This is a genomic window from Pontibacter aydingkolensis (assembly GCF_019443125.1).
Classification (GTDB): domain Bacteria; phylum Bacteroidota; class Bacteroidia; order Cytophagales; family Hymenobacteraceae; genus Pontibacter; species Pontibacter aydingkolensis.
Genome location: NZ_JAHYXK010000005.1, coordinates 1 through 230,686 on the forward strand (window position 1 = coordinate 1; position 230,686 = coordinate 230,686).

Here is a 230,686-nt window from a genome sequence, read left to right on the forward strand (position 1 = left end):
CGCGTTACGCACCCGTGCGCCACTAACCACAGAACCGAAGTCCTGTGGCTCGTTCGACTTGCATGTATTAGGCCTGCCGCTAGCGTTCATCCTGAGCCAGGATCAAACTCTCCATTGTAAAAATTACTGCGGTGGGCGAACCCACCAATGTGTCTGTCAGATCCCGGCCGTCTCTTCGGCCCCCAGAGGGGGCCGGCGCGGGTGGCCCGAAGGCCGCGCCCCGCGCGGATTACCTATTCTTGTCTTTTATTCTCTTTTTGTCTCAACAATCTCTCAAAGAACTTGCCGAAGACCTGTCGTCTTCGCCTGACACGCCAACCGCGTGTGATACCCTCTTTTCTCTTTCCCTTTAAAGAGCCGCTTGCTCTTTTGCGGGGTGCAAAGGTCGGAAAACTTTTCCGAATCCGCAACAATTATTTTCAGGGAATTTCCTCTCTTTTCTTTCCTTCCTCTTCAGGCTGCCCCTTCCAGAAGGGCTTCTCTTTTGAAGCGGGCTGCAAAGGTAAGAAACATTTCTTATTTCATTGCAAGCTTTTTCAGGAAAGTTTTTTTAAAGTTTTCAGAAGTCACTCTGTTTCCCTTTCCCCCATCCGAGCGACTCTCAGAACCGGGTTGCAAAGGTAAGAACTCTTTTCGAATCCGCAACACCCGGGGTGAAAAAATTTCAAGGTTTTTTTAGAAGCGATCTGCCTTCTCAGCAGCTACAAGGGCCTTTTTAAACTCCCTTTCCCTCCTCTAACTCCCCTGTTCCTGCCGAACCGGGATGCAAAAGTAGAAAAGAGTTTCGACTTTGCAAGGGCCACGGCCCAAAATAGTTGCGCAACCTACGTAAGGCACTGATTCTGAAGCAGAATATTTTTCAGCAACCTTTTACTCAGGTCCCTGCTGGAGCTTTATCCTTTTTATAGGCGCAGATTGTAAACTTTTGATTCTTCATTCTAGTTCATTTCATCCCTACTTTTTCAATCACTCTTTTTCAACCTATACTATACTATACTATACTATACTATACTATACTATACAGCCCTTTCCTTCTCTTTACCCTCCGCTACGCTATTCGCATAGTCCTGCAAGTAACTGTATAACTCTGTAAGCTTACCAGCCCTGCCGATGGTACCGCGCTCCAGCACTCCTTCTTTATCATTATTAAACAGGTGTGGGAACACATTATCTATAAGGTGACGCCCAAACTCACGGGATGCATTTCGTGGCAACTCGCACGGTAGGTTGTCTACAGCCATTATAGTTATATTTTCTTTTCGGCTATAGGGCGGCTCCAACTCTCCTGTCTTTGGATTATAATCGTATGCAGGGTCTGGTATGGAGGTAGCGCGTTTTGTAGTTGGTATAGATCCGTCCACGTCGCAGGTAATATCTGCAATGGTATTGATCCTGAAATCTGGTTGACGGGTATCATCTTCTGTAAATAGCTTTGGCGCACGCGGGTCCCAATAAGCACATGCCAGTAGCAAATCGGTTACTTTCGTAAACTTCCGAAAGGTACTCTTATATAGCTCCGGGTGAGCGTAAAAATCCGGTGAGTCCCATACTTCCACATCTGGCCTTGTATTATAGTCCCCGGAGTGGAGTTGAGCATATACCGGCTCCGTAAACTGTTTATATAAATAGTCGAACACACTTACCTTCCGGATTCCCATTTTATCCAGCACTTCCATAGCACCGCCTGCTACCCGGCCCCCGCCTGTAACAGTAATCTTTATCGGAGGCAGCTTTACTTTAAAGTATTCTTCCTGCATATCCTCTATCTCGTGGCAAAGGTAAGCCGGCTTCAGGTCAAACAGCCTATGCTTTTTACCATAAGTCAACATTCCATTATAAGCTCCTACAATACCTGCGTAGTGTCCGAAGGCAACCACCCGCTGGCCTTCAGGAGTAGTAAGGGTCTCATAATCTATTAAGGTGATCTTTTTATCAAGTATAGCACGAAGCAGCTTTGCATTATGGGGCTGCTTTTTTATAGTGTGGGAGAAAAAGAAGTATGTCTTATTTGGGATCAGCTGGTCAATGGGCACTTCTTTAACACCCATTAGTATATCACAGTCGCTTAAATCTTCCTGCATCGGGATGCGCAACTCTTCATACTCTGCATCTTTGAAGCAGCGAATATCGCTTGGCTGCACGACTATCTCCAAATCCGGAAACTCCTGTAGCGCTTCTACACACTTTTTTGGCGTAAGCGGCACACGTTTATCTACAGGTATTTTACCTTCTTTTATGATTCCAATTTTAAGCTTGCTCATGAATATTAAACTCTTGAATTGTTAAGCTGTTATTATTGTTAAGCTAAAGTAAAAGAAAAAGCGGCATTAGTAAGGCTTAACTGGTTCGTAAATCTGCCTGACCCTAATACACTATATAATATAATAAGGTGTAGTTGAGCAGGACCTAACTATTTGGCCTTGATGCTTCAATATAACAAACATTTACTATTACTTTGCAGAAAATAAGAGGCCAACAACGTTTTGCTGGCCTGATAAAAGTGCTAAACCCATTTTTCCCAGTCAATAGATCATCGATATGATATTTAAAACCAAACCTGCAGACGTGTTTAAGGAGCGCCATAACGGCCCTGACAAAGAGCAGATGCAGGATATGCTTAAAACCATCGGGGTAGACTCGCTGGACCAGCTGATTGATGAGACCGTACCGGCCGCTATCCGCTTGAAGAACCCATTGAACCTGCCAGCAGCTATGACAGAAACTGAGTTCCTGAACCAGTTCTCGCAGATCGCGAAGCAGAACAAAATAAACAAGTCGTACATAGGGCTTGGCTACAACGACACTATTTTGCCTCCGGTTATACTTCGTAATATTATGGAGAACCCGGGTTGGTATACTGCTTATACTCCTTACCAGGCTGAGATCGCACAAGGTCGTTTAGAAGCTCTGATCAATTACCAGACTATGGTGATGGACCTGACAGGTATGGAGATTGCCAACGCATCGTTGCTGGACGAAGGTACTGCCGCTGCTGAGGCAATGGGTATGTTCTACGCAAACCGCAAAGGAGCCCGCAAAACTGCTAATCGTTTCTTTGTATCGGAGCTGGTATTGCCACAAACTATAGATATACTTTCTTCACGTGCTATTCCGATCGGCATTGAGTTGGTAATCGGCGATCACCGTGAAGTAGATTTCTCTGACGAGACATTATTTGGTGCGCTGGTGCAATACCCAGCTGCCGATGGTGCCATTTTTGATTATACTGACTTTATCTCTAAGGCGCACGAACAGGAAATGTTTGTAGCCGTAGCTGCAGATATACTTTCGCTTACGCTCTTAACACCTCCGGGTGAAATGGGTGCTGATGCTGTAGTTGGCACTACGCAGCGCTTTGGTGTACCAATGGGCTTTGGTGGCCCCCATGCGGCATACTTTGCTACAAAAGATTCGTTTAAGCGTGTTATCCCGGGTCGTATTATTGGTATTTCTGTGGATGCAGCTGGTGACAAGGCTTACCGCATGGCCCTGCAGACACGTGAGCAGCACATCCGTCGTGAGAAGGCTACTTCCAACATCTGTACTGCACAGGTATTACTTGCTGTAATTGCAGGTATGTATGCCGTTTACCATGGCCCTCGTCGCCTGAAGTATATCGGTTTAAATACTCACGCGCTGGCACAGCAACTAGAGAAAGGCTTAAAGGCACTAGGCTTTGAGCAGCAGAACGAGCAGTATTTCGATACACTTAAGATTGCAGCTGAGAGTGCTGACATGCAGAAAGCTATTCGTGCGGAGGCTGAAGCAGCAGGTATTAACTTCCGTTATTTCGGAGAGAACAATATCGGTATCTCGCTTCACCAGAATACAAACCTTGCAGATGTAAAAGCTATACTTGCTGTATTCGCCAAGGTAGCCGGTAAGTCTGCAGATGTATTAGGTATAGATGCATTACCTGAAGACACTGATATAACCTGGGCTGATAGCCTGATCCGTAAGAGTGACTATTTAACACACGAGGTGTTTAACAAGCACCACTCTGAACACGAGATCCTGCGTTATATGAAGCACCTGGAGAACAAGGATATTTCTTTGGTTCACTCGATGATCTCTTTGGGCTCTTGCACCATGAAGCTGAACGCTACGGCCGAGATGATTCCGGTTACATGGCCGGAGATCGGACAGCTTCACCCGTTTGCTCCTGCTGATCAGACAAAAGGCTATGCACAGATATTTAAAGACCTGGAGGCTTGGCTATGCGAGATCACCCGTTTCGATGCAGTATCGCTTCAGCCAAACTCAGGTGCACAGGGTGAGTACGCCGGCCTGATGGTTATCCGTGCTTACCACGAGTCGCGTGGCGATCATCACCGTAACATTTCCCTAATCCCGTCTTCTGCACACGGCACTAATCCTGCTTCTGCGGTAATGGCCGGTATGAAAGTGGTGATTGTGAAGTGCGACGAGAAAGGTAACATTGACGTGGCTGACCTGCGTGTAAAAGCTGAGCAGTATAAGAATGAGCTGTCTTGCTTAATGGTGACATACCCATCTACGCACGGTGTATATGAGGAAAGCATCATCGAGATCTGCCAGATCATACATGACAACGGTGGCCGTGTTTACATGGACGGTGCCAACATGAACGCACAGGTAGGTTTAACATCGCCGGCGCACATCGGTGCTGACGTTTGCCACCTGAACCTGCATAAGACCTTCTGTATACCTCACGGTGGTGGTGGTCCTGGTATGGGCCCAATTGGTGTAGTAAAAGACCTTGCACCGTTCCTGCCTGGTCACGCTGTAGTTGATCTGGGTCGTAAGGATGCTATCAATGCTATCTCAGCTGCGCCTTGGGGTTCTGCTTCTATCCTGCCTATCTCTTATGCTTACATTGCTATGATGGGTGGCGAAGGTTTAACAGAAGCTACGAAGGTGGCTATCCTGAACGCGAACTATATTAAAGCTCGCCTGGAGCAGCATTACCCTGTACTTTATGTAGGTACAAATGGCCGTTGCGCACACGAGATGATCCTGGATTGCCGTGAGTTCAAAAAGTATGGCGTAGAGGTAGAAGATATTGCGAAGCGTTTGATGGACTATGGTTTCCATGCGCCAACTGTATCATTCCCGGTAGCGGGTACTTTGATGGTAGAGCCAACAGAGTCGGAAGCACAGGAAGAACTGGACAGATTCTGCGAAGTGATGATCTCGATCCGTGAGGAAATACGTGAGATTGAAGCCGGCAAGGCTGACCAGAAGAACAACGTGCTAAAGAATGCACCACATACTATGAAAGTGGTGATGGTAGAGAACTGGGAAAGACCTTACTCTCGTGAGAAGGCAGTGTTCCCTATGGCTTACCTGCGCGACAACAAAGTATGGCCAACCGTTAGCCGCATTGACAGCGCTTACGGCGACCGCAACCTGGTTTGCTCTTGCGCTCCGATTGAAGCTTACAACGAAAATGGAAATGAGATGGTAGCTATCGGCTAAATCATCTTAATTTATACTTTGAAAAGCCTGGCCAAGTGGTCAGGCTTTTTTGCTTTATGTGCACTTTATAAATGCACATCCACTAAATAATAAGTGCATGTGCCCAACTAAAAAAGGCCTTTTAAACAGACCTCCACGATATCTCCGTATAAATGCTTAAATGAAAATACTAACCTTTAGCTTATAAAAACTATGAAGAAAGCCACAAAACGAGCACAGTTGATTTTGCTGGGACTGTGCTTTCTGATTTTAGGATGCGCACCTACAGTTGATGTAAACACTGATTATGCACAAGATGCAAACTTTAGCCAGTATCAAACTTTCAGTTTTTACCAGGAGCAGCCAACAGAAGCAAAAGCAACTTCAGGAAATTACGATACAATGCTTGATCAGCGACTTAAGACAGCTATCCGCCAGTCATTAAGTACCCAAGGCCTTACATATGATGCCAGCAGCCCAGACTTAAAGGTTGCCTATGATGTGGCAGTTGACACCGAGACAGAAGTAAACACAAATTATGCATATCCTCGGGGCTTTGGCTACGGCTATAGCCATTGGTATGGCTACCGCTACAACTATGGGTTTAATCGCTTCCCGGCTACCTATAAAACAATAAACCAGTACAAACAAGGCACAATTGTAGTTGATTTAGTTGATGTAGATTCAAATGAGTTAGTTTGGCGCGGCGTTGGAGAAGCCCCAGTTGATATGGCTGGAGACATTAGCCAGGAACGTATCAACACCATTGTCAGTAATATCCTAAAGCAATATCCTCCTACAGGAAACTAAGCACACTTGTCATACTTAGCCACCCCAAGGATTTTACATCTATGTTGGAAGATCCTTTTTTACACTTACAATAGCTACTTCAGTTTAATCCTTGTACAGTAAAGAAAAAGAGCACACCGAAGCATTACATTGAAACTACTAAACTATAAAACCTTTCAGACACTGGTTTACAGCCTAAAACTTATACCTAAGTAAAAATTTTTATGAAAAAAATTTATTTTCAAAATGTTATACAATAACACCAACAAAAGCAGGTTTAACCCATAACACAGCAAACACTAAGCATAAAAGTACAATTTACTTAACACCCCATAGCACTTTGCAAAGTATACTTTAAACAAAATATATAAACCGTACTATGTAAATCTGTAATGCTTTTATACCTTTGTGCCGTCAAAACACAAACCTGAACAAAATCAATATTGGTTATGAAGAAATTGCTAACTGCAACACTTACTTTAGTAGCTCTGCTAGTTGTCACTACACAGGCCTCGGCACAGGTTGCAGCATTTAATAGCTTATCGCTTCATTTCTCTAATTCGATCCTTACAACAGCACAATACCACCAGGTATTAGAAAGTGCGAAATCAGGTAACAAGAACACAAATGAGATTACAGCTGTCACTAAGCAACACCTTAGCGCTTTACCGACTACTGGCTACGTGTTTGGCGACAATACCGAAAGCAAACCAATTACTATTCTAGGAGAGGCTACTTTAGAAGCTGAGCCTATGGATACTGCATTAGAGAACTGGATAACGAAAAAACTTGCCATGCAGCATCCTAAGTACCGCGGCAAACAATAGAACTGCCTTTACGAGCTATACTAAACAAAACCGCCTTTCCGTTGTTCAGCCGTAAACATGCTTGTAGCGTATAGCTACCCAAAAGCGTAAACTACAGCTAGAACTATGGTATTTTACAAACAACTACCTTTTATTCGGGTTAAGGCAACTGTTATACTTCTTCTCATACTTTTCTGCACAAGCTGTTCCCCAGCTGTAAGCGTACAGTCTGCTTACGACCCGTCTATTAATTTCTCAACATACCAGACTTTTGCCTGGCATCCGGCAGAGGTTCCGGCACCTAAGCAAGGCACTGGAGGCGCATTATATAGTACCTTGCTTGATCAGCGTGTAAAAGAAGCGATTGCCAGCGAATTGGTAAAAAATGGAATAAAGCCGAGCATCGATAACCCTGGCTTACTTGTTGCCTACGATATTGCCGTTGAAACCCCACAGGAGCTTAACAATACAAACATACTACAACCCGGCTTTGGATATGGGTATAGCTATTGGTACGGTTATAGGTACAGATACAGCGGAACAGGCCTGCAGAACTTCAGGAGTATTGCAGATTACAAGATTGGTACGCTTGTTATTGACTTAATTGATCGTAACACTAATAATGTAGTATGGCGTGGGGCTTTTGATGCTGAGATTGACCCAGTGATAATAGATGAGGACAAAATAAACAGGGCAGTTGCCAACCTAATGTCTCAGTTCCCGCCTGTGCCCAGAACTTCCCGCTAAAGTATAAACGCAGGCAATTGCTATAATTTATAGCTCAGGTTAACTCCTCCGTAGTAATTTCTGTCAGGTGCAGGCTGGAAAAAGCGTCCTCCAAAAGCGTTTAAGTCATTGCCCAGGCTATACTTTTTGTCTGTTATATTATCTACTCCGCCAAAAACCTCTAACACAAACTTACTGCCCAGATTGCGCTTTATGCCGGCACGTGCACCAAGTATAAAATACCTGTCAGCAAAAACGGTGTTCTCATCGTTCAGCGGCAATTCATCCACATAGTTTGAGGTCAGGTTAATGTAAAGCCCAAATCTGGTTGCAAAATCGAGGCCTGCAGCGGCTACATGCGGTGCTACACCAGTCAATTTGTTTCCTGACAAGTCTTCTTCGTCTTTCTGATAGTCTTTAAACCTGAAGTGGCTGTAAGTATAGCTGCCCCATACTTTAACGTTGCTCAACTGCTGAGCCGGCTGATCCAGTAACGTATAAGCTGCACTCAATTCCAATCCTTTTTGGCTCGTAGATCCTACATTCCGGAAAACGGCTACACTCGACACGTCCTGCCGGCTTATAATGGTTTCTTTTAATCTGAAGTAGAACCCTACCACATCAAAACTAAGCTTACCAGCAAATCCACGGATGCCAGCCTCATAGTTTATGCCTTTTTCGGCCTCCAGATCTTCGTTTAATGTACCGTCGGATGTTAGAATCTCTTCTTCGGTTGGAGGTGAGAAGCCGGAACTTATACTTGCATGCGCCGAGATCTTGTCTGAAAGGCGTTTGAGCAAAGCAACTCTCGGAGAAAGCACCGCTTCAAAATCACGGTTATATTTATAGTTGCCGCTGCCCACCTGCTGCAAACGGGTAATTTCATACTTGGTGTCGTTCAGGCTAAGGGCAGCAGTGGCTATAATTTCTGCGGGAAGCTCAAACTCAGCCTGGGCAAAAAGGAAGCCGGTTTTAGCTACCACCTCATCGTCGGTGCGCAGGTTTCCGGGAGTGCCGCTGTTATTATCATAGGTACGGGCCGCTTCGAATCCTCTCTGAAATTCGCCGCCTAAGGTGAAGGTCGAGCTTATACTTCCTAGATTGGTGTTATAAGCAAAGCTGCTACGCGCGCCATACTCTTGATTCGTGTTGCGTTCGTAATCTGTGTTAAACGGGTTATCTTTAAACTTGTGCAGACCATATACAGCAGTGGTGTTATGCAAGTTATCACTGAATCTATACTCTTGTTTCAGCCCTACGTTTATTCCCTCCAGACTGATAGAAGCATTTTGCTTTACGCTGCCAAACATGCCGCCACGCGCCTGCCTTGGGTTCTCGTCATACTGCTCCTGCGTTAAACCCCCAGGCAATTCATAGTATAGATCAGAGTAGATAATATTGGCATTGATGGTTCGTTTTTCTGAAGGAGTAAACTCTGAGGAGATAAGCAGCACATCGCGGTCTACGGCAGACTGCTCGCGGTAGCCATCGTACTGCTGTTTTGTATACTGCACCAACACACTGCTGTTATCGGAGCCTGCACTAACCGTTGCAGTATACTTCCTGAAGCCATAAGAGCCGGTTGTGGCTCCAAGTTGTACAGATTTTTCTCCGGCAGCGGCTCTGCGCGGCTCCAGCAAAACAGTTCCGCCTGTGCCCGCACCATAAATGCTGCCCGTTGGCCCTTTCAATATTTCTATACTCCCGATATTGGAGGCGTCGAGTAAATTAAGCGCTGTAGTGCCGTTAGCTTCCGTAAACGGGATACCATCAAAGTATACTTTCACGTTCCGGATGCCGTACGGCGACCTAAGTGAACTTCCCCTGATAGATAACCGGTAACTGGCTGGGGCCCGTTCCTCCATTCGCACGCCGGGTACTGTATTTACAGCTCTTACCAGCGAGCTCTCATCAAAGCGTTCTATACTTGCTCTATCTACTATACTTATGGCACCGGCAGTCTGCAACAGCGGACGGTTAGTCTCATACCCTGTAATCACCACCTCTTTTAACTGCGCAGCATCCGGCTGTAAAAGCACTCTTATTTCACTACCATTAGCTGGTAGGGCTACGCGTTGCGCTTTATACCCGATCAGGTTAAAATTAATGTATTGCGTTTCTCCAGTAGGATTTAAAAAGAAGTAGCCCTCTGTGTTGGTGATAGCTTGTGCGCCTGTATTGGCTGTTACTGTTACACCCTCAAGCGGTAAAGCTGTATTTGCATCCACTACATAGCCTTGTAAGGTATTCTGAGCTATAAGAAGTTGCGGCAGGAGCAGCAGGAAAGTGTAAATAAGTAGTTTCAGTTTCATAAGTAGGGTGATAATGCTCTCAAAACGTAGCTGCCAGCTTAAGGTTTATCCGAATAAAAAGCTAAAAGGCGGCCATATTGTTTCAGAAACAAAACAGGATTGTTGATGGTAGTAGTATAAGACACTGGTATCAAGCGCGACCATACTCACAGACAAACTTACACTAAACTATGAAAACAATACTTATACTTCTTTCCGCAGGGCTCTTGTTAACTTCAATCACGGTATCGGCACAAGAGAAAAATAAGCCCATTTCTGCCTCAATGGAGGGCAATATCTTTAAACCCGCCAAAGTACCTGCCACCGATGAGCGCGTGCGCCAGCTTAAAGTACCCACAGGCTTTACCATTACCAAATTTGCCGAAAACCTGAACAAGCCCCGTATGCTAGCCGTGCACACCGACGGAACCGTGTATGTAACAGATCGTGAAAAAGGTACTGTAACTATGCTGCGCGACACAAACAAGGACGGCAAAGCAGACCAACAAAAAGTAGTAGCTACTAAAGATCAGATGCATGGCATTGCCTTACGCGACAATAAAGCCTACCTGGTAACGGTTAACGAGGTTTACACGGCTGATATTAACAAAGACGGCACACTGGGCCAGTTAAAAATGATAGCCGACAAATTGCCAGACGGCGGGCAGCACGCAAACCGTACGATAGAATTCGGTCCGGATGGCATGCTATATGTATCGGTGGGCAGTACCTGCAATGCCTGTGATGAAACCAGTAAAGAGAGCGCTACGATGCTGCAAATGAAACCGGACGGCTCTGGGCGTCGCATTTACGCAAAAGGCCTTCGCAACACCATCGGCTTTGACTGGCATCCGCAAACAAAAGAATTCTGGGGATTTGACCACGGCATTGACTGGCTGGGCGATGAGGTGCATGGAGAAGAACTGAATAAACTAGAAGATGGCGGAGATTATGGCTGGCCTTATGTTTACGAAGATGGCAAACCTAACCTGGCCGACGAACCACCGATGGGTATGAGCTGGGAAGAGTACGCAAAAAAAACCAAGTTTCCGGCATTAACCTACACTGCCCATAGTGCACCCCTGGATATGATCTTTTACAAAGGCACCCAGTTTCCGAAAGAGTATCAGGGTGATGCCATTGTAACGTTACATGGCTCCTGGAACCGTAAAGAGCCTTCCGGCTATAAAGTGGTGCGGGTGCGTTTTGATAACGGCAAACCAACTAAGGTGGAAGACCTTGTTACTGGCTTTCTCATAAATGGTAACCAGCAACAGTTTGGCCGTGTGGTAGGCCTGGCGCATCATCAGGACGGTTCTTTACTGATTTCAGACGATGCCAACGGGGTAGTTTATCGCCTGGCCTATACAGGCAAAAAGTAATAGCTGTATAAAGGTATAGCCGGCAGGATGGCTGCTGGTTATACTTTTACGGTGCAGGCTAAAAGTAAAAAAGCTCCGGCAGAAACTGCGGAGCCTTTCCAAACTATGAAAGCTAATGAGAATCTTTATATCAATTATTTGATAATCCTGAATTCAGTGCGGCGGTTAAGCTGGTGTTCTTCTTCAGAACACTCTACGCCATCGGCGCAGCCATTTACCAACCTCGATTTGCCGTAGCCCTTGGCAGTTAACCTGCTTCTGTCTATTCCCTGCGATACAAGGTAATCTACGGCGGCTTTTGCTCTCCGCTCCGACAGCACGTTGTTATACTTAACACTTTCGCGGCTATCAGTGTGCGAGCTCATTTCTATTTTAACCTCTGGATTATTCTTCAGCACCGTTGCCAGCTTGTCCAGCTCAGTTGCGGCGTCTGTACGGATATCCCATTTATCCAGGTCGTAGTAGATATTTTCCAGTACAATAGCTCTATTAAGCTCATTTTTATCAAACAGCATGGCTATTTGTACTGTATCTCCGGCATTGGCAGGTATTTCTGCCAGTTTTTCCTGTGTAAGGTAGCCGTCTTTGGTGCCCAGCAACGAATAAATATCCCCTCTGCGGCCATCCATAAAGTACTGTCCCCTCTCATCTGTGATAACCACCACCGAATCGTTTAGGTTCTTTTGGGCCACAACAATTTTTGCTTTCGGCAGCGGTACTTCAATATTGCGTTTTTCGTCATTCTGCTTGCGCTCCAGGGTAATAAGCTCTATCACAACAGGGCGCTGCAGCATTTTAAAGGAGAAAATATCTTCAGTGCCGTTTTCCGAGTCGCGGTTAGATGAGAACAAGCCTTCTTCGCCAACTCTTGTGAACATGATGCCGTAATCGTTTTTTGCAGAGTTGATAGGTGCTCCAACGTTTCTAACCTTCGTCCAGGCGGCGTGGGTGCCCTCCGCTTCAAAAACATCCAAACCACCAAAACCTATGTGCCCATCTGAGGCAAAGTATAATTTACCGTCGGCATCTACATAAGGGAAGCTTTCGCGTGCTGCAGTGTTAATGGTTGGGCCTGCGTTTACAGGTTTGCCCCACGTGCCATCGGCTTGTTTTATACTATAAAATATATCTGTATCGCCTAATGTGCCTTCCATATCCGAGGCAAAGTATAAAACCTTACCGTCTGGTGATATAGCCGGATGCCCTACAGAATGCGACTCCACGTTATTGTAAGCAAAAGGCTGTATGTTAGACCAGGTTTCACCCTGCTTTTCTGCAGTAAATATTTCCAGGCGGTTTACAAACTCTTTGGCAGCAGGCGCTTTTGCCCAACTGGTAGGGTCTGCGTTTACATGGTTTTTCTTAGGCACCATGTGCGTTCTGGTAAAGTATAGCGTTTTACCATCTTCAGCAGCAGAGGCCGTGGCATTGTGGTACTCAGAGTTGATCACTTCTTCCAGTGCCTTTGGTGCTCCCCAGTTACCGGCCTCGTTCTGCTGTGCCGTAAACAGTTGCAGGTATGGGCGTCCTGTCCAGCCATACACATCCGTCTTCTTGCTATCACTTAAGCCTCTGTCGGAGGTAAAAATGATCTGGTTACCATACTGCATCGGGCTAAAGTCTGAGAAACCATTCGTATTTATACTTGCAACAGGCTCCACAACTGCAGCAGCAGGTTTGCCTAACCAAAGTATGGCTCTGTCGCAGGCGGCGATCAGCTCCTGTGCTTTATCCTCTTTCTCGGGCATTTCATCAGCCCATAGCATGTACTGGGCTTTAGCCTCTTCGTATTTGCCGTTGCTGCGAAGCGCCTCAGCGTAGAAGTATGAACTCATTGGATCGTGGCCTTCCAGGCGTACCACTTTAGCATACCATTCTTCGGCTTTCTGGTTCTGGCGCGTCAGGCGGTAAGCGTCTGCTATGCGCTGCATGGTGGCCAGATCCGGGTCTTTTTTCTGAACAGCTACCTGATAATTTTCAAGGGCCAGGGCAAACTCGTAGTTCTCGTACTGTTTGTTTGCCTTTTTCAGCTCTGTTTGTGCCTGGGCTGCAGTGCCTAAACCCATCATGGCCGCTATTACAAAGTATAAGGGTGTAGATTTATAGTTCATCGTATATAGGGCTTATGATTAAAAATATTGCGGCGTGATAATTCTGGTATCCTGCTTTTTAAAGAAGTAATAGCCAACTGAGATCTCGTGCGTGTTAAAGCCTTTCATATCGTTCAGCATCTTATCGTAAGCATAGCCCAGGCGCAACGATTTGTGTATCTGCAGCTCGGCGATCAGGGCTACGGCTGTGCGCTTGTTGGTATACTCCAGATCAGCTTTATCATTGAAGATATTCACACTGGTTCGGTAAGAGCTACCTAGCCAGAGCTTATCACCAAGCAGGATAAAAGCATTCAGGTCCACGTTGGCCGGGGCTTTAAAATCCTCTTTAACCAGCATGCTTGGCTTAACCTTTACAAAACTGCCCAGGTCGAACACGTAGCCTGTTGTAAAGTAGTAGTGGCGCTCCGGCTCTATGTACTGCATATCTTTAAACTGTAGCAGGTCTGAGGCTGATAAACCGGCGTAAAACCGCTCTGTGTGAAAGTATGCACCCACTTTTATATCGGGCTTTATACTTGTCTCTCTGCCGGCAGGTATGGTTGGGTCATCATCAATGCCTAACTCATTACCATCCAACGTATGCTGCACCAGACCCGGGGCCAAGCCCAGGCTAAATATGCCATTTTCGGTTATCTGCAGTTTTACAGCCAGGTTTGCGTAAGCCGAAAGCTGCGACTGCGCCCCAATCTTGTCGCGGGTAATGCCAAGCCCTACCCCCAGCCTGTTGTTGGCTGCAATGCCATCTACGGCCAACGACTGTGTAGCCGGGGCTCCTTCCATACCCGTCCATTGCGAGCGGTGAAAGGCATTAATGTTAAGCACGCCCTTACTACCCGTGTAAGCCGGATTTATGTTCATGCTGTTAAAGATATACTGCGAGTACTGTGGGTTTTGCTGGGCACTAGCTCCAAGGGCAAGCAGTAGGGCCAGCAGGGTATAAAATAATCTCATTGTCTTTTCTTTATCGGTTGATAAGAATATTACTTAGCGGAAGATGGTCACGTAGCCGGTAAATACTTTATCTGCTCCGTCGCACATGGTCACACTTACTCTGTAGAAGTAGGTTCCCGGCTCTAGTTTATTGCCGTTCCAGTCGTTTTGGTAATTGTCCTTTTTGTATACTTCAGATCCCCAGCGGTTAAAGATCACTACCTGGTTTTTAGGATATTTCAGAAGATTCTCAACTACCCAGGTGTCGTTTTTGCCGTCGCCGTTCGGGCTAAATGCTTTCGGGAATGCCAGATCACCTTCAATAAGAGACTTGTCTATTGGCAAGCTGGTTGCAGGTCCTGCGCATGTTCCGTTGTTTGCAACCACGGTCACATCGCCAAAGGCATTCGGGTTATCCAGTTTAACCGAGATAGTTGTCGTACCCTGTCCCGATACGATCGTGAAGCCGACTGGCACTGTCCAGGTATAATCTGTGGCTCCTGGTACGGCGTCTATGGTGTACATCAGTCCGTCGCACAGTGTGCTCATGTCTTTAATGGCAACCGGTGCAGTTGGAGGTGTTGTTACATTTACAGTTCGTGTACTGGCTGCACTGGTACCGCAGTCGTTAGTAGCTGTTACACTTACCTCGCCGCCGGTGGCTCCTGCATTTACTGTAATGCTAAGCGTTCCCTGCCCACTCACGATCGTCCATCCTTGCGGCACTGTCCAGTTGTAGGTGTTGCTGCCAGTAAGGACTGCAATGCTGTAAGTCAGGTTCTCGGTGTTGGCACAAGTTGCGTCAGGTCCTTCTATAGCGCCAGGTGCTGCCGGAACCGGGGCCGGAGCGACATCCAGTTTTGCGCTTGCACCTTCGCCACATGCGTTGGTACCTGCTACTGTAATCTGTCCTGAACCACTGCCAACTTCTACTTCTATGGTAGTGCTGCCCTGGCCGCTCTTAATGATCCAGCCTTCAGGCACTGTCCAGTTATATCCAGTGGCTCCATCTACACCTGCTATACTATAAGTAAGTATAGACCCTAGGCATGAACCTTGGCTGCCATTAATGGTGAGGGGTGCCTGTGGCCCGTTGTTTATACTTGTAGTATACACAGCTGCCTCGCTTGAACCGCATTCACCGTCTGCTGTTACTGTTACATCGCCGGCATTAGTGCCTGCTGTTACCTTTATAGTAGTTGTTCCCTGGCCGCTTTCTATTACCCAGCCTGCCGGTACTGTCCAGGTATATCCTGTTGCGCCATCTACCGGGTTGATAGTATAGGTTAGGTCACCGGTGTTACCGCACGATGCAGCTGGGCCAGAAATACTTGCTGGTGTAGCCGGAGGTGTTTTCGTAGTGATGGTAATCGTGGCGGCTTCGCTTGTAAAACATTCGTTGCTGCCTTTTACTGATAATGTACCGCCATTGGCTCCGATAGTAACAGTAACTGTTTTGCCATCTTGTCCGGCTGTTATCAGCACATCACCTGTCGAGTTCCACTCATATGTCGCATTATCACCTAAACCTTCTGCGGTATAAGTCAAGCCTTCGCTGTTCATGCAAACATTTGCATTGCCTGCGATACTCGGTGCCGGAGGCGTTGTGGTAACTTTTACCTCTTTCTCTACAGTGTATGTTTTTCCGCACAGATCAGTTACACGGGCAATTACTTTGCCTGATGTTTCCCCTATGTTTACTGTTATGGTATTGCCTGATCTGGATACTTCTGTTAAGCCACCTGTTAATTCGAAGTCATAAGTTGCTCCCTGCACTGCTGTTACGGTGTAGGTTACGTTGGCTGTTTCGGCGCATTGTGCCGCACCACCGTCCAGTGACAGCGTTGGCGCAGGACATGTAACCTCAATTGGCTCAGGGTCGGTGTTATTACCCGGGTTCGGATCCGGAGTGGTAGTGCCAACACTTGCTGTATTTAATATCTGGCCTGCACCAATAATCTTTGCAACAAGAGTCAGTGTAGCAGTTTCTCCGTTTGCCAGCGTGCCTACTGTATAAGTACCAGTTGCCGGATCAAATGTGCCTTTGGTAACATCAAAGCTCAGGAGCTCCAGCGTGTTTGGCAGTTGCTCGTTTACCAGTACATTTTCTGCTGCATATGGCCCGTTGTTTCTTACAACTATAGTATAGGTTACTGTACCTCCCACTACATAAGGTGCGCCGCTTGCAGTTTTAATTACGCTAAGGTCAGCAGAGATAACAGGTACGATAATAGGATCTTCACCATCGTTGTTGCCTGGGTTAGGGTCAGGGTTGTTGCTGCCTACGCTTACTTTATTTGTGATTTCGCCTGCAGCCAGAATCTTAAAGGTTATCTTAAGCTCAGCTGACTCGTTTAGTTTAAGTTCTTCTATTACCCATTCCTGCCTTACCGGGTCATAAGTTCCTGCGCTGGCGCTTTCTACACGCACAAACTCCAGCTCGGGCGGCATCACCTCACTTACAACCACACGCGATGCAGTACCAGGTCCGGCATTGCTCACTGTTATCGTATAGGTAACCTCGTCTCCAATCTTGTACTCTCCTTCTGCGGCCACTTTGCTTACACTCAGGTCAGCAATAATAATGTTTGGCAGAAAGATGTTATTTGTGTTCAGGTTAACGCAGCCCTTAAGCGACATGGCACGACCAATCAGGTTCACACCTGGTTCCAGGGTAATGTCTCCATCAGAAATGATAGTGCCCTGGAAACTCGTGGAGTTACCAAGTTTAACCTTGCCTTTAACGATCCAGAAAATGTTTTTAGGCTGGGCGCCGTTCTGCAGCAAAAGGCCTGTGCCCGGGGTTGGCAGAGTAGGAGATGGTGTGGTCAGGTCTCCTTCAATAACGAAGATAAACTTTGAGTTTACGTCACCATTGCCATCAAATACGATAATACCATCTAGGTTTACATTGCCATTGCTGTAGTAAACACCCGGAAAGGTTCCGTTGGCTTTCAGGCCTGCATCCGTAAAAGGTGTTGCAGATGCATTGATCCAATAATCATAAACAGCTTTGGCGTCTTGCAAAGCTTCTTTGGCTAAAGGCAAACCTATACTTTTGGTGCCTTTTACCAGCAATATGCCATCATCTGTGAAAACCCCTTCTGGCGCCAGACCTACGTCTCCTGTAACGCCCGTGGTTCCCGTGTTGCTCAAACAGCCAGTACCCAACACAGCAAAAGTGCTAGATTTGCCTAGGCCTGGCTCTGATTGCGCTATGCTAAGGGTGGTGCTGGCAATCAGAAAAAGGGTTAGTAGCAGTAAAAGTCTATTCATATAATTTATGTAAAAGAAAATATAGTATATGTCTAATATATATAGATTCAACTATAGTTATTGAACATTTCCATTTACTTAAACCATATGATTAAGTTATACTAAATTCAAAAAATCATATTTAAAGATATAAATAGTGTAAAATATATTCAATTAGTAATATTTACACTATATCTGACAAAAAGACTTCATTTATGACTGCAATTTTACAACAGTGCAATTTTTTATTATTTAATGTATAAAAGAAGATGGGATATGCGTTAAATCAATGCTATTAGAGGTATATTTTTAAGGTTTTAACATCAAATTAACACTTGTGCCTGCCAACTCACACATAATCCTTGAATAAATAGTACAATTATAAAAAAAGAGCTCCGCCAATTTAATTTAGCGGAGCTCCCTTATCTTTTAAAAGCACAATTAAACATGCACATGTCTTTCGGCATGGTACGAAGAACGAACCAGTGGCCCTGACTCCACATATTTTAAACCTCTGCTTAATCCTTCTTCTCTATAATGGTCAAACAGATCAGGGTGGATAAACTCCGCTACCTCCAGGTGCATTTTGGTTGGCTGCAGGTACTGGCCCAGTGTAAGTATATCACAACCATTGGCAGCCAGATCGTCCATAGCCTGGTACACTTGTTCGCGTGTTTCGCCTAAGCCCAGCATGATACCAGTTTTAGTACGCTTGCCATACTCTTTGGTGCGCTTAATCTGCTCCAGGCTTCGATCATACTTTGCCTGAGGGCGCACCTGGCGGTAAAGCTCCCTTACGGTTTCCATGTTATGCGATACTACTTCCTGCCCCGGTGAGATCATCGTAATCAACGCATCCCAGTTTGCTTTCACATCCGGGATAAGGGTTTCGATAGTAGTAATCGGGGATAGCTCTTTTACCAGTCTTACTGTTTCGTGCCAGATAGCGGCACCGCGGTCTTTCAGTTCGTCGCGGTTGACGGATGTAATAACAGCATGTTTCACACCCATTAGCTGTATCGCCTCTGCCACACGGCGCGGCTCATCTTCGTCGTACTCGTTAGGGCGGCCGGTAGCTACTGCGCAAAATGAGCAGCTGCGTGTACACACATTACCTAATATCATAAACGTGGCTGTACCAGCGCCCCAGCACTCACCCATGTTCGGGCAATTGCCGCTTTCGCAGATGGTGTGCAGCTTATACTCGTCTACTATACTTCTTACTTTAGCATATTCCTTCCCAACCGGCAGCTTTACACGAAGCCAGTTTGGCTTGCGCGGTTTACCTAAAGCATTAAGCCCTTCGGGTGTGGCGTTGGGCTGTATAACCGGAAGTGTAATCAAATCGTCCATGGTTGCAAAGATAGGAAGTTATGCATTAAGAGTTTAGCCATTGGCTAAGATTTGTGCAGGCACATGAGTATACAAGCACTCTCTCGTAACAGTGCTTATACTTTAAATGTTCGCAGGTAAAGTTTTATTTACGGCGGCCGTAGTATAAATTGAGGTATACAGAGGTAAAAAGCTGCTCATTTTCGGCTTGTGGGATGATCACCATTTCTTTCGGGAAAAGCTCCAGCATAAAGCCAACTTCAATACCGGCTATACTTTCGCGGTAGCGGCCATACTCAAAGCTCAGGCCTCCTTTTATATGTGCTCCAAAGTTTACATTAGACTCGCTAAGACCCTGAAACACGGTGCCGTTTCCCATAATATTTTCCAGGCTGCGGTGCTTTTGCGGGTCATACTGTTCTGTGCGGATATCTTCGCCGCCTGGGCCGCCATAGTTATAACGGATGTAATATGGCGCCAATAAGCCAAGCGATGGCCCAGCGGCAGCAATGGCATTTACCTGCACCCCTGACTCTGCTGCTTTTCTGAAAAGGACAAACTCACGGCCATAGTGCGGGCGTATCACAAAAAGGTAGTTTTGCTTTCCGGCAATAAACTGATCTCCTGTTTCGCTGTAAAGCCGGTTCTCTTTCGGGTGTTTGATCTCTACAATCTCCAGGCCGCCAAACTGATACATACGATTGTTCATAGGATACACAGACCTAACAAAGACGCCTCCAATCAGCCCGCCATTGGAGTTAAAGTTAACACCGTAGCTCAACTCATTCTCAAAGCTTTCGTCTTCTTCGGATTGCGCGGTTGCCGTTAACGACAACCCCAAAGCAAATGCAAGTATAAATGAAAGGTATCTTACCACCCGATTATTAATTTATAGTTAGATAAAAGTAACTAAATTTACGCGGTATTCAAAACTATAGTTAACACCCCATGACAACCATAAAGAGCTCATATAAAGGCGACTTACGCACAACTGCCACACACGTTGCCTCTACAAACACCATTATAACCGACGCCCCTGTAGACAATAACGGCAAAGGCGAGGCTTTTTCACCAACCGATCTGGTTTGCGCCGCTCTGGGCAGCTGCATGATGACCATTATGGGCATTACGGCTAACCGCTGCAGCATAAACATAGAGGGCATGGAAATAGACATCGTAAAAGTAATGGCTGCAGAACCACGCCGCATTGCGGAGATTATACTTAACTTTAAAATGCCTTCTAACAGCTATACCGCTAAAGATAAAGCTATACTTGAGAACGCTGCCCGCACCTGCCCGGTAGCCCTAAGCCTTCACCCTGATATTAAACAGACGATCAGCTTCCAGTACTAACATACTTAAAACGGCATGGCACAAAGTATAAGTTGCTATGCCGTTATTTTTTTCTTCAGCGCATCCACGCTTATGCTCAGGTGCGATGCGTCGTACGTGCACATGCCGTCCTGAACCAGCAATAGCTGTGGCGACTGATGTGTTACATGCAGCACATCTGCCACCTCATTGGAAACAGGCCTGTAGCTTAGCAGATCCAGGTAATAAGGTTTTACGTGGTCCAGGCCGGCTCCCTGCCATTGGCGCTCCAGGCGGCTTTTGGCCGTTGAGCTGATAGAGCAGGCGGTGCTATGCTTAAAAATAACAACAGGAGTTTCTTTAGACTCCTGCAATACTTCATCCAATTGTTCTGTACTTGTAAGCGGATGCCAGTTCATAAAATATTCTCTTCCTCAGTGTTCAACAGTTAATTACTACGCTGCTTTTTCTTTCGTGAAAAAAGGCGCTTCTTTTTTACGGGCTCACCGGCATCGTTAAACTGATACCGTTTCCGTTCGTCTTTCTTTGCACGCTTACGGCCAGATTCCCCTATTTTAAATTTATAGGTATTAACATTCAGATGAGTGTCTTTGTACTGCGCTTCAACAGTGTCAGCCTGTCTTAAGAACTTTTTGCGTTGCTGCTTATGGTTATCAGACGATTTATGGCTGATCTGCGCAAAAGCAGGTGTAGCTGCCAGTAACAAAATAACTAACAGACTACATAACCACTTAGGGTCTACCCGAAAAACAGAAATCACATCACACATCTTCACATTTGCTGTTTAGTAGCTTATACTCTTTTGGAGCTAGCTTGTTATAAACGGTTAAACAGTCCCCGCTTTTTTTGTACACGGCCATTTTTGTCCATTGGTACCGATATCCCCTCCAGGCTTTGACTGTTCTTCCCTTTCACACTTATTTTGCTGCTTTTGCCAGGCGGTTTGGGGCAACGCAGAATACCTTTATGCTGGCAGCTGCCGAGTAGTATAAACAGACTCAGCAACGGCAACAGAATAAAAGTTAGTTTTATACTTGAGGGCTTTAACATAGTTTGACTGTTCGTTCTTAATAAGAAAGCATGGCTTCTACCTTTTCGCGCAAGCGCTGTTTTGGCAAAAACTCCTGTTCCAGTGGTGGTGCAAACGGAACAGCAGTATCTAAACTGGCTACACGCGCCACAGGTGCGTCCAACAGTTCAAAGCAATGCTCACTAATCCAGGCAGCAATTTCTCCGCCTATGCCACCTGTTAATGTATCTTCGTGCAGAATAAGTACTCTTCCGGTTTTGGCTACAGCTGCTCTAACAGCCTCTTTATCCCAAGGCAACAGCGAACGCAAATCCAGTATTTCCAGACTTGCATCTGTTAACTCCTGCTGCAACTGTTTTGCCCAGTGCACACCCATACCATACGTAATGATGGTCAGGTCTGTTCCTTCGGCCACGGTTCTGGCCTTTCCTATCTCTACAGTATAGTAGTCATCCGGTATCTCCTGAGAGATAGAACGATACAGCATTTTGTGCTCGAAATACATCACCGGGTTTGGATCTTCAAGTGCTGCATTGAGCAAGCCTTTAGCATCATAAGGAGAAGATGGGTATACTATCTTTAAACCAGGCGTATGAAAGAACCAGGCCTCGTTACTTTGCGAGTGGAACGGACCTGCTGCTGAGCCGGCACCTGTTGGCATTCGCACCACTACATCGGCATTTTGGCCCCAGCGGTAGTGGCTCTTGGCCAGGTTATTTACAATCTGGCTGAAACCTGCACTCACAAAGTCGGCAAACTGCATCTCTACCATGCTTTTCTGCCCGCGCACCGACATACCCAGACCAATGCCAAGTATAGCCGACTCACAAAGCGGTGTGTTACGCACCCGGTCTTTCCCGAATCTATCAACAAAGCCCTCTGTAATCTTAAATACGCCGCCATACTCTGCAATATCCTGCCCCATCAGCACCAGCTCCGGGTAACGCTCCATACTTTGGTGCAGCGCATCCGAAATGGCATCCACAAAACGGCGTTCTGTTTTCACATCCGACGCAGGCTTTATCACCTCCTGGTCAAACGGCTTGTACATATCCTCCAGTTCTTCCTGGCGATTGGCCACAGGCATCGGTGTAGAAAAAGCAGTCTGTAAACCGTCTTCAATCTCGGCTTTCAGTTCTTCTTTTATACTTTCCATAGTCTTCTGCGTCAGCACCAGTTCCTCCAGCAGATACTTCTCAAAGTTCTCTACCGGGTCTTTCTTAGCCCATTTCTCAAACAGCTCCTGTGGCACATACTTGGTACCGCTGGCTTCTTCGTGACCGCGCATTCTGAAGGTCATAGCCTCGATCAGCATAGGGCGCGGGTTCTTACGAATGCTAGCTGCTGCCTGGCGCACGGTATCGTATACTTCCAGCAAATTATTTCCGTCTACCTGAAGGGCATCAATACCATAGGCAGGACCTTTGTCTATAAACTGGTTAAACTTAAACTGCTCGTTGCTTGGCGTAGACAAACCATAACCGTTATTCTCGATCATGAAAATAACTGGCAGGCTCCACACAGCAGCCACATTCAGCGCCTCATGGAAATCGCCTTCGCTTGCTCCACCATCGCCACTAAATACCAGCGTTACTTTCTCTTTTTTCTCCAGCAGGTCTGCCAACGCGATACCGTCTGCCACAGCTAATTGCGGTCCCAGGTGTGATATCATGCCTACTATGTGGTGCTCGTTCGTGCCGAAGTGGAAAGAGCGGTCGCGGCCTTTTGTATAGCCGGTGGTTTTGCCCTGGAACTGCGCAAATAATCTATCTAATGGAATATCGCGGCTTGTAAAAACACCCAGGTTACGGTGCAGTGGCAGAATATACTCATCTTTCTCTAGCGCCAACGCCGACCCAACTGAGATGGCCTCTTGCCCGATACCCGAAAACCACTTGCTTATTTTACCCTGGCGCAGCAGCACAAGCATACGCTCTTCTATCATGCGGGGCTTAAGTATAGCTTTATATAATGCTAACAGTTCGTCGTCGGAGTATTCTTTGCGATTGTAGTTCATCTTAAAAAACGGAAACTTCGTTATAGTTGGGCAAGTTACTATATTAGGCATAGCAACAAAAGTTGTTGCTAATTTATACTTTTGTCTTATACTTTGACAAAGGACTTTCTAACAAAAGACAAAGGACTACTATAACACCGATCATAATGCCTTAGTATACTTTAAGGTCTTTTGTCTATTAATCTTATGTCTCAAATAAAATATGATACAATTTAAAGAATTTACGCTGGATAATGGGTTGCGCGTAATTGTGCACGAAGACCATACTTCACCAATGGCTGTACTGAACGTGCTGTACGATGTAGGATCCCGTGACGAAGAAGAGGCGCATACAGGTTTTGCCCATTTGTTTGAGCACCTGATGTTTAGCGGCTCCATTAACATACACAGCTACGACGAACCCCTGCAGCGCGTAGGCGGAGAGAACAACGCCTTTACTAGTCCCGACATTACCAACTACTACTTATCGGTGCCTGCCCAAAATGTGGAAACAGGTTTCTGGCTGGAGTCGGACCGCATGATGGAACTGCTGTTTAGCGAGCACGGCCTGGAAGTACAGCGCAAAGTAGTGGTAGAAGAGTTTAAGCAGAATTACTTGAACCAGCCTTATGGTGATGTGTGGCTGAAGCTGCGCCCATTGGCCTATAAAGAGCACCCTTACAAATGGGCTACCATTGGTAAGGAGATTTCGCACATAGAGGATGCCACCATGGAAATTGTACGGTCTTTCTTTAAAAAGCATTACTCGCCGAGCAATGCCATACTTGTAGTGGCTGGCAACATTACTTTTGATAAAGCCAAAGAGCTTACCGAGAAGTGGTTTGGCCCAATACCTTCCGGCGAAAAGTATGTGCGCAATATAAAACCAGAGCCAAAGCAAACGGAGCCGCGTGTATTGGAGGTTTCTGCCGATGTACCGCTTAGCGCTATTTACAAAGCCTATCACATGCCTAACCGCACGCACCAGGATTATTATGCCGTAGACCTGATCAGCGACATACTTGGCCGTGGCAAATCAAGTAGGTTATACGATAGGCTGGTGAAGGATCAGAAGTTATTCAACTCCATCTCTGCCTCAGTTTCAGGATCTATAGAAGAAGGTTTACTAATGATTCAGGGCAAACTGAACGAAGGTGTGAACCTGGAGGAGGCAAACGCTGCCATCGAAGCTATTAATCAGGAGCTGATGGATAGCCTTGTGGATGAGCATGAACTCAATAAAGTTAAGAACCAAGCCGAAACCAGTTTGGTATTCTCTGAGATTGAGCTTTTGAACCGCGCCATGAACCTTGCCTATGGTAAACTATTGGGCGATGCGAACTTTGTAAACACTGAAGGAGAGAAGATACAAGCCGTAACGCCTGCCGATATTCAGCGCTGTGCTAAACAAGTGCTTGACCCGAACAACTGCTCTACTTTGCTGTACAAGGCTGAGAAGAAACAGGAGGCAGTAGAGGCCTAAATTGTATTTAAATTTATACTTGGGAAGCGGCTTGTGCCGCTTCTTCTTTTTGATGTTAGTTGTTCTGATAGTTTAATCATCTCCCTGCGCCCTTCTAAGGGGGCAGGGAGATGATCTGTAGGCTTGAATAAACAGCTGTATTAAATCACAGGTCACAAATAACACCATTTAGACAGAACCTTTCCCACCCCACATTTGTATATACAAACAACATCTTTATATTTGCACCGCTTAAGCAGGACAAATGCGCATAGAAGACGAAATACACCAGAAGCACTTTAAAGACGATTACCGCCGTTTGATGGCTAACCTGTTGTTCACGAACAATTGGGTAAACCAACAGGTGATGCCGTTTTTTAAGAATCTGGGTCTTACGTTACAACAGCATAATGTATTGGCTATACTTAGAGGGCAGCACCCCGATCCGGTTTGTTTTGGCGATATTCAGAACCGCATGGTAGACCGCAACTCCAACGTAACCCGCCTGATTGATAAGCTGATTGAGAAAGGCTATGTTACACGTGACATCTGCGCTGCCAACCGACGCATGATAGAAGTCCGGATAACAGAAAAGGGGCTTGAGAAACTGGCCCAGGTAGATGAGAAATCGCCGGAGCTTTTTGCCAAATTCCATAACCTTTCGCGGGACGAAGCTGTTATGGCAAGTAACTTATTAGACAGGCTTAGAGGATAAGCTATTTTTTTGAATTTATATTTGTACATACAAGTAATGTACGAACCCTAATTATGAAAGAAGTTAAAATAAAAGGAGCAACGATACCAGCCTTAGGGTTGGGGACTTTTCAGCTGGAAGACATCAAAGCATTTGAGATAACGCAGGCAGCTATTGCAGAAGGCTACCGCCACATCGATACTGCCCAGATTTATAGAAACGAAGAAGGCGTAGGCCGTGCTATTGAGGCAGCAGATGTTGCCAGAAAAGAGATCTTCCTGACAACCAAAGTATGGCGTGAGAGCCTTTCTAAAAAAGATTTTCTACCATCGGTGGAGCAGAGCCTTAAAAAGCTGAAAACCGACTACGTAGACCTGCTGCTGATACATTGGCCGAATGCGAATGTGCCTGTGGCTGAGTATATGGAAGAACTGATGAAAGCGCAAGAGAAAGGCTACACCAGGTACATCGGCGTAAGCAACCACCCTACCAAACTGTTAAACGAGGTACTGGCTACTGGTGCCAACATCATTACAAACCAGGTGGAGTATCATCCGCTTATTAATCAGGATAAACTTTATACTTACCTGCAGCAGCACAACCTTACACTAACCGCCTACAGCCCTATTGCGCAAGGCAAAGTTATCGGTAACCCTGTGCTAAAAAGCATAGCCGATAAGTATGGTAAAAACGAAGTACAGGTATCGCTGCGCTGGCTGATGCAGCAGGACAATGTTTTGGCCATCCCGAGAACATCGAACTTAAATCACCTCAAATCAAATATAGGTGTGTTCGACTTTGAACTGACGCAGGAGGAGGTAAGCCAGATAGACCAGCTAAAGAAAGATAACATACGCGTTATCAACCCATCCTTCGCCCCAAACTGGGACTAGGTTCAATTTTGAATGAGTGATTGAGTGAGTTTAGGAAAACTGATTCACGTTTCGCTCAACAATTCAACTATCAACAATTTAACAATCCAACTTATGTCACAAGCACTTTTAAAACCTATAAAATTACACGACCTGGAACTGAACAACCGGGTAATAATGGCACCCATGACGCGCAGCCGCGCCGATAACAGGGATAATGCACCAAACGAAATGATGGTAACCTATTATACTCAACGCGCTGGTGCCGGCCTTATCATTTCAGAAGGGTCGCAGATTTCGAAGCAAGCTGTTGGTTATATCAACACCCCCGGCATTTACTCTAAAGAGCAGGTAACTGACTGGAAAAAAGTAACAGATGCCGTCCACCAGGAAGGTGGCAAGATATTTATCCAGCTTTGGCACGTGGGCCGCATGTCGCACCCCGATTTCCATAACGGCGAATTTCCTGTGGCTCCTTCTGCCATTAACCCGGAATCTAAATCTTTTACGCCGGAAGGGTTTAAAGATACGGTAACACCGCGCGCCCTAACCATACCTGAGATAAAGCAGATCATTCAGGACTATAAAGCAGCTGCAGCAAACGCTATGGAAGCTGGCTTTGATGGTGTAGAGATTCATGCCTCTAACGGTTACCTGCTGCACCAGTTCTTTGCCTCTACTTCTAATATCCGCAACGATGAATATGGTGGATCTAAAGAAAACCGCGCCCGTATACTTTTCGAAGTGATAGATGCCATAAAAGAGGTGGTACCTGCGGAGCGCATTGGCGTAAGGCTAAACCCAAGTCTGCACAACACCTTCGGCATGACCCTGAACGAGGATACTATTCCAACTTTCGACTATATTATCGAGAACCTGAACAAGTATAAACTGGCCTACCTGCACTTAACCGAGGCTTCGCCGGCAAATAAAGATGTGCCGCACATAGAGCCTAACATTGCCAAACGTTACCGCCCAGTCTACAAAGGCAACCTGATTATAAACGGTGGCTTTACACAAGAAAGTGGCAACAATGTAATAGAAGAAGGCGCTGCCGACATGGTAGCCTACGGAGTACCTTTTATCGCTAACCCAGATCTGCCTGCACGCTTTGAGCAGGATGCAGAACTGCAGGAAGCCGACAGCAAAACATTTTACGTTCCGGGTGCCAAAGGCTATATTGATTACCCTTCGTTAGCGGAGGTAGAGGCCTAAGTTTAAGACACTTTTTATATATACCCGAAAAGCCAGCTGCTACTGCGGCTGGCTTTTCATTTTTATACTTATTCTGAAACCTCAAAGTATAAACCTCAAAAAACAGCATCTATACTAGCCAGTAATCGTAATTTTCGTTTAGATTTACCTTTTATATTTGCCCGGTCTGCATGGCCTGGCTTATACTTTAAGTATAACATCAGATGAAACTGAAAATAAGAACCGGCTTTGGCTACGACGTGCACCAACTGCAGGAGGGACTGGACTTCTGGCTCGGCGGCATTAAGATTCCACATACACACGGAGCACTTGGCCACTCTGATGCAGATGTGCTGATACATGTAATCTGTGATGCCCTGCTGGGTGCCGCCAATATGCGCGATATCGGCTACCACTTCTCCGACAGAGACCCGCAGTATAAAGGAATCGATAGTAAGATACTCTTGAAGGAGGTTATGCATTTGTTATCACGGGAAGGTTACGAGATCGGCAACATAGACTCTACCATCTGCCTGCAGGAGCCTAAGGTAAATCCGCACATCCCGGCCATGAAAAAATGCCTGGCTGAGGTAATGGGGATACCAGAACATGATATCTCTATTAAAGCCACTACCACCGAGCACCTAGGGTTTGTAGGCAAAAAAGAAGGTGTAGCGGCATTTGCAACTGTTTTGATTGTGAAGCAGTAACCGGCACAGATTAAACCACCTACACTTGTGCTAGTCTAAACTGAACTAAACTTTAATAACACCTAAACCAAACCATGAAGAGACATAATCTCTACGCTGCCCTTTTACTAGCCACTATTGGCTACGGCTGTGCCAAGGGTCCAAGCGCCAGTAATCCAACCACAGATGTGGCCAAGCTGAGCGAGGCTGCGCCAAAGTATGCACAAACCATTACGGCAGCTGATCTGTCGAAACACCTTTATATCATCGCTTCCGATGAGTATGAAGGACGCAACACCGGTGAGAAAGGCCAGAAAATGGCAGCTGAGTACATTGCGCGCGAGTTCCGCGAGGATGGCTTGGCGGGCCCGGTAAAAGGCGGCGCTAACCCTTATTACCAAACCTTCGACCTACAAAAAAGCAGCTGGGGCGAGGGGCATATAACCATAGGCAGCCAGAAATTCCTGATGATGCAGGATTTCTTCCCGCTTGGCTCTTCGCCATTTAGCACAGAGCAGGCTATAGAGGCTGTTTACGTAACTGATGCAGCTCAAATTGCAGATAAAAGCGCTCAAGGCAAGTTGATAGTAACCATGTTGGGTAGTGGCGCCGAAACGCAGAACCGAACGCGCGCCTTTGCTGCCGCGGCCGAAAAAGCAGGTGCTAAAGGTGTAGCTTATGTAATGGGAGCCGAAGAATACCGCACGATGGCAGACCGCTACACTCATCGTATATCTCAGCCATCTATTTCGCAGGTGTCTGGCGGTAGCACTCGCCCTGCCAGCATTTATACAACGCCAACTGTGGGTGCAGCTATACTTGGCACTACCCCTGAAAAGCTAGAGCAAACTGCAGCTACAGCTACTTTCAAGCCAGCTTCTGACATTAAAATTTTGATGAGCAGAAAGTCTGAGCCACTACCTACAGAAAATGTGCTTGGCTATGTTGAAGGTACAGACAAGAAGGATGAGGTAATCGTTGTAACCGCCCACTACGACCACGTAGGTGTGGATGATTCACGCACAGGCGACAAGATATACAACGGCGCCAACGACGATGGTTCTGGTACAGTAGCCGTTATCGAACTGGCTGAGGCATTTGCTCAGGCTAAAAAAGATGGCTATGGCCCGCGCCGCAGCATTCTGTTTATGACAGTAACCGCAGAGGAAAAGGGCTTGCTAGGATCTGAGTATTATGCCAACAACCCGATCTTCCCGTTAGCAAATACGGTTGCCAACGTAAACATCGACATGATCGGCCGCATGGACTTCGACAATGAGAAGAAAAACGACAGCAACTACATCTACGTGATCGGTGCTGATAAGCTTTCTTCGGAGTTGCACCAGATAAACGAAGAGGCAAACCAGAAACACGTAAACCTGAGACTCGACTACAAGTATAACGACGAGAAAGACCCTAACCGTTTCTACTACCGTTCAGACCATTATAACTTCGCAAAACACGGCATTCCGATCATCTTCTATTTTAACGGAGTGCATGCAGACTACCACCAGCCAGGCGACGAGGCAGACAAGATCATCTACGAAAGCGCTGAGAAAGTTGCCAGACTGGCATTTTATACTACCTGGGAACTTGCCAACCGCGAGAACCGAATTGTAGTAGACAGCAATAAGAAATAGTATACTACAGCTGCAGTAGCAGCCGTTTAATGTATAAGTGCTACACCTTTAGTAGCTTTGCGAAAAACACCCTAACTTTAAGGGTGTTTTTCTTTTGTAGGGGGCAGCTTTTGTCTCCGAAAACCGTAGGGTAGATACAGTATGAGTAAACTTAAACAGTTTCTGCTGGACGCAGAGACAAAAGCATTCGACCAGGGCCACCGCGCAACCATCAAGTTCAATATCGGCAAGTATAACGCCGCTGTGCAGCGTGGCCTCACCCAATACAGCGACCATGAACTAGCCCGCGAGCGCGGCTCTTTTATAAAGACGAACACCATCAACAACTTAGATAAGTACCTGATGGAGTTCGAGTCTAACTTTACGGCCCGTGGCGGCAAGGTTATCTGGGCACGCGACGCCCAGGAAGCCCTGAAAGAGATAGGCGAAATCATGAAGCGCAAGCGCGCCCGCTCCGTTGTAAAGTCTAAATCCATGATAACAGAGGAGATCCACCTAAACGATTACCTCGAGAAAAATGGCATTGAGACAGTGGAAACCGACCTGGGCGAGTACATTGTGCAGCTGGCAGAGCAACGCCCTTACCACATTGTAACACCGGCCATGCACATGTCTAAAAAGGACATTGCAGACTTATTTGTTCGCAAGCTGGGTATTCCACCCACCGATAATGCTGAAGAACTGGTAGGCGTAGCCCGTAAACTGTTGCGCGAAAAGTATACTTCAGCAGAGGTAGGTATAACAGGAGGTAACTTTCTAATTGCGGACATTGGAGGTGTGGCTGTAACAGAGAACGAAGGCAACGCAAGACTTTCCACCACTTTCCCGAAAACGCATATTGCCATCGTAGGTATCGAGAAAATGATCCCATCGGTGATGGATCTGGACCTATTCTGGCCACTATTGAGTACCAGCGGCACCGGCCAGAACGTAACCATCTACAACACCATCATGACGGGACCACGCCAGCCAAAAGAGATGGATGGTCCGGAAGAGATGTATGTAGTATTGCTGGATAACGGCCGTACAGAGTTGCTGGCCTTGCCGGAAAAGCGGGAAGCCCTGAACTGCATTCGTTGCGGCGCCTGCCTTAACATTTGCCCGGTATACAAAAACATTGGCGGCCATACCTACGAAAGTACTTACAGCGGCCCTATTGGCTCGGTGATTACACCGCATTTAAGCGGCATGGCTGAGAACAAACACCTGAGTTTTGCCAGTTCGCTATGCGGTGCCTGTACCTCTGTTTGCCCGGTTAAAATCAATATACACAACCTGCTGCTTTTAAACCGCAAGCAAAGTGTAGAGCAAGGCATGGCCGACGGGCAGGAGAAAACAGCCTTTAAGTTCTGGGTGAAAGCCATGAAAAGCCGCCGACTGTTGAACATGGCACCTGCAGGAGTCAAAAATTATGTGCTGAAGTATGTACTAAAAGATACCTGGAGCAAACGCCGTGAGCCGCTGCATTTGCCTAAAAAGTCGTTTAATCAACTCTGGAAGGAAAGGAAGTAAGGTTTCGTTATTGGTTGCCTGCTATTAGTTATTGGGAAATGTAGAGACGCAATACGTTGCGTCTTGTCTGCTACAGGGCAGTAAGTTGGTTATCCGCTATTAGGAGATCTTAGGACGTAATATTTTGCGTATAAATTTCCCCATAGCCCAAGGTTGAACGAAGTGTCACTTGTGCTGTTTCATGGCAAGCAAGACGCAACGTATTGCGTCTCTACAAATAACCAAAACGATTACTCAATAATGAACAACGAATAGCCAACAACGATTAACGATATCCGAAGTATAAAAACAAAGTATAAAAACAAAACGGCCTGCATCTTAATTGGTGCAGGCCGTTTATGTTACCTTATTATTCGCAGGATTGTCTGCATTATCGCTATTGTCGTCCATACTTCGTTTTTCGTTTAAAACAGGGCTTTTGTAAATGGTTTACGTGAGAAAACGGTTGCCTCGTCCACATCTTTTAAGCGGCAGATAAAGCGGGTCATACGTTCCACGCCAAAGCCACCACCGGCAGTCTTAGGCAAACCAGACTCTTTGGCCACCTCCAGGTAAAACTTAAAAGCTTCTTTGTCGGTGCCGGTTTCTTCCATGCGCTTTAGTATCTGCTTGTACTCATGTTCACGCTCAGCTCCGGACAACCCCTCGCCAAAGCCTTCTGGCCAGATAATGTCATAGTTCAGGTAAGTGCCCGGCTTAGAAGGATCTTCTTTATCGTAGAACTCGCGTTTGTGGTTTAGCAGCCAGAACGGTGCAGTTGCCTCTTCTGATTTCATGCGTTCATATTCCGGCCCCAGGGCAGCCTCCAGTTTTTCGGTGCGGTATACCGGCCATTTTTCATACAACGGAAGTAATTCGCCACGCAGGTCCAGCAGTATCTCCGGTATCTCAGCGTTCAATTTTGTGAAGATGAAGTTTACCAGCTCCTCTACAAATTCCATCACATAAAACCTGTCTTTGCCTTTAAACTCAAAATCTACCTGCGTAAACTCAAACAAGTGCCGGCCTGTATCGGCACGGTCAGCAAACTCGAGGCGCACATTAGGTGATACAATGTACAGGCTCTCCAGCACAGGGCTTAGCAAGGCCAGCTGCTTATGAAAGATCATCGATTTGGTCAGGCTCCAGCGGCGGTCAGCGTACCCTATACTTGCATCTACCACACCATGGTTTAGCGGATCGGTGATCGGAGAGAGCATGAGCGGCATCAGCTGTGTAAGGCCTTTTTTAAACATGAATTCATGTGTGGCGCGGATTATCCCTTGCTGCACCTGCAGAATTTTAGGCAATTTGGCACGGCTCAGGTGCTCCAACGTAACATCCAGCAACGTTGGTTTTGTTAGTGTTTCTAACTCCATAATTTTTTAAGATTTGACAAACAATTGATGGTTTATACTTACCAAATTTAATAATTGATTCAAATTATTAACAATTTATCAAATTATATTTTTTATATTTGCAAATAATACAATAGAAACTGCAGTTTATTGAAACTTTGTAAAAAAGAAGAAGTATAGTGCTTTATGAATTATGAAATTGATAACCTGGATAAGCAGATTCTGAACCTGCTGATGCACAATGTGACCCGTGCTTACACCGATATTGCGAAAGAACTCAATGTTTCGGGAGGCACCATTCATGTGCGCATGAAAAAGTTAACAGAGATGGGAGTGGTAAAAGGCTCTCAGCTGCTTATTAACCCGGCTGCCATTGGCTTTGACATCTGCGCTTTTATAGGTGTATTTCTGGAGAAGGGATCTGTTTATAAAGATGCCGTAGAGCAGATGCGCCAGGTACCGGAGATTGTAGAACTGCACTATACTACCGGCTCCTACAGCATGTTTATCAAGATCATCTGCCGCGACACTAACCACCTGCGCGAGGTGTTAAACGAGAAGATACAGCCGGTAAAAGGTGTGCAGCGCACTGAAACGTTTATCTCGCTGGAGGAAAGTATAAACAGGCAGATTTCTGTTGTCTGAATCAGGATTTGCAGGATAGAGAAGGATACACAGGATTATTGACCACAGATTAAGTTGATTTAACTGATCATGCTATTACAGGTTCCAGCTACGTCTATCCCTCTGAAGCTTTAGAAGCCACATCTAGCATCTAATGCGAAAAATCCTGCTACAACCGTTTCTTTTGCTATTATTCTCGCAGCCATTCTTCCTCCTGTCATCTTGTAAAGATCTTGTGTGAAGGGAGGTTAAGCGCTTGTTAAAACGCAACCGACTCCTCCATTAGCGAGAGCATAAACACACCCCTGCTTCTCTCAAGAGGGGAATTTCAGCAGTTGGGCATGATCAAAATATAGTTTCATTGCAGCTTTCATCGCGCGGACAGGTCACGACCTGTCCCTACAAATCAGCATTTATACTTTGGTTCCTGCTGCAAAGGTCTTAGCCAAGAAGTGTCGATCCCAGTCTTTGCGTTGAGCGCCTCGAGAGGTTCCAGTGGCGAGCGCAAGCGAGACATTGCGACGTAAGGAGCAAAGGAAGCGAAAGCAGCGCGATGCGCAAAGACGAGCCTACGCGGGCTTGAGCGCACCAAAGCCTTAGGTGAAACTATGACTAAGTAAGACTGAGGAACAGCAATAGCTAGAAAATATAGCAGAGCTTACATCAGAATACAGCAGGTACAAAAAAACAGCAGTACACCCTACTAAGACTGTACTGCTGTAAGTATAATTCCTAAAGTATAAACTACTGCAATCTCTCCAATGCTACCCGCAATCTTCCCAAAGAATCTTTTATCTCCTCTAAAGAAGCACCACCAACAGATAACCTGAACCAGTTAAGATCGCGGCTGGAACCGAAGGCAGAGAAAGGCACTACCGCCAGTTTTGCTTCGTGCAGCACATAAGAAGTCACATCCTGGCTTGATTGCAGCACCTTACCATCCGGAGTAGTTTTATCGGCTAAGTCTATCTTAACAGACAGGTAAATAGCACCCATTGGCGCAATGGCATCAACCGGAAATCCATCTTTTTTTAACTCCTGAAACGCATTAAACAGTGCATCCAGGCTCTCCTGTATCTTTGGCTTGAACTCATTCATAAAGCCATCCACAGCCTGCGGTTGCTGCAGGAATTCAGCCATAGCCATCTGCTCTGCTTTAGGTGCCCAGGCTCCCACGTGCCCAAGTATAGACTTCATTTTATCCATCACCACTGCTGGCCCGAATGCATACCCAACACGCACACCGGTGGCAGCAAAGCACTTAGAGGCTCCATCTATGTAGACTACATAGTCACGGATATCAGGGCGCAGGCTTACCGGATCATAGTGCTCGGCATTGCCGAAGGTCAGCATCCAATAGATCTGGTCGTAAAGTATGTACAGCGGTTTCTCTCCTTCTGCTCTGCTGCGGTTTTCCTCCAGCACTAAATCACAGATCTCCTCCAGGTCTTTTTTAGAGAACATGGTGCCGGTTGGGTTAAGCGGCGAGCAAAGTGCCAGCATAGTTGCGCCTTTCAGATGCGGCCTCACATCCCCGGCAGTAGGCATAAAGTTATTTTCGGGCCTTGTTTTTACCTCTACAGGCGTGGCGCCGGACAGATGGCAATAGTGGTTATTGTTCCACGACGGCGTAGGGTAAACTACTTTATCTCCCGGATCAATAAGTGCCAGGTAAGTAGCATAGATTAATGGCCTGGAGCCACCAGCCACTAGAATATCGTTTTCAGGGTACTCTAGTCCTAGTTTTTCTTTAGTGAAGGCTACCACAGCTTTGCGCAATACAGCCACACCGTTGGCCGGAGGGTAATTTGTATGCCCCTGTTCGTAGGCTTTGGTTATGCCCTGGCGCAGTTCTGCAGGTATCGGGTAAATGCTGGGGTTAAAGTCGCCGATGGTAAGGTTGCAGATAGGTTCACCTTTTGCGATCATTGCGTTTACCTCGCCGGCCACCTTAATAATTTCGGAGCCGATCAGGTTTTGCGCCATTTTAGAAACTGTCATGGGAAAGTGTTTATGTGCCTTACAAGTTAAAGATTTTAAACGCAACTATTAAAACTCATCGCCTGAAAAACCTGGGTACAAATTAATTTTATACTTTAAAACACTTATACTTTATATACTGACAGGAGCATCAGAAAAGAAAAACTTTTACCATACTTACGCTGTAGGATTAAGAACAACGCTAAACCGAAACAAACTTATATTATGCTGACAGGCCGCGTAAACGCACCGGAATTAACTACAGAACATGGCTGGCTTAATACCGACAAAGCCTGGTCTATAAAAGACTTTAAAGGCAAAATTGTGCTGCTGGACTTCTGGACCTTTGGCTGTATTAACTGTCAGCATATTATCCCCGACCTGAAGCGCCTCGAAAAAGAATATGCTGATGTTTTAGTCGTGATTGGCGTACACTCAGCTAAGTTTGATGCAGAAAAGCAAAGTGACACCATAGAGCAGGCCATCCGGAAACTCGGGATTGAGCACCCCGTGGTAAACGATGCCGATTATAAAATATGGAATTTTTACGGCGTGCGGGCCTGGCCTACCATTGTGCTGATAGACCCTAACGGAAAAGTTATTGGCCAGCATGCCGGCGAGGCTGTGTATGACACAGTGCACCCATACATCCAGAAACTGAAAAACGAGTTTCAAGATCAGCTGAACTACAAGCCATTTCAATTTAAGACACCTTCAAAGGAAGCCTCTGCCTTATACTTTCCCTCCAAGCTTATCAGCGATGCAGATCAAAACTTATACTTATCTGATAGCGGGAACAACCGAGTTCTGAAGCTAAACCAGGATGGGCAGGTGCTGGAGGTAATCGGCAGCGGCGAACAGGGATTTAATAACGGAGGCTACGCCGATTCTACTTTTTACGAGCCTCACGGACTGGCTTTGCATGGCAATATACTTTACGTAGCAGATGCAAAGAACAACGCCATCCGGAAAGTAGACCTAAAACACAAAATGGTAAGCACAGCAGCCGGCACCGGCGAACTGGAATATTATTTTCTGGATGACAGGCTAGATGAACCCGTAAATCCCAACAGCCCCTGGGACCTGCTCATTTATCACGATAGTATGTTTATTGCCAGCGCCGGCAACCACCAGATACTGCGCATGGACCTGGAAACTGAAAAAGTATACCGTTTTGCCGGCACCGGCCGTGAGGCCCTGACAGATGGCCATTTGCGCGAGGCAGCCTTTAACCAGCCAAGCGGACTGGCCCACAACGAGCATGTGCTGTATGTAGCCGATGCCGAGGCAAGCGCCATCCGTACGGTAAACCTGAAAACAGGCATGGTGCTTACCCCACTTGGCAGAGGCCTGTTTGATTTCGGCGATGCCGATGGCTATGTGGATGATGCCCTGCTGCAACATTGCGTTGGCCTGGAGATTATAGACAGCGATGTGTACATTGCCGATACCTACAATGGCAAGATCAAAAAGCTGGATGTATCCCGCAATAAAGTATCTACGCTGGCCAGTGGCCTTAGCGAACCCAACGATGTCACTTTTATAAACGGGAAACTCTGGGCTACCAGCACCAACAGCCATCAGCTTTACAAAATAGACCTGACAACAGGCGAGAAGCAGGAAGTTATAGTAAAGTTGTAGCAGCCTTTAAAAAGACACCTGTACCAGCTTTACACTTAGGCCGCCACTTGCTGCGCCAGTTGCTGCTTTACCCGTAGCGCCTGCTGCACGTGCCGCTCCTGGTGCGCTACCATAAACTCAAGCGTTTCGCCGATGCGCAGCTTCAGTAGCTTAAAGAACTCTACCGGTATAACTTTTTTGTTCAGGTTACTACCTTTGGCATTCTGTAGTAGCTGCTGTAACTCCTCCTGGTGCTTTAAAAACTCATCCACAGTAGTGCGGCCTAGTTGGCTGTTATTGGGGTTCATGTGCTTTACTGTTTTGTGCTTCTTCATATTCTGAAGCCGTACAATGTCCAAAGATTTTTTACCCAGCCAGCTATAATTTATACTTCCTGTAAAAGTGCCGTCTGCATTTTTGGCAATGGCTTTGGCCAGCGCAGGGTTATAGTAGCGGCTGTAACGGTTAAGGTGCTCCAGGCACTCCAGTATGCTCCAACTCTCAGGGCCTGGCTTAAAGTTAAGCGAATTCAGGTCCATTTTCGGAAACTCGTTGGCTACAGTTTCGGTAAGGCCTTTGTTGATCTGGGTAATTTGCTCTAGCCTGTTCATGTTTTTCATAGTTTTATTTTGTACGCTACAAAGTTAACCCAGGCTTGAGCTGCAAACCTTGATTCAAATCAATATTTACATTAGGCTAGCTGAGCTGTTTTTGGAGAAGGTCAACTTTATACTTTGTGCGAATAAATTTGAGAAATTTTACGTAAATTGTACTTTACAAAATGCTTCATATTATGAACAAAGTAATTCCCAGGTTTATACTTACAAGTGCTTTTGCGCTTTTAGCGGTCATAAGTGCATCTGCCCAATTTGCTATTGTAGACCAGATGGGCCAGCCTTTCCTGGCTAAAACGTATACGGATGTTAGAGGCTCTGCTTACCTCTACGATACCTGGATGACAGGTAGCGTAACCACTGGTAAAGGCGTAACATATGAAGGCGTGCAACTGATGTACGACCAGATGGCAGATGAGCTTATGTTTAAGAGTGAGAAGGGTGAAGCAAAAACATTTATTGACCCTATATCAGAGTTCTCAATCAGGTCAGGCAAAAGTGATCTAAAATTTAAAGAACGCGTGTTCCGGAGAGGCTTTATTCCCGTTGATGGCGCTAACCCCTACGCGTTTTACGAAGTACTCGCCGATGGCCCTACGCAACTTTTGAAGAGAACCTCCAAGAAAATATTTGAAGAGCTACCTTACGGTTCTTCCACCAAAGTAAAAACCTTTGAGTCTGACTCTCATTACTACATTGCCAAAAACGACAAACTGGTTAAAGTAAAGAACGACAAAAAAGCTATACTTAAGGCTTTACCCGATAAAAAGACTGAGTTAGAGGCTTATATTAAGGCTAACCGATTAGACCTAAAAAATGATGAGGCTTTGGCGAACCTGGTTGGGCACTATAACGATTTAACCAAATAGCTTTTTTATACTTTGTTTGCCTATTTTAACCGGCTTAGTGTTTCCGGAGACATGCGCAGGTAAGAGGCAATATATTTTTTGGGGATGTACTGGAACAGGTGCGGACTGCGCTGCATAACACGCTGCAGGCGCTGCTCTGGTTCTGGCAAGAGTAAATCTACCTCACGCTCTATTTTGCCCACCAGCGCCTGCTCCAGTTGCTCGTACCAGAAGCGCTTTATGTTAGGCCGTTGCTCCATCAACTGCATAAAGTCCTGCTTGGTAATACCTATCAACTCACTTCTTTTTAAGGCTTGGATATAATAAGCAGAAGGCTTGCCATCTACAAACGACGGAAACGAAACCAGCAAAGTACCCTGGTAGCCAAAACCAACGCAAATATCCTCGTCGGGGAGGGGGTAGTAAATGCGCAGCGCACCTGAGGTTACGAAGTATAAACCTTGCTCTACATGCCCCTGCTGTATCAGGAAATCATACCTGCTTAGCTGTACCTCCTTCTTCCAGAGCGGCAAAAAAGCATCTACGTCGTCTGAGGTGAAGTATGGGACTTGCTGTAGGAGGGTGCGGAGCATGGGGAGGTTAAACTATTGCATCTTTAGTTATAGAATCGAGTGCAGATTCGGATAAATCATCGAGAATGGAATCTTTAATGAATTTCAACATTTTTTGCTGTGCTAACTCTTCGATAGAGTCATATGAAATAAAAGTACAAGAAGGCGCTAGCATATGTTTAAAAACAGGCCTAGACAGTTCATGCATTACCTTTTCTTTTCTTTCAACTGGAGCAACAATATGTGCTTTGATAGATAAGTTTGGTTGTAATGCCATCAAATCAGCCATTCTTAAGATGCCTGAATAAATAGACGTAGTGTGCTCTACTTCGAAAGCTCTTATAATTGTACGACCACTAATCCACAGCACATCTATATTCTCAATCGTTTTCAACGTATCAAAATCATAATTCAATGGCAGGTCATTCAATACTGAGCCTTGCTTTGGCACCCATACCTCAAAAACTCTAGTCCTGTCACTTTTTGGCAACCATACCTTTAAGCCCATTCCTTCCCCAATCTTGGATATAGTAGCTTGAATTTTTATTGAATCACGGGTAAGCGGAGGAAGTTCAATAAGAGCATCTGTAAGATCTACCAAAGCTTTTGCTTCGGTGCCTGGAAGTATAAAAGTATCTAATTCAAAAGGTATAAATTTATCTATCTTATTACTTATAAACTCTTTGTTTAGTAAATCACATGCAAGCTGATCTGAGATTGGTTTAGAACCCTGAATATATTTTATACTCCAAGATTTGCCTCCTACTTGTGATAGTAAAGCAATATCAAAAGGCTTACAGTACTCTAACTCTTTTAGACTCAAAGTATGTTTATACCTATCACCGTCTGGCCAAGGCTTCAAATTGGTTAACTTATCAAGCTTGAATCGTGCACCACAAAGTGTCTTTTTCCCGACTTTAACAACTAAGTAGATCAAATCATGAGGTTGCGGGCCACGATGCGAAAATCCGGCTACTTGTTGTTCAATACAAATATTGTAGTTCTCGACTGAAGTGGAACAGTGCAGAATTCTTGTGCTCATTATAGTTGGGTAAAACACTTTTCAATATAGGATAAAGTTAATCTTTAATTACACATCTTCCTAATCCTCACCTTCTCTGCTCAAATCCATCAAACCCTTTCAACTCCTTTATATTTTTAATATCTACCCGGCTTACCTTTGCGTTCTTTGGCCCCTCGTGCACCCACTGCTCCAGCTTACGTAAGGCTTCGGCATCGCCTTCGGCTTCTAAGTATACCGTGCCATCATCTTCGTTCTGCACAAAGCCGGTAAGCCCTAGCGCCTGCGCCTTTTCTTGTGTGCTGGCCCTGAAGAATACTCCCTGCACCTTTCCGTACACACGAATAGCCACATGTTTCTTTTCCTCTGCCATATGCTTGTATAATTAAACTATGCTTTGAACGTGCTGCAGCCAAAGGAGTTAAAGCAAAGTATACTTTAGCCTGACCGAACATTTTATGCTTCTGCTTTTGTTATTTAGAGTAGCGTTAGCTGCATTGCAAATTTGTGACTATATTGGCCGCCCCCATAGCTATGGCTGTTGGCTTATACTTAAGAAATAAACAGGATGTCGTTATTATTCAATGATTTTAAGAGCTGGGAAAAGCATTGCGCCGAAACCGGAGAGCCGCTTTACCAGCCAGTGCTGGAGTATGAAATTGAGCAGAAAGGCCGCACAGAAGAATTTATTTGGGAAAATATTGCCAAAGCCTACGAGGTAATGAAGGATGCTGTACAAACCGGCCTTACCGAAAATATGACCTCCCGCTCTGGCATGGTAAACAACGGCGCTAAAAAAGTAGCCAACTCACCGGTAACAGTGCTGTCGCCGGAGTTTCAGATGCTGGTTTCGCGTGCGTTGGGTGCTAAAGAGGTTAATTCTTGCATGGGCCGCGTGGTAGCTGCCCCAACTGCTGGCGCCTCTGGTATACTTCCGGGTACGCTTACTACCCTGCAGGACCTGCACGGGCTCGATGACAGAAAGATACACGAAGGTTTACTGGTTGCTGCCGGCATCGCCCTGATTATAGAGCAGAATGCATCTCTGGCAGGTGCAGTGGGTGGCTGCCAGGCTGAAACAGGTAGTGCCGCCGCTATGGCAGCCGGTGCCATTGTTTACTGCCTGGGCGGAGATGTGCAGCAGGTGTTTAATGCAGTGGCTATTACCATACAATGTATGCTCGGCTTAGTTTGTGACCCAGTGGCTGGTCTGGTTGAGGTGCCATGTATTGTGCGTAACGCCAGTGCCGCTGCTATTGCATACTCATCATCACAATTGGCTATTGCCGGCGTAGACCCCGTTATACCGGTAGACCAGTGCGTGGCAGCCCTTGGCGAAGTTGGCGAAAGCATGGAGCGAAAGTATAAAGAGACTGCAGAAGGCGGTTTAGCAAACACACCAAAAGCCCGCGAGATAGAAAACTTTGTGCTGGTGCAGGATGTAGAGATTTTACCTGACGAAGACTCAGAGTAGTTAGAAATGTATAAAGTTAAAGAGTTAGAAAGGTGGAAGGCTGTTGTGGCTTTCCACCTTTTTTATTTTAAGGTTTTCCAACCAATTCAGCCTTACTTCACATAAGGAGAGGAGTCTGCAGCAACTATTCTTTCTGTCATTCTGGAAGAATCTTGGTAGAAGGGAGGTTAAGCCTTTGCTATAACACACCCCTGCCCCTCTCAAGAGCAGAGCGTTTCATTCTCTGATTCCTTTCGCTGACGCGGGTTTGCAACCCGTGTCTTACTATGATGTCGGGTTTGTAACCCAACTGGGCCAGAGGCCCACGCTATAGCCAGTTACGAGCGAGGACGCTCGCGCCATAAGTATAGAGCTTATCAGAGAATGAAACGCTCTGCTCTCAAGAGGAGAATTTCTGCTTTAGACAAAGTATAAGTTTCATAGCTACTGCCAATCAGCGGACAGGTCGCAACCTGTCCCTACAAATTACCCAATCATGGTTACCTTATTTGATAGGCGATCCGCCCCCGGCTTGAGGAGATTAAAGTATAAAATAAAATTATAGGCGGTAAGACTGAGGAATGGCAGTATCAGAACCTACAACACCAGCAGCTTCTGGCACTATATATGCTAAGGCTATACTTGCAATACCTATATTGCATAACTAATTCAGCTACACCTACAAAACTATGAAAAAGCACCTATTATCGGCTGCCTTAGCGGGAGTGCTATTGTTGTCAGCCTGCTCAGTGCCACATATGGCCGTAGAGTCCAACTTCAAATCTCAGGCCCAGGAATTACCTATAGAGGGCCGCAAAGTTTTAAAGCCCAACGGCGACTTTAGGATCGGTAATTATACAGTAGCCAACGTTCATCGTGGCTGGAAGAGAGGCAGCGGTTTCAATATTCTGGGTTACGACAATGTAAAGTCTGCGCAAAAGTATGAGTTCAGCCTGCAGGATTCTCAGAATGGGGAAGAGTGGTACGTATTTGGCGCCAGCAACCTACACGAGAAGAACCTGAAATCAAACAACGGTCTCACCATACAACTGGCTGCTAATAAAGAATATTACGCCAGTTACTTTACCTCCCCGGAAAGCGGCCAATGGCAACTCTTAACAGTTGACCCCAGGCATTACCTGGCACGCAATAAATTTGAAGGCGAGGTTACAAATGGCCTGCAAAGGTATAAAGTAGCGCCGGTGTATAAATTCGAAGGCCAAAAGATACCGACAGGCGACATTGTTGGTTATGAGTTTAAGGATGGCGAGGAAGTGATCGGAGCCGTTCAGGTTGTAAATAACGGTAAAGTATGGATGAGGCCAGACCTTACCAGCGACACCCGCATGGTATTGGCCAGTGCTGCTGCATCGTTATTGCTATACGACAAGCTAAAGGACACTAGCCTAGATTGAACTTAAGTATCTGCCGCTTCTGTTGCCGGATTAACCGCAAGTTCGTCACATTTTATAGCTCATTCGTCACATTTGTAGGATCAAAAATACGCAAGTGGGTAAATTGCGCGTTATACTGTAACTAACTGCAGTTGAGCCAGTTTTAATCTGTACAGATAATTATTTACATGAAGAAATTCTTTTGGTGGTGCGCCGGCGCCGACGATACCATTCTCGAAAAATGCTCTAAGTCTGAGCATGTGAAGTATGCGGGCATAGGCGCCACTGTATTTTTCACAGGCTTGCTTGCGGGAATTTCTGGAGCTTACGCACTTTATACTGTTTTCGACACAGTTTACCTGGCCTTGATTTTTGGCTTGCTTTGGGGTGCTGTTATCTTTAACCTTGATCGTTTTATAGTTTCCACGCTTCGTAAAGAAGGCAAATTCTGGAAAGAGCTGCTGCAGGTTACGCCGCGTATATTGCTGGCATTGGTGCTAGCCGTGGTAATCTCTAAGCCGCTTGAGCTTAAAATATTCGACAAGGAGATTCAGGCTATACTTAAGGAAAAGCAGGCAGAACTAGCCATACAGCACAAGGCACTGGTAGGCAAACAATTTGCTGAGGTAGACTCTGTAAAGTCTGAGATTGCCGCTATCAGACAGGAAGTAGAGGCTAAAGTGCAGGAACGCAATAAGCTTTATGAGCTGGTTGCCGCCGAAGCCGACGGAACAGGCGGTACCGGCAAAATTGGTAAGGGCCCTATTTACGAAGAGAAAAAACGCCAGTACGACAAAGTAGACGAAGAACTGAAATTATTACAGGCCAGCGCCGCTGATAGGATTTTGCTAAAGGAACAGCGCATTGCAAACCTGATGTCAAAGTATGATGAGACAGTGGCCGAGGGTCAGGAAAGCTTTTCGAATTACGATGGTTTGATGGCTCGCATCAATGCGCTGGACGAACTGCCCTGGTTGCCGGTGTTCTTTATTACCCTCTTGTTCATCTGCCTTGAAACTGCACCGATCTTTACTAAACTGATTTCCAGCAAAGGCCCGTATGATGATATCTTGAAAGGCGTAGAGCACGAACGCACTACCCAGGAAATGCAGCGCGTAACAGAACGTCAGAAGCAGTATGACACCCGCCACGCCGTAGCCGAAGCCAAGTTCTTGGCCCGAACAGAGTATGAAGTAGAAGCCAAACGCGAAGAAGAACGCATTAAATCCGATGCGCACCTGGAGGTAGTACGAGAGTCTGCCGCCGTTTGGAAAGAGCGTAAACTAAACGACATTAGCAGAAGCCCAAACACCGCCGCCGAGATCTTAAATGACGGTGAGGAGAATGGGTATTATAAGTGGTAAACTGCCAACTGTATTAAAGTATAAATCCGCCTGGGTCAGTTAATGGCTCAGGCGGTTTTGCTTTGTGAAGGTTATACTTTTGCTGTCCTGTCCAACTCAGGAGAAATGACAAAAAGAGAGATTCACAAAACTCCCTCCCCTGTTTTTAGGGGAGGGCTGGGGAGGGGTAATTAATTTATCGTAAATTTGTATAAACAGCTGCAAGCAATGGCAGAAAACTATACTTCAGACTTTGGTACCATCCTGCTCTTCCTGATTGGCGGCGCTATATTCGTGGTGATTGGTTTGCTCACCAGCAGGCTTATCCGCCCGAACCGCCCGAACCAGGAAAAGCTGACGACATACGAAAGCGGTGAGGAACCTATTGGCAATGCCTGGATACAGTTTAACCCACGCTTTTACGTGGTGGCACTTATCTTTATCATTTTTGATGTAGAACTGGCCTTCCTGTTTCCGTGGGCAACGGTATTTGGCCGCAGAGACCTGATAGAAGCCACAGATGGTGCCTGGGGATGGTTTTCGCTTATCGAGATGTTCATTTTTATTGGTGTACTGGCGCTGGGCCTTGCTTATGCCTGGGCTAAAGGGCACCTGGACTGGATCAAACCCAAGCCTATACTTCCACAGAGTCGCTCTAAAATACCAATGGAAGTATATCAGCAGTTTAACGCCAAGCAAGACGCTAAGCCTAAAGTATAAACATTCATAATTTATAATTCATAACCCATAATTGCTTTGGACAAAACCGGAGAAGGCGGCATAGTAATTACTAAACTGGACGATCTGCTTAATTGGGCACGGCTCACGTCGTTGTTCCCGATGGGTTTTGGCCTGGCCTGCTGCGCTATTGAGATGATGGGAGCCTATGCCTCTGGCTACGACCTGGACCGCTTCGGCATTATACCACGCGCTTCGCCAAGGCAATCGGATGTAATGATAGTGGCCGGTACGGTTACCTTTAAGATGGCTGATCGCATACGACGCCTTTATGAGCAAATGCCTGAGCCGCGTTATGTGATCTCGATGGGCAGTTGCTCTAACTGCGGCGGCCCCTATTGGGAGCACGGCTACCACGTGGTAAAAGGCGTAGACAGAATCATACCTGTGGATGTGTACGTGCCCGGTTGCCCGCCAAGACCCGAAGCACTGATCGGTGGCTTTTTAAAGCTTCAGGAGATCATCCGGAAAGAGACCATCCGTGCACCAAGAGCCGTGCAGCAGATCATGGCGAAACGTGCACAACAAGGGCAGCCTGTAGCAGATGCAGAGAAGCAATCTTAATTCACTTATTCACACATTCAATCATTCAGAATTATGGATTTTGAGCAGCTACAGCAGTTTATAATTGATATGTTTGGCGCAGAAGTTATACTTGGCACCAATACCGACAACCTGCAGCCATACATTATACTTCAACCAGAACGCCTGCCAGAGGTGTGCCTGGAGCTGCACGATAATCCGCTTACATACTTTGATCTGCTATCCTGTGTTACTGGCATAGACAATGGGCCCGAAGCCGGCACCATGGAGGTAGCCTATAACCTCTACTCTATCCCGCATAACCACCACCTGATGCTGAAAGTACAGGTACAGCGCAACAACACTCCCGAGCAAAGTATGCCAGCCGTACCAACCGTAAGCCACATCTGGCGCACAGCCGACTGGCACGAGCGTGAAATTTTCGACTTGCTGGGCATTTACTTTACAGACCACCCTGATATGCGCCGCATCCTTTGCGCTGCCGACTGGGAGGGCCATCCGCTGCGTAAAGATTATAAGTTGCAAGACTATTACCACGGCATTAAAGTACCCTACGACCAGCACAACGAAAATAGCGGCTTCAGAGGCGAACCGGTGAAATTGATCTCCTCAGAAAACCCATTTACAGACAAACGGGAGAAGCCGGAGTAAGCTTAAAGCTATAATAAAACTGCAAAGGGTATTAAGGTAACTCAGCTTTATTTTTTCTCTATCACTCTAAAAAACTCCCTGTTAAATACCCCGAAGTACTCTTCGTGGTCGAATTTTTCAAAATAGGGAACAAAAAAGGAGATTACCTGCCGTTCTCTTTCGTTGAAAGCCCGCAAGAACTTCATTTTACTTTCCGATTGATCTTCAATGTTTATCTCAACAGTAGGTTCGGGCATGCCGGTTATGTTATACATTTCCAAAGCAGTCATATAGGAGTTTGGCTGGCCCCACTCTTCAAATAGTTTGGTTAAACGCTGCTTGATTATCTTATCTTCCATACTGTCTGGGTAAACCGTTTGATAAATGCGCTTTGGTGTAATAATGTCTCCGCTAAACCAGTCAAGCAATAACTGGCTTACAAAAATATGTTCCGGATGTCCGTAACCGCCCATAACGTTATCCATTGAGAAAATCACTGTCGGCTCAAATGCTTTAATTTCTTTTAGCAGTGCATCTGCCACAGCAGGGTTTGTAAAGGCCTTTTCAAAGTCAGCTTTAGGTATTGGCATGTAAGGCAGGTCATCCGGCTTAAGATCGCTACGCCTGTCTTCCGGAGCTATATTAATAAACTCTACACCATCCATAATAAGTGGCACTGCATTTTTCAAGGCTTCGTCTCGTTCCGGGCTTTCGCTGATAAAAGTAACCTGCTTTACTTCCCACCCCTGTTGGTTAAGCTTGCTAATGGTACCCGACATGGCTACCAGGTCGTCATCGTGTGCCACCACGATCAGGGCTTTTTTGTTTTCCTGGGTCGCCAGAAAGGTGTCTTCCGGATAGGTTTCGGAAGGGGACAGTGCTTCCAGATCAGACTTGCTTGGGCCGCAGCTGAAAAGGAAAAGCATGCTAAGTAACGTTAGGCAGTAATTTCTCATCAGTAAATATCAATGTTTGTTCTAATGCTTTTATACTTTATCGGGGGTTTTGTAGGTAAGTATCCAGTAATAGGTAAGGTTAATAAACCGGATATCAGTAGCAGAATCCTTAACCAACTCATGCAGTTGATCTTCTGTAAAGTAGTTTTTGAGCACCTGGTGTGTGCTGCCGTCAGATAGGGTGCGGTGCTGGTAAGTGTTGCCTTGCTCGTCCTGATGTGAGGCTGGAGTGTTACTGCCTTCCACATAGTTATTATCTACAAGCACTACGGTTCCACCGGGGTTTACACTAGCGTTAACAATGTTTATAAACTGAGGTAGTTCCTGCAGCTTAATATGCGATAGTATAAATCCGCCAAACAGACTTTCATACTTTGCCTGCTGTTTCAGTGCGAAGAGGTCGGCTTGTTTGTAGTTTACATTCCCGTTGGGGTAATCTTTTGCCTGGGCCACCTCCAGCACAGCCTCGTTTATATCGGTGGCAAGTATGTAGTGGGCTGTTTCGGCGATACGCTTTGTCCAGTAGCCGGTACCACAGGCTACTTCAAACACCGTTTTATCTGTAAAGATATCCTGCAGCAGTTTGGTGATCTGTTGCAACTCTTCCTGCCGTTCAGGTTTCTGATAAACCTGCTCGTACTCCCGGGCTCTTTCTTTATAGTATAAAATGAGGTCGGTGTTCATCTTAATGAGGTTGTGTTTAACGTACTGGGCTTTGCGGTGGCGTAGCTAACGTAAAGGTGTTGTTAGAGGCAGTTGTTTATTAGTATCTGAAAAGGCTGCTATCAAAAGCTTGCTTGCTTCATCACGATTCTTTTGCAATGCCTTTGCAAGCAGCCCTCACTACAAGAGTTATAAGGGAAGGACGTGAAAGCCTATTACGCTTCTCTTTAATCCTATTTAATATAACTCACATATTCTTTTAAGTTTCTTTCTCCGATTTTACTGCCAGAGTGGTTTCCCATTACTGTAAACTTAGGTGGCATCGAAACAGACACCACCTCGCTACCTTTCGTAGTTAGCACCAACTGTAACTGTAAGTCTGCACCGCTGGTTGAGTTAGGCAACATGTACACATAGGCAAAACCAGGAGCTTGGCTCAGGATAGCATCTTCCAGCTCTTTTGTGTCCACAATCTTGTAGCGGAGGCCGTACAGTTCATTTATCTCCTTCTTAGTAATACTCTCTTCCAGTTGTTGCTGATCTATGAGCAAAGTAAGGCTACTCAGCTTTTTTGCATTAACTTTCGCTTCCTTTGGGAATGAGGTCATCTCATTCTCCTTTACTCCCTTTCTGACGATATTCTGCACCACCTGTAGAGTACCAGCCATATCTGCTTCAGAAGGGGCTCTGGAAGAAAAGTTATGTCGATAGGTATATACATTGTAGATGGCATTCTCTGAAAGTCCCAGATCCATGACAAAAACAGTATACTTGCTGGTTGGATCTAAGACCCTTACATTACCCTTGGTACTAGCATGAGATAACTCCAAATTTTTAAAAGTCATAACCGCATGGGTATTTCTTCTCTTGTTCTTTTTGAGTGCCTGGAATTCTTCAGGGGATAAGTAGGTGATGTCTTTTTGCACCTGCCAGTAACTACTAATGTTCCTTTTGATATTCTGGCGTATCGCTGCTATAAAAGTTGAGTCCTTATCCTTCTTGGCTTCAGGCAAGACCACGAGAAGCGGCCTTTTTTCAAACTCTTTGAATTCCTTAACACTTCTGAGCAGCTGTCCATAGGACGGAGAGCTAAAGTATAAAAAAGCGAGTAAAATGATACAGATAGTTTTCATATAATTATATAGATGTTTGACAATTACCTCTAACTAGTAAATAAACGTAATAAACATACGCTTTTTTGTCGAAATCAACAGATAACCGTAATCGGACTAACGAATATACTATATATTGTGCAGAATCTATAAACGCTTCTCTATAACCAATCTCTCATTTACCTGCTGCACAAGTCCCTGTTTTTTCCGAACTTTGCTTAACTTTCTAACGCTCTAACATTATAACTCACTTTGTCCACGATCTACCAAAACTACCTGCTGCAATCGGAGCCGAACAAGTTTAGCCTTGATACCCTGAAGGCCGGTGAGATGATTGTGAACATGGGGCCGCAGCACCCGAGCACACACGGTGTATTGCGACTGGAGGTAGTTACCGATGGAGAGATTGTACGAGAGGTGGTACCGCACATTGGTTACCTGCACCGCTGTTTCGAGAAGCACGCCGAAAGTATGGCTTATAACCAGACCATACCCTACGTAGACCGCATGGATTACCTTGCTGCCATGAACTCCGAGCATGTGTGGTGCATGGGCGTAGAAAAGCTGATGGGCATTACCGACCAGATACTAAAGCGGGTGGAGTACATTCGTGTACTGGTAGCCGAGTTAAACCGCATTGCCTCACACTTTGTAGCCATTGGCACTTATGCCATCGACATCGGAGCTTTTACACCTTTCCTGTGGATGCTGCGCGACCGTGAGCACATTCAGCGTTTGCTGGAGTGGGTAAGCGGGGCACGCATGTTATATAATTACATTTGGGTAGGTGGTTTATACTACGACCTGCCCATCGGGTTTGAAGAACGCTGCCGTGAGTTTATAGATTACCTACTGCCCAAGCTCGACGAAATAGACACCATACTTCTGGAGAACAAGATCTTTATAGACCGCACCGCCAACGTGGGTGTTTTGCCTTTGGATGTTGCCATAAACTACGGCTGCACTGGCCCTATGCTGCGTGGCTCTGGCTTAAAGTATGACCTGCGCCGCGTAGATGGCTACAGCGTTTACCCGGAACTGGAGTTTGATGTGCCTATTGGCCAGGGTTTGGCTGGCACCACAGGCGATTGCTGGGACCGCAACTATGTACGTGCCCTGGAGTGCCGCGAATCGGTTAAGATAATACGCCAATGCCTCGATAAACTTACCACCGACCACAAACGCACCCCCGACTTTGACCCGCAGGCCGCTTGTCCTAAGAAAATACGCATGACGGGCACCAAGGAATTATACTTTAGAGCCGAAACCCCGCGCGGCGAACTGGGCTACTTCTTCCGGACTACCGACAAAAGCGATGTGCCTTTCCGTTGCCATGGCCGCTCTCCCTGTTTCTCTAACCTTTCGGTGCTGCCAGAGATAAGCCGGGGCTGCATGGTAGCCGACCTGATTGCCATTGTTGGCTCTGTAGACATCGTGCTAGGCGAAATAGACAGATAAACCCCACTAAAACGATACGCGTTTATAAGTACTTGACATTATTAGTACAATAAGCCTGATAGGAGTTATTCCTATTTATACTTATGAAAGCAAATAAACTGTTAGCGGTCCATCTATTATGCTTAAGTGTGCTGTTTGGGCCAATAGCTGCTGTAGCACAAGTTCAGCCAAAACCCAAAAGAGCTGCACAAACCGATACTCTCAGAACAATATCTCTAGATCCGGATATTTTTGTACCCGGCGACACCGTATTGCCAGGGCAGAAAAAACCTTTTACAGAATCGCAACGCTTGGAAGGAGACAACAAGCGTTTTCTTAAAAGAGCCGTTATTCCGTCTGCTGTGCTAATCGGTGCGGGTATTTATACTATCCGGGAACGGGGCTTTATTAGCAGCTTTGATGTTAACGATGCCCGGGATAAGGTGCTTCCTCGTTTTGCTACCAATGCCGATGACTTCCTGATGCTGGCCCCTTTGGCCGGGTTGTATGGCTTTAATATTATTTCATCACAGAACAGGCATCAGCTTAGCCGGCAAACACTTTTGTTGCTCGCATCCGGAGCAGTTGCCTCTGCAGTAGTTTGGCCCACTAAAAAAATTACTGACATAGACCGGCCTAACGGCAAATCTTATGCGTTTCCGTCGGGCCACACAACCTACGCCTTTACCATTGCCACTTTCATGGATAAGGAGTTCAGGCATAAAAGCCCATGGGTAAGTATAACCAGTTATACTTTAGCAGGGGCAACCGGGGTGCTGCGTGTGCTTAATGATGCGCATTGGATGGCTGATGTACTGGCAGGTGCAGGCGTTGGTATACTTTCTGTAAATACAGTGTACTGGGTGCATGCCAAGCTAACCCAGGGCGGAGGCCTTAATACTGCCGTTATACCTGTTGTGCTACCCAATGGCAGCCCCGGAGTAGGTTTGCTGGTAAATTTCTAGTAAATAATAATCTGAACAGCAGGCGCTTTTTCTGTAGCAGGATAAAGCGCCTTTTCTTTTATCTTTACCAGATGCCTAAGCTCCTGATAACTGTTTTATACTTTATACTTTTAGCCTCGGCTGCTTTTGCCCAGGTGCGAACAGTGCGGGGTGTGGTGCGCGATGCCAAAACCAACGAGAAACTGGCCTTTGTAAGTATAGCAGCCAACAACGGTGAAACAGGCACCACTACTAACCTGGAGGGCCAATACCAGCTGCGCCACAATAAGACAATCCAAAACCTGCGCTTTAGTTACGTTGGCTACGAGCCGCAACTAGTTTACCCGGATTCCTTGGAGGCTATCAATGTATACTTACAGCCCTCCGCGGCACAACTGCAGGAGGTAGTGGTATTGGGCACTGGCGAAAACCCTGCGCACCGCATTATCCGGCTGGCCACACAAAACCGCGATCAGCACAAACCGGAAAACCTGCAGGCCTATACGTACCGCACCTATAACAAATTTATACTTACCGCTGTGGATGCCCGCCAGATAGACCTAAGCGATACCCTGCAACTGGCAGAGCAGGACACAGCCTACCTTAACATGCGAAGTTTGCTGGCAAAACAGCATCTGTTTCTGATGGAAAGTATAACAGACTATGCTTACCTAAAACCCGATAAAGTAAAAGAGACCATACTTGCCACTCGCGTGTCGGGTTTGCAACAGCCAAGCTTTGGTGTAGTAGCGGCAGAAAGCAGGGATTTTTCGGTTTATGAGGATATGCCTGTTTTTTTCGGGAAACGCTACCTTAGCCCGCTAAGCCCCGGCAGCACCCGCAAGTATGACTTTATACTTCAGGAGACAAACATCATTGGTCGCGATACCACTTTTATTATCTCTTTTACACCGGAGCAAGGCAAGAACTTTGACGGACTGGAGGGGCTGCTATACATTAACAGCAAAGGCTGGGCCGTACAGAATGTGCTGGCGCAATCGGCCACAGACAAAGACCAGCGGGGTATTAAGCTTCAACAGCGCTTCGAGCAAACCGGCCCGCAGCAACACTGGTTTCTTACAGAGCTTGATGTGGAGATAACCATTCCGCAGTTCTCGCTTAAAGGCCACCAGCCATACGGACGCCTGCGCACTTACATCACCAACATCAACCTGAATCCTAACCTGCGCAAATCCGACTTTGGTGTGATAGCCCTGGAGCAAAAACCAGACGCGCACCTGCAACCCGAAAGCCTTTACCAGCAACACCGCCCTGATTCGCTTAACGCAAAAGAGCAGCTTACCTACACCCGCATGGACAGCGTTGGCAAAGCAGAAAAAATGGACCGCACCATCCGGTTAATGGAGTACCTCGTGGCAAAGCAGATCCCGACCGGGCCTGTTAGCCTGGACATTAACCGCCTTTTTAAGGCAAATGCGTTTGAGGGTGTGCGTTTGGGCATAGGCGCGCATACCAATGGCCTGTTTTCGGAGCGGTTTATACTTGGTGGCTACTGGGGTTATGGCTTTAAAGATGAGGAAGCAAAGTATGGCGCTGACGCTACGGTTATACTTCACAAGCCATCCGAGTTGCAGGTAAAGGCTGAGTTTTTTGAAGATGTGCTGGAGCCAGGGGCAAGGCGCCTGCCTTTCCAGCCGCGTAAACTGCTTACAGACCTTCGGCCTGCCGTACTCACTAACCTAAATTATACTACCCACAAAAGTATAGTCTTTTCCGGCAGGCCTGCCCGTTACCTGCAGGCACAAACCCAGCTAAGGCAAGAGCAACACCGGCCAACTTTATTCTCTGTAGAAGACGCACCTCTGCCAAAGTATAACCTAACTGAGGCTGTTGTAAGCCTGCGCTATGCCTACGGCGAAAAGTACATGCGGCAATTTAACCAGCTAATGCCCATGGCATCAGAATACCCAGTGCTTTGGCTGCAGTACACCCGTGGTTTTGATGGTTTACTGGATGGTGATTATACCTACAACAAGTATGAAACACGCTTAGAGGCCAGCTTCAGACATCGCACTTTTGGATTAAGCAGCTTTAAACTTGCTGGTGGCCTGGTAGATGGTGCTGCTCCTTTCTTTACCTTGTTTAACGGCTACGGCAGCTTTAATCCTAACTACAAAGTATACTCCGCTGATGGCTTTGAAACGATGCGCCCTTACGAGTTTTTCTCTGATCGTTTCGCGGCCATGTTCTTTTCCCAGAACTTCGGCAAACGCTTTATCCGCACCGGTTTCTTTAAACCGGATGTGGTAGCCGTAACTAATATTGGCTTCGGAGATCTGAAACAACCCATAACAGATTTTCCATTAACCGAGATCAACAGCATGCGCAAAGGCTTTTATGAATCCGGCCTGATCTTGAATAATGTGATCAGCTCTACCTTCTCCGGAATTGGCGTTGGTGCTTTTTACCGCTACGGCCCTTATGCGCTGGACGAGGCGAAAGATAACCTGCGCATAAAGCTTACCCTGACACTGGCGTTTTAGTATTTGAAGGACACAGTAAAGCAGGTTGTCACCCTTTGTAGGGACAGGTCGCGACCTGTCCACAGTATGGCAGCAGCTATGAAGCTGATACTTTACCCTTAAACAGACGTGGAATTTTCCATTGCTTCCAGACACAGATATCTGAAAGAGCAGTTGCATCAGCGCAATCAAAACTCATTATTCCATTCTAAGTATACTCTCTAAAACCCAGCCATACTATGAAACTCCTAACCGCAGCACAAACCAAAGAAGCGGATACCTTCACGATCAAAGAGGAAGGTATAACCTCCACAGATCTGATGGAGCGTGCTGCAAAGGCTTTCACAGGTTGGTTCGAAAATAAATTTCAACTTTCCGAAGAAGTGTATGTTTTCTGCGGGCCTGGCAACAACGGTGGCGATGGCTTGGTGGTGGCAAGACTGTTGCATCAGCGTAAGTATAGCGTTAAGGTGTTTTTAGTAGGAGACACGGAGAAAGTATCCCCTGATTTTAAGATTAACCTTGAACGCTGGTCTGATAAACTCTCAACAAAGCATATTACTGAGGTTAACCAGATTCCGGAAATAAGCCAAAGTATAAAAGTTATTGATGCACTATTCGGAACAGGACTAAACAGGCCGGTAACCGGAATTTATGCAGATGTAGTAGAAAAGCTTAACGCCAGTTCTGCCTGCATTACCTCCATCGATATGCCCTCCGGAATTTACTCCGATAGCCAGACACCACCAGAGGGAGCCATTATCAAAGCAACTTATACTATCAGCTTTCAACTGCCAAAGCTTGCCTTTTTACTGCCACAGCACGAAGCGTATGTAGGAGAGTGGCACGTGGTTCCTATTGGCTTAAGCGATAAGTTTATTTCCGAAGTTGAAACAGATTTATACTTTACCACACACCAGGATGCGCAGCGCATACTTAAGCCTCGTAAGAAATTCTCTCACAAAGGCATCTATGGCCATGCGTTGCTGCTGTGCGGAGGCTTCGGAAAAATGGGGGCTGCTGTGCTGGCTGCCCGGGCCTGCCTGCGCAGCGGAGTCGGCTTATTAACGCTGCAGGTACCATCTGCTGGTTATTCGATACTTCAAACTGCCGTACCCGAAGCTATGACCCTCTCCGACAAAAACCGCAAACACCTCTCAGAACTGCCTCAGGATATTGAAAAGTATAATGTGATTGGCATAGGCCCCGGCTTAGGAACTGAGCGTGTTACCAAAACTACCATAGGCCAATTGTTAAGTACCAGCACGCATAATTTGGTAATAGATGCCGATGCGATAAATATTATTGCTAGTAGCGAAAAGTTAAAAGCCAGTCTGCCCAAAAACAAAGTCATCTTTACACCACATCCCAAAGAGTTAGAGCGGCTGATAGGTAAAAGCAACAACGACTACGACAGGCTAAGAGATATGCTGGAGTTCTGCCATGAGTACCAATGCTACATCGTACTAAAGGGGAACAACTCTGCAATAGGCACTCCGGAAGGCAACCTATACTTTAACACAACAGGCAACCCGGGCATGGCCACAGGTGGAACCGGCGATGTGCTGACAGGTATTATTACTGCACTTGTAGCGCAAAACTATACGTTAGAAGAGGCATGTATACTTGGCGTGTACGTGCATGGCCTGGCCGGAGACCTTGCTCTTAAATCCGTTGGCGACATTGCCATGATAGCCTCTGATGTAACAGACCACTTGCCTCAGGCTTTTATGCACCTGCAGCAGCTTAGCTAAAGGCAAGATAGACTAACCCGGCGTGCACCAGCATTGCCCCGTCTGCCAGCAAAGCATAATATATTCTTGGCTTGTGCTCATCCGAAAACAACACCACTAAAGCTGCTACAAAGGCACTTGCCATTAACGCCAGCTGCACTTCACCTGTTTCTGATGTCGCCGCCAGCAAAGTATAAACAGCCAGTAAGGTTATGGATATAAACTTTGTATTCCTGACACCTATAAGGCCGGGTATAGTGAGTGTGTTTGTCGATCTGTCATAGGCGTAATCCCTGATATCGAATAACAAGGCCAGCGAAAGTATAAAAAGGAAACGGCGCAGTAGCAGCAACATGGCCTCGCCATCCCAGGCTGCAATACCGGCATCAAGCAACGGAAACCAAGCAGTTACCACAGCCCATACATACGCTATCAGGAAAACTTTTAACAGCGGTATACTTCGCAGGGGCCGCACCCAACTTGATTTGTATACAATCGGCACTGTGTACCAAACCGATATAAGAGCCAGGTGCAATACTACCAAAAGGTTGATGTTCAGGCCAAAGTATACATACATTCCTGTTGCCAGCATTATACTTGCTACACCTGTAAGTGCAAGCAGTTTTTTATTCCGCTGCCACCAATACCTGCTGGTTTTATACTTTTGCTGATGCGGCCACCTTACAAAACTATAAACGCTGCTTAAGTTATAGGTAAATAGGGTGGCCAGAAACACAAATACCGCCATCGGCATGGATATGGGCAACCCGGCAAGCTTGTAGGTTTCTATGGTTAAACTAAAGGCGCAGCACGAAATAAATACACTGCTGTATACAAAGCCCCCTAAAAGTTGCTCTGCCAATTGTGCCTGCGGTTTTCTGCTATACTTTTCAGCTATGCTGATGTGCCGATCGTGCGCCATTACATGCAATTACGCAACTAATCCTGCGTGTGTCAATGTATCTGTTAAAACAAAAAAGCCTGACGCAGGAAAAAACTCCTATGTCAGGCTTAACAGGAAAAGTAGTGTTGTTACAGCGTCTGCACTTTCTTAGGCTCGCCGAATGTAGCGTTATAAAGCTCTATGCTGTCTTTGATGATTTTATAAGCGTGCTCACGACCCAGGAACTGCTCCACGATAACTTCCTTATGCTCTAACTTCTTATAGTCTTCAAAGAAACGGCGCATCTCCAGTAGCGTGTGCGGAGGCAACTCAGAAATATCATTAATATGACGCACCGACATGTCGTTATAAGCAACAGCGATGATCTTATCGTCTTCTTCATTGTTATCAATCATTTGCATCACACCGATTACTTTTGCGTCGATCAGACACATTGGCTGCACATCTATAGAGCAGATAACTAAGATATCCAGTGGGTCTTTATCGTCGCAGTATGTTTGCGGAATAAAACCATAGTTAGCAGGATAGTTAACAGATGAGAAAAGCACACGGTCAAGCTTCAGCATACCGCTGTCTTTATCCAACTCATACTTTGCTTTTGAGCCTTTTGGTATCTCAATGATTGCGGTTACCACCTCGGGAGCTTCATCGCCGTAGCTTACGCTATGCCATGGGTTGTTGTTCTCCATATTCTCCATTTTAATAAAATTTTAATTTGCGCCGTCTTATATCTCTTCTTCAAGCGCTGTGGTTATTTCATGTATTGTTGTAAAGGTTGCCCTACGCTACCGTTGGGCTCTTGTATATATAGCCAACTGGCTATAGTAGGGGCAATATCAGCCACTTTTGTTTCTACTGAACTCTCACCTGGTTTCACATTCCACCCGTACCATACCAGTGGCACATGCGTGTCATAGTTAGAGTATGAGCCATGTGTGGTGCCTGTTGGTCTTCCAGAACCGTAGCCTTCAAACCATGCCGGACTTAAAATAAGAACTACGTCACCGCTTCTGGATGGGTAATAGCCACGCTCTACTCGTGCAAGCGGCCCATGAGACCAGCTTGATGTGGCAAGGCTAGAGCCAGTAACAGCTCTTTCTACAGGCGACAAACGGATCACATATTCTGCCACACGCTGCTGCACTTCACCCAGCGATAACTTTTTGCTATCAACCAGCTTTCTGTTAAGGTAGATGTTCTGGTTCATATAACGCTCAACCCAGGCGCCTTTTCCGTATAGTTTGCTTAAAAAGTTGTCTACAGAATCTCTTATTACAGCCGATGTTGATACACCTGCTGGCACTTTATACTCCGTTAAGTATGCCGGAACATGTGCCGCCCCGTGGTCAGATGTAAGAAAGAACAATACATTGCCTGCCCCTACCTCAGCCTCAATCTCATCAATCATCTCCCCAATTTCACGATCCAGGCGAATAAAAATATCCTGCGCCTCAATCGAGTTCGGTCCAAAAGTATGGCCTACGTAGTCCGGGGTAGAAAAGCTTACGGTTAAAAAGTCGGTATGCTTGTCTTTTCCCAGATTTTCCCCTTTCAGGGCTGCCAGTGCGAAGTCTTTGGTAATCGTATTGCCCCCTGGTGTAGAGCGCAGCAATTCAAAATCTTTTTTTCTAATAGCCGGCAGGTTGTGCGGGAATACCGGTTTGCTTTCACCTGAAAGCGTTCCCTCCCAAGGCATATCATCAGCGGTACTTTCTATGTACTGCTCTATAGGTAATAATGTATTCCAAACCTGGCTCAGGTACTGGTTAGGATACTGCTGCTGGTTAAACTGCTGCACCCAAGCCGGCAGATCTTTTCTGTAGAAGGTGCTCGTAATCCAGTTGCCGCTTTCAGAGTCGAACCAGTAGGCACCATTGCCTAAGTGGCCAGCCGGAAGTATAGATCCTCTATCTTTTAAAGACACACCAATTACTTTGGAACCCATATTGGTAGCCAACCTAAGTTCATCTGTAATGGTTGTTGTTACCATATTTGCAGGAGACATTTCTCCAGCATTAGATGTACTCCCTACTGTTTTTACTGATTTATCTTCGGTGCAATAAACTACTTTACCAGTTGTTCTGTCGTACCAGCTGTTTCCAACTATTCCGTTTATCGCCGGCTCGCTTCCTGTATAAATTGACGCATGGCCTGGTGCTGTATAGGTTGGTACATAACTGTATTGAGTGTTTTTGAAATTAAATCCCTTCCGGAGCATCCGTTTAAAGCCATTGTCGCTGTACTTGTCCCAGTAACGGTACAGGTAATCGTAGCGCATTTGGTCAACCACTATACCAACTACCAGCTTAGGCCTGTTCAGGTCTGTAAACGCTGTGCTTGTTTGGCTCTCGGTTGATGTTATCTGAGCAGGCTTTGTACAGGCTGTTAGTACCACTATCATCACGACAGCAGCTTTTGCAAATAGCTTAGCCTGTTTTAAGTCTTTAATTTTCATGGCATTTGGTATATACTTATTACAAATATAACAGGCACTCCTGTTATAATTTCTTTAAATGGTTGTTACAACTTAAATTTTTCAATTTGATAACAATCAATTACGATAGCATAAGTATAAAAAAAGAAGCAGCGCCCACCTGATGTTGGGCGCTGCTTTATGAAGTTTCTTTTTCTTCTTATTTTGAAGCCAGAGCTTCTGCACCACCCACAATTTCCAGAATCTCTTTGGTAATTGCAGCCTGGCGCGTCCTGTTATAGGTAAGCTTCAGCTCTTTCAGAAGTTCACCTGCGTTTTCAGTTGCCTTATCCATCGCAGTCATTCGGGCACCGTGCTCCGAAGCATTCGACTCCAGCACAGCTTTATAAACCTGAATTTTTAATGACTTAGGTATAAGTTCCTGAATGATCTCTTCTTTAGATGGCTCAAAAGTATAATCTACCAGCATAGCAGAAGCGCTCTCTTCAACCGGGTTCTCCTCAATTGGAAGGAACTGTTCTGTTTGTACGATCTGCGTAGCAACGTTTTTAAATTCGTTGTATACCAGGTCGATCTGATCGTAATCGCCTTTTACAAAACCGTCCATAGCATACTCAGCTGCTCCGCGCACCGTGTCAAACGACAGGTTTGAGAAGATGCCGGTAAACTCACCATTTACGTTGTAGCCTCTTTTCTTTAAAGCTTCGAAAGCTTTACGACCAATGGCAAGTACAGTAACTTTTCCAGCTGCCTGCTGCGCGCTATACTTTGTTTCGATCAGGGAAATTACTCCTTTAATGATGTTGGAGTTAAAGGCACCAGCCAGGCCACGGTCAGAAGAAACAGCTATGATAAGCACATTTCTTACTTCGCGTTTCTCTGTATAAACATTTGTTACTGAACCCTCCGCCATAGACGACAGGTTAGCCAGTATGCCACCAAGGCGCTGAGCGTAAGGGCGCATACGTAGTATGTTATCCTGAGCACGTCTAAGCTTGGCAGCGGCTACCATTTTCATGGCTTTCGTAATCTGCTGCGTAGACGAGATGGATACAATGCGGCCTCTAACCTCTTTTAAACTTGCCATATTATTGTTGCTATGAGCATAAATCAGGGGTTAACAAACTTATGCTGCAAACCCCTGATCATTAAGTTCAGACTATTTTTTATATCTACCTGATACTTCTCTAGCTACTTGCTTGAGAGTATTTGTAGTTTCATCATCTAACTTACCAGCTTTCAAAGCGTTTAGCACGTCATTGTGCTGTGCACGCATTGTTAGCAGGAAGTCTTTCTCAAAGTTTCTAACTTCAGAAACCGGAACGTTGTCCATCAAACCGTTCGTAGCGCAATAGATAATAGCTACCTGCTCCTCTACAGATACCGGAGAGTACTGTGCCTGCTTCAGGATCTCAAGGTTACGACGACCACGCTCAATTGTAAGCTTAGTAGCCGCATCCAGGTCAGAACCGAATTTCGCGAAAGCTTCTAGTTCACGGAACTGTGCCTGGTCAAGCTTAAGCGTACCCGCTACTTTCTTCATTGACTTGATCTGAGCAGAACCACCCACACGAGATACCGAGATACCTACGTTAATCGCAGGACGGATACCCGAGTTGAACAGGTTTGTCTCAAGGAAGATCTGACCGTCAGTAATCGAAATTACGTTTGTCGGGATATAAGCAGAAACGTCACCAGCCTGAGTCTCGATAATTGGAAGGGCAGTAAGTGAACCACCACCTTTTACCAACGGACGAAGAGAATCCGGTAAATCATTCATGTTCTTAGCAATCTCATCAGATGCGTTGATCTTAGCGGCACGCTCCAATAAGCGAGAGTGCAGATAGAATACGTCACCTGGGTAAGCCTCACGTCCTGGAGGTCTTCTTAGGAGAAGAGACACCTCACGGTAAGCTACGGCCTGCTTAGAAAGGTCATCATAAACAACCAGTGCAGGACGGCCGGTATCACGGAAGAACTCCCCGATAGCAGCACCTGTAAATGGCGCGAAGAACTGCATTGGAGCCGGATCAGAAGCTGAAGCCGCTACAACTACTGTATAATCCATGGCGCCACCTTTCTCAAGGGCCATCACAACCTGTGCAACTGTAGATGCTTTCTGGCCAATAGCCACATAAATACAGAATACAGGCTCGCCTCTTTCGAAGAACTCGCGCTGGTTCAGGATAGCGTCAATCGCAACAGCTGTTTTACCAGTCTGGCGGTCACCGATGATAAGCTCACGCTGGCCACGGCCAATCGGAATCATCGAGTCAATTGCCTTGATACCAGTCTGCAACGGCTCGTTTACCGGCTGACGGAAAATAACACCAGGAGCCTTACGCTCTAGTGGCATCTCATATAGTTCACCCGCAATTGGTCCTTTACCGTCGATAGGCTGACCAAGTGTGTTTACTACACGGCCAATCACGCCTTCGCCTGCTTTGATAGAGGCAATGCGGTTTGTTCTTTTAACGGTAGCTCCTTCTTTGATCTCGCTGTAGTCGCCAAGTAATACGGCACCTACGTTGTCCTCTTCCAGGTTCAGAACGAGTGCCTGAAGTCCGTTCTCAAACTCTAATAGCTCACCAGACTGTGCTTTGGAAAGGCCATAGATACGAGCGACACCGTCACCCACTTGTAGTACAGTACCAACTTCTTCCAGTTCTGCCTCAGAGCGGAAGTTAGATAGCTGCTCTCTTAATATGGCTGATACTTCGTCAGGTCTTACTTCTGCCATGATTATAGTTTATTAATGTATGGGTTGTCTTTGAATTCATTTCTCAGCTTGCGAAGACTGTTTTTCACAGAGCTGTCTATTTGTTTATCACCTACTTTAAGCACGAAGCCGCCGATAAGCGATGGGTCGATTATTTCCAGCAATTGGATTTTCTGACCATACTCTGCAGCTAACTTGCCTACTAATTGCTCGCGCAGGTTTGCAGTAAGCGGCAGCGCCGATGTTACCTGAGCTTTTACAATACCTTTGATCGTATTGTACTGCTCTTCAAAAGAAGCTGCGATGAACTCAAGGTGAGATTCACGCTGCTTGCGGGCTACAATGCTGAAGAACGCCAGCGTAAGCTCCTGCACTTTGCCTTTAAATACCCCGTTAAGTATAGCCAACTTTTTATCAGGCTTAACTATCGGGTTCTGAAGCAACAACTGAAAATCGCGGTTCTGAGAAACTACCTTTGAAAAAAGCTGCATATCGTCATGCACTTCTTCCAGTATGCCTTTCTCATTCGCCAGCTCAATCAGCGACTTCGCGTATCTGGAAGCAACTCTAAATTCTGACATAATGCTTGTTTATGATACAGCGGCCGCGTTAAGGCAAACCACCTTTAGATTCTTTTAGTTAAGCGTTACTTCACGGATGTAATCCGCTGCCAGCGCCTGCTGTGCGTCCGGGTTGCTCAGCTCTTTTCTCAGGATGCGCTCTGCAATTTCAAGAGAAAGTGTAGCAGCCATGTTCTTCACCTCTGTGATAGCCGCGCGTTTCTCATTCTCGATCGCCTCACGTGCCTGGGCAATCATGCGTGCACCTTCTTCGTTTGCTTTGTTCTTAGCCGACTCTACAAGAGCGTTACCAGCATCAGAAGCATCTTTCAAAATTCTGTCACGCTCTAAACGTGCTTCTGCTAAAAGCTTCTCGTTGTCTGCCTTTAAAGACTGAATCTCAAGCTTTGCTCTTTCGGCAGCGCTCAAGGCATCTTCAATAGAAGCCTCACGCTCATGAAGTGCTTTCATGATTGGCTTCCAAGCAAACTTAGCAAGCAGGAACAGAACAATCAGAAATGTTACTAGCTGCCAGAAAATTAGACCGATACCTGGGGTTACTAACTGCATTGTTTATTTTGTTAGAGAAATAAGTTCTGTTTAGTTGATCTCGATTTTACTCTGGCAGACGAGCACCTTTAACTGCCTTTAAACCACTTTAGATCTCATCGTCCGGACCATTCGTCCGGACGTGAGATCCACAAAAGCTATAACTAGCCTTTGAAAGAAATTAGCAAGCATACTACCACACCGAAAAGTGCAACACCTTCGATAAGGGCAGCCGCGATAATCATGGCAGTCTGGATTTTGCCACCAGCCTCAGGCTGACGAGCGATAGATTCCATGGCAGAGCCACCGATTCTACCAATACCCAAACCAGCGCCTAGAGCTACTAGACCAGCACCGATACCGGCACCCATGATTGCTAAACCTGCGCCTTCTGATAGAGCTTGAAGCAGAATTGCTAACATAATTGTAGTTATATAGAGTTAAAAAAAAGATTCTGATTAATGATGCGCTCCGTCACCGTGGCCTAAATCGCCCACATGATCGTGCTCTTCTACTGCGCCACCGAAGTACATCGCAGAAAGAAGCGTAAAGATATAAGCCTGCAACAGCGCCACGAACAACTCCAGGAAGTTCATAAAGGTAGCGAACGCCACACTTAAAGGACCAACTGCAACGCTCTGGAAAATAAATATTAAGCTAAAAAGGGAAAGAATGATAATGTGACCTGCCGTAATGTTCGCAAAAAGACGAATCATAAGAGAGAACGGCTTTGTGATGATACCGATCAATTCTACAGGAATCATGATCGGAGCTAACCACACTGGCACACCCGGAGTTGCAAAAATGTGGCCCCAATAGCTTTTGTTACCGCTAAATACAGTAATAAGAAGTGTCATGGTTGCCAGCACCAGTGTAACAGCGATATTACCTGTTAAGTTAGCGCCACCCGGCATTAAACCAAGCAGGTTGTTAAACCAGATAAAGAAGAAGATGGTAAGCAGGTAAGGCATGTAACGCTCATACTTCGGACCGATGTTAGCCTTGGCAATTTCATCCCGAATAAAGATGATGATCGGCTCGAAGAAAGACTGCATGCCTCTTGGCGCCTTACCCTGGTTCTTTTTGTAAGAAGCTGCTATACCGAAGAAAACGAAGAACATCAGCGCCACACTAACAAACATAGAAGCCACATTCTTGGTTATCGATATATCGTACAGCCCGGCATAGTCAGCGATTGGCTCGCCTGCCTCATTGGCCTTATAAATATGACCATGGTCCATTACATAACCATTATAAGGCACGATCTCATGCTCTTCGTTGTAGAAATTGCTTGAAGAGAACACGTTCACCTCACCGTTATCTACCAGAATCACTGGCAAATAAAGAACTACTCCATCAGCAAAATGCCACGAATAATCATCTGCGATGTGATGCGTGATCATGTCGCCTGGCTTAAACTCGCCGCCTTCTGCCGGTTCAGCAGCATGGGCTGCTATTGTTAAGAAGGAAAACAGTAAAACTAATAACTTCTTCATTAAGAGAGATTTAGAAACAGATTTTATCAAGTTTTGCTTTATTCTTGATCCTGCCTTTTCAAATTCGGGCGCAAGTTAGCCAATAAGCTGTAAATTTCAAACCCGGTAAATAGAAAATAAAGCACAAAGAAGTTTAAAACGAACTGTAATTCGTTTTCAGAAAAGAGGAATACATAAACAAATATTACTCCTATACTTAGTATCATCCGAAAGCCCATCGAGCCAAAGTAATATAGCTGGAAATTATCTTTGTCGTAGCTGATACCCAGACGGCTAATATAAAAAGTAAGCGCTGTAACAAATACAAAAAAACCAAAGATGTACCAGATAAAAGGATGCACCAGCTGGTTGCCGGTAAAGTATAAAATCACTCCCATAAGCATGCCGATCACGCCTGAGAAAATGAGGAGATTTCTGATAAAGTTCACGTAAGTTATTTTTTATTAAGCGACAGAATAACCAACACCATAGAAGCCACAACAGCTATCACCAATAGTGTAATAGTAAACCAGGGGTTCTGTGTCCCGAAGTAATCATCCAGTTTCATGCCTGCAAATGCAGCCAGCACCATGGCCCCAATCATTTGAAAAGCCAGCCCTGAATACTTTAGGTACGGCTTTATATTATCGTTTTTGGGCTTATTTGGAGATGTTTCGTCTGGCATTTCCGCGCTGATTTTTAAACCGATGCAAAATTAGTTCTTTTTATCCAGCTTAGTGCACCACTACGCTATATCTTTTGTTACATCCAGGAGCTTGCTACACAAGATGTGTATGCAACTGCGCCTGAAACCAAAAATGGTTTTGTATAGTTCAATAGCTGGCTAACTGCAGTACCTGTTTAACTATTGGCAGATTATTGTATTTTTGTATAAGTAAGTTACCATAACCAGAATCCGCAGCTTATTTAATATTATATTTACCGTACTGGTAAGCTATACTTAACCATGTAGCCACTACGTTTATACTTAATATAGCATCAAAACCTTTGCCCCTGATTTAACTTGAATAAGAACCACCTTTTTTTATGCTTCCTTTTGGTTGGGCTTTTGCTGGCAGCTTGCTCTGTTGAGCGTAAAAATCCGCTTAGCAAAACCTACCATAACACCACGGCACGCTACAACGGCTATTTTCTGGCAAAGGAGAAAATGGCTGTTATAGAAAATGGCTTACAGGAAGGGATGCAGTACGATTATAACCAGGTACTGCCTATTTACCCGCATATAGATACTACCACTGCTAAAGCACTTACCCCTGAGCTGGAGGATGTGATTAAGAAAGCGTCTTTCCCGATTCAATACCACAAAAACAGCAAGTGGATTGATAACTGCTACATATTAATAGGACAGGCTAACTTTTACCAGCTCAACTTTGGTGAGGCCTCCCGCACTTTTAAGTATGTAAACTCCACCAGCAAAAATGCCAGCGACAGGCACGAAGCGCTGGTGTGGCTTATGCGCACTTTTCTGCAAACCGGCGAGATGGACAACGCCCAGCAAGTATCGGAGTATCTCAGAAAAGAGCGTTTAAATAAAGACAATGCGCGAGAGTTATACTTAGCCCGTGCTCAATACCACCGTATACTCGGCGACACAGCCGCAGTTATGGACAACCTGGCTTACTCTCTTCCTAACTTTGATGATAAAGACGAACAGTCGCGCATCAGGTTTACATTGGCGCAACTTTACCAGCTTACCAACCAGGACAAAGAGGCTTATAAACAATACAGCAAAATTCTCCGCCGCAACCCACCTTACGATCTGGGCTTTTTTAGCAGGTTAAATTTAGGACAAGTATCGGAACTGGAAGACAAGCAGGACACAGAGCGTATTGCCAATTATTATAAAAAACTGCTAAAGGACGATAAAAACATCGAATACCGCGACAAGATATACTATGAAATGGCGCAGTTTGAGCTTCGCCGGCAAAACTACGACAAAGCCCTTGCTTACCTGGATCAGTCGCTTAGAACACCTGGCACGTTGCAAAACCAAAAAGCCTATAGCTATGTGTCGGCTGGTGAAGTATACTTTGATAACCTGAGCAAGTATAACCTGGCAGCCGTTTACTACGACAGTGCCACACAAGTATACCCGCAAACTGCATTAGGCTACGAGGCCGTGGCAGAACGCCGCGACATCCTGGCTGATTTTGCAAAACAATTCTCCACTATTCAGACTCAGGACAGCCTGCAGCGCATTGCACGCATGAGCGAGGCCGAGCGTACAGATTACCTGCAGCAACTTATCCAGCGCCAGGAAGAGCAGCGTCGGCAGGATTCGGCAAGGCAGGTGGCTGCAACTCAAAAGGATAACAAGCAAGACACTGGCGCTAACAGAAACCGTCGCAACAACAGTGGTTTTCAGGATAACACTACGGTAGGAGGTGTTTGGTATTTTGATAACCCAACTGCTATGGCCTCGGCAAGGTCGGAGTTTACACGCCGCTGGGGAGACAGACCACTACAGGATTTCTGGCGTATACGTGCTCGTGGCGAAAGCGGCAGCACTAATCAGGCTGAGATTGCACGCGCGCCTTTAACCTCGCCGGAGAAGCAAATGAGCGCAGCCGAACGAAATCAAATGCAGATGCAGCAGTATCTGAAGGATATTCCTTTATCCACAGCTGACATGATGCGCTCTGAAAAAGAAGTGGAGGATGCTTACTTCAGGCTTGCCAACATTTACAGCCAGAAACTGCGAAACCCGCAGAAAGCTACAGAGGCTTTTGAAGAGTTGCTGAAGCGCTTCCCGAACTCAGAGCACACCGCAGAAACCTACTATAGTTTATACTTGCTGTATGGCAAAGCTGATAATAAAGAGCAGCAACAGGTATACTATAACAAAATAAAGCAGCAGTACCCTAACACCACTTTTGCACGCCTTATAGACGATTCAGACTTTATGTCTAAGAACGCTGCGGATAACTTAAAAGCACGTGCCCTATATGATTCAGCGTATACCCATTACGGGGAGTTTGAATTTGCCAGGGCGACAAACCTTTTAAACCAACTGGTAAGCCAGTATCCGCTTAATGATATACAAGATAAAGTGGCTTACCTGGAGGTGATGATAACGGCACGCACTAAAAAGCCCGAGGAACTCTATAGCCAGCTAAACAGCTTTAAGAAAAAATATCCGAACAGCCCTTTAATGCCTCAGGCAAACCAGTTGCTGGCTACTTACCAAAGCCTGGAGCAGAAGAACGAGTTACGCCGTGATGCGCCATCTGCTATTGCGCCAAAGCAAAAAGCGGGCAATACCTTAACACCTGAACAAAAAGTTAGCACAGAAATTGCTTCTACAGCCACAGCATCTGTTGCAAAGGCAACACCACAGGTAATGCCCGCGGCTACAACACCAGAGCAAGCTAATAAAACCGACACTACAGCGCAGATAGCTACACCTGAGCCGAAGCAAACCTCAAAGAATAAAACAGAGCAACCGGCAACTGCACCTGCCGATTCAGTTAGTTTGCCAACGCCTACTGCTCCGCCCGTAGATCCGATGGCGTATGAGGCTGCTGCGGATTCTGCTTTTTATGTTGTTTTGTTATACCCTACTTCTGCACCAGCTTTTAAGGATGTGCAGCCAAAGTATGAAAAGTATAACAACACCTACTATAAAAATCAGCAATTAAGTATGGACTCTGCTGCTTTTTCTGCGGATAAAACAATGCTGGTGATGCGTTCTTTTGCCGATGCAAAGCAGGCGCAGGCATTTGCTGTAAAACAAAAAGCACCCCAGTCGCCGATAGGTAGAATTAGAGGCGTAGAATTCGTTACCTTTGTTATTTCATCTGCAAATTATAAGAAATTCCTGCAGAAGAAAGACCTGGATACATACCTGACCTTCTATAAAAACAATTATTAATACATGACTACGCGTCAAAAAGCAGTTGAACCTCAACCGAAATCATACTTTCCTAAAATAGCATCTACACTCTGGTTGCTGTTTTTAGGTGGCTTTGCGGTGTTTATACTTTATGTATATGCAGTAAGTATAAACTTCCTTAACTTATTTGGGGAGCTACCCAACCTGCGCACCCTCGAAAACCCTAAAAGTGAACTCGCCTCGGAGCTATATTCTGCTGACAATGTGATGCTCGGCAAGTATTTCCGTGAAAACCGTTCTCCTGTAGATTACGAAGACCTTCCGGATAACCTGGTTAACGCACTTGTCGCAACAGAGGATGTGCGCTTTGAAGAACACGCCGGCATTGACCCGCAGGCCATGCTTCGTGTAGCAGCAGGTATTATTACCGGTAACCGTAAAGGCGGCGGTAGTACCTTAACACAGCAGGTAGCCAAAAACCTTTTCGATACACGCAGCGATGAACTGAACAATGGTGTACTTAACGGCGTGCCCGGCATTGGCATGCTGATACTCAAGACAAAGGAATGGATTATGGCCGTGAAGCTAGAACGCTCTTACACCAAGCGCGAAATCCTGACGATGTATCTGAATACTGTAGATTTTGGTTCTAATGCCTTTGGTATTAAAGTAGCTGCCAAAACCTTCTTCAACAAAAAACCACAGGAACTGGAAGTACAGGAGTCTGCTGTATTGGTAGGTTTGTTAAAAGCGCCAACTGCCTTTAGCCCTAAATTTAACCCTGAAAACTCTAAGCGCCGCAGAAATACTGTACTGGCCCAGATGGTAAAGTATGGCTTTATGCCGGAAGAGCAGTTTCAGCAATTAAAAGAAGAGGATATCAAACTGAATTATAGCGTAGAAAACCAGAATATTGGTTTAGCGCCATACTTTAGAACCGAAGCTAGCAAATTCTTATTGCAGTGGTGCCGCGAAAATGGCTACGATCTCTACTCTGATGGACTGAAAGTATACACCACCATCGACTCGCGTATGCAGAAGTATGCTGAAGAGTCGATGGCAGAACACATGAAAGGCCAGCAGAAGCTTTTCTTTGAACATTGGAAAGGGCGTAACCCATGGGTAGACCGTGACAATAAAGAGATCAAAAACTTCCCGGAGGTAGCCATTAAACGAACTGAGCGCTATCGCCGCCTGAATGCGCGCTTCGACGGCAACCAGGATTCTATCAATTATTACCTGAACAAAAAGGTACCGATGCGCATCTTTACCTGGGATGGGGAGAAGGATGTAGAAATGAGCCCGATGGATTCACTTAAGTATTACAAGCATTTCCTGCAAGCTGGCTTTATGGCTATGGAGCCGCAAACAGGTCACATCAAAGCCTGGGTAGGTGGTGTTAACTACAAGCACTTTAAGTATGACCACGTAAAGCAGGGTATTCGCCAGCCGGGTTCTACTTTTAAGCCATTCCTCTATACTGCTGCTATCGAGAATGGCTACTACCCTTGTTATGAGGTTATAGATGCGCAAGTATGTGTGCCTCTTCCTGATGGCAACATGTGGTGTCCTAAAAACTCAGACAACAAGTATAGTGGCCAGAAATTTACGCTCCGTAAAGCTTTGGCAGAATCTGTCAACTCTGTTTCTGCTTACCTGGTAAACAAGCTCGGCCCTGAAACACTGGTTCAAACAGCTAAGCGCATGGGTATTTCTACGGCACTAGATCCTACACCTTCATTAGCGCTTGGTACCAGCGATGTTTCCCTCTTCGATATGGTTGGAGCTTATGGCACATTTGTTAACGGAGGTACATGGGTTGAACCTAACTTTATAACCCGCATCGAAGATAAGCATGGTAACGTAATTGCTGAGTTTGCTCCTAAAACCGTAGAGGCACTTAGCGAAGAAACGGCTTACCTGATGGTTCACATGTTAAAAGCAGCTGCCGAGCCAGGTGGTACCGCTTATTACGGACTGCGCCACAGAAACGGCCTTAAAAATGAGATTGGTGCTAAAACAGGTACTACCCAAAACCAGTCTGACGCGTGGTTTATGGGTCTTACGCCAAATTTAGTTGCCGGCACCTGGGTTGGCGGCGAAGACCGTTCTATCCATTTTCGTACCATTGCCTTAGGTCAGGGTAATAAACTGGCTATGCCAGTGTACGGCGCCTTTATGCAGAAAGTATACGCTGATAAATCACTGGATCTATCGAAAGATGCTTTTCCTAAACCTTTGGCGCCTTTATCTGTAGAATTAGATTGTGCTAAGTATAACCAGGGTGTGCCTATCGATTCGTCTCAGCAGGATGAGTTTTTGAATATGCCAACCGAAATTGATTTGGACGCAGATTTCTAATTATGATTTTCTATGCCAGCCAACGAAAAGCTGAAGGAACAGATATCACACCTGCCGCACAAACCCGGCATCTATAAATTTTTCGACGAAAAAGGCATTATCTATGTAGGCAAAGCAGTTGATATAAGAAAGCGCGTCAGCTCTTATTTCAACCGCTCTGCCCAGCATAATAAAAAAACGCTCAAGCTGATCTCCCAGATCAGGCACATCGAATTTACCATTGTAGACACTGAGGCAGATGCTTTCCTTTTGGAAAACAATCTCATAAAGCAGTATCAGCCCAAGTATAACATCCTTCTCAAGGACGGTAAAACATACCCTTACATCTGTATACTTAACGAGCGCTTCCCAAGGGTTATCAGCACACGCAATAAGATAAACGATGGCTCGCGTTACTTTGGGCCCTACCCAAGTGTTACCACTATGTATGTGGTGCTAGACCTGATCCGGACACTTTATCCGCTTCGTACTTGTACATATAATCTGTCTCCAGAAAACATTGCTGCCGGTAAATTCAAAGTATGCCTGGAGTACCATATAGGCAATTGCAAGGGGCCCTGTGAAAACCTGGAAGATGAGACACAGTATAACTACTATATTTCTCAGATCAGAAATATACTTTCCGGTAACCTTTCTGTAGCCAAAAACTATTTTAAAGAGCAAATGGCCGCTGCCGCCGCAGACTACCAGTATGAACTGGCACATCAGTATAAGCAGAAGCTTGATATGCTCGAAGATTTTCAAGTAAAGTCTACCATTGTGAGTAATACTCTCACTAACATTGATGTGTTTACGATTACGAGTAACGAAAAATGCTCCTTCCTTAACTACCTTAAAGTTATGAATGGCTCTATTATACTTACACAGTCACTTGAGATAGAGAAAAAGCTTGAGGAGGATGATGCTGATATACTTGCTTCTGTAATTGTACAGCTACGCCAGGAGTTTGAAAGCACTTCCAGAGAAATTGTCACCAACTTGGAGGTTAATTTGCCTTTAGACAACCTCACTGTTTCTCAACCGCAGATAGGTGACAAACGAAAGCTGATCAATTTATCGCTAAAGAATGCCATGTATCTGCGCAAAGAGCGCGAAGGACGACAGGAGAAGAATAAAGACCTCAGCGACCAACGTGAGATCCGCGTGCTAGAGACACTGAAGAAAGACCTCCGCCTCACAGAGCTTCCGCGCCAGATCGAGTGCTTTGACAATTCCAATTTTCAGGGCGACAATTCGGTTGCATCAATGGTTTGTTTCAAAAATGGCAAGCCTAGCAAGAAAGATTACCGTCACTTTAACATTAAAACAGTAATTGGTTCAAATGATTTTGAGTCGATGTATGAGATTGTGACGCGCCGTTACAAGCGCCTGCTTAACGAGAAGCAGCCTTTGCCGCAGTTAATTATTATCGATGGAGGCAAAGGACAGCTAAGTATGGCTGTTAAGGCTTTGAAAGAATTAGGCCTTTATGGTAAGATTGCTATAATTGGCATCGCTAAGCGGCTGGAAGAAATTTTCTACCCCGGTGATAGCTTGCCTCTATACATTGATAAAAAATCGGAGTCTCTTAAACTTATTCAGCGCCTGCGCAATGAGGCGCACCGTTTTGCCATCACTTTTCATCGAAGCAAACGCGATGCCGGCACCCTTAAAACAGAACTTACTGATGTAAAAGGCATTGGCCCTGCCACTGCCGAGGCTTTGCTCTTAAAGTATAAATCTGTTAAAAAATTAAAGGAGCTTTCGCACCATGAACTCGTAACTGAGGTTGGCAAAGCAAAGGCGGATATACTTTTCAACTATTTCAGATCTCAGGAAACATCTTCTTAATTTCCTTTACTGTATATTTTATAGTTGCTTATACTACAAAAAAAAGGCGACTTTTGCAAGTCGCCTTTTTTGATTTATACTTTTTGTACTAGTAGCTCCACAAGCTGTATTCGTACTCAATTAATGCTTCTGCAGCATCCTGAGCAGCTAACAAGCCTTTTTTACCTCCGCCGTAGATATCAGAAAGACCTCTATCATTAGGGTTAGATATTTTAGTGATGTATGAGCTAAATAACCACAGGTCAAATGCATCTGCCAGGTTTTTGTGCTGGGCATCGTTCTGTGCATTATACCATATGGCAACATCCGGGTTATTGCGGAACACTCTAACCAGATCACTCATTTTAAAGCTTGCAACTGGCATCTCTATACCTAGCGGATGCAGCGTTGATGGCACTTTTAATGAGATCGTCTGGATGTCGTGGTACATGCGTGAACGCTTTTTATCGAACACTACATTCTCCTTTAACTCCAATAGGTATAATTGCTTCGGGAAATACTCATTGCTTACAGGAGCGGCATCAGCTGCAGCATCTTTACCTAGTGCAGCACCCCAAGGGTCATCTTCCTGCTTCTGCTTTCCAAAGCCGGCAGCAATTTCTTCATCAGTTAGCTGCTCGCCTGTTTCTTTTGGAGTGATGTTAGCCATGAATTCCTCTCTCGTGATCGGCGTGCTTACAGAGTCAGTCTTGTAGGCTACAAGCTCTCCGCTTTTAACAGCATTGATGATGATCTTTGTTATTTCTCTGTTTTCAGAGAACAAAGGCCTGTTTTGCTTTTCACGTAAGTCTATTTTGCGCCATACTGTTTTCTTAAACAGTACATCATGCTCCGGAATAGGTCTTGCTGAAGGATTGCTTGATGCAGTAGTTGATACCTGCTGTGCCATGGCACCCGCTGATAACATAATGCCTGCTGCTACACCTATTACTTTAACTAATTTCATACTCCTGTAATAATCGTTTTTTAGTTCAGAGGAACAATGAAGTTTCCATCTCCTGTTTTGGCATCAACGGCTTCACCTCTATAGTTAAGGCGTTTTACGTCTAATACCTCAATTACAACTCTGTCGCCTTTATTTGCCTTCGCAGCAAAGTTAGACAGGTTTGCAGTTGGGCCATTATATTCGCCTGTTTCGATTGGTGAATTTCCTCTTACAAGGTAGGCTCTCCACTTTGTTACTCTATAACGTGCTTCGTTAGGTAATAATTGTTTGAAGCCTTCATCAGCTACTGCCTGTATTTCTACTGCTCTGATAGACTGCGCAGGAACACCGCGCTTAACATCTATTGGGCGGCCATTTACCAACGGAACAAGCTCTGGCTTAGGCATTGGTCTTACTTTAAATCTTTCAGAGCCGATTGCGTTGCCGCCACTATTTACGTTGATTGTTACTTCAGTAGAGTTAGGGATGATTGTTACCATACCTTTTTTAGCACCCTTGATAGCAGAACCACCGCTGGCAGTAAAGCTAGGATCGTAGATTGCACCAAGTGCAGGAACCTGTATATTCAGTTCGTTAGCACAACCAAAGTATAATGCCTGAACCGCTGCAGACTGCACCTGGATAACTGGTTTTGCAACAATGTACTCTTCAGTTACAGTAAACGTAGTATCGCGCCCGCCCTGGTTAATTGTTACTTGACCTTTCCAGGTTTGCTTTGAATTACCCTCTGCATCATAGTTTGAAGCTGAAGCGGTAAACTCTACCTGACCTAAGCCGTTAACAACTTTTACAGGCTTGCCCTGATAACTCATTGTTGGAACAATCGCATCAGAAGAAGCAGCGATAAACATATCCGCTTTATACTTTGTACCAGCTGCTACTGTCTTAGACTCAGCTCTGGCCATTGCAAATATCTTCTCAAATTTGATAATGTCAGCACCTACTTTTTGTGCAAGCTGCTGCAAAGCATCTGCTTCATACTTCAGAACTTCGTTTTCTTTCTGAGAAAGAACTGCCAAAGCAGCTACCATCGGTGTTTCACCAAAGTTTAGCTCTGCAAAGTCTTTATTCTTCTGCGATTTGTCATTCTTAGCAACAGGATCTTCTTTGCCATCATAAGCAAGTTGATCTGGAGTGTTTGGATTATACTGCTTTAGGAATTTAGCATAGTCATTTAGCTTATCCTTTAGTTTGTATGCTTCCCCGTTTCTCTTGTTCGCCGCGCCAATCATCATCATGGCAACTTTGTCCTCCCCACTTGGGTTGGCATACTGATTTGGGTCATCTTCGCTTACGCCACCTGTAGTCTTAATAAGATCTTCTCTCAATGAGCGAATGTATGTTACTAATTCAGTGGTCTGCTGTCTGATCTCCTCGGCACTTTTCATTACTCGTGCGTCTGCGGATCTATTACCGCCTTTATCTACAGCGGATTTTATATTGGATAGAACGCCGGCATTATCTGTTTGTGTCTTCCCGTTCACTCCCATCAAACTTTGATCGAGGAACTGGAATTTTAACAGGATAGCCGAGTTCACTTGTAGGGCGAGAAGGGCGGTCAGTACGAGGTACATCATACCGATCATCTTCTGCCGTGGTGTCTCTTTTCCTCCAGCCATTTTTAACTACTTTAACTGTTGTTTTCTTGTTGATTTAGAACTTCTGAGAATTAACCACGCATAGCTGTCAGCATGTTACCATACACTGTGTTTAACGAGTGCAGGTTCTGCGTTAAGCGCGAAACTTCTTCTTTGAATTGTTCTGTGTCTTTGCTGGCGTCAGTTAAATTTTCCATGGCCATTGTCAGGTTGCCATAGAATTTATTCATCGCCTTCAGATGGTTATTTGCGTCCTGAAGTTCCATTTCGTAAACAGCGTTCAGTGCTCCCAGGTTCCTGGTCATGTCCTGAATCTGGTTGTGGTACTCTTTTGCGTCTACTGTAGAGCCAGCCATGTGCGACAATGCCTCTGCTGTTGTAGCATATGCCTTGTTCATGTTATCCAACTGGTCAGCAGCAGCTCTTACACGTACAGTATAATCCTGAGTTGCTACAGTAGCCTGGCTCATATCTGTTAATTGTGCAGTTGTTTCGCTAAGTCTGTTCAAGCCTAATCCAAGGCTGTTGATAGTATCTGGCGTGATATCTGCATCACGCATCATGTCATCAAGTTTTTTAGTTAATGAAGATCCTCCAGATACGGAAGGAGCCATCAAAGCCTCTCCTGAATAATCATCTGCTAGCTGAGGGTAAACTCTAGCCCAATCCGGATCATGTGGCTGCGGCTGGAACGCACTTAAGGCAAAGATAACAGCCTCAGTTCCTAGACCCACAATTAGCATTATGTCGGCACCAGCCCAGTGCTGGATCTTAAATAATGCTCCGACAATTACGACTGCTGCACCAATACCATAAATTTTAGGCATCAATACGTCGTATAAAAAGCTGCGACCTTTAGGTTTGCTCATTTTGATTTAATTAATAAGTGAACGATTGGATTATAGGGTTTTGTAAATTTGGGTTTTGTAATTACTATCTGAATTCTCTGCCTGAAGATCTGCCTAAGTAGATCATGGCGTTACGGAAGCCAACAAATGATCTGGCTGAGTCTTGGTATTCAAAATTACGTGTACCTGTTTCCAGGAAATAAGCAATATCTTTCCACGAACCACCTCTTATAACTTTTCTTGGCTCGTTATCATCATTGTATACTGGGTTCAAATCCCATACTACCGGAACAGAAGCATCATAGTAAGCATCTTCGCACCATTCTGCTACGTTACCGGCCATATCATATAGGCCAAAGTCATTAGGGAAATATTGTGCTACCGGAGCAGTATATGAGAAACCATCACTATAATAGTCGCCGCGGCCTGGCTTAAAGTTAGCCAGCAAGCAGCCTTTGCCATTGCGTAGATAAGGTCCGCCCCAAGGGAAAACAGACATATCGCGTCCGCCTCTTGCAGCGTACTCCCACTCCGCTTCTGTTGGCAAACGGAATTTAGGCATTGGTGCACGTCCGTCTTCAGCATTTGCAGCATTCTTCAGTTTTGTTCTCCAATCACTGAAGTATTTTGCAGCAAACCAGTCTACACCTACCACCGGATAGTCATCAAAGGCAGGATGAGAGAAATAGTATTCCATCAGGGGATCACCCATGTGGTAACTAAAATCTTTTACCCATACAGTTGTATCTGGATATAGTTGAGTCATCACAAACTCTTCACCTAACACATCTAAAGAGTCTTCCATCATCACCTGGATAAACTGGCGGTACTCATTGTTTGTGATCTCAGTTTCATCCATATAAAAGCCACTGATAGTCACCTGCTTGTTCAGGTTGGCCATAGAAGCTGCTATATCCTGATCGGCCTGGCCCATGTGAAATGTACCACCCGGACAAGGCACCATACCATAAGGCACTTCCTGAGCATTGTACTCCGGACGGTCATCTACACCCACAAGATCGCCCTGTGGTCCTCTTCTAAGTCCGCAGCTTGCAAGCAGTACTACCGCCAAAGCGAAGGAAGACAGCTTAAGTAGTTTGTTCATATTGAGTAATAAAAAGTAAATTTTTCCAGCAATATTAATTTAATACACTTTTTCGAGTGTAGCAAATATAAAAGGTTTAACAACAAATAAAAAACAATTCATCACGACACATATTTATTATTTTTTAACGCCGTAATAAACTGATTATTATTATAATAGAATCTATTTTTTTACATCATTTTTCTAAGAAGCACTATGGAGCTACCCCTTCTTAGTTATATTTTTTTATCTGGAGAAGTTATACCGTGGCGTTCTTACTGGGGGCTTAAACCTGATCACAGGCTCTGGTAATCTGTAGTTTACCATAACTTCATGGGAAGTAGGCGCTTTTGCCTCCCGGTTAAATGTTGTGAAATCAAACGCATACCCTACTCTTAAAGCATTATCTTCAAATAAAGACAATCCAATAAGCGCACTAACAGCTTCTTTATGTCGATAATTCACTCCGGCCCAATATTTTTCACTGTAAGTGAGTCTTGTACCCGCATCAAAAGAAAATGTTTCGGTATCATGCTTTAAAAGAACTGTAGGAGTTACTTCCAGGTTGTTGGAAACCGCCAGATTATAGCCGGCGGTCACATAGATATGGTTCTCTCCGAGAAACTTGCCTGTGCCAGCTCTTGCAGAATCTGCGAACTCATACTGTGCATTTAAAAGATTTGTTACACCACCACCGGCATAAAATGTTTCAGACTGGTACCACACACCTGCTCCCAAATCATACTTTGTGTCAGAAGTGTTAAAAGGCACACTCGGATCTCCCTCATCAATGGCTCTGTATCTGCCTTTCTTTATATTATTTAGATTACCCTGTATGCCTAGCCCAAGCTTATTCTCACCAATGTTTATATGAAAAGAGTAGGATATTGCTGCAGTAAGAAAAGTAGTATTGGCAATTTTGTCGCGCATCAGGTTTATGCCTAATCCACCATGCAGCAGCCTCACCGGAGCATGGGCAGTTAAAAGCAATGTCTGAGGAGATCCGCCATCATCAAAAGTAGCATCATAGCCCAACCATTGATAGCGGTAAATCGACATTATTTCCGGACGATTTGTTATACCTGTATAAGCCGGGCTTATCTGCATGCCATTAAAGCCGTAGTGGGTGAACTGCGGTTGTTGCTGGCCCCATGCCATGGTCTGGCAAAACAGCATCAGCAACAGAAGGGGTAGAAGCTTTCTCATAGGCGATAGCAAGAAGGCAAGATTTTATATGATCCGGTAAAGAGAAGCACTAGACCAAATATAGTTATTTAACGTTAAAACGCAAAAGCTAGTATAATTCTTACGATACTAGCTTTTGCGTTTTAATATTAAGTAAAACCTGAATAAAAGTTACGTTAAATAACTATTTTTTCGTCTCCTTCTTTTTCTGATTCTGAATGTATACTTCTATTGCGCCTGTCATAGAAGGGGCATTTGGCATAGGTGCTTCAATATCCAGCTCCAAGCCTGCATCTCTTACTGCCTTGGCAGTTGTAGGACCAAATGCAGCTATACGCGTATTATTTTGCTTAAAGTCCGGGAAGTTGATGAAAAGAGATGTTATACCAGATGGGCTAAAAAATGCCAGGCAATCATACGTTACATCATCTAAGTCTGACAAGTCAGCTGCTACAGTCTTATAGATAATAGCCTCTGAGTGCTTTATCTTGTTGGCCTGCAAAAACTCAGGAATATCCTCTTTGCGGATGTTAGAGCATGGGAACAGGAAATTTTCGTTCTTGTGCTTCTTGATCACCTCAAACAGATCCTTAGCCGTTTTTTCGCCAACAAACAACTTGCGCTTGCGCAATGTAATGTACTTTTGCAGATAGTAAGCCGTTTGATCAGAAATACAGAAGTACTTCATATCGGCAGGCATCTCGATTTTGCTTTCCTGGCAGATCCTGAAAAAGTGATCTACAGCATTACGGCTTGTAAAAATAACAGCAGTATGCGAAAGTATGTCTACTTTATCCTTTCTAAACTCTTTGAAAGGCACTGGCTCTACCTCAATAAAAGCTCTGAAGTCTACTTTGATATCATACTTTTCTGCAATTGATAAGTATGGAGAGTTATCTGTGGTAGGCTGTGGCTGTGTAACCAGAATACTCTTTATAGGAATCTTGTGTCTTTCAGGGTTTGCACTTCCCTTTTCTTTACTTTCAGCCATATAATAAATGCGGTTTTTAAACTTTCACCTGCGCTACCGCTGCAAACTGTGTTTTTAGAAACTAAAAACAATTAATTTCAACACGATTGCCAGCGGAATTACTTCCGTGGCGCAAAGGTATGAAAATAAATGCAAATTTAGTACAGTAGCTTTCTTATTTACTACTACAAACACCCGCAGCACAGCAAGCAACAACAGTAACGATACCAGCACATTAGACACCATTAAAATAATCTCTGGGATGTAAGCATTCATGGAAAGATACAACAGCATCACAAAAGGCAGGAAAATGCCCAGGAAAAGAAGAGTTTTTATAAACTCTCTGTACTGTACCTCTACTACCTCTTCTAAGCCAAAGATATAAGCCATGATCTTCAGAAAAAGGTATTTAATTATTATAAAAACGAATATTACCAAAGTATAAAGGCTGATCTTGGTTGTGATATCCGCCTCTGATACCGGGAACAAACGATTAAAAAGCCGGATATGCTGCACATTAGTATGAATGGCCGCAATAAGCAGCGCCAAAGACAATGAAAATGCTAATATAAACAGGATACTTGACCACGAGCTAATAGGCTTTGCCAATACACCCTCATCAAGTCGATTAGTACGCCCGCCAGCTCTTACATCAAATAAAGCCTGAAAATCGGAAGGATAATTCATTCGCAACCACCCATACACAAGTCCAATAACAAGCAGGAAAATTATAAATGTATTCTGATTAACGTAGTCCCGAATCCGGATAGAAAGTGGGCGCTGCCCCGGCTCTTTATCCTGACTTATCTGTTGCACATCGTTGTAAAACCCTTTTATGTTAGGCTGCTGCGATGGGTGCCACACTGTAAGCAACACTTTACCCGTTGCAGGTTTCAAATCGCTTACAAAAGCTGACAGGTTAAGTTTATATGTTGCAGTAGAGTCGGCTTTAAAAATTAATTTATTGTTCAGAAAAAGGCTTAAATCCTTTTGAGCCGTAAATCCGATCAGAAAGGGCTGAGAGGGCGCTATTGTAACCCACTGGTGTAATGATCGCTGTTTTGAGTGCACACTAGCTACATAGGGAACCAACTCCTGTGTCTCACTCTGGTACACGAGCCACTCACTGGTTAAGGTATTGCTTTGCTCTAATGGCAGTACCTGCGCTGCTGTTTTTGGCAACAGGTTAAGCAGAGCTGCAATTAAAAAGGCAAAATATAAATAACCTGCCTTAGGCTTTAGAAACACTCTGCGCACCACGGGATTTATAAACTCCTAAAAATATACTTAACAGCACAGAAAAGGCAGACAACGCCAATAACACATTAAAATTACCCCATGCGCCGAATGCTACAACAAACAAGATAACCGCCAGATTAATGGCAGCCAACACTAATACAGTACCTGTTTGTGACAAACCCATACCCAAAAGATTATGATGTATATGATTCTTGTCTGGCACAAACGGAGAGGAACCCTTAAGGATGCGTATCAGGAATACGCGAATCGTATCGAAAAGCGGGATGAACAAGACACCCAGCGCCACAGATGGAGCAGCCGAAACTACGCGCATCTCAATAAACTGAATAGCCAGTACAGAAAGAATAAATCCGCACAATAAAGAACCTGTATCGCCCATAAAAATGGTTGCTTTACGAAAGTTATACCTTAGAAACCCAAGTATACCCCCCACCAGGCAAAAAGCTACTGTGGCATAATTCCCGTAATCAGCGCCGCCAAGCAAGAAAAAGTAAACCCCAAACGTGCTGGCTGCGATGACTACCAGCGTGCCGGCGAGGCCATCCAGGCCATCTATCAGGTTAATGGCATTGGTTATTCCAATCACCACTATAAAAGTAAAGGCGTAACTAGTACCTATTTCCAACTCCCCCACACCAAAAATACCCTGGAAGCTTGTTACTCTGATATCTGCCATAAAAATAACAATGCCCGTGGCCAGAATCTGTACGGCAAACTTTTTTAAAGCAGATATATTTATCAGATCATCTTTAAGACCTATAAAGAAAAGCATGATGCAGCCAGCCAGCAGCTGCTGCACACCGTTGTTAAGATCTGAGAAAATAGTAAGTGCCGACATAAAACCGGCAAACATGGCTCCGCCTCCCAGCCTTGGCGTGGACTCTGCGTGAATAGTACGCCCGTTAGGAAGATCCAGAATGTTTTTTAAATGCGCCACTCTTATAATAGAGGGCACAGCAAATATAGCTATAAGGAAAGCCCAACTGGATGCAAGTATAAGGGGGAGTAGTTGTTGATCCATAAAGTTATGGGCAGGGTTAAGCAGTACTTTAAAGTAAATTAATAAACGTTACATTTCCTATATAGGACCTCTTAACAACACTTTTGTTCAATTTTATATCTATGGCAGCTGTAAGTTAAGAGTGCAGCACGCCCCGCAACTTTAGCATTCCAATGTCGATCAGGTTCTCTTCTGTGATAGCGCCGGGTACGAAAACAAATTTCTTGTCGTATATCTGCCTGTCGATATAGTAGCTAACCCAATACTCATTGTTGATATGAAAAATCGCAGGGTCGATAGGCTCTATCTTCACAGAGCTTTTAGGCTCTACACGCTCAAACATATGCCGAAGTACAGAGGTCTTTACTTCGTTGCCGTCCAGAATGCCATAGCCCTTTGAGGTTATAAGCACATTCTCCAGCGGATAATCATTATTGTTTAACAAGTATACATTCCAGACAGCTTCGCCTTGCTCATTTGTTTCGGTGGCAATAGCTATTGCAATACCTTCTACCGAGCCAAAATCAATATCCTTTTTCATGTTTATTATTCTGTGATCTCAGCCTCAAACAAAGCGGCTATGTGTTTCTTTAGTTTTTCTTCTACCTCTGCCATTGGCACTTCACGACCCAGTTCTTTTGCAAGCGAGGTTACTTTTTTATCTGAAATGCCACACGGCACTATGTTATCGAAGTAATTGAGGTCGGCGTTTATATTAAAGGCAAACCCGTGCATGGTTACCCAGCGGCTGCACTTTACGCCCATCGCGCATATCTTTCGTGGGTTTAGTTGTGCCTTGTGGTCCAGCCACACACCAGTTAAGCCTGCAATTCGGCCAGCCTCTATACCATACTCTGCCAGTGTAAGTATAACAGCCTCCTCCAGCAGGCGCAGGTACTTATGTATATCAGTAAAAAAGTTCTCAAGATCCAGGATAGGGTAGCCCACAATCTGGCCCGGGCCATGGTACGTAATATCGCCGCCGCGGTTGATCTTGTAGTAAGTGGCCCCCCTGGCTTTAAGGCCCTCCTCGTTTATCAGCAAATGTGATTCGTGCCCACTTTTACCTAATGTATATACATGCGGATGAGAACAAAACAACAGGTAATTAGGTGTCTGTACCTGCTCCTCAGGCATAGCCTTACGGTTTTGTACTTTAAGATCCAGCACACCAGTAAATACCTTATCCTGGTAATCCCAAGCCTCTTTATAATCAATCAGCCCAAGGTGCTTAAACTGTATTTTTTTGTTCTGTAACACAACCGTATACGTTATTTGTTGTAGGCATTTTACCCAAACATTAAGTTACAGGCCACAGCTGTTGTATAACTTCCAAGCCTTAACTTTAATCGGGTTGTCAAGTATAAATACCCATCTTGTTCAAGCTGAAGAAACCTAATACAAGCCTGTAATATAAGCTCTTATCTATATTATTATACTTGTTAGCTGATTCACAAGCTTGGTGCAAATTACGAGTTTTAGATGGCATCTCAAACAAACACCCACATAAGAACAGGCCAGGATGGGGAACAGGCTGCTGCAAACTACCTGCAAGAGCAGGGGTATACTATACTGCAGCGAAATTACAGGTATAGGCGTGCAGAGATAGACATTATTGCCTCACAAGACAATGTACTGGTGTTTGTAGAAGTAAAAACGAGAACGACGGCGGTTTTCGGCTTCCCGGAGATGGCTGTTGGTGCTAAAAAGGAAGAGCAGTTACTGGCAGCGGCTGAAGAATACATTTACCAGACTGGCTGGGACAAGGAGATCAGGTTTGATATTATAGCTATTACGCTTGCCCCAAAACAGGAGATACACCACATCGAAGACGCGTTTTATTAGTTTTGAGCCTGTGAGCGTTTATCAAATTTATCCTTCTCGTAAATAAGCGTGCCGTGGCGGTCATACTCTTTTATCAGGTATGGCTCAAATGGCTTATCATAGGCAGTCTCTGGGTACTGGTATTCGTAATGCCGGCGGCCCCTGAAATCGTAGTGCTGTATCCAGACGCCCACCTTTTTACCTTTCTCATACTTTCCGGTCCATTCCAGTTCGCCATTTTCGTAGAAACGGTAATAAGTGCCCTGTACCTGGCCGTATTCGTAAGGCATTATTTCTTTGATTTTTTTACCGCCATCGTAATAAGTAACTATGGCATCGCGCTGAAATCCTTTTTCGTAGTGTTGCTTGTTAGTCAGGATACCTTCATCGCCTCTTCTGTAGTTCTCCCAGCGTAGGTGCTTGGTGCCTATGTAATAGTAGCCCTCTTCAACAGTATTGCCACCATACTTTTTCTCATAGGGGCCATGCAGCACTTTATATCTGCCTGGATCTACCTCGTCGGCGCTGGTGCGGTAAATTACTTTCTTTTTGGTATCGTAGAAATACTTAAGCGGTGCATAGGGGTTTGGCTCTTTGTATACCGGCAGGTAACTGAATGTCTCGATCTCCTCCCGGCTACCTTTGCCTTTCTTTACAAAGCCACGGCTTACCTTTTCGCCAAGGAAATAGCGTTTGTTGCGTTTCTTTTTACGCTTATTCTGCTTCTCCTCTATTTTATCACCAAACAAACTGGCATCTACTTCCGGGGCTGCGGTATCGGCAGAGACAAGTGCGTTTGTTTTAGCACTCTCTTTTAAACGGGCCTGGTTCAGTTTATAGTCGCTGTTCCATTTAGGCTCACCGCATCCACTCAGGATAATTATACATAACCCTGTTACTAAACTATAAACCAAATACGATGTATGCCTTTTCATCAATTTTGAGTGAGTAACTTTTTATAAATTGCTGAACTATAGATCGGGGAGACTAAATAGGACGAAATAGTTTACAACTACGACCATCGAAAATCCTATGTATCCATTAATCCTGTAAATCCTGATTCAGACAATTTAGCCATTGGGCAATTCAGCCTTCAAGTATAACGTAAAGATGAACATATTTTGTATATCCATCAACACGCCAACTATAACTGCATCTCTATCGCGATAGTTTCACGAGTAGCGGACAGTTAATTAAAAAGGCAGCACCCTGAGGGCACCGCCTTATTCTGGTAGGTATATATTTAATTTACTATTCTTTGTCTATCAGTTCGAAGCTGCGTTTCACGAAAGCTGTAAGCGATGCACCTGACAGCATGTTCTGCGAAAGCAAAGCCAAATCGTAAGCCTGACGCGCAATGCGTGGCCTGTTTTCTTCTTTAGCGTTAAGGATACGCTGGTTCAGGCTGTGGTTCGCATTGATCGTTACATTATACGTATCAGGCATATCACCCATAAACATCATACCGCCGCCACCTGCCTTGCTCATGTCTTTCATGCGGCGCATAAACTCAGGCAGGGTAATTATTACCGGGGCATCGTCCGGGGACATCGGAGCAACCTCTACCATCATATTCTTGTTATCGATAGCTGTCTCGTAAATGCCTTTCAGACTTTCCTTCTCCTTATCGTTCAGTACGCTTTCTTTGGCTTCGTCGCGCTCAATCAACTTGTCTACAGTCTCAGAGTCAACACGCTTCAGGGTGGTTTTCTCAAGCTTCTGCTCCAGCATACCTATAAAGTGACTGTCTATCATCGTATCCAGCTTCAGCACATCATAACCGCGGTTCTGGGCAGCCTCTACAAAAGCATGCTGTTTGTCGGTATCTGTAGTATAAAGCAGCACCAACTGGTCGTTTTTATCTGTCTGGTTTGCCTGCGTAAGGGCTTTATACTCTTCTATAGTATAATATTTGCCATCCACGCTTTGCAGCAATACAAAGTCCTTTGCTTTTTCATAGAACTTATCGTCGCTCAGCATGCCATACTTTACAAACACGTTAATATCTTCCCAGCTGGTCTCGAAAGCAGTGCGATCTTTCTTAAATATCTCGTTCAGTTTATCGGCTACCTTCTTGGTAATGTACGTGTTGATCTTCTTCACGCTGGAGTCGGCCTGCAGGAACGAACGGCTAACATTTAGCGGAATATCAGGTGAATCGATCACTCCGTGCAGCAGCATAAGAAACTCTGGTACAACGTCTTTTACCTCGTCAGTAATAAACACCTGGCGTGAGTACAGCTGTATTTTGTTGCGCTGCAGCTCAAAGTCGTTTTTGATCTTAGGGAAGTATAAAATACCCGTCAGGTTAAACGGATAGTCAACATTAAGATGTATCCAGAACAGCGGAGCCTCTGAGAACGGGTAAAGCTCTTTGTAGAAGCTCTTGTAATCCTCGTCAGTTAGTTCAGATGGCTGTTTTGTCCAGATCGGGTTCGGGTTATTGATGATATCGCCCTCAAACTCTACCGCAACAGGAAGGAACTTACAGTATTTCTCAAGTATAGTTTTGATGCGAGCCGGCTCTAAGAACTCTTCAGAGTCCTGGGCTACGTTAAGTATAACGTTAGTACCGCGCGTTTCTTTATGAGCAGGGGCAATGGCAAACTCGGTGCTACCGTCGCAGGTCCAGTGGGCAGGCTCTGCGCCCTCCTGATAAGATTTGGTAACGATCTCTACACGCTCGGCCACCATAAAGGCAGAGTAAAAGCCTAGACCGAACTGGCCAATTATCTGGTTCTTATCACCGCCAGACTCTTTATAACGCTCTACAAACTCCGAAGCGCCTGAAAAAGCGATCTGGTTGATATACTTCTTGATCTCTTCGGCTGTCATACCAATGCCGTTGTCGGAAATGGTAATGGTTTTGGCATCCTTGTTTACAGACACCACCACTTTTAACTCGCCAAGGTCGCCTTTATACTCTCCGATAGAAGCAAGGCGCTTCATTTTCTGAGTGGCGTCAACAGCGTTGCTTACCAGCTCACGCAGGAAAATCTCGTGATCAGAGTATAAAAACTTCTTAATGATCGGAAAAATATTCTCGGTGTGGATCGAAATACTACCTCTTTCTTCCATGTTTATACTTTAAAGTTATGAATCTTGTCTATAGTCTGTTTGCTGGCTTTCAAATCCTGTTCCATTGTGGTTTGGTTGTTTTTTCTGTGACAGGTTGTCAGAATTTTTTTTGATTGACCTAACAATATGCCGTAAAGGTCATTATTTATGTTTATTATTGACACTTCGGTTTAAACCTTAGGCCATATCCGGACTCTAAAGAATGTCGTAATTACAATTGGGTTGGAATTAATATTACCTTTGATGTAGTTTATACTGTAACGTGAATCGTTTTCTGAGACATATCGCTGTGCTACTTCTATTGCTCTTTATAAGAGCAATGGTGCCTGATGCTCTTTTGACAGGGCTGCACGCGCACGCGCATACCGTTCACTCAGAACAAACCGACACACATAAAGCACAGGTAGGGCAAAAGCACAACCACTGCCCTGTAGAGGACTTGTTTGGAGCGCCCTATCAGTTAGCTGGCAACACTGTTGCTTTCACACATGTAGTTCATACTACCACTTACACGGTACATTACAGCAGTAGCTGGCATGGCACCACCTTACACAATGCCTCACTCCGGGGCCCTCCTTTATCTTAGTTTTCAGCTGTTTTTGATGCGCATTCCCTTCTTTTAACGAAGTATGGATTTCTGTGCTGTATTATTCCAACCCTATCGTTCCGGGCTGGCATTTGCTTCTGGCATTATGTTAGCATATTCAGGACCAGAGTAGCCTGTATTGGTTACGAATAAAGTATAGCTAAAACTAAAGTAGTGTTTAAATCTATTCAGAAAATATTAAAGTACCCGTTGCTGGCCTTATTGTTTGCTATTGTAGGCTTACAGCCTGTTGTGGCACAACAGGCAACTGTTGATGGCCCTGATGCCGGAGCAGAGCAGGACTGCGGCCTTACTATTTCAGGCAAAATACTGGACCACGATACGCGCATCACGCTTGTAGGTGCAACGGTCTATATTCCGGAGCTGGATAAGGCTGCTATTGCAGACGAGTACGGTAACTACCATTTTCATCACCTGTGCCGGGGCACTTATACTTTAAAAGTTACCTATATTGGGTTTGAAACAGAGAGCTTTACCATTAAACTAAACTCCTCTACCGTACGAGACCTGCAGTTGCATACTGATACCAGGCAGCTAAGCCAGGTAGAAATTACAGGCAGCCGTCTATCCCAGGAGGCGCAGGCATCAGGCACTATCTCAGGGCGTGAGCTTGAAGCAACGCGGGGCTTATCGCTTGGAGAATCGCTGAAGAATATCTCCGGAATGTCTACTATTCAGACGGGCCCTACTATTTCCAAGCCGGTAATTCATGGGTTGCACAGTAACCGCATCCTTATCATGAATAATGGTGTACGCCACGAAGGACAGCAATGGGGAGCAGAGCATGCCCCGGAAATAGACCCTTTTGTAGCCTCTGAAATAAAAGTAGTTAAAGGGGCCGCCGGTGTGCGCTATGGCGCTGATGCCATTGGAGGTGTAGTAATTATAGAGCCTAAACCTCTGCGCGATTCGGCAGGTGTAAGCGGCGAGTTAAACCTGCTTGGCACAACCAACAACAGGCAGGGCGCTATCTCTGCTACTGTAGATGGTAATGCCGCTAAAATCCCCGCTCTAAGCTGGAGGCTACAAGGCACGGCTAAACGCGCCGGCAATGCCCGTGCTGCCGACTACTATCTTCAGAACACAGGATTCAGGGAGGTTAATTTCTCCGGTGCTCTCGGGTATGAAAAAGAGAATTTTGGAGTTGAGGTATTTTACAGCCAGTTTAATACGCGGCTAGGAATCTTAAAAGCTGCCCACATCGGAAACCTGACAGACCTGGAGAATGCCATTGGCCGCGACCGTCCTGAGCAGACCAGTTACGATTTTAGCTATACTATAGAACGCCCTTTCCAGGATGTGCAGCACCATCTGCTAAAAACCAAAGCATACCTGAACACAGGCAATGCAGGCAGGCTTGAGTTTATATATGGATTACAACGCAACATTAGGGAAGAATATGATGCTCACCGGGCTTCCGGAACCACCCCTGAGCTATCGCTGGATATCATAACACATACCACCGAAACTGTATGGGAGCATAAGCCCTTAGGTAACGTGTCGGGTTCAGTTGGTGTGAGCACCATCTACCAGAACAATACCTACCAGGGGCGCTATTTTATACCTTACTTCCGAAACTTAACGGGTGGTGCGTTTATCATTGAGAAATGGCAAAAGGACAAATTCCAACTGGAAGGCGGTGTTCGTTACGACTTTAAGAAACTCAACATAACAAAGCGTGAGCGAAACGCTGACATTATTCGTCCGGAGTATAACTTCCATAACATATCTGGTACATTGGGCGCTTTGTATGATGTAGGCTATCACCTTACATTTGGTTTAAGCGCAACCTCTGCCTGGCGCGCACCAGGTGCCAACGAACTGTTCAGCGACGGGGTGCATCATGGCTCGGCAAGCTATGAGCGTGGTAACCGTAACCTAAACTCCGAACAAGCCTATAATTTTGAGGCTTCTGTAAACTACTATGCCAATCAGCGCCTGAACGGAAAGTTAAGCGTTTACAACAACTTTATTAACGACTACATTTACCTGGCTCCGGTTCAACCTGCTACACTTACCATCCGTGGGGCGTTTCCAACTTTTGAGTATAAGCAGGCAGATGCCATTTTCAGAGGTGTAGACCTGGACCTGGAGTATAGATTTATGCCAAACCTTTACTTGGAGTCCAGAACGTCTATTGTAAGAGCCATTAACAAAGACCTGGATGATTACCTGTTCGGAATACCAGCCGACAGGTATAACAACATGCTTCGTTTTGAGCCTGGCACTCTTGCCGGAATAAAAGGTCTTACCGGTACTCATATTGCCATAGGCGGTACTTACGTGGCAGAGCAAACGCGGGTGCCTACTAAGGCTGAGCAGGACTATATGGCTCCTCCTGCAGGTGCTTTTTTGCTTAACATGGAAATAGGCACTACCGTGTATGCAGGAAAGCAGCCTGTAGAATTAGGCATTACAGGAAATAATCTGCTGGATAAGCCTTACCGCGATTACCTTAACCGATTCAGATATTATGCTGACGATATAGGCCGTATGTTATTGTTTCGGGTTAAGCTACCGCTCAATTTTACCAAAAATTAATTCAACAAATTTTCTTTTATCAATTTTTAATCAAAACGCTATTAAACTTTTAACAATGAAAAAATTATTCAGACCACACCTGACATTTATATTAATGGGCGCTCTAATGGCATTTTCTGCTTGTGATGATCACGGTCACGAGCCGCATGACCATGAAGGAGAGCTAATCACAACCATGACACTTACTATGACTCCTCAGAACGGAGGCACACCAATAACGACAACTTTCAGAGATGTAGACGGAGATGGGGGACAGGCCCCTGTTATGACTCCTTCGCAGGTGGTGTTAAGTGCCAACACACTTTACAATACTAACATTACTGTGCTTGACGAGTCTCACGATTCAAAGGACCTTACAAATGAGATAAGAGAGGAAGGCCATGAACATGAGTTGTTCTTTTTACCATCACCTGCAGACCTGTTAACAGTAACCAAAACCGATCTTGACAAAAATAACCGTCCTATTGGCCTGCAAAGCACTATTCAGACTGGCGCAGCTAAAACCGGTACACTACGCGTGGTGTTAAAGCACCAGCCTGGTTTAAAAACTGCTACTAGCAACGTAAATACCGGCGAAACAGATGCTGATGTAACTTACAATATACAGGTTAAATAACCGGATATAATACTTCTAAAAAAGCAGGCATTTATAAAGTGTCTGCTTTTTTTATGGCTGCTAAATCAGCACTTTACAATTCACTTATGATCTTCATCGTTAACAGTATAGATTTACATAAACTGTTTTATTTTGCCAGGTGGTTTTTTCATGATCTGCACAGGGCTATTTTAAACTGCCATGTACGGTGGAGGCAATACAGACTTATAAACATAACCCAAATACACTTAGCATAGTATAAACCAAGTTTTATTCGTTTATAAATTTTAATACATAGAAAAGAGTATAACCACTACAATAAACTTATGAAAAGATTATTCAGACCATATTTGGCGCTATTGGTACTAGGCTCTTTGATGCTTACGGCCACATCGTGCGGCGATGACGAGCCTAAGCCACTTGAGGAAGAAGAACTGATAACCACCTTAAGGATTACGCTTGAGCCGGTAGGTAAAACTCAAACTGTAGTCGGCATATTTAGAGATGTAGACGGAGACGGCGGCAATCCTGCTACTGCAAATACGATGCGCCTGGAAGCCAATACAACATATAATGCCACTATTAAATTGTTTGACGAAAGCAAAAATACGCCAGTGGAATTAACCAATGAGATAAAGGAAGAAGCTGATGAGCATGAATTCTTTTACCAGGCCCTGGACAATCTGGCTTTATCTATCTCTAAAACCGATAGAGATAACAGCCAACGACCAATAGGCTTACAGGCACAAATTGTAACAACTAATACCAGCACAGGTAAACTGCGCATAACGCTTAAGCACCAACCCAACCTTAAAGTTGGCCCCAACGAGCCTAACCGCGAGCAAACTGGTTTAACAAGAGGCGAAACAGATATACAAGCTGAGTTTCCGGTAATTGTGGAATAGCCTTTTCTAAAATAATCATACTGAGAAAGAGACACTTACTAAAAGGTGTCTCTTTTTTTATTTCGTAATCAAACAAACAAATCCTCTTGGCATAATATTAGCTTATTACTATACTCAGTTAAAGCAACTTAATAATTCGACTAAATAAAACTATGAAACTGTTTACTAACCTTGGCTCCTGCCTTGTATTACCTGCTGCTTTTCCCCTTACTTCCTGCGAAAAATAGATACTTGAGCTTAGCATGGTTCCAGTAAATGGCATGATAGTAACAATGGTGCCAGAAGGCGGTGGCGAAGCAAAAAGCTTTACCATGAGCACTCCCTACACTGATGAAGATGGAAAAACCTACGGTGAAGTTAAAGAGGAGCATATCGTGCTACAGCCTAACACCACTGGATTGATGAAAAAAACTAAGCTACGAAAACAAACAATTTAGTAACAAGAAAGGGCGGCCAATTGGCCGCCCTTTCTTGTTTTATACTTTCTGCTGTTTCGCCTGTAAGTCTTCTAGCGTTTTCTGTATGCGTTTCACCCGTGTTTCGGGTCGCTTAGCCTCCAGCACGGGTAAGGCATATTCTTTACGGTGCGTAAAGGCTAGTTTATTAAACGTATCCAGCACTCCGCCATGCTCCAATGCCTTATGCATATCATCCGGCAATATAACCGTTTTAGCTTTGCGGTCTATGCCAGGCATGTCTACTCCAAACACAGATGGTTTATCACGATCTGACGTATGCCTGAATCTTACTGATGACCAGGTTTCATCCAGCGCAACCAGGCGTGTTGCCTCATAGCCAAGTTCAGCAACTGTTTTCCAGCCTTCGTCACGGCTAAGGTTTGTTTTGATGCCTGATGATTTTTTAGGATAAGCAATCCAGAAAAACGCCTTTGGTTTTAAAAGAGGGATTACCTGCTGCACAAAGTGGTCTACCTCCTCCTTGTTCCGCACAAAAAGCTGCACGGCATCATAAGTGCCTATATGCGGTACTTCTATGGCGTTGGCAAAAGTATAGCCTTCTGCTAACAGCACATCGGCCATGTGGTCTGGTGCATTAAGCAGCAGCAGCAATTGGCTGGGCTTTAGCTGTAGTTTCTTTCCTATCTCAGGCATAATGGCAAGTATAGTAAATCGGTTACTTAGTGATTAAAAATCTAATCTAGTATAAAATCAGCAGTAACTAAAGTATACCTCATCGCTTTGCAATTTATTAGGCATAAACTATATTTAAGGATACACAATCTGTTCCTATGCCACAACTAACCAAATCCAAACAAAAGCACTACTTGTTTAACGCGTCGGTAATTGTAGCCGCCCTGGGTTACTTTGTTGATATCTACGACCTGGTGCTATTTAGTATTGTGCGCATACCAAGTCTGCAAGATTTAGGTGTTACAGACCAGACGCAACTGCTGGAGCAAGGAGTTATGCTGTTAAACATGCAAATGGCTGGCATGCTGATAGGCGGAGTGGCATGGGGTGTGTTAGGCGATAAGCGTGGCAGACTATCCGTATTGTTTGGCTCTATCTTTTTATACTCCGCAGCTAACCTGATGAATGGTTTTGTCACCACTATACCTATGTATGCTTTTCTAAGGCTGATAGCGGGTATAGGATTAGCCGGCGAACTAGGTGCAGGTATTACGTTAGTATCGGAGGTGCTGCCTAAAGAAAAACGCGGTTACGGCACTATGGTAGTGGCTACAATTGGTATATCTGGCGCTATACTTGCCGGCATTGTGGGCGAGTATTTTGGCTGGCGCACAGCATACTTTATAGGCGGCGGCTTAGGTTTACTGCTGCTTTTCCTGCGTGTGAGTGTGTATGAGTCAGGAATGTTCGATAACCTTAAAAAGACAAAGGATGTTACACGTGGAAATTTCCTGAGCTTGTTTACAAATGGAAGCCGCTTCCGGAAATACCTGAAGTGCATATTAATAGGTGTACCGATCTGGTATGTGGTTGGTATACTGATCACATTCTCTCCTGAGTTCGGTATTGCGCTGGGCATGCAGGAAACCGTATCGGCTGCAAAGGCAGTATCTTTTTGCTACCTGGGGCTTGTGTTCGGCGATTTTGCCAGTGGCTACCTGAGCCAGAAGTTTAAGAGCAGGCGCTACATTGTAGTAGCATTTTTGGTGCTTACAGCACTCTTTATAGGCGTTTATCTTTTAGGGCACGCCTTTAGTCTCGATACTTTTTATACTTTATGCGTGGCCCTCGGTTTTGCAAGCGGTTATTGGGCAGTGTTTGTTACCATAGCAGCCGAACAGTTTGGCACTAACATACGCGCAACAGTCACCACCACTGTACCCAACTTTGTGCGGGGCGCCGTAGTGCCGCTTACCATCTCATTCAGTTACTTAAAAGATGGCATCGGCCTGGTGCCGGGGGCACTTATACTTGGTGGAATAAGTATAGCCCTGGCAGTGGTATCCATCCTATCGCTGGAAGAGACTTATGCTAAAGACCTGGACTATACTGAGCCCATTTAAGCCCATAACACTGAACTTCCACACGCACGACACAAAAGGCAATATTTATCATTAAATGCCTGAAAATAAAACATATACACTGACAAGAATCATCTAAAATCAACAACCATAGAATTGCACAGCAAGTATAAACATATACACATGTTTTGTTTAAATCATACTTGCTTATGGATAAAACCTTTACTTCTAAAATTTCCGATTATACTTCATTTTTTTTCTTTGCGCTGGTGCTTTTTTTGCCATCCTGCACTACGCATGTAGAGCAGGAAACCGAAGAGGCCACCACCACTACTAATTTTGCACCTGAAAAGGCCAGCCTTATTACTGTGGCTGCAATCGAAAGAACTGCAGATGAAGTATACTTCGACCTGATTGCTGAAACCGATAATTGCCTGGGCGAAGACCTATGGCTTGGCGGCAAGCTACAAAGCACCGATAAAGTGGTATTAAGCAATTCGGGAGCATTCTCTAAAACAAAAGAGTATGTTGTAACAGAGCTTACAGCTACCGGCCTGAACTCCAATAACACATACCAGGTAAACAATAATAACAATCTCATTCGGGCTAAGTACGACAATAAGAGCACTATTTACCTGCAGTTAAGCGATGGCCACATGCAACTAAAACCTTATCCGAGCGCAGCCCCTATTGTGGTAGCTTACAAAACTGTTCCGGAAAACGGCTATTACGAAGGCTCTTTAGGCCAGTGGCGTTGTAACTGATTTTTAACCTTCCGGAGGATTATACACTTCTGGTGGGCTTTTCAGATAGCAGAATAAAATCGGATTGAACTTCTACTATTTAGAATTAAACCTGAAATGTTATCTGCTGCATCGGCGTAATTTTCGTATTTTCGGGCATGATAATTTACAATGTAACTGTAAGTATAGATAGCAATGTGGCTGACGAATGGCTGCAGTGGATGAAAGAGGTGCACATGCCTGAGGTTATGGGCACAGGTTATTTCCTGGCAAACCAGATTTGCCGGGTAATGGGCGAAGAAGACACCGGTGGCACAACGTACGCAGTACAGTATACCTGCCGTAGTGTGGAGGACCTGCAGGAATATCAACGCGACCATTCTCCGGCACTGCAGCAGAAAGTGAACGAACGCTATGCCGGAAAGTATGCTTCGTTCAGAACGATGCTGGAAATTGTTGGCGTAAACGTAGAGCGTAAAGACCAGGAATAACCAGACCAGCATTAAATACAGAAGCCGCACCTAAAACAGTTAATCTGTACTTGGGTGCGGCTTTTGCTATTTCAGGAGTGGCTATACTTTATACTTCTGTATCTGCTCTTCTGTCATGGTGCAGTTTATCCATTCGCCGTCTAACTCTGCCCCAATCTTGTTGTAGAAGGCAATGGCCGGCTCATTCCACTCTAGTACCTGCCATCTAAAACGCTTTGCGCCGGTTAATTTGGCTTCCTCGGCTACAGCATCAAAAAGCTTTTTGCCTATGCCACTGCGGCGCAACCTCTCCGTAACTACCAGGTCTTCCAGGAAAAGTGTTTTGCCTTTCCAGGTAGAGTAGGCGGTAAAGTATAAAGCAATTCCCACAATTTCATTTTCCGCCGTTTCCGCCACAAAAAACTTAAAGATAGGATTCTCGCCAAAACCATCGCGGCGCATTTCTTCCAGGGTATTGGTTACCTCTAGTGGGGCTCGTTCATACTCTGCCAGTTCTTTTATCAACCCAAGTACCTGCGGCAGGTCGTCTATAATTCCTTTGCGTATGTTCATCTGACCAGTGATAAAAGTGATTTATCAGATTATTATTATTTGTGATTCAACTAAATTTATACTCTTAATCTATTACCCCGCATTCAGGCTAATGAGCTGACCTCCCGATTATTAATCTTATGCAATCAATCTAATCCCCTTAATCACCGGTCCCATAATGTTTTGGCCTGCACCAGTTCTTTTCCGGTTTCCTGGCTGGTTAATCTGTGCAAAAGTATACTTTCTGATGCTCCCATGCCAGCCTCTGATATAATTGTGTCTCCAAGTATACTTTCGGCTTTAAAGATGATATCCAGTTCCAGCAGCTGTTTTTGGTCTATTATCTCTAATGGCACCGTGTCGAGTATCCATTGCAGGTAGCGGGTATTGGTTACGTGTCTGTTCAGGTCGATGTCGTGCCAGCGTACGGGCATTTGTTCTTTATACTTTGGCTCTTGCAGCTGAGGCAACTTGCCTTTTGCAAACGGTAATGGCTCCTGGCCGGGCACTACTTCCACCTCCATTATAAAATCGGGCACAGATACCATTTGCCGCTTTACCACATCCATAACCAGCCACGCGCTTGTAGCCTGCCCCAACAGTTCTTTATCCGAAGTATAGATCCTGAAGTCGCGGTGCAGGAAAACCCTTTCTCTGCCAGAGGCCCATGTTTCTATAGTTATACTTTCTCCATGCTTCGGGTACCGGAACATCTCCACACGCATACGCTGCAAAACCCACGTCAGGCCTCGCTCCAACAGGTCGTACATCGATATGCCCAGATCTCTGGTATTTGCCCAGGCTGCCTCCTGCATGTAACTAACCAGTGCCGGCATGGTGGCTTTGCCGTGGTAGTCTATCTCGCTGGATCGAACTGTAAACTGGCTTGTGCCGGGGTAGGATTTCATAGTTGGCAGGTTTGGTGATGTGTAAAGGTAAAATAAATAGCAGTAGCTTTCGCTCGCCTCTGGCGAGCGAGGGCATTACTACTAAAAAAGCCGCGCTACCGAAAGCAGGTAGCGCGGCTAAAGTATAAATGGCAGATTTATACTTGGGTGTTACTGATTCTGATATGGGTTTACGCCCATGTTTTTATAAATAAACGAGTACGTATCGGCCCACTCCTGGATAAGCAGCGATGTCGGCTTACCGGCACCGTGACCAGCACGCACGTCAACTCTTATTAAGTATGGGTTGCCCGGAGCACCTTTATCCTGTAGCTCAGAGATGAACTTAAACGAGTGGGCTGGTACCACACGGTCATCGTGGTCGGCTGTTTTAACCAATGTGGCCGGATATTTTACGCCCTCTTTAATGTTGTGCAGCGGCGAGAAAGCATACAGGTTTTTAAATTGAGCCTCGTCGTCTGATGAGCCATATTCTGGTACCCACGCCCAGCCAATAGTAAACTTATGAAAACGCAGCATGTCCATTACACCCACAGCAGGAATGGCTACTTTAGCCAAATCAGGGCGCTGCGTCATGAAGGCACCTACCAGCAAGCCACCGTTAGAGCCACCAGCTACAGCCAGTTTATCAGACGAAGTATACTTTTGATTAATCAGGTATTCGGCTGCTCCGATAAAGTCATCGAACACGTTTTGCTTGTTTGGAGTCATGCCGGCTTTGTGCCACTCTTCGCCGTACTCACCGCCACCGCGCAGGTTTGGCATGGCATATACACCACCATTCTCCAGCCACAGCATGTTGGCAATGCTAAAGCTTGGCGTCATGGATATGTTAAATCCACCGTAAGCATATAGGTAAGTCGGGTTTTGGCCGTTTAGCTGGAGGCCTTTTTTGTACACGATAAACATAGGCACTTTGGTACCATCCTTGGAAGTATAAAATACCTGCTTTGTCTCAAAAGCATCGGTATTAATATTTACCTCAGTTTTGCGGAACTGCGTTACTTTGTTGTTTGGTACATCGTAGCGGTAAATAGTTGGCGGGTAGGTGAAAGATGTGAATGTGAAGAAAGTCTCTTTATTCTCTTTATCCCCTCCAAAGCCACTTACAGTGCCTAGTGTTGGTAATTCTACTGTGTTAAGCTGTTTTCCATTTTGATCGTAAACCACTACCTGGCTGGTGGCATCTTTCATGTAAGAGGCGATAATACGGCCACCTATCGAGGATACACTTTGCATCACATTCTGCGACTCCGGCACCACTACTTTCCAGTTTGCCTCCTGCGGCTTCTTCGGATCAATCATTACCAGGCGGTAACGCGGGGCATTCTTGTTGGTCATCACCAGCAGCTTGTCCCCGAAGTTATCGATCACGTTATATTCGCTCTCGAAGTTATCGATGATTGGCTTGATAGTAGACTTTGGATCGGTCAGGTCTTTATAGTATAAAGCATTGGCTCCGCTAGCTCCCTCAGATGCATTTAGAATCAGGAAACGCTCATCGTCTGTAGTCTGGCCGTAGAAGTTGCGCAGCGGCTTGGTTTTGTCTTCGTAAATAAGCTTGTCCTGGCTCTGCGGCGTGCCGATTTTATGGTAGTATACTTTGTGGTATTCGTTCTTGTTAGCCAGTTTGTTGCCTTCAGTTGGGGCATCGTAGCGGCTATAGTAAAACCCGTCTTTGTGCCAGCTTGGACCCGAGAACTTCACCCATTCTATCTTATCATCCAATATTTTGCCGGTAGCCGCGTCCATTACCTGGTAGGTGTTCCAGTCAGAACCTCCGCTTGATGTACCGTAAGCTACATACTTGCCATCCTTCGAGAACTGCAAGGCTGTAAGCGCCACTGTACCGTCAGAAGATAACTTGTTAGGGTCGAAGAATACCTTTGGTTCAGCCTCCAGGGTTTCCTGCACATACAGCACACTTTGGTTCTGCAGGCCATCGTTCTTAAAGAAGTAGTACTTGCCGCCCTCTTTAAACGGTGCGCCATACTTTGGGTAATTCCAGATCTCAGTCAGGCGGTTTTTTATCTTATCCCTGAACGCTATATCATCCAGATAATTAAAAGTTACCTTATTCTGAGCTTCAATCCACTCGTCAACCTCTTCGTTATGGGTTTCCAACCAGCGGTAAGGATCTGGAAGCTGCGTTCCGAAGTAGTTTTCAACGTGATCTCCTTTTCTGGTATTGGGGTAATCCAATTCTTTTTCTTTCTCAGCTTCTGCAGTAGCTGCAACTGTAGTTTCTGTTGTCATGCCGGTGACAGTTGTATCGTTTTGTGTTGATTTGCAGGCCGAAACAGCGGTCAGGCTGCCAGCCAATAGAATTGCTGTGGTCTTTCTCATAATGGCGTTGCCTTTTATTTTGTTTAAGAGTTAAGTGTAGCAAAGAACCAATATACGCATTTTAAAGCACAATTCAGCACGCTTTGCTTATGCCAGATGCCATTTACCTTTGGCCTTATACTTTAAAAACAGCCTCTTAAGTATAAAAACTTAGTTGGCTCCGTATACAACGGATGCGTATACTCGTTAGTTTTGCGCGCTTTTGCACTAACCTGAAAGTATATACTTGTTTAGAAGATGGAAGAAATAGAGGACGAGAGATTGCTGCTGAAATTTGAGCAGATCGCCGACAGGTTATCTGACAAAGGCTACGCCATTGTTGATAATTTTCTGGAGCCGGAAGAAGTACACAATCTACTCGAAGTGCTGCAACACCACCAGGAGCAGGGCACCTTTAAAAAAGCAGGCATCGGCACCGCCGACCAATTTACGGTAGACAAACAAGTACGCGGCGATTTTATTCGCTGGATCGAGCCATCAGAAGCCTTGCCTCCTACACAGATATTTCTGGATCGCATGCACGAAGTAATGCGCTACATTAACCGTACTTGCTTTCTGGGGCTTAAAGACTTTGAGTTTCACTTTACTGTTTATCCTCCCGGTACGGTTTACAAGCGCCACCTCGACCAGTTCCAGACAAACGATCATCGCCGCCTTTCTTTTATCTGCTATCTCAACGAAAACTGGACACCGGAAAATGGCGGTAACCTGCGTTTATACTTGCCAAATGAAGACGGATCTGAAGAAGAAATTGACATACTGCCAATTGCCGGCCGCCTTGCCTGTTTTAGGGCCGATTTGATACCGCATGAAGTATTGGCTGCCAACCGCCACCGCTATAGCCTAACCGGCTGGATGCTGGACCAGTTGAATGAACTGACGTTTTTGTAGAAGCCGAATGACCTCGCAGCGCCCGAAGGTCCCGCGAGTGTCTAGCCTGCTTGCTACGAAATAATAATAATAATATCTATCACATCATCAACAGAAATTCTTACCCAGACGCTCGCAGGAGCTGCGCACGCTGCAAGGTCTTACTGCGAAAAGTTGATCTCGGTGCTATCGCCAATGTTAAGGCTTTGGCTGAACCCTCGAAAAGATGCATCACTGCCTATAACAGAATCCTGCATAACGGCATAGCGCAGTTCTGAGTAAGACCCGATAATAGAGTTGCTAAGTATAGAGTTGGTAATGGTGGTATTATCGCCAATAGCCACATTTGGCCCAATGATAGAGTTTGTGATATTGCAGTCTTCGCCTATACTTACCGGGGGAATAATAATGCAGCCCGGGCATTGCTCACTGTAGTCGCTGGTTCGGAAACGGGGCTGGTTAAGCAGGGTAGCATTGGCAGCCAGTAAGGTATCTTTTTTACCGCAGTCAAACCAGTGGTCTACGCCCCAGGTCACCATTTTTTCGCCGTACTTGATCATGTGCATCAGCGCATCGGTCAGGTGGTATTCGCCCTGGGTACGCTGGTCTTCGGTAATAATATGCTCTAACGAACGCACGAGTTTCTTAGGATTCACAATCTTATAGAGTCCTACCAGAGCAAAATTTGATTTCGGGATCTTAGGTTTCTCGACCACTTTAACGATAAACTCATCGTTGCCAACCTCTGTAACGCCAAACAGCGATGGCTTAGAAACCTTCTTAACTCCCAGCACCGATGTAGGCGCATCAATAATCGGTTTAAGGTCTACGTCTACAATGGCATCGCCGAGCATAATCAGCAAGCTGTCGTCGTGCTCATACGTATGGCGGGCAATCCAGAGGGCATGGCCAAGACCTTCGCGTGGTTCCTGCACCACAAATTGGGCGTTTATCTGCGGATACTTTTTCCGGACATACTGCTCTACCTTCTCGCCCAGATACCCTATAATAAAAACAAAGTCGTTAATGCCGGCATCCAGCACCTTTTCTATAATGTGCCCAAGTATAGTGTTATCTGCTACAGGCACCAACGATTTAGGCTGCGTATGCGTGTGCGGCCTAAGCTTTGATCCAACTCCTGCTACAGGTATAACTGCTTTCATATACTATACTTTTCATGCAATATATTGAATTTATACTGTATTTTAAACTTTATCTATAGCTTAAAGGGCATTAAGTTATTGTTACCATTGCAGTTGCAACACTTAACTTAGAACCTATAATATTGTAATCTGTTAATTTTTTCATATTTGTTACCGTATACCAACGTGTGTTTGTTAAATTCGTACTGATATAGCTTTACCAGGCATCTTATAACGTATAGTATCCTTACATACATCTTTTAAACCATGAAAAAACTATTCTTTTACCTAATCGGATTTGTCATTTTAGTGTCACAGTCATCGTGTGGCTATAATACTATGGTGCAGAAAGACGAAACAGTGGAGGCAGCCTGGGCTAATGTGCAAAACGCCTACCAGCGCCGCGCTGACCTTGTACCAAACCTGGTAAACACCGTAAAAGGTGCTGCCAACTTTGAGCAGGAAACCCTGACACGTGTGATTGAGGCACGTGCAAAAGCTACCAGCGTGAATATCAGCCCCGACAATCTTAGTCCTGAGAATATACAGCGCTTTCAGCAGGCGCAGGGCGAATTGAGCGGTGCGCTAAGCCGCCTGCTTGTTTCTGTGGAAAGGTACCCTGAGCTAAAGGCAAACCAAAACTTTTTGGAGTTACAGGCCCAGCTGGAAGGCACCGAAAACCGGATTGCCGTAGAGCGCCGCAAATTTAACGAGGCCGTGCAGGACTACAATACCACTGTCCGATCGTTTCCTACTAACCTGATGGCTGGCATTTTCGGCTTTGAACGTAAAGGCCATTTCGAGGCAGAAGCCGGTGCACAACAAGCCCCAACGGTAGAATTTTAATCTTTAAATTGTTTAATGGCTTAATTGTTTAATAGTTGTTCTCGTGGGGGATTAACAATTGAACAATCCAACAATTTAACAATTCAATTTATGCCACGAGATACCATAACACCTGCAGACGAAGAGAAAATATCAGCAGCAATACGTGAAGCCGAGCAAAACACCTCTGGTGAGATACGCGTGCACGTAGAAAGCAACTGCGACAAAGATGTGCTGGACAGAGCTACAGAGATTTTCGCCGAACTGCACATGCACCAGACCAAGCTGCGCAATGGAGTGCTTTTTTATGTTGCCCTGGAAGATCACCAGTTTGCCGTGCTGGGCGATGCAGGTATCAACGCCATTGTTCCGGATCATTTCTGGGAAGACATTACTGCGAAGGTGATCAAACACTTTAAGCAAAAGCATTATGCCGAAGGCTTGGCAGAGGGTATATTAATGGCCGGCGAGCAGCTTAAGGCGCATTTCCCTTACGATCAGAAAGGCGATTTGAACGAACTGAGCGATGATATTTCGTTCGGAGACTAATTTTATGAAAAACTTTTTATTACTTCTATACTGCTTTCTTTTTAGTGCACTGGCATTAGCCCAGAACAGTGATTTTCCGCCTAAACCAAACCGGCTCGTAAACGACTACGCCGATATGCTGTCTGCAGAAGAGGAGCAGGCGCTGGAGCAAAAGCTGAAGAACTACAGCGATACTACCTCCACACAAATTGCCGTGGTGCTCATGAAATCCATTGGCGGCTACGACCCTAACCAGTATGCCGCCGAGTTGGGTGAACTCTGGGGAGTTGGTAAAGGGGAATATGATAACGGGCTGGTTATACTTGTAGCACAAGAAGAACGCACCGTTACGATACAAACAGGCTATGGCCTGGAAGAGTACGTACCCGATGCTTTGGCTAAACGCATTACTGAGCGTACGCTTAAGCCGGCATTCGCTAAAGGCCAATTTTTTGAGGGCCTGGATCAGGCCACCAGTCTCATCATAGACTTAGCCAGCGGAGCTTACACGGCAGACCCAACAATGGCAAACAATGAAGAGGAGGGCGAACCTTCTATCATCTTTATCATCATCATTGTTATACTTGTTTTGTTCATTTTGTCCAGAAGAGGTGGTGGCGGAGGTGGCCGTGGCAACAGGCGCTACTCCAGAACGTTTGGCGGCCCGGTTATCATTCCTGGCGGGTTTGGCACGTTCAGTTCTGGCGGTGGTATGTTTGGCGGCGGAGGCGGAGGTGGCGGCTTCGGAGGTTTCGGAGGCGGCTCTTTCGGAGGTGGCGGCGCCAGCAGCAGTTGGTAACTTTACACTTAGCTACTGATACCAATAACAAGGCCCTACAGGTATAAGTTTATACTTGCAGGACTTTATACTTTATAATCTTTTCTACCTCTTTTGGCCTTCTCTGGCGCAAGTTTTAAGCGCAGCGGTGGTTTATTACTTTATATGATAGAAAGTCTTCAGTCTTCCGTGAGTCATAGGTTATACTTTTGCATGGTCTCTATGGCGAATCTAAAGATGCGTTGCCTTGTAGCAAACAAGACGCAACGTATTGCGTCTTTACATTTCAGATAACGAGTCAACGAATAACGAATCAAGCCCCTCCCACAGCACCTACAATTACTACCATGTAAATTATACTTAGCACAGCTGCTCCGGCTCCGAAACCAGCCGCAGCGTTTCCGATCTTTCGTTTACGCGCCTGTTTCTGGTAAGATTCACGGTATACTTGCTCCTTCATCAAGTGGCGGTTTGGGTTATAGTCCGAATCTATATCTGCCGGTATAGCCGAAATAACAGCACCTGTTGCAAAGCCAGCTGCCGGGTGCATTATGGTAGAGCCCATGGTTGTCCAGAAAACGCCTCTTGCTTTGTAATAAGAATTAGCATCCAGCTTTGCCTGCAAACGCAGTTGGGCCATCTCGTTTATACTTGTCTCCTCATCAGTATAAGTATACTTTGCCACTTGTACGGGCTCTGCAGCGGCAACTAACTTCAACTGTGCTATCTCACTTCTGGGCATGGCCTGTACACGGCCGTTTAAATCGCTGAAGTAACGGTACTGTATCGTATCTGTACTCAAAGCTATTACTTTCCCGATTATCTGTTCCCCGTTCTTCTTTACAATTATATCCTGCCCAACAACTTTTACAGATACTAAAACCAGGCAACTCAAGAGCACCTTTATCGCATGACCAACCATAATACTTATAGATTTTATTAACAGAAACTATATTTTACCTACACTGGAGGCGCAGAATATTTATAAACGTATTTATACAAAATATAGCTATATTAATGATGCATATTGAATAAATTATATCACACTTTTTGCTTAAGCATTAGTTTTCATGTTGAATTATAGCTTTTTGCAATCATTTTTTTCCTTTTGGCGTTGTAAGATTTTGTCATGAGGAAAAACAAAAAAGCAGGTATAAACAATATACATGAGGCTATTCGGGGATAGTATTAAAGTTAAAGTTGTGGTTGGGTTTGGACTTGCCATCAGTATGGTGGTGGTTGCCATCTACCTGACGTATGCCAGCTTTACACAATTGCTAAACTCCGTAGATGAGCTAGCCAAGCCTAATATCAAGTTAAGCAGCCTGCACCGCACGCTTTCCACTATCTCTTCGGCAGAAAGCTCTATCAGGGCTTATACTTTAACCACTAAAGAGCAGCACTTTAAATCATACCTTAGCCACCTCGACACCATTGAAGGGCAGCTTGATACCTTGCGCTTTATGATGCAGGATAGCAAATCTAATGTTGCCCAGATAGACTCTATTGCGATACTGCTTAAAACCAAGCAAAACAGCATGCAACGCTTTGTGGCACTTAAAAAGGAGCAGCAGCGCCTTAACCCATCCGACAAAGCCCTTCGCCAGATCGTGTCTGTAGCTGAGTCCAAGCAAATGTCTACCACCATCAGGCAGCATACCACAACCACTATTTCAGACAGGTTGCCAAAAGATGTTGAACAAACTCAAGAGCAAGCTGAGTCTGGTTCTGAGGCTGCATTGAGCAAAAAAGGCTTTTTTAATAAGCTGTTTTCCCGTAAAGGAAAAGCCAGCCCGCAGGCTAGTACACCACCCCAGGTAATTAAGCCCGAAATAAATGTTACCCGCGAGATAAAAGTAGACACAAACAAAGTAGTTGCCCCTGTAACTCAACTAGCCAAAGTACGTCGCATCCTGAACAACGTAAAGCGTGAGTCGGAGAAAAAAGAGGCGATGCTTCAGGCCGAAGAAATGGCATTGCTGCAGCAGGATAAACAGATTATGGACCAGATAAGGGGGATGATGTATGAACTGGAGAAACACGAAGAGGCGCAGGAACAGCTAAATTCCGTAAGAGCCCGCGAAGAAGCCAAGAAAACTTCTACTATACTTTTACTGGTTGGTGTTATTGGCTTAGGCGGCGGTATAGCGTTTATACTTGTTATCCTGCGCGACATTACCCGAAGCAATAACTACAAGTCCAGCCTGATCAGGGCACAGAAACAATCGGTGCAGCTGGCACGGGCTAAGGAGGCCTTTGTAGCCAACATGAGCCACGAAATGCGCACACCACTAAATGTTATACTTGGCTTTACAGAACAAATGCAACACACAAACCTGCAAAAGCAACAGCAGGAGCATGTGCAGGCCATCAACAGTGCTGGCCAGCATTTGCTGCACATTGTAAACGATGTGCTCGATCTATCCAAAATAGAGGCCGGTAAACTAAGTATCAGCTCTGCTCCATTTAGCTTACAGCAGCTTATAACAGAATTGAAGCAGGCTTTTACCCTGAAAGCAGCTGCCAAGGGCATCAGCTTTCAGAGCCATGTGTCGGAAGATATGCCCGATGTTTTACAGGGAGATGCATTGCGCATAAAGCAGGTACTTTTAAACCTTATCGATAATGCTATAAAGTTTACACACGAAGGCAAAGTGCAGGTAAACATTGGTCTGAAAAGCCAGCGCCGCAACCGCATTACAGCAAGAATAACAGTAAGCGACACAGGCATCGGCATCTCCAAAGACCAGCTACAGCACGTATTTGGTGAGTTTAACCAGGCCGACGATTCTATACTTCGTAAGTATGGCGGCACGGGGCTTGGCCTGTCTATCAGTAAAAAGCTGGTAGAGATGCAGGGCGGTACCATGACTGTGAGCAGCGAAGCAGGCAAGGGCACAACATTTGCGATAGTACTACCACTGCTGGCCTCTCAGCAAAGTATAATTGTGCCTGCCCAGCCTATACTTTCTACAGGTTCTTTTGACGGTTATAAAGCCTTGGTGATAGATGATGACGCTTACAGCCGTACCTTAGCCGAGCTTATACTTACCAGATGGGGCATAAAAGTATACCTGGCAAACGACGGGCACGAGGCGCTGGAACTGGTAAAGAATAAAAAATTCGATGTGGTGCTTACTGACCTGCAGCTGCCTGGTGTAAGTGGCAAAACCGTTTCCAGGGCCATCCGAAAGTATGATAAGCAAGTTCCTGTTTTAGCTTTATCGGCAAATATACTTAGCAACGACCCTGATTTCTTTAAAGGCTCTGCCATAACCGGCCATTTGCTAAAGCCTTACACAGAAGTGGAAATGCATCAGTTACTGGCATCTGTATTACCATTGTCTCCTGCCAATACCGCTCCTGCTCAAAGTATAAATGCTGCTGCTATAGCCCCGGAAGCAGAAAGCCAGTTGTATAGTTTAGAGGAGATCAGCCTTTTTACGGGTTCCGATGAGCAACTGCTGATTACGGTACTGGAAGTGCTGCTAAACGATCAGAAGCAGAGTCTGGCGCTACTAAAAGCGCATGCCAGCGCTGAAGATTGGGATAAAGCAGGTTCTGTTGCCCATAAGATGATCACAGGGTTCAAGCAATTAAAAGCAGACACCGTGGTCCCGCACCTGGCAATACTTGAAAATGTGCTTCATAACCCAGACATAGATAAAGCTACTTTACCAGACGCAGCAATGCTGGCAGAAGCCAATGCCACAGAAGTTCTCGACGCATTAAAACAGCAACTGGAAAGTATAAAACAAGTAACAGCGCAGCCTGTTTCATAGCTTACGCTAAGCTTCGATGTTGTAGATCTTCAGCTTATTGTAAAGTGTTTTGCGGTCTATGTTCAACAGCCGTGCAGCCTTGGATTTATTGTACCTTACTTTTTCCAGCGTTTTAACGATCAATTCCCGCTCATTGCGTTCGGTTATACTTTTAAGATCTGTTTCCGAAGGATTTTCTGCAAAACCAGTTCTTACATCTGAGCTTACAGCCTCTGGCTTATAGTTTGCAACCTCTGGTGGAAGTACCTGTGTTGTAATTACGTTGCCTTTAGTTAGCAGAACAGCGCGCTTGATCACGTTTTTAAGCTCACGCAGGTTGCCTGGCCACCTGTAGTTAAGCATCACTTCTTCAGCGGCTGCATCAAATCCAGTTATGTTTTTTTCCAGTTCCTTGTTTGCGTGGTTTAGAAAATGGCGTGCAAAAAGCAGTACGTCACCATTGCGGTCACGTAATGGCGGTATATTTATCTTAAACTCGTTCAGGCGGTGATAAAGATCTTCCCGAAACTGGCCGTTACTGATAGCTTGCGCCAGATCTTCGTTGGTAGCAGCTATTACACGCACATTTATATCCTGGTCGGTGGTGCTTCCAATCTTCCGTATTTTTCTTTCCTGCAAGGTTCGCAACAGCTTAACCTGTACTTCGTAAGGCAGATTGCCAACTTCGTCTAGAAACAGCGTGCCGCCATCAGCAGCTTCAAACTGTCCTTTTGTATCCATCACCGCACCAGTAAAAGCCCCTTTCACATATCCGAACAACTCGCTGCCTGCCAGCTCTCTGGATAAGGTACCACAATCTATGGCTGCAAATGGTTTGCTGCTGCGTTTGCTGTTTTCGTGTATAGTGCGCGCTACATACTCTTTGCCGGTGCCGCTTTCGCCCTCTATAATTACCGAAAGGTTAGTTGGAGCCACCAAATGTATAAATTCCTCTATCTGTGCTGATTCTTCACTTAGCCCATGCACGTATTCTGCGTTGGCTGATACCTGCTGTTCGGGCTGTTCCTCTTCCTTCTTTTTAAGGGCACTGCGCACCAGCAGTAAAGTCTCGTCGGGGTTAATGGGTTTGGTAAGGTATTCCAGTGCCCCCAGTTTGATAGCCCTCACGGCAGTTTGTATATCCGCGTAAGTTGTCATGAGGATAACGGGTAGATGAGGCGAAATTGTTTTGATCTGCATCAGCAATTCCAGCCCATCTTTATCTGGTAGCCTGAAATCTGTAAGTATAAGATCGGGGTCAAAGGATTTAGCCAGTCGTAAACCATCATTGGCTGTAAACGCTGCTTCTACCTCATACTGCTGCCTTTGCAAAAAGGCTTTCAGCATCAGGCTAAAAGCAGGATCATCATCAATCAGAAGTATTTTGGGCATATGGCTGGGTGCCTGCTTTGCGCCGGGTTGGGCAGCAGGGCTCATCTCTAACGGCTAAAAACATTTATTGTTCGTTAATACCCGCATTAGGGTTACAGCCAGCATAAATTTACACCACTATAAAAAAAGAGGAAGCTCCCGCGCCAACGGAAGCTTCCTCTTTTATAACTTATATGTGAATGGCATAGCCACTTAACTGGCTTCTTTAATCAGCCTTTAAAAACTATCAACTGATGCAACAATGCTGCGCAGCGTAAGTTTTGCTTAAGGCTAATCGTTTATGAGTTTCACCAGCTTTCAGATCTCTGTTAGTACAGTCGACCTTAAGGTTATACCCTGGCGGTGCATTGGGCTTTGCTGTGTGCTGAACCGGGGTAGCCATGTTACTGGCAGGCCCGTTTAGTGCAGCAGCTACAGCCAAGACACTGTTGTTTATCATATTTTGTCAGTTAAATGCGTTTAAATATGCTTTAATCTTTAAATTTCTTATCGTTTGCCAGAAACAGTTTTACCATTTTTGTAAAATCTGGCTACTGTTTTCTTTTGTTCGGCATTTGTGAAGTATACTTCATACATCGGCTTTGGATCTGCCTTCTGCACGGTGCCTTTAATCAGATACACCTCGCTTACGTTCCATTCCTTTAAAGTTTCTGCCTGTAATGCCTGCTTTACAGCTTTTGGCAATTCATCAGTTGCTATCTGCTCTTTCCCTGTTTCATGCGGCACTCCCTGCAGCGCACCCTCCGGCAATTGCGACGATGCTGAAAGCGGAGCTTGTGCTTTTGCTTCCGTTAATAATCCAAGGGCAACCAGTACTAAGGCAAGTGCAAATACTTTATTCATATTTATTGTAAGCGTATCACGATTGATTCTCCTTAAAGCATAACCGTGCCAAAAAAGTTCGCCAATTTTAAATTCCTATAAATAAGACAATTACAACTCTTAACGCTCCTAAACACCTAATTTTATCCCAAAAAAATGTGTAGAAAAATTCCACATTTTGTGGCGCATAGCTACAGGTTGTACCATTCATTTTTAAATCGGCCGAAACAAAAAGAGCGCATCATACTATCAATACAAGAACAAACTGGTACTGCTATAAAGAAAAGACTGCCTAAAAATGATTAAATTAGCCCCATGAGTGAACCACGCAAGAAACTGTTTCTGCTAGATGCCCTAGCACTTATATACCGCGCACACTTTGCCTTCAGCAAAAACCCGCGCATTAACTCTAAAGGCATGAATACCGGCGCTGCCCTGGGCTTTACCAATACATTGGTAGAGGTGCTCCAGAAAGAAAAGCCCACCCACATTGGTGTTGCTTTCGACTCAGCCGCTAAGACCTTCCGACACGATAATTTTGCCGAGTATAAAGCTAACCGCCAAGCCATGCCTGAAGACATATCGCTGGCCATACCTTACTGCAAAAAAATTGTTGAGGCCTTTAATATTCCCGTGCTGATTATGGACGGCTACGAGGCCGATGATATTATTGGCACATTGGCCTGTAAAGCAGAAAAAGATGGTTTTGATGTGTACATGATGACGCCTGACAAGGATTACTGCCAGCTGGTAACAGACCATATTTTCCTTTACAAGCCAGCTTTTATGGGTAATGCCATCGAAGTATGGGATGTGCAGAAGGTGCTTCAGAAATGGGAGATTGAGCGCGTAGAGCAGGTAATAGATATACTTGGCCTGCAGGGCGATGCTGTGGATAATATACCGGGCATACCGGGCATTGGCGAGAAAACAGCCAAGTCGCTTATACAGCGCTTCGGCTCTGTAGAAAATCTTATTGCTAATTCTGACCAGCTGAAAGGCAAGCAACAGGAAAATGTAGTAAACTTTGCAAGCCAGGGCATGATGTCGAAAGAACTGGCTACCATACACCGCGATGTGCCTATTGCGTACAGCGCAGATGCCCTGCATTACGATGGCCCTAATGAGGAAAGTATTACAGAGCTTTTCGCAGAACTGGAATTCAGACAGCTGGCGCAGCGTGTACTTGGCCAGACACTAGCATCAGCAGCTACAACCACAGTTGCCAAACCTGCAGCCCGAAAAGGCAAGGCTGGTGCATCTGCCCAAACATCTCTTTTTGATGCCCCTGCTACAGACGTTGCCGAAGATGTAGCTTTGGAAGAGACGGTACCTGCCATAATGCGAAGTATAAAAACTACGCAACAGGACTACCACCTCATTAATACACCGGAGTTACGCCAAAGCCTTATTAGTTATTTACTTAAGCAAGACGAGATATCTTTTGATACCGAAACAACAAGTATAGACCCCATTACAGCAGCCTTGGTGGGTATGTCGTTTTGTTACCGCGCCGGTGAGGCCTATTACGTGCCCGTGCCACCCAATAATCCGGAAGAAACTCAGCGCATAGTAGATGAGTTTAAGCCAGTGCTCGAAAATCCGAATATTGCCAAGGTAGGCCAGAACATCAAGTATGACATACTGGTGATGAAAAACTACAAGGTAGAGGTGCAAGAGCCAATATTTGATACAATGATAGCGCACTATCTGCTGGAGCCGGAAATGCGCCACAACATGGATGTGCTTTCTGAAACTTACCTTAACTACAGTCCGGTACCTATTACAGACCTGATCGGACCTAAAGGCAAGAACCAGAAAACCATGGCCGACCTTGCTCCTGAAGATGTTAAGGACTATGCCTGCGAAGACGCAGATGTTACCCTACAGCTAAAACTATACTTTGAGCCACTGCTGCAAGAGCAGGGCCTGATGAAACTCTTTAATAACATCGAAAACCCACTGGTGCAGGTGCTGGCCGATGTAGAAAAGGAAGGTATAAGTATAGATTCTAATGCCCTGGCTGATATTTCGGTACAACTGGAAGCCGAGATCACCACGATAGAAAAGCGCATTTTCGAGATAGCCGGCGAGCAGTTTAACATTGGCTCTCCCAAGCAGCTAGGCGAGATCCTGTTCGATAAGCTGGAACTGCAGGGCAAAGGTAAGGTTAAAAAGACTAAAACAGGACAGCACGCCACCGGCGAGGAAATACTTTCTAAACTGGCTGGTGAGCATGAGATCGTGCGGCTTATACTTGACCATCGCCAGCTTACAAAGTTAAAGTCAACTTACGTGGATGCGCTGCCGCAACTTGTGTGCGAACTCGATGGCCGCGTGCATACATCTTTTAACCAGGCAGTAACAGCAACAGGCCGCTTAAGCTCCACTAACCCTAACTTGCAAAATATTCCTATCCGCACAGAGCGGGGCCGCGAGATACGCAAGGCTTTTGTGCCGCGCAACGATAACCACCTGATCATATCTGCTGACTACTCACAAATTGAGCTACGCATTATGGCAGATTTCAGCGGAGACCCAACTATGAAGGAAGCCTTCAAAAACGGTCAGGACATTCACGCTTCTACAGCCAGCAAGGTGTTTGATGTGCCGCTGGAGCAGGTAGACAGCGAAATGCGCCGCAAAGCAAAGATGGTGAACTTCGGTATTATCTACGGCATTTCGGCATTTGGCCTGGCAGAGCGCTTGGGTATACCCCGCCACGAGGCCGCTGATATCATTGAAGCATACTTTCAGGAGTTCCCGGCAATTAAAGAGTATATGGATACCACTATCGAGAAAGCGCGCGAACTAGAGTATGCTGAAACGCTGCTTGGCCGCCGTCGCTACCTCCGCGACATTAATTCCCGCAACGCCACCATTCGTGCTTTTGCAGAGCGCAACGCCATTAATGCACCAATACAGGGCACAGCCGCTGATATTATCAAGATTGCCATGATCAACATTCATGACTACTTGAAGCAGGAAAAACTCAAGACCCGCATGATCTTACAGGTACATGACGAATTATTGTTTGATGCACCTAAAGACGAAGTGGAGATTGTAACGCCTAAAATCGTAGAACTAATGTCGAATGCCCTGCAGCTGAGCGTACCGATGGAAGTAGGCCTGGGAGTTGGAGAGAACTGGCTGGAAGCGCATTAAAATTGATTTATACTTGTAACTTAATCAATAAGGACAGGCAAGTATGTAAAGTATAAAAACAGGCTATAAGCTAAAAAAGCACCCCAAACTGGGGTGCTTTTTTAGCTTACTTTAAACTTTAAATTCCAGTTATGGAAGAAGTACTGCTCGGTATTGTGTCTCATCAACCTGAGGCACTGTTGAGTTATACTTTGAATTGATGGCCTTAATTATTTCGTTCGCTGCAATTGCACTGCCTCTAGGTGTTAAATGAATACCGTCCAGCGAGAATAAGTTACCTGTAATATATGATGGAGAATAAGTTACACTATTTCTAACAAAACCATTTTTGATACTGTTAAAGTAGCCATACGCATCCCAAAGAGCTAAGCCTTTTGCAGTCGCCTGCGCCTTGATAATATCATTAAATGCAGTGGTTGCATTCTTTATATTCACCTGCTCTGCAGCATCAAGAACCAAGGCACTTGGAAGCGGATTACCTTGCGAAAGGCCAAACATCTGCGTCGTATCAATTTGGTAATTTGCTAGTATAGCCGTAAGGGTAGCATTAACTGTAACAGGATCTGGACTTGAGCTTACCTGACGTGCAAGCAACCTCCAGTACCTACCAGTTGGCGTACCAAGAAGTGGAGCGTAAGCAGATGCTGTAAGTGGAAAGTATACACCTCCTTCTACATTTATTTGCGATGGAGTAATTACGATTCTTGAATTACCCGATTCTGTAAGAGCAACTACAGCAGGTATTTTGTTAGCAGCGAGTAGCTGCTTCACTGAACCTCCTACTGTGGTAAAGAAAGGAACTGCTGTTACATCCGGAACAGTAGCCAAAACACCTTCTTTTCCGCCAGCTGTCAGTGCATCTACAAGTTCAGTATAGTTCGCTGTAAAAGTGTTCACTGGCGTAATACGCTGTGCATCTGAATTAAGCATACCGCCTGAGAAGGCACCACCAGAAGTAGCATACGCCAACACATCATTCTCTGCAATCCACAAACTAAAGAAAGTGTGATTCGCAGCTTGCGCTTGGGCCTGTACATACTGCAGGTAAGTAAGTCCAGGATTGTCAGTTAATCGCTCAAAATAAGGGTTACCCTGCGTGCTGCCATACCCTGCTGTCTTGATATCTGCTACTCTTATACCAGGTATAGCCAGGTTGTTAATGTTGTTTGTAAACTTAGTATAAAGAGGGGTATTTTTAGAAGTAAGCCCTCTGATTGCTAAGTTAGTAGTAACTGTTTCAGTTATAGGAGTTCCCTGAGGAGTAAAGCCTACCAGTTTTAAATATCCGGATCCGTTTGCTTGCGCCTCTGAGAATAATGGCTGCACAAACTCTCCGCCACCCACTTCTTCAAACTGATCAGCTAGTATAGCGGGCAATGAGGATAATTGACTTTCACGATACAAGCCCCCATCAGCGAAACCTGCACTAAGTGAGTTGCCTACAGCAAGGTAAGAAGTGAAGTCAGCCTCACCCGACGACGGATCTGGTGCATCAATCTCAGGGTCGCAGCTTGTCAAAAGTATACCGGCTGTTAAAGCCAGCACACTCGATTTATAAAAAAACTTTTTCATGACTGTTTCTGGAAATTAAAATTTGTAATTCAGGGCTAAACCTGGGATATAAGCAGTAGCCTTATAGGTACCGGCAACAGATCTGGAAAACTCAGCTGAATCTGTTCTTTTCTTTTTATTGATGTAAAGGAAAGAGGCATCTACGCTAAACTTCTCAGAAAGGGCATACCCAATACCGGCAGAAAGGCCACGAGAGTCAGCGTCAGGCGTCTCAGGAGTTAAGTATCCATCCTGTACAGGAGTCTGGTCATAATAGGCACCACCGCGCAAAGCCAGTTTATCATTTAACTGATACTCTGCACCTAAACGGAAGATAAAGGCATCATCGTAGTTTCTGGCGCTTTCAGATACACCAGAGCCTGCAACCGGTTTGCTAAAGTTAAATCGAAGAGATTCGTATTCGCTCCAGCCAACATGGCTCACATCGGCAGCCAGTGTTAGTTGCTCGTTTACTTTATAGCCTATGCCAAGTGATAAGGTAGCTGGCAATGGCAGGCTGGCAGAGAACTCAGCGCCCTCCGGGAAGTTTCCTCTTGCAGCCGCCGGAATGTTAGAGAACATTACGTCTCCGCCTTCTACTTCCAGTTCTATCTTAGAACGGTAATCTATACCAATAGAAAACTTCTCAGTGGCCTGATAGAAAGCTCCTATGTTTACACCAAAGCCGGTTTTGGCGCCACCATCCAGCTCGATTGCTCCTTCGGTGCCATCCTGCCCCTGTACTGGCAATACACGCTGTAAGTTTACACCACCTGTAGCCACAACAAAGCCTAAACCTAAGCCAAGTTTATCACCAATTTTGTAACTAACTGTTGGCTGGAAGAAGATAGCCTGCAGATCTATTTCGTTAAGTGCATATCGTCCGTTCCACTCGTTACCCCATCTTACACCACTACCAAAAGGCGTATAAACACCTAAACCCACTGTCAACAGTTCGTCTACTGTGTAGGCAGCATACACCTGAAAGGGAGTACCAAAATCATTGTCGGCCTCTGCAGAGAAACCAGAAGGCTCTGTACCACGATATGCAATATGAGAACTGATTGCGCTTGCACCAATAGTTACACCGTTTTCACGAATGTGGCTTAATGCGCCGGGGTTAAAGAAAATGCTGGAAGTACCAGTCTGGATCCCGGTACCGGTATGGCCCATGCCTATCTGGCGCTGGCTTGCCAGGTTTACCTGATACCCTCCGGCCACAGCTGTGCCTGAAAGCAGTGCACTTCCCAAAAAGGCTAGTAATTTACTTTTCATAAAGATTATTGTTGTAGGATGATAGTACGTCTAAAACAAATATATAGAATTTTTGCACGCTATATAATGACTACATCGCTTTTTTCAAATATTTTTTGATTTGAGTCGAAAAACCACAAAGTATAACTTAGCTCCCTGCCTTTTGTTTTAGTCAAAAGTGCCTTAATGCTTTAAATAATTACTTTAATTAACAGCTAAGCAAAGTATGGCAGAAAACCAACAAGCAATATAGGTGTTGCTGGGAAACATTATACGAACTATAACAAAGGCTGTTCTTACCTGTTTTTAAAAAATTAGTGTTGTGCACCTATCCAAATGCTGTGTAATACGTTATCATATCCTCATAAAGAATATACAACATGTACGATGTTTTGATAATAGGAGGAGGGCCGGCAGGACTTAACGCTGCCATGATACTAGGCCGCTCCAGAAGAAAAGTTGCTCTCTTTGACAGTGGCGAACCCAGAAACCGATGGGCCCAAAGTATGAATGGCTTTTTAAGCAGCGACGGCATGGATCCTAACGAGTTTATAAAAAAGGGAAGGGCTGAGCTGGTAAAATATGAGGTTGAATTGATAGATATTAAAGTTGAAGCCGCGACGTACAGCAAAGGCCAGTTTATTGTAACCGATGCTCTTGGCAAAGTATATCATTCTAAAAAGCTGTTGCTGGCAACCGGCCTCAAGGATAAATTGCCACAAGTAGAGGGGGTTGAAGAGCTGTACGGCAAAAGCGTGCATCACTGCCCGTATTGCGATGGCTGGGAAAACAGGGACAAAGCAATCGCTGTATATGGCAAAGACCGGGATGGTATTGGCCAGGCACTGGCCATGAAAAACTGGAGCAGCCATATAACTCTTTATACAGACGGTACCGACAAACTAAGAAAAGAAGACCTGGAACTGCTTGAAAGAAATGAGGTTGCCTATAATACTGAACGAATTGTAAAACTCATCGGGGAAAACGGCCAACTGACACACATTATAACCAATGGCGGCAAAAAGAACCCGCAGGATGCCATGTTCTTCTCTATTGGTACTGAGCAGCAGTCTGATTTGGGCAAGCATCTGGGCTGCGAATTTACAGATGGGGGTGTAATTAAAACGCGTAGGCTACAAAAGTCGAATATACCTGGCTTATACGTGGCCGGAGATGCTGCCCGCGATGTTCAGATGGTGGTGGTAGCCGCAGCCGAGGGCGCTAAGGCTGGTGTAGCTATTAATATGGAGCTGCAACAGGAAGAGCGTAAATAAGACCTGTTAATTAGCTTTGGCTGTTCCATTTGCGGCTGGATGTTTCTCTGTAGCCAACACGGCAGCATTCTCAACAGGTATGAGCGTACCAAAGGTTACAATCGGCTGAAAAAGGTGCTCTTTCAGGCAATAGCGATACCCATTCACCAACAGGTGCATTTTTAGATTTTCAACAGCTATAGGTTCGTTCTCTGCCGCAGCGCGCACGTTAGAGAATGCTACCTGGCTTGCATCTATAATGGTTACTACACCAGGCCCGAACACCTCTACCTGATTACCCTTCTTGATAACAATACCAGTTTCTTCGCTAAGCCCGATGCCAATATAGTCAGGGTCATGGGCAACGGCATGCGCCAGGCGGCCAAACCGGCCACGTTCGGCAAAGTGCGTATCTATAAATACCTTTTTGATAAAAGAGCAGCCGGTTGTTGTTTTCATTTCTCCCTTTATAAGAGAATAGTGGCCGTATCCGTCATAGATCATTTTATCAGACATAATAGCAGCTCCAGCGCTCGTACCGGCAATAATGACTTCCTCCTCAATGTATCTGCGGCGAAGTATATCCAACAATTTAGTGCCATTTAAGAAATCTGCCAGCCTTACCTGATCTCCGCCGGTAAAGAAGATAACATTGGCCTTTTTAATGCGGTTAAGGTTATCTGCTGTATCAGCGCTATGCTCTTCGTCTATGCGCATGAAACGCACATTGTGGCACCCTAACTCCTCAAAAGCCGCTTTATAAGCTTGCCCTGATTCCTCAGCCTCAGTAGCTGCAGTAGCAATCACCTCTATATAAGACGTAAGTGAACATATCTTGGAGTGTATTAACTTTATAAGACCGTCGTCGTCGCCGCCACCTAAGGCAATCAGTTTCCCTTTTACTTCTTCCATTAACTCGTTTACTCTAAAACTGCCTAGTTATACTATGATTCCCAAACCTGGGTTGGCATTATCCTAAGGTATAACACATCTTATCTTGCAAAGTGCAAAAACATAACAATTTAAGGCAACAAGTGTTCCCTGCCAGGTAATTCTTCACGGGCTGGCACCTCTCCGTTCGGCAACTGCCAGGGTCTGGGCTTTTCGAAAGGCATCAGGAATAAATGCTTCGGCGACTGGTCGGCAGGGCTTCGGTAAGATGGAACGCCAATAGTTATACTTTGCTGCGGTATGTTCAGGCGCAGGGTCTGGTGCAGCCTGTCCCAGCACGAAAGTACAACGGAGTAATTGCTGTTAGTTTCTCGGGCTACTATGGAATGGTGGATGCCATGCATGCGTGGGGTAACTATAAAATTACAGAGCCTTCGCTCGAACCAGAACGGCAACTTCAGATTGCTATGATGAAAGGCAGTGCAGCCCTCAAAAACAATCTCGTAAAAAACCACCAATGGCGCAGGTACTCCCGACAAAGCGACTGCTAAACTACGGTATGGCACAGAGGCAACGTTCTCTCCAATATGAAAGCGCCATGCAGTTGAAAGGTCCAGGTCCATGTCTATATGATGCACATTGTGGAAGCGCCATAGTAGAGGCCATTTATGAAGCAGAACGTGCCACAGGTAATTAGAGTAATCCAGCAAAATAAAGCCTGCCGTATACTTTAGCCATTTAGGTATGCCCGGGTGCTGCAACAGTCCAACACCATTTTTATTCGACCACTTTGCAGCTGCGTACATGGCAGGCAGCAAGGCAAATCGCAGCGTCGGTAAGGCTGCCAATGCCACACTCCCGTTTTCAAAGTACCGTTCTGCAGCGGGCCTTACCCGTTTACGGAGCTGGTACTTAGCCTGTAGAATAAACAAAGCCGCGGCTGCACCTGCCAGCAAAGGCACTCCTATTTTATCAAACTTCGCGAACAGGAACTTCATATGCAGTAGCTATCGCTTACACACTATATAAGTTACACCCCTTATCCATTTAGTTGTCTGCAGGTTAACTTTTGTTTTTCAGGCCTTTAATTGTTCGGTTTCGTACAATAATATGTTCATAGACGGACATATCGCTACACCTAAAATCGACAATAATTTACACAATATACACAAAATCAAGCAGTTATAATGTTTGGCACACTACGTGTAATACCCCAATTAAATAAAAAATATTTTAGCAGGCCCAAGCAACCTTTGTTACTAAGCCGCTATCTATTAAATCAGAAAAACATTAATAATCAGAACCTTAAAATTTACTACTATGAAAATCGTGATCCTAATTTTCGTTTTATTATTCAGTTTTGGTGCAAGCGTTAAAAAGCAAGCCAAAGACATTAAAGAGTTAAAAGTAAGAGCAGAGCTTAACGAGTTCAGAACTTACCCTAACCTGTTACCTGTAGTTGAGATTGTATCAAGCCGTAACTAATCTTAACCTAACTGATAAGTAACAACATCTTTTTAGCCACTATACAAAATACAACTATGAAAAATTATCGCTCTTTTGTGCTTATGTTGGGTGTTTTCTGCTTTGCAGCCAAAGACACGTTTGATGCCAGAGCCACACATTAATAAGGGCAAGCACTTTGCTCTTAGCTCAGAGTCTTACCAAACAAAAGGTGTACAGGCTACCTACAACTTATAGCCTGTACACCAGTAAATTACTCACCATCGCCGGTACTGTTCTTATCTCTTTGTAACAGCAGACACAATGTTACAATTTGGCCGCCATTTATGCCTGCAAAAGCATGCATAGTACATTAGCAAAGGGCTTTACTACAAGTACAACTTTAAGAACATGAGCTGGTTTGATGTTACAAAATCAGCTTAGAAATCTTTTTATATGTTATTTTTTAAATATACATTTACTGCATTAATATATATTAATGCAGTTGTACGATAGTGCAGGCAAAGCAGAATGTATAACTTAGCCGGCAAGACTACCTGAGGAGAATTTAAACCGAATTAAAAGATATACCTTAAAGAAACAGGAGAAGAGCAAATCCCTTTTAGAACTAACTTAAGTTATTTAGCGCAGTGTTCTGCAGAAGTTAGTTAGAATTGCTGCAAGCCCCAAATTGCAGGTCTATGTAAACAGACAAACTTAAACAGAAATATAAGTTAGACACGCAAAGCTGTCGCTAGATAAAGCTCTTTTCCTCAGGAAGCCCGGTCCCCGCCGGGCTTCTGCATTTTATGACCAAGTACTAAAAAGTGCTAGCACCTTTATACTTCTTAGTTGTCTTTTTTCTTAAAAATATCGAGGATACTGCCGCTGTCCTGGTCTTTGGGGTTTTTAGTAGACTTCTTTCTTTTTTTGGTATCTTCTTCTTTGCCGCCAAACGGCCACCATCCTCTTTTTTCTTCTTTTTTCTCCTTCACGATCACATACCTAACTGATACACCCGACGACAGACCAACCCAGTCGGTGTGGTTAATGTGCACCGCTGGCTTCAGGTCTGCCGATAGCAGTATAGGCAATCCGTTTACTTTATACTCCAGGCCAATTATAGCATCGGCACCGGTAAACATGCCACTATCTTTTAAGTTGCCAACGTGGGCTCCGGCGCCTAAATAATAATTGAACCGTTTGCCCAGCAACGGAAAGTGCCATTCATATAGGGCTGTTCCGCTGTACTCGTTTGAGCCAACTGCCACAATACCTTCTATGGTGCCTTTTTCGTGCAGCTTCTGCTGAACCGAGACGCCAAATTTGTCGCTTTCGAAGCGGGGGCCAATGGCCGTTCTATACTTTTGTGCCTGGCTTATTGTACTTGCGCCGCAAACAATACAAAAAATAAAGAGTAGTTTCCTGATCATATGCAAAGGGTGAAATAATCCTGCTACAGCAAATACCTTTCCTTTTTGCTGCCGAAGTATAAATATAGTGCCTTGATTTAACAGCCAACCATATTAATTTTAAGCTTATAGCAAGTCATCTATTTGTTTTAATACTGAAATTCAGTAGCTTAACCTACGCTTACCTCACTTTAAAACTATAAACCATGAAAAAAAAATTGGGTTGGGCACCCGTTGCCTTCGCCATTGCGGCCCTTTTTGCCGGATGCCAGAGTACCACCTCCAACGAAAACCAGACTGCCGAACCAGTAGCTAATACCTACACCATTGAGCAGTTCATGAACACCACGGCCATAACTGGCAGCGACTTTTCAACAGACAACTCTAAAGTACTTTACTCGAGCAACCAGACGGGCGTTTACAATGCTTTTGAGGTGCCCGTAACCGGAGGCGAGCCCCGCCAGCTTACCAACTCAACGGACAACTCGGTGTTTGTGATATCTTACTTCCCAAAAGACGAACGCATTTTATACTCCAGCGACAAAGGCGGCGACGAGATAACCCACCTTTACATGCGCAGCCCCGACGGCACTGTAAAAGACCTGACACCAGAACCGAAGGCCAAAGCATCCTTTGCAGGCTGGAGCCACGACCAGAACAGCTTCTTCTTTTTGTCTAACAAGCGCGACCCGAAGTACTTTGACCTATATGAGATGAACCTCCAGACGCTCTCGCCAAAACTGGTGATGCAAAATGAACAGGGCTTTGAGGTAGCTGCCATCTCCCGCGATAAAAAGCATATTGGGCTGGTTAAAAGTATAAACACCAACAGCAGCGATATGTACCTGTACAACACAGACACAAAGCAGCTCAAAAAACTAACCAGCCACAAAGAAGATATAAAGTATTCCCCTGAAACTTTTACGCCAGACAGCAAACAGTTATACTTCCTGACAGATGAGGGCGGGGAGTTCCAGGAGCTCAAAAGTTATGACTTGGCCACAGGCAAAATAAGTAATGTTGAGAAAGCCGACTGGGACATCATGTATACTTATTTCTCACGCGACGGAAAGTATAGGGTAACAGGCATTAACAACGATGCCCGCACAGAGGTTAAAGTATACGATACCGCTACAGGTAAACAGGTACAGCTGCCCAACGTGCCTGCAGGCGATATTACCGGCGTAAACTTTTCGGACAACGAGAACCTGATGGCTTTCTACGTGAACAGCCCTACCTCGTCGAGTAACCTATATGTGCACGACTTCCAGAACAACAAGACTACGCAGCTTACCAACACCATGAACCCGGAGATCAACTCTAACGACCTGGTAAAGACAGAAGTAATCAGGTACAAGTCGTATGATGGTATGGAGATACCGGCCCTGTTGATGAAACCTAAGAATGCCAGCGCGAACAACAAAGTGCCTGCCGTGCTTTGGATACATGGTGGCCCGGGCGGGCAAACGCGCCTGAACTACAGCCCTTTGATGCAGTACCTGGTAAACCATGGCTATGCAGTGCTGGCCGTAAACAACCGCGGCAGCTCCGGCTATGGTAAAACATTTTTTGCTGCAGATGATCAGAAACATGGCGACGTGGACCTGAAGGACTGTGTTGAGGCCAAAAAATACTTAGCCAGCACAGGCTACGTAGCCGAGGATAAGATTGGCATTATGGGTGGCAGCTACGGTGGCTATATGGTTTTAGCTGGTCTTGCCTTTACCCCCGATGAGTTTGCCGTAGGCGTAAACCTGTTCGGTGTGGCAAACTGGCTGCGCACCCTGCAAAGTATACCTCCGTACTGGGAGTCGTTTAGAGAGGCGCTTTACAAGGAAATGGGCAACCCGGAAACAGACTCGGCAGCACTTTACAACAAATCACCGCTGTTTTTTGCGCACCAAATCAAAAAGCCACTGATGGTATTGCAAGGCGCCAACGACCCACGCGTTTTAAAAGTAGAGTCGGATGAGATAGTGGCAGCCGTGAAGAAAAATAATGTACCGGTAGAGTATGTAGTATTCGACGACGAAGGCCACGGCTTTGTAAAGAAAGAAAACCAGATAAAAGGCTACAGCGCCATACTTACTTTTTTAGATACACACCTGAAACGTAAGTCGGCATCTGCGGGCTCCAGCAGTAACAAATAAAAACATCAAATATAATCAGGCAGGCAGCGGAAACTGTTTCGCCTGCCTGGTTTATACTTTCAATCTATACTTCAAACTTATACTTCTGGCCCAAACATCATACCCTTGAGATTTATGCAAGAACTAGACATACTCACACAGGAACTATACAGCTGCGTTTGCTTTAAGAAAGGCGAAAACCCTGAACTGGAAAAGTTTTATACGCTTTTTCACAGTACTGGAAAGTTGATAAACAACAGTGGCAGCGAGCCTAAAGAATTTACGGTAGAGCAGTTTATACAAGAGGTAAAGCAGAAAATTGCCGATGGTAAAATAGAAGCCTTTCAGGAAAAAGAGGTTGCCAATAAAACAGATGTGTTCAGTAAAGTGGCACAGCGGTTTAGTACATACGAGGCACGTATCGATGAAAACAGCTCGCACCCCGTTATTGTAGGTGTTAACTGCATCCAGTTTATTCAGGCAAATGGGAAATGGCTTATAACTTCCATGGTCTGGGATGATGAGTCGGGTAAGTGATGGCTATAGTTTAAATACCTGATCACAAGTCGCCACGATAACTTCTGTTTGTCTTTTTCTCAGCCTGCTTCTTTTTGCCTTCCAGCCGTCGCCGCACCGATGCCCTGGTAGGCTTTGATGCTTTTCGTTTTTTCTGCTTTGTGAAGGCTTGGCGCAGCAACTCATAAAAGCGATCTATGCAGCGTTCTTTGTTTTTTAGCTGGCTGCGTTCTTCCTGGCAAACCACCTGCAAAAACCCTTCGCTGTTAATACGGTTGGCCAGTTTCTCCAGCACCAACTTTTTTTCCTCTTCGGTTAACAAGCCAGAGTTCTGCACATCGAATTTAAGCTCTACTTTTGTAGCTACTTTATTCACATTCTGCCCGCCGGCCCCTCCGCTCCTGGATGCCTGAAACTGCATTTCCTTCTCAAATTCTCTGTCCTGTAGTTGCATGCTACTAATTATTAAGTGCGTTAGTGCTTATTACTGATTGAGTACTTACGAAACCATACTTTAAAGTATAGCCGTAGTACATAGTGCAGACTAATATTAAGTATAAAACCCATACTATGAAAGAAGCCATCGGCCACAAACGCTGGGCAATAGCAGAAGGATACATTCCGTCTTACGGCAATGGCCCTGAGCCAGCATTTACCAGCTACGAAACCGCCTGTATCCTGAACACATCTGACCAGGACGCTAACATAAAGATATGGATATACTTCAGCGATCGTGATCCGGTTGGACCCTATGAGTTAAAAGTTCAGGCAAAGCGTACAAAACATGTCCGCTTTAACGACCTCAAAGATCCCGAACCTATTCCGTTGGATACTGATTATGCCAGTATCATTGAGTCAGATGTGCCTATTGTCGTGCAACATACCCGTCTTGATTTGCGCCAGGCCGAAAATGCCCTGCTAAGCACGATGGCTTTTCCGGCCGCAACTAACTAAACAGCAACTATTATGAGAGAAAGAGACCTTTGGTATAAACGGGCCGTAATTTATGCGCTTGATGTAGAAACGTTTCAGGATTCTAACGGTGACGGCATCGGCGATTTTCAGGGCCTGATCGGGCGCCTCGATTATCTTGCTACGCTTGGTATTACCTGTATCTGGCTTCTGCCCTTTTACCCTACCCCTAACCGCGACAATGGCTACGATGTAATGGACTATTACGACGTAGACTCTCGCCTGGGCACACTCGGTGATTTTGCTGCTTTTATACGTGAGGCACAGGAGCGTGGCATGCGCGTTATCGTAGACCTGGTGGTAAACCATACTTCTAACCAGCACCCATGGTTCCAGGAGGCGCGCCGCAACAAAAACTCAAAGTACCGCGACTATTACACCTGGAGTGACCAAAAACCGGAAGACCCCGCTTACGACCCAGCCTTTGAAGGAGCAGAGAACAACATCTGGAGCTGGGACGAAGAGGCCCAGGCCTATTACCTGCACCGGTTCTATGCACACCAGCCCGATCTCAATTTCAGTAATCCCGAAGTACGCAAAGAAATTCATCATATAGCGGGGTTCTGGCTTTCGCTGGGTGTGTCTGGTTTTAGAGTAGATGCAGCGCACATACTGGTGCAAACCGACCAGTTAGATAGCTCCGAGAAGTTCTACGACCTGCTGGAAGACATGCGCGATTACATTAATATGCACAGCCGCGACGCCATACTTCTGGCAGAGGCCTCCGGGCCACCGGATGCGGTAGGTAAGTTCTTTAAGGGCGACGAGCGTATGCACATGATGTTTAACTTTTTACTGAACATGCATGTGTTCCTGGCTTTGGCAAGAGAAAAGGGCAGCTCTATATCCAAAGGGCTAAAAATGACACCCGAAAAGAACCATAATTCGCAATGGCTTAATTTTTTGCGCCACCACGACGAACTGAATGTAGAAGACCTGGAAGTAGACGAACAGGAGATCGTCTTCAAGGCCTTTGCCCCCAAAGACGACATGAAGATCTATGGCCGGGGTATACGCCGGCGGCTGGCCCCCATGCTAAAAGGCAACCGGCAAAAGCTGGAACTTGCCTATAGTATACTTTTTAGTCTACCAGGCACTCCCATGATACAGTATGGCGCCGAAATAGGCATGGGAGACGACCTGAGCCTGCCAGAACGCTTAAGTGTGCGTACCCCCATGCAGTGGAATAACGAGTTAAATGCAGGATTCTCGAGGGCTGTAGATGTGGAGCTGATACACCCGGTTATTGACAAAGGTGCTTTTAGTTACCAAAAAGTTAATGTAGTGCAGCAGCAGCGCGAAACTAACTCATTGTTAAACTGGATGGAGCGTGTTATAAGGCTGCGCAGGCAGTGCCCCGAGCTAGGTGATGGCGAATGCACTATACTTGAAACAGAGGATAGCCGCCTTTTTGTGCATAGCTGCGAACTACAGTATAAAACTATTGTTGTACACAACCTGAGTGGCGATACCTGTAAGGTAGAACTGGAAGAACTACGCGAAACTGATATGCATATAGATGAAGTGTTCAGCAGTTCGGATTATACTTTACCTAAAAATGGCAAGGTAGAAATAGGGCCTTATGGATACCGCTGGTTTAGGCTGCACAAACTACCAGAAGTAAAGCCTGATGCCAGGAAAACAGCAGCACATACAAAGAAAACCAAAGTATAGCCACCATTTAACTCACTGATAAACAATACCACCTGCATTGCGTTAATTTAATATAAAGTATAACTGCAAGTATGAAATGGTCTCTGAAGCTGGGAAGTATAGCCGGAATTAAAATACTCGTACACTGGACGTTTATTTTTCTGATTGCATGGGTGGTTTTTTCGGAGGCGCAACGTGGTAGCGACGTAAACACAACACTGCTTACCATTGCGTTTGTGCTTACTGTTTTTTTATGCGTAGTGCTGCACGAACTGGGCCATGCCCTTACCGCGAAGCGCTACGGCATCAAAACTAAAATGATAACCCTGCTGCCCATTGGCGGTGTTGCCAGCCTGGAGCGCATGCCCGAAAAGCCCAAACAGGAATTACTTATAGCCCTTGCAGGCCCGGCTGTAAACGTGGTTATAGCTTTTATACTTTGGTTGGTGCTGCCATCGCTGCAAAGCGTACCCCCTGAAGAATTTTTCGTGCGCATTACACCGGCTAATTTTTTATACCTGCTGCTTTTTGTAAACGTGATACTGGTGGTGTTTAACGCTATACCTGCTTTCCCGATGGATGGAGGCAGAGTGTTGCGTGCGCTATTGGCCTTTAAGCTGGGCAGAGTACGGGCCACCCAAATTGCGGCTAACCTGGGCCAACTGCTGGCTATTGGATTCGTGTTTATCGGTTTATTCTACAACCCGTTTCTAATCCTGATCGGGGCATTTGTATTTTTTGGCGCCTATGCCGAGAACATGCTCGTGCAACACCTCGACTTTTTACGCGGCCACAGCGTGCGCGAAGGCATGATGACCAACTATGTAACACTAACCCCCACCGAAACCGTGAAAGATGCTCTTAACAAACTGCTGATGGGCTCGGAGCATGAGTTTATCATAGAGCAGGATGGGCAGGTGGTAGGCACACTTACACGCATGCAACTGATACAGGCTATAAAAGAAGAGCAGTTAAACAAACCTGTTTCTGAAATCATGTCGCAGGAATTCAAGACCTTTAACGTGCAGGATAAGTTGGCCGAAGCTTACACCGAACTACAGAAAACCCGTGCCCCTTTAATACCAGTCCTCGAGAACGGCCGCCTGGCCGGCGTAATTAACACCGACAACATCAACGAGTTTATCATGATCAAATCTGCAATGATGCATTAGTTGTTAGTTGCTGGTTGATCTTTGATAGTTGATCGTGCTTTGTAGAGACGCAATACCTTGCGTCTTGTTTGCTACAGGGCAGTAGGTTTGGTTATTTGTGGTTGGTTATTCGTTGTTCGATCCTGGTTTTTTATTGTTTCCATAGCGCAAGTGTTAAACGAAGTGTCACTTGTGCTGGTGCATGGTGTCAAGTCTTCAGACTTGCGGGAGTATGGAGTATGGATTTATACTTTGTCAGATGGTAAAGTATAAACATATACTTTGCAGAAGTTGAAAGTATGGCTCACGGAAGTCTGAAGACTTCCCTACATAACGCGTCACAAGTCACCGCTACGCTGAAGACTTGCGCCAGGAGAAATCTGTTACTATGGCAAATAAGACGCAAGGTATTGCGTCTCTACATTTCGAATAACTATCAACTAACAACTAATACCCAAACTTTTTCCATTAACTACGAAAAAAATCGTAAATAAAATTTCATTTTACGAAACCATTCGTATATACTTGTAATGCAACTAAGCAGTAAAATAACCATCTGTTAACTATGACTTTGGAAAAAACACCTAAACCTACCGAATCTGAGCTGGAGATACTACAGGTGCTCTGGCAACAAGGCCCCAGCACTGTGCGCGTAGTACACGAAGAACTGAGTAAGAACAAAGAAGTCGGTTATACTACCACGCTTAAGCTAATGCAGATCATGGCCGAAAAGGAAATGCTGGAAGTAGATAAATCCAGCCGTTCCCACATCTACCATCCAGCTCTGGAAGAAGAGAAAACACAGCAGCAACTGCTGGGCAGGTTCCTGGATGCCGCTTTCAGAGGCTCAGCCAGCAAACTGGTGATGCAGGCCTTAGGCAACAGCAAAACATCCAAAGCAGAATTAGACGAGATAAGAAACTTATTAGATAAACTGGAAGGAGGAAGCAAATGAACCAGATACTTAACCTTTTCTCAGAAACAGTAGTGCAGGCCCTGGGCTGGACGCTGCTGCACTCGCTTTGGCAAGGCGCTTTGCTGGCCATTATACTTAGCCTGCTGATGCTGGCACTGCACCGCCATACTTCTAAAACACGTTATACAATAGCGGCTAGTGCCTTGCTTTTCCAAGTGCTTGTTTCGGCCATCACTTTCGACCACTATTATTTTTTACCGGCTCCTGAGTCAGTTAATGCAAGTATAACCCTTGCAACAGCTCCGGCAACATCAGTTGTAATAGAAGCTCCGGCATCTTTCTCAGCAAATCCTTTGGGCATAGCTAAAGTATACTTTGAGCAGCACATGCCTCTTATAGTTACCTTCTGGCTAATGGGCCTCTTGCTGATGGCGCTCCGCTTTATAGGAGGATTAGCTTATACCCAGCGCCTGCGCCACTATAAAACCATCCCGCTATCTGAAAAATGGCAACAACGACTGGCGGCACTTCGTCAGGAACTGGGCATGTCGAAAGCGGTGCGCCTGGTAGAATCGGCGATGGTAAAGGTGCCGATGGCCATAGGCTACACCAAACCAGTTATACTTTTGCCTGTAGGTGCTGTCACAGGCCTTTCGCAGGCGCAGGTAGAGGCTATACTTGCACACGAACTGGCGCACATACTCCGGCGCGATTACCTGTTCAATATCATTCAGTCTGTAGTTGATATAATATTTTTCTATCATCCTGCCATGTGGTGGATATCGGGTTTAGTGCGTGCCGAGCGTGAAAACTGCTGCGACGACATTGCTGTGTCTGTATGCGGCAGCAACCTTACCTACGCCCGCGCCCTTGCCGAACTGGAGGCAATGCGCATGCCGGCCGGCCCTGCTCTTGCCATGGCTTTTTCAGGTAAGCGCCATACGCTTTTAAGCCGCATTAAAAGGCTGGTAGGGCAAGAGTCGATCAGGCCTACGTTTGCCGAGGGCTTTATAGCCGCCCTGGTGCTGGTGGCTGGTTTAACCGCTTTCTCGTATGGCGCCATGGCCAGTTTAAAACAACTTAACCACAAAGAGGTAGCCGAAAAAATTGAGATGAACACCACTCCGGCTACTACCGAAATAGCAACCACTTCGGAACTGATTACCTGGGAAGATGATGAAACCACTGCTTATACTTTTAAGGCCCAGGACGGTGACGGCAAGACAAGAGATGTGGTAATTATTAAAAATAAGAAGGGCGAGGTAACAGAACTATATGTAGATGGTAAAAAGATCCCTAAAAAAGATATCCCAAAGTATACCGAACTAATAAACCAACGGCTGGAAGCAATAGAAAAAGCTCCTAAAGCAACTACAGCACAAGTACAGGCAGGTTTAGAAGAAGAGCGTAAGGTTGTAGCCAGAGCAAAGCGCAACCAGCAGCGCACCACGGAATATACTTACCAATATGTTGGCCCTGGCGATAGCGCAGCATTTGCGCCGCATCCTCCTATGCCACCAATGCCCCCTATGGCTCCTATGCCACGCATGAGTGCTTTTCCGCCTATGCCGCCTATGGCTCCCTTGGCTCCGCTATCAGGCGATAAAGAGGCACAGAAGCGATACAAGGAAGAGCTGAAGCAACACGAAAAGGAAATACAACTGCACAGAGAAGAACTCAAAAAGCATGAACAGGAAATGCGAAGGCAGTTCGAGTCCGGGGCAATAAGCCAGCAGCGGTATCAAGAGCAGGTAGAGCGCCACCAGAAACAGGCAGAAGCCCATGCAAAGCGTGCCGAAGAAATGGCCAAACGCCACGAGGAAATGGCCCACAAGCACGAGGAAAGGGCGCGCGAACATGAGGCCCGGATGAAAGAGCTAAGGAAAGAAATGATAAAGGACGGGTTCATAAAAAATGAAGAAGACAAAGTTGATATCCGGATAACCAAAGACAGCCTTTATGTAAACGGAGAAAAGCAGAGCCAGGAGCTTTATGAGAAGTATAAAAAGCTCATGAATGTGAACATTACAGGAGAGGGCAACTTCAGATACCAGAAAAACTAACCAACTACTTCCAAAACAACCACAGCAGCCTGCAGGTTTATACTTTGCAGGCTGCTGTGGTTTAGGAGGCCCTGGTTTGGATGTTGGATTAAAATTTCAAACTATATATCCATATTTATACTAATTTGCGTAAGTATACCATGTTGTGGCACCCTATAATCAACCGCAGCATATTTTGCTCTACATCTATAACCGTATCTGCAAGCATGATAAAAATATACGCAGCTTCTATTGCGCCGGCACGCATTAAGCTTAGCATCTTATACACCATCCTTCTTACGCTGTTTACCACCACCAACCTGTTTGCCGATAACGGGCTCCACATGGTTCCGATCTCGCTTGATGAACGAACACGCAATGCCGAGGTAATAGTTGAAGGAGAAGTGATTTCGCAGAAGTCTTTCTGGAACGCTGATCGCACTAACATTTATACTTCTAACATTATCCGGGTTTATAAGGTGTTTAAAGGAGGGGTAAAAGAGCAGCAGCTCGAATTAATTACACTAGGAGGTAGTGTTGGCCTTAAAAAGCATGTGTCATCTACGGCACTTGAGCTATATAAAGGGCAGCAGGGTATTTTTTTCCTGATGCCGGAGAAAGAAGTGAGCACTACGCCTTATAACTTAAGCCTGCGCACAAGAGCCTATGCCAGCCAGCAGGGCTTTGTAAAGTATAACCTACAGGAGGGCTCTGCTACAGATGTTTTTGACACTTACAATGCTATACAGCAACTTTATAAATTAGTAACAACGAGAACCGGCAACAACTACAACACTATACAGCAAAACACTACACTTAACAAGGCCCTGGACGATATTAAGGCAGGCTCCGATACACAAGCACAGAACAGCCTGCTTTTACCGGTTATCACCAGCTTCTCTCCTACTGTTACAACTGCCGGCACCGATGCAGTGCTAACTATAAACGGAACAAACTTTGGCAGTAGCAGAGGCTCCGGCAAAGTTGAGTTTCGTAACGCAGATGATGGTGGTAAGACATTTATGGAACCCCGACTTAAAGACTATATATCCTGGACAAACACGCAGATAAGGGTAAGGATACCATCGCGCGGCGCAACCGGCGGCACAGCTGGCTCAGGCGAAATACGCGTGACTGCCTCGGACGGAACTTCTATCACCAGTGCAACAAAGCTAACCATAGAGTACTCAATTCTTAATGTTACATTAACCCAGAACAATATCAGGTCTTTTGAGCCGCTGTTACAGAACAAAGACGGCAAGGGAGGTTATACCGTTCGCTATGCTCCAAGTATGCAAAGCAGGTCTGCAGCTAAGGAGGGCTTTGAACGTGCCCTTAACAACTGGACATGTGCTACAAATATAAACTGGCAAATCGGAGCGCCTACCACCATCGAGGCTGCCAAAGACGACAATATGTCTGTTGTCCGTTTTGCCCCACCTTCTGCATTTGACAAGGAGGGGGTATTGGCAAGCACGATCAGCTATTGGGAGGGATACCGCTGCGGAACAGATACATTGTTTTGGGTTAGCGAGTTCGATATGGTTATTAATAACACTATTGCTTGGCAATACGGACCGGGCGGGCCCACAGGCAATCAGTATGATTTTGAAACAGTTATTTTGCACGAGCTGGGCCATGCGCACCAATTGGGGCACGTAATTTTGCCGCGCGCTGTAATGCATTATGCAATAGAAGTAAGAGCTTTAGTCCGTGATCTAAGCGATGCCGATATAAGGGGCGGAAACCGGGTAATGGCGCGAAGCGTGGCCCCTTTCAGTTGCAATGTACCGCCCAAGCCAATGATACCAGAAACCGATGCAGACTGCAACCTGGCTCCAGAGGTCGTCACGCTTGATGGCAGCTTTCAGGGCGGGCAAGTGGTGCTTAACTGGCTAACACAACAGGAACAGAATGTAAACTTTTATACAGTGCAACGCAGCGCTAATGGCATTGACTGGGAAGATGTGGCGGATGTAGATGCGAAAGGCGCAGGCACCTATAAATACACTGACATAAGCCCGCTTCCAGACATTAGCTACTACCGGCTTAAGGTGGTATATAAAGACAATAATACTGCTCTCTCAGCCCGTGTTCGGGTAATAGACCCAGGCTCGTTGCGGAAGCTGCAAGTATATCCCAACCCGGTACCACCGGATGTTTACAGCGTTAACCTGTTATACCTAGTACAGGCTAGCACAAACCTATCTGTGCAATTGTATAGTGCTACAGGAAAACTGGTACGGGAGATAGATTTTCCTTTATCTGATGTAAATGCGCCAATAGAGTTATCGCTAAGCAATCTGGCCCCTGGCGTTTATATCCTGAAGTGGCAGGAACGAACCGATAGCGGCGAGTTTAAAATAGTGAAACTATAAGAGGCTATAAGTTTAAAAGTAGAACTACTAAAAGTGTAAACACAAAGGCCGGAGCAGCATGTAGTTGCTCCGGCCTTTGTGTTTTGTAAGCTTGTTACTTAATCTCTATTTTCTTTCTGCGTTTTTCTGGCTCCTGGCCTTTTGGTACTGTAATATGCAAAACGCCATCCTGGTATCGTGCCTTAATAGCATCTTCTTCTACAGACTCAGGTAACCTGAACGAGCGGCTGAAAGAGCTGTAGTTATACTCCCGACGGGTATAATTATCCTGTTCTTCCTTATTATCAGATTCTTTCTGGCAGCTAATCGTTAGTGTACCCTCTGTTAAGTCAATGTTAAAGTCATCTTTGGTCATGCCGGGTGCAGCTACCTCAATACTGTAGTCTTTTTCGTTTTCACGGATGTTAGTAGCAGGCATGTTGCCCATCAGTTGGCGCCCTAACTGTGCGGGCATTCTCATAAGATCGTTGTCGAAGAAGCGGTCCACATCTCCAAAAAAATCAGAGAAAAAAGAGCGTGGCGCCACCCCTTGGCTTTTTTCACGTGTTGCAGGTTTCATAGTTCACACTCCTTTCTAATAAGTAAAACATCGGCAAAGCAGCTTTGCTAGCTTAAACAAACTTTGTTATACTTAAATTTACGAACTATAAACCAGTCAGTTACAGCTTTCAAAAGGATATTAACTCCTTCTGAAAAGCCGCAAAAGACACACAAACAATAGCAGGTAAAACCAACCTTGTACAGTAAGTTAAACTTGCCTTCCCACAAAAAGCGGATGAGTTTACACAGGATAAAAAGAACGCGGCCAACATTCCGGTTTCTAAGTTATCCGCAAGGCAGATATTGGAACAGTAAGTTTTCTAGCTTGGAAAGGGCGATTCGTATAGATGCAAATTTGGCCTATTTAATAAACCGATACAAAGCATTTTACACCCTGTTTGTAACATCAACTTTCAGCCATTCTTTTACTTTAAAGACTCTAAAACCACCCTCAATTGCTTTAAACAAAACATTAATTTATTAAGCGCCCTGTTTATTGTAACATCATAACATCAGGTGATAAAACTTTTTTTGTATGATCCAGGTCATTAAAAGCGACAATACTGTGCACGGTTTGGCTTTATTATTATCATAAACCTATATTTGGTGCAGATAAGTATTTGCTAGAATCGCAGCAACAGCATGGCCAAAAACAGACGCAAGTTTACACAGTGCCCAAACTGTGGGTATACTTTTGAAGATATAAACAACTACTGCCCTAACTGCGGCCAGGAAAACCACGACCTTAATGTACCTGTAAAACACCTCATTGCAGAGTTCTTTGAGGGCACTTTGCATTTTGACACCAAAGCCTGGAAAACGCTGAAATACCTTATACTTAAGCCGGGCCTGCTCACCGAAAAATTTAACATTGGGAAGCGTGCATCTTATGTTCCGCCATTCAGGCTATATGTGTTTGTAAGTATAATCTTCTTTTTTGTGCTGGCACTTACCACAGACAACATAATAAGATCAGATGGAAGCGCCGGTTCTGATGGCGATGTTACGTCTTCACTTCCCGGAGTTACCATCAGCACAAACTTAAACGACTCTCTTCTAGCCGCCTCTGATACTGCAGCACTTAGAAAAGTAAGAGAGATCACACAAAGCTCTCAAGAACTGCAGGCACTCAGATCTGAATTAGGAGAAAGCGGATTCGCCTCAGAGTTTGCCAAATTTACCAGTCATGGCGATGAGTCAAAGCAAAAGCTTTTCAAGAACCTTTCATTTATGATGTTCCTGCTGATGCCGTTCTTTGCGCTGGTGCTATACTTATACTATCGCAAGCAAAACCGCAATTACGTAGAGCACCTCATGTTTTCTATCCACCTGCATACCTTCTACTTTATACTTTTAATAGTCGTCTTACTGATAGGGCAGCTTTTCCCGGCACTTGATACCGACTGGGCAGTGCTTTTTATTATGACTTTATACTTATACTTTGCCCTGCACCAGGTATATAAACAGTCTTATCTGCGCACATTCCTGAGCCTGCTGCCCATTGGTTTTGTTTACTTGATAACTTTACTTATCTTTTTCTTAGGCACTGTTTTCGTGAGCGTGCTCTTAACCTAAACCTCTTATACTTTATCCTTTTACCTTTATGCCTTTAACCGCTACCACCACCGCCTGGGCCAAACTGCTCTCAAAGAAGCGCTTCGAAACTACGGATAAAAAGTATACTTCTGATGAGTCGGTGCGGGGCGAATTTCAGCGCGACTACGATCGTATTGTGTTCTCCTCTGCATTTAGAAGGCTGCAGAACAAAACACAGGTAATGCCTATGCCGGAAAGTGATTTTGTGCATACCAGGCTTACCCACAGCTTAGAGGCATCGGTAGTAGGCCGTTCGCTGGGCCGCATTGTGGGCAAAAGTATACTGGAGCGTTACCCGGAGCTGGCAGAGGAAAAACACATACAGGAAGCTGACTTTGGCGATGTGGTAGCAGCAGCCTGTTTAGCGCACGACATTGGCAACCCGCCTTTCGGCCACTCCGGCGAAGATGCCATATCAGCATACTTTCTTAGCAGCGAGGCACAGCCTTACTTAGCAAACTTAACAGAGGCAGAAAAAGCAGACTTAGTGCGTTATGAGGGCAACGCAGCAGGCTTTAGAGTACTTACCTATACATATCCGGCACACTGCAACCTTCCAGGAGGCCTTAGCCTTACTTATACTACACTGGCTACTTTTACCAAGTACCCCAAGGAGTCGCTGCCGATTATACTTAATACCAAAAATACCAGTGAGAAAAAGTATGGCTTCTTTCAGACAGAGAAGCACTGGTTTAACAACATTGCCAAAGAGCTGGGCCTTCTAAAAAAAGGGCAGAACAGCGAAGTGTTTTACCACCGCCACCCACTGGCCTTTTTAGTAGAAGCCGCCGACGATATCTGTTACCGCATTATTGATTTTGAAGATGGTCTCAAACTTGGCCTGGTTCCGCATGAACAAGGCATCGGTTTGCTGCGCCAGATCCTGAACGACAACCCTGGCCGCAAATCAAGCCTTACCTTTTTTGACTGGAAAGAGGAAATCGGCTACCTGCGTGCCCGCATTATCGGCAAGCTGATAGACGAAACAACCGCACTGTTTTTAAAGCACGAGCAGGAGATTCTTGCCGGTACCTACGATAAACCACTTATTAATGAGTTGGAGTGCAAACCTGTGTTGGACAAGATAAAAGACCTGTCTATACGCCTGATTTACCAAAACCGCCCTGTGCTGGAAATAGAGGCAGCCGGTTTCGAGGTGCTAGGTGGCTTGCTGGATGCAGGTATAAAAGCCGTGTTCGAGAAGAACTCCAAACACCACCGCAAACTCGCAGCCCTTATACCACCGCAGTACCTTGAGCTACCAGAAACAGCCACAGATTACGATCGCATTATTCACATCTGCGATTTTGTAACCAGCCTTACCGACCAGGCTGCATTAGGCCTTTACCGCAAAATAAAAGGTATAGAATTGCCTAAGATGTATTGATTTTAAGTGCTGTTAAAGGTTTATACTTTTAGCAAACTGCCATACTTTATTCATTAACGCGGTAATTACAGGCTATGTTAAGCGCACCTTTTTTTGTTCGTCTACAAAATCATTGGGTTCATCTGCATTTGCCCTTAATTGGCAGAATCGGGCACACCATATATGGTTTTATATTCGCTACTTCCCCAAATTTGAACTAATTTTAGACTTCATAGAAGTTAATTTACCTATTACAAAACAGTATTAGTATTCTCTTTAAGTAAACAAACACAATGAAACGCAAGCTATTACTATGCCTGCTGTGGTGTGCCTCCGGCCTTATGGCCATGGCGCAGACCAAGGGCAACAAGATTGAGTTCACGGAATACACCCTTCCAAACGGCCTACACGTTATTCTGCACCAGGATAAGTCCACACCTAATGTGGCTGTATCGGTGCTTTACCATGTAGGCTCTAAAAACGAGGTAGAAGGACGCACTGGATTTGCCCACTTTTTTGAGCACCTGATGTTCGAAGGAACTGAAAATATTGAGCGTGGCCAGTTCAGCTCATTAGTACAGAAAGCCGGTGGCGCACTTAATGCCAACACCTCCTTTGATAGAACATACTATTATGAGCTGTTACCATCTAACCAGGTTGAGCTTGGCTTATGGTTGGAAGCAGAGCGTATGAAGCATGCTAAAATAGATGAGGTTGGCGTTGAAACGCAGCGCAAAGTAGTACAGGAAGAGAAGCGTGAGCGCATCGATAACCAGCCTTACGGCTCTATGGGTGAAAACGTGTTCTCATTGGCCTACACCAAGCACCCATACAAGACAATGCCAATTGGCTCTTTCCAGGATTTGAACGCAGCCAGCATTGAGGAGTTCCGCGATTTCTACAAAACCTTCTACGTGCCAAATAACGCCACACTTTCTATAGCAGGCGACATTGATATTGAGGCTACCAAGAAGATGATCGAGAAGTACTTTGCAGCCATCCCTAAAGGCAACAAAGAGATTCCTCGCCCTAACATCACAGAGCCAAAGCAGACAGAAGAGCGCCGTAAAACGGTTTACGATAACATACAGTTGCCAGCCGTTATCCAGGCATATCACATTCCGGCGCAAGGCACCAACGATTATTATGCCCTATCTCTGTTAACTACTTTACTTTCTGGTGGCGAGAGTGCGCGTTTACCCAAGGCGCTGGTAGATAAGCAGCAGAAAGCTGTTGCCGCTGCCTCTATCCCTTTCCCAACAGAAGATCCGGGCCTGTTCCTGACATTTGCTATTGCCAATATGGGCGTAGAGGTAGACGACCTGGAAAAAGCCATGAACGCTGAGATTGAGCGCGTAAAAACAGAAGACCTTTCTGAGCGTGAGTTTCAGAAGCTTCGCAACCAGGTAGAGAGCCAGTTTGTGCAGCAGAACAGCACTGTTGCCGGCCGCGCAGAAAGCCTTGCCAACTACGCCGTATACTTTGGTGATGCTAACCTGATCAATACTGAATTGCAGCGTTACATGAACGTGACCAAAGCAGACATTAAGCGCGTGGCAAACGAGTACCTGACCAAAAACAACCGTGTAGTGTTGCACTACCTGCCAAAGTCAGCTCAGCCTAAGTAATTTTTAAGACATAGGACAATTTAGACAAAGAACTTTATGACAAAAGACCAAGGAAATCAGGTTTATACTTTCTGAGAGTCTTTTGTCCATTGTCAAACGGTCTATTGTCAGGTTATAATTGAAGAGAAATCATGATAAAAAAATATTTTAGTACCGCATTTCTGGCGTTGGCACTTGTGTATGTAGCCCCTGCCCAGACAAAACAAACTCCTCCTCCGCCAGGTCCGGCTCCTAAAATTGAGTTGGGCAAGTATGAGCATTTCACGCTGAAAAACGGCCTGAAAGTATACGTAGTGGAGAACCACAAACAGCCAGTTGTATCTATGTCTTTGGTATTGGATAGAGATCCGATACTGGAAGGCGACAAGGCTGGTTATGTACAGGCAGCAGGCCAGATGATGCGCACCGGTACTACTAACCGCACTAAAGACCAGTTAGATGAGCAGGTAGACTTTATTGGATCAACATTAGGCTTCTCTTCTACCGGCTTTAACGCTTCGTCGCTTAAAAAGCACCTGCCAACATTGATGGACCTTACTGCTGATGCTTTGCTAAACCCTAAGTTTACGCAGGAAGAGCTTGATAAGATCAAAAAACAGATGAAGGCCAACCTGGCACAGTCTAAAGACAACCCGGATGCCATTGCCAGCCGCACGCGCAACCTGGTATTGTATGGCAAAGATCACCCGTACGGCGAGATTATGACTGAGCAGACAGTTGATAACTTTACGCTGCAGGACATCCAGAACTACTACAACACATACTATAAGCCAAATATTGGTTACTTAGCGGTTGTAGGCGATGTTAAGCCAAAGGAAGTGAAAAAGCTCCTGAACAAATCGCTAAAAAACTGGAAAAAAGGCGAGGTAAAAGAAGTAAAGTATGACCTGCCTCAACAGCCATCGCAAACGCAGGTAGTTGTTGTAGACAGACCAAGCTCCGTACAGAGCGTGCTTACTTTAACTAACCCGATAGATCTGAAGCCAGGAGCTCCGAATGCTGTTGCTGCCAGCTTGATGAACAATATTTTAGGTGGTGGTATGGATGCGCGCCTGTTCAAAAACCTGCGCGAAACCCATGGTTATACTTACGGAGCCTACTCTGGTGTAACCAACGACGAGATTCTTGGCCGTTTTAGCGCCAATGCCAGCGTACGTAATGCCGTTACTGATAGCGCTGTGGTAGAGTTTATGAATGAGCTTAACAAAATGCGTAACCAGCGTGTAAGCGATGATGAACTTCGCGATGCTAAAGCTTATGTAATGGGCAGTTATGGCCGAGGCCTGGAGAACCCTGCAACTGTAGCCGTTTACGCCATAAACACAGCACGTTACGGTTTGCCTGAAGATTATTATGCCAACTACCTGAAAAAAGTAGAGGCTGTTACGGCAGAAGATATTCAGCGTGTGGCACAAAAATACATACAGCCAGATAAAATGTACATTCTGGCAGTAGGCAACGCAGGCGAGGTAGCCGATAAGCTGCAGAAGTTCGACAAAGACGGTAAGTTAGACTACTACAGCACAACCGGCGAAGTAGTAGATCGTGCCGCCATGGGTGTACCAGCTGGCCTTACTGCCGAAACTGTACTTGACAACTACATTAAAGCTATTGGCGGTAAAGCAAATATCGAAAAACTAAAAGATGTAACGGTTACCAGCAACGCATCTATTCAGGGCATGCAACTTACCATTGTGCAGCAGCAGAAAGGCAGCGATAAGTTTGCCACGCAGGTATCTATGAACAACAGCCCCATTCAGCGCGTGATCATTAACGGTGACAAAGGCAAAATGGAAGCTCCGATGCAGGGCATCAACCAGGAGATACCGAAAGAGCAACTGGCCACCCAAAAACTGGAAGCTAACCTGTTCCCGGTGCTGCAGTATGGCAAATTAGGTATTACTACCAAGCTGACCGGCATGGAGAAGGTTGATGGCAAAGATGCTTATGCTGTAGAGGTTAAACAACCAAACGGCCAGAAAGCGATTCACTACTTCGCCAAAGACAGCGGTTTTCGCCTGAAAGAGGTAAACAACCTGCAGAGCCCACAAGGCGTGGTTACGCAAACCAAAACATACAGCGACTACAAAGAAGTAAATGGAGTGAAATTCCCTTATGTGGTGGAGACTACTGTTGGCCCGCAGGTAATCAAAGCTGAAGTACAGAATATTGAAGTGAACAAAGGCTTAAGCGACGATACGTTTAAATTGTAAGTATAAATTATACTTTGATAGTAGAAGAGGCTAGCCGATTGGTTAGCCTCTTTTGTTTTATACTTTGCGGTTGTGGCTGCTACTAAGGCAGGCGTTTTTCCGCTATTCATTCTAGCTACTATACTTCCTCAGTCTAGTTTACCTATACTTTCACCTTTGGCTTTTGTGCCCTCAAGGCCGGGAGGCCTCGCCTTTGCGCATCGCACTGTCTATTGAAGCTGCTCCGGGGGTAGGGGCCCTCTTTTAGCTCCGCTGCGGGCTGCCCTCCGGGCACCGCAACAATAGAAGGCGCTCAACGCACAAAGGCTGAGATCGACACTTCTTCGCAGGCGGCTATGAAACTTGTAAGAAAATTTCCCTCCCCTGTTTTTAGGGGAGGGCCAGGGTGGGGTAATTTGTAGGGACAGGTCGCGACCTGTCCGAGGAATGGCATCAGCAATGAAACCTACACTTCAGCTAAAGTAACGGCAGAAAGTCCCCCTTCGAAGGGGGCGAAGGGGATGTTTATACTTCTGCTACAGCGCCTATACTTGGCATTAAGCAATAGCCTCCTTGACTAAGGAAGCTAAGAGTGGTCAGCCTGCTACAGCCCTCCCTAAAACAACTCTCCCTGCACTGGCTGCACAAACTGCTTCGGAGTTTTAAGATCAAAGCCACTTACTTTGTTCAGCTGCTGTACCAAGTAAGTTTCCAGCTCTGGTGCCAACGTATTATCCGGCTCGTGCACAAAAAAGTAGAGCTGGCGCAGGCCATTTTCAAACCATACTTTCAGCCGCTGCACCCAGTCATCGATGCGTGTGTAATCCGTGGGGTGCAGGCCATTGCCGACAAAGCGCACCATGGCCGCTGGTGTAGTAAGGCGCATGTGCAGCACGTCGCGCCGGCCGGCCACATCGGTTAGCACAGTACCAACATTATACTTCTGCAGCACCTCAAAAAGCTCCAGGCTGGCTATGTTATCCACAAACCAATCGGGGTGGCGCAATTCCACGGTAATGGGTATACTTTCGGGAATAAATTGCAAGAAAGCCTCCAGATCGGGCAATTGATTAGGGGCAAAGTATGGCGGCAACTGCAGAAAAGAACTACCGAGCTTATCTTCAAAACCGGCAATGGCTTCACAAAAAGCTGCTGTTACATCTTGTGTGCTGCGCAGGGCGACTTCGTGGCTGATGAGCTGCGGAAACTTAGGGCAAAACTTGAAACCCTGTGGCACGGCATTTCGCCAACGGTCTACAGTAGTGGGGCTGGGGATATGGTAGTGCGTGCTGTTAAGTTCGATGGTACTAAATTGCTTGCCATACCAAAGCAGCGATTCTTTTTCAGGCATACCAGCAGGGTAGTATTTTCCTACCCAGGCTTTGTTTACCCAAACTGGTAAGCCAATGTATACTTGAGGCTTCTCATAACTACCCGATTGGCGCAACAAAGGCAGTGTATCGGGGTGGTCTGATGGCAGCGTGAAATCAACCCCGCTTATATCTTGCAGCTTTCCGAAATCCATACTTTATACATTAACTTTACCATACATATATGCTTAAATATAAGCAACTTACCTTGTATTTCGATAATTATACTAAATAGTTAAATATAACAAAACCAATTTTGACTATGCACCAATTTATACTTGGAGGTAAAAAAAATTTTTATTATTTTTTATAGCTTATTTTCTATACTTGTGAGCAATAAAAATCTTGCTTTATGCCCTTTAAACGGCCTTTTTTCTAAAATTTGACTTATAGCAATTTTAGCACTCCCGTCCGTATCCCCCTACATCCTGACTACAATAATCGCGTAAAAGGTCTCGTTTGTAAAATATTCCGTAACTTTGCGGCTTCATCAACTTTTAAATGATATGATAAATAATAGAAAGTGCTACCTATTCACAGTAATCATTCTTCTATTTATTGGCATTCATCAACCAATTTTTGCACAGACCCAGGACATCCAAACCGGAGAAGCATCGTGGTACGGAAGTAAGTATCATGGTAGAAAAACCAGCAGCGGTGAGCGTTATAATAAAAACGACATGACTGCAGCACATAAAACCCTTCCTTTTGGCACTAAAGTTAAAGTAACCAACCTCAAAAACGATGAGTTTGTTATTTTGCGTATCAACGACAGAGGCCCTTTTGTAGGCGACCGTATCATTGATGTGTCAGAGGTGGCAGCTAAGAAACTCGCTTTCCGCGGCCAGGGCATTGTAACTGTTAAAGTAGAAGTACTGGAACTACCAGGCGACTACAACCCGCAGAATGCCGGCATGTATACTATCCAGACAGGTGCTTACAGAAGCTCAAAGAATGCAATGGCACTCAGCCAAAAGCTTAAGGCATTCGACAAAAACCTGAATGTTGAGCTAATGGAAGACGAATCTAAGGGTAAAAAGGTACTTCGCATCAGAGCAGGCCGTTTTACCAGCCGCCAGGAGGCAGAGGCTTTTAACGAACTTCTGGAAGAAGAAGGCTTATCGGGTTTAGTGAAAGAGGCATAACCTCACAGATTAACCCACACCAAAAGGGCGCAGACTATAATAAGTTCTGCGCCCTTTTGCATTTAGATCCATCCTATACTTTATACTTACCAAAGCAAAAAAGCACAACCATACAGCTGTGCTTTTAGAGGGGAATTAGGTAGAATCGCTTTAATTCTGTTTTCGGAGGTATACGTTGTTGCTTATACTTTCCAGTTTAATATCGGTGCCGCCGCCGCTTACGTTGCCTTTTAGCTGATAGCCTACCATGGGCGCTTCTTCTTTTTTATTCGTGAAAGCGATATCCAGATCGGAGTATACTTCACCTGTTATTGTTTTCAAAGAAACGCCCGCTCCCTTTTTTGCTGCCCAGTTCATATCAACAAACCCGTTGATGGATTTAGCTGCCACAGGCCCGGTTACGCCTCTTATCTCGATGTTGCCATTAATGGTTTCTACGGTAAGGTCAGCGTCGCGGGGTACAAATATTTCGTAGTTAATTGTGCTGCAAGCATAACTTCTGGAGCCGTCGTTGTAGGTAGAGTAGCCTTTGCTATCCCGGCAATCATCAGCTTTTCCGTTCTTCATCAACTCTTTATCAAAGTCTACTTTAACACGGGCACTCGTCTGGTCTTCATTAAAGTTAACCAGCAGGGCATCGTTCAGCTTGCCGCCGTTTACTTCGTACGTCACTTTTACAGAGGCCTCTTTTTTATCCCAGGCAGTTATTTTGATGTTGTCACCGAACTTTAGCTGCAGATCTACGCGCTTATTAGCCGGTACCTTTAAGGTTTTCTCTACTGTTTTGGGCTGTGCCTGCACCAAGGCGATGAGCAGAAGCCAGCATATGAAGAATGAGGTTAGTCTTTTCATGGTTTTATACTTTTATAATGAGGTAAGAGCTATTTAGCTTTCCGGATGTAGATGTTGTTGCTAATGGAGTACAGGCTCATCTCCACGCCACCGCCGTTTGTCTTGCCGTCCACTTTATTGTTGCCGCCAACTCTGGAGAGCCCATCGCGGTTAGCATTTAGCAAGTTCATGTCAAAGTCTGTGTATACTTCGCCGGTTATGGTTTTCAGCTTAAAGTCGGCTTTGGTGTTGGCAGGCAAAGTAAGATCGATGATGCCGCTTACCGTAGAGATTGAGTTTGGCTTGTTCTGGTTTACTTTATCATACTTAATGATGAAATCACCTGAGGTAGAGCTGGCCACTACAGGCCCCGACACATTATTTAGCGTAGCTCCGGCACTGTTCAGCTTCAGTTCCACTTCTCCGTCAATATCGGAGAGCGTAATGTTGCTACCTCCCCACGAAGTTTCCTGATACATTACCGAGGCGTTTTTCGGGACCTTGATGGTGTATTTATTGTCTTGCCGAGAAGCCTGCGTTATGCGCATAGTGTTGCCCTCTTTAGTAACCGAAAGGCCAATTTCTGTGTTGTCCTCGGCTGTGTTGTAGAGTGGCTTGAGGCCGGCGGCACGCGCAGGTGGCGGCGTATACTTTCCTCCATCAATCACCACTTCATCGGAGTTATGGCCCACAATCTGTACGCTTCCCTGCGTCATGGTAATGATCACTTTATTGTCTTTACTATTCCCAAGCTTAGCTTTGTAGGTAGCAGCTTGCTTTGTCTGTGAGACAGATCGTCCACCGCCGCCGGTGCTTATTTGCGCCAGAAGCGGTGTGGTGGTTAGCATCAGGCATAGCGATGCCAGTAACATTGTCTTTTTCATGTTATATAATATTAGATATTCCTTAAAAAATTGTCTTTGCCTAGATCAGTATCCCGATTCCCTGGGCGGCTTTGTCTTTAACTACTGGTAGTAAATTCTTTTTCTCGGTAAGCTCCTGCAGCGGCTGCAACGCTCGCTTCTCTTTCATACCAACCAGCATATCGATCAGCGTGATCTGCATCAGCGGGTCCGATTGCTGCTTTAAGCCCTTTATAAAGGCCTCGCGTACTTTCCTGCTGTCTTTAAACTGGTACAGGGCTTCACAGGCTGCCAGGCGCACATTCACGTTGGCATCGTGATTCATGGTACTGATAAGCGCTTCTATTACTTCCTCATCTGGCTCCAGTTCTGTTTGCTGGCTAACAAGTTGTATGCGCTCGCTGGCAGAGTAACTGGTATTAGCTGTTGCCAAGGCCGTTTTCAGCTCTTTAATGTTTTGCTGCAGCGCTGCCATTTCATTGCTCTGCATATCAGTTTGCTGCTTTGCAAAGTAAAAGCCGGTCCAGAAGATACCCAGCATCAAAAGTATACTTGCCGCCACATGCCATACTTTACCAGTAAAAACCCACGGCATAAACCGCTGCCTGCCTTCTGACTGTTGTGCCTGTTCCTCAATTTTTGCCAGCAGCCAATCGTCCGTTATACTTTCATCCAGTTGCACCTCCTGCTGCTTGGCTATACTTTTAAATTGTGCGGCATGTGCGCGCAGATGCTCCGGCAGTTCCTGCTCCTGAGTAAAGTACTCACGCAACCATGCTTCCTCAGCCAGCGAGGTATTGCCCTCATAATATTTATCCAGTAATGCGCTTATACTATCTTGCTTCATAATTCTCTAGCTTTAAAAACCCGTCTCGTACACTTTTGCGGGCCCTCGAAAGTATAACCCGCATGTTGTTTACCGTGAGGTTGGTTATCTGCTCCATCTCCTCAAAAGTATAACCTTCCACATCGCGCAGGTGAAGTATAAGCCTTTGCTGTTCCGGCAGTATGCTCACCAGCTCCTGTACTTTATTTATACTATCCGCCAGTTCGTAGCTTTTGTATGGCGATACTCCCTCTGAGTTCAGTTCCAGTTCCAGTTCCGCTACATCTACCATATGCTTCCGCTTTTTTGCCTTTAACCTGTCCAGGCACAAGTTTTTAGTAACGCGCATGGCAAAGGCCTCTATACTATTGCAGGCACCCAGCTTCTCTTTGTTAGTCCAGAGTTTAAGGAATACATCCTGCAGCACGTCCTCTGCCTCCTCCCTGTTCTGAAGCAGGAAAGCGGCCAGCCGGTATAGCTTTTGCCTGGCAGGTAGTACCCTTTGCTTAAACTCTAATAGGTCCATTCAATTACAAAGACGACATGGGTGGGAAAACATTACAGCATTTCTTAAAAAAATCAAAAGTTAAGTAAAAAGGTGGCCGCACAGTGAGTAAAGAATATTTAAGCTTGCTATATCGTTAGTTAATATAGCATTTTGAATGATTTATCCAGACAAATGCCGGGTTTAGCTTTTTTACCCCATCAATGTTTTGACCCCATTTATAATATTAGTATACTTAGTTACCGAAACTAAATTCTTTATACTTTAACTAACCTCACTATACTTTGAAAAGACGAAATTTTCTTGAACTATCAGCGCTTGGATTCGGAGGCTTAATGCTGCCCTCCATTCCTGTTTTCGGCGACATTGTGTCTCCGGAGCGCCTGCTGGAGACTGTTGATACAACTCTCAAAAAGAGACTTGCCGATGTGGCGCTAAACACTGCTAAATCGAAGGGTGCCTCTTACGCCGATGTGCGTATCGGCCGCTACCTGCAGCAGTATGTGTTTACCCGCGAAAAGCAGGTGCAGAATATTGTAAACGCGGAGTCTTACGGTGTGGGTGTGCGCGTGCTGGCTAACGGCACCTGGGGCTTTGCCGCTACTTCTGATGTATCGGATAAAGGAGTTGCCAAAGCCGCTGAGCAGGCTGTTGCCATTGCTAAGGCAAACGCTAAGCTGCAGAAAGAGCCTGTTAAGCTGGCTCCTGTTAAAGGTTATGGCGAGGTAAGCTGGAAAACGCCAATCGAAAAGAATGCTTTTGAAGTACCGGTAGGCGAGAAAGCCGACCTGCTATTGGCGGCTAACGCCAAAGCGATGGAGAACGGTGCGAACTTCGTAAACTCTGCCCTGTTCCAGGTAAACGAACAGAAGTATTTTGCTTCTACAGAAGGCTCATATATTGACCAGGACATACACCGCATTTGGCCAAACTTTACGATTACAGCCGTTGATAAGGCATCTGGTAAGTTCAGAACTCGCGAAGCACTTAGCGCACCAATGGGAATGGGCTACGAGTACATGATCCCGAAGGCATCTGAAAAGATAAAAGGACCTGAGGGCACCGGCCTGATGGGTTACCGCTACGCCTACGACATGCTGGAGGACGCAACCCTTGCCGCTAAACAAGCAAAGGAAAAACTGACAGCAAAATCTGTAGCTGCCGGTAAGTACGACCTTATACTTGACCCGAATCACCTGGGCTTAACCATCCACGAATCGGTGGGTCACCCGCTGGAACTGGACCGCGTATTGGGTTACGAAGCGAACTATGCAGGTACCTCTTTTGCCACGCTGGACAAGTGGAAGAGCAAAAACTTTAAATATGGCTCTGACAAGGTGCACATCTTTGCCGATAAAACGCAGAAAGGGTCGCTTGGCCATGTAGGCTGGGACGACGAAGGCGTAAAAACAAAGCAGTGGGATCTAATTAAAGACGGTATTCTGGTTAATTACCAGGCCATCCGCGACCAGGCGCACATTATTAATGAGTCGGAATCACACGGTTGCTGCTATGCCGATAGCTGGAGTTCTGTACAGTTCCAGCGTATGCCAAACGTATCGCTGGCACCGGGCAAGCAAAAGATGAATGTCGACCAGCTGATTAGCGGTGTTGATAAAGGCATTTACATTGCTGGCCGTGGCTCTTACTCTATAGACCAGCAGCGTTATAACTTCCAGTTTGGCGGCACCACTTTCCACGAGATAAAGAACGGTAAAATTGTAGGTATGCTGGAAGATGTGGCTTACCAAAGCAACACCCAGGAATTCTGGAACTCCTGCGCCGGCTCCTGCGACGAAAGCGATTACCGCCTGTTCGGGTCTTTCTTCGATGGCAAAGGCCAGCCAAGCCAGGTAAGTGCAGTATCACACGGCTCTGCCCACACCCGCTTTAATGGTGTAAATGTGATCAACACAGCCCGCAAAATTTAGTCTTTCACTTTCTAATGAGCATTAAGTAAAATGGCAATACTAACAAGAGAAGAAGCTCAGGCGATACTGAAAAAGGCGCTGGCTTTCTCAAAAGCAGATGAGTGTGAGATCACGCTCAGCGGCAATAATGGCGGCAATATCCGCTATGCCCGAAACGAAGTATCTACCAGCGGAGCAGAAGAGAATACCTCCATGTCTGTAGAGTCGCGGTTTGGCAAGCGTTCCGGAGTAGCTACCATCAACGAATTCGACGATAAATCTCTGGAGAAAGTAGTTCGCCGCTCTGAGGAGACGGCACGTCTGGCACCGGAAAGCCCGGAATATGTAGAGTTATTGGGTCCGCAGAAGTATATCACTACTAAAGCCCACTTCGACGCAACAGCTAAAATCGATCCGGCTTATAGGGCAGATGCTGCCGCTAAAAGTATAAAAGCAGCAGCCGATAAAGGCCTGACAGCTGCCGGTTTCCTGGAGCACTACACCAGCTTCACATCGAAGATGAACAACAAGGGCTTGTTCGCCTACCATCCGTCTACTTATGTAGATTTCTCTGTAACGATGCGTACAGAAGATGGCACCGGCTCCGGTTATGTAACACAGGATTATTCTGATGTAAGCAAACTCGATACAGGCAAAGCATCACAGATTGCTGCAGATAAAGCTGCAAACTCTAAGAATGCAAAGGCGCTGGAGCCCGGTAAGTATACCGTTATTCTGGAGCCTGCCGCTTCCATAGACCTGTTGCGCAACATGTTCAGCAACATGGACCAGCGTGCCGCAGAAGAAGGCCGCAGCTTTTTGAGCAAGCCGGGTGGCAAAACAAAGGTTGGGGAAAAACTGGTAGATGAACGCATCACTGTTTACTCCGACCCTACGCACCCTGAGGTACCATCTTCTCCGTTTTCAGGCGATGGACGTCCTCAAGAGAAAGTAACATGGATAGACAAAGGTGTTGTTAAGAACCTGTACAACTCCCGCTACTGGGCATCAAACAAAGGGGCTGCTTCTATTCCGCCTCCTGGCAACACGATCATGGAAGGTGGAAACCAATCTTTAGAAGACATGATCAAGAGCACCAAGCGTGGCATTCTGGTTACGCGCCTATGGTACATCCGTTCTGTAGATCCGCAAACGCTGCTCTACACCGGTCTTACCCGCGACGGTACGTTCTACATCGAAAACGGCAAGATCATGTACCCGGTAAAAAACTTCCGTTTTAACGAAAGCCCGATCATCATGCTGAACAACTTGGAAGCGTTAGGCAAGCCGCAGCGTATCAACGGCAGCCTTATTCCGCCAATGAAAATCCGTGACTTTACGTTCACGAGCCTTTCGGATGCGGTTTAATTGCTGAAGATTTATACTTTGGATGCCGTATGCAGCAGCGCTGTGTGCGGCATTCATTTTAAATAAAATAACTAGAACCCACCCATAACCCCTCCGAGGAGGGGAGTATACATACAAGAATGATTCCCCTCCTCGGAGGGGTTATGGGTGGGTTAAATTTTAGATTTAAATAACCCAAAGTGCAACCTTTTACCTTTGTACGTCTGCAATACCGCTCCGGCAACTGGGATACCGACCCGCGTATGCCAAGCAATCTGCTGCACTCGCTTATCCAGTACACCACAGTAAAGGTAAACGAGCAGGAGAAGGTGATCTCGTTGGAGAGCGCGGAGTTGTTTAACTATCCTTTCAGCTACCTGAGTGGACATAAACTGGTGCAGTTTAACCAGAAGGAGCGGCAGAATTTTGAGACATATGTAAGGAACGGCGGCTTTGTGTTTGTAGATGACTGCAACCACGACATCGACGGACTTTTTGCCAAGTCGTTTGAAGAGCAGATGCGGCAGATTTTCGGGCAAGGTGCACTGAAGAAAATACCGAATAACCATAAGCTTTACCGCAGCTTCTTCACCTTTGAGGAGGGCCCGCCTACTACCAGCTTTGAGCTTAACGGCTGGGGCGACGACCTGGTGCACGACTACCTAAAGGCGATAGAAATTAACGGACGCATAGCCGTACTCTATAGCAACAAAGACTACGGCTGCGAATGGGATTACGACTTTAGAAACAAGCGCTGGCTGGCAGAAGATAATACCAAGTTCGGAGTTAATATAATAATGTACGCGCTGACGAGTTAATATAGCTACAACCTAATATTAACAAACTTAACATTAACTATGAAGTTAAAAGCACTCTTACTTCTCCTGTTCATCTCTGTAGTGAGCCATACTTATGCCCAGCAAGACAGAAAGATTGACAACGCCACAGCCTTTACCAACTTATATGGATATGTCAGGTACTTTCACCCAAGCGACGAAGCCGCATCAATAGACTGGAACCGCTTTGCCATTTACGGTCAGCAGAAGGTAGCCAACTGCAAAACACCCCAAGAACTACAAAAAACACTAACAGCGCTTTTCCAACCTATTGCACCCACCGTTAAAGTATACTTAGAGGGTGATGAGGTTCAATTCGACCCTAAAGAGCTCACACCAAACAAAGTTAAGAAGTATAAAACTGTGGCGTGGCAGCACCTTGGCTTAGGTATGGGAGATGAAAGAAGCCCCTACAAGAGCACTCGCACCAACAGAGCTGTTACTTATAAAACTGCCACAGCTAAATTCGGGTCTGCAGCAAAAACAATAGACGCTCAAAATTACATAGGCCAGGAGTTTGTGTATAAGGCTAAGGTTAAGCTGGCGGACGGTCCCGGCACAGGGCATTTATGGGCTCGTGTGGATAATTCCAATAGCAAATCAATTTTCTTCGACAACATGACCGACCGCCCTATCAAGTCAGAAGATTGGGCACATTATGAGATTAAGGGCAAGATAAGCTCAGATGCCACAAAATTACACATCGGCGCCTTCCTGATGGGTTCAGGCGAGATTAACCTGGATGATATAAGCCTGCAGATAAATGATAATGGTACCTGGAAAGAAGTATACTCGGAGAAGTTTACTAGCCAGAAAGTTGGCGAAACAACCAGGTCTTTCAGTAACGACCGCGCTAACAGCAAACCTATACCCGGTTACCTTTTTACCATAGCTCAAAATACAGGCAACGAAGAAGATAAGTGGTACTCTATTAAAAGTGAAAAGGTAGCAGAAAAGCAAAAGAAGTCCGGACTCCTGTATCAGGCATACCCGAAGGTAGGAGAGTATACTTCAAAATCAATTGGGGGAGGCTTAAAAGCCGTAATTCCGTTGGCGCTGTATGGCACCGAAAACCAAACATACCCTGCCGCAGATAAAACATCGCTTGAGGATCTTAAAAGCAACCTTGAGGCAATGCCAGCCAAAGAGATTGTCGGAGCTGATTTATACACAAGACTAGGAGACATTACCATTACCTGGAATATATTTCAGCACTTCTACCCGTACTTTGATGTGGCTCAGACAGATTGGTACCGGGACCTGCGCGATGCTCTTGCCAGAGCCTATACAGACAAGACAGCCATTGATTTTCAGAAAAATCTGCAGCAGCTTACAGCCAAACTAAAAGATGGCCATATACGTGTAGCCGCCGGCGAAAGCAAAGCAACTTATCAACTCCCTATTGAGTGGGAATGGATAGAAGGCAAACTTGTGATTACCGATGTACTTGACGCATCAATACCGCTTAGCAAAGGTGATATAGTTACAGGTATAAACGGCATGTTGGCAGAAGCTTTTTTTGCAGAAGTACACAAACATATCTCAGCAGCAACTGAAGGCTGGCTTAACCACAGAGCCAAAACAGAATCGCTGCTAGGTGAAGAGGGCACAGAAGTGCGCCTCACTGTTTTAAAGCCTGATAACTCCACAGCTGAGCTGCTGCTCAAGCGATCACTCTCCAGGATGAAGGCTGTTAGTGCTTTACCACAGTCAGATAACATCAAAGAGTTGGCGGATGGCGTTATGTATATTAACATTGATACTGCGCCCATGGAAGAAATTAAAAAATTCATGCCTCAGTTGCAGCAGAGCAAAGCTATCATCTGCGACCTGCGCGGCTATCCTAATGGTAACCACGAGCTTATCCAGTACCTGATGTCTTCGGCAGATACTTCCAGGCGATGGATACAGATTCCGCAGATCATTTATCCTGATCAGGAAAAGTTGGTTGACTACGAAAAAGCGAACTGGTTAATGAAGCCGAAGAGACCACAGCTAACAGCTAAGATTATCTTCCTGATTGATGGTAGTGCCATTAGCTATGCAGAAAGCTACATGAGCTTTATAGAACACTATAAACTGGCCACCATTGTAGGTCAGCCAACAGCAGGTACTAACGGCAACGTAAACCCTTTTACACTGCCTGGCGGCTACTACATCTCCTGGACAGGCATGAAAGTACAGAAACATGATGGATCACAGCACCATGGAGTGGGTATTCTGCCAAATGTTTATGTGGAGAAAACCATACAGGGTATGCGGGAAGGTCGTGATGAGTTTTTAGAGAAAGCCATGGAAATAGCAACGAAAGCACTTTAAATATAAAGACCTCGCAGTGTGCGTAGCTCCTGCGAGCGTCTAACATAATACCACGAGTCATCATAAAGTATAAAATGACTGAAAAAGACATACACCACCTCCTCAGCAAGCTACCACAGCTAAAGCAGGAGATACAGAAAGTAATAGTAGGCCAGGAAGAGGTACTCGATGAGGTGCTGATAACCATGATGGCTGGCGGACACGGTTTGCTGGAAGGCGTACCGGGCCTTGCCAAAACGCTATTGGTGCGCACCCTCAGCAACGCCATGGACTTAGGCTTCCGCAGGATACAATTTACCCCAGACCTGATGCCAACCGACATTCTGGGCACCGAAGTACTGGAAGAGGACCACGCCACCGGCAAACGTTTCTTCAAGTTCAACGAAGGGCCGATCTTCTCTAACATTGTGTTGGCTGATGAAATCAACCGTACGCCACCCAAAACGCAGGCAGCTTTGTTAGAGGCGATGCAGGAGCATGAGGTAACCTATGCCGGTAAAACATACTTCCTGCCAAAGCCTTTCTTTTTGCTGGCAACTCAAAACCCGATAGAACAGGCCGGAACATACCCTCTACCCGAGGCACAGCTAGACCGCTTCCTGCTTTTCATCAAAATAAAATACCCCACCGAGCAGGAGGAGCTAAACATACTTTCGAGCACCACCGGTACACGACAGGCACAGGTACAGCCAGTAATTACTGGTGAAGAAGTGCTAATGCTACGACAACTGGTACGCGAGGTAAGTATAAGCGAAGAGCTTTTGAGCTTTGTAAACCAACTGGTACGCGCCACCCGGCCCGACAGCACGAACTTAGAATTTGTGAAGAAGTACTGCCGATGGGGAGCAGGCCCAAGAGCAGGGCAGGCACTTATACTTACCTCAAAAGCCAGAGCCTTGCTAAATGGCCGCTTTGCGGTAACTGCAGATGATATTACAACGATGGCTTACCCGGTGCTGCGCCACCGTGTATTGGTAAATTTCGCCGCCGAAGCAGAGCGCATCACGCCGGATAAAGTAGTGGATGAACTGCTGCAAAGTATAAAACTGCCTAAGGCGGTACTAGTATAATACCCCAACCCTCCCCTAAAAACAGGGGAGGGAGTAGAGAAAACTGGCGCGGGTATCCAACCCGTGACATAGAGTGGGTGCGAGTCTCCAGACTCGCTTGAATAGCAAAAGCAAGAAACAGATGGAAGAATTTGCAACTATAAAACTGACGGAGACGGGTACACAACTCCTGAAGAAGATCGTGGGAGAGCGTATCTGTTACTTCTTTACTGATAGTATAAAAGTAGAGGCAACTGGCAGCAAGGTGCTGTACTGGGCTCCGGAGTATGCGCTTGGCCTTAAAACCAATCGCGGCGACCTGACCTTCATCAACATCAGCGCGGATTATAAACTTACATCCGGTTCATCTACGACCTACTATGAGTTTGCCATCGAAGAAAGCAAAATGCCACTCCGAAACGAAAAGCTACTGCAGTCGGGGCAGTACTCAGAGATAAAGGTGCTGTCGTCTCAGGTGCTGATGATAGAGGTTTACCAGGACTGGAACCAGGAGTTCGACGAAACTATACACTACGACGCAGCCATCGTGCTCTACACCGACACCCGGAAGTATATGCTGAAAGTGCGTGAAGAGTTAATTGGTGGTGTGGATATTATACTTGATGAGGCGGCTATAGAAGTGGAGTTGGTGGATTTGAAGTTGAGGCAGAGTTTGGTATAACAAATATTTATATACATAAATATCAATATAATATGAGAAGCTTTACTCTTTTATTTTTTGTATGCTTATCAATTAGTTTTTATAGCTATAGCCATACAAACCCTGACTCTCTTCTGAAAGCTAATAAAGTTGTCGAAGAAATTATCCATGAAGGAAGCAGGCTTGCTGGAAAAAGAGTTTATGACAGCAATGGCAACTTAATTTCCCACTATTACAGCGACTTTACTCCAGAGGGAATAACTACTTCTTCGATATCTAAATACAATAGTGAGAATAGAAAAATATTTACCAAATCGACTCACTCTTCTTTAAGTGATACTACCTATATAGTTTATCAATATGACCAGCAAGGGAATAGAATAGCTGTAATTGATGGGAATAACAACAGAATGACTTTCAAGTATGAATATGACTCTGAAGGGCGTGTTGTAAAGCAAATATTCTTTGCCTCTTCTGGCAAAGAGAAATCTGAAGAGACCTATAAATATGATCAGTTTGGCAATGAAATCGAGCAGATAATTTACAATGGGAATTCTAATCCAAGGATAAATAAAACCTATTATGACTCTAAAAATAGAGAAGCCCGATCGGAGTCATTGGATAATGGTAAAGTTCGGTTTATAACATCTATGGTGTATGACAACAAGAACAATCTTGTAAAAGTGATTTACGATTCCGGTGGAAGCAAGTATGGAGATAAGTATGTCTTTGATGAAAGAAATAGAGTATCCAAAAAGATACATTTTAGACTAGAGGATGATGAAGAAGTAATAACAGGATTGGAAGAGTTTTCATATTATGACAATGGTTTGTTAAAGGAATATTCTGAAGATATTATCTCATTTGCACGCAAAAGAAGGGTCTTCAACTTTACTTATAAGCAATCATAAATCATCCTAGTCCTTGAGCACCCACAAATTCATCGACCCAAAGGTATTGGCCACCATAAAAGACCTGCCGCTGTTGGCTAAAACGGTGGTGGAGGGCTTTTTGGCGGGGCAGAACCAGAGTTTGCGACGTGGGGCGGGGCTGGAGTTTAGCCAATACCGCAGCTACCAACCCGGTGACGACCTGCGCCAACTCGACTGGAAGATGTTTGCCCGCTCCGACCGCTATTACATCCGCGAGGCCGAGGTAGACACCAACATCACGGTGCGGTTTATACTGGATGGAAGCGCTTCGATGGCACATGAAGATGTGAACGGCATCAGCAAGATGGATTATGCACGGTTTATGGTGGCGTCGCTGGCTTACCTGGCTACCACGCAGGGCGATGCGGTAGGGCTGTACGTGCTGCACGAGAACCAGCTCATTAACCTGACGCCGCGCTCCGACAACATGCACCTGCAGCGCTTCTGGCACCAGCTGGCAGAGGTAAAGCCGCAGGGTAAATTCCCGGGCATGGAGGTGGCTGCCAATCTATTTGCCGACAGGCGGCAGAAAGAGCTTACCGTTTTTTTGTCGGATTTGTATGAGCACGAGCACGAGATAAAAGACCTGCTGTACAAACTGGGCGCGCAGGGGCACGAATTGCTGCTGGCGCACCTGATGAGCCGGAATGAACTGGAGTTTTCCTACACCGGCACCCTTACCTTCGAGGACCTGGAAACAGGGCAGACGCTACAGGTAAGCAGCGCTTCGCAGAAGCAAGCATACATAGCCAAGCAACAGGAGTGGCTGCAGGACATAGAAAAAGACATGCGCAACCGCCAGATCGCCTACGACAGGTTTGTAACCGACGAACCGTTGGATAAGGCACTGAGGGCGTTCCTGCAAAAGCGGTTGCTGTACGGATAACTTTGAATGAGCGAATGAGTGACTGAGTGAATAAAACAGCACCCTGTCATCTTGAAAAGATCTTGTTTGAAGGGAGGTTAAGCCATCAAACTTGGCTACCAAGATTCTTCCAGAATGACAGAAAAAACAACTTTTTAACTTTCTAACTTTCTAACTCTCTTGACCTTCCTCGCACCATACTTACTCTTTGCAGCATCAGCTATACTTATACCGATTGCCATTCACCTGTGGAATAAACGGCAGGGGAAGACGGTAAAGGTGGGCAGTTTGCGCTGGCTGGAGGCGTCGGCGAGTAACCGCTGGAGCAGTATAAAGCTGAACAACTTCTGGCTGCTGGTGTTGCGTTGCCTTATACTTATACTTTTAGCAGCAGCGCTAGCTCAGCCGGTATTGGAGCATCAGGCCCAAAAACCTAAAGGATCAAAAGCTATAGTTGTAGGTGAGGAATTACTTTATACTTCTGCTCTAAAACCTATCAAACCAACTATAGATTCGCTGTTGCAGCTGGGTTATACTTTGCATGCCTATACTCCTGACCTAGAGCAGATACCACAGGAGCAGTGGCAACAAATCAATAACCGTACGCAGGACAGTTTGGTGAGTATCAAGTATAACTACTGGAGCCTTTTGCCTGCCCTGGCAGCCAAGTATAAATTGTCCCATGACAGCGTGTTACTTTTCACCTCAGACCAGCAGCAGTACTTTGCAGGCACTCGCCCCGAAACAATGCCCCAGCACATCCAATGGATTCCGGTGGCAACCGATAAAAGTATAAACTGGCTGCAGGCGGCTATTCAAACTACTTCTGATAGTTTGCTGCTCATAGTTGGGCAGAGCTCCCGCGAAGGTACCACCTACAGTAAGTATAAAACCGCAGCATCGGCACAAACTATAAACCTGGCCGGCAACCAGCAACTGCAACTACAACGCCAGCAGGACACGCTAATGGCCACTATCTCCGACAACAGCAGCAAAGTAAAAGTACAGACTGAGCCGCTACGAGTAGCCATATTTTACGACGAAGCACAGCAGGCAGAGGTGCCATATTTAAGAGCAGCATTGCAAGCCATCAGCAGCTATACTGGTTTGCCCATTCAGGTTAAAGCTGATACTGCTCAAGCTGATTGGGTTTTCTGGCTGCGAAATGAACAACTGCCACAAAGTATAAACCAGCAGGTAAAGCAAGGTTTGCAGGTATGGGTGCAGCAGAGCCAGAATACACAAAGTATAAAAACCAGCTTAACAGGAGCAGGTGGCACAGCTATAAAAGTACATCAGCTCAGCCAACCGCAATCACTAGAGCAAAACCAAGTATGGACAGCCGCAAACGGAGAGACTTTATTATACTCTAAAGCTTTAGGAAAAGGCAATATCTATACTTTTAGGAGCGGGTTTTCACCAGCCTGGAGCGACCTGGGACAGAGTGCACATTTGCCAGAGTTACTGCTACCATTGCTCCTGCCGCAACCTCAGGCAACTTATGACTACCGTGCCATAGATGAACACCAACTGTTGCCCGTAAACCAAGTAAAGGCAAAACAAGCCCGTACAGATAAAACTGCTCAAACACCGTTGCTCAGATGGTTTGTTCTGGCAGCCTTTGTTTTATTTTTGATAGAAAGAATGATCGCCAACAGGCGCAGCAAAGTATAAATGGCCTTACCAGATAGCATCCATATCTTACAGCGGATTCGCAGGCAGTACGTGCAGGCGAAACTGTGGCTGTATGTGCTGCAGGCTTTGGCAGCTATACTTGTGGCGGTGGCTATACTTTGGCGATGGCAACTTGAGGCACCTTTGCTGGCTGCAACGGCTGTGGCTATACTTTTAGGGGCAGTTTTATACTTTATACTTCGCTGGAGATCTGTTTCAAAAATCAACCTGCAACACGTAGCACGCCACCTCAATAGGCAGTACCCGCAGCTGGAAGATAGCACTGAATTGCTCCTAATCGAGCCTGAAAACCTACTACAAAAACTACAGCAGCAACGTGTATCTCAAACGCTGCATGTACTTCATCCGGAGCGGCAAAAAACCTTTACGCTACGCAGTACTGCCACTTATACTTTCCTGGGGTTGGCACTGCTATTCTCGATTGGCATTTTATACTTGCCGGCAGCGCCACTCATTACAGCTAAGCCCGAAAGTATAAAAGTGGAGTTCCCTGATGCACCGGTTGCCGCCGCCGATACTGCCGCTAAAATCGAGAAGATAGAAATTTCCATTACACCGCCTACCTACACCGGTAAAGGCACTTATCGCGCTGATAGCCCTAACCTGCGTGTAGAGGAAGGTTCTACCTTAACCTGGCGCATCAACACAAATAAGCCTGCACAGCTACAACTGGAGCTAAACGAGCAGCAACCCATCAGCTTTAAAAAACAAGGCAATAAATATAGTCTGTCACGCAGTTTCAGCTCAGCAGGACTTTACACCATTAATCTTAACGGGCAAAAATCTGCTTTTTATACCTTAGAGATTATCTTAGACGAAGCTCCAACTATACAAATCCAGAAGCCGGAGCAATATACGGAAGTGCTGTTTGGTCAACCGCAACGCGTAACCCTACAGGCACAGCTGGCTGATGATTACGGCATCCGCGAAGCTAACATGATTGCTACTGTGGCCAAGGGAACAGGCGAGGCAGTAAAGTTCAGAGAAGAAAAGATCAAACTAAACCTGAGCGGCGGTGCAAAAAACTATACGGTAAAGCAAACGCTGGACCTGCAAAAGCTGGGCATGACTTACGGTGACGAGCTATACTTTTACCTGCAGGCCTGGGACCGTCACCGTGGCTACACCCGCTCCGAGACATACTTCGTTCAGATAGAGGACACTACTGTAGTTTATAACTCGTTTGACCTGTCGATGGGTGTGAACCCAGTGCCGGAGTATTTCCGAAGCCAGCGCCAGATCATCATAGATACCGAAAAGTTGCTGAAAGAGCAGAAAAGTATAAGCAGAGCAGAATTTGAGCAGCGTTCCAACACCCTTGGTATAGATCAGAAGCTGTTGCGCCTGCGCTACGGCAAGTTTCTAGGTGAAGAGTTTGAAAGCGGAATTGGCCCCGGAGGCGGCATACCCGAAGGCGAAGAACATTACGAAGGCGACGGCCATGACCACGAAGAGTTTGCAGACAAGAACAGCCCAGAAGTACTGCTGGACCCTTACTTGCACAAGCACGACCAGGAAGAGGCTGCTACTTTTTTTGAGCCGGCTGTTAAGGCTAAACTAAAAGGAGCATTAGCACAAATGTGGGAAGCTGAACTGCGCCTGCGCACGCACAAACCTAAAGAGGCGCTGCCATACGAGTACAAGGCGCTGCGCATGTTAAAAGATGTGCAGCAGTCGCAACGGGCTTATGTTGCCAAAACTGGTTTCGAAGCCCCGCCATTAAAAGAGCCAGAACTGCGCCTGACGGGAGAGCTGAATAAAATTACGCCACTAAGTGATCAGAAAAGTATAGCTGCAGAGAAGCAGTTACCAAATACTAGAACTGCCCTGCAATGGATGGCAAAGTATAAACAAACCGGAAAGTATAAACCTGCAGATGCTGCGATACTTGAAAAGGCTGGTCAGGAGCTGGCACAGCGTTCACTAAACAAACCCGGCAGCAATTTAAAAGCGCTTCAGGATCTGAGAACTATAATCTCGGAGATGCAGCGTGGGGAGGCTTTGTGCCAGTCTTGTTTAATTTCGGTAGAGCGAGCATGGGTTAATTTGCTGCCGCCAGCAGAGCAAACGCCACAGCCCCAGCAGGCAGTACGGAGCAGGCTAGGGAGAGAGTATTTGAGGAAGTTAGAGAAGTAGTGAGTTTGGGAGTTAGAAAGTTGTTTTTATACTGATAAACTTTCCCTACGCCTCTTTTAAAAGAAGATTTTTAGGCTGCTACCATCCATACTGTCACCCTTAAAGGATCTTGTGGGAAGGGAGGTTAAGCTATTGCTATAATACTTCTCACATTATACCGCCAGTTTGAGCGCAGCGGTAACTAGTGGAGTATAGCAGCTAGTTTTTAACTGGCGAAAGTATATTTGTTGAAAATGCCAGTTACAAACTGGCTCCATGCATAGCCACAAGTTGCGCTGAAGCTAAACTTGCGGCATGTACGGGAACAAGGCATTGGGCTGGGCCGGAGGCCCAACTATAGTTAGTCACGAGCCAGAGGCCTGACGCCATGAAATAAATAGAAAAAGACAACAAAGAATGTATACCTGGTTAATCGCAATACCTATTACCTTACTCCTGCTGTTACTGGCATGGCGCAGGCCTAACCGGCAGCGGCTGGCACTACGCCTGTTGGCAAGTGCGGTGGCAGGTATCAGCTTAACACTACTTGTTTTTCCGCCAACTATAAAGCAGACCATTAACCCAAGTGTTGCTATACTTTTAACCCAGGGCTATAGTTCTGATACATTAGAAATGCTACTGAAACAGCAGGAAGCAAAGCCTGTAGTGTATACTTTCGGAACCAATGCTGATGATGCTAAACAACTAACTGATCTTTATACTTTGCGCCAACTACAGCCGGGTCTACAGACGTTGCACTTGTTAGGTTATGGACTGGATGAACAGCAGCTAAAGGTTTTAGAAGGCGTGCAACTTGTTCCGCACTTATCAGAAGTGCCAGCTGGTGTAAGCGCAGTGCAATGGCCGCAAGAGGTAAAGTTAGGTGAGGCCATAACAGTAGCAGGAAAGTATAAAGCCGAAGGCCAAACCAAACTATACTTAAAGGCAGCAGGCCAACTGCGTGATTCAGTAGAGATCAAACCTGATAGCAGTTATACATTTAGCCTGCGTAACACATCAAAGCTAACTGGCCGCTTTGTTTATACTTTGCTGGCTAAAACCGGAGCTAATACAGATACATTGGGGCAAGTGCCGGTACAGGTAGCAGAACAGCAGCAATTAAGTATACTTTTATTGGCCTCTGCACCATCATTTGAGTTCAAGTTCCTGAAGAACCACTTAGGAGAACAACAGCACAAAATAGCTTACCGCACTACTGTCAGCAAAAATATCATGCAGAGCGAATGGGTGAACATGGCTAAGACCGATCTTAGTAGAATCAGTTCTAAACTGCTGCAGAACTTTGATGTAGTTATAACTGAGCCCCAGGCGCTACAAAGTATGAGTGCCGGTGAAAGAGCTATACTACAACGTGCCGTTACAGATGACGGACTAGGTGTGCTTACCATCGCTACAGCGCCTGCCAATAGCCGCAGCACCGCTTTCTTTACCAACTTCCAGAGTAATCGCCTTTCGCAACAGGACACCCGCAATACCCGCGCCGGCTGGTCTGGGAGCGAGGTAAATGTAACCGCATCACCTTATACTTTAGTAAACACAACAGCTGTAAATAGTTTGATATCTGAACAGGGCAACAACTTGCTGGCAGGAGCAAGACGTGCAGGCTGGGGTAAAGTGGCTATGAGTTACATTCCGCAAACGTTTCCGTGGCAACTGGAGGGCAAAGATGATATATATGCGAGCTACTGGAGCACACTTTTATCAGCCATCGCTAAAGAGCAGGTAAAGGAGAAATTCTGGGAAGTGGAAACACCGCAGGTGCCACAGCCAAATAAGCCGGTTATACTTTCTTATACAGATTATACTTTGGCGGCAAGTGTCGCAGCTCCAACAGCAACAGTAACAAGCTTAGCTGATTCGGTAAGTATAAACCTGCCTTTAGCTCAGCAAACCCATCATCCCTCAACGTATAGCGGCACTTTCTGGCCCCGCAGTAACGGCTGGCATAAAGTAGAAAACGTTGGTGCTACGCCATACTTCTTTTATGTGCAGGAGCAATCGGATTGGCAGTTTCAAAGTATAGCCGAACGTAAGGCTGCTACAGAAGCTTTTGTAGCAAAGCAAAGTGTCATTCCTGCTGCTGATGTGGTAGCTTATACGGCGAAGCCTGTTTCGCTAATCTGGTTCTTTATAGCGTTTGTGCTGAGCAGCGGTTTTCTGTGGCTGGAAGAGAAGCTGTAGTACAAATACCCAAAGGCCTCCTGAAATGTTTTAAAGTATATTCCGGCGCTGTGAGGTTGGCCTGCGTATTTGGGAAATAACCCCAGTAAGTTTGAGCAAAAAAGAGAGGCGCAATATTTTGCGCCTCTACACAATTTCGCTCTTATTTTGCTTGTGCTGCGGTATTACCGATAATCTTAAACTCTGTTCGCCGGTTCTCAGCGTGCAGCTCCTCCGGGCAAGACACGTTGTCTTTACACTTATTTACAAGCTGCGTTTCGCCGTAGCCTTTGGCTACTAACCTATCGCGGGTTACTCCTTTAGAAACAATGTACTCTACAGCACTCTGCGCCCTTAATTGCGATAGCATCTCGTTGTAACGGTGGCTCTGGCGGCTATCCGTATGCGAACTCAACTCTATGCGTATGTGTGGGTTATCTTTTAGCGTCTGCACTAGCTTATCAAGCTCTATGGCAGCCTCTGGTTTAATGTTGTGCTTGTCCAGGTCGTAATAGATGTTTTCCAGCACAATAGGTTTATTTGGCGTATCACGGTTAAACACCATCTCCACTTTTACCGAATCTGTAGTAAAACGGCAGTTGGGCAATACTTTCAGGGTTTGGGTAAGGTAGTTAGGTTTAGATCCTCGAATAACATATTCTGCCCCAGCGTAAACCGGAAAGGTGAAGTGCCCATTATTGTCGGATCTTACTTCTAACGTTTTCCCATCGCCGCCTACTTCTGTAATCTGCAATAGCACTTCTCCAACTCCCAGTTCTCTTTTGTTGCCTCTGTTAGATCTTTCCGCTACATACTCTATTGTTTTACCGGTAATGGAACATGGTAACCTGCTCTCCTGAAATGTGAAAATATCATCAAAGCCATTGCTTGCCAGACGGCCAGACGACAGCAAACCGGTTTTACCGGATGCATCTACCTGAATGCCGAAATCGTCGTGAGAGGTGTTAAGCGGGTACTTCAGGTTTTCTATATGGGTCCAGCCCTTGTGTATACCAACTGCTTTAAAAATATCAAGTCCGCCCATGCCAATATGCCCATCCGACGAAAAGTATAAATTACCGTCTTCGCCTATACTTGTAAAGCTTTCGCGGCCCGGCGTATTAATGATATTGCCTGCATTTATAGGTTTGCCCCACGATCCGTCTACCTGAAGTTCGCTAAAGTATACATCGGTTTCTCCAAGGCCCCCTGGCATATCCGACACAAAGTATAAAACCTTGCCATCCGGCGTAATAGCAGGGTGCCCTATCGAGAACTCATCGGTGTTGTTATACTTGAATGCTTTTACGTTATCCCATTTTTCGCCTTTGCGCTCAGCCATATAAATGCCGTGACGGTTTGTATGGGTACTGTTTTCGCTGCCTTTAAACCAACTTGTAGGGTCTGGGTTTGATTTGGTGGCATTGCGCTTAACTACCTGCGTGCGGGTAAAGTATAGTGTCTTTGTTTTTTCCAGGTAAGCGGCAGGGCCGTTGTGGTAAGTTGTGTTGATGCTGGATGGCAACGGCGCTGGAGCACCCCAAGTGCTGTCGGTGATGGCTTTGGCAAAGTACATCTGAATGTAACCATTCCCGGTCCAGGTGTTTCTGGCGGTTTGTTTACTGCCTTCTAGTCTGTCCGAAGCGAAAAACAAGCCATCTTTTGTCTTTACCGGGCTAAAATCTGCTCCTTCAGTACTTATAGCTTTATTTTTCTGAACAGTAAAAGGCTTCGGGGTGGCAAGCCACTTAATAGCTGTATCGCAGGATGCAGCCATTCTTTGTGCTATAACTGCCTGCGCCGGCACTTTGCGGCCATACTCCTGAAAAAGAAACTTTGCCTTTTCATAGTTTCCATTACGCTTGGCAGACTCAGCATACAGGTACACGTTGGTAGGGTCCGCGTTCGGGAAGTTAACCACCTGTGCATACCAGAACTCTGCTTCCTGGCTATTGTTGAGAATACGGTAACTATCGGCTATTCGCTGCACCACGGCTATACTTGGCTCACCGCTGTCCAGTATCTTTTTGTAGGCCTCCAGGGCCAGGCTAAACTCGAAGTTGTTAAAGTACTTGTCTGCCTGCTTCATGTCCTGCGCCAATACGTTTGCCGGCCTGCAGCAAACCACTACCAATAAGAATAAAGCAAAGCGTAAGCGTAATTTCATAAGTGATGGGTATTATAGATTTCGAGGAGTCAGGATTCGGCCACCATGTTTCTTAAAGAAAGAGTAACCCAGCGAAACCTCGTGGCTTGAATAGTTATTGAGTGCGTTAAGACTCATGTCATAAGAGTATCCCACCCGCATTCTTGGCGTAACATATACCTGTACCAGTGCCGCGGCTGCATTGCGTTTCGATAGCTGCTTCATCTCCGTATTAGTGAACATTGGCGCAGAGGTGCGGTAAGAGCCACCTATCCAGAATCTGTCGCTGAACAACAAAAATGTGTTCAGGTCTATGTTGGTTGGGCTATGAAAATCTTCTTTCAGAAGTATGCTTGGCTTCAGGCGCATGTCGTTGCCTAAATCAAACATATACCCTGTTGACAGAAAGTAATGCCTGCGCGGTGTGGTAATGATCAGGTTTTCGCTTTTGAATGGGATAAGGTTCGCAGCAGTTAAACCGGCGTAATAGCGCTCTGTGTTAAAGAAGATACCAAGCTTGGCATCCGGCAGAATTTTAGTCTCGCGCCCTTGTGGTACAGCCGCATCGGATGTCTGGCTGCCTGTATTTAGCATGGTACCGTCAAGGGTATACTGTGCCGCACCTGCCGAAACGCCAAAAGCAAGCTTTGTGTACCTATCGAGGTTAATGCGTACCGATACGTTTCCGTAAACGCCTGTCTGGCTTTGTGCCCCTAGTTTATCGTTTACAATATAACCGGCCCACCCAATGTTAGACCTACTGGTTGGCCCATCTACGCTTAGCGTTTGCGTTATTGGAGCTCCTTCCAGGCCCGTCCATTGGCTACGGTAGGTGGCATTAATGTTAAGTATGCCCTTGCTGCCTGCATAGGCAGGGTTAATTACCAGCTCGTTAAAAATGTACTGCGTGTACTGCGGAGCCTGCTGGGCGGTTGCCACGTGCGCACTTAATAAAAGAAGCACCAGCAAAAGTTTGTTTCGTAAATCGTTCGTTCTCATAAGCATTACCTAACAATCATCACGTAACCCTTAAACATATGGTCTCTTCCGTCGCAAAGCGTAACCCTTACTATGTAATAGTAGGTGCCTTCGCTCAGGCCATCGCCGGTCCAGTTATTTTTATATGATCTGGCTTTGTACACCTCGTTGCCCCAGCGGTTGATTATGGTTAAATCGTTATCTGAGTATTTTTCGAGGTTTTTCACCACCCATGTATCGTTATTGCCATCGTTGTTCGGAGAGAATACATTCGGGAATCCCAGATCGCTGCTTGCACGTTCTTTATCTGCCGTAAGGCTTATCGGCTCGCTGGTACAGGTGCCATTATCAACTTTTACAGTAATAGAACCTGAGCCCTCACCGGCTACCACGTAAATCTTGCTTGTACCTTGTCCACTGGTAATTGTCCAACCTGCCGGAACAGTCCAGGTATAAGATTTAGCATCTGCCACTGGCTCTACTTCATACATCAACCCACCGCATGGTTCGCTTCTATCTAGTATAGCTACCGGAGGCGTTAGTATCTGTATGTTTACATCCAGGGCTGCACTCTGGCTCGAGGAGCCGCAACCGTTCTTAGATACTACAGTTATAGTTCCTGGCTTGGTGCCTGCCAATACGGTTATCTGTGCTGTCCCCTGGCCGGAAACTATTGTCCACCCTTCCGGCAATTTCCACTCGTAAGATGAGGCCAATGCTACACCGTCTACAGTATAAGTTACTGTTCGGCCTGCACATGCATTGGCAGCGCCCTTAATGGCAACTGGGGCTGCAGGCACTGTGCTTACAGGCTTAACCTGTAATTGAGCGGCTGTGCTCGCACCACACGTATTCGTTGCCACAATGTTTACTGTTCCGGAAGTTGAGGTTGCTTTAACCGTTATCTTGTTTGTGCCTTGTCCGTTTACGATGGTCCAGCCGGCTGGTACTGTCCAGGTATAGCCTAGCCCAGCTACACCAGTTACGCTATACTCAGTTGTAGCGCCATTGCATGGGTCGGCTGATCCGACTATATTAGTAGGCTGAGCTGGTACTGTGTTTGGTTTTACCGCAAGGCTTTGTGCTGTACCTGTACCGCAAGGATTACCAGCCGCAACAGTGATCTCTCCGCCAGCCACACCAGATGTAACTGTTATGGCTGTAGTGCCCTGACCTGCAGTTATGGTCCAGCCGGTTGGTACTGTCCAGGTATAAGTGCTGGCGCCTGCCACCGGATCAATGCTATACTTCAGGTTAGTTTGGTTCTTGCAGAAATCAGCCGCAGGGCCCTTTATACTTGCCGGCTTTGCCAGGTTAGTTTGAAATGGCGCTACATCCAACGTGCTTGCGTTGCTGCTGTTGCCGCAGGCATTCACCGCATATACTTTAATGGTACCTGCTATACTTCCTGTCTGTATCTGTACATTGGTTGTTCCCTGCCCTGATACAATCACCCATCCTGCCGGCACTTCCCATAAGTATGAAGTTGCTCCTGTTACAGGCGACACATTAAACACAGAGGATGCACCGGCACACACGGCTCCTGTACTTGTAATTGGCCCGGGTGCGTTTGGTTTGGTAGTAGATATGCTTACCTGCTTGCTTACTGTAGTGGTGCTGCAGTCGTTTCCGGCTGTAAGGCTAACTGTACCAGCAGTGGTGTTTGCTTTTACGGTTATCTCTGTAGTACCCTGCCCTGAAAGTATAGACCAGCCTGCTGGCACTGCCCAGGTATAAGACGACACATTCACACCAGGCTCCACTTTAAAGGTAGCTGTACCGTTACTGCACACATCAGGGCCTCCCTGCACAATAGTGAAGCCGCTTGGCCCCTCTGAAGTTGGGTTTACCGCCAGGGTTTGTGCTTCTCCGGTTCCACAGTTATTTGTTGCCGTTACCGTTATATTACCAGGTGTCGTTCCGGCCACTACTTTAATGGAAGTCCCGTTCTGAGAAATTATCTGCCATCCTGCAGGTACCGACCAAGTATAACTTAAAGCCGTTGGAACATCAGCAATACTAAAAGTATACTCTTTTCCGATACAAGGTATTGTTGTGCCTGTAATAGCGCCTGGCTTGGCTGGCGGTGTTGTGGTAACGATTGTAGTTAGCTGTGTTTCGCTGGTTATACCGCAAATATTTACCGCCTGTACCGAAATGGTTGCACCTACCGAGCTGGCATTTACAATTATACTTGTAGTACCCTGGCCGCTTATAATTGTCCAGCCGTTATTAATGGTCCAGCGGTAAGAGGAGGCTCCTGTAACTGGGGCAATGGTATACACGAGGTTCTTCTGGTTATTGCAAACAGATACGAAGCCGGAAATAGCTTCTGGTTTATCTGGCGGCGATGGCACCACCTTTACATCCATACTTGCCTCGGCACTTACACCGCAATCGTTGGTGGCTCTTACTGCAACCTTGCCTTCTATGCCACCAGGCGTTACAGATATCTTATTTGTCCCCTGACCTGTGTTAATCACCCAGCCAGCCGGCACCATCCAGTTATAGTCTATTACACCAGCCATGGGTGTAACGCTGTACTCGAAGCCGGGTACGCTCTGGCATACTTCTGCTGGTCCTGTAAGCGTGGTTATTGGGCCCGGAACATCTGTAAGAGGCGTTACCTCCAGTTCTCTGGTAGCACTCGCGCCGCATATATTGCTGCCATTTACTGTAACTTTACCTTTTTCGGTGCCCACTGTTACAGTAATAGATGTAGTACCCTGGCCGCTTACGATGCTCCAGCCAGTCGGCACTGTCCAGGTATAGTTTGTGGCGTCTGTTACCTCAGCTATTGTATACACTGCAGTACTTCTGGCACAGCCATACTGTTTTCCGCTAATTGCTCCTGGCATAGCAGGCACACTCTGAGTTGGCTGTACGGCTCTGCTGCTTGGCAAACTTGGTCCACACTGGTTGATAGCTGTTACAGTAATATAGCCTCCGCTTGTGCTTGCGTTCACGGTTATACTTGTAGTTCCTTGCCCGGCTGTAATAACCCAACCAGCCGGGAATGTCCAGTTATAGCTTGCAGCACCCGGAACTGGCTCGATAGAGTATACCAGTCCTTTTTCGTTCGCGCAAGAGTTCAGATTTCCGGTTATCGGTCCAGGTGCATCCGTTGGAGAAAAAGTTGGCGTTACCATCATGGTTTGTGCCGTACTTAAGCCGCAGGCATTGCTTGCCTTCACGGTTATACTTCCGGCAGTTTTGCCAACTGTTACGGTAATGCTGTTTGTGTTTTGTCCTGACTTAATGATCCAGTCTGCCGGCACTTCCCATATATACCCTGTGGCACCTGGCGTAGCATCAATTTCAAAAGTGGCGTTGCTGCCAACACAACTGTTGTCTATCCCTCTTATAGATACATTAATGGTAGGCACCTCTGTTGTTACATCTACCTGAAAGGTTTGGGCCTGACTTGCGCCGCACCTGTTGGTGGCCGCAACCGATACAGATCCGCTTATTGGACCGGCTTTTACGGTTACTTCTGTTGTACCTTGTCCTGATGTAATGCTCCACCCTTCAGGTAATGTCCAGGTATAACTTGTTGCATTCTCAACCGGGTTTATTTTATACTTAAGACCTTCGGAACCAACGCAAACAGCATTCTCTCCCGAAATCGACCCTGGTTTTACCGGTGGGTCTGGCAGCAGTGCCACTTCTAATATCCGGGCCGGTCCTTCGCCGCAGATGTTGCTGGCCTTAACTGTGATCTGCCCTGCTTGAATACCGGGTTTTACACTTATGCTCGTAGAACTTAGTTGTGTGTATTGCCAGCCAGGGGGAACGCTCCATATAAATTTGGAAGCACCTGCCACTGGTAATATACTGTATATGTATGTTCCATCGCGGCATATTTCTGTCGGGCCATCAATATTGCTGGTCTCTGAAAGCAGTACACAGTAGTTGATGATTGTTGAGTTATTTAGCAGGTCTTCGTCTATGTTATCGCCTTCTACTACAGCCCTTGCATAGCCAAATCCTGACTTGGAAAGCTTTACTTTAAGTGTAAGTGTAATGGATTCGTTGTAAGCGATTTTACCGATCTTCCACTCTCCTGTCTCAGGGTTAAAAACAGTTCCGTCTCTGCTGGTGGTATAGCTAAGCAAATCGCCGATAAAAGCTATTGTTCTTACATAAGCCTCGTTTTCGTCTGCAGGGCCCTTATTGGTTACTTTAAAGTAAAACGTAACTTCCTCGTTATGCTCATAAGAGCCGGTTCCTGTGGAACTGGCACTCATGGTAATATCGATCATCAGGTCAGATGGTGTGTTCAGGATAGCCTGGCTCAGGAATATTTCGTTCTCCAGGGATATGATGCGGCCCTGCAGCCTGGCCCCTTCATTAAGCGTTACCTTTCCTTTTGCGATAAAAGTGCCTTCGAGTATGGCATTCTTGCCAACTATCAAGTCACCATCTATCAACCAAAGTATATTGTTTGTAGCAACTTTGTTGGTATAGTCCAGCACCGCATTGTTTGAAACAGTTAAATCCCCGGGGATCTGGAAAATATAGGTAGGTTTTGATTTACCGCCGTCATGCAGTGTTACGTTGCCTGAGAATACAGCGTCGCCACCTATCTTATACACGCCGGGCGCATAATTAAGGCTACCCAGGTTACGGTTAGACTCGATAAGTTCTGAAGAAAGGGCAAAGGCATTGTTGAACGCTTGTTTTGCATCAAGCAGCGCTTGTTTTGCAGCACTGTTGTTTACATCAGGGTTACGCAGCGATATACCAGGTGGGAAGCCGGCAATTGTGCCATTAGCAACACCCAGATTTGCGTTTACAAGGGTACTGCCTGTACTCGTAACTTTCTTGTCGGCCAGGGCATTAAAATGGTATGCTGACCCAAGTGAAGGAATCTGCTGAGCGGAAGCAAGAAAAGACGGAGCGCAAAGGCATACTACAAGTAGTATAACTTTTCCTAATAAGCTTCTCATTAAGTTGTTTTGTAAATGTTTGCTATAAAGACCTTATTAAAATAAACTCAATACAGCTAATGCAGCACTCCCCCTTTGCACTAAATTAGCCACCTATTTTCCGAGCTCAACCATACTTGATTAAAAATGGTGCAATTCCCCGGACAAAAATTATTGATTGATCAATTACTAAAGATTAATTGCCTGTTGGTGTCTGTTTCCTCTTCTAAATTTTACATTTTTTTGATACAATCCAAATTTTATCGGAAAAATAAAATTTAATCATTTAAAACCCACCCCCTTATATATGAAAAAGCAATCATATAAGGGTAGTGCAATTTAATTTCATTTAACAAAAAGCACTAACAAACAACTAAAAAATTGAATTTTACCAATTTAAGCTTCTGTCAGAGGAATGCAAAGGTAACATACTATTAATCAGATACAAACAAATAAAGAAAATTAACGGAAGGGCAAAACAGGGAGGATAGTGCCATAAAAAACACCTTTGTAAATAGTATCAGAAAGGCTTCCTGCTACTAGCTAGTTAAAGAATAAAAAATTTAACCAGCTTAGGTAAATTAAAATTAAGCAATCACTATATTACCATATCCACTGAGGGCAAATGATCCTTCTGGTGTTAAGTAATTTAAAGCCTACTACAACTTCGTGAGTACCGGCGCTTACGCGATTCAGATTTGATGAGGTGACATCATAAGAGTAAGAAACATCAATAAGCGGGTTTACATAAACTCCTACCATAGCTACCAAGGCATCATTGTGGCGATAAGAAGCTCCCACCCAAAACTGCCTGTTATACACAACTCTCATGTTCGCATCTATAGACGCCGGACTTGGGTCAGCCAGCTTTACCATTACTGATGGTACTATGTCCAGTCTTTCGGTTGGCGAGAAGCGGTACGCTCCTGTTATAAAATAATGCCGCTGCAGGCTAAGTGCCGGATTTGTGCTGCCTTCCGCCTGAAAGCTTCCCAGATCTTCGAGCAGTTGCGCACCCGCTACCCCTATAGAAAAAGACTGAGAGTAGATCCACAGGCCCAGGTTAAGGTCTACTACGTTATTATTAAAGCTGCCCCCTCCAATCAATGGATCGTTGGGGTTCGTGAACTCAAGATCGCTGGCATTTACACTGTTCCTGATTATGCCTACTGCCGCGCCTGCAGAAACATTGATAGATCGTGTAACCGGTAAATGATAGGCGTAAGAGCCTGTTAAACCTGATCTGCGCAGTGGCCCGGTTTTATCAGTGTGAAAGGCCACGCCAACACCATGGTGCGCCAAAGCCCTGGTATACTTTGTACTGGCAGCACCTTTGTTTAATGGGGTGTGTGCCGTTACGTATGATGTAACAGGGGCGCCATCCAGGCCTACCCATTGCCTTCTGTGGCTTACCCGGATATCTGCATAATCCTCAATACCTGTGATAGCCGGGTTTAGCAGGTAGTTATTAACCATGTACTGGCTGTATTGTGGGCGTTGCTGCGCCTGTGCCTGCATCGCCCAGGCTAGAAGTATAAGCAGTATAGAAAGTAGGCGTCTGTTCATCAGTTAGCGGATAATAGTAACGTGTCCTGAAATTGGCTTGTCAGACCGGTTCAGGTAGATCATGTAATAGTATGTGGCCACAGGCAGATCCTCTCCTTTGTAAGTACCGTCCCAGGGTGTGCCGTAGCCATTGGAGGTAAAAATCAGGTTACCCCACCTGTTAAATATCTCTACCCGCACATCAGGGTAGTTCTCGATGTTCTCTATTTCCCAAATCTCATTTACACCATCTCTGTTCGGGGTAAAGGCATTCGGCACGGTGATAGCCGGAATCACTTCTACTGTCACTTCATCAGTGTCAACACAGCCTTCTTCCGTAGTAACTGTCACAGTATAGGTGGTAGTCTCATCTGGGCTGGCTACCGGGTTAAACACATTCGGGTTGCTCAGGCCTATAGCTGGCTCCCATACATAGGTAGCACCTCCTGTTGCCCGCAATTCTGTGGTTCTTCCCTGAATGATAGTTACGTCCGGGCCGGCATCTGCCTGTGGTGTTACTACTGTTACAGTAGCGGTTGTACGGGTAGTACTGGTACAACCACTGGCACTTACGGCCTGCACAAAGTATACTACCGACTGCGTCAGGTTTGGTGTCTGGAAACTAGGACCTATAAAGATTGGCGAACCGCCTGTTGCCACGTCGTACCATTCGTAGGTTTGGCCGTTGGGGTTTATAACGGTTAGAGTTGTTGACTCTCCTATACAAGCTGTTGCATTTCGGACTTCTAGTGTAGGGGCAGCAGGCACAGGTATGATCGTTACAGACACAACATCCGAAGTATCAGTACACCCTGCAGATGTTACCAACCTTCGGAACCAGGTATTTTGATTAATGGCCGCAGGCGTGTAGTTCTGGCCTGTATTGTTGCCCGCTGCATTTACGAAGCCCGTGGTAGCGCTTATCGTGCTGCTTTGCCACAGGAAAGTATACGTACCGTTACCACCTGTTGGAGAGCTGCCCGCAAGCTGCTCCGGCTGCGCACCTGCACAAACAGTCTGATCAGCGGAAATGCTGTTATTCGTAACTCCTGGGTTGATTGTGATTCTGACCACAGCACTTGTATCTCCGGCACAAGCTGCAGATACAACTACTCTTCTAAACCAGGTAGTGCGGTTAACAATACCTGGCGTATAGCTTTGACTGCTGTTATTGCCAGCCGCAGGAGCAAAGCCTGCAGTGGCACCTGTTATGCTGCTTTGCCACAAATAAGTATAAGACCCTGAGCCGCCCGTGGGCGCTGTGCCTACCAAAGGTGCTGGTGTTGTGCCGCGGCAAACTTCCTGGTCTGCTGTGATATTGTTGTTCGCCAACGCCGGGAACACCGTGATCTTTACAGCTTCTGATATGGCCGTACAACCTCCTGACGTTACTTTTCTCCGGAACCAGGTGTCCTCGGTCAAGGCGCCTGGCGTATAATTTTCGCCGTTATTAACGCCTGTTGCTGCAGTAAAGCCCGTTGTTGCACTTTGGGTACTCACCTCCCATAGGAAAGTATAAGGTGCCCCTCCACCACCTGTTGGCCTTGACCCGATTAGCGGAGCTGGTGTTTCACCAGCACAAATTTCCTGAGCCGCACTAATGGTATTCGCCGTGGCTGGCACTGGGTCAACGGCAACGATCTCAACTACATTGCTGGTATCAGCAGAGCAACTGCCCGAAAAAACAAGCCTTCTGAACCAGGTTGTGGTAGTGATCGGTGTTGTAGGCGTATAGTTTGGCGTGTTATTTATACCTGGCGCATCTGCAAAACCAGTATTTGCATTGGTGGTGCTTATCTGCCATGTAAAGGCATATGGAGTGCTGGTGTCTCCGCCTGTTGGTGCACTGCCGGTTAGCGCTGCCGGAGTTTCGCCTTTACACGTATTGCGTACCGGGTTACCTTCTACGGTATTGTTTGTAACGGCCGGCACCACCCTTATAGCAACCGGTGTTTTAGGCCCCAGACATACTACAGAATTTGCCGTATCAAGGGCAGCTACATAAAATGTAATGTCTGCTGTAAGGGTAGGCGTAGAGAAAGTGGGGCCTGTAAAAATTGGCGCAGCGTTAGGGTCGTTGGAATCGAACCAAACGTAAAGGGGACCAGGACTTGTAGGCGTTAAAGTAACGATATCTCCGGCACAGGCTGTACCAGGCCCCTGTATAGACGGTGCAGCCGGTTGCTGAAGTATAACCACTTCCTGCACAGGCGCACTTTGCCCGCCCATACTACTGTAAATATCATCTGAGCTGCCACACTCGTTTACGGCCTCTACGGCCACAGTGTACTTGCCTGGTGTGGTAAAGTCATACTCAAAGTCAAAGGTATCGGAGTTAAAGGTTCGCGTAACGCTGGTAGGTCCGGTAATGGTAATGGTAACCGTTACCTGCTCACCTAAGTTCTTGTCTATAAAAAGGCCCCCGGAGCCGCCTCCTCCGCCACCACCCGGAAATCCGCCTGCGCCTCTGCTGCTATAGTCTATGGTGGTAGGCCCGCATTGAGTTATACTGGCAGGCAGCTGCACCTGAGGCCAGCCTACTACAATTGATTGTGAGGTTGTATCGCTGCCGCATCCGTTCTCTACCACTAGTTCTATGTTGTATACTCCGGATTCGTTAAACCTGAATACAGGGTCTTTTGATGTCAGGGTTCCAGATTCCAACACATAGCCCTGGTCTGGTTGTATAGCCCACTTGTATGACAAACCTCCCCCTGTAGAACTGTCTGCCGGCGTGACCAGCACTGGAACACAGGGCGGTACCTGGTTTTGGTCTACCCGTTCTTTCTGGTCTATGGTAAAGTTTGCCTTAGGCTCTTTGCTTACCACAAAATCCTGGGTATAGATTACCTCGCAGCCGTTACCAGCCACAGCCCTGATGCTTATCGGGAAAACGCCCACCGAGTCGTAGGCAGTAGGGTTGGATATAGGAAAGTCTCCCGGAAAATACTGTTGCTGCTCACCGTTACCCCAGTCCACAAAGTATGAGCTTATATCGCCTAAGTATGGCGCTACAGTCTCGTTTGTGATCTCCGCAAAAACCTCAATATCATCATCTGCCACTGTATCCGGTAAACATACCTGAAAGCCTTCTTTTTCAGAAAACGCAACCTCCGGCTCTTTACGAACAGTTATCGCCTGGCGTACGGTATCAGACTCGCAGCCAGCCTGGCTAGTGGCAAAGACTTTCGTTGTAAAGGGTATCGTTCCCACGCCCTTCGATTCATATGTATGGGTAACAGTAGTACCGCGCGCCGTATTACCGTCCCCGAATATCCAGGTATAAACAATGTCAGGTTGCGGTGCATTAACTGAAAATGTAAGTTCGGTGCCGGCACAAGGCTGACCTGTGGGACTTACCAAAAAATTAGGGTTTGGCGGAAGAGGGTTTACGATTACTTCTATCTCGTTAGAAGTGGCTACCTGACAATCAGTGCCTGTTATACGCACCGTATACTTGCCGGCTATACTTGCTATGTAGGTATCTGCATTGGCACCTCCAATATCTGTGCCGTCGCGCATCCACTGGTAGGCTGTAATGTTGGCCCCGGTATTGGCTTTAAGCTCCACACTTTCGCCCTGGCACAAAACATTACCGCTACTCGCCGTAATTGTAGCCGGACAGGGAGAACCTCCTCCCTGTGCTATTACGATCACGCTCGAGAACAAAATCAAGCACAGTACCAGGAATATAGGATATAGTTGCTTCAGCAGAAGATGCATTTAAATGTGATTATAGGGTGAATTAAGCCGCATCGGCTCACTCTACATTACGATAACAATATATTTTCAGATTCAAGATTGATCATAGCCGGGCTTTGGATCCGGAAATAATCACCAGAAAGTGCTTTGGGGAGGGTGCACCCACTAGAAGTGAATCAGAGGGGGGCGCACAATCACCCTTTACCTCTATTGTTAAAACCTAAAAAAGGTTACACAACAGCTTGCTTTTTTACCAGCCAGTATAATCTTAACGCATTAACAGCATGCAAATTGTATAATATGCTCTATTGCCAGACTCACAACACAAAGGCCCTGCAACCGAAGCTGCAGGGCCTTTGTGTTAGTACTCATTTTTATACTTTAGACTGATATCTTTTAAAGATTGGACATACTTAACGCACCATTATTTTTCTGGCTAGCACTTTACTGCCGATCTGCACCTGCACAATGTACAAGCCTTTTGCTGCGTTCGTTAAATCAAGCTGCCTTTCTACATATCCGCTGGCTCCGGCTAATGCCTCCTCCAGAACTACCTGCCCTGTTAGGTTAATTACCCGCACCTGCACGTTTTCCTTTTTTCTCAGATCCAGTGACATTCTAAAGTAACCTGTTGTAGGGTTAGGCCAAACGCTGAATTTAGCTGCGATATTTACTTCATCGTTTACCCCCAGCACCGCATTGTCGTTACGGGTGTACCATATGGGCGAAGTAACAGTTCTGCTACCGTTATCCTGTGTAATATCCAGGTAATAGTAGCCTGTGGCCAGGTTTGCCAGCCTGTCATCTGTATAAGTTAGAGAGGGTCCGCTGCTTGTAGTCAGGGTTGTAGCATACACTCCGCTTCCTGGCACCCCATGCATTAGCTTAATGCTTGTTACCGGAGTAGACGTATCTGTATTTACCGTGATCTGAGGTGCATATCTGTCTGTAAAAACACTGCCCATCGGCTGCGAATTTATGGTAAAGTATACTTTTGTGTCGTAATCCTGGGTGGCGTAAAAACGCATACTCTTTAACCCTTCCAACAGATAATCCTCGGAAAGCTCAGGCGCCATTACTACCAATCTGGACTTTGCAGTACGCCCAAAAGTGAAATTGTGGTTGTCATGATCAATAACGGGGCCCAGGTAGTAGCCTTTGCTAAGCATTCTGTTGTAATAGCCCAGGTAGCTCATGGAGCTTCCCGGATTGGAGTAAGAAGTGTTTGTTGAGAAAGCCGGACCTGATTCTACGGCAGTTCCTACTATTGCTCTGTCACTCAGTTCATCATAGCCGGCAGCCAGATTGTTATAATCACTGGTACCAGGGTGCGCCAGGTAGGCAATGGCGTTTTTACCATGTTTATTTACGCGGTTAAAGAGCCCTGATGCACCCGTGTAAGTACTCTTAGGCACATAAATCTGGTATTGACCATGCTCCCAGTTTACAAGAGAATCCAAACCATACACGATCACGTGACCACCGCCGCTAATGGTGCCCCACTCCATACCATAGAGCGCTACAAAGTTAGAAGAAGTAGCGGCTTTGGCTTCGTTTATTCCAAGTTGCCACTTTGATAAATGCATACCGGCTCCTGTGTGGTTGTGCTCGCTTATCCCCAGGAAATCCATACGCATACCCTCTTGTGCATAGGCATAGTTGTCTATCGGTGTTTTAGTGCCATCGTCTTTGTTACCATCGGAATAGCTGCTGTGGGCATGCAGGTTGCCGTAGTAAAAATTTAGTATACCCGAGTTTAACTCACGTGTTTGCTGAGAGCCAGTTAAAGGAGAACCGGTTAAGTATAACGGACCACCAGTGCAATTGCTGCTTACAGCGAACACATGGAAATAGTAAGTTGTGTTCGGTTCCAAATCGCTTTGGGTGAAAAAAGTTGTATGGCTTTTATGAATAACTTTTCCGTTGCCTAGGGCAGCACCAAGCTGGTAACTGGTGCCATTAACCGGAGCCTCAGAAAGAGAAGAAGTGTTGCTCATCACGATAAGGTACTCATCTACACCGGCAAAAGCATCGAATTTACCCTGTATCTTAGTAGCTGTATAGTAGGTTATACCGAAGTTGGAAGGTTGCCCAGCCGGAGCAGCGCATACTGGTGGTGTAGCAGTAGTATTTGAGCCAGCAAGCGGGTTAGCAGCAAGGTAAAGCGGGCCACCAGTACAGCCGGCACTTGCCAGAGAATATACAAAGAAGTTGTATGTTGTGCCCGGTGCCAAACCAGCTACCGTGAAAGATGTTGCAGTGCCTCTTCCAATAACCACTCCGCCTCCAAGATTAGTGCCTGCACTGTAAACAGTGCCATCTGTTGGCTGCGCCGTAAGGGCACTTGCAGTGCTCATTACAACTAAATACTCACTTGAACCTGACGCGCCTGTAAAAGAACCTGAAATATTGTTGGTGGTTGTTGTATTAAACACTAATCCGGTAGGTTGGCTTGTTGGTGTAGTACAAGCAGGTAAATTAGCAGCCCTGTGTACGCCCAAACGATTCGAGTCGTCCAGATCATCTGCATCCTGCACTATGTCTATCGACACACTGGCCCATTCGGTAAGTGTAAAGTTCGCGTTAGGGTTCAGTACATTAGGGTTCCTGACATAGCTGATATCCTTTGCATTTATGCCGTGGCCAAAAGCATCAATAATATTATCCGAACTATTGAGCAGCGCAATGCCATCGTTACCATTAAAGTTTATGACACTGTTTGATGTTTGCGCAGCGCTGGAAGCCGTAAGGTAGAGCACTTCTGTACCGTTATCTGTACGGCCAATAAGAACAGAGCCATAAGCAGGAATCTTTACTGTGAGAGGTAGCGTATTTGATGGTGAGCCGGTAATACCTATGGTACCTGTATCTCCACTTTTTTGCCATGCTGCTAACTTTAACCCTTGTGTTCCTGTATTTACTTCTGTGGCGCCCAGATTGGTAAGTTCAATCCATTTGTTTACTCCACCGCCTTCATAGTATTGGGAAATAATAACCTGGCCATTCGCTGAGAAAGCAGGTAGCACACCGATAATGAGTAGCAAGAGGTAAAGAGCTCTGCTAAGGTAACTGTTCATCATTCACTAAATAAGAGATTAATAATGCATACAAGTTTTGCAATATATCTCCGATGTGAAAGCGTTTCAGGTAATAAATTATAAGCTCACTATATAGTACATTGATTTATTAGCAGCATTATATATATTGATTTAAAAATGGTTTTATAACCCTTGTTACAGGCAAGTACCAGCTTTGCAAGCTGCTTACTTTCAAATGATTTTGCTTAAAACAGAACAGGCCCTGCAACCGAAGCTGCAGGGCCTGTTTTATTACTCCCTTTTATACTTTATTTAACTACAACAAGCCTTTGCACGGCCTGCAGTTTATCGGTTTTGATATACACAAAGTATAAACCAGCAGGTAGGTGGTTCAGGTCCAAGATGTGCTGATGCGATATATTTTCTATGTACTGCCCATGCACCACTTTACCCAAAGCATTAACAACGCTTAGCTGCACCCTGCTTAGTGGCTTTTGCGTTTGTAACACGGCCTTGGCTGTTGTAGGGTTAGGCGCAACTGTAATGCCTACTTTGGCAGCGTATTCTGGTATAGTGGTAGCAGTAGCTGAATAAAGGCCCACGTCATCCACATTCCATACTTCTTTATCCCCGCTTGTCTTTATCAACAGCTTAAGCTTTACAGAATTGGTACCTGAAGGTATACTTACATGAAGTCTGGAGGGAGCCTTATCTGCAGCAATATCTCCCATCTCATTATTTGCTTTGATGAAGGTTCTGGTTACAGGTGTTCCTGCCGTTGTAGAAAGTACAGCTGTTCCGTTCATTCCATAGCGCACATTATTGTCTGTCTGGTCGCCTGTGATCTTAAGGTCAGGGGTTGCTGAGAAGCCGGCACCATTTAAAGCTACGTATACCTCCAGGTAATCTGATGCCTCAACCCCATTACCAGTAGTAGTAGAAACTGCGGAATTATACAGCTCCAGATACACATCCTCTTTACCTGTTATATCTACTTCAGCAAACTCTAAAGTGCTAAGAGTTAATGATGCTTGGTGGCTGGAGCCGCTGCGTACCCGCTGGCCACTTGGGTAGCCTGTATTGTCTGATGACTTGCTGAAGCCTGAAGTAACTGCCCAGCCGTCTGTTGCGGTAGCGTTAAAGTTCTGCACGATGATCAGGTTGCCAGTGCCCGTAGGAGGTGCCGTAGTTGTAACAACATAAGTTGGTGCTCCATCTACTGCATACATCTGACCGTTTGAGCAGCTCTCGAAAACCTGCACATGATAGGTTTGGCCTGCCTCTAAACCTGTAACAGCCACACTGTTGCCCGCACCATTGTAAATTAGTCTGCTGCCGTCGGTTAAGGCATTTGCTAAAGTATAATTTGCGTTGGCACCTTCGTAGCTGTTACCGTTTACTGGCGCAAAAGTACCTGCCGCGTCTTTGCGAATAACTACCAGTCTGCCGTCTCCGGATCCGTTTGTCCAGCTTAGGGTAAAGCCTGTTTGAGTAATGCTGCCTGCAACTAAAGCCGATGCTGTGGCAGGTGTGGCGCTGCAAGTATAATCGGCAGTGGTGGCAGTTAGGGTTGGCGCATTGGTTGTGTTGTATGCTTCTGAAGAGGCGCAGTACTCAAACACCTGTACATAATAGGTTGTGTTGGCTGTGAGCCCTGTAACTGTTACACCCGAACCTCCGGAGCTGTGCACCAGTCGGTGGCCCCGGCCCTGGTCAGCTGCAAGTGTATAGTTGGCATTAACCCCGGTATAAGTTCCTGTGGGAGTAAAGTCTACAGCTGCGCCTTCTCTGATAACCACCAGTCTGCTGTTACCGTTTCCGCTGGTCCAGGTAAGGTTGAGTGATGTAGTAGCAATATTAGATACAGCCAGGTTTGAAACCTGTGCTGTTGCCTCGCATACTACTGGCGTAAAACCCCATGCCGTTGCCACCAGGTCTGGGTAATCGATGTAGGGGTTTCTGTTGCCCTGTACTACTTCGGTTCGGCGATTACGTTCACGCTCTCTTTCATCAACAGGGTCTTGCAGGTGCCACTGGTAAAGGGTATTTGCGTCGGCAACCGCCGAGATAACATCTTTACCCGCGTCAAAAGTCTGGTTGGCATGCATGGTATAAAAGTAGAAGATAGCCCTGGCCAGGTTGCCTTTATGATCTTCGCGTGGCTCAAAGTGGGTATTGGTATCTTCGCTATACTCGTCGATATTTGCTGTTGGAATGGTGCTTTGGGAACTGGTGCCACGCACCCATTTAAGGGTTAGGTTATCTGGTATCTCGGCAAATGGATCGCTGCCACGATCAGAGTTCCATGTTTCGTAAGTCGGGAAAAGATGGTGAATGTCAGAACGCATTCTCTCTGCCTCATCAAACCACGACTGTGGCACAGTGTGCTCGCAGTTTATAGGCAGCATGTTTGCCGTGGAAGTTGATGACTCGCTGTACGTTCTACTCTGCTGATAACCGGAGTACACGCAGGTTACGGTGTTGTTATAGTTATCGATGTAGTTATACATCTTGCCGCGCGCCGTACCATAGTCCAGCACAACGCGTTTGCCGTCATACCAGTTGGTGCGCAGCCATGTTTTTAGTTCTTCGCCGGAAAGGTGGGAGGGAGGCGCAGTTTGTGCACTGGCATATTGCACAAATAATAGCAACGCCACTGCAATGCGTAAAAATTTTTTCATGAAAAGTTGGGCTGGTTAATTTGAGGCAAAACTAGCTAATCCAGCATCTCTTCGGAATATATTTTAATTAATTTAATGTTACTTACCGTATTATCTACACCACATGTTACTTTTTCTTTGAATGTAGCAAATAGCTTTTAGTTAATATTTAAATGGAATCTGTGGCTAAACTCATCTTATATCCATGGTTATCGCAAACCATGTTTAAACTAAGCCATTTTACCACTACAACTCTTTGGCTGAATTGCATTTGCCCTGCTTTAACAAAAAGTACATACAATCCAGCGGGCAAATCAGCAAGATCTACCTCAGTCTCTCTTTCTATTATACTTTCCCTCTTACTGTAAACGGCCTTACCTGCCAGGTTATACACTGCTATTGTGGCCTGCCATAAAGGTTGTTGCGTGTATAAGATAAACTTTCCGGTTGTCGGGTTCGGCGAAACCATTATACCTGCCTTTGCCGCATCAAGTGTTACAGCGTTAGGAAGAGGCGTTACGTTTAAAGGATCAGAAAAATCAGAAAAACAGCCTCCTTCCTTTTGCACACGCACTGTGTATGTACCGGCAGCATCAATTATTATACTTTGTGTTGTGGCGTTGGGCAACACCACGCCATCTTTTTGCCATACATAAGCTACGCCGGCTATACTTGCCGTTAAAGTTGTAGCCCCCTTGCTTATACTTGGTTTAGGGGGCAACGGCAATACAGTTATTTTTACAGGGTCACTTACCAGCAAAGGACACGACTCTGACACGATATTTCTCCTAAGCCAGGTTGTTTGCGCCAGCAATCCAGGTGAATAATATTTCATGCTACTGATGCCGGGAGCGGTGCTGTAATTTATGCCATCTATACTTGCCTCCCATAAATAAGCGAAGTTCATACTCCCTCCTTTCGGGGCCAACCCGCCTAATTCAGCGGCTGCTTCTCCTGCACAAATTGTCTGTGGCTCGCCAATGGTATTGTCGTAAAAGGGTTCTGCCAGGCCTACCTCAACAGTGGTTCGCGGCCCCACACAGCCAGCCTCGTTTATTGCCTCTACATAATACACCGTATCCTGCACTACAGGAACTGTTTGTATAGAAGTACCCTCTCCGTAAACTGAGTTTTGATGACCAATAAAATACCAACGGTATGTAAGCTTTGGGTCAGGATTCCTCACCTTTAGTGTAATCACCCCATCTTTACAGGCAGTCGCCCTATCGGCAACGGGTGCGGCAGGCACAGGAAGTATACTTAAGAGAATGGTGTTACTGTAACTATGCTCACAGCTGCCTGAAAGCACTTTTCTTCTTAGCCACGTTGACTGCGAGATCGTACCCGGACTATAAGTCCTTACATAATTCTGGCCCGGGGCTAGCATATAGTTTATTCCATCATAACTTATTTCCCAGATGTAGGAGTACACGCCATTTCCACCTGTTGGTATAGAGCCATTTATACTTGCAGGAATCTCGCCAGCACAAAGCGCCTGTTTTCCATCTATAATGTTGTTTCGTATAGCTGCCGATACGTTTACAGTTACTTCGTTTCTGCCGCTAACGCCGCACTCGTTTTCTGCCTGCACGTAATATTGGGTGGTGGAGGTTAAAACACCTGTATTAAAACTTGCACCAGCAGCAATCGGCGTTGCCGCAGTAGCGCTATTGAACCATATATATGTTGTACCCGACTTTGGATTTTGGACCGTTAGCAGTACACTTTTCCCTTCGCAGGTAAATTGGTTAGATACTTCGGGCAGCGGCGGAACCCTGGAGATGGTAATATACATGCTGGCGGCAAGACTTTCCCCGCATGCGCTAACAGCCCTCACAGCTATACTTCCTGTGTTGTTTCCGGATATCACATGCACAGTGGCAGTACCCTGACCAGATACCACTGTCCAGTCTGTTGGGAACATCCACGTATAACTTGTAGCACCCTCTACCGGATTTACACTATACGTTGCCGGCGTTACCGCACATAGGTTAGCAGGGCCGGAGCTAAAAACAGGTGTGCTTAATGCCACTGCAGTAGTCAGTTCTATACTATTGGACTCAACTGTACCGCAGCTACTGCCAGAGGCTTTAAGTATATAAATACCGGGGGTGCTTGCCTGGTAATTTTGAGTGGTGGCCACAGGTGTTGCTTGCCCTTGCAGATACCATTCCCATGAATCCGGGTTAAAGCTTGCACTGCCTGTTAGCTGTATCTGCTGGCCCTGGCACAGCAAGGTGGCGGGAGCCGAGATGGTAACCGAACATGCCTGAGCCAACGCGGGGGTGAGGCAGGCTAGCATCAATAAAATAATAATGGTAAAGGCGGATCGGAGTAAAGTTTGTATCATCGGCAGCTATGTTTGATCAAAGGGCTTGAGCAAATATAGGTGCAACACGCTGCTCTTCAAAATCATGATACAGTTAATGTTACAAGCACTATAGGAAACCACACCATGGTTGATATGAAGGTTAATGTAGGCAATATTTCTCCTCAAAATCCTAAGACAGAAAAACCCGGTTCATTTCTGAACCGGGCTTATACTTTAAATCCTAGATTTTTAAATCTGATACTGCTGAGCGTATTTACTTGCTGGTTTGCAATACACGATGCTTTAACCACTCTTCTGCCTGCGGCCTGTTGTCAAACACCTCTGCCCCGAAAGACTTTAACTCTCTATGAAATTTAGATGCAGAAGCCTCTCCAAAGCTTTCAGGAGTCGTGATCATAGCAAAATGCTTTAGTCCTGCCATTGCGGCTCTTGGAGCCCACTCATAAAGTACCCAATCCATGGAATGGTCCCAGTTGCCAAGTATTAAACGGGTATCATTTAAAACACAGTTCAGGCCTGCATCTTTCATAGCATTAATATATGCTTCGGCACCATTCTTAATGTTATCGGCAGTTAAATACCCCATCCAGTTTACATGAACCCATTCATTCTTGGTATCTACGTCGATAGTCAGAAACACTCTTCCAAAGGCGTTCTTTAGTTCTTGTCTCATAAGCTAAAAGTTGAATTACATGCTGTAAAAGCATAAAAAGACAACAGCACGTACATGTATTTGGTTCTTCTTCGGCTATGTAATATTACACATCTTTATACATACTACATACATCACACTACTTAAAGTTATTCTTTTTGAAGTATGGGTGCTAGTGTACGTGCAAAATAATCGAACTGGTACGAAAATAGTTCTTGAGGTAAATCTTGCTATTATCCGTTTAGGTTGGAGCCTCTAAATAAAGTATTATCCCAAGCACTGCCAATGACTCTAAAAATTATACTTGGAATATGAGCGGTTAAAAACAAAAAAGCCTGACTCATTTCTGAATCAGGCTCTCTTTCAGGTAGCGGGAACAGGACTCGAACCTGTGACCTTTGGGTTATGAGCCCAACGAGCTACCAACTGCTCCATCCCGCACTGTTATTGTGTTACAAAAGTAGTATAAACATACTTACTATGCAAGCTATACATACCAAAAAAAGCAAAAAAAGTTGTCTTACTTAGAACTTGCTGGTAATTCCGAAGTGTATCTTCGAGTACCTCAGCGACACAGGCTGCTGATCGGATTTGCCCAGCGAGTACACTAACTGAAAAATACCTGCGCCTGTACTGAAACTGATACCGCCACCTACACCAAAAGGATAATCGGATATTTTGCTATTTTCGAGGTCGCTGCGATAATAGGCCTGGTCGTAGAACAAGAGCACATACGAATCTGCAGCGGTAAACAGCCTGTACTCTAACGTGCCAACAGCATAAGAGGAGGCGTAGAAAAAATATTCATCGAAGCCACGCAGGGTATTAAGCCCCCCAATGCGATACATGTCGTTCAGGAAAATCTGGTCGTTTAGCAGCGCCTCGCCGCGCAGCCGTGTTAGCAACGCACTGTTTGTGCCTAGCCGCATAAAGTTTTCCACCCGTAGACCAAGGCTAAGCTGAGTTGTTTTCAGTTTAAGGGTATCATAAAAACTTTGTTCAAGATCGGTATTGCGCAACAGCCTTTTGGTGCCGGCAGCCAGTTGCAGCTCTACAAGCCGGCCTCTTTTCGGGAAGTAAAAATCATCAAGGTTATTCCAGAGGTAGTTCAGGCCATACGTATTAGTACGGGCATCAGCCAGATCGAAGGCTTGTAGGCTCTGGGTGCTGGCCGAGGAAAGTATTCGCGAGTTGCGCCACTCGGAAAACACACTAAACTTGCCATACTTTAACGTATAATAGGCTAGCTGCAAGCGCGGCTGTATGGTAATAAAAGATGAATCCTGTTTTAGCAAATTGAATTTTGTGCCAACCTCGAAAGGTGTGCCCAGCAGGTTAGGGTGCAGGTACTCTCCGTTAAGTATAACCGAACCTTTGTTTACCCGTCGCCACTGCAGCCCCAGTTGCTTGCCTGTGCCACGTATGTTCCGGATATTCAGGTTGGCCTCACCGGTTATCAGCAGCTTGTCCTGCCGCGTAGGGTCGGGCAGAAAGCCCACTATGCCATCTATTTGGTTTGCCTGCCGGTCTTCCAGAAAGTATAAAACTTTGGCCTTATCACGCACAAACTGCACTTGTGGCGGACGGGTTTGCCGGATGTAAGGTAGTTGCGTGAGCATGCGTTGCGATGCGTTTACCTGGTCCTGGTTGTAGATCTGGCCGGGCAGTAGTTGCAGGTAGCGCATCAGGAACTTTGGCTGCGTTTTGGTTTCGCCTATGATACCCAGCGTATCGTAGGTTACCACAAAGGCTTTTTCTACCATCAGGGCTGCATTTATCTTTCCATTATCAATTTTCATGGAATCAAGCCAGACAGAGGCGAAGGGGTAGCCGTTGCGTTCGGCATAATCCAGGATGCGCTGCTGCAACTTTACGTATTCTGCCGGTTTAAAAGGCGTATCGCGGTAAAACTTTTCCCGGAAGCCGGACTCTATCAGAATACCCTCGCTAAGATTGCCATTTCGCAACTGTGCCCACTCAAATCGCTGGCCCAAATGCAGTTTCACGTGGAGCGTATCGCGGCGCAGGTATAAACTATCGGCAGAGGCCAGCAAATAGGCATCCTGCTGTAACTGGTACACCAGTGCCTTCGCCTCTTTACTAGCCTCCACAGAATCTGCATGGGCACTCCGGAAAGTATAACTGCGTAGGAGGAGGGCATCTTTAGGCAAAGCATGAACACGAAGTATAACCTTTGGCCGGAGTGTAGCAGATTGCGTTTGGGCTTGCACCTGGGGCAAGCACAAAAGCAAATACAATACTACGGCGGCTATTTTATACATTTGTGTTAATGATTGTTGAATTGTTTGATGGCTAAATTGTTTAGCTATAGATGATCTCCAATTTTTCATCCCCCTACCCCCTTTAAAGGGGCACTTTTCCAAAGTACGTAAACTATATTTAGAATTACGTTTTGTGAGTGTTCCTCTTTGAAAGGGGCTTGGGGATGGTTTACACAACCAGAAAAATAATTTTTATGCAAAGGTAAGGAGTTCTATGCTACTGCATTAAAGTCCATCAACAATTAACAATCAGCAATTTAACAAATAAACATTGTCCGGCATTTACCTCCATATCCCTTTTTGCAAGCAGGCCTGCCATTACTGCGATTTCCACTTCAGTACCTCTATGGGGCACAAAGAGGTTACCATACAGGCCATTGCCCGTGAGCTGGAGATGCGCCACGACTACCTGCAGGGGCAAACTGTTCGAACCATATACTTTGGCGGCGGCACTCCCTCACTGCTTACACAGCAGGAACTGGAGTTATTGCTACAAACCATAAAAAGGCTGTTTATAGTTTCGGAGGATGCTGAAATTACCCTGGAGGCTAACCCCGACGACCTGAAGCCGGAGAAACTACAGGAACTGAAGGCAGCAGGCATCAACCGCTTAAGCATAGGATTACAGTCGTTTCATGAGCCGCACCTGCGCATGATGAACCGCGCCCACAATGCCACAGAAAGCCTGCAATGTGTGCAGGATGCCCAGGCAGCCGGCTTCGAGAATATCACTGTAGACCTGATCTATGGCATCCCGGCACCGGACCATGCTATCTGGCTACAAGACCTAAAAACACTTTTCTCGCTTAATGTGCAGCATGTATCATGTTATGCTTTAACTATAGAACCCGATACGGCTTTAGGCCGCTGGAGCAAGAAAGGCAAGTTTATACCTTCGGAGGATGACTTTACGGCACAGCAGTTCGAAATTTTACTGGAACAGATGGCACAGCATGATTTTGTGCAGTACGAGATCTCCAACTTCTGCCAGCCAGGCTATGAATCTAAACACAACAGCAATTACTGGCGCGGAGTGCATTACCTGGGGGTGGGGCCTAGTGCGCACTCTTTTAACGGTGTATCCAGGCAGTACAATGTGGCTAATAACCGGAAGTATACCGAAGCCATCAGCCATAATAGTATTCCTGCAGAGATAGAAGAACTTACCTTGGCCGACCAGGCAAACGACTACCTGCTAACCACGCTGCGCACGATCTGGGGCTGTGATCTTGTGCAAATGCGCGACAAGTATAACTATGATGTAGAAGTAGCACATAAAATATACCTGCAGGAACTACAGCACAAAGAACTGGCAAGTATAAAAGATAACGTTCTATACTTAACAGATAAAGGCAAACTGCTCGCCGACCAGATCACGCTGGATTTAATGGTTGGATAAAAATACACATACCACTTAAACTTATATATGGCTATACTCCGTACAGCATATATAGTCTGCTAAAGTGCTGCGTTCATATTTATTAATGCATAAACCTACTGCCTGTATGCCCAAGCCGCATTTAACCATAGTCTATACTTCCGACGACTTCAGGATTGAAGCAGACGACAGCCTTGCTTATGTTAGAACAGAGTGGCTGCGACCACTTACCGACAAAGAATTTAAATCAGAGGCGATGAAAGCATATAGCGTGATATCCGAAAGAAGTGCAGAGAAAGTGCTTGTAAACGCTGAGCAGGTATCTATACTTGGTCCTGAAACCAAAGACTGGCTATCTAATACCTACTACACTTTATTCTCTGATACTGCAGTTAAAAAAATGGCACGGGTGATGCCCGATAACCTTTTCAAGAAATTGGCCCTGGCATCTGTTGTAGCCAGGGCAGAAGCATCTACCGAAATCTCTTATGCTATTCAAGACTTTGCTTCTGAAGAGGCTGCCGTTAGATGGCTCCTGGAGTAACAGTTATCAGCATAATTTAAGGCTCCAAAGTATAGGTTTGCGTAATTTGGCTTATACTTACTAAAAATCCTGCTATACTATGGAAGCCACTGTTACCTTTCAAGACCAAACTTTTACGTTTAATCCGCTGCAACCGCTGGATATTTCGATGCCACTGCATAACCATGAAGTACAGCCGGAATGCTTTTGGGCAGAGCCTGTTCAGTTTGACGTAATTCGGGTTGGCGACTTTGTAGGGAGCGTGGCAGAGGGAGGCAGCACCAATTACAAACGCATACATGTTACGCCGCATGGTAACGGCACCCACACTGAGTGCTACGGCCACATCTCCGCCGACGAGAACGCCACCATTCACAACTGCCTGAAACGTTTCCTGTATGTAGCCCAGCTAGTAACCGTTCAACCCCAAAAGCAAGAGAACGGCGATGAGGTGGTGATGCTCGAAGACTTGAAAGCACAGCTGCGAAGTATAAAATGCGAGGCTGTTATACTTCGCACTTTGCCTAACTCCGATGATAAACTTACCCGCCACTACTCCGGCACTAACCCACCCTACCTGGAGCATACCATCGGGCAGTACCTGGCTGAGAAAGGCATACAGCACCTGCTACTGGACCTGCCGTCTGTAGATCGTGAACTGGATGAGGGTAAGCTACTATGTCACCACGCTTTCTGGCAATACCCGAAAAATACCCGTTGCGGCGCTACCATAACCGAGCTTATTTATGCACCAGATCATATTCCAGATGGTTTATACATGCTAAATCTGCAGATAACCAGTCTGCAATTAGATGCCAGCCCAAGCAAGCCCATACTTTATACTTTAGCACCAGTTTTTCCGGAGTTATAGAATTACCATGAAACAAACCACCGATACCATTTTGATGATCGAGCCGAGCAACTTCTGCTATAACCCGGATGCTGCTGAGACAAACAAATTTCAGAGAGCAGCTGAAGGGATGACGCCTGCCGAGGTACAGGCCAGGGCGCTACAGGAGTTCAAATTAATGGTGCGGCAACTGGAGCAAGCCGGAATTGATGTAAATGTGATACAGGACGTGGAAAACTCCTGCACACCGGACTCTATCTTCCCGAACAACTGGTTCTCAACACACCAAAGCGGCCAGTTGGTTACTTACCCTATGGCACCTGCTAATCGCCGCGCAGAGCGCAGACAAGATATTATTGATTTGCTGATGCAGAAGTATGGCTACAAAGAGCTCGTGCAGCTGGAGTATTTTGAAGACCTGCCAGAGCCTAAGTTCCTGGAAGGCACCGGAAGTATGATACTGGACAGAGTGAATAAGATTGCTTATGCCGCCCTTTCGCCCAGAACGGAACCGGAGCCGCTTCAGGAGTTCTGCGAGAGGCTAAAGTATAAATTACATACTTTTAAGTCATACGGACCAACAGGCGAGTTAATTTACCATACCAATGTAATGCTTTGCGTAGGCGATACCTTTGCTGTGGCAGGGATGGGTGTGGTAGACGAACAGGACAGAGAGCAACTACGCCTGCAACTGGAAAGCACCGGAAAAGAGATCATCGAACTTACCCCCAGCCAAACACACCACCATTTTGCCGGCAACATGCTGCAGCTCCGCAACCGGCAAGGAGAAAGTATACTTGTTATGTCGGAGGCTGCTTATACTTCGCTTACTGAAGAGCAATTAGCAAAGCTGAGGAAACATAATGACCACCTGCTATACTTCCCGGTACACCTGATAGAGCAATGTGGTGGTGGCAGCGTACGCTGCATGATCGCCGAGATCTTTAAGCCGGAAATTTAAAGACCTCGCAGCGTCCGGAGGGCCTGCGAGTGTCTGGAATTGAAAGGCCTTTGCTCGTGCAGAGTTACTGCTTCGCAGATGACAGGTCAGACGCTCGCGGGTCATAAAGACGCCGCAAGGTCTGGTATATTAAAACAGCGCTTCTGCCACTTTTCTTACCGATTCTGATTTACCCATAGAATAGTAATGCAGGCAAGGTACACCAAACTCCATCAGCTCTTTAGACTGCTTTATGGCCCACTCCACGCCAACCTGAGCAGCGGCTTTGTTATCCGAGCAGCCTTCAATAGCATCAGCCAGATCGCAAGGTATTTCTATATGAAACAAACTTGGTAAAAGTGTCAGCTGCGTTTTGGTAGTCATCGGCTTTAAACCCGGAATGATCGGCACGGTTATACCTTCTGCACGGCACTGGTTTACAAAGTCGAAGTACTTCTGGTTATCGAAGAACATCTGCGTTACAATGTAATCTGCCCCCAGCTCCACCTTCTTTTTAAGCCAGCGCAGGTCAGATTTCAGGTTTGGCGCCTCGAAGTGCTTTTCAGGGTAGCCGGCCACGCCAATACAGAAGTCGGTGCAGCTGTTTGTCACTTGCTCATCGTCCAGGTAGCAGCCGTTGTTCATTGCTACCACTTGCTCTATCAGCTGCGATGCATAATGATGCCCGCCTGCCTCCGGTACAAACCGCTGCTCGCTTTTTACGCAGTCGCCACGCAGTACCAGTACATTGTCTATACCTAAAAAGTGCAGGTCTATAAGTGCATTCTCAGTTTCTTCTCTGTTAAAGCCGCCGCAGATCAGGTGCGGCACCGTGTCTACTTTATAGTTGTTCTGGATGGCTGCGCAAATCCCTACCGTACCAGGGCGCTTTCGGGTCGTTATCTTCTCTAAAAGCCCGTTTTCACGTTTTTTGTACACATATTCTTCGCGGTGATAAGTCACATCAATAAAGGGTGGTTTAAATTCCATCAAAGGATCGATGTGATTAAAAAGGGTTTTCATATTCTCGCCTTTCAGCGGAGGCAATATTTCAAACGTGAACAGGGTTTTCCCGTCAGCGTTTTTGAAGTGGTCTGTTACTTTCAATTTATGTTAAATTGTTAGATGGTTACCCTTCCCCAGCCCTTCCCTAAAAACAGGGAAGGGAGATTAGAAGGACTTTAATTTTCTTTACTGTTCCAGATTTCCTGATCCGGAACTTTCTCTACTGCAGGTACTGCTATTCACTTTCCCCCCTGCACCCCTCCGAGAAGGGGACTTTCTGCTATTCCTAATTCCCCTCTCGAGAGGGGCTAGGGGTGTGTTTAGTCGCCTCTGCTTAATCTCACTTCACACAAAATCCACTTTTAAGATGACAGCAGGAGCAGCAGACATAAGCTCCCTCTCCTGTTTTTAGGAGAGGGTTGGGGAGAGGTGAACCGGCTTTGGCTCATAGTTCAGGTTCGGCGATAGCCAGCGTTCCAGTTCCTCCTTTGGCATGCCTTTGCGCTGCGCGATATCTGCTACCTGGTCTTCGCCTATCTTGCCCAGCCCGAAGTAGCGTGACTCAGGATGCGAGAAGTATAAACCGCTCACAGCTGCTGTCGGGTACATAGCAAGGTTCTCTGTAAGTACAACCCCTGACGCTCTTTCTGCATCCAGCAAATTAAACAGCGTTATCTTTTCGGTATGGTCCGGGCAGCCTGGGTAACCTGGCGCCGGGCGAATGCCTTTATAACTTTCCTTGATCAGGTCTTCGTTGGTCAGGCTCTCGTCTGGTGCATAACCCCACAGCTCTTTTCTTACCTTAGCGTGCATCAGTTCTGCAAAGGCTTCAGCTAAACGGTCAGCCAGGGCTTTTACCATAATAGACTTATAATCATCATGCTCGGCTTCATACTTCTCCAGCAGTTTCTCTATGCCAAAGCCAACTGATACAACAAAGCCCCCAATGTAATCCTGCACACCGGTTTCTTTAGGGGCCACAAAATCAGAGAAAGCCAGGTTAGGTACGTTTCCGCCCTTCTTGCCCTGCTGCCTCAACGTATGAAACTCCGTTAACACGTTTTCACGTGAATCATCGGCGTATACTTCAATGGTATCGTCAGCCTCTACGTTTGCCGGATAGAAACCCACTACAGCTCTGGCCTCCAACAGCTGCTTATCCACGATCTCTTGTAACATTTGCCGGGCATCGTTAAACAGCTTTGTTGCTTCTGTGCCTAACTCCGGATCATTTAAGATTTTCGGATACTGGCGTTTAAGCTCCCACGTATGGAAGAACGGCGTCCAGTCAATGTACGGCACTATCTCAGATAGCGGGTAGTTCGTGTATACTTTATTGCCGATGAAGCCTGGCTTGGTTGGCTGTGTTGTGCTCCAGTCTACTTTATACTTGTTGGCGCGGGCTTCTTCTATTGTTGCAAAAGCACGGTCTTTGGTGCGGTTCAGGTGGTCTTCGCGCAGCTTTTCATACTCGGCTTTTATCTCGGCTATGTACGTCTCTTTTTCGCTGCCCAACAGGCTGCTTACAACGGTTACACTTCGCGATGCATCGTGCACGTGCACTACCGGGCCACTGTACTGCGGCGCTATTTTTACAGCAGTATGTACTCTCGAAGTAGTAGCGCCACCAATCAGCAGCGGAATCTTCATGCCTCTACGTTCCATCTCCTGCGCCACGTACACCATCTCATCCAGCGAAGGCGTGATCAAGCCACTCAATCCAATAATATCTACCTGTTGCGCTTCAGCCTCAGCCAGGATCTTGTCCAACTGCACCATCACACCAAGGTCTATTACTTCGTAGTTGTTGCAGGCCAGTACCACACCCACAATATTTTTGCCGATGTCGTGCACGTCGCCTTTTACGGTAGCCATCAGTATAGTGCCTGCCGTTGATTTGGAGGTATCAGATGCCAGCTTCTCTGCCTCCATAAACGGCAACAGGTAGGCTACTGACTTCTTCATCACGCGCGCACTTTTTACAACCTGCGGCAAAAACATCTTACCAGCACCAAAAAGGTCACCAACCACTGACATACCAGCCATCAGCGGTCCTTCTATTACCTCCAGCGTTTTGGTGGCTTTCTGGCGTGCTTCTTCGGTATCTTCCTCGATGTATTCTACGATGCCTTTTACCAGCGCATGCTTCAGGCGTTCTTCTACAGGTGCACTGCGCCAGGCATTGTCAGCAGCAGTAGCTGTTTTACCTTTGCCTTTGATTGTTTCGGCATAGGTTACCAGCTTTTCTGTTGCGTCCGGATGGCGGTTAAAAATTACGTCTTCCGTAAGGTCGCGGAGCTCTTTTGGCACTTCTTCGTAAATGCCCAGCATACCGGCGTTCACAATACCCATATCCATACCAGCCTGTACGGCGTGGTACAGGAACACTGTATGCATCGCCTCGCGCACAATATCGTTGCCACGGAATGAGAAAGACAGGTTACTTACCCCACCACTCACCAGCGCATGTGGCAGATTTTCCTTAATCCACTTTACTACCTCGATAAAGTCTACAGCGTAGTTGTTGTGCTCTTCTATGCCTGTAGCAATAGCCAGTATGTTCGGGTCAAAAATGATATCCTGCGGCGGGAAGCTAACTTCATCTACAAGTATGCGATAAGAGCGTTCGCAGATCTCTTTACGGCGCTCCAGGGTATCTGCCTGCCCCTGCTCGTCAAAAGCCATTACCACTACGGCAGCACCGTATTGGCGCACTTTTCGGGCCAGTTTTTTAAAGGCTTCTTCGCCTTCTTTTAAGCTGATAGAGTTAACTATACTTTTGCCCTGCACACATTTCAGACCTGCTTCGATCACGCTCCATTTAGAAGAGTCGATCATGATAGGCAGCTTTGAAATATCCGGTTCGGAGGCTATCAGATTGAGGAAATCGGCCATGGCCTGCTCAGAGTCGAGCATGCCTTCGTCCATGTTCACGTCGATGATCTGTGCTCCGCCCTCTACCTGTTGCTGTGCCACGGCCAGTGCCTCTTCAAACTTTCCGTTAACGATAAGGCGGGAAAACATTTTAGAGCCGGTAACATTGGTACGTTCGCCGACATTTACAAAAAGGGTATCCTGGGTGATAGTTAGAGGCTCGAGGCCACTGAAGCGAGGGAGCGGAGGAACCGGAGTAGGAGTGTGCGGTTTATACTTTCGCACTAAGTCTGCAATTACTTTGGTGTGTACGGGTGTAGTGCCACAACAACCACCCAGTATGTTTACCAGCCCCTCCTTCAGATACTCTTCTACAATGGCTCCCATTTGCTGGGCTGTTTCGTCGTAGCCACCAAAAGCGTTCGGTAAGCCGGCATTCGGGTAAGCACTGATGTAACAGTCTGATATTCTGGCAAGCTCCTGGATGTGTGTTTTTAATTGGCGTGCACCCAAGGCACAGTTAAAGCCCACACTAAGTATAGGCGCATGTGAGATGGAGTTATAGAAAGCCTCAACGGTTTGGCCTGATAAGGTACGGCCACTGGCATCGGTTATTGTTCCGGACACCATGATCGGAAGTTCTTTACCGCCATCGTTTACAAATTGCTGTATTGCAAAAAGAGCGGCCTTACAGTTTAGCGTATCGAATACCGTTTCTACTAAAAGCAAATCAGATCCACCATCCACCAGGCCGCGCACTTGCTCATAGTATGCCTCTACCAGCTGGTCGAATGTTACGGCACGGTAGCCTGGGTTATTTACATCCGGAGAAAGCGAAGCGGTACGGTTCGTCGGGCCAATGGCACCGGCTACAAAACGTTTATGCGATGGGTCTTTAGCCTCTACTTCGTCTGCAGCCTCACGTGCTATTTTAGCCGACTCATAATTCAGTTCATATACAAGCTCCTCCAGGTGGTAATCTGCCATGGCTATACTTGTACCGCTAAAGGTATTGGTTTCAACAATGTCAGCGCCAGCCTCCAGGTACTCTGTATGTATAGCCTTGATGATATCGGGGCGGGTAATAGAGAGTAAGTCGTTATTGCCTTTCAGGTCGGAGGGATGATCTTTAAAGCGCTGCCCTCGAAAATCGGCCTCAGTAAGCTCGTAACGCTGGATCATAGTACCCATTGCGCCGTCAAGCACAAGTACGCGTTCTTTCAATATTTGGTAAATCGGATGTGATTTGGTCATGTGTGGTGTCTTTCTTCTCGTAAGTCTTCTGCAATCACTTATCAAGAAAGACACCCTAAGGCAGGATATACAATCTTATCTTTTCCCGGCTAAAGTATAGCAGAGAAGGGAATTAGCACCAGGCTTGTACAAGGTTGCTAAGACGTCACAGGGCCCTATCCCTCAGTCTTTCTTGATAAGAAGCTGCAATTTAAACAGATATATGTGAAATACGAAATCTTTTGAATATAGATGTGATCTGTTTTTGAAATGGCTATAAAACAGAAAAGGACACTTGTGGTGTCCTTTTCCTACTTAATCTGATCTGCTTTTAACGGCAAATCAAACTCTATGATATTATTTACGCCTACTACATGGCTTTGTTGCCTATTTGTTAAATATTCTTAAAATAAAAAAGGGATACCGTGTGGCATCCCTTTTTACTAACTGCTTTACAGTTATACTTTGCTTACGCTTCTGCTTCTACTCTTGGAATTACAGAAACATAAGAACGGTTTTTAACGCTCTTTCTGAACTCTACAACGCCGTCGATCAAAGCGAACAGAGTATGGTCTTTGCCCATACCCACGTTTTTACCTGGGTGATGTGCAGTACCTCTTTGTCTTACAATGATGTTACCAGCGATGATGTCCTGGCCACCGTAAATCTTAACACCAAGTCGTTTAGAATGTGACTCGCGGCCGTTATTAGAACTACCAGCTCCTTTTTTGTGTGCCATTTTGTTTAACTATTTACTTCAGGTTAGCGGGGGCGTCACCTGAAAAGATTCTACGATTAATTTCTTCTTACTGCTTAACCAATGCTCTCGATCAGGACTTTCGTATAGTGCTGGCGATGGCCATTCTTTTTACGATATCCTTTTCTTCTCTTCTTTTTGAAAACGATTACTTTGTCGCCTTTCACGTTGCCAAGGATTTTACCAACCACTTTAACACCGCTAACGAAAGGAGCACCTAAAGTAATGCTGCCGTTATCATCAGTAAGAAGAACATTGGTGAACTCTACGGCGTCACCCTCATTGCCGGAAAGCTTGTTAGCGTAGATGAACTTGCCGCTCTCTACTTTGGTCTGTTGACCTGCGATTTCTACAATTGCGTACATCAGCTTCAATGTATGTTTAAAATTTAGTCTGCAAAAGTACGGCACATATTTTAATTATGCAACGCCTTGTAGTATAAATTGTTAAAGCCTACCCAAGTGTTACACACAAAAATGTGGATAACAATGTTGAAATCCACAACACGTTTTCAGAGCACCTCAAAATTAAGGCTTAATCAACTAATTACTAACCTGATACAGGCCACTTGAGTAATCCACATTTTCAACACCCCATGTGTAAACCTGTTCTGGCTTTCACAAATCCTGCCCGCTTCTAGAAACTTTTACACACTAAATCACCTTCCATAACCCTATACAAATCTCTAAAACGCCATTACAACATCAAAAACGGCACTTAACAATGAATTTATAGTTTCTTAACAATATTATAACAAACCTATATAGTTGATAACTTATGTGGATAAGCATGTTTATTTCACCACAACCATCAAGCGCTCAACAACTTAAAATAGTGTGTATAAATTAAACAACTTTAGCCCCGGAATTCAAGTTCAATTCTATATATTTGAAGTCAGGATATTACCGGATGCCAGTCAGACATCCGCTGAAAACTAAATTTCTTTTGGGGTGTTTTCTAAGCTAAACAGCTTACCCCTTCAAGCAATAAAACACATACTTACTAGTTTATGGAGCCAATTTTACAAGAGAACCCAAACCGCTTTGTACTGTTCCCGATTCAGCACGACGACATCTGGCAGATGTATAAGAAGGCGGAGGCCAGCTTCTGGACTGCCGAAGAGATCGATTTATCGCAGGATATTAAAGACTGGGAAAACCTGAACGATGGCGAGCGCCACTTTATCAGCCACGTACTGGCGTTCTTTGCTGCCTCTGACGGGATTGTAAATGAGAACCTGGCCATAAACTTTATGCAGGAAGTGCAGATACCTGAGGCACGTTGTTTCTATGGTTTCCAGATCATGATGGAGAACATCCACGCCGAGACATACTCACTCCTTATAGACACCTATATAAAGAAGCAGTCTGAGAAAGACTACCTGTTCAATGCATTGGAGACAGTGCCGTGTGTGAAGAAAAAAGGAGAGTGGGCGCTTAAGTGGATCAACAGCGAAAACTTTACTGAGCGTCTGATCGCTTTTGCTGCCGTAGAAGGCATTTTCTTCTCTGGCTCTTTCTGCTCTATCTTCTGGCTTAAGAAGCGTGGCTTAATGCCTGGCTTAACTTTCTCTAACGAATTGATTAGCCGTGACGAAGGCCTGCACTGCGATTTCGCCTGCCTGCTATACTCTATGCTGAACAACAAACTGCCCGAAAGCCGTGTGCACGAGATCATCCGCGATGCGGTAACATTTGAGCAGGAGTTTGTGACAGATGCGCTGCCGGTAGACTTAATTGGCATGAACGCTAAATTAATGAGCCAGTACATCGAGTTTGTAGCTGACCGTCTGTTAGTTGCTTTGGGCTGCAGTAAAATCTACAATGCGGCCAATCCATTCGACTTTATGGAAATGATTTCGCTACAGGGCAAAACAAACTTCTTCGAGAAGCGCGTAGGCGAGTACCAGAAGGCCGGCGTAATGGGAGATAAAGACAAAAATGTTTTTTCTCTGGACGAAGACTTTTAATCTATATATAGATTTGCTATGTTTAGGAAGCCAAAGGGAAGAGGCCCATCTTCTTTCCCATCCTAAACAATTACATACAACGCTTACCGCGCATTAGTCAAAGCTAATTAGCCTGGGCTAGTGCAGCGGAGACCTAGTTGGCAGCATCGCCACCTTACCGGGTATCTCTACCCTTCTATATAGTAAAAGCATTTTGCTTTACACATAATTAGTTGTACTACAACGGCTTATACTTTAAATACCGTATGGCAGTTTGAGGACCTTACAAAGTATAAACCCTGCTATAAAGCAGCAGGATCACCTATATAACCAAACTAAATAACCCGGGGCCTTTAACCTCGCTAATTGTATACATTATGTTAGTAGTTAAAAGAGACGGCAGACGCGAATCCGTCAAATTCGATAAGATTACAGCACGCATCGAGAAGCTGTGCTATGGCCTGCACATGGATTACGTGTCGCCAATTGAGGTAGCTAAAAAGGTGATTGACGGTATCTATGATGGTGTTACCACTGTAGAGCTGGACAACCTGGCAGCCGAAACAGCTGCATCGCTTACTACCAAGCACCCGGATTATGCGGTATTGGCAGCGCGTGTGGCGATCTCTAACCTGCACAAAGTTACAAGCAAGTCGTTCTCGAACACCATGAAGCGGCTTTATACTTACACCGACCCTAAAACCGGTGAAAACGCTTCTTTGATCGCGAAAGATGTATATGAGATTATCCGTAAGAATGCGGCCCTGCTCGACTCAACCATCATTTACGACCGCGACTATAACTACGATTTCTTCGGCTACAAAACCCTGGAGCGCTCATACTTACTGCGCCTGGACGGCAAGATCGTGGAACGTCCGCAGCACATGCTGATGCGTGTGGCCGTGGGTATACACAAAGAGGATATTGAGTCTGCTATTGAGACTTACAACCTGATGTCGGAGAAGTGGTTTACACATGCTACGCCAACACTGTTTAACGCTGGTACGCCTAAACCGCAACTGTCGTCGTGCTTCCTGCTTGCCATGAAGGATGATAGCATACCAGGTATTTACGATACCCTGAAGCAATGCGCACAGATTTCGCAAAGCGCCGGTGGTATTGGTTTGAGCATCCATAACGTAAGAGCAACTGGATCATACATCAAAGGCACCAACGGCACATCCAACGGCATCATCCCGATGCTGAAGGTGTTTAACGACACAGCCCGCTATGTAGACCAAGGTGGTGGCAAGCGTAAAGGCGCTTTCGCTATTTACCTGGAGCCATGGCACGCCGATATCTTTGACTTCCTGGAGTTGAAGAAGAACCACGGTAAAGAAGAAAACCGTGCCCGTGACCTGTTCTATGCCCTCTGGACGCCAGACTTGTTTATGAAGCGCGTAGAGGAAAACGGCGACTGGAGCCTGTTCTGCCCGAACGAAGCGCCTGGCCTTGCCGAGTGTTGGGGTAAAGATTTTGAGCGTCTGTACGAGAAGTATGAGCGCGAAGGCCGTGCCCGCAAAACGGTAAAAGCACAGGACTTGTGGTTCCATATCCTGGAGTCGCAGATCGAGACTGGTACGCCATACATGCTGTACAAAGACCACGCAAACCGCAAGTCTAACCAGCAGAACCTTGGTACTATCAAGTCTTCGAACTTGTGTACCGAAATTATGGAGTACACCAGCGAAGATGAGGTAGCAGTTTGTAACCTGGCTTCTCTGGCACTGCCTCGCTTTGTGAAAGAGGAGAACGGCCACAAGACCTTCGACCACCAGAAGCTATTTGATGTAACCTACCATGCTACTGTTAACCTGAACAAGGTTATCGACATAAACTATTACCCGGTAAAAGAGGCACAGAACTCGAATATGCGTCACCGCCCAATCGGTTTAGGTGTGCAGGGTCTGGCGGATACCTTTATTCACCTGCGCATGCCATTCGAAAGCGATGAGGCTAAAGGGTTGAACAAAGATATCTTCGAGACGATTTACTTTGCCTCCATGACGGCTTCGAAGGACCTGGCTAAAAAGAATGGTGCTTACGAAACATTCAAAGGTTCTCCGTTAGCGGAAGGCAAGTTCCAGTTTGATATGTGGGGCGTTACGCCAGAGAGTGGCCGTTGGGATTGGGAAGAACTGCGCCAGGAAGTTGTGAAGCACGGTGTACGTAACTCGCTTTTAGTAGCGCCAATGCCTACTGCTTCTACTGCGCAGATTTTGGGTAACAACGAATCGTTCGAGCCTTATACTTCTAACATTTACCTGCGCCGCGTATTGTCTGGCGAGTTTATGGTAGTTAACAAGCATCTGCTTAAAGACCTGATCGCGCTTGGCCTATGGAATGATAACATGAAGAACCAGATCATCGCAGCCAACGGTTCTGTACAGGATATCCCGAACATCCCGCAGAACATCAAAGATCTTTATAAGACAGTGTGGGAGATCAGCCAGCGTACGGTAATCGACATGAGTGCTGATCGTGGCGCTTACATCTGCCAGAGCCAATCGCTGAACCTGCACGTAATGAATGTGAACTTCGGTAAGCTGACCTCGATGCACTTCCATGCATGGAAACGCGGCCTGAAAACAGGTATGTATTACCTGCGCACCAAAGCCGCTGTAGACGCCATTAAGTTCACAGTTGAGAAACAAGCCGCTGAAACCCTATCACCGGTTTACAACCAGGATCAGAATCGCAGCGACATGAGCTGCTCGCTGGATAACCCAGACGCTTGCGAAGCTTGCGGATCGTAAATAACTAAAGAAGGAGGGCTGATTGTCCTCCTTCTTCTTTTTTCCTACCTATTCTATACTTCCTGTTGCTGCTGGCGTCCTGCTAGCGGATGGAATAATACTGTCTCAACTTTTAGCCCATCAAAAGAAAAATGGATACTGTTACCATAACCGGCAGCGGTCTTAACTACATTATTGCAGATATAGTTAAGAAATACTCCCAAGAAAAAACATATTATCATCTTAAAGACGAACTAGAACAAGCATATAACGATCTTTTGGGATTGAATAACTTGTGGGGAGAATTAGATGACATTCTTAATAGCCCAACATTAGCTTTTCCATCTAAAAATGGTGAAGAGATTATCCAGTACTACCAGTCTGTCTTTGAATCTAGTCTCTTCAAAAACATGATAAGTAGAGAGTACAATGTCGAATATTCTGCAGCTTCGCATCAAAACCTACTTCAGGACGAAATTAAAAGAATTGGCTATCGTTTTCTGAGTTTGAAAAAAGAGGAGGATACAGCAACATTAAGAGGCTATTCCCTAACCTTGGGGAAAGCTTTCTACAGCTCCTCACAAAGAACAACATTGATAAGATGCATATCTATACCTTAAATTATGATGGTATACTTGATACTCTATTAACACATCGAGGAAAAGGCTATCAAGGACAAGAATATCTGTTTAAGGACAGCTTCTACTTTGGTGATTTTCAACCAAGGAAGCTAGAAAGCTTACCGTTTCTTATGGCTCATCTACATGGCTCTTACAAGTTTAGAAGAGGTAGGCAGTTTACTTCAAAGCTAAGAAGGGAAGTTGTTAATGATAATCCAGTTATGATTTATAATAGTCCTAAGCTTAAGGAAGCTTTAATAAAGGAAGATACTGTATTGAAGACATATTATAATCAGCTATCAAAGGACCTTCAAACATACCAGAGGTTAATAATATTAGGTTGTTCTTTCAAAACTGAGCCTCACCTAAGGCACCTTATAGAAAAGTACTTTAATAGACATGGAACAGAAGTGATAGTATGTTCCGACAAGCCTGAAGAGATAGTATCAATTTTAGAACCACATTATAACTTTCCTATTTATACTCAATCAACAGAGCATGTAAAGTCAGAGAAGCAACTTATTGAGCTATTTGATAAGCTATTTAGCGCTACGAGTATGGAGATACTTGCTACAGCATAATCAAGGTTGATGGAGGTTACACAGACCTCGCGGTGTCTTTACGACCCGCGAGCGTCTAACCTACCAATACCCTATCAACGAAGCAACAGCCTTTACACACCAGACGCTCGCAGGACCTTCGGACGCTGCGAGGTCTATCGGTTTAATACGAGGTCTTTAGTTTTTTATACTTCATCGCCTTCTATAAGCGGAGCTATACTTGTAAAATCGGCAGCGTTCTCATCGTGAAAGGCTTTATACTTTTCTCTGCCTCCAAACCACTCTAGCACCTCTTTCCGCTGCAGGGCTGTTTTGCCTTCTGAAAGTATACTATGGTAAGAGGAGTGAGGCCATCTGCTGAAATCATTTATCAAGCCATGATGCTGCGGGTTGAAATGGATATAAAAGACAAGCCTGGTAAAGTATGCATCAGAAGTAATCTCTTTTCTGCCAAACCTGTGCTGGAACAGCCGCCCAATACGGTTGTAGCGGTGGTTTATACTTTTAGCATAAGCATTGAGCAAGTGCCCCAACTGCCGCTCAATACTTACCAGCTTCGCTTCGTCTTCGCTTATCAATTGTGGCTTTAAATCCTCCCCATCTTTTATCTGAACCAGGAAGTGAACGTGGTTAGGCAGCAGGCAATACGCAAAAGTATCAACATAAGACGCCAAGTGCTTCCTGTACAGCTGCAGAAAAAGGCCATAATTGTCCTGCTCTTTAAAGAGTGTCTCTTTGTTATTGCCACGGGTGTAGATGTGATAAAACTTATTCGGCTCCAGCGGTGACTTTTGTTGCATCTATACCCTTACATGAAATATCTATACTTAATGGTAGCAGATACGCTAAAAGAAGGCCTTCAGCAAGGCTGTAGCAATATACCGCTGCAAGCTTAACGGAGGCTCTTCCTAATACTCCAGCTCTACTTCTATGGTGTTATAGTATAGTGTAGTTGTTCCCTCGAAACCTGAGTCTGTGCCAACAATAATCCATAAACTGCCATTACTGTCAGTTGTAATCTCAATGGGGTTTTGCAGGTTATCTCTGTTAATAAGCCTGTACTCGAATGCATTGCCAGGTATACCTACATTTCCCAACACGACCATATCCTTGCCGCCCTGCGACTGTCCGCCTTTATCAATGTTCATCCTGATGTTGTTTCCGGCACCTTGTTCCTCTACTGGCATTGGCTCTATGGTAGCACCACCCGCCTTTAAGTAAACACTTGCCCCCGGGCTACCACCTATTCCTACAGATTCCTCGGGATACTGCGAAGCCAGCTCAATTTGAAAAGTGACACGGTAAGTATGATTGGGCTCAAGACCAGTAATCTGCTTTTTCATGAACATAAACAGGTCATCGCTTATGTTACGGCCAGACAACTTCATGGCCATGCTGTTCTCGCCTACTCCCGAGGGAAGATCTTCCCGGTCAAATTCAAACTCGAAGCGGCTTTCTTCCCAGTCTTTTGGATAATCGGCAAATCCTCCTTCCCAGCCTTCAGCACTTTGGTTGAAGGTAAACACAAAGAACTCAGAAGGCGTGGCTGCTCCACCGTCATCATCATCGTTGCAGCCAAAACTAAACACAGCCAGGACATAGCAAAACAATAGTTTTATACTTGCTTTCATAGTTATATATGTGTAATTGTATCAGGGGCTGAAGTATACCTTCCGAGGATAATGCTGAGGTGTTAACCAATTAATGCCATACAAAGCTCCAAAAGCAGCCCTTCATACATCTTACCTTCATACCTCTTATAAGCAGCATAAAAGTGAGTATCATTATAAGTACTTACCCAATGGGAAAAACAACATCAATATTGGGGAAAAACATGATTAAAACACATTATTAATTCCAGGGTTTATTTGAAACTTTATAGTTAACTTTCATAATTCAAACTGGCACTAAGAATGTTAATACCGAACAAATTTATTAAGCTTGAATATGACCCGGCAAAGGATGTACTATACTTTCAGTGGCCAGACTTTTATGAATATGCTGTGCCCGAACTAAAGTACATCCTGAAAAGCGTAACAGATACAATCAAAAGTTACGATATAAAATATCTTATAATTGATGCCACAAAATCAGTTATCTCGATAAGTGATCCTTTATATGTGGAGGTAGCTACTCAGTTTAACATAGACCTTAAATCTACTCGCCTTAAAAGGTCTGCACGTATTGTCAATGATTTAACGGTTAGAGAAACTCAGATTAAGGAAATAAGAGAAAAGGCAGGCTTTTCTTTGGAAGTAAAGAGTTTTAAGAAGGCTGATGAAGCTCTGGAATGGTTTAGTCTTACTGATGCAATGGCTTTGTAACCATTTCCATTAGTATAAAAAACATACAAGGCCGCTGATTGACGTCAGCGGCCTTGTATGTTTATAGGTAAAATGGCTGGTTACATTTGCTCACGGGTTACTGCTACTATTGCTACACGCCGGTTAAGCTGCCGGCCTCTGGCGGTTTCGTTTGTTGCCCTTGGGGCAGTCTCGCCCATAGCCTCTATAGACAACCTGTTTGCAGCAATGCCACCTTTATTCTGTAGCCAGTCTTTTACAGCATTGGCGCGCTCTGCAGATAGCTCTTTGTTATACTCGTTGCTGGCTCGTGCATCTGCATGCCCGAAAATTCGGATCTGACCATTCTGTGGCAAATCTTTTAACTCATTAACTATCTGTCGCAGCTTTTCTTCGCCCTCAGCCCTTATCTGAGCCTTATCTGTATCAAAAAGCAGGCGATCATCCATGGTGTAAATGTTGTATTCCTTCTCCTGTCGCATTTCTACGTTAGAGCCTTTCAGGTCAGGGTCATCTACAACGGGAGCATCCCAGTTTATGCCTGCCCAGAAATCCTCTCCTACATCTATTATCTCAGCGCCGTCAGCTTCCATTCTTCCTCGTTCGTCTTCATACATCACAGCAGTATCTGCAGTAGCATCAGCAAGCGTATCGTTCTCAACATCTCCTTTTGGGTCGTTACAGGCAACTATAGCTCCAACTCCCATCAATAGTAGTACCGTATTAGTTTTCATAGTTTAATTTTTTTGGTTTTATACTTATCGTACGGGTGATGCATTACTTAGTTATTTAGAGCAAATGCTGTTTGTATATAACTCCGGAAGAAACTAGCAGGAAAAACAATATAAGGAATGTGACAAGGATAGTACGGACCCATGCTAATAAAATCTACATTACTGGTACCAACGTAGAAAAGTATCATCGCCGTTAAGAAGCACCTCCTGCCACATTAGGCACTTCCTTTTCAAAAGGCATTCTCAGCCATTTCAGAGCCTCGTCTGTGTTATTAAAATCCCGAATAACAATATTACCCAAGCCGCCGCTTCGTTGTAACATATTTTCTATTTCCATGCGATTAAACAGGTCATTGGACACGATAGAGGCCATACGCAGCAAGGGGCTGGTGAGTAACCGGGGAATAAACTCTTCTACTATCCACTGCTGGTCTTTCTGTCGGATCGCTTTCATGTTTCTGCGGTCTGCAAGCCAGTGGGTGAGTTTAAACTCGCTCACAACTTCGAGGCTTTTAAGGGGCGGTCTGGCGTATTTTACTGCTGCTTGCAAAGCCTTTCCATTCGCCTATGCCTAAATGTTGCTCTTCGTCCAGATAGATTCGGATAGCATCATTCTCAAAGAATAACTTTATCATAAGCGTAGTAAGCCTAAATTAATTTATTGTGCTACTGCGGCAGGAATAGGTGTTTTCAGCCACTCAAAAGCTTCGTCTTCGGCGTCAAATTCTTTGATAATCAGATCGCCAAAGTTACTACTACGCTTAAAGAGCTGTTCCATGGCCATGTTGTTAAAGATATCTCCCGAAACAATGATTGCCATGCGCCGGAGTGGGGATGCCAGCAGTTGTGGCATAAACTCTGCGATTACCCATTGCAGGTCTTGCTGCCGTATGGCAAGCATCTGGCGTTGGTCGGCCTGCCAACGGGAAATGTTGTAAGCTGTTATAAACTCCAGGCACCGCAGCCCGTTCTCCCTAAACTCTTTGCTGGATAAGAATCCACGCCACTCAGCCTTACCCATATTCATGTCTCTACTATAGCTTAGCCTAAGCACATTGCTTTCGTAGTATAGCTCCTCCATACAGTAACTAAATAACTTCTAAAACTATTGTGTACGCATATTTTACAGGAATGTACCACTATGAATATCACTTTAGCAAATGTTACAGCCTGATGCTCACTGGGTAAATCAGCTTCGATTTGAGTATTTATAAGCCTGGCTAACGCTTCATCTTCATCATCGAAGTCCTTTATAGTAATACTACTCGTAAAGCCTCTTAGGTATACCACATTTATGTTTACAGCAGTTTTATACAAAATAGTATTTTTATATGGCAGGAACAAATCAATAAGTATAGTTTTAGATAGAACAAAGGGCTATAAAACGACAAGACCTGCCTCATCTGAGGCAGGTCTTGTCGTTTTATAGTGCTGTATTACCTTATCGCTTTACAAAGCGAAGCGTTTCGTGTTTCTCACCGTCTGTCACGGAAACAAAGTAAGCACCGTTTTTGAGGTCGTTTACCGACATTGTAACTTCGTGCTCTGTAACCTCCTTAAGCTGTTTAACTACTTTGCCAGTAGCATCCAATACGCTTATATGTACATTATTTCTAAGACCGGTCAGGCTTATGTTTATTACATCTGTAGTTGCGGTAGGATAAAGTATAGACTTTGCTTCTAAACCAGCTAATCTGCCAGAAAACTCAACAGCAACTATACTTGAATAAGAAGTTTTACCATCAAAGTCTACTTGCAGCAAGCGATAATAGTTTACTCCCATAGCTGGCTTAACATCGTTATAAGTATAGTTAAGCTTTGTGCTGCTGTGGCCAGCTCCTGTTACTGTGCCTATTTTTTCGAAGTTTTTGCCATCATGGCTGCGCTCTACTTCAAAATGCTTGTTATTATTCTCGCTTGCAGTACTCCAGCTTAGCTTTGAGGTGTTGTTTAGCGCCGTGCCTTTAAAAGACATCAACTCTACTGGCAACACATTTATTGTCTGCTCATTTCTCCAGCTCAGGTTATGAATTGAGATACCCTGGCGGCCATTACCATTGCGAATCTGCGAATCGTTACGATACTCAATTACCACACGCGTAACAGGCTTCGCAAAAGTAAGCGTTACATCTCCCTCAGCAGAGGTGTTATCATTTGCAAGCAGGCCTGAAAAAGCAGTTGGCACAGCAGAAGTGAACTGGTTATATGATGTAGTTTTAACCTTGCTCTTTTTAAGTTGTACCGCCACGCCATTATTATACCCTACAATATTGATTCTGTCTTTAAACTGGTCGGTTGCAATATCAACATCAAACAAACTAAACGATAAGTCTTTTACCGACTTGTTCAGATCAAGTTGAATTACAGATCCTGTGGTGGGAGTAGCGCCAGTCTGTATCAGGGTAAAAGTTTTAGTACCGGCCTTAAAGTTTTTATCATCTACTTTGGCTATTTCAAAGCTAACGCCTGAATTCACCTTTACAGACCAGCGCATAGTAACACCATCAACCTCATACGGCGAGGTAGAGGTAGGACCTGAAACCAGGAAAGGATTCTCATCTAATGGTCGGCTGGCCCAGCTAAATGTAGAGTAACCCTCGATCAGTTCACCTGTAAGGGTAATATCATCCACAGCATAGTATGGATTGTTATCGCCACCGTTTAAAGTATAGTTAATCTCAATATAAATACTGATGTTATCGTAACCTAGTGCGCCTTGTGGCAATTTGATTGGTGTACCGCCATTTACATGGTTCCACTGGCTGTTTACTGAATTGGTTGTAGTATAGAACTCGTGTCTTGTTACGCCGCCGTCAGCACTATAATAGGCTTTTACAGGCTCTGTTAAACTTGAGTTGGCCCCATTGCTCTTCCGTGGATTTCTGAACTGTTGCCAGGTTATAAACAGGCTACTGATGTTTCTGGTTGAGATAGAGTCGCGTAGGATCAGTGTTTTAGCCCCCGAAACTGTATTGCTGGTACGAGCATAATTAGCTTTGGATGAGAAAGCCAGTGTGCTTGCAGCAGCATCATTTGCTTGAGCTAGCACCCATGCTCCATTAACTGTAAACGCACTATTTGTTGTGCCACTAAAGTTTTCGTGATGAACAAGTGTTTGGCCAGAAGCTGCTGTAATAAGAGATAAGAAAAGAAGAACTAAAAGGTAAATGTTTTTCATATAGCACTGTAAATAATAAATAGCCTATATGAAATAAATGCGCCAGTTAGCTGGCTACTTAATAACCTTTAATTGAATATATCTACATTTTAACTTAAATGTTTGACCATCAAATACTTAAATATTTAAAATTAAAATATTCTATTCCTATTGATAAGCCCCAAGACATGCAAGTATTCCCAAATATGGAAATTATTGTCACTGATGGGAATCTTTACAGAAAGGATTTCACTTGTGCTTAAAGTGTAACTGTGTTTACCAAGCCGGCTTATACATAAACTTCGGCTAAAGACACTCTTCTTAACTCAGAAAATTAAGTTGGTACTCTATGTTATACTATGTAATAACAAAGGTTGATTTTACATCTGCCTACAGTTAGGCTTTGAAACTCTTCTTATTTAAACAAATATCTGGCATCTCATTTGCACTATTAAACACTAGAAAATAACGAGGAGAAAGACTGATGATAAGATATGACAACAAAGATTTTCTGCACACCATTGCGCTGCACCTGGAACTTTTCAACACCATAGGGGGAGGTGTTAGCGAGACCTACGCAAAAGTAGAAAAAGGCCACCAGGAAGCTGTTATTGAAATTTGGGCAGCAACAACAGATCCGCAGAGCTTTAAAATAGCATTACGAAAAAATAAGTTAACAATGAGTTCTGGCATAACCAGCCATTATAGTTCTAGTGTTAGAGCCCCCTTGTTTAGCCGCACATTTATACTGCCATCAGTTGTAAATCTGGTTCAGATTGAGGCTACTTACTTAGAAGGCAAGCTGCAGCTAAAACTGCCTTATCACCAATCTGTGGACAGGCCGAAAGAGATAAATATTAAACAACTATAAAACAAAAGGCGCCACTTAAGTGGCGCCTTTTGTTTTAAATGGCTATTTATACTTAAATACCGGGCTGCTTAAACTTTGCCTTAATAATGGATGTAAGAAAATCATGCACTTCTACGGTTTCCTTGTCATAATCAAATGTATTGTAAGAGTCGGCTGAGGTTTGCTCTATCCGGCAACCGTTCTCAATCATCATAAATATCAGTTCCCGCAATCGGTAAGGGTGTCCGGCTATATTGATCACACACTCCATATCATTACTCTCCACGCGCAAAAACATGTGCTGCACATGGTTTACGTCCGTCATTACTTCCTGGTTAGACATAGGCTTTATACTTTGGCTATTGCTATAAGCCTGATACTACTAAAAAAGTGCCACACTATTGCCTTAAACAAGCTATTTGCAAAAAACCTTATAAAGTTTCTGTCTATACTTTGATGAATACAACGGTTGCTGCACTCATTAAAAAGACTAACTCTGCAAATAAGACTCGCTATCTGCGAGGGTGCTCTTTGCGCCAGCCTACCACAAATATTATAAACCATACAGGGTAGAATGGTGACAGAATAGCGGCAAAGTATGGGTCTACGGCAAACATTAATACTGTTTGCACTAACAGGGTTATGGCGGCCCCTATGATAGCTATTTTAAAGTAACGGTTTCGCAGGTTCATACTTCCTATACGCACACGTACTAAAACAGCAGGCAAGCCAACTTACTGGCTTGCCTACAACCTAAATGTATATAGTATAACTTAGTTTATTTTTTTAGCCGGCATAGCTCTTCCCCCGTGGTGCAGGTTCATTTTAGCTATCTGGCCATTCTCATCTTTCTCAAAAGTTACCTGCGCTGGTGCCACTTTTACAAAGAGCTTGTCTTCAGCCTCCGGAAAAACCTCGAACTTATCCTGCCCTGGCGCTTCAACAAACAACTGGCTTCCATTAACTTTTACAATGAAAGACATTTTTGGAGCAACCTGGTACTCTCCAGCGTATCTGGCAAGTTGTGTAGCATTAGTTCGCACAACTGGTATTTCAAACTTTTGCCCAAAACAATTGCCTGCACGTCTTTTGAAATCGGGCCGTTTACCTGCTGAGACTCATAATTGCTAAGTATGGTAATAACCATCTCATGTTCCGGGAATCTCATAAAGTTGGCTTTAAAACCGTTGATGGCCCCAGTGTGGCTTATACGCTTATTGCCACCCGGAGAATCTATAACCAAGCCATAGCTATAGTCTTTCATTACTGGAGTATATATTCGGTCTTTAGACGATTGGTTTAAAAGCTTATTCTCTCTAAGAGGCTGCATCAAATTTAGCCATGTCCTGGGCGGTGCTGTACATGGCGCCGGCAGCATGGCACCAGCTCATATTGATTGATTTCGCCAGCTTACGGTCAGCGCCATCGTGGTTATAGCCTTCTGCCAAACTTTTTACAGGTTTGCTGAACTCAAGGCCGGTGAAACTCATCTTTAAAGGCTTGAGAATCTGCTTTTACAAAACCTTCTCGTACGGCTTGCCTGTTACTTTCTCTATTACCTGGGCTAATATGATAAAGCCTGTGCTGGAGTAATTCCGTTTAGCTCCTGGCTCAAAATCCAGAGGCATATCTTTTATAAGCGTCAGTATATCGTTGGTGGTAGCTGGTTTTGTGTTTACATCTTTCCAATGGTTCACAAAATCAGGTAACCCTGATGTGTTGGAGAGCAAGTGATGCAAGGTGATATTTTCGCCATTAGGAAAATCGGGAAGGTATTTAGCCACCTTATCCTGTACATTTAACTGCTCCTGTAGCTGCATTACCAACACAGACGTGAAAGATTTTGTTAATGAGCCTATGCGATACTTTACTTCCGCCCCGTTAGCTATATCTTTCTCATAGTCGGCCATGCCGAAACCCTTATTATACACAGGATCCCCGTTTTGATAACCATAACAGTGCCGCTAAAGGTGCCTTGTTGCAGATGGACATTCAGGTACAGGTACAGGTTGGCGGTAAAGTCTTGTGCGCTGGCTTTTATACTTACAAGGCATTTCGCCAAAAGTATAAACATGGTTTTGCTACGGCACAACATAGCAGACACTGAGACAAAATGTTTTTCATAGTTTTATTTTTAAAAGTGTTATAGAATACTTTAAGACAAAACTATGTGTGATTACGCCACTGAGCAAGCCCCAGATGGCAACATGTAGAACAGGCATTGCAGGTGGATGAACATGAAAAGTATAGGGACAAGTGAAAGGCAAAAAAATACCCGGCATTTATGGCCGGGTATTCATTAGTCTGAATGCTTCTGCTCTTGATATATCTTTTTCGACGATCAAAGGCGGGTCGTCGTCTTTTGCTACAACCAAAGTATAGTTGTTATTTTTATCCTGGTAATAAATAAGCGTAGTCAGGTCCTCGTATCCGATACTAAAGATCTTACGTGGCTCATTTTTATACCTGTATTTATAATTATCTAATTTTATATTCCTCAATAACCTCATAATCCAACACCTTTCTGGTATTTTAACGGTACTAAGGCCACCGAATGTTTCAAATACCAGAGTTATACCATTACTTTCTTGTTATCTTTATAGGAAAGCTCATTTTATAATTACATTCGAAAATTTTTATCTTACAACATATTATTATTAAGACATTTAAGTTGCACAGATACTAGTACTTTACTTTAACGGAACCCGACAAAATTGTGTTTGCTATCTGTACTTACTTGCCACCTGCTTTACAAAAGCTTTACAGTTTGGATAATATGGTAGACCAGCATCATCTTATCCTGCAGCTTAACCCTACCATGATAAAAGAGCGTTACAGAGAGCTGCTGCAAGTAATGCTACAGAGCAATTATCAAATGGGGGCTGCCTTTAACGTTGTAGGTAAATGTGTGGCCCTGTCTGGTTACTGGGTTAGTGCCAAGTTATACAGCGGCAAGTACCTGGAAGTTGATAACTTTGTGGTAGACGAAGCTTACCACAACGCAGGCATAGGCAAGCTGTTATCGGGCTGGATGCAGCGCGAAACCCTGCGGCTAAAATGTGAACCTTCATACTGGATGCTTATATTACGAACAGCACTGCGCAGCGCTTCTATTTCAGGGAGGGTTTTCATATCAAGAGCTACCATTTTTTTAAAAGCATAATTAATGAGCAATAGCGGAAAGTATAGCTGGCTTGTCTGGCTGTTCTATTTTATTGTCTTTGAGGCAGTTGTTTTTATCACTCTGCAATGGCTCCTGTCCGATTTAGGCATGAGCAACCAGTACCAGGCCGAAAACACTGTTGTGCCAAACTGGGTAAAAGCTGTTATATTTATATTACTATACATTCTGAGCCTGTTATTCGTTGTTATGATGATAAGCAGTTTTGTGCCCAATAAACACCGGGGGCAGTTAATGCGTTGGGTATACCTGGCATTGCTCGGAATGGTAGTAATGTTATTCTTTTTATTTTAGTGATGCCAGCACCAGTTGCCGGCATATTATTTATAAGACCAATGAAAAAGCTAATATATCTCATACTCATTTGCCTGACGGCAGGCTTTACGGCAAACGCACAAATAGGGGAGGTAGAAAATATCCGCCAGGGCCGTTACTTTATCAGACACCAGAATGGCCAGATTATCTATGCAAATAAAGTTCAGCTAAAGTCTCCGATATTTAAGCAGAACCATTTTCTGCTCGACGACTCCCTGAAGTATAACCCGGGTACTGTGGCTGCTTACCAGAATGAGGATGGCTATTTTGCGCGGGTAGATTATGGAAACAGTTACGACGATTTTGCCAAGCGCGTACTCGATGGCCCACGCATCGATAAGTTTTATACTTCGCGCACGATGTATGATTATGGCTATGGTTATAACCCCTATGGGTTCGGAGGGCCACGCACCAGCCGCCGCCGCATCAACTTCTTTTCAAAAGACGATGGTCCGCTCTACCTCATGGACTACAATAACCTACGCGAAGCATTGGCAGACAACGCCGCTAGCATGCAAATACTGCAACAGCACCGCCGCAATAAAGTAATTAATACAGGAGTGTCTATAGTGGGCGCCGGCTTGGTGGCTATTGGCTCGCTGTCATCCATACAGAACAACCAAAGCTCCGGATTATCGCCTCTAGTATATGCTGGGGCCGGCATTTTAGGTGCGCAGCTGGTGTTTAACCTCTTTCAGAAAGACAAGCTAACGCAGGCCATGGAAGTGTATAACTACCAGGTACAACAGTAACTAAAAAGTATAAGCCTATAATTGCATACAGCCCCAAAGAGCTTCTGACTTACTATGGAAAACCTTTTGTTATTGCACGGAGCCTTGGGCTCAGCAGCCACTTTATCGGATATTCAGCAGGCGCTACTTGGCAAGTATAATGTTTATACCCTGGACTTTTCCGGGCACGGTGGTTTGGCTATTCCTCAACAACCATATAGTATGGATCTGTTTTCTAAGGATATACTGAAGCTCCTGGATGACCGGGGTATACAGCAAACGCATATCTTCGGATACAGTATGGGTGGCTATGCGGCTTTATACTTTGCATTGCAGTACCCGGAGCGAGTAAACAGCATTTTTACGCTGGCCACAAAATTTGCCTGGTCGCTGGAGGCTGCCGCTAAGGAAAGTAAGATGCTTAACCCGGAAAAGGTAGAGGAGAAGGTGCCACAATTTGCACATACATTATCTAAGCGCCATGCCCCACAGGATTGGAAACAGGTAATGCACAAAACAGCAGAAATGATGCAACACCTTGGGGCAACACCTGCTCTTACTTCTGATAATATGCCTCAGCTACAGATACCTGTATTATTTGGTATCGGCGACAGAGACAATATGGTAACCATAGAGGAAACAATTTGGGCCTATAAGCTGCTGCCAAATGCCAGTCTGCTTGTGCTGCCTGCCACGCGCCACCCACTCGAAACCGTATCTGTAACCAGAATTACCTCAGAAATAGAACAGTTTACCGGCAATAAATCCCTGCATGCTGCCACCATATAGAATAATATGAGTCTCTTACCATTTACCAAAGCTTTAAAACACATTAAACAAGTTTTTATACTTGCCCTACTTATAATAAGTACAAGCTCTTGTGCCAGCTCTTCAGCCAGTTTTGGGCAGCGCGGTTATACTGAAGAGGGCAAAGCATCTTACTATAGCCGTAAGCTACAAGGCCGTAAAATGGCTAACGGAGAGCCATACCGCAGAGGCAAACTTACAGCAGCTCATAAAACACTGCCCTTTGGCACCAAGGTGAAAGTAACCAACCTCCAGAATAACCAAACAGTAAAGGTTAAGATAACCGACAGAGGACCTTATGCTAAAGGCAGGATTGTTGACCTCTCAGAGGCGGCTGCAAAGAAAATCGGATCGGTTAAAGCTGGCGTGGTACCTGTTAAAATGAAGGTAATTAAGCCTGCTGCAAAGTAGTTAGATAACTATATATAAGCTTACTTATATACTAAAGATCGAACAATTGCGTTACTAGTAACAAACACCAACCTCTGCAATATATCCAAATGATTTATTGTTTTTTACAAGATTTACATTTATTTTTGAGCATGATTAAACTGTGGCAACCCGTACGAGAATTTTTGCCTGTAGTAGCTGTTGTACTGCTGTGCTTAATCATCGTGCCGGTAGATCATGCAAATGGTAATAGCAACGGAAGCAACGGAGCTACTACTATTACCCCTCAACAAAATACTACTCCGGCTGTTACAACTGCAGCTTCTTCTGAAACAACTAAAACAGCTAAGCCTAAAGCGAAAGTAACTGCTATCAAACCGCAGAATAAATCTGTTCTGGATACTGATGTTTTGGATAGCCCGATCGGTTATTTCAAAAAAGCCTTTTCTTCGGAAGAGGATGAAGCAGACGCCGCTTCTAATAGCGGAGCTGTTATGATTACAGTTAAAGCGCTTATCGCTACGCTGCTCTCCACTATTATGTAATCATTTTTTATTGGCTCTGTAAAGAGGCTGGTTGATCAACTCTGCTCCTATACTTTTGCTGTACACGTATAGTCTCTTTCTCTGTTAACCTCCCTTATAGGTATCTTCTCTAAAGTATAACAAAGGCACAATACCCCGATTTATACTTATTAGTTTCTGCTAAAAGAAGTCGCCAAGTATGGCTAGTACAAGGCCGAGCAGTGTGGCAATGAGTTTATTGCGGTTAAAGTGATGGTCAGGGCTGGTTTCGAAAAGTATGGTAGTAGAAATATGCAGGAAGTTGCCCGCCACCAGGCCTGTAAGTGCAGTATAGATAAGCCCATCAGGTGCCTCTTGCGACAGAACTGTATTACTGAAAACAATACCCAACGGGGAGCCAAGAGCAAAGATCAACAACCACAGAAACGCCTTCCGGAAATTCTCTAACCGCGACAGTAGCACCGACATCAACGCGAAGGCAGCCGGAATATGGTGTAAGGTAATACCCAGCAACACCAGGTAAAAGTTATCGTTTACGTGGTGGCTGTGATCTGCTGTGCCATACCTGTGCTCTACAAGTATGCTGCCCTCCAGAAACGAGTGTACAAACAGGGAGCCCAGCAAAAGGAACGGCATAGAACCAACACGGCCATGATGATGGTGCATATGCCCATGCTCTACACCATGTGAGAACAATTCAAGAATAAGTTGCAGAAAAAAGCCGGCCAAGATCCAATAGCCTACACCATAGCCGTTGCTATTCATAAGCACATCGGGCAGCAGGTGAATAATTGTAATTGTAAACAGGTAGGCTCCGCTAAAAGCCAGCGCCATCTTTAGCCACTTAGTGTCTGTGGGCGGAAATATCTTTACCAGAAACCCTGAGAAGACTACTGTAAAGAATAAAACAAGTATAGCTATGATCATGCAGGGGTGGTGCTACTTCTTTAAAACAAAGATCATCCGATCGCTTTGCTCACGGTCGTACTTATTTAGCTGGTAATCTCCAAGTATTTCAACTAAGCGCAGGGGCGTCATCTTAAAGTACTCTATAAAGTCTTCTTCCCGTAAAGCCCGCACCCTTTCCTGAAACCGATATTCCTCTCCGTTATCGGTAAAGCTGATCGTTTTTACGATGAAGTCATGCTCCAAACCACGGTGTATTTTAAACTTTATGCCCTGTACCTCTTTTTCTTCGTCCGTAACTAGGTTTGCAATAACCTTATCAGTGTTCATAAAGTCTATCACCAGTTTACCGCCATGCTTCAGGCTTTCTGTTGTGGCGCACAAGGCAACTACATTTTCAGTTTCGTTATCAAAGTATCCAAAACTTGTAAACAGGTTAAGTATAAAATCGAAGCCTTCCGGCTTGTATACCTGGCGCATATCGTGCACATCGAAGTGTAACCGGTCATTTTCGTACTGCCTGGCATAGGCAATACTTTGCTCCGATAGGTCTATGCCCGTTACATCGTAGCCATGCTGGTTTAAGTATAGGGAGTGGCGCCCTTTGCCACAGGCCAGGTCCAGAATCTTCTCGTGCTGTTTTGGGTGGAGGTAAGCCAACAGGTTGTCCATAAACAACTGCGCCTCTTCCAGATCACGGTCCTGATATAAAATATGGTAGTACGGAGAGTCGAACCACGTACTAAACCACTCTACTTCCTGTTGTGCCATTCGTGCGCTAAAAGCAATTGAGTTGCAAATATAAAGTATTCTAAGTAAAACCGGCTATACGTACAAAGGTAAACCCGTTGTTATAGTTGGCCACATAAAAACCCGTATGCCATAAAAAAGCCTGCCGCAGCTAAGTAAAAGCTGCGGCAGGCTTTTAAGAAGTCAAAAATTAGCGCTTATTTGCGCCAGCTTCAGTGTTTGTCAGCGTTGCTTCTTTCACGCTATCACCCTTCTGGATAGTATTACCCCCCATGTCGTGGTTAGGCATTACTTCGTCTTCCTTCACATGAGTCTCGCTATGGTCTCCTGCATGAGCTGTAGCTTCGCCACCTGCGTCGCTAACGTTATAGGTATTGCGCATACCTGGCTCTACTGTGCTGTTAGATACTTTATTGTCTGGTCTCAGGTCTTTTGGCGTGTCACAAGACACCATAAACAAACCACAAACTGCGGCAAATACTGCGATTACGTTCTTATTCATTTTTGTATGATTTTATACTTTATTTATAGTTGCCTTACTTACAAGTAAAGCAGCAATGCATTCTCTATTAATTATTTACGATTGTCCCATCAGCTTAGTTTATGGTACTGTAAATGCTAAGCCGTTAAGTTTTTGCGGCGCAGCAAACTATCCATCAGCTTAATATCATTCTGGCTGTTGAATATTCTGTAAGGCAGGTAAATAAATACCGGCACTTCAAATGTGCGCGCCAGCCAACCTTTCCAGCCTGTTGGCACCTGCGTACCTGTTGGCGGCTTCAGCCAAAGCATATAAGCATCATCACTGCGCTGTACTTTCTTTATCATGTCCCAGGTCATGGTCATGCCTTCGCGCTCATTGCGCTTCATCAGTATCTGGCGGTTGTCAATATCATAGTTAAGCTTCTCGAACAGTACATTACCCTGCTCTATGCGTGTAATACCCATTACCTGCGCCGAACGCACAAGTATAAAAAGTATAGTTATGATTATGGCTACCGCAACCCACCACCACGAAAAGCTGAAAAGGGCAGGCAGCATAAAGATCGTTAGCGGAATTAAGGCGTACCACCATTCTTTTTTCCAGACTTGTGTTACGGCAATGCGCGTAAACAAGTCTTTGTCCATCTGGTACTTTTTTGTTCGGATGGCACCCGGGGCCGGCCCCTGTGGCGCTCTGAAACCTCTTTGGTTTGGTTGCTGCATAAAATAAAAAATAAAACTCTCTGTCCCGTTTACTCTAAGGCCAAGCCTTTCAAAAGTATCAAGGTAAAAATATTTACTGCTTTACCAGCAGTGTTTGTTTGTTATTAATAAGCTTTCAGGCTTATATCCATACTTTTGATCGAGTGCGTAAGCGCACCTACCGAGATAAAATCCACACCGCATTCTGCCACGGCACGAATAGTTTCTTCTGTTATTCCACCTGATGCTTCTGTCTCATACTTGCCTCCAATTAGGGCAACTGCTTCACGCATCATATCAGTACTCATGTTATCGAGCATAATACGATGTATGCCTCCTGTTTCAAGCACTTGCTTTACTTCTTCCAGCGTGCGCGTTTCAACTTCTATCTTAAGGTCTTTTCCTTTTTCTTTAAGGTAGCGGTGTGTTGCTGTAATAGCCTGCTCTATACCACCGGCATAATCAACGTGGTTGTCTTTTAGCATAATCATGTCATACAAACCAAAACGGTGATTATGGCCACCTCCTATTACCACGGCCCATTTCTCCATAATCCGGAAATTAGGGGTGGTTTTACGTGTATCCAATAGTTTGGTGCCAGTACCTTCAATCAGACTGGTTAGGTAATGGGTATAAGTGGCAATGCCGCTCATGCGCTGCATGCAGTTAAGCACTAGTCTTTCTGACGTAAGTATAGATTGAGCCTTGCCTTTTACAGTCAGGCCTATATCGCCATACTTTACAGGTGTACCGTCCCGCAGCAGCACTTCTACCTCCAACTCCGGGTCTACGGCGTTAAAAATGTAACCGGCCAGCTCTACGCCTGCCAGTATGCCTTTGCCTTTAATAAGCAGTCGTGCCTGGTTTTGCGCATCGGCAGGTATCGAGGCTAGCGAAGAGTGGTCTCCGTCGCCAATATCCTCGGCCAGGGCTCGCGAGATAAACTCGTTTATACTTTTTTCGGTCAGGTATGTCGGTTTCACGGCACAAAAATAAAAAAAGGCTCGGAGTTTATACCGAGCCTTGTTAAAAATCTCATTATTATCTGCTTAATCTTTTATAAAGTTCATCGATTGTATCTTCGATTCCTTCATACGAACCAGTACCGTATAGGTGCCATTCTTGGATGTATACGTGCCTATGGCATATTTCTGCCCTTTATCAGAGGCCCCCTGGTGGCTGTAAGAAAAGTCTACAGGAGGGTTTTTGCTAAAGAAGTTTTTCATCACGAACTCAGCTTGCGTGCTGCTGTAACTCGTAGCGTCACCGCTTTCGAGGGTGATTTCTACTACACTGCTAAAGTTACGCGCCAAATCTTTAGACGAACCAACTTTAATAGCTGACTTTACGCCACCCATCACATCGCCTTGCGCCACGGACTGCTCTGCTGTAAAAAACACAGCAGCCAACAACAACGAAAATACTACCGCAATCTGTTTTAAGTTTTTCATAAATTCTGTTTGTGATCTCTCAACCTCATTATAGCTAAAACTATGCCAAGTAAAGGCTCAGGCTAAACAATGCTAAGTTAGCACGAATATCTAAATATATAAAAAAGAAAGCGCACTTGTGCAAGCTATTTAGCTAAACATTAACGCTTATAAGGCAGTAAACGTCACGAGCCCGGCCAAAGCTTCATTTAAAGTTTATACTTATATTTGTGCCATGGATAAAAAGGTATTATTAGTGATTTTGGACGGATGGGGAATTACCACTATCCCAGAGGCTTCTGCCATTTTAAAAGCCCATACACCTTTCTACGATTCTATCCTGGAGAAGTATCCCAATACATACCTGCAGGCATCAGGCGAAGCCGTGGGCTTGCCAGAAGGGCAGATGGGCAACTCAGAGGTAGGGCACATGAACATTGGAGCTGGTCGTGTGGTGTACCAGGATCTGGTGCGCATTAACAAGACGATAGCAGAACGCAAACTGAGCAGCATGCCTGTACTTGCCAATGCCTTTGCCTTCGCAAAAGAAAATAAGAAACCTGTCCACCTGATCGGCCTTTTATCAGACGGTGGCGTGCACTCCCATATAAATCACCTGAAGGCCCTTTGCACCACAGCATTTGACTATGAGTTGAAAGAGGTTTACATACACGCTTTTACAGATGGCCGTGACACAGACCCGAAGGGGGGCGTAAAGTATATTAACGAACTGGAAGAGCACCTGGAAAACACAACCGGAACGATTGCCTCTATAGTTGGCCGTTACTACGCTATGGACCGCGATAACCGCTGGGAGCGCGTAAAGCTGGCTTATGACGTAATGGTGAAAGGGGAGGGCAAGCCATCACAGAACCTGATACAGTCGGTGCTGGAGTCATATAAAGACGGGGTGACCGATGAGTTTATAAAGCCTATTGTTAAGGTAAACAATGAGCAGCAGCCAATTGCCACCATACAGGAAGGCGATGTAGTGATCTGCTTTAACTTCAGGACAGACCGTGGCCGTGAAATTACGCAGGCTTTAACGCAGCGCGACTTTCCGGAGTACGATATGCACAAGCTTAACCTGCGCTACATTACCATGACCAACTACGACGATACGTTTGTGGGCGTAGAGGCCATTTTTGACAAAGACAACCTGAACAACACATTAGGTGAAGTAATAGCCAAGGCCGGCAGAAAGCAGATCCGCATTGCAGAAACGGAGAAGTACCCGCATGTTACATTTTTCTTCTCGGGTGGACGCGAAACGCAGTTTGAAGGAGAGAAACGCTTGCTGTGCCCGTCTCCAAAAGTAGCCACTTACGACCTTCAGCCCGAAATGAGCGCATTTGAGATTCGTGACGCCATCGTGCCTGAACTAGAGCAAAGATCTGCTGACTTTATCTGCCTTAACTTTGCAAACCCGGATATGGTAGGCCATACTGGTGTATTCGAGGCAGCTGTAAAAGCCTGCGAAGTGGTAGACCAGTGTAATGAGAAAGTAATTACAACTGCTCTGGCAAATGGTTACGACATCATCGTGATTGCAGACCATGGCAACGCCGACATGATGATAAACCCAGACGGTACGCCAAATACGGCCCATACTACCAACCTGGTGCCTTGCATACTTGTAAGCAACGATTTTAAAGGCACGCTGCATCCAGGCAAACTCGGCGATCTGGCGCCAACTATATTACAGCTAATGGGTATAGAAAAGCCTGTAGAGATGGCTGGCGAAACATTGATAGACTAACTCAAAGCGATGGCAAAGTATAGCATAGGTTTAATTCTGGGGTTGCTGCTGGCACTTACCGCCTGCGAACCGCCAGCACCAGTTGATACTAGTGCGGCTGGCGACTATAACCTGACGCTATACCTGCAGGAGCAAAAGGCGCATATGCAGGCTAAAAAGCCAATGGTGCTCAAGTCTGTTACCACTGGCGACAAACCCGTTGAAACCGTTGAGACAGACGAAATAGACTGGGAAGATGAGTTAGCTGTTTTTGAGCAGCTTGACCTGCGCAGGCCGGCCCTGGAGGATTACTACATGAAACAGGAAACTGTTTTAGAAAATGGCGACATAGCTGTAGAATATAAAAAGAAAGAAGAAAGCGAACCGCTGGTGCACTATCTGTACTTAACACTAACTCCTACCCGCCAACTAAAAGAGCTAAACGCCACGCTTCAGGATAAGAACCCGCTGTTTTATTCACGCCGCCATGTAACGCTGCAAACAGAACCTGAAACGGGCAATGTATCCAGCTATCGTATTACAGGCGTTCAAAAGCTTATCTTCAGCGATTCGCTGCATTTTAAGGTAGATGCCAACCTCTAGTAACCTTCGTATAATCTTAGTATATTAGTAGGCCTAAGTCCCTAGTTATCCGGCACTTGCTTATTTATACTTTACTCGCTGCAATTACATGCGCATATTTATACTTTTTGCTTTTCTTGTTTTATACTTTGCTTTACCTGGCGCTGCACAAGTGGCTCAACTGCAACGCAATTGCGGCACAGAAGCTTATATTCAAACGCTAAAGCAACAGAACCCCGCTTTTGAGCAACTACAGCAGCAAGCAGAGCAGGCGGTGCAGCAGGCATTACAGCAGCAACAGCAAAACGGTCAATACCTGCGGCAGGCTACCATTACTATTCCGGTAGTGTTTCATGTACTGTACAACAATACAACCCAAAATGTATCTGACGAGCAGCTTATCTCCCAACTCAACATCCTGAATGCTGACTTTAGAAGGTTGAATGCTGATGCTGCCAATACACCCTCTTACTTCCAGCCATTTGCAGCTGATACTGAAATAGAGTTCTGCCTGGCAACCATTAACCCATCCGGCGAGCCCACCACAGGCATTACCCGCACCTCCACCACCCTCGAATCGTTTAATTATATTACCGACGATGTAAAATATAGCAGCAAAGGTGGCAAAGATGCCTGGGATAGAAATCTGTACCTTAACATTTGGATCTGTAAGATTGACGATAACATTATTGGCTATGCCACGCCTCCCGGTGCACCCGCTTCTGCCGATGGTGTGGTTTTAGATTATACTACAGTAGGCGCACCTCCTTTTAATCGGTTTAACTCTCAGTTTAACCTGGGCCGTACTGCCACGCACGAAGTGGGACATTGGCTGGGCTTACGCCACATCTGGGGCAGCGGCTCTACCTGTAACGACAGCGACAATATACCTGATACGCCAAACCAATACGGAGAAAACTCTGGCTGCCCAGCCGGGATAAGAATTTCCTGCGACGATGCTCCTTACGGTGATATGTACCAAAACTACATGGATTACACCGATGACGCCTGTATGAACCTCTTTACCAGAGGCCAGGCCGCTTACATGCAAGCTGTATTAGGCACTTCAAGGGTTTCCATATTCAGCTCTCCTGTATGTACAGGCACGCTTCGCGCCGATTTTAAAACAGCCGCGGCTCACGACACCCTTGTTGCTGCCGGACGAACAGTAAAATTCTCTGATGCCTCTGTAGGGATCAAGCCTGCGTCATATTTCTGGGAGTTTGAAGGTGGTGTGCCGGCTACATCAACAGAACAGAATCCAACAGTATTGTATCCGCAGCCGGGCAAATTCGATGTGAAGCTTACCATCGTTAACGGCGTATTTACAAGCACCGAGGTAAAAGAGGATTACATACATGTTACCGTTGACGACCTTATCGTATACCCTAACCCAGCTACAGATTACTTAACCATAGAGCAACCGGCCAACATACTTATACGCCAGGTAGAGATGGTGAGCCATGTAGGCAAAACAGTGCTTACGGCAGAGGCTCGCAACAGAGTGTTGCGTCTGGATGTGCGTAATGTGCCTGCCGGTATATATTTCCTGCGCATAACCAGCACCAACGGCACTGCCATTAAAAAAGTAAGTGTGGTGCGATAAGCTTGATAGTTAATGGTTGATAGTTGTTAGTTACTGGAGAAAGATATTCCAAGTATGGCTTTAAACCGGCCAGAATCAATGCCTAATTCCCGAGTTCACGTTACTCTAATAACTAATAACCAGTAACCAACAACCACTGCTTATTCCCCCTGCAGTGTTACTACGATAGTGCGTTTGGAAGCGTGGTTGCGGTGTTCGCAGAGATAAATGCCCTGCCAGGTGCCCAGGTTAAACTCTCCTTTAGAGATGGGCACTGATACAGACGAGCCAAGTATAGCCGCTTTTAAATGGGCCGGCATATCGTCAGATCCTTCTAATGTATGGCGGTAGTATGACTGGTTTTCAGGCACCATGTGGTTAAAGTGGCTCTCGAAATCCTGTCGCACGGTTGGGTCTGCATCTTCGTTAATAGTTAAGCTGGCAGAAGTATGCTTGATAAAAATATGTGCCAGCCCTATGTTAATAGTTTCCAGCTCCGGCAGCTGCGCCACAATCAGGTCGGTAATTAGATGGAAGCCGCGTTTAACAGCAGGTAATCTTATCTCTTTCTGAAACCACATAGTATTACAGTGAGTGAGTGAATAGTTATTCGTTGATCGTTTCAAAAGTATAGATCATTGACTAAAATACCGCTTGCTTATAAAGTATAAAATCATTCACTCATCCACAAACTCACTCATTCAAAATTTAGTCAATAAGCCTCTCGAACGCGCCAGCGTCCGGTGAAGTTATACTACGGGTTTTTCCTTTGAGATCGGTAAGTATGGCCGGCAGAAATTTAGCGGCACTAGAGGCCGGAGATAGCGTATCGAGTTCAAAGTTTGCTTTGGCAGGAGCTTTAAACTTAGGCTCTTTGTTTAGAACGTTGCTATTGTTATCAAGATGCGGTTTGTATACTTCTGTGCGCAGCAGGTTATTACTGATATCAGGACCGGGGGCTAAGGGCGTTATCAGCACTTCATCCACTGCGTTGTAGCTATCAGAATATATAATAGAATTTACCAGCTTTAGCGAGGTCGGCTGGTTTTTGATCTCGGTGCCGGGTATGAAATCAGCCACTACAAAAAGTGGTGTTTCGCGGAGCAGCGGGTTACTGTAGCTCACAATAGTAGAATACAGCACCTCATAATTACCTCCTCCAAGTCCGCCAAAGCCATACTGTCCACAGTTATGTATCAGCGTGTTGATGATCTTCACATCAGAAGTAAATGCCACAATACCATCTAAAAAAGCATACTGTATGGCGCACCCTTCCACCAAAGTTCCTGCTTTTCCGGGGTTACCGATGCGCAAGCCATACAGCGTATTTTTGATGTCAGTATACTTTAGGCTGTTGTTGGCGCTCTTGGTAAGTATGCGTATGCCTTCCCATTGCCCAGGTGCTGTTAAATACTCTGCTTCTCGCCTGTAACCGCCAAATACTATACGTTCTTCTGGTGTGCCCTCTGCTAGCAGTTGCCCGTTTATAAGCAGTACCGACTTGTTGCTGCCGTATACTTTGGTGCCTTTATCGATGGTTAAGGTAGCGCCTTCCTGCACCAGCACCGTATCGAGCAGCACATGGGGTTTATCGTTACTCCAGGTGGTAGTTCCCGTAATTTCTTTTCTGTGGAAGTAGGCATTTTGCCCGTAGGCTACCAGCTTCACATTTTGCGCTTTCCCGTTTGTCCTGAAAAGTATAGAATCGGCTACCAGAAAGGGCAGGTTGGCATCTGAGGGGTTGATATTAACTTTTACTAGTACATAAATGCTGTCACCGCCACGCAGCTCCAGGTTGTTTACAAGTGGGCTCTGCACACCGTTTACTGTAAGTTGGTACGCTGATGCGCCAGCTCCTGCCAAAGCGATCTCGCTTATTTTTACAGCTTTTTTATTCCGGTTGTATACTTTAAGGCGCTTGGTTATACTTCCTCTGCTTACAAATACAGTATCAAACAAAACGGTATCGCCTGAGAACTCCAGTACAGCATTTGGGTCTGTGGTAATGATCTCGTCTTTTGGCTCACAACTGATAAGCGAGAGCAAAAACAACAGGGGAAGTATGGCAAGCAGGTATTTCAAACTTGGTTATTCGTTGTTAGTTAATGGTTATTCGGAAGTATAAATGGTTGAATGACGAAATTGTCGTACTGCTTCTAATCTGAACGGTTTTTACAGAACTGATATTTTGAGGCTTCTTCTCTAAAAGCCTCAAAATTATACTTTAAAACTAAACTTAGGGTATAGCTATCAACAATTAAGCAATTTAACCATTAAGCTTAAATAAAAAAGGAATGCAGCGCGGCAAAAGCTTTACTACATTCCTTTGTATATCAGTTGCTGATGTATTATTCTGCTGTGGCGCCTTCTTTCAGTCGCTCAGCGTTTTCAGCTATACGCAGTTCTTCAACAAAGTCGTCTATACCGCCTTCCATAACGTTAGGCAGGTTGTATACTGTATAACCAATACGGTGATCGGTTACACGGCCCTGTGGATAGTTGTACGTGCGGATCTTATCGGAACGATCGCCGCCGCCTACCATTGATTTACGCTGGGCACCTTCGGCCTCTAGTTTCTTGGCAAGCTCCTGCTCGTAAATACGAGAGCGAAGTACTGCCAATGCCTTATCAAAGTTCTTTAGCTGTGATTTCTGGTCCTGGCACTGCGCCACTAAGCCTGTTGGCAAGTGTGTTAAACGCACAGCCGAGTACGTCGTGTTAACCGACTGACCACCCGGGCCCGAAGAACAGAAAAGGTCTTTGCGGATATCGTTCATGTCGAGTTCAATATCAAACTCCTCTACCTCTGGCAACACTACCACCGAAGCTACCGAAGTATGAATGCGGCCCTGTGTTTCAGTGGCTGGTACACGCTGCACACGGTGCACACCCGACTCAAACTTAAGCTTGCCATACACATCCTCGCCAGACATGCCCACGATAATTTCTTTGTAACCGCCTGAAGTACCTTCTGTGGCATCGATCAGTTCGGTGCGCCAGCCCATTTTTTCAGCAAAGCGGGTATACATACGGTAAAGATCTCCGGCAAATATAGAGGCCTCATCGCCACCTGCACCTGCACGTATCTCCATAATGATGTCCTTGCTGTCGTTAGGGTCTTTTGGGATAAGCAGTTCTTTCAAAAGCTCTTCCATTTGCTCGCGCTGCGGGAGTAACTCATCCAGTTCCTCTTTTGCCATCTCACGGAAGTCCTCATCTTTCTCAGTGGCAATTACCTGCTTGGCATTGTCGATGTTACTCAGGATATTCAGGAACTTCTTATATTCAACTACAATCTTGTCAAGGTCTTTATACTCTTTGTTCAGCGACTTGAACTTCTTCATGTCGCTGGCCACATCAGGCTGGATAAGCAATTGGCTTACCTCCTCAAATCGCTGATTAATGGCTTCTAACTTATCTAACATGGGTCTTGTGTGGTTATAGGCTGCAAAGATACTAAATTGGCGTCTAGATTATATAATCCATTTTGCGATCGGGCAATAATTCTGCAGTCGTAATTATTTCTATGCTATAACTTTAAAGTATGTAGTATAGTTTCCGACACGTTACAGATTTAATAGCATTACGCACGTGCACATTATAAGTAAAAGCTATAAGGGGATAAATTAAATCCATAAAGTCTATTACAGTATTTCCAACTGAAACTTTTACTTTTGGCACTAGTAAACCATAACATCAATAGAATTAAGTTTTACATACCTAAATACAAAACTATGGCCGTTATACTTGCATCAGACAGCGATTTTCAGGAAGTCTTAAACTCAAACCAAAAGGTAGTAGTAAAATACTACGCTGATTGGTGTGGCAGCTGCCGTTTGTTTTCGCCTAAGTTTAAGCGCATGTCTGATGATGAGAACTTTGCCAACGTGGCATTTGTAGATGTAAACGCAGAAACAAGCCCGGAAGCACGCAAGCTGGCTAATGTTACTAACCTGCCTACTTTTGCCATTTTTAAAAACGGCCAGTTTGTAGACTCAGTGGCAGCCAGCAAAGAAGAAGCTGTACTTGAACTTATCCATAGACTAGACGCCTAACTTACCAACATGAAAATACCTGCAATTAAAAAGCTTGTTGAAACCTACAATTTAGAAGAACTAGGAGCTGCCGAAAATGCTCTGATGGAAGAGCAACCATTGACAATAGAGGTAGAAGGAGATGATGAAGGCGAGCAGCTTACCCATGTATATGCCGCCATCTGGATTATAAGCCACATGAACGCAAACAACGTTGACTTTAAGACCGCACTGCGCGAATACACCAAAAAAGTTCGGGTTTCTATAAACTAATTCATTCTAAGTATAAAACAGCAATGGCGCAGTCTGCAGACTGCGCCATTGCTGTTTTATACTTATATGCTGTTTCTTGAGAAAAACTCTTCGGCCTGCTTTCCTCCAGCCTCTGTACAAATGCCACGCACATAGTATAGGTAAATGCTCCGGAACACTTCAGCAAGGTTATACTTTTCCGGCGGAAACACCGCCGGGTTGATCATCATAAAGAATTGCTCCAGTATGATCTTTGTAACCAGTTGTAGGTTCAGGTCTTTCCGGAAGTAGCCTCCCAGCACACCCCGGTTTAATATCTCAGCGTTTACCTGCTGGTTGTCTGTAGTTACATACTCTATGGTTTCCTGCCAGGCTTCCGGAAACTTCTGCAGATCGGCTATAAACACTGGGTTTATCTGATTCATTTTATTAATACCATTCACCAGCAACAGCATGATTTCCTCAACTGGGTTGGTAGCCTTTGCAAGCAGTTCTGCTTTTTCGCGTTTTTGCTGCTCAATGTCAAACCGGGTCACCTGCAACACCATGTTTTCTTTACTCGAGAACAGTTCGTGAAAGGTAGAGGCCCTAATGTCCAGCTTACGGATTATATCAGCTTCTGAGTTGGTTTCTATGCCTTCTCTTTTAAATATCTGGAGTATCTCATCCAGAATCGTTTCCAGAAACGTCATTTTAGTAATAGTAATTTTTATTTAAAGCAGCTGATAAAGAGTAAAGGGCTATACTTGCCACATAATTAGCTACGCAAGTTAGCGCATTTGGTAACAACAAACCAGCATGTTCAACGCAAAAAGGCTAACTACATTAACAGACAGATACTTACAAAAAAGAGCAGTTGCACAAAATATACAAAAAGCGCTAACCGGTTGCGTTTTATAAAAGCTGCTTTCTGGAAGTATAACTGAAGTATAAATGCAACAATAAACCAGCCTACGTAATTTGATAAGGGTATATCGCTTTGGCTCCAGCTCCAAAAATCGAACCGCATGGCCACAGGTTCTATAAAATAATCGAGGAGAACCATTAAGCCGGCGCCAAGTATGGCTTTTGCAATCCAGTGCCAGTTACTGTAGTTGCTGATGTGGCCGGTAACGTAAACCAGCATAAGCCAGTTCAGCCCAATAAGCACGGGTACCTCCCAAACTTTTAAGCCAAGCGCCTGCCCGTAAGTATAATCTCCGAACAATAGGCCGGTATGCACTCCTACAACTTCTGAAAAATAACCGACGGCAAAAACAAGTATGGCGAAAAGTATGAATGCTCTGTTCCAGCTTCTATGAAAGGCAAACAACAGCGCATTGGTAAGCAGCAGATTCATGGGAGTGAGGTTTTGGAAATAAGCAGGTTCACCGCTAAATAGCAAGCCCCAAAAACCCACCGCATGAAATATAACCAGCACAGCCAATGCCAATGGCAGGCCATATTTGTTATACTTATACTTGCGGGTTATGTTCGCTTTTGTAGTAATGGTTTTAAGCATGTTTAGGTGTATTTACTACATGATGTACTGCCGGGGCCAGTTCACCAACAATTTTAGCGGATAACAGACACAAAGGTATGCCGCCGCCGGGATGTACGCTACCGCCGCAAAAGTATAAGCCTTTTAGCTTATTACTGAAGTTTGGGTGCCGCAGAAACGCTGCCATCCTGTTGTTGGAACTGCTGCCATAAAGCGCGCCACCAAAAGAAGAAGTTTTGCTTTCAATCAGTATAGGGTCAAGCACCCGTTCTTCCTCTATCAGCGGCGCTATATCCGTTTTTAACATCTTGTTCAACTTCTGCAGCACCGCCTGCCGGGTGTCTGCCGTCAACTGCTCCCAATCTTGCCCCTGGTTATGCGGCACGTTTACCATTACAAACCAGTTCTCTGAACCAGCTGGCGCCTCCTGTGGGTCTGCTTTGGAGGTAATGTTGATATATACCGTTGGGTCAGGGCTTATACTTTTGTGCTTGAAGATGTGCTCGAACTCCGTTTTATAATCCTGGCTAAAGAAAATGTTGTGCACGTGCAGCTCCGGGAAAGTGCGTTTTATTCCCCAGTAAAAGATAAGTGCAGAACTGGACCGTGGCTGTTGCAGCGTTTTCTCAGGTGCTTTCTGGTTTGGTAGCAGCCTGCGGTAAGTAGGCACAACATCCATGTTGCTTACTACCACATCAGCTTTATATTTAGCCTGGCTGGTTTCTAAGCCTGTTACACTTTTGCCTGAAGTTAAAATCTGCTTTACCGCCTCATTATACTTAAACGTTACGCCTAGTTCTTCTGCCAGCTTTACCAAGCTGGCTGCAATGGCATAAATGCCTCCATCCGGGTAAAATGCACCTATATTGTGCTCCAGGTGCGGAATTATGTTGAGTGTGCCTGGCGCCTGGTAAGGGTCGGAACCATTATATGTGGCAAACCTATCCAGCAACTGCACAAAACGGTGGTCTGAGAACTGCTTTGCGTTCTCCTGGTGCATGGTGGTGGTCAGGCCAAGGTCGGAGAGGCAACTTAATGCTTTCAGCACATCCGGGTTTATGTACGTATCCAGGCGGTGTAGTGATTTATGCAGAAAAGTATCTGCTGTGCCTTTATACAACTGTGCACTCTTAGCCAATGCATCCATGACTGCCTGCTCCGGCACGCCCAGCTGCTGGTTTACCTCTGCTGCAAATTTATCACCATTAGCATAAGCTTTAACATGGCTGCCATCAGCCCAGAAGTAATGGGTTATCGGATCAAGGCGGGTATAGGTAAAGTAATCGGATGGGTTACGGCCTGCCAGGGTAAAAAGCTCATCTACCAGGTGCGGCATGGTAAACAAAGACGGTCCTGCATCAAACCTGTACTTGCCCAGCCAGAACTCCTGCATTTTACCGCCGAAGGTTTCGTTGGCTTCAAAAACAGTTACGTCGAAGCCTTTTACAGCCAGCCGTATACTTGCTGCTATGCCTCCAATTCCGGCCCCGATAACGGCTGCTTTTGTCATAGTTAAATGTACGCAGTTTTATACTTTGTGCAGTAACTGTTTGAACAGGGTAAAGGTTTTAAAGATTTATACTTTACCGAACATCCTCCTGTAAACCGGCTTACGCATACCAAACTGCAGCCTCATCAGCGGATACATTAACAGGTCGAGCAGTTTAAATCCGGTACTGTAGGTAATAATATCGTGGATGATAGCGCCGTTGCCATGCTTTGTAACTAGGTGCTTGTGGTGCCACTGGCGCAAAGGAGGGGGCAACTCCTGACCTTGGTCAATAAAGTATGCTTCGGTGTCGGTTATACTTCTGTCCGTGATCAGGCTGGTCCATCTAAAAGACTTAAAGCCTGTCTGCAGCTCCACTTCTACCACGTCGCCGGGCTCAGAGCCATCAAACCTGATCAGCTTTAGCTTAGGATAGGGAGGAGCCAACTTCCGAAACAGCTGCTCATCGAAGGAATTGAATACCTTGAGGTAATCCTGGGCTACGGCTGTTTTCAGGTGGACCTTCATCTGGTGATTGTTGAATTGTTATTTTGCTAAATGGTTAATCAGTACTTAGCCCAGACGCTCGCAGGGCCTCCGGACACTTCGAGGTCTTTTATACGTCATAACCTCTTCTTCAAACAAAAGTTATACTTTCCCAAAACGAAAGCCGCTGCAATTTATACTTGCAGCGGCTTTTATACTTTCTGCTGAACAACAATTTAACAATTCAGCCATTCAACATTTTAACTCAACAGGTTATCAATATCCTCTTTTGTAAGGCTTTTGATAATGGTCTCGTCGGTGCTGATGAGGTCTGTTACCAGTTGTATCTTCCTGTTTTGCAGGGCCAGTATTTTTTCCTCTACGGTGTCTTTGGTGATAAACTTGTACGTAAATACTGTATTTCGCTGTCCGATGCGATGCGCTCTGTCTACTGCCTGTGCTTCTACAGCCGGGTTCCACCATGGGTCAAGTATAAACACGTAGTCTGCTGCGGTTAAGTTAAGCCCTACGCCTCCTGCCTTTAGCGAGATCAGAAACACCTGTATACTTTTATCATTCTGAAAACGCTCTACCTGCGCTTGCCTGTTTTTCGTATTGCCGTCCAGGTATGTATACGCTATTTCCTTTTCATCCAGAGACTTCCGTATAATTTCCAGGTGCTTCACAAACTGACTAAATATCAACACCTTATGCCCCTTGCCAACAATGTTCTTCGTCATCCTTAGCACCTCCTTCAGCTTACCCGACTCGCCTTCGTAACCGGCGTCTGTCATAAGTGGGTGGTTGGCTATCTGCCGCAATTTGGTCAGGCCCTGCAACAACATAAACTGGGTATTGCCCGGCCCATGCTCTTCCAGGTTTTTCAGAATTTTGTTGCGGTAGTATGATTTTGTCTCCTCGTAGGCATGCTCCTGCTCTTCCGTCATCTTACAGAAAGTGGTGTGCTCAATCTTCTCTGGCAGCTCTTTAGCTACCTGAGACTTATGTCTGCGAAGTATAAAAGGCTTGATAAGCGAGTGCAGTTTACGCGTTTTCTGCTCGTCCTTGTCTTTCTCTATCGGCTTTAAAAACTCGTTCCGGAAAAAATGCTGGTTGCCCAGTAAACCCGGGTTTATAAACGACATTTGCGCCCACAAATCCATCGTGCTGTTCTCTACAGGCGTACCCGTAAGTATAAGCCTGTGCCTTGATTTAAGCTCCCTAACCGAGCGCGATGTGTTGGAGTCCGGGTTTTTGATCGCCTGCGACTCATCCAGTATAATGTAATCGAAATAATAGGACTTAAGTAGTTCAGCATCCAGGCGCACAATGCCGTACGATGTCAGCACCACGTCATACTCTGAAAACAGCTCTACATTCTTTTCGCGGTAAGTACCGGTATAGTTAAGTATCCGCAGGCCTGGGGTAAACTTCTGCGCCTCGTTTATCCAATTATACACCAGCGAGGTTGGCATTACCAACAACGAAGCAGAATCAGCGCCGTTTTCTTTGCGATGTTGCAGCATGGCCAGTGTCTGTACTGTTTTACCCAAGCCCATATCGTCGGCAAGGCAGCCTCCGAACTTATAGTTCTGTACAAAGTGCAGCCAGTTGTAGCCTGCTTTCTGGTAAGGCCGCAATTCCCCATTAAAGCCCGCTGGCAAGGGCTGGTCTTCTATGGTTTCGAACTCACGCAGCTTTTCAAGCTTACGGCTCATAGTTACAGTAGCCAGATTGCCGTTCTGAAGATCGTTTACCAGTGCCATGTGATGCTTTTTAAGCGTTAACTGGTCTTCGCCCTCAGCAAAGGCAAACAATTCTATGTACTGCGTAAACCACTCTTCCGGGATAATAGCTACCTGCCCGTTTGGTAGTATAAACTCGTTGTTTTTGGTAAGGATGTGGTTTTTTAGTTTGATAAAGGGAATCTCGAACTCACCAAAGCGTACGGTACCGTAAATATCAAACCAATCGTTTTTCTCAGTAATGCCTACATCCAGGGTTATCTCACCTATAAAATAGTTTTTGCCGTTCTTCTCGGCTTGTTGTACGGTAAAACCCAGTTCCTCCAGCTCCTGCAAATTATTGTTAAGCCACGAGAATGCATCACTTTTATCCAGAACGGCCTGCCCATTCTTAACTTCCAGCGTGCGTTTGTTTAGTTCTTTTGCAAAATCCTTTTCACGGTTAAGGTCTCGTATCAGCTTATGGAAGATGTAGGAATCCTCTGTTTTCTCCATACTTACGCTTACGCGCTTTGCCTCCTGCGTTTGCACCAGGTGCTCGCCATACATAAAAGCAAGGCTAAATAACACTTTATTACCTCCGCGCTCTGCTCTATTTTCTCCATT

195 protein-coding genes, 1 tRNA gene, 1 rRNA gene, 1 pseudogene and 1 riboswitch (1 of these 199 cut by a window edge) are annotated in these 230,686 nt (G+C 45.4%); of the genes and pseudogenes, 91 read left to right on the forward strand and 107 right to left on the reverse strand.

What is annotated here, in order from left to right; genetic code table 11:
• A 16S ribosomal RNA gene (locus K0O23_RS07635) occupies positions 1-118 on the reverse strand; the annotation flags it as partial.
• Positions 119-1,016: 898 nt separating this feature from the next.
• Entirely contained in the window at positions 1,017-2,261 is a 1,245-nt protein-coding gene (locus K0O23_RS07640) for an NAD(P)-dependent oxidoreductase (protein ID WP_219876826.1), read from the reverse strand.
• A gap of 277 nt (positions 2,262-2,538) precedes the next feature.
• On the opposite strand from K0O23_RS07640, the gene gcvP reads away from it, so the two are divergent.
• The 4 genes from gcvP (at position 2,539) to K0O23_RS07660 (ending at position 7,778) form a co-directional block, all read left to right on the forward strand.
• Entirely contained in the window at positions 2,539-5,457 is a 2,919-nt protein-coding gene (gene gcvP, locus K0O23_RS07645) for an aminomethyl-transferring glycine dehydrogenase (protein WP_219876827.1), read from the forward strand.
• 192 nt (positions 5,458-5,649) lie between these two features.
• Positions 5,650-6,246, forward strand: a complete 597-nt coding sequence (locus tag K0O23_RS07650) for a DUF4136 domain-containing protein (protein ID WP_219876828.1) — start codon at positions 5,650-5,652, stop codon at positions 6,244-6,246.
• A gap of 428 nt (positions 6,247-6,674) precedes the next feature.
• Entirely contained in the window at positions 6,675-7,052 is a 378-nt protein-coding gene (locus tag K0O23_RS07655) for a hypothetical protein (protein WP_219876829.1), read from the forward strand.
• 105 nt (positions 7,053-7,157) lie between these two features.
• The gene (locus K0O23_RS07660; protein WP_219876830.1) at positions 7,158-7,778 is read left to right on the forward strand and encodes a DUF4136 domain-containing protein; all 621 of its coding nucleotides are present in this window, start codon (positions 7,158-7,160) and stop codon (positions 7,776-7,778) included.
• Between the two features lie 20 nt (positions 7,779-7,798).
• Here K0O23_RS07660 and K0O23_RS07665 read toward each other — a convergent pair whose 3' ends face one another.
• The gene (locus tag K0O23_RS07665; protein ID WP_219876831.1) at positions 7,799-10,069 is read right to left on the reverse strand and encodes a TonB-dependent receptor domain-containing protein; all 2,271 of its coding nucleotides are present in this window, start codon (positions 10,067-10,069) and stop codon (positions 7,799-7,801) included.
• Between the two features lie 170 nt (positions 10,070-10,239).
• Between K0O23_RS07665 and K0O23_RS07670 the strand changes: the two genes are divergently transcribed.
• Positions 10,240-11,430 (forward strand): PQQ-dependent sugar dehydrogenase, encoded by a 1,191-nt coding sequence (locus K0O23_RS07670; protein ID WP_219876832.1) that lies wholly within the window; start codon positions 10,240-10,242, stop codon positions 11,428-11,430.
• A 134-nt stretch (positions 11,431-11,564) separates the two neighbouring features.
• Here the strand turns inward: K0O23_RS07670 and K0O23_RS07675 are convergent, their stop codons facing one another.
• From K0O23_RS07675 to K0O23_RS07695, 5 genes are all read right to left on the reverse strand, one after another.
• The gene (locus tag K0O23_RS07675; RefSeq protein ID WP_219876833.1) at positions 11,565-13,541 is read right to left on the reverse strand and encodes an OmpA family protein; all 1,977 of its coding nucleotides are present in this window, start codon (positions 13,539-13,541) and stop codon (positions 11,565-11,567) included.
• A gap of 18 nt (positions 13,542-13,559) precedes the next feature.
• Entirely contained in the window at positions 13,560-14,495 is a 936-nt protein-coding gene (locus K0O23_RS07680; RefSeq protein ID WP_219876834.1) for a PorP/SprF family type IX secretion system membrane protein, read from the reverse strand.
• 33 nt (positions 14,496-14,528) lie between these two features.
• Positions 14,529-17,750 carry an ice-binding family protein gene (locus tag K0O23_RS07685; RefSeq protein ID WP_219876835.1) on the reverse strand — a complete coding sequence of 1,074 codons (3,222 nt, stop codon included), beginning with the start codon at positions 17,748-17,750 and terminating at the stop codon, positions 14,529-14,531.
• A gap of 420 nt (positions 17,751-18,170) precedes the next feature.
• Positions 18,171-19,073, reverse strand: a complete 903-nt coding sequence (gene lipA, locus K0O23_RS07690; RefSeq protein ID WP_394371690.1) for a lipoyl synthase — start codon at positions 19,071-19,073, stop codon at positions 18,171-18,173.
• 133 nt (positions 19,074-19,206) lie between these two features.
• Positions 19,207-19,938, reverse strand: coding sequence for a hypothetical protein (locus tag K0O23_RS07695; protein WP_317195659.1), 732 nt, complete (start codon positions 19,936-19,938; stop codon positions 19,207-19,209).
• A 71-nt stretch (positions 19,939-20,009) separates the two neighbouring features.
• Here K0O23_RS07695 and K0O23_RS07700 point away from each other — a divergent pair, with 71 nt between their 5' ends.
• Complete coding sequence (locus K0O23_RS07700; protein WP_219876836.1) at positions 20,010-20,414, forward strand: OsmC family protein; 405 nt, start codon at positions 20,010-20,012, stop codon at positions 20,412-20,414.
• Between the two features lie 35 nt (positions 20,415-20,449).
• Here the strand turns inward: K0O23_RS07700 and ytxJ are convergent, their stop codons facing one another.
• Genes ytxJ through K0O23_RS07720 form a run of 4 tightly spaced genes read right to left on the reverse strand, consistent with a single transcriptional unit; the run spans position 20,450 to position 23,440 of the window.
• The gene (gene ytxJ, locus K0O23_RS07705; RefSeq protein ID WP_219876837.1) at positions 20,450-20,791 is read right to left on the reverse strand and encodes a bacillithiol system redox-active protein YtxJ; all 342 of its coding nucleotides are present in this window, start codon (positions 20,789-20,791) and stop codon (positions 20,450-20,452) included.
• 29 nt (positions 20,792-20,820) lie between these two features.
• A complete protein-coding gene (locus K0O23_RS07710) occupies positions 20,821-21,162 on the reverse strand; it encodes a hypothetical protein (RefSeq protein WP_219876838.1) in 342 nt (113 codons plus the stop codon).
• 47 nt (positions 21,163-21,209) lie between these two features.
• Positions 21,210-21,443 carry a hypothetical protein gene (locus K0O23_RS07715; RefSeq protein WP_246596989.1) on the reverse strand — a complete coding sequence of 78 codons (234 nt, stop codon included), beginning with the start codon at positions 21,441-21,443 and terminating at the stop codon, positions 21,210-21,212.
• Between the two features lie 17 nt (positions 21,444-21,460).
• Positions 21,461-23,440, reverse strand: coding sequence for an alpha-ketoacid dehydrogenase subunit alpha/beta (locus tag K0O23_RS07720; protein WP_219876839.1), 1,980 nt, complete (start codon positions 23,438-23,440; stop codon positions 21,461-21,463).
• A gap of 202 nt (positions 23,441-23,642) precedes the next feature.
• Here K0O23_RS07720 and K0O23_RS07725 point away from each other — a divergent pair, with 202 nt between their 5' ends.
• The 7 genes from K0O23_RS07725 to K0O23_RS07755 all read left to right on the forward strand — a co-directional run bounded on the left by K0O23_RS07725 (position 23,643) and on the right by K0O23_RS07755 (position 31,482).
• Positions 23,643-24,902 carry a M16 family metallopeptidase gene (locus K0O23_RS07725; RefSeq protein ID WP_219876840.1) on the forward strand — a complete coding sequence of 420 codons (1,260 nt, stop codon included), beginning with the start codon at positions 23,643-23,645 and terminating at the stop codon, positions 24,900-24,902.
• 244 nt (positions 24,903-25,146) lie between these two features.
• Positions 25,147-25,596, forward strand: a complete 450-nt coding sequence (locus tag K0O23_RS07730) for a MarR family winged helix-turn-helix transcriptional regulator (RefSeq protein ID WP_219876841.1) — start codon at positions 25,147-25,149, stop codon at positions 25,594-25,596.
• Positions 25,597-25,649: 53 nt separating this feature from the next.
• Entirely contained in the window at positions 25,650-26,468 is an 819-nt protein-coding gene (locus K0O23_RS07735; RefSeq protein WP_219876842.1) for an aldo/keto reductase, read from the forward strand.
• A gap of 93 nt (positions 26,469-26,561) precedes the next feature.
• On the forward strand, positions 26,562-27,662 hold the full coding sequence (locus K0O23_RS07740) for an alkene reductase (RefSeq protein ID WP_219876843.1): 1,101 nt from the start codon (positions 26,562-26,564) through the stop codon (positions 27,660-27,662).
• A 203-nt stretch (positions 27,663-27,865) separates the two neighbouring features.
• Positions 27,866-28,351, forward strand: a complete 486-nt coding sequence (ispF, locus tag K0O23_RS07745; protein ID WP_219876844.1) for a 2-C-methyl-D-erythritol 2,4-cyclodiphosphate synthase — start codon at positions 27,866-27,868, stop codon at positions 28,349-28,351.
• 74 nt (positions 28,352-28,425) lie between these two features.
• The gene (locus K0O23_RS07750; protein ID WP_219876845.1) at positions 28,426-29,970 is read left to right on the forward strand and encodes a M28 family peptidase; all 1,545 of its coding nucleotides are present in this window, start codon (positions 28,426-28,428) and stop codon (positions 29,968-29,970) included.
• Positions 29,971-30,111: 141 nt separating this feature from the next.
• Positions 30,112-31,482, forward strand: a complete 1,371-nt coding sequence (locus tag K0O23_RS07755; RefSeq protein WP_219876846.1) for a LutB/LldF family L-lactate oxidation iron-sulfur protein — start codon at positions 30,112-30,114, stop codon at positions 31,480-31,482.
• Between the two features lie 404 nt (positions 31,483-31,886).
• Here the strand turns inward: K0O23_RS07755 and K0O23_RS07760 are convergent, their stop codons facing one another.
• Positions 31,887-32,840, reverse strand: a complete 954-nt coding sequence (locus tag K0O23_RS07760) for an asparagine synthetase A (RefSeq protein WP_219876847.1) — start codon at positions 32,838-32,840, stop codon at positions 31,887-31,889.
• A gap of 165 nt (positions 32,841-33,005) precedes the next feature.
• On the opposite strand from K0O23_RS07760, the gene K0O23_RS07765 reads away from it, so the two are divergent.
• Positions 33,006-33,464 carry an Lrp/AsnC ligand binding domain-containing protein gene (locus K0O23_RS07765; protein ID WP_219876848.1) on the forward strand — a complete coding sequence of 153 codons (459 nt, stop codon included), beginning with the start codon at positions 33,006-33,008 and terminating at the stop codon, positions 33,462-33,464.
• A 723-nt stretch (positions 33,465-34,187) separates the two neighbouring features.
• On the opposite strand, the gene K0O23_RS07770 is transcribed toward K0O23_RS07765, so the two are convergent.
• Positions 34,188-35,444: a pyridoxal phosphate-dependent aminotransferase gene (locus K0O23_RS07770; RefSeq protein WP_246596990.1), complete on the reverse strand. Its 1,257-nt coding sequence runs from the start codon at positions 35,442-35,444 to the stop codon at positions 34,188-34,190.
• A 204-nt stretch (positions 35,445-35,648) separates the two neighbouring features.
• Here K0O23_RS07770 and K0O23_RS07775 point away from each other — a divergent pair, with 204 nt between their 5' ends.
• Positions 35,649-37,064 carry a thioredoxin-like domain-containing protein gene (locus tag K0O23_RS07775; RefSeq protein ID WP_219876849.1) on the forward strand — a complete coding sequence of 472 codons (1,416 nt, stop codon included), beginning with the start codon at positions 35,649-35,651 and terminating at the stop codon, positions 37,062-37,064.
• A 35-nt stretch (positions 37,065-37,099) separates the two neighbouring features.
• Here K0O23_RS07775 and K0O23_RS07780 read toward each other — a convergent pair whose 3' ends face one another.
• Positions 37,100-37,663: a DinB family protein gene (locus K0O23_RS07780; protein ID WP_219876850.1), complete on the reverse strand. Its 564-nt coding sequence runs from the start codon at positions 37,661-37,663 to the stop codon at positions 37,100-37,102.
• Positions 37,664-37,836: 173 nt separating this feature from the next.
• On the opposite strand from K0O23_RS07780, the gene K0O23_RS07785 reads away from it, so the two are divergent.
• A complete protein-coding gene (locus tag K0O23_RS07785) occupies positions 37,837-38,526 on the forward strand; it encodes a hypothetical protein (protein WP_219876851.1) in 690 nt (229 codons plus the stop codon).
• A 20-nt stretch (positions 38,527-38,546) separates the two neighbouring features.
• Here K0O23_RS07785 and K0O23_RS07790 read toward each other — a convergent pair whose 3' ends face one another.
• The 3 genes from K0O23_RS07790 to K0O23_RS07800 all read right to left on the reverse strand — a co-directional run bounded on the left by K0O23_RS07790 (position 38,547) and on the right by K0O23_RS07800 (position 40,471).
• Positions 38,547-39,098 carry a Crp/Fnr family transcriptional regulator gene (locus tag K0O23_RS07790; protein WP_219876852.1) on the reverse strand — a complete coding sequence of 184 codons (552 nt, stop codon included), beginning with the start codon at positions 39,096-39,098 and terminating at the stop codon, positions 38,547-38,549.
• Positions 39,099-39,105: 7 nt separating this feature from the next.
• Positions 39,106-40,119 carry a hypothetical protein gene (locus tag K0O23_RS07795; protein WP_219876853.1) on the reverse strand — a complete coding sequence of 338 codons (1,014 nt, stop codon included), beginning with the start codon at positions 40,117-40,119 and terminating at the stop codon, positions 39,106-39,108.
• A gap of 67 nt (positions 40,120-40,186) precedes the next feature.
• Positions 40,187-40,471, reverse strand: a complete 285-nt coding sequence (locus K0O23_RS07800; protein ID WP_219876854.1) for an acylphosphatase — start codon at positions 40,469-40,471, stop codon at positions 40,187-40,189.
• Positions 40,472-40,666: 195 nt separating this feature from the next.
• Between K0O23_RS07800 and sdaAA the strand changes: the two genes are divergently transcribed.
• The 6 genes from sdaAA (at position 40,667) to K0O23_RS07830 (ending at position 46,220) form a co-directional block, all read left to right on the forward strand.
• Entirely contained in the window at positions 40,667-41,572 is a 906-nt protein-coding gene (gene sdaAA / locus K0O23_RS07805; RefSeq protein WP_219876855.1) for an L-serine ammonia-lyase, iron-sulfur-dependent, subunit alpha, read from the forward strand.
• 668 nt (positions 41,573-42,240) lie between these two features.
• Entirely contained in the window at positions 42,241-42,966 is a 726-nt protein-coding gene (locus tag K0O23_RS07810; protein ID WP_219876856.1) for a hypothetical protein, read from the forward strand.
• A gap of 167 nt (positions 42,967-43,133) precedes the next feature.
• Entirely contained in the window at positions 43,134-44,309 is a 1,176-nt protein-coding gene (locus K0O23_RS07815) for a DUF4407 domain-containing protein (RefSeq protein WP_219876857.1), read from the forward strand.
• A gap of 207 nt (positions 44,310-44,516) precedes the next feature.
• Positions 44,517-45,008: an NADH-quinone oxidoreductase subunit A gene (locus K0O23_RS07820; RefSeq protein WP_219876858.1), complete on the forward strand. Its 492-nt coding sequence runs from the start codon at positions 44,517-44,519 to the stop codon at positions 45,006-45,008.
• Between the two features lie 27 nt (positions 45,009-45,035).
• Positions 45,036-45,590 (forward strand): NADH-quinone oxidoreductase subunit NuoB, encoded by a 555-nt coding sequence (nuoB, locus tag K0O23_RS07825; protein WP_219877047.1) that lies wholly within the window; start codon positions 45,036-45,038, stop codon positions 45,588-45,590.
• Between the two features lie 33 nt (positions 45,591-45,623).
• On the forward strand, positions 45,624-46,220 hold the full coding sequence (locus K0O23_RS07830) for an NADH-quinone oxidoreductase subunit C (protein WP_219876859.1): 597 nt from the start codon (positions 45,624-45,626) through the stop codon (positions 46,218-46,220).
• Positions 46,221-46,267: 47 nt separating this feature from the next.
• Here the strand turns inward: K0O23_RS07830 and K0O23_RS07835 are convergent, their stop codons facing one another.
• From K0O23_RS07835 to K0O23_RS07845, 3 genes are all read right to left on the reverse strand, one after another.
• A complete protein-coding gene (locus tag K0O23_RS07835) occupies positions 46,268-47,125 on the reverse strand; it encodes a PIG-L family deacetylase (protein WP_219876860.1) in 858 nt (285 codons plus the stop codon).
• Positions 47,126-47,185: 60 nt separating this feature from the next.
• The gene (locus K0O23_RS07840) at positions 47,186-47,839 is read right to left on the reverse strand and encodes a class I SAM-dependent methyltransferase (RefSeq protein WP_219876861.1); all 654 of its coding nucleotides are present in this window, start codon (positions 47,837-47,839) and stop codon (positions 47,186-47,188) included.
• Positions 47,840-48,051: 212 nt separating this feature from the next.
• Positions 48,052-48,951, reverse strand: coding sequence for a hypothetical protein (locus K0O23_RS07845; RefSeq protein ID WP_219876862.1), 900 nt, complete (start codon positions 48,949-48,951; stop codon positions 48,052-48,054).
• Positions 48,952-49,182: 231 nt separating this feature from the next.
• Here K0O23_RS07845 and K0O23_RS07850 point away from each other — a divergent pair, with 231 nt between their 5' ends.
• The 4 genes from K0O23_RS07850 (at position 49,183) to K0O23_RS07865 (ending at position 55,548) form a co-directional block, all read left to right on the forward strand.
• A complete protein-coding gene (locus K0O23_RS07850; protein ID WP_219876863.1) occupies positions 49,183-50,388 on the forward strand; it encodes an NADH-quinone oxidoreductase subunit D in 1,206 nt (401 codons plus the stop codon).
• 83 nt (positions 50,389-50,471) lie between these two features.
• Complete coding sequence (locus tag K0O23_RS07855; protein WP_219876864.1) at positions 50,472-51,332, forward strand: phosphatase PAP2 family protein; 861 nt, start codon at positions 50,472-50,474, stop codon at positions 51,330-51,332.
• 71 nt (positions 51,333-51,403) lie between these two features.
• On the forward strand, positions 51,404-53,815 hold the full coding sequence (locus K0O23_RS07860) for a DUF5686 and carboxypeptidase-like regulatory domain-containing protein (protein WP_219876865.1): 2,412 nt from the start codon (positions 51,404-51,406) through the stop codon (positions 53,813-53,815).
• A gap of 218 nt (positions 53,816-54,033) precedes the next feature.
• The gene (locus K0O23_RS07865) at positions 54,034-55,548 is read left to right on the forward strand and encodes an NAD(P)H-hydrate dehydratase (RefSeq protein WP_219876866.1); all 1,515 of its coding nucleotides are present in this window, start codon (positions 54,034-54,036) and stop codon (positions 55,546-55,548) included.
• On the opposite strand, the gene K0O23_RS07870 is transcribed toward K0O23_RS07865, so the two are convergent.
• The 11 genes from K0O23_RS07870 to K0O23_RS07920 form a co-directional block, all read right to left on the reverse strand.
• Positions 55,541-56,449, reverse strand: a complete 909-nt coding sequence (locus K0O23_RS07870; protein ID WP_219876867.1) for a UbiA prenyltransferase family protein — start codon at positions 56,447-56,449, stop codon at positions 55,541-55,543. The genes K0O23_RS07865 and K0O23_RS07870 overlap by 8 nt on opposite strands.
• Before the next feature lie 110 nt (positions 56,450-56,559).
• The gene (locus K0O23_RS07875) at positions 56,560-57,120 is read right to left on the reverse strand and encodes an inorganic diphosphatase (protein ID WP_219877048.1); all 561 of its coding nucleotides are present in this window, start codon (positions 57,118-57,120) and stop codon (positions 56,560-56,562) included.
• A gap of 62 nt (positions 57,121-57,182) precedes the next feature.
• Positions 57,183-58,886, reverse strand: coding sequence for an alkaline phosphatase PafA (pafA, locus tag K0O23_RS07880; protein ID WP_246596992.1), 1,704 nt, complete (start codon positions 58,884-58,886; stop codon positions 57,183-57,185).
• A gap of 178 nt (positions 58,887-59,064) precedes the next feature.
• Positions 59,065-59,952, reverse strand: coding sequence for an ATP synthase F1 subunit gamma (gene atpG / locus K0O23_RS07885; protein ID WP_219876868.1), 888 nt, complete (start codon positions 59,950-59,952; stop codon positions 59,065-59,067).
• Between the two features lie 72 nt (positions 59,953-60,024).
• Entirely contained in the window at positions 60,025-61,605 is a 1,581-nt protein-coding gene (gene atpA / locus K0O23_RS07890) for a F0F1 ATP synthase subunit alpha (RefSeq protein ID WP_219876869.1), read from the reverse strand.
• 2 nt (positions 61,606-61,607) lie between these two features.
• On the reverse strand, positions 61,608-62,165 hold the full coding sequence (gene atpH, locus K0O23_RS07895; RefSeq protein WP_219876870.1) for an ATP synthase F1 subunit delta: 558 nt from the start codon (positions 62,163-62,165) through the stop codon (positions 61,608-61,610).
• A gap of 54 nt (positions 62,166-62,219) precedes the next feature.
• The gene (locus K0O23_RS07900; RefSeq protein ID WP_219876871.1) at positions 62,220-62,714 is read right to left on the reverse strand and encodes a F0F1 ATP synthase subunit B; all 495 of its coding nucleotides are present in this window, start codon (positions 62,712-62,714) and stop codon (positions 62,220-62,222) included.
• A 143-nt stretch (positions 62,715-62,857) separates the two neighbouring features.
• The gene (gene atpE / locus K0O23_RS07905; RefSeq protein WP_219876872.1) at positions 62,858-63,115 is read right to left on the reverse strand and encodes an ATP synthase F0 subunit C; all 258 of its coding nucleotides are present in this window, start codon (positions 63,113-63,115) and stop codon (positions 62,858-62,860) included.
• A 36-nt stretch (positions 63,116-63,151) separates the two neighbouring features.
• Positions 63,152-64,189 (reverse strand): F0F1 ATP synthase subunit A, encoded by a 1,038-nt coding sequence (gene atpB / locus K0O23_RS07910; protein WP_219876873.1) that lies wholly within the window; start codon positions 64,187-64,189, stop codon positions 63,152-63,154.
• A gap of 38 nt (positions 64,190-64,227) precedes the next feature.
• Entirely contained in the window at positions 64,228-64,617 is a 390-nt protein-coding gene (locus K0O23_RS07915; protein WP_219876874.1) for a hypothetical protein, read from the reverse strand.
• A 5-nt stretch (positions 64,618-64,622) separates the two neighbouring features.
• Positions 64,623-64,853 carry an AtpZ/AtpI family protein gene (locus tag K0O23_RS07920; protein WP_219876875.1) on the reverse strand — a complete coding sequence of 77 codons (231 nt, stop codon included), beginning with the start codon at positions 64,851-64,853 and terminating at the stop codon, positions 64,623-64,625.
• A gap of 339 nt (positions 64,854-65,192) precedes the next feature.
• On the opposite strand from K0O23_RS07920, the gene porW reads away from it, so the two are divergent.
• From porW to uvrC, 3 genes are read left to right on the forward strand one after another with little or no spacing between them, the layout of a single operon-like run.
• Entirely contained in the window at positions 65,193-68,060 is a 2,868-nt protein-coding gene (gene porW, locus K0O23_RS07925; RefSeq protein WP_219876876.1) for a type IX secretion system periplasmic lipoprotein PorW/SprE, read from the forward strand.
• Between the two features lie 3 nt (positions 68,061-68,063).
• A complete protein-coding gene (locus tag K0O23_RS07930; RefSeq protein ID WP_219876877.1) occupies positions 68,064-70,382 on the forward strand; it encodes a penicillin-binding protein 1A in 2,319 nt (772 codons plus the stop codon).
• Between the two features lie 12 nt (positions 70,383-70,394).
• Positions 70,395-72,212, forward strand: a complete 1,818-nt coding sequence (gene uvrC / locus K0O23_RS07935) for an excinuclease ABC subunit UvrC (RefSeq protein ID WP_219876878.1) — start codon at positions 70,395-70,397, stop codon at positions 72,210-72,212.
• Positions 72,213-72,300: 88 nt separating this feature from the next.
• On the opposite strand, the gene porN is transcribed toward uvrC, so the two are convergent.
• The 10 genes from porN to lipB form a co-directional block, all read right to left on the reverse strand.
• Positions 72,301-73,158: a type IX secretion system ring subunit PorN/GldN gene (gene porN / locus K0O23_RS07940; protein WP_219876879.1), complete on the reverse strand. Its 858-nt coding sequence runs from the start codon at positions 73,156-73,158 to the stop codon at positions 72,301-72,303.
• Between the two features lie 20 nt (positions 73,159-73,178).
• A complete protein-coding gene (gene porM, locus K0O23_RS07945) occupies positions 73,179-74,777 on the reverse strand; it encodes a type IX secretion system motor protein PorM/GldM (protein WP_219876880.1) in 1,599 nt (532 codons plus the stop codon).
• Positions 74,778-74,827: 50 nt separating this feature from the next.
• Positions 74,828-75,625, reverse strand: coding sequence for a type IX secretion system motor protein PorL/GldL (gene porL, locus K0O23_RS07950; protein ID WP_219876881.1), 798 nt, complete (start codon positions 75,623-75,625; stop codon positions 74,828-74,830).
• A gap of 64 nt (positions 75,626-75,689) precedes the next feature.
• On the reverse strand, positions 75,690-76,709 hold the full coding sequence (porK, locus tag K0O23_RS07955; RefSeq protein ID WP_219876882.1) for a T9SS ring complex lipoprotein PorK/GldK: 1,020 nt from the start codon (positions 76,707-76,709) through the stop codon (positions 75,690-75,692).
• A gap of 225 nt (positions 76,710-76,934) precedes the next feature.
• Positions 76,935-77,894 (reverse strand): PorP/SprF family type IX secretion system membrane protein, encoded by a 960-nt coding sequence (locus K0O23_RS07960; protein ID WP_219876883.1) that lies wholly within the window; start codon positions 77,892-77,894, stop codon positions 76,935-76,937.
• Between the two features lie 163 nt (positions 77,895-78,057).
• On the reverse strand, positions 78,058-78,864 hold the full coding sequence (locus K0O23_RS07965; protein ID WP_219876884.1) for a uroporphyrinogen-III synthase: 807 nt from the start codon (positions 78,862-78,864) through the stop codon (positions 78,058-78,060).
• A 54-nt stretch (positions 78,865-78,918) separates the two neighbouring features.
• On the reverse strand, positions 78,919-80,025 hold the full coding sequence (locus tag K0O23_RS07970) for a DUF4271 domain-containing protein (RefSeq protein WP_246596993.1): 1,107 nt from the start codon (positions 80,023-80,025) through the stop codon (positions 78,919-78,921).
• A gap of 49 nt (positions 80,026-80,074) precedes the next feature.
• Entirely contained in the window at positions 80,075-81,124 is a 1,050-nt protein-coding gene (locus K0O23_RS07975; protein ID WP_219876885.1) for an MraY family glycosyltransferase, read from the reverse strand.
• A gap of 115 nt (positions 81,125-81,239) precedes the next feature.
• A complete protein-coding gene (locus tag K0O23_RS07980) occupies positions 81,240-81,644 on the reverse strand; it encodes a hypothetical protein (protein ID WP_219876886.1) in 405 nt (134 codons plus the stop codon).
• A 5-nt stretch (positions 81,645-81,649) separates the two neighbouring features.
• Entirely contained in the window at positions 81,650-82,363 is a 714-nt protein-coding gene (lipB, locus tag K0O23_RS07985; protein ID WP_219876887.1) for a lipoyl(octanoyl) transferase LipB, read from the reverse strand.
• Positions 82,364-82,585: 222 nt separating this feature from the next.
• Between lipB and K0O23_RS07990 the strand changes: the two genes are divergently transcribed.
• Positions 82,586-82,948 carry a YraN family protein gene (locus K0O23_RS07990; RefSeq protein ID WP_219876888.1) on the forward strand — a complete coding sequence of 121 codons (363 nt, stop codon included), beginning with the start codon at positions 82,586-82,588 and terminating at the stop codon, positions 82,946-82,948.
• On the opposite strand, the gene K0O23_RS07995 is transcribed toward K0O23_RS07990, so the two are convergent.
• On the reverse strand, positions 82,945-83,862 hold the full coding sequence (locus tag K0O23_RS07995; RefSeq protein ID WP_219876889.1) for a toxin-antitoxin system YwqK family antitoxin: 918 nt from the start codon (positions 83,860-83,862) through the stop codon (positions 82,945-82,947). The genes K0O23_RS07990 and K0O23_RS07995 overlap by 4 nt on opposite strands.
• 316 nt (positions 83,863-84,178) lie before the next feature.
• Positions 84,179-86,005 carry a molecular chaperone HtpG gene (htpG, locus tag K0O23_RS08000; protein ID WP_219876890.1) on the reverse strand — a complete coding sequence of 609 codons (1,827 nt, stop codon included), beginning with the start codon at positions 86,003-86,005 and terminating at the stop codon, positions 84,179-84,181.
• A 262-nt stretch (positions 86,006-86,267) separates the two neighbouring features.
• Here htpG and K0O23_RS08005 point away from each other — a divergent pair, with 262 nt between their 5' ends.
• The 5 genes from K0O23_RS08005 (at position 86,268) to K0O23_RS08025 (ending at position 91,090) form a co-directional block, all read left to right on the forward strand.
• Complete coding sequence (locus K0O23_RS08005; protein ID WP_219876891.1) at positions 86,268-86,591, forward strand: hypothetical protein; 324 nt, start codon at positions 86,268-86,270, stop codon at positions 86,589-86,591.
• Between the two features lie 174 nt (positions 86,592-86,765).
• Positions 86,766-89,153: a TonB-dependent receptor gene (locus tag K0O23_RS08010; RefSeq protein ID WP_219876892.1), complete on the forward strand. Its 2,388-nt coding sequence runs from the start codon at positions 86,766-86,768 to the stop codon at positions 89,151-89,153.
• Between the two features lie 55 nt (positions 89,154-89,208).
• Positions 89,209-89,769 carry a hypothetical protein gene (locus K0O23_RS08015; protein WP_219876893.1) on the forward strand — a complete coding sequence of 187 codons (561 nt, stop codon included), beginning with the start codon at positions 89,209-89,211 and terminating at the stop codon, positions 89,767-89,769.
• A 305-nt stretch (positions 89,770-90,074) separates the two neighbouring features.
• On the forward strand, positions 90,075-90,653 hold the full coding sequence (locus K0O23_RS08020; protein WP_219876894.1) for a hypothetical protein: 579 nt from the start codon (positions 90,075-90,077) through the stop codon (positions 90,651-90,653).
• A 242-nt stretch (positions 90,654-90,895) separates the two neighbouring features.
• A complete protein-coding gene (locus tag K0O23_RS08025) occupies positions 90,896-91,090 on the forward strand; it encodes a hypothetical protein (protein ID WP_219876895.1) in 195 nt (64 codons plus the stop codon).
• 39 nt (positions 91,091-91,129) lie between these two features.
• Here the strand turns inward: K0O23_RS08025 and K0O23_RS08030 are convergent, their stop codons facing one another.
• On the reverse strand, positions 91,130-91,765 hold the full coding sequence (locus K0O23_RS08030; protein ID WP_219876896.1) for a YdeI/OmpD-associated family protein: 636 nt from the start codon (positions 91,763-91,765) through the stop codon (positions 91,130-91,132).
• A gap of 137 nt (positions 91,766-91,902) precedes the next feature.
• Here K0O23_RS08030 and K0O23_RS08035 point away from each other — a divergent pair, with 137 nt between their 5' ends.
• The 3 genes from K0O23_RS08035 (at position 91,903) to K0O23_RS08045 (ending at position 94,339) form a co-directional block, all read left to right on the forward strand.
• A complete protein-coding gene (locus K0O23_RS08035; RefSeq protein ID WP_219876897.1) occupies positions 91,903-93,147 on the forward strand; it encodes an MFS transporter in 1,245 nt (414 codons plus the stop codon).
• Between the two features lie 167 nt (positions 93,148-93,314).
• Complete coding sequence (locus K0O23_RS08040) at positions 93,315-93,869, forward strand: hypothetical protein (RefSeq protein WP_219876898.1); 555 nt, start codon at positions 93,315-93,317, stop codon at positions 93,867-93,869.
• Between the two features lie 137 nt (positions 93,870-94,006).
• Positions 94,007-94,339: a DUF4286 family protein gene (locus K0O23_RS08045; RefSeq protein WP_219876899.1), complete on the forward strand. Its 333-nt coding sequence runs from the start codon at positions 94,007-94,009 to the stop codon at positions 94,337-94,339.
• A gap of 81 nt (positions 94,340-94,420) precedes the next feature.
• On the opposite strand, the gene K0O23_RS08050 is transcribed toward K0O23_RS08045, so the two are convergent.
• From K0O23_RS08050 to K0O23_RS08060, 3 genes are all read right to left on the reverse strand, one after another.
• Complete coding sequence (locus tag K0O23_RS08050) at positions 94,421-94,891, reverse strand: GNAT family N-acetyltransferase (RefSeq protein WP_219876900.1); 471 nt, start codon at positions 94,889-94,891, stop codon at positions 94,421-94,423.
• 143 nt (positions 94,892-95,034) lie between these two features.
• Positions 95,035-95,778 (reverse strand): acyl-[acyl-carrier-protein] thioesterase, encoded by a 744-nt coding sequence (locus K0O23_RS08055; protein WP_219876901.1) that lies wholly within the window; start codon positions 95,776-95,778, stop codon positions 95,035-95,037.
• A 150-nt stretch (positions 95,779-95,928) separates the two neighbouring features.
• Positions 95,929-98,124, reverse strand: a complete 2,196-nt coding sequence (locus K0O23_RS08060; RefSeq protein ID WP_219876902.1) for a prolyl oligopeptidase family serine peptidase — start codon at positions 98,122-98,124, stop codon at positions 95,929-95,931.
• Between the two features lie 237 nt (positions 98,125-98,361).
• Here K0O23_RS08060 and K0O23_RS08065 point away from each other — a divergent pair, with 237 nt between their 5' ends.
• On the forward strand, positions 98,362-99,015 hold the full coding sequence (locus K0O23_RS08065) for a 2OG-Fe(II) oxygenase (RefSeq protein WP_219876903.1): 654 nt from the start codon (positions 98,362-98,364) through the stop codon (positions 99,013-99,015).
• Between the two features lie 140 nt (positions 99,016-99,155).
• Here the strand turns inward: K0O23_RS08065 and K0O23_RS08070 are convergent, their stop codons facing one another.
• Positions 99,156-100,157: a sugar phosphate nucleotidyltransferase gene (locus tag K0O23_RS08070; RefSeq protein WP_219876904.1), complete on the reverse strand. Its 1,002-nt coding sequence runs from the start codon at positions 100,155-100,157 to the stop codon at positions 99,156-99,158.
• A 246-nt stretch (positions 100,158-100,403) separates the two neighbouring features.
• Here K0O23_RS08070 and K0O23_RS08075 point away from each other — a divergent pair, with 246 nt between their 5' ends.
• The 3 genes from K0O23_RS08075 (at position 100,404) to K0O23_RS08085 (ending at position 102,288) form a co-directional block, all read left to right on the forward strand.
• Positions 100,404-100,982, forward strand: a complete 579-nt coding sequence (locus tag K0O23_RS08075; RefSeq protein WP_219876905.1) for a LemA family protein — start codon at positions 100,404-100,406, stop codon at positions 100,980-100,982.
• 90 nt (positions 100,983-101,072) lie between these two features.
• Entirely contained in the window at positions 101,073-101,510 is a 438-nt protein-coding gene (locus K0O23_RS08080) for a TPM domain-containing protein (protein WP_219876906.1), read from the forward strand.
• Positions 101,511-101,514: 4 nt separating this feature from the next.
• A complete protein-coding gene (locus K0O23_RS08085) occupies positions 101,515-102,288 on the forward strand; it encodes a TPM domain-containing protein (protein ID WP_219876907.1) in 774 nt (257 codons plus the stop codon).
• 292 nt (positions 102,289-102,580) lie between these two features.
• Here K0O23_RS08085 and K0O23_RS08090 read toward each other — a convergent pair whose 3' ends face one another.
• Positions 102,581-103,189, reverse strand: a complete 609-nt coding sequence (locus K0O23_RS08090; protein ID WP_219876908.1) for a hypothetical protein — start codon at positions 103,187-103,189, stop codon at positions 102,581-102,583.
• A gap of 244 nt (positions 103,190-103,433) precedes the next feature.
• Here K0O23_RS08090 and K0O23_RS08095 point away from each other — a divergent pair, with 244 nt between their 5' ends.
• Positions 103,434-106,049: an ATP-binding protein gene (locus K0O23_RS08095; protein WP_219876909.1), complete on the forward strand. Its 2,616-nt coding sequence runs from the start codon at positions 103,434-103,436 to the stop codon at positions 106,047-106,049.
• Positions 106,050-106,055: 6 nt separating this feature from the next.
• Here the strand turns inward: K0O23_RS08095 and K0O23_RS08100 are convergent, their stop codons facing one another.
• Positions 106,056-107,420, reverse strand: coding sequence for a sigma-54-dependent transcriptional regulator (locus tag K0O23_RS08100; protein WP_219877051.1), 1,365 nt, complete (start codon positions 107,418-107,420; stop codon positions 106,056-106,058).
• A gap of 486 nt (positions 107,421-107,906) precedes the next feature.
• On the reverse strand, positions 107,907-108,263 hold the full coding sequence (locus K0O23_RS08105) for a hypothetical protein (RefSeq protein ID WP_219876910.1): 357 nt from the start codon (positions 108,261-108,263) through the stop codon (positions 107,907-107,909).
• Positions 108,264-108,557: 294 nt separating this feature from the next.
• Here K0O23_RS08105 and polA point away from each other — a divergent pair, with 294 nt between their 5' ends.
• Positions 108,558-111,407, forward strand: coding sequence for a DNA polymerase I (polA, locus tag K0O23_RS08110; RefSeq protein ID WP_219876911.1), 2,850 nt, complete (start codon positions 108,558-108,560; stop codon positions 111,405-111,407).
• Positions 111,408-111,536: 129 nt separating this feature from the next.
• Here polA and K0O23_RS08115 read toward each other — a convergent pair whose 3' ends face one another.
• A complete protein-coding gene (locus K0O23_RS08115) occupies positions 111,537-112,979 on the reverse strand; it encodes an SGNH/GDSL hydrolase family protein (protein ID WP_219876912.1) in 1,443 nt (480 codons plus the stop codon).
• Between the two features lie 15 nt (positions 112,980-112,994).
• Positions 112,995-114,233: an OmpP1/FadL family transporter gene (locus tag K0O23_RS08120; RefSeq protein ID WP_219876913.1), complete on the reverse strand. Its 1,239-nt coding sequence runs from the start codon at positions 114,231-114,233 to the stop codon at positions 112,995-112,997.
• A gap of 359 nt (positions 114,234-114,592) precedes the next feature.
• Here K0O23_RS08120 and K0O23_RS08125 point away from each other — a divergent pair, with 359 nt between their 5' ends.
• The gene (locus tag K0O23_RS08125) at positions 114,593-115,486 is read left to right on the forward strand and encodes an NAD(P)/FAD-dependent oxidoreductase (RefSeq protein WP_219876914.1); all 894 of its coding nucleotides are present in this window, start codon (positions 114,593-114,595) and stop codon (positions 115,484-115,486) included.
• A 6-nt stretch (positions 115,487-115,492) separates the two neighbouring features.
• Here the strand turns inward: K0O23_RS08125 and K0O23_RS08130 are convergent, their stop codons facing one another.
• Positions 115,493-116,377: a cyanophycinase gene (locus K0O23_RS08130; protein ID WP_219876915.1), complete on the reverse strand. Its 885-nt coding sequence runs from the start codon at positions 116,375-116,377 to the stop codon at positions 115,493-115,495.
• A gap of 110 nt (positions 116,378-116,487) precedes the next feature.
• A complete protein-coding gene (locus K0O23_RS08135) occupies positions 116,488-117,354 on the reverse strand; it encodes a sterol desaturase family protein (protein WP_219876916.1) in 867 nt (288 codons plus the stop codon).
• Positions 117,355-117,676: 322 nt separating this feature from the next.
• On the opposite strand from K0O23_RS08135, the gene K0O23_RS08140 reads away from it, so the two are divergent.
• Positions 117,677-117,841, forward strand: coding sequence for a hypothetical protein (locus K0O23_RS08140; RefSeq protein WP_219876917.1), 165 nt, complete (start codon positions 117,677-117,679; stop codon positions 117,839-117,841).
• 806 nt (positions 117,842-118,647) lie between these two features.
• Here the strand turns inward: K0O23_RS08140 and K0O23_RS08145 are convergent.
• Positions 118,648-119,232: a hypothetical protein gene (locus K0O23_RS08145; RefSeq protein ID WP_219876918.1), complete on the reverse strand. Its 585-nt coding sequence runs from the start codon at positions 119,230-119,232 to the stop codon at positions 118,648-118,650.
• A gap of 185 nt (positions 119,233-119,417) precedes the next feature.
• On the opposite strand from K0O23_RS08145, the gene K0O23_RS08150 reads away from it, so the two are divergent.
• A complete protein-coding gene (locus K0O23_RS08150) occupies positions 119,418-121,361 on the forward strand; it encodes a S9 family peptidase (protein ID WP_219876919.1) in 1,944 nt (647 codons plus the stop codon).
• A 114-nt stretch (positions 121,362-121,475) separates the two neighbouring features.
• Positions 121,476-121,877 (forward strand): MBL fold metallo-hydrolase, encoded by a 402-nt coding sequence (locus K0O23_RS08155; protein WP_219876920.1) that lies wholly within the window; start codon positions 121,476-121,478, stop codon positions 121,875-121,877.
• A 22-nt stretch (positions 121,878-121,899) separates the two neighbouring features.
• Here the strand turns inward: K0O23_RS08155 and arfB are convergent, their stop codons facing one another.
• On the reverse strand, positions 121,900-122,310 hold the full coding sequence (gene arfB, locus K0O23_RS08160; RefSeq protein WP_219876921.1) for an alternative ribosome rescue aminoacyl-tRNA hydrolase ArfB: 411 nt from the start codon (positions 122,308-122,310) through the stop codon (positions 121,900-121,902).
• A 116-nt stretch (positions 122,311-122,426) separates the two neighbouring features.
• On the opposite strand from arfB, the gene K0O23_RS08165 reads away from it, so the two are divergent.
• From K0O23_RS08165 to K0O23_RS08190, 6 genes are all read left to right on the forward strand, one after another.
• Positions 122,427-122,810, forward strand: a complete 384-nt coding sequence (locus K0O23_RS08165; protein WP_219876922.1) for a sensory rhodopsin transducer — start codon at positions 122,427-122,429, stop codon at positions 122,808-122,810.
• A gap of 12 nt (positions 122,811-122,822) precedes the next feature.
• Entirely contained in the window at positions 122,823-124,502 is a 1,680-nt protein-coding gene (locus K0O23_RS08170) for an alpha-amylase family protein (RefSeq protein ID WP_219876923.1), read from the forward strand.
• Between the two features lie 71 nt (positions 124,503-124,573).
• On the forward strand, positions 124,574-125,653 hold the full coding sequence (locus K0O23_RS08175; RefSeq protein WP_219876924.1) for a site-2 protease family protein: 1,080 nt from the start codon (positions 124,574-124,576) through the stop codon (positions 125,651-125,653).
• A gap of 544 nt (positions 125,654-126,197) precedes the next feature.
• Positions 126,198-126,587, forward strand: a complete 390-nt coding sequence (locus K0O23_RS08180; protein WP_219876925.1) for a BlaI/MecI/CopY family transcriptional regulator — start codon at positions 126,198-126,200, stop codon at positions 126,585-126,587.
• Complete coding sequence (locus tag K0O23_RS08185) at positions 126,584-128,611, forward strand: M56 family metallopeptidase (RefSeq protein WP_219876926.1); 2,028 nt, start codon at positions 126,584-126,586, stop codon at positions 128,609-128,611. The genes K0O23_RS08180 and K0O23_RS08185 overlap by 4 nt, the downstream gene beginning before the upstream one ends.
• A gap of 206 nt (positions 128,612-128,817) precedes the next feature.
• The gene (locus tag K0O23_RS08190; protein ID WP_219876927.1) at positions 128,818-130,968 is read left to right on the forward strand and encodes an IPT/TIG domain-containing protein; all 2,151 of its coding nucleotides are present in this window, start codon (positions 128,818-128,820) and stop codon (positions 130,966-130,968) included.
• Between the two features lie 94 nt (positions 130,969-131,062).
• On the opposite strand, the gene K0O23_RS08195 is transcribed toward K0O23_RS08190, so the two are convergent.
• Complete coding sequence (locus K0O23_RS08195; RefSeq protein WP_219876928.1) at positions 131,063-131,527, reverse strand: Hsp20/alpha crystallin family protein; 465 nt, start codon at positions 131,525-131,527, stop codon at positions 131,063-131,065.
• A 623-nt stretch (positions 131,528-132,150) separates the two neighbouring features.
• Between K0O23_RS08195 and K0O23_RS08200 the strand changes: the two genes are divergently transcribed.
• From K0O23_RS08200 to K0O23_RS08215, 4 genes are all read left to right on the forward strand, one after another.
• Positions 132,151-133,083: a DUF3667 domain-containing protein gene (locus K0O23_RS08200; protein ID WP_219876929.1), complete on the forward strand. Its 933-nt coding sequence runs from the start codon at positions 132,151-132,153 to the stop codon at positions 133,081-133,083.
• A 28-nt stretch (positions 133,084-133,111) separates the two neighbouring features.
• Positions 133,112-134,491, forward strand: coding sequence for a dGTP triphosphohydrolase (dgt, locus tag K0O23_RS08205; protein ID WP_219876930.1), 1,380 nt, complete (start codon positions 133,112-133,114; stop codon positions 134,489-134,491).
• A 272-nt stretch (positions 134,492-134,763) separates the two neighbouring features.
• The gene (locus K0O23_RS08210) at positions 134,764-136,098 is read left to right on the forward strand and encodes a M16 family metallopeptidase (protein WP_219876931.1); all 1,335 of its coding nucleotides are present in this window, start codon (positions 134,764-134,766) and stop codon (positions 136,096-136,098) included.
• Between the two features lie 131 nt (positions 136,099-136,229).
• Positions 136,230-138,311 carry an insulinase family protein gene (locus K0O23_RS08215; protein WP_219876932.1) on the forward strand — a complete coding sequence of 694 codons (2,082 nt, stop codon included), beginning with the start codon at positions 136,230-136,232 and terminating at the stop codon, positions 138,309-138,311.
• A 595-nt stretch (positions 138,312-138,906) separates the two neighbouring features.
• Here the strand turns inward: K0O23_RS08215 and K0O23_RS08220 are convergent.
• On the reverse strand, positions 138,907-139,815 hold the full coding sequence (locus tag K0O23_RS08220; protein ID WP_219876933.1) for a DUF72 domain-containing protein: 909 nt from the start codon (positions 139,813-139,815) through the stop codon (positions 138,907-138,909).
• Positions 139,816-140,166: 351 nt separating this feature from the next.
• Between K0O23_RS08220 and K0O23_RS08225 the strand changes: the two genes are divergently transcribed.
• A complete protein-coding gene (locus K0O23_RS08225; protein ID WP_219876934.1) occupies positions 140,167-140,805 on the forward strand; it encodes a septal ring lytic transglycosylase RlpA family protein in 639 nt (212 codons plus the stop codon).
• A gap of 150 nt (positions 140,806-140,955) precedes the next feature.
• On the opposite strand, the gene K0O23_RS08230 is transcribed toward K0O23_RS08225, so the two are convergent.
• The 4 genes from K0O23_RS08230 to K0O23_RS08245 are packed head-to-tail and all read right to left on the reverse strand — an operon-like array spanning position 140,956 to position 143,851.
• Positions 140,956-141,657, reverse strand: coding sequence for a DUF4097 family beta strand repeat-containing protein (locus K0O23_RS08230; protein WP_219876935.1), 702 nt, complete (start codon positions 141,655-141,657; stop codon positions 140,956-140,958).
• 29 nt (positions 141,658-141,686) lie between these two features.
• Complete coding sequence (locus tag K0O23_RS08235; RefSeq protein ID WP_246596995.1) at positions 141,687-142,520, reverse strand: DUF4097 family beta strand repeat-containing protein; 834 nt, start codon at positions 142,518-142,520, stop codon at positions 141,687-141,689.
• A 40-nt stretch (positions 142,521-142,560) separates the two neighbouring features.
• Positions 142,561-143,346, reverse strand: a complete 786-nt coding sequence (locus tag K0O23_RS08240) for a HEAT repeat domain-containing protein (RefSeq protein WP_219876936.1) — start codon at positions 143,344-143,346, stop codon at positions 142,561-142,563.
• Positions 143,333-143,851, reverse strand: a complete 519-nt coding sequence (locus tag K0O23_RS08245; protein WP_219876937.1) for an RNA polymerase sigma factor — start codon at positions 143,849-143,851, stop codon at positions 143,333-143,335. Before K0O23_RS08245 ends, K0O23_RS08240 begins: the two co-directional genes overlap by 14 nt.
• Before the next feature lie 263 nt (positions 143,852-144,114).
• Here K0O23_RS08245 and K0O23_RS08250 point away from each other — a divergent pair, with 263 nt between their 5' ends.
• The 11 genes from K0O23_RS08250 to K0O23_RS08300 all read left to right on the forward strand — a co-directional run bounded on the left by K0O23_RS08250 (position 144,115) and on the right by K0O23_RS08300 (position 159,761).
• Positions 144,115-145,761 (forward strand): TldD/PmbA family protein, encoded by a 1,647-nt coding sequence (locus K0O23_RS08250; protein WP_219876938.1) that lies wholly within the window; start codon positions 144,115-144,117, stop codon positions 145,759-145,761.
• Between the two features lie 30 nt (positions 145,762-145,791).
• Positions 145,792-147,108, forward strand: coding sequence for a TldD/PmbA family protein (locus K0O23_RS08255; RefSeq protein WP_219876939.1), 1,317 nt, complete (start codon positions 145,792-145,794; stop codon positions 147,106-147,108).
• 179 nt (positions 147,109-147,287) lie between these two features.
• Complete coding sequence (locus K0O23_RS08260) at positions 147,288-147,905, forward strand: DUF4159 domain-containing protein (RefSeq protein ID WP_219876940.1); 618 nt, start codon at positions 147,288-147,290, stop codon at positions 147,903-147,905.
• Positions 147,906-147,944: 39 nt separating this feature from the next.
• Entirely contained in the window at positions 147,945-150,242 is a 2,298-nt protein-coding gene (locus K0O23_RS08265) for a S41 family peptidase (RefSeq protein ID WP_219876941.1), read from the forward strand.
• Between the two features lie 74 nt (positions 150,243-150,316).
• Positions 150,317-151,312, forward strand: a complete 996-nt coding sequence (locus K0O23_RS08270; protein ID WP_219876942.1) for an AAA family ATPase — start codon at positions 150,317-150,319, stop codon at positions 151,310-151,312.
• Positions 151,313-151,433: 121 nt separating this feature from the next.
• Entirely contained in the window at positions 151,434-151,973 is a 540-nt protein-coding gene (locus K0O23_RS08275) for a hypothetical protein (protein ID WP_219876943.1), read from the forward strand.
• A 32-nt stretch (positions 151,974-152,005) separates the two neighbouring features.
• Positions 152,006-152,863, forward strand: a complete 858-nt coding sequence (locus K0O23_RS08280) for a hypothetical protein (RefSeq protein WP_219876944.1) — start codon at positions 152,006-152,008, stop codon at positions 152,861-152,863.
• Between the two features lie 13 nt (positions 152,864-152,876).
• Complete coding sequence (locus tag K0O23_RS08285) at positions 152,877-153,770, forward strand: DUF58 domain-containing protein (RefSeq protein ID WP_219876945.1); 894 nt, start codon at positions 152,877-152,879, stop codon at positions 153,768-153,770.
• A gap of 159 nt (positions 153,771-153,929) precedes the next feature.
• Positions 153,930-155,423, forward strand: coding sequence for a BatA domain-containing protein (locus tag K0O23_RS08290; protein WP_219876946.1), 1,494 nt, complete (start codon positions 153,930-153,932; stop codon positions 155,421-155,423).
• Positions 155,424-157,580, forward strand: coding sequence for a DUF4175 domain-containing protein (locus tag K0O23_RS08295; protein WP_219876947.1), 2,157 nt, complete (start codon positions 155,424-155,426; stop codon positions 157,578-157,580).
• Between the two features lie 396 nt (positions 157,581-157,976).
• Complete coding sequence (locus K0O23_RS08300; RefSeq protein WP_219876948.1) at positions 157,977-159,761, forward strand: hypothetical protein; 1,785 nt, start codon at positions 157,977-157,979, stop codon at positions 159,759-159,761.
• A 142-nt stretch (positions 159,762-159,903) separates the two neighbouring features.
• Here the strand turns inward: K0O23_RS08300 and K0O23_RS08305 are convergent, their stop codons facing one another.
• The 11 genes from K0O23_RS08305 to K0O23_RS08355 all read right to left on the reverse strand — a co-directional run bounded on the left by K0O23_RS08305 (position 159,904) and on the right by K0O23_RS08355 (position 184,003).
• Complete coding sequence (locus tag K0O23_RS08305; protein WP_219876949.1) at positions 159,904-161,907, reverse strand: OmpA family protein; 2,004 nt, start codon at positions 161,905-161,907, stop codon at positions 159,904-159,906.
• Between the two features lie 12 nt (positions 161,908-161,919).
• Positions 161,920-162,885, reverse strand: a complete 966-nt coding sequence (locus K0O23_RS08310; protein ID WP_219876950.1) for a PorP/SprF family type IX secretion system membrane protein — start codon at positions 162,883-162,885, stop codon at positions 161,920-161,922.
• Positions 162,886-162,890: 5 nt separating this feature from the next.
• Positions 162,891-167,813, reverse strand: a complete 4,923-nt coding sequence (locus K0O23_RS08315) for an ice-binding family protein (protein WP_219876951.1) — start codon at positions 167,811-167,813, stop codon at positions 162,891-162,893.
• Positions 167,814-168,395: 582 nt separating this feature from the next.
• Complete coding sequence (locus K0O23_RS08320) at positions 168,396-169,358, reverse strand: PorP/SprF family type IX secretion system membrane protein (RefSeq protein WP_219876952.1); 963 nt, start codon at positions 169,356-169,358, stop codon at positions 168,396-168,398.
• A 3-nt stretch (positions 169,359-169,361) separates the two neighbouring features.
• The gene (locus K0O23_RS08325; RefSeq protein WP_219876953.1) at positions 169,362-173,060 is read right to left on the reverse strand and encodes an Ig-like domain-containing protein; all 3,699 of its coding nucleotides are present in this window, start codon (positions 173,058-173,060) and stop codon (positions 169,362-169,364) included.
• 392 nt (positions 173,061-173,452) lie between these two features.
• Positions 173,453-176,119 carry a CehA/McbA family metallohydrolase gene (locus K0O23_RS08330; RefSeq protein WP_219876954.1) on the reverse strand — a complete coding sequence of 889 codons (2,667 nt, stop codon included), beginning with the start codon at positions 176,117-176,119 and terminating at the stop codon, positions 173,453-173,455.
• A gap of 266 nt (positions 176,120-176,385) precedes the next feature.
• A complete protein-coding gene (locus K0O23_RS08335) occupies positions 176,386-178,758 on the reverse strand; it encodes an endonuclease (protein WP_219876955.1) in 2,373 nt (790 codons plus the stop codon).
• 148 nt (positions 178,759-178,906) lie between these two features.
• Positions 178,907-181,087, reverse strand: a complete 2,181-nt coding sequence (locus K0O23_RS08340; protein WP_219876956.1) for an Ig-like domain-containing protein — start codon at positions 181,085-181,087, stop codon at positions 178,907-178,909.
• 235 nt (positions 181,088-181,322) lie between these two features.
• On the reverse strand, positions 181,323-181,742 hold the full coding sequence (locus K0O23_RS08345; protein WP_219876957.1) for an STAS/SEC14 domain-containing protein: 420 nt from the start codon (positions 181,740-181,742) through the stop codon (positions 181,323-181,325).
• 347 nt (positions 181,743-182,089) lie between these two features.
• Positions 182,090-182,162: transfer RNA gene (locus tag K0O23_RS08350), tRNA-Met, on the reverse strand.
• 83 nt (positions 182,163-182,245) lie between these two features.
• Positions 182,246-184,003 (reverse strand): BamA/TamA family outer membrane protein, encoded by a 1,758-nt coding sequence (locus K0O23_RS08355; RefSeq protein WP_219876958.1) that lies wholly within the window; start codon positions 184,001-184,003, stop codon positions 182,246-182,248.
• Positions 184,004-184,274: 271 nt separating this feature from the next.
• Between K0O23_RS08355 and hemW the strand changes: the two genes are divergently transcribed.
• From hemW to ctlX, 4 genes are all read left to right on the forward strand, one after another.
• Positions 184,275-185,402: a radical SAM family heme chaperone HemW gene (gene hemW / locus K0O23_RS08360; RefSeq protein WP_219876959.1), complete on the forward strand. Its 1,128-nt coding sequence runs from the start codon at positions 184,275-184,277 to the stop codon at positions 185,400-185,402.
• A 106-nt stretch (positions 185,403-185,508) separates the two neighbouring features.
• The gene (locus K0O23_RS08365; protein ID WP_219876960.1) at positions 185,509-185,925 is read left to right on the forward strand and encodes a hypothetical protein; all 417 of its coding nucleotides are present in this window, start codon (positions 185,509-185,511) and stop codon (positions 185,923-185,925) included.
• Positions 185,926-186,004: 79 nt separating this feature from the next.
• Entirely contained in the window at positions 186,005-186,775 is a 771-nt protein-coding gene (locus tag K0O23_RS08370; protein ID WP_219876961.1) for a cyclase family protein, read from the forward strand.
• 7 nt (positions 186,776-186,782) lie between these two features.
• Positions 186,783-187,715 (forward strand): citrulline utilization hydrolase CtlX, encoded by a 933-nt coding sequence (gene ctlX / locus K0O23_RS08375; RefSeq protein ID WP_219876962.1) that lies wholly within the window; start codon positions 186,783-186,785, stop codon positions 187,713-187,715.
• A 129-nt stretch (positions 187,716-187,844) separates the two neighbouring features.
• Here the strand turns inward: ctlX and metF are convergent, their stop codons facing one another.
• From metF to rplU, 4 genes are all read right to left on the reverse strand, one after another.
• Positions 187,845-188,801 (reverse strand): methylenetetrahydrofolate reductase [NAD(P)H], encoded by a 957-nt coding sequence (gene metF / locus K0O23_RS08380; protein ID WP_219876963.1) that lies wholly within the window; start codon positions 188,799-188,801, stop codon positions 187,845-187,847.
• Positions 188,802-189,107: 306 nt separating this feature from the next.
• Positions 189,108-192,827: a methionine synthase gene (gene metH, locus K0O23_RS08385; RefSeq protein ID WP_219876964.1), complete on the reverse strand. Its 3,720-nt coding sequence runs from the start codon at positions 192,825-192,827 to the stop codon at positions 189,108-189,110.
• Positions 192,828-192,899: 72 nt separating this feature from the next.
• Positions 192,900-193,009: riboswitch (SAM riboswitch) on the reverse strand.
• A gap of 266 nt (positions 193,010-193,275) precedes the next feature.
• On the reverse strand, positions 193,276-193,545 hold the full coding sequence (gene rpmA / locus K0O23_RS08390) for a 50S ribosomal protein L27 (RefSeq protein ID WP_219876965.1): 270 nt from the start codon (positions 193,543-193,545) through the stop codon (positions 193,276-193,278).
• A 74-nt stretch (positions 193,546-193,619) separates the two neighbouring features.
• Positions 193,620-193,928, reverse strand: a complete 309-nt coding sequence (gene rplU, locus K0O23_RS08395; RefSeq protein WP_219876966.1) for a 50S ribosomal protein L21 — start codon at positions 193,926-193,928, stop codon at positions 193,620-193,622.
• A 644-nt stretch (positions 193,929-194,572) separates the two neighbouring features.
• Between rplU and K0O23_RS08400 the strand changes: the two genes are divergently transcribed.
• The 4 genes from K0O23_RS08400 (at position 194,573) to K0O23_RS08415 (ending at position 199,447) form a co-directional block, all read left to right on the forward strand.
• On the forward strand, positions 194,573-195,532 hold the full coding sequence (locus K0O23_RS08400) for a ribonucleoside-diphosphate reductase small subunit (protein ID WP_219876967.1): 960 nt from the start codon (positions 194,573-194,575) through the stop codon (positions 195,530-195,532).
• Between the two features lie 356 nt (positions 195,533-195,888).
• Entirely contained in the window at positions 195,889-198,267 is a 2,379-nt protein-coding gene (locus tag K0O23_RS08405) for a ribonucleoside-diphosphate reductase subunit alpha (RefSeq protein ID WP_219876968.1), read from the forward strand.
• 131 nt (positions 198,268-198,398) lie between these two features.
• Positions 198,399-198,866, forward strand: coding sequence for a hypothetical protein (locus tag K0O23_RS08410; protein WP_219876969.1), 468 nt, complete (start codon positions 198,399-198,401; stop codon positions 198,864-198,866).
• Positions 198,848-199,447 (forward strand): SIR2 family protein, encoded by a 600-nt coding sequence (locus tag K0O23_RS08415; RefSeq protein WP_219876970.1) that lies wholly within the window; start codon positions 198,848-198,850, stop codon positions 199,445-199,447. Before K0O23_RS08410 ends, K0O23_RS08415 begins: the two co-directional genes overlap by 19 nt.
• A 164-nt stretch (positions 199,448-199,611) precedes the next feature.
• Here K0O23_RS08415 and K0O23_RS08420 read toward each other — a convergent pair whose 3' ends face one another.
• Positions 199,612-200,226, reverse strand: a complete 615-nt coding sequence (locus K0O23_RS08420; RefSeq protein WP_219876971.1) for a transposase — start codon at positions 200,224-200,226, stop codon at positions 199,612-199,614.
• A gap of 108 nt (positions 200,227-200,334) precedes the next feature.
• Positions 200,335-201,057 carry a hypothetical protein gene (locus tag K0O23_RS08425; RefSeq protein WP_219876972.1) on the reverse strand — a complete coding sequence of 241 codons (723 nt, stop codon included), beginning with the start codon at positions 201,055-201,057 and terminating at the stop codon, positions 200,335-200,337.
• A gap of 282 nt (positions 201,058-201,339) precedes the next feature.
• Here K0O23_RS08425 and K0O23_RS08430 point away from each other — a divergent pair, with 282 nt between their 5' ends.
• Entirely contained in the window at positions 201,340-201,750 is a 411-nt protein-coding gene (locus tag K0O23_RS08430; RefSeq protein ID WP_219876973.1) for a hypothetical protein, read from the forward strand.
• Between the two features lie 80 nt (positions 201,751-201,830).
• Here K0O23_RS08430 and K0O23_RS08435 read toward each other — a convergent pair whose 3' ends face one another.
• The 5 genes from K0O23_RS08435 to K0O23_RS08450 all read right to left on the reverse strand — a co-directional run bounded on the left by K0O23_RS08435 (position 201,831) and on the right by K0O23_RS08450 (position 205,641).
• Positions 201,831-202,463, reverse strand: coding sequence for an OmpA family protein (locus K0O23_RS08435; protein WP_219876974.1), 633 nt, complete (start codon positions 202,461-202,463; stop codon positions 201,831-201,833).
• Between the two features lie 193 nt (positions 202,464-202,656).
• A complete protein-coding gene (locus K0O23_RS08440) occupies positions 202,657-202,962 on the reverse strand; it encodes a hypothetical protein (RefSeq protein ID WP_219876975.1) in 306 nt (101 codons plus the stop codon).
• A gap of 13 nt (positions 202,963-202,975) precedes the next feature.
• Positions 202,976-203,098 (reverse strand): hypothetical protein, encoded by a 123-nt coding sequence (locus tag K0O23_RS20280; RefSeq protein WP_262902610.1) that lies wholly within the window; start codon positions 203,096-203,098, stop codon positions 202,976-202,978.
• A gap of 23 nt (positions 203,099-203,121) precedes the next feature.
• Complete coding sequence (locus tag K0O23_RS08445) at positions 203,122-203,544, reverse strand: hypothetical protein (RefSeq protein ID WP_219876976.1); 423 nt, start codon at positions 203,542-203,544, stop codon at positions 203,122-203,124.
• Between the two features lie 360 nt (positions 203,545-203,904).
• Positions 203,905-205,641, reverse strand: a complete 1,737-nt coding sequence (locus K0O23_RS08450) for a T9SS type A sorting domain-containing protein (protein WP_219876977.1) — start codon at positions 205,639-205,641, stop codon at positions 203,905-203,907.
• A gap of 463 nt (positions 205,642-206,104) precedes the next feature.
• Between K0O23_RS08450 and K0O23_RS08455 the strand changes: the two genes are divergently transcribed.
• The gene (locus K0O23_RS08455) at positions 206,105-206,491 is read left to right on the forward strand and encodes an Hsp20 family protein (protein ID WP_219876978.1); all 387 of its coding nucleotides are present in this window, start codon (positions 206,105-206,107) and stop codon (positions 206,489-206,491) included.
• Between the two features lie 52 nt (positions 206,492-206,543).
• Here the strand turns inward: K0O23_RS08455 and K0O23_RS08460 are convergent, their stop codons facing one another.
• The 7 genes and pseudogenes from K0O23_RS08460 to K0O23_RS08490 all read right to left on the reverse strand — a co-directional run bounded on the left by K0O23_RS08460 (position 206,544) and on the right by K0O23_RS08490 (position 208,980).
• Positions 206,544-206,813 (reverse strand): hypothetical protein, encoded by a 270-nt coding sequence (locus K0O23_RS08460; protein ID WP_219876979.1) that lies wholly within the window; start codon positions 206,811-206,813, stop codon positions 206,544-206,546.
• A gap of 169 nt (positions 206,814-206,982) precedes the next feature.
• Positions 206,983-207,198, reverse strand: a complete 216-nt coding sequence (locus K0O23_RS08465; RefSeq protein ID WP_219876980.1) for a hypothetical protein — start codon at positions 207,196-207,198, stop codon at positions 206,983-206,985.
• A 45-nt stretch (positions 207,199-207,243) separates the two neighbouring features.
• Positions 207,244-207,453 carry a DUF3471 domain-containing protein gene (locus K0O23_RS08470; protein WP_246596996.1) on the reverse strand — a complete coding sequence of 70 codons (210 nt, stop codon included), beginning with the start codon at positions 207,451-207,453 and terminating at the stop codon, positions 207,244-207,246.
• Positions 207,438-207,734 carry a hypothetical protein gene (locus K0O23_RS08475; protein ID WP_219877054.1) on the reverse strand — a complete coding sequence of 99 codons (297 nt, stop codon included), beginning with the start codon at positions 207,732-207,734 and terminating at the stop codon, positions 207,438-207,440. The genes K0O23_RS08470 and K0O23_RS08475 overlap by 16 nt, the downstream gene beginning before the upstream one ends.
• A 52-nt stretch (positions 207,735-207,786) precedes the next feature.
• Complete coding sequence (locus tag K0O23_RS08480; protein WP_219876982.1) at positions 207,787-207,960, reverse strand: hypothetical protein; 174 nt, start codon at positions 207,958-207,960, stop codon at positions 207,787-207,789.
• A gap of 24 nt (positions 207,961-207,984) precedes the next feature.
• Positions 207,985-208,407 (reverse strand): annotated as a pseudogene (locus K0O23_RS08485) (serine hydrolase domain-containing protein); the annotation flags it as partial.
• Positions 208,408-208,752: 345 nt separating this feature from the next.
• The gene (locus K0O23_RS08490; protein ID WP_219876984.1) at positions 208,753-208,980 is read right to left on the reverse strand and encodes a hypothetical protein; all 228 of its coding nucleotides are present in this window, start codon (positions 208,978-208,980) and stop codon (positions 208,753-208,755) included.
• Positions 208,981-209,237: 257 nt separating this feature from the next.
• On the opposite strand from K0O23_RS08490, the gene K0O23_RS08495 reads away from it, so the two are divergent.
• The 6 genes from K0O23_RS08495 to K0O23_RS08520 all read left to right on the forward strand — a co-directional run bounded on the left by K0O23_RS08495 (position 209,238) and on the right by K0O23_RS08520 (position 212,439).
• Positions 209,238-209,633 carry a hypothetical protein gene (locus K0O23_RS08495; RefSeq protein WP_219876985.1) on the forward strand — a complete coding sequence of 132 codons (396 nt, stop codon included), beginning with the start codon at positions 209,238-209,240 and terminating at the stop codon, positions 209,631-209,633.
• 3 nt (positions 209,634-209,636) lie between these two features.
• Positions 209,637-209,945, forward strand: a complete 309-nt coding sequence (locus K0O23_RS08500) for a hypothetical protein (protein ID WP_219876986.1) — start codon at positions 209,637-209,639, stop codon at positions 209,943-209,945.
• 41 nt (positions 209,946-209,986) lie between these two features.
• Complete coding sequence (locus K0O23_RS08505) at positions 209,987-210,718, forward strand: hypothetical protein (protein ID WP_219876987.1); 732 nt, start codon at positions 209,987-209,989, stop codon at positions 210,716-210,718.
• A 54-nt stretch (positions 210,719-210,772) separates the two neighbouring features.
• Positions 210,773-211,486: an alpha/beta fold hydrolase gene (locus K0O23_RS08510; RefSeq protein WP_219876988.1), complete on the forward strand. Its 714-nt coding sequence runs from the start codon at positions 210,773-210,775 to the stop codon at positions 211,484-211,486.
• A 6-nt stretch (positions 211,487-211,492) separates the two neighbouring features.
• Positions 211,493-211,915 (forward strand): septal ring lytic transglycosylase RlpA family protein, encoded by a 423-nt coding sequence (locus K0O23_RS08515; RefSeq protein WP_219876989.1) that lies wholly within the window; start codon positions 211,493-211,495, stop codon positions 211,913-211,915.
• A gap of 131 nt (positions 211,916-212,046) precedes the next feature.
• A complete protein-coding gene (locus K0O23_RS08520) occupies positions 212,047-212,439 on the forward strand; it encodes a hypothetical protein (protein ID WP_219876990.1) in 393 nt (130 codons plus the stop codon).
• 159 nt (positions 212,440-212,598) lie between these two features.
• Here the strand turns inward: K0O23_RS08520 and K0O23_RS08525 are convergent, their stop codons facing one another.
• The 6 genes from K0O23_RS08525 to K0O23_RS08550 form a co-directional block, all read right to left on the reverse strand.
• Positions 212,599-213,345: a ZIP family metal transporter gene (locus K0O23_RS08525; protein ID WP_219876991.1), complete on the reverse strand. Its 747-nt coding sequence runs from the start codon at positions 213,343-213,345 to the stop codon at positions 212,599-212,601.
• 12 nt (positions 213,346-213,357) lie between these two features.
• Positions 213,358-214,095 (reverse strand): SAM-dependent methyltransferase, encoded by a 738-nt coding sequence (locus tag K0O23_RS08530; RefSeq protein WP_219876992.1) that lies wholly within the window; start codon positions 214,093-214,095, stop codon positions 213,358-213,360.
• Positions 214,096-214,264: 169 nt separating this feature from the next.
• Positions 214,265-214,576: a hypothetical protein gene (locus K0O23_RS08535; RefSeq protein WP_219876993.1), complete on the reverse strand. Its 312-nt coding sequence runs from the start codon at positions 214,574-214,576 to the stop codon at positions 214,265-214,267.
• 116 nt (positions 214,577-214,692) lie between these two features.
• On the reverse strand, positions 214,693-215,280 hold the full coding sequence (locus K0O23_RS08540) for a hypothetical protein (RefSeq protein WP_219876994.1): 588 nt from the start codon (positions 215,278-215,280) through the stop codon (positions 214,693-214,695).
• Between the two features lie 104 nt (positions 215,281-215,384).
• Complete coding sequence (gene nadC / locus K0O23_RS08545; RefSeq protein WP_219876995.1) at positions 215,385-216,242, reverse strand: carboxylating nicotinate-nucleotide diphosphorylase; 858 nt, start codon at positions 216,240-216,242, stop codon at positions 215,385-215,387.
• A 66-nt stretch (positions 216,243-216,308) separates the two neighbouring features.
• Positions 216,309-216,710: a DUF4783 domain-containing protein gene (locus tag K0O23_RS08550; RefSeq protein ID WP_219876996.1), complete on the reverse strand. Its 402-nt coding sequence runs from the start codon at positions 216,708-216,710 to the stop codon at positions 216,309-216,311.
• Between the two features lie 214 nt (positions 216,711-216,924).
• On the opposite strand from K0O23_RS08550, the gene gpmI reads away from it, so the two are divergent.
• The 3 genes from gpmI to K0O23_RS08565 all read left to right on the forward strand — a co-directional run bounded on the left by gpmI (position 216,925) and on the right by K0O23_RS08565 (position 220,615).
• The gene (gpmI, locus tag K0O23_RS08555) at positions 216,925-218,448 is read left to right on the forward strand and encodes a 2,3-bisphosphoglycerate-independent phosphoglycerate mutase (RefSeq protein ID WP_219876997.1); all 1,524 of its coding nucleotides are present in this window, start codon (positions 216,925-216,927) and stop codon (positions 218,446-218,448) included.
• A 9-nt stretch (positions 218,449-218,457) separates the two neighbouring features.
• Positions 218,458-219,030 carry a hypothetical protein gene (locus K0O23_RS08560; RefSeq protein ID WP_219876998.1) on the forward strand — a complete coding sequence of 191 codons (573 nt, stop codon included), beginning with the start codon at positions 218,458-218,460 and terminating at the stop codon, positions 219,028-219,030.
• Positions 219,031-219,118: 88 nt separating this feature from the next.
• Complete coding sequence (locus K0O23_RS08565) at positions 219,119-220,615, forward strand: M43 family zinc metalloprotease (protein ID WP_219876999.1); 1,497 nt, start codon at positions 219,119-219,121, stop codon at positions 220,613-220,615.
• A gap of 140 nt (positions 220,616-220,755) precedes the next feature.
• On the opposite strand, the gene K0O23_RS08570 is transcribed toward K0O23_RS08565, so the two are convergent.
• From K0O23_RS08570 to prfA, 3 genes are all read right to left on the reverse strand, one after another.
• Positions 220,756-221,175, reverse strand: coding sequence for a secondary thiamine-phosphate synthase enzyme YjbQ (locus tag K0O23_RS08570; protein ID WP_219877000.1), 420 nt, complete (start codon positions 221,173-221,175; stop codon positions 220,756-220,758).
• A 127-nt stretch (positions 221,176-221,302) separates the two neighbouring features.
• Entirely contained in the window at positions 221,303-222,676 is a 1,374-nt protein-coding gene (locus K0O23_RS08575; RefSeq protein ID WP_219877001.1) for a hypothetical protein, read from the reverse strand.
• Between the two features lie 266 nt (positions 222,677-222,942).
• Positions 222,943-224,019 (reverse strand): peptide chain release factor 1, encoded by a 1,077-nt coding sequence (prfA, locus tag K0O23_RS08580; RefSeq protein WP_219877002.1) that lies wholly within the window; start codon positions 224,017-224,019, stop codon positions 222,943-222,945.
• Positions 224,020-224,328: 309 nt separating this feature from the next.
• Here prfA and K0O23_RS08585 point away from each other — a divergent pair, with 309 nt between their 5' ends.
• Complete coding sequence (locus K0O23_RS08585) at positions 224,329-224,649, forward strand: thioredoxin family protein (RefSeq protein WP_219877003.1); 321 nt, start codon at positions 224,329-224,331, stop codon at positions 224,647-224,649.
• A gap of 9 nt (positions 224,650-224,658) precedes the next feature.
• A complete protein-coding gene (locus K0O23_RS08590; RefSeq protein ID WP_219877004.1) occupies positions 224,659-224,901 on the forward strand; it encodes a DUF6952 family protein in 243 nt (80 codons plus the stop codon).
• A 62-nt stretch (positions 224,902-224,963) separates the two neighbouring features.
• Here K0O23_RS08590 and K0O23_RS08595 read toward each other — a convergent pair whose 3' ends face one another.
• From K0O23_RS08595 to K0O23_RS08615, 5 genes are all read right to left on the reverse strand, one after another.
• A complete protein-coding gene (locus K0O23_RS08595; RefSeq protein ID WP_219877005.1) occupies positions 224,964-225,572 on the reverse strand; it encodes a TetR/AcrR family transcriptional regulator in 609 nt (202 codons plus the stop codon).
• A gap of 128 nt (positions 225,573-225,700) precedes the next feature.
• Complete coding sequence (locus tag K0O23_RS08600; protein WP_219877006.1) at positions 225,701-226,381, reverse strand: carotenoid biosynthesis protein; 681 nt, start codon at positions 226,379-226,381, stop codon at positions 225,701-225,703.
• Complete coding sequence (crtD, locus tag K0O23_RS08605; RefSeq protein WP_219877007.1) at positions 226,374-227,870, reverse strand: 1-hydroxycarotenoid 3,4-desaturase CrtD; 1,497 nt, start codon at positions 227,868-227,870, stop codon at positions 226,374-226,376. Before crtD ends, K0O23_RS08600 begins: the two co-directional genes overlap by 8 nt.
• A 66-nt stretch (positions 227,871-227,936) precedes the next feature.
• Entirely contained in the window at positions 227,937-228,377 is a 441-nt protein-coding gene (locus K0O23_RS08610; protein WP_219877008.1) for an SRPBCC family protein, read from the reverse strand.
• A gap of 218 nt (positions 228,378-228,595) precedes the next feature.
• Positions 228,596-230,686 carry the 3' portion of a DEAD/DEAH box helicase gene (locus tag K0O23_RS08615; RefSeq protein WP_219877009.1) on the reverse strand. 831 nt of this gene lie beyond the right edge of the window, so only the last 2,091 of its 2,922 coding nucleotides appear in the window; its start codon lies beyond the right edge, outside the window — the gene reads right to left on this strand; it ends in the stop codon at positions 228,596-228,598.

What these genes read in the sequence shown, in the direction of transcription:
- K0O23_RS07640 (WP_219876826.1), bottom strand. Translation starts at nt 2,261, where the DNA reads ATGAGCAAGCTTAAAATTGGAATCATAAAAGAAGGTAAAATACCTGTA.
- gcvP (WP_219876827.1), top strand. Translation starts at nt 2,539, where the DNA reads ATGATATTTAAAACCAAACCTGCAGACGTGTTTAAGGAGCGCCATAAC.
- K0O23_RS07650 (WP_219876828.1), top strand. Translation starts at nt 5,650, where the DNA reads ATGAAGAAAGCCACAAAACGAGCACAGTTGATTTTGCTGGGACTGTGC.
- K0O23_RS07655 (WP_219876829.1), top strand. Translation starts at nt 6,675, where the DNA reads ATGAAGAAATTGCTAACTGCAACACTTACTTTAGTAGCTCTGCTAGTT.
- K0O23_RS07660 (WP_219876830.1), top strand. Translation starts at nt 7,158, where the DNA reads ATGGTATTTTACAAACAACTACCTTTTATTCGGGTTAAGGCAACTGTT.
- K0O23_RS07665 (WP_219876831.1), bottom strand. Translation starts at nt 10,069, where the DNA reads ATGAAACTGAAACTACTTATTTACACTTTCCTGCTGCTCCTGCCGCAA.
- K0O23_RS07670 (WP_219876832.1), top strand. Translation starts at nt 10,240, where the DNA reads ATGAAAACAATACTTATACTTCTTTCCGCAGGGCTCTTGTTAACTTCA.
- K0O23_RS07675 (WP_219876833.1), bottom strand. Translation starts at nt 13,541, where the DNA reads ATGAACTATAAATCTACACCCTTATACTTTGTAATAGCGGCCATGATG.
- K0O23_RS07680 (WP_219876834.1), bottom strand. Translation starts at nt 14,495, where the DNA reads ATGAGATTATTTTATACCCTGCTGGCCCTACTGCTTGCCCTTGGAGCT.
- K0O23_RS07685 (WP_219876835.1), bottom strand. Translation starts at nt 17,750, where the DNA reads ATGAATAGACTTTTACTGCTACTAACCCTTTTTCTGATTGCCAGCACC.
- K0O23_RS07700 (WP_219876836.1), top strand. Translation starts at nt 20,010, where the DNA reads ATGACAACCATAAAGAGCTCATATAAAGGCGACTTACGCACAACTGCC.
- ytxJ (WP_219876837.1), bottom strand. Translation starts at nt 20,791, where the DNA reads ATGAACTGGCATCCGCTTACAAGTACAGAACAATTGGATGAAGTATTG.
- K0O23_RS07710 (WP_219876838.1), bottom strand. Translation starts at nt 21,162, where the DNA reads ATGTGTGATGTGATTTCTGTTTTTCGGGTAGACCCTAAGTGGTTATGT.
- K0O23_RS07715 (WP_246596989.1), bottom strand. Translation starts at nt 21,443, where the DNA reads ATGTTAAAGCCCTCAAGTATAAAACTAACTTTTATTCTGTTGCCGTTG.
- K0O23_RS07720 (WP_219876839.1), bottom strand. Translation starts at nt 23,440, where the DNA reads ATGAACTACAATCGCAAAGAATACTCCGACGACGAACTGTTAGCATTA.
- K0O23_RS07725 (WP_219876840.1), top strand. Translation starts at nt 23,643, where the DNA reads ATGATACAATTTAAAGAATTTACGCTGGATAATGGGTTGCGCGTAATT.
- K0O23_RS07730 (WP_219876841.1), top strand. Translation starts at nt 25,147, where the DNA reads ATGCGCATAGAAGACGAAATACACCAGAAGCACTTTAAAGACGATTAC.
- K0O23_RS07735 (WP_219876842.1), top strand. Translation starts at nt 25,650, where the DNA reads ATGAAAGAAGTTAAAATAAAAGGAGCAACGATACCAGCCTTAGGGTTG.
- K0O23_RS07740 (WP_219876843.1), top strand. Translation starts at nt 26,562, where the DNA reads ATGTCACAAGCACTTTTAAAACCTATAAAATTACACGACCTGGAACTG.
- ispF (WP_219876844.1), top strand. Translation starts at nt 27,866, where the DNA reads ATGAAACTGAAAATAAGAACCGGCTTTGGCTACGACGTGCACCAACTG.
- K0O23_RS07750 (WP_219876845.1), top strand. Translation starts at nt 28,426, where the DNA reads ATGAAGAGACATAATCTCTACGCTGCCCTTTTACTAGCCACTATTGGC.
- K0O23_RS07755 (WP_219876846.1), top strand. Translation starts at nt 30,112, where the DNA reads ATGAGTAAACTTAAACAGTTTCTGCTGGACGCAGAGACAAAAGCATTC.
- K0O23_RS07760 (WP_219876847.1), bottom strand. Translation starts at nt 32,840, where the DNA reads ATGGAGTTAGAAACACTAACAAAACCAACGTTGCTGGATGTTACGTTG.
- K0O23_RS07765 (WP_219876848.1), top strand. Translation starts at nt 33,006, where the DNA reads ATGAATTATGAAATTGATAACCTGGATAAGCAGATTCTGAACCTGCTG.
- K0O23_RS07770 (WP_246596990.1), bottom strand. Translation starts at nt 35,444, where the DNA reads ATGACAGTTTCTAAAATGGCGCAAAACCTGATCGGCTCCGAAATTATT.
- K0O23_RS07775 (WP_219876849.1), top strand. Translation starts at nt 35,649, where the DNA reads ATGCTGACAGGCCGCGTAAACGCACCGGAATTAACTACAGAACATGGC.
- K0O23_RS07780 (WP_219876850.1), bottom strand. Translation starts at nt 37,663, where the DNA reads ATGAAAAACATGAACAGGCTAGAGCAAATTACCCAGATCAACAAAGGC.
- K0O23_RS07785 (WP_219876851.1), top strand. Translation starts at nt 37,837, where the DNA reads ATGAACAAAGTAATTCCCAGGTTTATACTTACAAGTGCTTTTGCGCTT.
- K0O23_RS07790 (WP_219876852.1), bottom strand. Translation starts at nt 39,098, where the DNA reads ATGCTCCGCACCCTCCTACAGCAAGTCCCATACTTCACCTCAGACGAC.
- K0O23_RS07795 (WP_219876853.1), bottom strand. Translation starts at nt 40,119, where the DNA reads ATGAGCACAAGAATTCTGCACTGTTCCACTTCAGTCGAGAACTACAAT.
- K0O23_RS07800 (WP_219876854.1), bottom strand. Translation starts at nt 40,471, where the DNA reads ATGGCAGAGGAAAAGAAACATGTGGCTATTCGTGTGTACGGAAAGGTG.
- sdaAA (WP_219876855.1), top strand. Translation starts at nt 40,667, where the DNA reads ATGTCGTTATTATTCAATGATTTTAAGAGCTGGGAAAAGCATTGCGCC.
- K0O23_RS07810 (WP_219876856.1), top strand. Translation starts at nt 42,241, where the DNA reads ATGAAAAAGCACCTATTATCGGCTGCCTTAGCGGGAGTGCTATTGTTG.
- K0O23_RS07815 (WP_219876857.1), top strand. Translation starts at nt 43,134, where the DNA reads ATGAAGAAATTCTTTTGGTGGTGCGCCGGCGCCGACGATACCATTCTC.
- K0O23_RS07820 (WP_219876858.1), top strand. Translation starts at nt 44,517, where the DNA reads ATGGCAGAAAACTATACTTCAGACTTTGGTACCATCCTGCTCTTCCTG.
- K0O23_RS07830 (WP_219876859.1), top strand. Translation starts at nt 45,624, where the DNA reads ATGGATTTTGAGCAGCTACAGCAGTTTATAATTGATATGTTTGGCGCA.
- K0O23_RS07835 (WP_219876860.1), bottom strand. Translation starts at nt 47,125, where the DNA reads ATGCTTTTCCTTTTCAGCTGCGGCCCAAGCAAGTCTGATCTGGAAGCA.
- K0O23_RS07840 (WP_219876861.1), bottom strand. Translation starts at nt 47,839, where the DNA reads ATGAACACCGACCTCATTTTATACTATAAAGAAAGAGCCCGGGAGTAC.
- K0O23_RS07845 (WP_219876862.1), bottom strand. Translation starts at nt 48,951, where the DNA reads ATGAAAACTATCTGTATCATTTTACTCGCTTTTTTATACTTTAGCTCT.
- K0O23_RS07855 (WP_219876864.1), top strand. Translation starts at nt 50,472, where the DNA reads ATGAAAGCAAATAAACTGTTAGCGGTCCATCTATTATGCTTAAGTGTG.
- K0O23_RS07860 (WP_219876865.1), top strand. Translation starts at nt 51,404, where the DNA reads ATGCCTAAGCTCCTGATAACTGTTTTATACTTTATACTTTTAGCCTCG.
- K0O23_RS07865 (WP_219876866.1), top strand. Translation starts at nt 54,034, where the DNA reads ATGAAACTCCTAACCGCAGCACAAACCAAAGAAGCGGATACCTTCACG.
- K0O23_RS07870 (WP_219876867.1), bottom strand. Translation starts at nt 56,449, where the DNA reads ATGGCGCACGATCGGCACATCAGCATAGCTGAAAAGTATAGCAGAAAA.
- K0O23_RS07875 (WP_219877048.1), bottom strand. Translation starts at nt 57,120, where the DNA reads ATGGAGAACAACAACCCATGGCATAGCGTAAGCTACGGCGATGAAGCT.
- pafA (WP_246596992.1), bottom strand. Translation starts at nt 58,886, where the DNA reads ATGAAAATTAAAGACTTAAAACAGGCTAAGCTATTTGCAAAAGCTGCT.
- atpG (WP_219876868.1), bottom strand. Translation starts at nt 59,952, where the DNA reads ATGGCAAGTTTAAAAGAGGTTAGAGGCCGCATTGTATCCATCTCGTCT.
- atpA (WP_219876869.1), bottom strand. Translation starts at nt 61,605, where the DNA reads ATGGCAGAAGTAAGACCTGACGAAGTATCAGCCATATTAAGAGAGCAG.
- atpH (WP_219876870.1), bottom strand. Translation starts at nt 62,165, where the DNA reads ATGTCAGAATTTAGAGTTGCTTCCAGATACGCGAAGTCGCTGATTGAG.
- K0O23_RS07900 (WP_219876871.1), bottom strand. Translation starts at nt 62,714, where the DNA reads ATGCAGTTAGTAACCCCAGGTATCGGTCTAATTTTCTGGCAGCTAGTA.
- atpE (WP_219876872.1), bottom strand. Translation starts at nt 63,115, where the DNA reads ATGTTAGCAATTCTGCTTCAAGCTCTATCAGAAGGCGCAGGTTTAGCA.
- atpB (WP_219876873.1), bottom strand. Translation starts at nt 64,189, where the DNA reads ATGAAGAAGTTATTAGTTTTACTGTTTTCCTTCTTAACAATAGCAGCC.
- K0O23_RS07920 (WP_219876875.1), bottom strand. Translation starts at nt 64,853, where the DNA reads ATGCCAGACGAAACATCTCCAAATAAGCCCAAAAACGATAATATAAAG.
- K0O23_RS07930 (WP_219876877.1), top strand. Translation starts at nt 68,064, where the DNA reads ATGACTACGCGTCAAAAAGCAGTTGAACCTCAACCGAAATCATACTTT.
- uvrC (WP_219876878.1), top strand. Translation starts at nt 70,395, where the DNA reads ATGCCAGCCAACGAAAAGCTGAAGGAACAGATATCACACCTGCCGCAC.
- porN (WP_219876879.1), bottom strand. Translation starts at nt 73,158, where the DNA reads ATGAAATTAGTTAAAGTAATAGGTGTAGCAGCAGGCATTATGTTATCA.
- porM (WP_219876880.1), bottom strand. Translation starts at nt 74,777, where the DNA reads ATGGCTGGAGGAAAAGAGACACCACGGCAGAAGATGATCGGTATGATG.
- porL (WP_219876881.1), bottom strand. Translation starts at nt 75,625, where the DNA reads ATGAGCAAACCTAAAGGTCGCAGCTTTTTATACGACGTATTGATGCCT.
- porK (WP_219876882.1), bottom strand. Translation starts at nt 76,709, where the DNA reads ATGAACAAACTACTTAAGCTGTCTTCCTTCGCTTTGGCGGTAGTACTG.
- K0O23_RS07960 (WP_219876883.1), bottom strand. Translation starts at nt 77,894, where the DNA reads ATGAGAAAGCTTCTACCCCTTCTGTTGCTGATGCTGTTTTGCCAGACC.
- K0O23_RS07965 (WP_219876884.1), bottom strand. Translation starts at nt 78,864, where the DNA reads ATGGCTGAAAGTAAAGAAAAGGGAAGTGCAAACCCTGAAAGACACAAG.
- K0O23_RS07975 (WP_219876885.1), bottom strand. Translation starts at nt 81,124, where the DNA reads ATGGATCAACAACTACTCCCCCTTATACTTGCATCCAGTTGGGCTTTC.
- K0O23_RS07980 (WP_219876886.1), bottom strand. Translation starts at nt 81,644, where the DNA reads ATGAAAAAGGATATTGATTTTGGCTCGGTAGAAGGTATTGCAATAGCT.
- K0O23_RS07990 (WP_219876888.1), top strand. Translation starts at nt 82,586, where the DNA reads ATGGCATCTCAAACAAACACCCACATAAGAACAGGCCAGGATGGGGAA.
- K0O23_RS07995 (WP_219876889.1), bottom strand. Translation starts at nt 83,862, where the DNA reads ATGAAAAGGCATACATCGTATTTGGTTTATAGTTTAGTAACAGGGTTA.
- htpG (WP_219876890.1), bottom strand. Translation starts at nt 86,005, where the DNA reads ATGGAAGAAAGAGGTAGTATTTCGATCCACACCGAGAATATTTTTCCG.
- K0O23_RS08015 (WP_219876893.1), top strand. Translation starts at nt 89,209, where the DNA reads ATGAAAAAATTATTCAGACCACACCTGACATTTATATTAATGGGCGCT.
- K0O23_RS08020 (WP_219876894.1), top strand. Translation starts at nt 90,075, where the DNA reads ATGAAAAGATTATTCAGACCATATTTGGCGCTATTGGTACTAGGCTCT.
- K0O23_RS08025 (WP_219876895.1), top strand. Translation starts at nt 90,896, where the DNA reads ATGGTTCCAGTAAATGGCATGATAGTAACAATGGTGCCAGAAGGCGGT.
- K0O23_RS08030 (WP_219876896.1), bottom strand. Translation starts at nt 91,765, where the DNA reads ATGCCTGAGATAGGAAAGAAACTACAGCTAAAGCCCAGCCAATTGCTG.
- K0O23_RS08035 (WP_219876897.1), top strand. Translation starts at nt 91,903, where the DNA reads ATGCCACAACTAACCAAATCCAAACAAAAGCACTACTTGTTTAACGCG.
- K0O23_RS08040 (WP_219876898.1), top strand. Translation starts at nt 93,315, where the DNA reads ATGGATAAAACCTTTACTTCTAAAATTTCCGATTATACTTCATTTTTT.
- K0O23_RS08045 (WP_219876899.1), top strand. Translation starts at nt 94,007, where the DNA reads ATGATAATTTACAATGTAACTGTAAGTATAGATAGCAATGTGGCTGAC.
- K0O23_RS08050 (WP_219876900.1), bottom strand. Translation starts at nt 94,891, where the DNA reads ATGAACATACGCAAAGGAATTATAGACGACCTGCCGCAGGTACTTGGG.
- K0O23_RS08055 (WP_219876901.1), bottom strand. Translation starts at nt 95,778, where the DNA reads ATGAAATCCTACCCCGGCACAAGCCAGTTTACAGTTCGATCCAGCGAG.
- K0O23_RS08060 (WP_219876902.1), bottom strand. Translation starts at nt 98,124, where the DNA reads ATGAGAAAGACCACAGCAATTCTATTGGCTGGCAGCCTGACCGCTGTT.
- K0O23_RS08065 (WP_219876903.1), top strand. Translation starts at nt 98,362, where the DNA reads ATGGAAGAAATAGAGGACGAGAGATTGCTGCTGAAATTTGAGCAGATC.
- K0O23_RS08070 (WP_219876904.1), bottom strand. Translation starts at nt 100,157, where the DNA reads ATGAAAGCAGTTATACCTGTAGCAGGAGTTGGATCAAAGCTTAGGCCG.
- K0O23_RS08075 (WP_219876905.1), top strand. Translation starts at nt 100,404, where the DNA reads ATGAAAAAACTATTCTTTTACCTAATCGGATTTGTCATTTTAGTGTCA.
- K0O23_RS08080 (WP_219876906.1), top strand. Translation starts at nt 101,073, where the DNA reads ATGCCACGAGATACCATAACACCTGCAGACGAAGAGAAAATATCAGCA.
- K0O23_RS08085 (WP_219876907.1), top strand. Translation starts at nt 101,515, where the DNA reads ATGAAAAACTTTTTATTACTTCTATACTGCTTTCTTTTTAGTGCACTG.
- K0O23_RS08090 (WP_219876908.1), bottom strand. Translation starts at nt 103,189, where the DNA reads ATGGTTGGTCATGCGATAAAGGTGCTCTTGAGTTGCCTGGTTTTAGTA.
- K0O23_RS08095 (WP_219876909.1), top strand. Translation starts at nt 103,434, where the DNA reads ATGAGGCTATTCGGGGATAGTATTAAAGTTAAAGTTGTGGTTGGGTTT.
- K0O23_RS08100 (WP_219877051.1), bottom strand. Translation starts at nt 107,420, where the DNA reads ATGCCCAAAATACTTCTGATTGATGATGATCCTGCTTTTAGCCTGATG.
- K0O23_RS08105 (WP_219876910.1), bottom strand. Translation starts at nt 108,263, where the DNA reads ATGAATAAAGTATTTGCACTTGCCTTAGTACTGGTTGCCCTTGGATTA.
- polA (WP_219876911.1), top strand. Translation starts at nt 108,558, where the DNA reads ATGAGTGAACCACGCAAGAAACTGTTTCTGCTAGATGCCCTAGCACTT.
- K0O23_RS08115 (WP_219876912.1), bottom strand. Translation starts at nt 112,979, where the DNA reads ATGAAAAAGTTTTTTTATAAATCGAGTGTGCTGGCTTTAACAGCCGGT.
- K0O23_RS08120 (WP_219876913.1), bottom strand. Translation starts at nt 114,233, where the DNA reads ATGAAAAGTAAATTACTAGCCTTTTTGGGAAGTGCACTGCTTTCAGGC.
- K0O23_RS08125 (WP_219876914.1), top strand. Translation starts at nt 114,593, where the DNA reads ATGTACGATGTTTTGATAATAGGAGGAGGGCCGGCAGGACTTAACGCT.
- K0O23_RS08130 (WP_219876915.1), bottom strand. Translation starts at nt 116,377, where the DNA reads ATGGAAGAAGTAAAAGGGAAACTGATTGCCTTAGGTGGCGGCGACGAC.
- K0O23_RS08135 (WP_219876916.1), bottom strand. Translation starts at nt 117,354, where the DNA reads ATGAAGTTCCTGTTCGCGAAGTTTGATAAAATAGGAGTGCCTTTGCTG.
- K0O23_RS08140 (WP_219876917.1), top strand. Translation starts at nt 117,677, where the DNA reads ATGAAAATCGTGATCCTAATTTTCGTTTTATTATTCAGTTTTGGTGCA.
- K0O23_RS08145 (WP_219876918.1), bottom strand. Translation starts at nt 119,232, where the DNA reads ATGATCAGGAAACTACTCTTTATTTTTTGTATTGTTTGCGGCGCAAGT.
- K0O23_RS08150 (WP_219876919.1), top strand. Translation starts at nt 119,418, where the DNA reads ATGAAAAAAAAATTGGGTTGGGCACCCGTTGCCTTCGCCATTGCGGCC.
- K0O23_RS08155 (WP_219876920.1), top strand. Translation starts at nt 121,476, where the DNA reads ATGCAAGAACTAGACATACTCACACAGGAACTATACAGCTGCGTTTGC.
- arfB (WP_219876921.1), bottom strand. Translation starts at nt 122,310, where the DNA reads ATGCAACTACAGGACAGAGAATTTGAGAAGGAAATGCAGTTTCAGGCA.
- K0O23_RS08165 (WP_219876922.1), top strand. Translation starts at nt 122,427, where the DNA reads ATGAAAGAAGCCATCGGCCACAAACGCTGGGCAATAGCAGAAGGATAC.
- K0O23_RS08170 (WP_219876923.1), top strand. Translation starts at nt 122,823, where the DNA reads ATGAGAGAAAGAGACCTTTGGTATAAACGGGCCGTAATTTATGCGCTT.
- K0O23_RS08175 (WP_219876924.1), top strand. Translation starts at nt 124,574, where the DNA reads ATGAAATGGTCTCTGAAGCTGGGAAGTATAGCCGGAATTAAAATACTC.
- K0O23_RS08180 (WP_219876925.1), top strand. Translation starts at nt 126,198, where the DNA reads ATGACTTTGGAAAAAACACCTAAACCTACCGAATCTGAGCTGGAGATA.
- K0O23_RS08185 (WP_219876926.1), top strand. Translation starts at nt 126,584, where the DNA reads ATGAACCAGATACTTAACCTTTTCTCAGAAACAGTAGTGCAGGCCCTG.
- K0O23_RS08190 (WP_219876927.1), top strand. Translation starts at nt 128,818, where the DNA reads ATGATAAAAATATACGCAGCTTCTATTGCGCCGGCACGCATTAAGCTT.
- K0O23_RS08195 (WP_219876928.1), bottom strand. Translation starts at nt 131,527, where the DNA reads ATGAAACCTGCAACACGTGAAAAAAGCCAAGGGGTGGCGCCACGCTCT.
- K0O23_RS08200 (WP_219876929.1), top strand. Translation starts at nt 132,151, where the DNA reads ATGGCCAAAAACAGACGCAAGTTTACACAGTGCCCAAACTGTGGGTAT.
- dgt (WP_219876930.1), top strand. Translation starts at nt 133,112, where the DNA reads ATGCCTTTAACCGCTACCACCACCGCCTGGGCCAAACTGCTCTCAAAG.
- K0O23_RS08210 (WP_219876931.1), top strand. Translation starts at nt 134,764, where the DNA reads ATGAAACGCAAGCTATTACTATGCCTGCTGTGGTGTGCCTCCGGCCTT.
- K0O23_RS08215 (WP_219876932.1), top strand. Translation starts at nt 136,230, where the DNA reads ATGATAAAAAAATATTTTAGTACCGCATTTCTGGCGTTGGCACTTGTG.
- K0O23_RS08220 (WP_219876933.1), bottom strand. Translation starts at nt 139,815, where the DNA reads ATGGATTTCGGAAAGCTGCAAGATATAAGCGGGGTTGATTTCACGCTG.
- K0O23_RS08225 (WP_219876934.1), top strand. Translation starts at nt 140,167, where the DNA reads ATGATAAATAATAGAAAGTGCTACCTATTCACAGTAATCATTCTTCTA.
- K0O23_RS08230 (WP_219876935.1), bottom strand. Translation starts at nt 141,657, where the DNA reads ATGAAAAGACTAACCTCATTCTTCATATGCTGGCTTCTGCTCATCGCC.
- K0O23_RS08235 (WP_246596995.1), bottom strand. Translation starts at nt 142,520, where the DNA reads ATGAAAAAGACAATGTTACTGGCATCGCTATGCCTGATGCTAACCACC.
- K0O23_RS08240 (WP_219876936.1), bottom strand. Translation starts at nt 143,346, where the DNA reads ATGAAGCAAGATAGTATAAGCGCATTACTGGATAAATATTATGAGGGC.
- K0O23_RS08245 (WP_219876937.1), bottom strand. Translation starts at nt 143,851, where the DNA reads ATGGACCTATTAGAGTTTAAGCAAAGGGTACTACCTGCCAGGCAAAAG.
- K0O23_RS08255 (WP_219876939.1), top strand. Translation starts at nt 145,792, where the DNA reads ATGGCAATACTAACAAGAGAAGAAGCTCAGGCGATACTGAAAAAGGCG.
- K0O23_RS08265 (WP_219876941.1), top strand. Translation starts at nt 147,945, where the DNA reads ATGAAGTTAAAAGCACTCTTACTTCTCCTGTTCATCTCTGTAGTGAGC.
- K0O23_RS08270 (WP_219876942.1), top strand. Translation starts at nt 150,317, where the DNA reads ATGACTGAAAAAGACATACACCACCTCCTCAGCAAGCTACCACAGCTA.
- K0O23_RS08275 (WP_219876943.1), top strand. Translation starts at nt 151,434, where the DNA reads ATGGAAGAATTTGCAACTATAAAACTGACGGAGACGGGTACACAACTC.
- K0O23_RS08280 (WP_219876944.1), top strand. Translation starts at nt 152,006, where the DNA reads ATGAGAAGCTTTACTCTTTTATTTTTTGTATGCTTATCAATTAGTTTT.
- K0O23_RS08295 (WP_219876947.1), top strand. Translation starts at nt 155,424, where the DNA reads ATGGCCTTACCAGATAGCATCCATATCTTACAGCGGATTCGCAGGCAG.
- K0O23_RS08300 (WP_219876948.1), top strand. Translation starts at nt 157,977, where the DNA reads ATGTATACCTGGTTAATCGCAATACCTATTACCTTACTCCTGCTGTTA.
- K0O23_RS08305 (WP_219876949.1), bottom strand. Translation starts at nt 161,907, where the DNA reads ATGAAATTACGCTTACGCTTTGCTTTATTCTTATTGGTAGTGGTTTGC.
- K0O23_RS08310 (WP_219876950.1), bottom strand. Translation starts at nt 162,885, where the DNA reads ATGAGAACGAACGATTTACGAAACAAACTTTTGCTGGTGCTTCTTTTA.
- K0O23_RS08315 (WP_219876951.1), bottom strand. Translation starts at nt 167,813, where the DNA reads ATGAGAAGCTTATTAGGAAAAGTTATACTACTTGTAGTATGCCTTTGC.
- K0O23_RS08320 (WP_219876952.1), bottom strand. Translation starts at nt 169,358, where the DNA reads ATGAACAGACGCCTACTTTCTATACTGCTTATACTTCTAGCCTGGGCG.
- K0O23_RS08325 (WP_219876953.1), bottom strand. Translation starts at nt 173,060, where the DNA reads ATGCATCTTCTGCTGAAGCAACTATATCCTATATTCCTGGTACTGTGC.
- K0O23_RS08330 (WP_219876954.1), bottom strand. Translation starts at nt 176,119, where the DNA reads ATGATGAACAGTTACCTTAGCAGAGCTCTTTACCTCTTGCTACTCATT.
- K0O23_RS08335 (WP_219876955.1), bottom strand. Translation starts at nt 178,758, where the DNA reads ATGAAAAAATTTTTACGCATTGCAGTGGCGTTGCTATTATTTGTGCAA.
- K0O23_RS08340 (WP_219876956.1), bottom strand. Translation starts at nt 181,087, where the DNA reads ATGATACAAACTTTACTCCGATCCGCCTTTACCATTATTATTTTATTG.
- K0O23_RS08345 (WP_219876957.1), bottom strand. Translation starts at nt 181,742, where the DNA reads ATGAGACAAGAACTAAAGAACGCCTTTGGAAGAGTGTTTCTGACTATC.
- K0O23_RS08355 (WP_219876958.1), bottom strand. Translation starts at nt 184,003, where the DNA reads ATGTATAAAATAGCCGCCGTAGTATTGTATTTGCTTTTGTGCTTGCCC.
- K0O23_RS08365 (WP_219876960.1), top strand. Translation starts at nt 185,509, where the DNA reads ATGCCCAAGCCGCATTTAACCATAGTCTATACTTCCGACGACTTCAGG.
- K0O23_RS08370 (WP_219876961.1), top strand. Translation starts at nt 186,005, where the DNA reads ATGGAAGCCACTGTTACCTTTCAAGACCAAACTTTTACGTTTAATCCG.
- ctlX (WP_219876962.1), top strand. Translation starts at nt 186,783, where the DNA reads ATGAAACAAACCACCGATACCATTTTGATGATCGAGCCGAGCAACTTC.
- metH (WP_219876964.1), bottom strand. Translation starts at nt 192,827, where the DNA reads ATGACCAAATCACATCCGATTTACCAAATATTGAAAGAACGCGTACTT.
- rpmA (WP_219876965.1), bottom strand. Translation starts at nt 193,545, where the DNA reads ATGGCACACAAAAAAGGAGCTGGTAGTTCTAATAACGGCCGCGAGTCA.
- rplU (WP_219876966.1), bottom strand. Translation starts at nt 193,928, where the DNA reads ATGTACGCAATTGTAGAAATCGCAGGTCAACAGACCAAAGTAGAGAGC.
- K0O23_RS08400 (WP_219876967.1), top strand. Translation starts at nt 194,573, where the DNA reads ATGGAGCCAATTTTACAAGAGAACCCAAACCGCTTTGTACTGTTCCCG.
- K0O23_RS08405 (WP_219876968.1), top strand. Translation starts at nt 195,889, where the DNA reads ATGTTAGTAGTTAAAAGAGACGGCAGACGCGAATCCGTCAAATTCGAT.
- K0O23_RS08410 (WP_219876969.1), top strand. Translation starts at nt 198,399, where the DNA reads ATGGATACTGTTACCATAACCGGCAGCGGTCTTAACTACATTATTGCA.
- K0O23_RS08415 (WP_219876970.1), top strand. Translation starts at nt 198,848, where the DNA reads ATGCATATCTATACCTTAAATTATGATGGTATACTTGATACTCTATTA.
- K0O23_RS08420 (WP_219876971.1), bottom strand. Translation starts at nt 200,226, where the DNA reads ATGCAACAAAAGTCACCGCTGGAGCCGAATAAGTTTTATCACATCTAC.
- K0O23_RS08425 (WP_219876972.1), bottom strand. Translation starts at nt 201,057, where the DNA reads ATGAAAGCAAGTATAAAACTATTGTTTTGCTATGTCCTGGCTGTGTTT.
- K0O23_RS08430 (WP_219876973.1), top strand. Translation starts at nt 201,340, where the DNA reads ATGTTAATACCGAACAAATTTATTAAGCTTGAATATGACCCGGCAAAG.
- K0O23_RS08435 (WP_219876974.1), bottom strand. Translation starts at nt 202,463, where the DNA reads ATGAAAACTAATACGGTACTACTATTGATGGGAGTTGGAGCTATAGTT.
- K0O23_RS20280 (WP_262902610.1), bottom strand. Translation starts at nt 203,098, where the DNA reads ATGATAAAGTTATTCTTTGAGAATGATGCTATCCGAATCTATCTGGAC.
- K0O23_RS08445 (WP_219876976.1), bottom strand. Translation starts at nt 203,544, where the DNA reads ATGGAGGAGCTATACTACGAAAGCAATGTGCTTAGGCTAAGCTATAGT.
- K0O23_RS08450 (WP_219876977.1), bottom strand. Translation starts at nt 205,641, where the DNA reads ATGAAAAACATTTACCTTTTAGTTCTTCTTTTCTTATCTCTTATTACA.
- K0O23_RS08455 (WP_219876978.1), top strand. Translation starts at nt 206,105, where the DNA reads ATGATAAGATATGACAACAAAGATTTTCTGCACACCATTGCGCTGCAC.
- K0O23_RS08460 (WP_219876979.1), bottom strand. Translation starts at nt 206,813, where the DNA reads ATGTCTAACCAGGAAGTAATGACGGACGTAAACCATGTGCAGCACATG.
- K0O23_RS08470 (WP_246596996.1), bottom strand. Translation starts at nt 207,453, where the DNA reads ATGTCTTTCATTGTAAAAGTTAATGGAAGCCAGTTGTTTGTTGAAGCG.
- K0O23_RS08475 (WP_219877054.1), bottom strand. Translation starts at nt 207,734, where the DNA reads ATGAAAGACTATAGCTATGGCTTGGTTATAGATTCTCCGGGTGGCAAT.
- K0O23_RS08480 (WP_219876982.1), bottom strand. Translation starts at nt 207,960, where the DNA reads ATGAGTTTCACCGGCCTTGAGTTCAGCAAACCTGTAAAAAGTTTGGCA.
- K0O23_RS08490 (WP_219876984.1), bottom strand. Translation starts at nt 208,980, where the DNA reads ATGAGGTTATTGAGGAATATAAAATTAGATAATTATAAATACAGGTAT.
- K0O23_RS08500 (WP_219876986.1), top strand. Translation starts at nt 209,637, where the DNA reads ATGAGCAATAGCGGAAAGTATAGCTGGCTTGTCTGGCTGTTCTATTTT.
- K0O23_RS08505 (WP_219876987.1), top strand. Translation starts at nt 209,987, where the DNA reads ATGAAAAAGCTAATATATCTCATACTCATTTGCCTGACGGCAGGCTTT.
- K0O23_RS08510 (WP_219876988.1), top strand. Translation starts at nt 210,773, where the DNA reads ATGGAAAACCTTTTGTTATTGCACGGAGCCTTGGGCTCAGCAGCCACT.
- K0O23_RS08515 (WP_219876989.1), top strand. Translation starts at nt 211,493, where the DNA reads ATGAGTCTCTTACCATTTACCAAAGCTTTAAAACACATTAAACAAGTT.
- K0O23_RS08520 (WP_219876990.1), top strand. Translation starts at nt 212,047, where the DNA reads ATGATTAAACTGTGGCAACCCGTACGAGAATTTTTGCCTGTAGTAGCT.
- K0O23_RS08525 (WP_219876991.1), bottom strand. Translation starts at nt 213,345, where the DNA reads ATGATCATAGCTATACTTGTTTTATTCTTTACAGTAGTCTTCTCAGGG.
- K0O23_RS08530 (WP_219876992.1), bottom strand. Translation starts at nt 214,095, where the DNA reads ATGGCACAACAGGAAGTAGAGTGGTTTAGTACGTGGTTCGACTCTCCG.
- K0O23_RS08535 (WP_219876993.1), bottom strand. Translation starts at nt 214,576, where the DNA reads ATGAATAAGAACGTAATCGCAGTATTTGCCGCAGTTTGTGGTTTGTTT.
- K0O23_RS08540 (WP_219876994.1), bottom strand. Translation starts at nt 215,280, where the DNA reads ATGCAGCAACCAAACCAAAGAGGTTTCAGAGCGCCACAGGGGCCGGCC.
- K0O23_RS08550 (WP_219876996.1), bottom strand. Translation starts at nt 216,710, where the DNA reads ATGAAAAACTTAAAACAGATTGCGGTAGTATTTTCGTTGTTGTTGGCT.
- gpmI (WP_219876997.1), top strand. Translation starts at nt 216,925, where the DNA reads ATGGATAAAAAGGTATTATTAGTGATTTTGGACGGATGGGGAATTACC.
- K0O23_RS08560 (WP_219876998.1), top strand. Translation starts at nt 218,458, where the DNA reads ATGGCAAAGTATAGCATAGGTTTAATTCTGGGGTTGCTGCTGGCACTT.
- K0O23_RS08565 (WP_219876999.1), top strand. Translation starts at nt 219,119, where the DNA reads ATGCGCATATTTATACTTTTTGCTTTTCTTGTTTTATACTTTGCTTTA.
- K0O23_RS08570 (WP_219877000.1), bottom strand. Translation starts at nt 221,175, where the DNA reads ATGTGGTTTCAGAAAGAGATAAGATTACCTGCTGTTAAACGCGGCTTC.
- prfA (WP_219877002.1), bottom strand. Translation starts at nt 224,019, where the DNA reads ATGTTAGATAAGTTAGAAGCCATTAATCAGCGATTTGAGGAGGTAAGC.
- K0O23_RS08585 (WP_219877003.1), top strand. Translation starts at nt 224,329, where the DNA reads ATGGCCGTTATACTTGCATCAGACAGCGATTTTCAGGAAGTCTTAAAC.
- K0O23_RS08590 (WP_219877004.1), top strand. Translation starts at nt 224,659, where the DNA reads ATGAAAATACCTGCAATTAAAAAGCTTGTTGAAACCTACAATTTAGAA.
- K0O23_RS08595 (WP_219877005.1), bottom strand. Translation starts at nt 225,572, where the DNA reads ATGACGTTTCTGGAAACGATTCTGGATGAGATACTCCAGATATTTAAA.
- K0O23_RS08600 (WP_219877006.1), bottom strand. Translation starts at nt 226,381, where the DNA reads ATGCTTAAAACCATTACTACAAAAGCGAACATAACCCGCAAGTATAAG.
- crtD (WP_219877007.1), bottom strand. Translation starts at nt 227,870, where the DNA reads ATGACAAAAGCAGCCGTTATCGGGGCCGGAATTGGAGGCATAGCAGCA.
- K0O23_RS08610 (WP_219877008.1), bottom strand. Translation starts at nt 228,377, where the DNA reads ATGAAGGTCCACCTGAAAACAGCCGTAGCCCAGGATTACCTCAAGGTA.